The organism is Streptomyces lomondensis, assembly GCF_014651035.1.
GTDB lineage: Bacteria > Actinomycetota > Actinomycetes > Streptomycetales > Streptomycetaceae > Streptomyces > Streptomyces lomondensis.
Window position 1 is genome coordinate 1 of sequence record NZ_BMWC01000012.1, and the last position, 228816, is coordinate 228816.

Below are 228816 nucleotides of genomic sequence, written 5' to 3' on the forward strand. Positions count from 1 at the left end.
CTTCCCTTCGGTCTTGCGTTTCCGACTCTATCAGATCTTTTCTCGATCCGATTTCCTCGATGCTTTCCAGGTTTCCGCTTCCGCGTTTCCCTTTCCGGCGGTTCCGACTTTATCAGAGGTTTCGGACCGGACTGACCGGCCACTCATTTCCGATTCATCGGGAGGGGGCTTCAATGAAATCAACGTTTCGTGAAGCCGACAGATGCTCACCGTCGCCGGTCTGGGGCTAGAGCCCATCTCCAGGCAACTGTTCGAATCTACCTCCCCGCACTTGCCGTGTCAACGGCTCCTGTGGGGCGAAGAGGAGACTAGCAGCTGAACGGAGGTGGTCGCACATCCGGTGGTCGTCGGGACGATCAGGCTGCTGTGGGGACGGTCGCGCTGCGTTCCGCCGCCTCGACGTCACCGGTCTCGCCCGCGCGGGCCGCACGACCGCCCAGGACATAGACGTAGGCGAGGAAGGCCAGTTCGGCGACGACCCCGATGGTGATGCGTGCCCAGGTGGGGAGGCCGGACGGGGTGACGAAGCCTTCGATGGCGCCGGAGACGAAGAGGACCAGGGCGAGACCTATGGCCATGCCGATGGCGGCTCGGCCCTCTTCCGCGAGAGCCGTGCGTCGCGTGCGGGGGCCCGGGTCGATGAGAGTCCAGCCGAGGCGCAGGCCGGTGCCGGCGGCCACGAAGACCGCGGTCAGTTCCAGCAGACCGTGCGGGAGGACCAGGCCGAGGAACGTGTCGAGGCGGCCGGCCGAGGACATCAGGCCGAAGCCGATGCCGAGGTTGAGCATGTTCTGGAAGAGGATCCAGATGACCGGGAGTCCCAGGAAGACCCCGAGGATCAGGCACAGGGCGGCGGCCCAGGCGTTGTTCGTCCAGACCTGGGCGGCGAAGCTGGCCGCCGGGTGGCTGGAGTAGTACGTCTCGTACTGGCCGCCGGGGCGGGTGAGCTCGCGCAGTTCACTGGGGGCCGCGATGGAGGCCTGTACTTCCGGGTGGGTGCCGATCCACCAGCCCAGGAGGGCCGCGACGGCCGTGGACAGGAGTGCGGTGGGTACCCACCAGTGGCGGGACTTGTAGACGGCGGCGGGGAAACCGTGGGCGAGGAAGCGGGTGACGTCGCGCCAGGAGGCGCGTCGGGTTCCTGTCACGGCACTACGCGCGCGTGCCACGAGCTGGCTGAGCCGGCCGGTCAGCTGGGGGTCGGGAGCGCTGGACTGGATCAGGGAGAGGTGCGTGGCGGCACGCTGGTAGAGGGTGACGAGTTCGTCGGCTTCGGCGCCGCTGAGGCGGCGCTGGCGCCGGAGCAGGGCTTCGAGGCGGTCCCACTCCGCTCGGTGGGCGGAGACGAAGACGTCGAGGTCCATCGGTGTGCCTGCTCCTCGGCTGTTCGTCGGCGGCTCGTCGTGGATCAGCTTGTCGTACTACGGTGCGATGCGCCCTCAGCTTGGCAGACTGGGGCTGTCGGGGGCAGAGCAGGGGAAGGACGGCGGGCGTGAGTGAGCTGGTGACGGGCGAGGCTGTGGCGTTGGAGCTGCGCCCCGCGAGGTTGCCCAGCAGGGCGCTGGCCGTGCTGCTCGATCTTGTGGCGGCGATGGCGGTCTATGTCGCGGTGACCGTCGCGCTGGTGGTGTCGACGGCCTCGCTGGACGAGGCGGCGCAGACGGCGCTGTCGATCGCGACGTTCGTTCTCGTGCTGGTGGGTGCGCCGATCGCGGTGGAGACGCTGAGCCACGGGCGCTCGCTCGGGAAGATGGCGTGCGGGCTGCGTGTGGTGCGGGACGACGGTGGTCCGATCCGCTTCCGGCATGCGCTGGTGAGGGGCTTGATCGGGGTGATCGAGATCCTCATGACCTTCGGGGTCGTCGCCTGTATCGCCTCGTTCGTGTCGGCGCGTGGGCGGCGGCTGGGGGATGTGTTCGCGGGGACGCTCGTCGTGCGGGAGCGGATTCCGGTCGCGCGGACCGGTTTTGTGCCGCCTCCTCCGCCCTGGCTGGCGGGGCGGTTCTCGGGGCTCGATCTGTCCGCTGTGCCCGACGGGTTGTGGCTCGCCGTTCGTCAGTACCTGACGCGCATGCAGCAGCTGGACCCGCAGGTGGGCTGGTCCATGGCGCAGCGGCTGGCGTCGGATCTCGCGGAGCGTACGGGGGCTCCGGTGCCGCAGGGGGTTCCGGCGGCGGCGTATCTGGCGGCGGTCGTGCAGGAGCGGCAGGCGCGGGAGGCTCGGCGGGCTTTCGGGAGCGGTCCGGGCAAGGCGGCTCCGGCGTCGGCCACGGACGGGGTTCCGGCTGCGGGCGTCGTCACGACTGCTCCTGAGCCGCGGGTTGTGCCGCCTGGGCCGGTGTCCGAGCCGCCCGGCGGCGGGGGCCGGCCCTCGGAGTCACCGGAGGTACCGGCGGTGGACGAGCGGCCCCGTACCGGATTCGTGCCGCCGGCGTAGGGGAGAGCGGGGCTCCCTGCTCAGGTGAAGACCGACGGCGGTGATTCCAGGTCCTCGAGCTCGATGCCGGGGGCCGCGAGCACCACGTCGCCGGCGATGTGCACGGCGTGCTGCTCGCCCGTGTCCAAGGCTGTGACCTGGTATTCGTCCACGGCCAGAGGGCCACTGTCAGTGGCGTGTGCTTCTCTTTTCAGCAAGGCCCACGACTGGTCCACGGTGCGCGGGGCGAGGACCGGGTCCGTGAAGGCGACGAGGCGTACGCGGGTGGCGGCTGAGGAGGGGGTGAGGCGCAGGAGACGGGCGGTGGCGACGAGGAACGCCGGGGAGGTGCCGGTGAAGGCGTGGGCGCGCACATTGCCTTCGGTGGCGTCGGTTCCGGTGGGGTCGGTGCGGACCCAGGTGACGCCGTCGAGGGCGGCGCCGCGGACCTGCCAGGCGGCGGCGTGGAGTTCGAGGCGGATGGGGCGGCCGAGTTCGTCGAGGGTGAGGTCGACGGAGCCGTGGTGATCGCCCGAGGGGGTGGTCAGCTGGGAGACGTAGCGCCAGCCGGAGGGGCCGACGGCGCACTGGAAGTGTTCGTCTGCGAGGGGGGTGTGATCGTGCGGATCGTGGAGCGAATAGCGGCCGCGGGGCATGGGGGTCCTGGGTCCTGACGGGCTGGGCCGGTCGCCGGCCGGTCGAACGGGGCAGGCCCCCGGCACGGGGGTGCGGGGGCCTGCCTCGGAACTCTGACCGGCGCGAACTGACCGGCAGACGGTACTGCTCGGCTCAGTAGCGGTAGTGGTCCGGCTTGTACGGGCCCTCGACCTTCACGCCGATGTACTCGGCCTGCTCGGGGCGGAGCGTGGTCAGCTTCACGCCGAGCGCGTCGAGGTGGAGGCGGGCGACCTTCTCGTCGAGGTGCTTGGGCAGCACGTAGACGCCGGTCGGGTACTCGTCGGGCTTGGTGAACAGCTCGATCTGGGCCAGGGTCTGGTCCGCGAAGGAGTTGGACATCACGAACGACGGGTGGCCGGTGGCGTTGCCCAGGTTCAGCAGGCGGCCCTCGGACAGGACGATGATCACCTTGCCGTCGGGGAAGGTCCAGGTGTGGACCTGCGGCTTGACCTCGTCCTTGACGATGCCGGGGATCTTGGCGAGGCCGGCCATGTCGATCTCGTTGTCGAAGTGGCCGATGTTGCCGACGATGGCCTGGTGCTTCATCTTGGCCATGTCCGAGGCCATGATGATGTCCTTGTTGCCGGTCGTGGTGATGAAGATGTCGGCCTTGTCGACGACCTCGTCGAGGGTCGTGACCTGGTAGCCGTCCATCGCGGCCTGGAGCGCGCAGATGGGGTCGATCTCGGTGACGATCACGCGGGCGCCCTGTCCGCGCAGGGACTCCGCGCAGCCCTTGCCCACGTCGCCGTAGCCGCAGACGACCGCGGTCTTGCCGCCGATGAGGACGTCGGTGGCGCGGTTGATGCCGTCGATGAGCGAGTGGCGGCAGCCGTACTTGTTGTCGAACTTCGACTTGGTGACGGCGTCGTTGACGTTGATCGCCGGGAACAGGAGGGTGCCGTCGCGCTGCATCTCGTACAGGCGGTGGACGCCGGTCGTGGTCTCCTCGGTGACGCCGCGGATCTCCGAGGACAGCTGGGTCCACTTCTGGGGGTTCTCGCCCAGGGTGCGGGTCAGCAGTTCGAGGATGACGCGGTGCTCGTCGGACTCGGCGGTGTCGGGCGAGGGGACCTTGCCGTCCTTCTCGTACTCGACGCCCTTGTGGACGAGGAGGGTGGCGTCACCGCCGTCGTCGAGGATCATGTTGGGGCCGCCGGTGGGGCTGTCCGGCCAGGTCAGGGCCTGCTCCGTGCACCACCAGTACTCCTCCAGGGTCTCGCCCTTCCAGGCGAAGACCGGGACGCCCTGCGGGTTGTCGGGCGTGCCGTTGGGGCCGACGGCGATGGCCGCAGCGGCGTGGTCCTGGGTGGAGAAGATGTTGCAGGAGGCCCAGCGGACCTGCGCGCCGAGGGCGACGAGGGTCTCGATGAGGACGGCGGTCTGCACGGTCATGTGCAGGGAGCCGGTGACGCGGGCGCCGGCGAGGGGCTGTGCCTCGGCGTACTCCTTGCGGATCGCCATCAGGCCCGGCATCTCGTGCTCGGCGAGGGTGATCTCCTTGCGGCCGAACTCGGCCAGGGAGAGGTCGGCGACCTTGAAGTCCTGTCGGTTCTCGACAGTCGTCATGCGAGCTGCTCCTCGGGGTTGGGTCGAGGTGGGTACGGCTGGTCTGCGCGGCGGCGGACACAGGGGTGCCCGAAGGAGGACACAGGCATGCCCGCGTACGCGCAGCGCAGTCCGTCGGAGGCCCTCTCTCCCTCGGCCGGTCCGCAGTGGGACCGCCCGACCGCCATCAGCAGCGACGTCTGGCTCCGTCCCAAGCTACACCGGGGGCGGGCGCGAACCCCAGTCCGCCCGCGAACACATCCAGCCGATCATGTGACGGGTTCGGGTAAGGCGACGGGGCCCGCCGAGTGGTTCGGCGGGCCCCGTGGGTGCTGGAGGGGTCAGTGGTCCGTGGGGACCGGGCCTCCGGGGGAGGCCTCGGGGTCGGCGCCCTTGGCCGCCTCGGCCTCGCTGTAGATGTCCGGTTCGAGGTAGATGACGCGGGCGATGGGGACGGCCTCGCGGATGCGGCCCTCGGCTGCGTCGATGGCGGCGGCGATCTCGGTGGCCGTGTCCTCGTGGCGGACGGCGATCTTGGCGGCGACGAGGAGTTCCTCGGGGCCGAGGTGGAGCGTGCGCATGTGGATGATGCGGGTGACCGTGTCGCCGTCGACGACGGCAGCCTCGATCTTCTGGGTCTCCTCGGCGCCGGCGGACTCGCCGAGCAGCAGCGACTTGGTCTCGGCGGCGAGGACCAGGGCGATCAGGATGAGCAGGACGCCGATGCAGAGGGTGCCGATGCCGTCCCAGACGGCGTCGCCGGTGAGCAGGGCGAGGCTGACGCCGCCGAGGGCGAGGATCAGGCCGACGAGGGCGCCGAGGTCCTCCAGGAGGACGACCGGGAGCTCGGGGGCCTTGGCGTGGCGGACGAACTCCTTCCAGGAGCGGCGGCCGCGCAGGAGGTTGGACTCCTTGATGGCCGTGCGGAAGGAGAACGTCTCGGCGATGATCGCGAAGACCAGGACGCCGACCGGCCAGTACCAGTGCGTCAGCTCATGCGGGTGCTTGATCTTCTCGTAGCCCTCGTAGAGGGCGAACATGCCGCCGACCGAGAAGAGGACGATGGAGACGAGGAAGGCGTAGATGTAGCGCTCGCGGCCGTAGCCGAAGGGGTGCTGTGGGGTGGCCTCACGCTTCGCCTTCTTGCCGCCGAGGAGCAGCAGCGCCTGGTTGCCGGAGTCGGCGAGCGAGTGGACGGACTCGGCGAGCATCGACGACGAGTTGCTGAAGATGAACGCCACGAACTTCGCTACCGCGATCGCGAGGTTGGCGACCAGTGCCGCCACGATCGCCTTGGTGCCGCCTGACGCGCTCATATGTTCGCGTTGTCCCTTCGTACGCCGTTCCAGGGCCCGGACGCCGCCTTCGTGCGGCGCCCGTGGCTTTGCCCGTGCTTGACGGTGGGCCATTGTTGCAGCCCGCTGCGGCTGCGGTGTTTCAGGTCACCAGCACAGGGGTCGTCGAAACGGTCAGGCGACGACGGTGGCCCGGAAGAGCGTGCCGGTTCCGGACACTTCGGCCTTTTCGCCGGCGGGGACGAAGACGGACCGGCCGGGGGTCAGGTCGTGCTCGCCCGCGCGGACCGTGCCGGCCGTGCAGAGCAGGATCTGCGGGGTCGGGCGGGTGAGGTCGTGGGCGGTGCCCGCCTCGGGGAGGACGTAGCGGGAGAGGCGGAACTCGTCGATGGGGGTCTCGTAGACCTCCTCGCCGTCCGGGGAGGCCTCGGGGCGCAGGACGCCGGGGTCGCTGGGCTGGAAGCGGACGATGCGCAGGAGTTCGGGGACGTCGACGTGCTTGGGGGTCAGGCCGCAGCGCAGGACGTTGTCGGAGTTGGCCATGATCTCGACGCCGAGGCCGTTCAGGTAGGCGTGCGGGACGCCGGCGCCGAGGTAGAGGGCCTCGCCGGGCTGGAGCCGGACGTGGTTCAGCAGCATCGCGGCGATGACGCCGGGGTCGCCCGGGTAGTGGTGGGCGATGTCGGCGTAGGGGGCGTAGGCGCCGCCGAGGCGGGTGCAGGCGGTCGCGGCCTCCGCGACCGTGCGGGACATCTCCTCGGGGTCGGCGGTGAGGATCGCCGTGAGGACCTCGCGCAGAGCGGCGTCCTCGGGGTGGGCGTGCAGCAGGTCGACGTACGGCTTGAGGGAGGCGACGCCGAGGTCGTCCAGCAGGCCGGCGGCCTGGAGCGGGTCGCGGAAGCCGCACAGGCCGTCGAACTCGGTGAGCGCGCAGATCAGTTCGGGCTTGTGGTTGGCGTCCTTGTAGTTGCGGTGCGGGGCGTCCACGGGGATGCCGCGGCGCTCCTCGTCCGCGTAGCCCTCCTTGGCCTGCTCCAGGTCGGGGTGGACCTGGAGGGAGAGCGGGGCGCCGGCGGCGAGGATCTTGAGGAGGAAGGGCAGGCGGGGGCCGAACCTGGCGACGGCGGCCGGGCCCAGTTCCTTCTCGGGGTCGGCGTCGATGACCTCGACGAGCGTGCCCCGGTCGGTGCGCGAGGGTGCGCCCGGGTGGGCGCCCATCCACATCTCCGCCTGCGGTTCGCCGGTCGGCTCGACGCCGAGCAGGTGCGGGATGGCGGTCGGGGAACCCCAGGCGTAGGGGCGGATGGTGTTGTCGAGGCGGTCCATGGGGTTCTCTCTGCGTGTTCGGGCGGGCGGCGCGTCAGGGTGTCCCGGGCATGATCAGGCCCTCGAAGCAAGCGCCAGGTAAACCGCGGCGAAATCTGTGATGGCGATCAGTTCCGCGAGGGTTTCCAGTTCGCCGCCCGGCTCCGGTTCCAGTTCGCTGATCGGCGTGTCATGGCTGAGAGCGAGGTCGCGGGCGCCGGGGGCGGCGGTGAGGCCGCCGATGGGGCGGTCGCGGAGCAGCACCACGCGTGCGTGCAGGGCGGGGGGCTCCTCGACGCGGTCGCGGAAGAAGTCTTCGGGGTCGGCGCTGGCGGCCAGCGGGCCGGCGAGCAGGGCGCTGTGGGCGGCGAGGGCCTCGGGGAGTTCGGCGACGACCGCGGGGGTGCCGGACAGTTCGGCGAGGGCGGCGGCGAAACGGCGGCCCGCCGGGCCGGCCGAGGTGCCCTCGGTCCAGACGATCGGCAGCGCGTCGGCGAGTTCGGCGGCCAGGGTCTTGGCGGGGTTGCTGTACGTGGCGATGGCGGGGCCGCAGCGTTCGGCGATGCGGTCGAGGCGGTCGGCGACCCTGCCGAGGGCGTCCGGCGGGGCGGCGAGCACTCCCGTACGGTCCAGGAGCGCGAGGAGCGGGGTGAGCAGGGCCCACAGGACGCCGGGTGCGGACGCGGCGAGGGGCTCGTCCTGGTCGTAGGGGGCGGTCGCCATGGGGACGAACAGGCCGTGCGAGCCGCCTACGGCGTCGGCGAGCGGGGAGCGGCCGGGCGCCACGGCGACGACCGTGCAGCCTCGGCGGTAGGCCTGCTCGGCGAGGAGGGACAGGCCCGGTTCGGTGCCGTCCGGAGTGGCGATCAGGAGGAGGTCGACCGAGCCGACCCAGCCGGGCAGTTCCCAGCGCAGGGCGCCCGCGGCAGGGGCGACGCCGGTGGGGGCGAGGCGGGTGACCGGGCTGCCGGCGCCGGCGAGGGTGCCGAGGAGGTCGGCGGTGTGGGTGGCGGCGGCGCCCGGGCCGGCGATGAGGACGGCGCGGGGGCGGCCGTCGGGCTTGAGGTCGTCGACGCCCGCCTCGGCGGAGTGGCGGGCGGCGGTGCGAACGCGGGCGCCGGCTTCCGCGGCGCCGCGGAGCAGGCCGCGGTGGTCGGCCTCGGCGAGGCCCTCCGGGGAGTCGAGCAGCGTTTCGTCGAGCATGAGCGGCAGCCTCCGGTGGCCGGGGTCCGTTGTGCGGATGTCGTGCTACGTCGGTGCCCGTTGGGCCCGGGAGGTATGTGCGCCCGGGTGGCGCGGGTGCCGGCTACGCGGGGCGGCGGGCCTCGTCGACGAGGAGGACGGGGATGCCGTCGCGCACCGGGTAGGCCAGGCCGCACTGGCCGTCGGTGCAGATCAGCTCGGTGTCCTGCTCCTTGAGGGGGGCGTGGCAGGCCGGGCAGGCGAGGATCTCGAGGAGGCCGGATTCGAGGGGCATGAGGGTTCCTTCGAGGTGCGGGCGCTTGGGTTGTGCCTGGTCAGGTTACCGCCGGTGGGCGCGGGGCCTCAGCCCCTGATGATCCCCAGCACCTCGTCCCGCACGCGTGCCATCGTCTCCGCGTCCCTCGCTTCCGCGTTCAGGCGCAGCAGCGGCTCCGTGTTGGACGGGCGGACGTTGAACCACCAGTCGGTGGAGGTGACCGTGAGGCCGTCGAGGTCGTCGAGGGTGATGTCCTCGCGGCCCTCGTAGGCGGAGCGGATCGCGGCGAGGCTGGCCGCCTGGTCGGTGACCGTGGAGTTGATCTCTCCGGAGCCGGTGTAGCGGTCGTACTCGGAGACGAGGGAGGACAGGGGGGTGTGCTGGCCGCCCAGGGCGGCCAGGACGTGCAGGGCGGCCAGCATGCCCGTGTCGGCGTTCCAGAAGTCGCGGAAGTAGTAGTGGGCGGAGTGCTCGCCGCCGAAGATCGCGCCGGTGCGGGCCATCTCGGCCTTGATGAAGGAGTGGCCCACGCGGGTGCGGACCGGGGTGCCGCCGTGCTCCTCGACGACCTCGGGGACCGACCAGGACGTGATCAGGTTGTGGATGATCGTGCCCTTGCCGCCGTGCCGGGCCAGTTCGCGGGCGGCGACCAGGGCGGTGATCGCCGACGGGGAGACCGGCTCGCCGCGCTCGTCGACGACGAAGCAGCGGTCGGCGTCGCCGTCGAAGGCGAGGCCCAGGTCGGCGCCCTCCTCGCGGACCCGCTGCTGCAGGTCGACGAGGTTGGCCGGGTCGAGGGGGTTGGCCTCGTGGTTGGGGAAGGTGCCGTCGAGCTCGAAGTACATCGGGACCAGCGTCAGGGGCAGGCCGGCGAAGACCTCGGGGACCGTGTGGCCGCCCATGCCGTTGCCCGCGTCGACGACGACCTTCAGGGGGCGGATGGAGGTCAGGTCGACCAGCGAGCGCAGGTGGGCCGCGTAGTCCGACAACGTGTCGCGGGCGGTGATCGTTCCCTTGGTCGCCGACGGCTTCGGGGCGCCCGACTCGCTCCAGCGCTCGACCAGTTCGCGGATCTCCGCGAGTCCGGTGTCCTGGCCGACCGGGGCGGCGCCCATGCGGCACATCTTGATGCCGTTGTACTGCGCCGGGTTGTGGGAGGCGGTGAACATGGCGCCCGGCAGGTTCAGCGCGCCGGAGGCGTAGTACAGCTGGTCCGTCGAGCAGAGGCCGATCTCGGTGACGTCGGCGCCCTGCGCGGCGGCCCCGCGCGCGAAGGCCCGCGACAGGCCCGGCGAGGAGGGCCGCATGTCGTGCCCGGTGGCAATGGCGCTCGCGCCCGTGACCTGTACGAAGGCCGCCCCGAAGAGCTCGGCCAGGGACTCGTCCCACTGGTCGGGGACGACCCCGCGTACGTCGTACGCCTTCACGACCTGCGACAGATCAGCAGCCACGGCCAACCTTCCTGAAAAGTACTGTCGGTCAGCACAAACTACCCCCGCCCGCTGACAGCGCGCCGTGCGGACGTCGAGCGGGCCCCGGGACGGCACCTCAGGTCAGGGCAGCATCCAGCCCAGGACGGGGGTGCTCTGGCCGACGACGATCAGGCACATCACCAGCAGCAGGCCCAGGCTCCACGGCAGTACCTTGCGCAGCAAGTCACCCTCGCGGCCCGCCAGTCCGACGGCCGCGCAGGCGATGGTGAGGTTCTGCGGGGAGATCATCTTGCCGAGGACGCCGCCGGAGCTGTTGGCGGCGGCCAGCAGGTCGGGCGAGAGTCCCGACTCGCGGGCGGCGGTCACCTGGAGGGCGCCGAAGAGGGCGTTGGCCGAGGTGTCCGAGCCGGTCACGGCGACGCCGAACCAGCCGAGGACGGGTGACAGGAAGGCGAGCCCGGCTCCGGCCGCCGCCACGCAGTGGCCGATCGTCGCCGCCTGCCCGGAGAGGTTCATGACGTAGGCGAGGGCCAGGACGGACGTCACCGTCAGGATGGCGAAGCGCAGTTCGTGCACGGTCGCGAGCCATTCCTTCACCGCCACGCGCGCGTGCACGCCGATGACGGCGGCCGTGCCGATCCCGGCGAGCAGGACGAGCGTGCCGCCGGTCGACACGAGCGGCCAGGTGAACACGTTGCCGCCGACCGGTTCGCCGTCGGGACCGGCCACGTTCAGGAAGGGCCAGTCGTAGGTCTGGGTGGCCCGGGCGAGCCAGTCCTTGACGGCCGGGATCTGCGCGACGGAGAAGATCGCGACGATCAGCGCGTAGGGAGCATAGGCGCGCAGGACCTCGCGGGGCGGATCCTCCTGGTCCAGTTCTTCGCTGCGGGCACCGGTCAGCACGGAGGCGCGTACGGACTCGGCGGCGGGCACGCGCGCGTGCGGGACGGCGACCAGGGCGCCCGCGCCCGCCAGGGCGGCGCCGATGTCGGCGAGTTGGGCGGAGACGTAGTTGGACGCGGCGAACTGGGCGACGGCGAAGGCGACTCCGCACGCCAGGGCGGGCACCCAGGTCTCGCGCAGCCCGCGCCGGCCGTCCACGAGCCAGACGAGCACCAGGGGCACCACGAGGGCCAGCAGCGGCGTCTGACGGCCCACCACGGACGCCACGGAGTCCAGCGGCAGCCCGGTGACCTGGGCGAGGGTGACGACCGGTGTGCCCATGGCGCCGAAGGCCACGGGCGCGGTGTTGGCGACCAGGGCGACGACGGCGGCGCGCACCGGCTCGAAGCCGAGGGCGACCAGCATGACCGCGCTGATCGCGACCGGCGCCCCGAAGCCGGCGAGCGCCTCCAGCAGCGCCCCGAAGCAGAAGGCGATGACGAGTGCCTGGATGCGCGGGTCGTCGGAGAGCCGCCCGAAGGACCGGCGCAGGATGTCGAAGTGCCGGGTGCGGACGGTCATCCGGTACACCCACAGGGCGTTGACGACGATCCACAGGATGGGGAAGAGGCCGAAGGCGGCGCCCTGGGCGGCGCTGGAGAGCGTCTGGTCCAGGGGCATGCCGTACGCGAGCCAGGCGACCAGAACGGCGGCGAGGAGGCCGGTCAGGCCCGCCAGGTGCGCCTTCATGCGGACGCCGCCGAGCAGGACCAGGACGATCACCAGGGGCAGGGCGGCCACCAGGGCGGACAGGCCGAGCGAGCCGGCGACGGGTTCAAGTTCCTGGACGTACACGGGCGCCTCCCCGGTTTCCGCCATGCGAAAGCGATTTCTCGCAACCTCAGAACGGAATGGTCATGTCCGCGCCAAGCGCCCGTCAATGGGGGCGCGTGTGGAGATACCGAGGGGGCGCCGTCAGTTGTCGGGCGACCGCAGGACCCGCAGGTGCCCGCGCCGCGCGACCTCCATCGGGTCGGCCGCACGACCGCCGCCGCCGGCCCCGGCCGCCCGCTCCTGGGGGCGGGCCGCCTCGCGCACGGCGTTCGCAAGCGCTTCCAGGTCGTCGCCGCTGGGGCGCGCCGGGGCCGAGCCGTCGAGGAGCCGGACGACCTCCCAGCCGCGCGGGGCGGTGAGGCGCTCGGAATGCTCGGCGCACAGGTCGTAGCAGTGGGGTTCGGCGTAGGTGGCGAGCGGGCCGAGGACCGCGGTCGAGTCGGCGTAGACGTACGTCAGCGTCGCGACGGCGGGACGGCCGCAGGCGGTGCGCGAACAGCGACGTACAGGGCTCACGATGTTGGACGGTACCGCACTCTTGAGCGGGCCGCGACGACTCTCCACGAGGTCACTCCACCGTGTCGTGCTGTGAAACGCCCCACACACCCCTTCCGGCACACCCTGCTGACCTGCCCGGACGCCCTCGGCCGGGGTCTCGAACGATCGCGCAACCGGTCAACAGTCATCACAAAACCCTCAATTGCCGTGAGGTCGCCGGTCTCGGAGGGATACGGATTCGAGCCCAACCTTGGCTGGAATGGTCATGTAACGACATGCCGTACGGGTCGGCCGGAAGGTGTCCGTACCGCCGTGCGGTGCCGGGCGCAGGGACGCGGCGGGGACTACCCTTCACCAGTGATGGACAAGCCCGTAACGCCCCGTGCCGCCGCCCCCGGGCCCCGCCGCCGTGATCGCCACGGCCGGGGCATGCGCGGCCCGATCGCACCGCCGCAGGTGCCGCTCGCCGCGAGCCGCGCGGAGGCGTTCGCGGATCTGGTGCAGGACTCCGTGGAACGCCTGGAGCGGCGGTGGCCGCAGCTCGCCGACATCGACTTCCTGGTCCTGGAGGTGCCGCGGCTCGACGGGCCCGGCCAGGCCTGGCACGACGAGGCGGTCCCGCTCGGCGGCACGATCAGCGCGCGCGAGGGGCGCCCCGCGCGCGTGGTGGTCTACCGGCGGCCGGTCGAGATCCGCACCAAGGGGCGCGACGAGCGGGCCGCGCTGGTGCACGAGGTCGTCGTCGAGCAGGTCGCCGAGCTGCTGGGGCTGACGCCGGAGACGGTGGATCCGCGGTACGGCGAGGACCAGGGCTGAGCCTGCCCGCCTACCTCTGGAGCACCGACAGGTCCTCGTCCGCCTCCGGTACGGCCACCGTCCCCCGGTCGTCCGGGAGCGTCTGCACGGTGAAGGCGGGGACGCCGCCCTCCGACGCCGCCAGGGTGCGGGCGCCGTAGACCGGGCCGCCGGAGACCGGCTCGACCGTGAGCGCGTACGTGCCCTTCAGGCCGCCGGGGACCGGGGGCTCGATGTCCTGGGTGGTGCCTGCCTTGATCGTGTACGTCTTCGACACCGGTGTGCCGCCCTCGCTGCCCGCCGAGGCGGTGACCTTGACCGTGGCCGCGCGGCCGGGGGCGGTCAGGGAGAGCGTGCTGCCCTTGGCGCTGTTGTCCGCGGACGTCGCGCGCGTGCCGACGGGGCGGGTGGCCGGGATGAACGCCGTCTCCTGCTTGTCGCCCTTGCCCCGTACGACCTTCAGGGCCGCCACGACCGGCACCGACTGGTCCGTCGGCGTCAGCACCAGGGAGCCCGCCTCGCCGCGCGTGACGTCGCCCAGGTCGACGGCGGTCGTCATGCCGCCCTTGACGTGCACCGTCTCGTGCCCGGCCGGGGTGATCAGGCCGGAGGGGGAGGCGAGGCGCACCTTCAGGTCAGCGTCGGCGTCGCCGGGGGTGAAGGCGACCAGGCGCACGGAGGTGGCGTCCTTGGGGATGCCGGGCAGGACCAGGCTGCCCGACGGGTCCGTGGACGCGGCCAGCCAGTCGCCGCCGGTCTTGTCGTCCAAGGCCTGCACGGCGGCGCCGACGCGTCCGCTGCGCACGTTCACGTGCACGGTGAGGTCGGTCTGCCGCTCGTCGGTGAGGGTGGACAGCAGGATCGGCTCGCTGGCGTGCGGCTTGACCGTGATGCCCTCCCCCACCGTGGACTGGAGGGCGCCGTCCTTGCCGTAGAGCTCGACGTCGACCACGGCGGCCGAGTCGTCGGGGTTGGTCAGGTGGACGTAGTCGGTGCGGTCGGCGGCCGTGCTGGCGCCCGGGAACCAGAAGTTCGTGTCCGGAGCGGTGCAGTTGACGCCCTGGAGGCCGCGCCCCGTGCCGGCGGCCACCTCCGTGGTCTCCTGGACCGTCCAGCCGGGCGCGAACCTGCCGTCCGCGGTGCCGACGAGCGCGGGTGCCTCGGCGCCGGAGCTGTCGCCGGTGACCGGCTTGCCGGGCTCCTTGGGGGTCAGCACGGGCTTCTCGGTCCTGCCCTTGCTCTTGCCCGTGTCCGAGCCGTCCGCCGACTCCTGTGCCGCCGCCTGGAGTTCGGCCTTGCCGCCGCTCCCGGTGCCCTTGGTGACCGGCGTGAACGACGTGTAGGACGTCTCCGCGATGTCGGACAGGCTGGGCGCCGGGCACAGCAGGCTCGTGCGCTCCACGGGCAGTTGGGCGGCCGCCTTGGCGGTGGCGGCCGTGCCCGGGGCGTCCGGGGCGGACAGCGCGGCGAAGCCGGTGACGGCGGCGAGCGCGGTCGCCCCGGCGATCAGGGACAGGGTGGTGCGGTTCACTGCTGGCTCCCGTCGGGACGCTCACTGCCCGTGCCGTGGGGGTGGTGCTGCTGCGCCGGGTCGTACGGCGTGCCGTAGCCCTCGGTGTAGGTCTGGTCGTAGCCCTGCTGGTCGTACGAGGGGGCCGGGGCCTGGCCGCCGTACGCGTACGGGTCGTACTGGCCGCCCTGGTACGGGTCCGCCTGGTACTGCTGCCCGTACGCGTCGGCCGGGTACTGGGCGCCCTGGTACTGGTCGCCGTAGTTCGCGTACTCGCCGCCCTGGTAACCGCCGTTGTCCCACTGACCGTAGTTCTGCTGCTGCGGCACGGCCGCCGGCGGCTGCTCCGGCTGCGGGGGCGGGAACTCCTCGGGCCGGTCCGGCCCTTCGGCCTCGGCCTCGGCCTGGGCGCGCAGGCGGCGGGCGCGGCGGCCCTCGCCGGCGACCGGCTGGGCCGGGACGGCCGGCTCGTCGGGCAGGTCGTCGTCGACGTCGCGGCGACGGCCGGGCAGGGCGAGCACCACGAGGACGACGGCGAGCAGGCCCTGCGCCCACAGCCATGCCGTGTGGGTGATCGGGTCCTCGTAGGTGACGTCCAGCCGGCCGCCACCGGCGGGGAGTTCGAAGCCCTGGGCCCAGCCGTCGACCGTGGTGCGGGTGAGCGGCTTGCCGTCGAGGGTGGCGGTCCAGCCGTCGGCCGCGGAGTCGGCGAGGCGCAGCACGCGCCCGTCGGCGCCGGCCGGGAGCGTGGTGTGGATGTCGACGGGCCCGGCGGCGACGGTCTGCGGGGTGCCGGAGCCGGAGGCGGGGACGATGGTGGCGCGCGCGACCTCCCGGTCGATCTGCCACAGCGCGCTGCCGTCCTGCTGGCTGAGCCGGGTCAGGCCGGGCGTGGCGTCCAGGACCCGGGTGACGTCGCGGGGCGCGCCCTTGTGGACGAGGACGTAGCGCACGGCGAAGCCGCCGAGCTGGTCGGCCTGGTCGGCGCCGGAGCCGGCGACGAGGTTGGCGACGACCTTGTCGAGCCTGCTGTTCTCACCGTCCTCCGCGGCGATCTCGCCGTCGCCGAGGCGGGCACCGGAGCCGCGGACCAGCACATAGCCGACGTGGGCGGCGGAGTCGCTGTCGAGGACGAGGGTGCGGGCCTGGTCGCTGCTGCCGCCCTCCTCGGCGACGAACGCAGGCACCTGGGTCGGGTCGCGCCGCTCCAGGGGCCCGTCGGCGCCGCGGATCATCCAGCCGGCGGCGACGAGCAGCGGCCCCGCGGCCGAGGCGAAGGCGATCAGCACGGCGACCGGCTGGCGCCACCCGAAGCTCTGCTCGGCCACACGCGCGCGTGCCCCGTCGGCGCCGAGCGCGGCGGCCGCGAGGAGGGCGATGCCGTAGACGAGGGTCGCGGGTCCGGCCCAGGTGGAGCTGTTGGACAGGACCGCGAAGACGAAGCCCACCAGGGCGACCGCCCAGGCCGTCCAGATGCCCCCCTGGCGCTCCGAGCGCAGCAGGGCGGCGAGCGCGGCCAGCACGATGCCGATGAGCATGAGGCCGCTGACGGTGCCGGGGCCGCCGGGGCTGGCGCCGAGCAGGTCGAGGGCGGAGGCGGCCGAGGAGCCGTACTCCAGGCCGGCTTCCCGGAAGAACCCGAACGGGAGCAGCGTCAGCGACCAGGGGGCGAGGAGCAGCAGGGGCGTGCCGAGCTGGGCCAAGAACCGCAGCCCGTACGCCGGGATGTCGGACCGGCGCAGGACCAGCAGCCCGGCGCCGAGGAGCAGCGCGATGGGCCACACGATCGGGGTGAACGCGGTGGTGATGGTCAGCAGCAGCGCGTACGCCCAGGTGGCGCGCCAACTGCCGCGCGTGCCCGCGGGACCGGCCAGGCCGCCGGCCGCGATGCCCGCGCGGGCGATGAGCGGCAGCAGCACGGCCAGGACGGCGGTGCCGAGGCGGCCGCCGGCGAGGGCGCCGGTGGCGGCGGGCAGGAAGGCGTAGACGACGGCCGCCCACGCGCGCAGCAGCCGGGAGGTGACCAGCGGGCGGGAGGCGAAGTACGCCGTGACGCCGGCCAGCGGCACCGAGCAGACGAGCAGCACCGTGACGGCGAGGCCGGTCGAGCCGAAGAGCAGGGACGCCAGCATCGCCACGATCGCCACGTACGGCGGCGCGGCGGAGGTGCCGCCGGCGCCGACCGGGTGCCAGGCGTCCAGGTAGCGCGCCCACAGGTCGGCGGAGTCGGCCGGGGCGGGCAGCAGGGCGCCGCCCGCGAGCGCGCCGCCGCCGAGGAGCTGGCGGCAGGCGACCAGGGAGACCAGCAGCAGCACCAGGAAGAGCACCGGGCCGGGCTTGCGCGCGATGCGCTTGAGCCGGGCGAACTGCTCGATCTCCAGGAAGTCGGCGTCATCGCCGCCCGGGCCGGACTCGACGGCGCCGCCGTGCCGTCCCGCCCCGGCGGCGACCTCCGGGTCGGAGCGGCCGACCAGATTGCTCGCGACCTGCTCGACGGTGGCGCGGACTGTGGCACCGGGCGGCGGGAACAGCTGCCGCAGCTCGCCCTTGTCGATCTGGGGTGCGCCTCTGCGCCGCCGGCCGGCGAGGATCCGCTCGGGCCTGAGCAGCGTGCCCATGAGGCCGCGGATCTCGTCGACGGCCTGGCCGGGGACCTTGCCGACGAGGTAGGCGAGGGTCCGCAGCAGCGTGCCGAGCACGATCCGCAGCAGCACCCAGGGGAGCACGGCCGTACGCGTGTTGACGAGCAGGGCGTAGACGGCGCCGGCCTTGTCGACCTTGTGCGGGGAGGCCGCGGTACGGCCCACGCAGTCGACCGTGCGGCGCTCGCGGGAGGCCGCCTCGGCGTGCCGGACGACCGCCTCGGGGGCGACCAGGACGCGGTAGCCGGCCGCGTGCGCGCGCCAGCACAGGTCGACGTCGTCGCGCATGAGGGGCAGGTGCCGGTCGAAGCCGCCGAGCTGTTCGAAGACGTCACGGCGGATCAGCATGCCGGCGGTGGACACCGACAGCACGGACCGGACGTGGTCGTGCTGGCCCTGGTCCTGCTCGCGACGGTCCAGGCCGGTCCAGCGGCGGCCGGAGTTGGCGATACTGACGCCGACCTCCAGCAGCTGCCGCCGGTCGTACCAGCCGCGCAGCTTGGGGCCGACGACGGCCACGTCCTCGCGGCCCAGTTCGTACTCGTTGTCCACGACCCGCAGCAGCTGGGCCAGGGCGTCCGGCTCCGGGGCGCAGTCGTCGTGCAGCAGCCACAGCCACTGGACCGGCTCGCCGTGCGGGAGCTCGGGCAGGTCGTAGGCGTCGTCGCGCCACGTGCGCGTGACCGGGTCCCAGCCGCTGGGCCGCTTCAGGTACGGCAGTTCCTCCGGGGTGAGGACCGGGGCGGTGCGGTCGCACTCCTCGACGGCCTGGCCGAAGCCGGTGCGGCGGGCGAGGTGCAGTACGCGGTCGGCGCCGAGGGCGTCGGTGACCAGCTGGGCGGAGTCGTCCGCGCTGCCGGTGTCGGCGCCCATCGCGTACTGGACGGGCCGCTCCTGGCCGAGCAGCCCGGCGAGCGCGTCGGGCAGCCAGCGGGCGCCGTCGTGGGAGACGAGGACCGCGGTCACCACATGACGCGGGAACTCAGGTGTGGCAGCTGTGTCGTGATGCGCTGCCGTGTGGCTGTGCACGGACATCGAGGTACGGGCCCCGGTTCGGTGGACTGCGGTGGACGCCTGCGACCGGTGGGGGCAGCGGGGCGTCTCGGACGAGCGACCACACTATCGGCTGCGCAACAAGGGGGCCCGCCGCCTGTGGACAACCCACCTGCGACGGGCCGTTCGAACCGTGCGTATGTACGGATCCGCGATGTCGGTCAGACCGCGGCCTTCTTCAGCCGGCGGCGCTCCCGCTCGGACAGGCCGCCCCAGATGCCGAAACGCTCGTCATTGGCGAGGGCGTACTCGAGGCATTCGGAGCGGACCTCGCAGGCGAGGCAGACCTTCTTGGCCTCCCTGGTCGAGCCGCCCTTCTCGGGGAAGAAGGACTCGGGGTCGGTCTGGGCGCACAGTGCGCGCTCCTGCCAGCCGAGTTCCTCGTCCGCGTCGTCGACCAGCAGCTGCTGCACCGTCTCGGTCATGTGCGCCCCTCGTCTGTCTTTCGCGTCCCCGTGATCTAGCCGTTACCGATTCCGGCTGAACGACACGAGTGAAATTACAAGTGTGCTGCTCCGGGCGAGTCAAGCCGAGATCTGCTATTGAGCCCCTTATTCACTCTGCGGAACCAAGCCCATGCGGAAAGTGTTCAAATCACCATAAAACCTGACACCCAGACGGAGCCTGCGAGGGCCCACGTCTTCCGCCGGACCTCTTGCAGACCTCTACGGTGAAGGACGCCCAGAGGTTCGATCTCGTTCCGGCACACACCTCGAAGCGAACCGGATCACAGTCGGATCACGAGTACACAACGGGGTTTGTCCGCCCGGATGGACGCCATGTGTCCCGGCGGAGCCATGAACAAACCTTTCATCTGAGCGATGAACCGGATGAGGTGAACCCCGTCCCACATACCGGGTGCCGAGTTGACAGGGGAGGTGTGAACCGGTGTCCTTGTGGGCATGCTCGCGAACTTGGCACTCACCTCGACCCGCACCGCCGGGTCCCACGGTGCTGCCCGCGCTCGCTGTAGCTGTTGCTGTTCCAGCTGTTGAGCCCCACCCGCTCCAGCTGACGGCCGAGTCACCCGTCTCTCGGCCTCCGTTCCCTCTGACCTTCTTTCACTGAGGAACCACCACACCCATGAACAGCGACAGCGACCTTCAGATCGCCGGCGACATCCTCGAAGTCCCGCACCTGCTCCAGACCCCGCGCGAGCACCCGGCCACCGTCGCCGAGTTCGTCGGGCTCGCCCGCTCCCTCGCCGCCGACCGCTCCCAGTGGGAGCACCTCGTCCGGTACGACGCGACCAGCCGCTGGTACCACCGGCTGCGCACCGGCCCGGGCTACGAGGTGTGGCTGCTGTCCTGGGTGCCCGGGCAGGGCAGCGGGCCGCACGACCACGGCCGCTCCTCCGGTGTGCTTACCGTGCTGGACGGCACGCTGACCGAGCGCACGGAGCGGGGCACGCGCGCGTTGCGGGCGGGCGCGCAGCGCGTGTTCGCGCCTGGGTACGTGCACGAGGTGGTGAACGACGCACTGGAGCCTGCGGTGAGCCTGCACGTGTACTACCCGGGCCTGACGGAGATGCCGATGCACACGGCCCAGCACTGCGAGGCCCTTCCCGAGCCGGGCGCCCTGACCGCCTGACGGGTTGCCGAAGCCACTGGCCGGTTGCCGAAGCCACTGGCCGGTTGTCGTAGCCGCTGACCGGTTGTCGTAGGCGCCTGCAAGACTGGCTTCCATGCGCATTGTGGTTCTGGCAGGCGGCATCGGTGGTGCCCGGTTCCTGCGCGGTCTGAAGCGGGCCGCGCCGGACGCGGACATCACGGTCATCGGCAACACCGGGGACGACATCCACCTCTTCGGGCTCAAGGTCTGCCCGGACCTCGACACGGTGATGTACACGCTCGGCGGCGGCATCAACGAGGAGCAGGGCTGGGGCCGGGCCGACGAGACCTTCCACCTCAAGGAGGAGCTCGCGGCCTACGGGGTCGGGCCCGAGTGGTTCGGCCTCGGCGACCGGGACTTCGCCACGCACATCGTGCGGACGCAGATGATCGGCGCCGGGTACCCGCTGAGCGCGGTGACCCAGGCGCTGTGCGACCGGTGGCAGCCGGGCGTGCGGCTGATCCCGATGTCCGACGACCGCGTCGAGACGCACGTGGCCGTCGAGATCGACGGCGAGCGCAAGGCGATCCACTTCCAGGAGTACTGGGTGCGGCTGCGCGCCTCGGTGCCGGCGCAGGCGGTCGTGCCGGTGGGTGCCGACCAGGCGAAGCCCGCGCCGGGTGTCCTGGACGCCATCGCCGAGGCGGACGTGATCCTCTTCCCGCCGTCCAACCCGGTCGTCTCCATCGGCACGATCCTCGCGGTGCCCGGCATCCGGGAGGCGATCGCCGACGCCGGGGTGCCGGTGATCGGCCTGTCCCCCATCGTCGGCGACGCGCCCGTGCGGGGCATGGCCGACAAGGTGCTCGCCGCCGTTGGGGTCGAGTCGACCGCGACGGCCGTGGCCGAGCACTACGGCTCGGGCCTGCTGGACGGCTGGCTCGTGGACACGGTGGACGCGAGCGCGGTGGAGCAGGTCGAGGCCGCCGGGATCCGCTGCCGGGCCGTGCCGCTGATGATGACCGACGCCGACGCGACCGCGCGGATGGCCCAGCAGGCGCTGGCGCTGGCGGAGGAGGTGCGGGAGGCGTGACCGGCGAGGAGCAGAGGGCCGGCGGGTACCGAGTGTGGGCCCTGACCGGGCTGCCCGAGGTCGCGGCCGGGGACGACCTGGCCAAGCTGATAGCCGCCGCCGAGCCCGGCCTGGCCGACGGGGACGTACTGCTCGTCACGTCGAAGATCGTGTCCAAGGCGGAGGGCCGGATCGTCCAGGCGGCGGACCGCGAGGCCGCGATCGACGCGGAGACGGTCCGGGTGGTCGCCCGGCGCGGCAGCCTCCGGATCGTCGAGAACCGGCAGGGCCTCGTCATGGCCGCGGCCGGGGTCGACGCGTCCAACACCCCGTCCGGGACGGTGCTGTTGCTGCCCGAGGATCCGGACGCCTCCGCCCGCGCGATCCGCGACGGGCTGCGGGACGCCCTCGGCGTCGACGTCGGTGTCGTCGTCACCGACACGTTCGGGCGGCCCTGGCGCGCGGGGCTCACGGACGTGGCGATCGGCGCCGCCGGAGTGCGCGTACTCGACGATCTGCGCGGGGGCACGGACGCGTACGGCAATCCGCTCAGCGCCACCGTCGTCGCCACGGCCGACGAACTCGCCGCCGCCGGCGACCTGGTCAAGGGCAAGGCCGCCGGGCTGCCCGTCGCCGTGCTGCGCGGGCTGCCGCACGTGGTGGCGGAGGAGGACGGAGAGGGAGCACGGGCCATGGTGCGGGGCGCGCGCGACGACATGTTCCGCCTCGGCACCTCGGAGGCGATACGGCTGGCCGTGACCCAGCGGCGCACGGTCCGGGCCTTCACGGACGAGCCCGTCGACGCCGGTGCCGTGCGGCGGGCCGTGGCCGCGGCCGTGACGGCGCCGGCGCCGCACCACACGACGCCGTGGCGATTCGTGCTGCTGGAGTCGCGGGAGTCACGGACGCGGCTGCTCGACGCCATGCGGGAGGCGTGGATCGCCGACCTGCGGCGGGACGGCAGGACGGAGGAGTCCATCGCCAAGCGGGTGCGGCGCGGGGACGTCCTGCGGAACGCGCCGTATCTCGTCGTCCCCTGCCTGGTCATGGACGGCTCGCACACGTACGGGGACCCGCGGCGGGACGGCGCCGAGCGGGAGATGTTCGTGGTCGCCGCTGGCGCCGGCGTGCAGAACTTCCTGGTCGCGCTGGCCGGGGAGCGGCTGGGATCGGCGTGGGTGTCGTCGACGATGTTCTGCCGGGACGTGGTGCGCGAGGTGCTGGGGCTGCCCGCGGACTGGGACCCGATGGGGGCGGTGGCGGTCGGGCATCCGGCGGAGGAACCGCGGGCGCGGGCGGAGCGGGACGCGGGGGCGTTCATCGAGGTGCGGTGACGGGCACCGGCCGGGGCCTACCCTCGTAGGGCCCCTCTGTTCCGACCGCGGCAACCTCATCCAGGGACTTCACTCATGGCAGGACGCTTCGCTCCCCGGCCCACCCGTACGACCGTGCGCGGTGGGCAGGTCGCCGTGGGCGGGGGCGTGCCGCGGCAGGCGGCGGGGCCGGGGCGGGTGCGGGACTGGGTGCCGGAGGGGCCGCTGGATCTCGGGCTGGTGCTCGGGCCGTTGCGGCGCGGGCCGGGCGATCCGACGTTCCGGGCGATGCCGGACGGATCCGTGTGGCGGGCCAGTCGCACGCCTGCCGGGCCCGGGACGCTCCGGGTGTGCGCGTACGGCGGTGGGGTGCGCGGGGAGGCCTGGGGGCCCGGGGCCGAGTGGCTGCTGGAGCGGCTGCCGGAGCTGCTCGGGGCCGCGGATGATCCGTCGGCGTTCGTGCCGCGGCACCGGCTGCTGGCGATGACCCGGCATCGGCGGCCCGGGGTGCGGCTGACGCGGAGCGGGCTGGTGCTGGAGTCGCTGATTCCGTCGATTCTGGAGCAGAAGGTCACGACCGATGAGGCGTATCGGGCGTGGCGGTTGCTGGTACGGAAGTTCGGGGAGCCGGCGCCGGGGCCCGTGCCCGGGCGGATGTGTGTGATGCCGGCGCCTCGGACGTGGGCGTTGATTCCGTCGTGGGAGTGGCATCGGGCCGGGGTCGACAACAAGCGGGCATCGACGATCCTGCGTGCCGTGCGGGTCGCTGCGCGGCTGGAGGAGGCCGTGGGGATGGAGCCCGGGGCGGCTCGGGCGCGGCTGGAGGTGGTGCCAGGGGTCGGGCCGTGGACGTCGGCGGAGACGGTGCAGCGCAGTCATGGGGCGGCGGATGAGGTGACGGTGGGGGATCTGCATCTGCCCGGGATCGTGGGGTGGGCGCTCGCCGGGGATCGGGATGCGGATGACTCCGTGATGCTGGAGCTGTTGGAGCCGTATGCGGGGCAGCGGCATCGGGCGGCTCGGTTGATTCTGCTGAGCGGGAGGGTGCCGGCGCGGAGGGCTCCGCGGATGCCGCGGGGGGATATCGGGCAGTTGTGATGTGCTGCCCGCTTCTTGGTGCTCGGCGTCGGTGCTGGGGGCGGGACGTTGCGCAACCCGGCGGAGCGGGGTGCCGCTGCGCCCACCCGTGCCGCCCTTAGCGGCACGATTGCCCGCAGCTGAGCAGGAGCAGCGACCCGCAGCCCGGCACTGTGGCGTGCGGCAGCTCTGGGGCGGGCTCCGCCGCAGCGGCACGGCTGCCCGCAGCTAAGCGCGAGCAGCGGACCGCAGCCCGGCACTGCGGCGTGCGGCAGCCCTAGGGTGGGCTCCGTCCCGGCGGCACGATTGGCCGCAGCCAAGCGGATTCGCGCCCGCCCCAGCCCTCCCTGCAAGTGCTACTGGTCCGACGAGAAGCGGACCGCGCCCGCTGGTATGCGGGCGTCGCACCATATGCGGGCGCCGTCGCGGAGTTCGTTGTCGGGGCCGATGATCGCGCCGTCGCCGATGACCGTGCCGGTGAGGACCGAGCGTTCGCCGACGCGGGCCCGGGTGCCGATGAGGGAGTCGGTGATGACCGCGCCGGGTTCGATCACCGCGCCCGGCAGGATCGTGCTGCCGAAGACCCGGGCGCCCTCGGCGACGAACGCGCCCTCCCCCACCACCGTGCCGCCCGACAGCTTCGCGTCGGCCGCGACCGTCGCCGTCGGCAGGACCAGGCGGTCGCCGCAGCGGCCGGGGACAGCCGGAGAGGGGGCCCGGCCCAGCACCAGGTCCGCCGAGCCGCGGACGAAGGCCGCCGGTGTGCCGAGGTCCAGCCAGTACGTCGAGTCGACCATGCCCTGGAGGTGTGCCCCGGCCGAGAGGAGGTCGGGGAACGTCTCCCGTTCCACCGACACCGGCCTGCCCAGCGGGATCGTGTCGATCACCGAGCGGCGGAAGACGTACGCCCCCGCGTTGATCTGGTCGGTGACGATCTCCTCGGGCGCCTGCGGCTTCTCCAGGAACGCCAGGACCCTGCCGGTGTCGTCCGTGGGGACCAGGCCGTAGGCCCGCGGGTCCGTGACCTTCGTGAGGTGCAGGGAGACGTCCGCCCCGGTCGTCTCGTGGGTGTCGACCAGGGCCCGGATGTCGAGGCCCGTCAGGATGTCGCCGTTGAAGATCAGGACGGGGTCGTCGGGACCCGAGTGCAGCCGGGAGGCCACGTTGCGGATGGCGCCGCCGGTGCCGAGCGGCTCCTCCTCCGTCACGTACTCCAGGTGGAGGCCCAGCGCGGACCCGTCCCCGAAGTACGGCTCGAAGACCTCGGCCAGATAGGACGTGGCCAGGACGATGTGCTCGACACCCGCCGCTCTCGCTCTCGCCAGCTGGTGCGTGAGGAAGGGCACCCCGGCCGCCGGAACCATGGGCTTGGGCGTGTGCACCGTGAGCGGGCGCAGCCGGGTGCCCTTGCCGCCGACCAGGAGGATCGCTTCTGTCACGTGTCGTCTCTGCTTCCTGCCGGGACCGGCCGAACTGTCTTTCGGCCGGTCAGTGTATGCAGACCGTTCCGTGGCGCCTTCGCTGGCCGTGCGGCATTCCGCCCCCATACCCCCGCATGCCCCCCGACGGCAGTGAACGTGTACTCAACGGCCCTGGTAGCGGGCCGCCTTGGAGCGGGCCGAGCCGAGCTTGCCGTAGAGCTTGCGTCCGGGGCACTCCGTCTTGAAGCCGTCCCGGTGCCCGGAGATCACGTTCAGTCGTACCTTCTTACCTTTTCGGTAGAGATTGCCACCAGCAGACTTCAGGTAAGTTTTTCCCTTCGGATTCATCCGGTACAGCCCCAGCTTCCACGCGGTCAGCCGGGCGACGGCCCTGACCGCGGCCTTCGACGGCTTCGTGGCGCCGTACGACCCGAGGACGGCGATCCCCATGCTGTTGTTGTTGAAACCCAGGGTGTGCGCGCCGAGGACCGGCCTCGCCACGCCGCCTGCGCGGCCCTCGTAGATCTTTCCGCACTTGTCGATGAGGAAGTTGTAGCCGATGTCCCGCCAGCCCATGCTCTCGACGTGGTAGCGGTAGATACTGCGGATGAGTGACGGGACCTGCGAACAGCGGTAGTTGTTGCCGCTGGCCGTGTGGTGCACGAAAGCCGCCCGGACCTTCTTCGTGTACCGGAAGCCGCGCTCGCGCAGCCCCTCGTCCGCACCCCAGCCGCGACGCGTGGTGATGCGCGGACGCGGGCCGATGTACGGCCCCGCCTGCTGCTGCCCCGGCTGCTGCCCCGCCAGTTCGCCGCCGTTCAGGGCGAAGAACTCCCGCTCGGTCTCCGCGCGGTTCAGTGCCGCGATCTCGGTGGCGCCCAGCGGTGCGAGGTTCGCGTTGACGGCGGAGGCCTCGGCGGCGGCGGTGGTCTCGGTGGTCAGGCCGCCGGTGCGGGGGCCGTCCGCGGCGGTGCCGGGAGGCGCGTCGCCCTCGCCGGGGTCGACGAGTTCGAGGCGGAGGCCGGAGGGGAGCGGCGGCGCGGCGGACAGGTCGCGGGTGTCCGCGCGGTGCTGCCCGGGGTCGGCCTCCGCGCTGCGGGGCTCTGCGCGGACCCGGAGTTCCACGCCGTCGGAGTCGCCCACCCACAGCGGTGCCGTGGCGCCGCGGACGCGGCCCGAGGTGCTCTCGGGGGTGTCCGGGTCGGCCGCGTGGTCGGCGTGGTGCGTCTCGACGTCCTGCCAGCCCGACCAGGCGCCGCTGCCGGCGGCGCGGGTGCGGACCTGGACGCGGCCGTGCAGTTCGGCTCCGGGGTCGTCCCAGACGACGCCGACGAGGGAGAAGTGGCGTACGGCCCGGCGGGGCAGGCCCTGTTCGGCGGGGCCGGTGGGGGTGGCGCGGTCGCGGGTGAGGGGTTGGAGGGGGAGGGACTGGGTGCTGCCGGGTGCGTACGGCTCGGTCGCGCGCTGGTCGGTCACGGTCGTGGTCGGTGTCCCCGCATGGGGCGCGGGTCTCGCTGCCGTGGCGGCTTCCGTGGTCGGCACCGGTTTCGCCGGCGCCGCGAGGGCGGGCGGGGTGAGAGGGAGGGCCAGAGCGGCCGCGCAGGTGACACCGATCGAGGAAGCAAGGAATCCACGCATGCCCCTGATCTTGGACATAACCCTATAAGCCTGTCCATTTGGGAGTTGACGGACTGTCGGTCGGGGTTCGGCCGAACCGGTGGTGGAGGGGTGGTGGTGCGGTGGCCGGGCCGTTGGGCGGAGGCCGGTGTGCCGCGTACGCTTGCGCGGGTGAACGCCACCGATCGCACCCCTGCCGACCTGCTGGGTTCCGCGCTGGCCGCGGATCCGGGACGTCCCCTGGTGACCTTCTACGACGACGCCACGGGCGAACGGGTCGAACTGTCCGTGGCCACCTTCGCCAATTGGGTGGCCAAGACCGCGAACCTGCTCCAGGACGAGTTGTCCGTCGAGCCCGGCGACCGGGTGGCCCTGCTGCTGCCCGCGCACTGGCAGACGGCGGTGTGGCTGCTGGCGTGTGCGTCGGTGGGGGTCGTCGCGGACGTGGCGGGGGATGCGCGGGCCGCCGATGTCGTGGTGAGCGGGCCGGACGGGCTGGAGGCGGCTCGGGCGTGTTCCGGGGCGCGGGTCGCGTTGGCGCTGCGGCCGCTCGGGGGGCGGTTCCCGCAGCCGCCCGAGGGGTTCGTCGACTACGCGGTGGAGGTGCCCGGGCAGGGGGACCGGTTCGTGCCGTACGCGCCGGTGGATCCGGAGGCGCCCGCGCTGATCGTGGCGGGGCGGGAGTTCAGCGGGGCCGAGGTGGTCGAGCGGGCGCGGGCCGAGGCGACGGGGCTGGGGCTGACCGGGCCCGGGTCGCGGATCCTGTCGGGGTTGCCGTACGACACGTGGGAGGGGTTGAACGCGGGGTTGTACGGGCCGTTGGCCACCGGGGGTTCTGTGGTGCTGTGCCGGAACCTTGAGCGGGCCGCGGACGGGGTGCTGGACCAGCGGGTGGAGAGCGAGCGGGTTACTGCTATTGCCCGGTAGGGCGTTTGCCCGCAGCTCGGGCAGCTACCCCCCATTCAGCCCACCCCCACCCACCCCCCGCCCCCCATCCACGCCATGGTCGTAGGAGCAGTGCGTGCGGGGCTTTCCTACGTCAGGAGGGGTGGTTGCTGTCGTGGGTGGCAGGGTTGGGTCGGGGGCCTCGGCCAGTGGGCGGGGGCTGGTGCTGCGGCGTCGGCGGCGGTGGGTGCGGTGCTCGGCGTTCGGGGCCGCCGGCTTCCTCGTGGCGGCCGCGGGAGCCGGATGGGCCGTCTACGCCAAGCTCAGCGGGAACATCACGCCCGACGAGGCGGCCGCCGCCGAGCTCGCGCGCTACGAGAAGGAGCGGCCCACCTCGCTGGTCAAGGACGCGCGGAACATCCTGCTGATCGGCTCGGACTCGCGTGAGGGCGACGACAACGCCCGCTACGGCCGGGACTCCGGGACCGAGCGGTCGGACACCACGATCCTGCTGCACCTGTCCGCGGGCCGGGACAGCGCCACGGCCGTCTCCCTGCCCCGGGACCTGATGCTGGACCTGCCGGGCTGCCGGCGCCCGGACGGCTCCCGCAGCGCGCCGAGGTTCGCCCCGTTCAACCAGGCGTTCCAGGTGGGCGGGTCGGCCTGCACCATCCGGACCGTGGAGAAGCTCACCGACATCCGCGTCGACCACCACGTCGTCGTGGACTTCCACGGCTTCAAGGAGATGGTCGACGCGGTCGACGGCGTCGAGGTGTGCCTGCGGGAGCCGATCGACGACCGGGCCGCCAAGCTGAAACTGCCCGCCGGGCGGGTGAAGCTCGACGGCGAGCAGGCCCTCGGCTACGTCCGCGCCCGCAAGTCCCTGGGCGACGGCAGCGACACGGAGCGGATGGAACGGCAGCAACGATTCCTCGGAGCGCTCGTCAACAAGGTGCGCAGCAATGACGTCCTGCTGAATCCGGCGAAGCTGTATCCGGTGCTGGACGCCGCCACGTCCTCTCTCACAACCGACCCGGATCTGGCGAGCCTGCGCGGTTTGTACGAACTCGTGCGCGGGCTGCGTGACATCCCCATGGAACAAGTGCAATTCCTGACCGTCCCCCGGGAGTCGTACGCATACGACGCCAATCGCGACCAACTCGTGGAGCCCGAGGCGGAGCAGTTGTTCGAACGGCTGCGCACGGACACACCGGTGGTCGTGACAGGAAACGTACCGCGTGGTTCCGCTCCGTTGAGGCCTGCCGATTCGCGTGACGGGTCGTACGGGGATTCGCATCCGGGACTGTTCGAAGAGCCCGTCGTCACCGTTTCTCCTCCACCGACGTTCCGGGGGAACACGGCAGCCGAGGACACCTGTGAGTAAAGCGGACGCCAAGGTAACTCCAAGGCAACGAACTCTTCATCTGGGAAATGGGCGAATTGCCCAGGTGTAGGGACGTGGAATTTGTCACCGTCGTCGCTCGGCACTGAACTGGGCGGTTAGTGTGAGCGATCCGGTGCGCCCGGCCCTGAGGACGGTCCTGAGGTCGCGCACTGTGTGACAGAGACCCGAGCGCCTTGGAGGGGAAGGCGCCGCGTGCCCCGACGGAGGAAACAGGCAACCGTGGACGCGCAAGGCCGTGGGCGGGCGGACGACGTCGATCCCGCAGACCAGTGGGTGCTCAACCCGAACACCGGCGAATACGAACTGCGACTGCCCCCTTCCCCACCGCAGTCGGGCGTTCCCGGGCCGCGCAGGCCTCCCGCCGCGGACGGGGACCCGCCGGCCCGCGCCCGTACGCGGGCGCCCGGCCGCTCCCGGCCCGAGACGCCCGGCCGTGCGGTGCCGCCGCCGCGCAGGCGCCGCGGGGCGCCGGAGGAGCCGCAGGCGGGGCGGCGCGGGCGGCGACCGGCCAAGAAGGCCGCGAGGGCCTCGAAGGGGCGGAAGGCGCTGCTGTGGACCGGCGGCGCGATGGCGTTCGTGCTGGTCGCCGGTGCGGGCGCCGCGTACTTCTACATCGAGCACCTGAACAACAACATCGCGTCCGTCTCCGACGACGGCGCGAGCACCGGTGGCTTCCAGAAGGACAAGGCGATCAACATCCTGCTGATCGGCACCGACAAGCGCACCGGGGCGGGCAACGAGAGCTACGGCGACACGGGCAGTGTCGGACACGCCGACACCACGATCCTGCTGCACGTCTCCAAGGACCGTTCGAACGCGACCGCGCTGAGCATCCCGCGTGACCTGATCGTCGACGTGCCGGACTGCCCGACCACGCAGGAGGACGGGTCCCAGAAGATCATCCCCGGCACGCAGGACGTCCGCTTCAACACCAGCCTCGGCCAGGACGGCCGTACGCCCAGCTGCACGATGCGGACCGTGACCGAGCTGACCGGGGTCAAGCCGGACAACTTCATGGTCGCCGACTTCAACGCGGTCAAGACGCTGACCAGCGCGGTCGGCGGGGTCGAGGTCTGTCTGGGCAAGGACATCGACGACCCGGACTCCAAGCTGAAGCTGTCCAAGGGCACGCACACCATCGCGGGCGAGCAGGCGCTGGCGTTCGTGCGCACCCGGCACGCCGTGGGCTTCGGCGGGGACCTGAGCCGGATCGGGCTGCAGCAGCAGTTCCTGAGCGCGCTGATGCGCAAGCTGAAGTCCAACGACACGCTGACCAGCCCCTCCAAGATGCTGAAGCTGGCCGAGGCGGGCACCAAGGCGCTGACCGTCGACTCGCAGCTGGACAGCATCAGCAAGCTGAAGGACCTCGGTCTGGAGCTGGGCAAGCTCAACACCAAGAACCTGACCTTCACCACCGTGCCGGTGATCGACAACCCGGCGGAGAAGGTGAAGGCCACGGTCGTCCTCAACGAGTCGACGGCCCCGCAGGTCTTCGACATGATCAGGAACGACGTCTCGTTCACCGCGGTGAAGGAGCAGAAGAAGAAGGAGGCGGCCGCGGTCGCCGCCCGGCTGAAGGGCACCAAGGCCCCGGCCTCCGAGGTGCGGGTGCGGATCCTCAACGGCGGTGCCGTCGCCGGCAGCGCGCAGGAGACGCTCAGCTGGCTCCAGAACGAGGAGGGCGTGACCAAGTCGGAGAACGGCGGCAACGCCCCCGCCGAGCTGGCCAAGACGACCCTTGAGTACGCCCCCGACCAGGCCGACCAGGCCCGCCGCCTCGCCGACCTCATGGGGCTGTCCGGGTCCGCGATGAAGCCCGGCGAGAGCGTGACCAACGCCCAGGGGCTGCCCACGATGACCCTGACCCTCGGCAAGGACTTCAAGGGCGCGGGCGTCTCCCTCACCGCTCCGTCGAAGGCGCCGGAGGGTGTCCAGAAGTCCACGGCGGACAAGGTCGAGTGCGCCCAGTGACCTGACGGACCTGCCGTACGTCTCACAGGGCGTACGGCAGGCCATGTCCGACGACGTGCGGGACGCGCGCGGGGTGGGGAGCGGGAGAGATGGCGCGGAGCAGCGGTGTGTACGGCGAGGGCACCAAGCCGGGTGCCCGGCCGCGCGTGCCGGTCCAGGACCCGGGCCGCCACGACCGGGCGCCCGGCCCGGACGGCGATGGTCCGGGCGGGTCCGGCGGTACGGGCGGGTCCGGCGGCCCGGGCGGCTCCGGAGGCCGGCCCGGTCGCGGGCGCCGTGTCCTGCGCTGGTCGGCGACGGCCCTCTCCCTGCTGGTCCTCGTGACCGCGGGTGCCGGCTACCTCTACTACGAGCACCTGAACGGCAACATCAACAAGGGCCGGCGCAGCAGCGGCGACTCCCGGGCGACGAAGGCGGAGCCGAACGCGGCCGGGCAGACGCCTCTGAACATCCTGCTGATCGGCTCCGACAGCCGCGCCTCGGACGAGAACGTGAAGCTGGGCGGCGGCCGGGACAGCCGGGGCAATCCGCCGCTGGGCGACGTGCAGATGCTCATCCACCTGGCCGCGGACCGCAGGAGCGCCTCGGTGGTGACCGTGCCGCGCGACACCCGGGTCGACATACCCGAGTGCACCGACCCGGCGACCGGGAAGACGTACCCGCCGGTCAACGCGATCATCAACACCTCGCTGGCCCGTGGCGGGGCGGGCTGCACGCTGGCGACCTGGGAGAACCTCACCGGGGCATACATCGACCACTGGATGACGATCGACTTCGCGGGCGTGGTGCGGATGGCGGACGCCGTCGGCGGGGTCGAGGTCTGCGTACGGCAGAACGTGTGGGACCGGTCGCTGCCCGGGGTGCCCGGTGGCTCCGGCCTGAAGCTGACGGCCGGCCGGAAGAAGATCCAGGGCGAGCAGGCGCTCCAGTGGCTGCGCACCCGCCATGCCTGGGGCAGCGACCCGCTGCGGGCCAGGGCGCAGCACATGTACATGAACGCGATGATCCGCACGCTGAAGGCGCAGAACGTCTTCACGGACACCGGCCGGCTGACGGACCTGGCGGAGGCGGCCACGAAGTCGCTGCACGTGTCCGAGGAGATCGGCACGGTGAAGAAGCTGTACGACCTGGGGACGCAGCTGCGGACGGTCCCGACGGACCGCATCACCATGACGACGCTGCCCACGGCCCAGGACCCGCAGGACGCCAACCACCTGGTGCCGGCCGGTGCCGACGCCGACCGGGTGTGGTCCATGATCCGCGACGACGTGCCCTTCGACGGGCGGGGCAGGAAGCCGGGCCCGAAGCCGAAGCCGAAGGCCGGGAATGCCTCCCAGGACCCGGCCGCGGCAGACGGCGAGATCGGCGTCCTGGTGCGGAACGCCACACGCTCCGGCACCCTCGGACCGGTCGGCGGCCGGGCGGGGGCCGTCGCGCAGTCGCTCGTCGGGAAGGGCTTCACGAAGGCCGCCGCGGACACCTCGGGCGCGCTGTCCGAGGAGCGGACCGTCGTGCGCTACCCGAGCGCCGAGCTGGAGGGCGATGCCCGGCGGGTCGCCAAGTCGCTGGGGATTCCCGGGAGTTCGGTGCAGCGGTCGACGGACGTCTCCGGCGTCACGGTCGACGTGGGTGCCGACTGGCGTACGGGGACGGCGTATCCGAAGCAGCCCGCGCCCAACTCCGGTGCCCTGCCCGGCGATGCGGACGCGCTCAACGGTTCCGACGCCGGTCCGTGCATGGACGTGTACGGGCCGTACCGCTGGTAGCGGCCGGGACGCAATCGCACACGAGGCCGTCGAACTTTCGTCCGCTGGATTGGGATGGATTGCCCACATGTAGGGACGTTGAATTTGTCATTCAGCGCACACCGGCGTTCAACTGGGCGGATAGTGTGAGCGATCCAGTGCTTCTGTGATGACCAAGTACCCGTGCGCCCTCCGGGGGAAGAGGGCGCCGCGTGCCCCGACGGAGGAATCGGACAACCGTGGACGCGCAACGCCGTGGCCGGGGGGAACAGATCGACCCCGCAGACCAGTGGGTACTCAATCCGAACACCGGCGAATACGAACTGCGACTGGCCCCTTCCGCACCGCAGTCGCCGGGCCCCGGGGCACGCGGAACGGCGGGCGGCCGGACGGCTCCTCGCGCGGCGACTCCCCGCACGGCGACTCCGCGTACGGCGACTTCGCGTACGGCGGCTCCCCGTGGGGGCGCGACCCGCACCGACGTTCCGCCGCAGCGCAGGCGGCGCGGCGCTCCCGAGGAGCCGCCGCCGGGACGGCGCGGTGGGCGCCGTCCGGTGCAGCAGAAGCCGAAGAAGGCGAAGAAAGTCCTGGTGTGGACCGGCGGCACGATGGCGTTCGTGCTGGTCGGGGTCGGCGCGGCCGGCTACTTCTACCTCCAGCACCTGGAGGGCAACGTCACGACCACCGACGTCGGCAGCGCGGGTGCCGGCAACTTCAGCAAGGACGAGGCCTTCAGCATCCTCATCATCGGCACGGACAAGCGCACCGGTGAGGGCAACGAGGGCTACGGCGACAAGGGCAGCACCGGGCACGCCGACACCACGATCCTGCTGCACGTCGCCGAGGACCGCTCCAACGCGACCGCGCTCAGCATCCCCCGCGACCTGATCGTGAACATCCCCGACTGCCCGACGAAGCTGGAGGACGGCTCGGAGAAGGTCGTCCCGGGGCTGCGGGGCGTCCGCTTCAACCGGAGCCTGGGCGAGGGCGGCCGGGACCCGGGCTGCACGATGCGCACGGTGAAGGAGAACACCGGCATCGACGTCGACCACTTCATGATGGCCGACTTCAACGCGGTGAAGACCCTGACCACGGCGGTGGACGGGGTCGACGTCTGTGTGGAGAAGCCGGTCAACGACAAGGAGTCCAAACTCGTCCTGCCCGCGGGCGAGTCGACGGTCGAGGGCGAGCAGGCCCTCGCGTTCGTCCGCACCCGCAAGAGCTTCGGCAACAGCGGCGACCTCGACCGGATCAAGGTGCAACAGCAGTTCCTGGGCTCGCTGATGCGCAAAATGTCCTCCAGCGACACCCTCACCAGCCCCTCCAAGCTGCTGAAGCTGGCCGAGGCCGCCACGAAGGCCCTGACGGTGGACCAGGCCATCGGCAGCGTCGGCACGCTCAAGGACATCGCGCTGGAGCTGAAGAAGGTGCCGACGAAGAACATCACGTTCACGACGGTCCCGGTGAAGGACAACCCCGCGGAGACGGTGAAGGCGACGGTCGTCCTCAACGAGGCGAAGGCTCCCCAGGTGTTCGACATGATCAAGAACGACGTCTCGTTCACCGAGGTCAAGAAGCAGCAGCAGAAGGAGAAGGACGCCGAGGCCGCCCGGCTCAAGGGCACCAAGGCCCCGGCCTCCGAGGTGCGGGTGCGGATCCTCAACGGCGGTGCCGTCGCCGGCAGCGCGCAGAAGACCCTCCAGTACCTCCAGGTCGAGGAGGGCGTGACCAAGTCCGAGAACGGCGGCAACGCGCCCGCCGCGCTGGCGAGGACGACCCTCGAGTACGCCCCCGGCCAGGCCGACCAGGCCCGCCGCCTCGCCGACATCATGGGGCTGTCCGGGTCCGCGCTGAAGCCCGGCGAGAGCGTGACCAACGCCCAGGGGCTGCCCACGATGACCCTGACCCTCGGCAGGGACTTCAAGGGCGCCGGCGTGAAGCTCAACGCCCCGGTCGCCGCGCCGGACGTGGAGAAGTCCACGGCCGACAAGGTCAAGTGCGCGAGTTGACCCGCTGAGGGCAACTGACAGGCCCGTCGTGCGTCTAACAGGAGGCAGGGCGGGCCTGCTGCATGCGCCGGGGGGCGGGGAGGACCGGGGAAGTGACGCAGAGCGGTGTGCGGGAGGACGGAACGCGACAGGGCGTCCGCCACGAACCGGTCCCGGGCGAGGAGACGTCGACGGGCACGGGGGCGCCTGACGGCGAGGGCACGCCGACGGCGGGTGCGGAGCGGTCGGTCGGCGAGGGCACATCGGCGGCGGGTAACGCGCAGGCGTCAGACGGCGACGGCACACCGGCGGGGAACGAGAAGTCGTCGGGCGGCGACGGCACACCGGCGGAGAACGCGAAGTCACCCGGCGACGACACACCCGCAGGGAACGCGAAGCCGTCGGGCGGCGGCGGTGTGGCCGGTGGTGCGGGCGACGGAGGCGGTCGGCGGTGTGGGAGCCGGCCCCGGCGCAGGCGGCGGGCGTTGAAGTGGTCCGCCGTCGTGCTCGCCGTCCTGATACTCGGCACCGCCGGGACGGGCTACCTCTACTACCGGCACCTGAACGGCAACATCAAGAAGGACGCCCTGAACCTCGGCGACAACAAGGTCGCCGCCCCGACGCCGAACGCCGCCGGCCAGACACCGCTGAACATCCTGCTCATCGGCTCCGACGCCCGCGACACCGAGGAGAACCAGAAACTCGGCGGCGCCCGCGAGACCTTCGGCGGCCCACCCCTCGCGGACGTGCAGATGCTGCTGCACCTGTCCGCCGACCGCACCAACATGTCCGTCATCAGCATGCCCCGCGACACCCTGGTGAAGATCCCCAAGTGCACCGACCCGGACGACGGCAAGGTGTACCCGGCGACCCAGGGCCGGACGATGACCAACCAGAGCCTCGGACACGGCGGTCCCGGCTGCACCGTGGCCACCTGGCAGGAGCTCACCGGCATCCACATCGACCACTTCGTCATGGTCGACTTCGCCGGAGTCGTGTCCATGGCCGACGCCGTCGGCGGCGTCCCCGTGTGCGTCGACGCCAACATCCACTCCCGCACCTCCGACGGCAAGGGCTCGGGCCTGAAACTGGAGAAGGGCACCTCGTACATCCAGGGCGAACAGGCCCTCCAGTGGCTGCGCACGCGCTACGGCTTCGAGGACGGCAGCGACCTCGCCCGCGCCAAGGCCCAGCACATGTACATGAACGCGATGGTCCGCCAGCTGCGCGACAACGCCACCCTGAGCAGCCCGAACCAGCTGCGCAGACTCGCCGAGGAGGCCACCCGGGCATTGACCGTCGACCCGGGCCTGGACACCGTCAAGAAGCTCTACGACCTCAGCGACGAGCTGCGCAAGGTGGAGCCGGAGCGCATCACCATGACCACGATGCCCAACCGGTACGTGGGCGCCCGCGTGGAGCCCACGGAGGACGCCGAGCAGCTGTTCCGGCTGGTGCGGGAGGACATCGCGCTGGACGGCAAGGACCGGACGAAGAAGAAGACCGGGGAGAAGGCCTCCGCCGACCCGGCCGCGGCCGACGACGAGATCGCCGTCCAGGTCCGCAACGGCACCCGCACCGACACCCTGGCCCCGGCGGGCGGGCGCGCGAGCACGGTGGCCGGGCTGCTGAAGGAGGAGGGTTTCACGCAGGCCGTCGCCGACACCGACGGCTCGTGGAGCGAGGACCGGACCCTCGTCCGCTACCCGAGCGCCGACCTGGAGGGCGACGCCCAGCGCGTCGCCGAGGCCCTGAGAATCCCGCTGAGTTCGGTGCAGCGGTCGACCGACGTCTCCGGCGTCACCCTCGTCGTCGGCGCGGACTGGCGTACCGGCACGGACTACAAGGCGCCGCAGCGGAACGACGAGACCCCGAAGTCGGCCGAGGCGCTCAACGGCGCGGACGACAAGGCCTGCATGCACGTGAACCCGGGCTTCACCTGGTGACGCAAACGGGCCCCTCCCGCAGCGGGAGGGGCCCGTACGCGTGCGGCGTACGTCAGCCGGTGGCCGCGTCGGCGTCCGCGCGGACCGCCGGACGCCGGGACGCGATGACCTTCTTCGCCAGCGACCGCGGACTCGTCAGGAAGCCCCAGCCCCACGACATGTGCATCGTGGCCAGCGCCACGGGGATCTGGAGCCGCGCCTTCAGCGGCAGCCCCTTGCCCGCCGGGATCGAGCCGAGCAGGATCGCCGCGAGATAACCGCCGGGCACCACGAAACCCCACGGCGTCAACAGCGCGCCCACCAGGATCCCGGCCGCGATCGCGCACACGGCGGTCGGCGGGGCGAGGTAGCGCAGGTTGATGGAGCCCTCGTGGTAGCGGGCGACGACGTGCCGCCAGCGGCCGTAGTCCTTGTACTGCTTGGCCAGCGCCTGCACGCTCGGCCGCGGCCGGTACGACACCTTCAGCTCGGGCGAGAACCAGATGAGGCCCCCGGCCTCCCTGATCCGGAAGTTCAGCTCCCAGTCCTGGGCTCGGATGAACTCCACGTTGTAGCCGCCCTGCTGCTCCAGCGCCTCGCGCCGGAACACACCGAGGTAGACGGTCTCGGCCGGGCCCGCCTGCCCGCCCGTGTGGAAGGCGGCGTTGCCCACACCGATCTTCGAGGTCATCGCGGCGGCGACGGCGTGCTCCCAGTCGTTCTCGCCCTCGGCGTGCATGATGCCGCCGACGTTCTGCGCGCCGGTCTCCTCCAGGAGCCGTACGGCGGTGGCGATGTAGTTCGGCGAGAGCATGCCGTGGCCGTCGACGCGGACCACGATCGGGTGCCGGGAGGCGTTGATCGCGGCGTTCAGCGCCGCGGGCGTACGGCCGGTCGGGTTCGGGACGGTGTGCACACGCGGGTCTTCGGCCACGAGCTCGGCGGCGATCTCGTCCGTGCGGTCCGTGGACGGACCGAGGGCGATCACGACCTCCATCTCGCCGGCGTACTCCTGCGCGAGGATCGCTTGGACTGCTCCCCGCAGATGCCGTTCCTCATTGAGGACGGGCATGATCACGGAAACGGCGGGGAGCCGCACGTCGGGATTGGCGTTCATAGGGGGCTCACGTTACCGCGAACGGGGGACACCGGTGCGCGCCGCGGGGGCGGTACCGCGGGCCGCAGATCGTATCGGCCTACGGTTTCACGGATCCCACGTACGGCCGTCGTCCGGAGGTGTCCCCATGCCCACGCCGCCGCGGTCCCCTCGGTCCACCGCCGCCCCCCAGCGCCGCCCGCAGCCGCCCGCCCCCCGCCGCGCTCCGCGCCGGCCCGCACCCCAAGCACGGCGCCGCAGGCCGCGCTGGGGCATGCGGGCGGTCACCACGCTGTCCGTGGTGGTCCTCGCCTCCGCCGGGATCGGGCACGCGGTCGTGACCAGCCTGGACGCGGACATCGCCCGGGTCGACGCCTTCAAGGACATGAAGAACCGGCCCCAGGCGGGCCACGGCATGAACGTCCTGCTGGTCGGCACCGACGGCCGCGAGAAGATCAGCAAGGCGGAGCGGCGGAAGTACCGGCTGGGCGGGGCGCCCTGCCGCTGCACCGACACGATCATGATCGTGCACATCTCGGAGGACCGGGAGCGGGCGAGCGTGGTGAGCCTGCCGCGCGACTCGTACGCCGTGATTCCCCCGCACGTCGACCGCACGACGGGCAAGCGGCACGGCGGCCACCCGATCAAGCTGAACGCCGCGTACGCGGAGGGCGGGCCGCAGCTGACCGTGCGGACGGTCGAGAGCATGACCAAGGTGAAGATCGACCACTACCTGGAGGTCGACTTCACCAGCTTCATGAAGACCGTGGACGTCGTCGGCGGTGTTCAGATCTGCACGGCCGACCCCCTGAAGGACAACTACACCGGCCTAAACCTCCCGGCCGGCCGGCACACCCTCGCGGGCGGGCAGGCGCTCCAGTATGTGCGCGCCCGCCACATCGACGGGGCGTCCGACCTGGGCCGGATGAAGCGGCAGCAGCGCTTCCTGGCGGCGCTCGTGGAGCGCGTCACCTCCTCCGGGGTCCTGCTGAACCCGATGAAGTTCCGGGACGTGACCCGGGCGGTGCTCGGCTCGGTGCGGGCCGACAAGGGCTTCGGCACGGACGAGATGCTGGACCTGGGCCGGGCCATGCGGAACTTCTCCCCCTCCTCCTCCGAGTTCACCACCGTCCCGATCGGGCGGATGGGATACGCCGTGAAGGGCGTCGGCTCGACGCTGAAGTGGGACCCCGTGAAGGCGGAGCGCCTCTTCCACGCCCTGCGCGAGGACCAGCCGCTGTCCGTGCACCGGCCGCGCGACGCGGCCCGCATCGTGTCGGTGGCCCCGCAGCAGATCCGCGTCCAGGTGGAGAACGGCACGCGCACGCCCGGGCTCGGCCGCCGGGTGGACGCGGCGCTCGCGTCGACGGGCTTCCGTACGACACGGGCCCCGGTGAACGCCGCCACCCGCGACGTGCGGCGCACGATCGTCGCCTACGACCCCCGCTGGGACCGCTCGGCCAAGTCCCTCGCGACGGCCCTGCCGGGCAGCGAACTCCGCCAGGTCAAGGGCCTGGGCGCGACCCTGAAGGTGATCGCCGGCACGGACTTCGAGCGCGTACGCAAGGTACGGGCCGAGGATCCGGGGCAGGGCGAGTTCGGGGTGGTGCGGGGGGACGAGGTGGCGTGCAGGTGAGGGGGCGGACCCGGGGGGACGACAGACCGTGACGCACGCTTGGCGGATTGGTTGGTTCCGCCCCGTGGCGGGCGGCGCCGTACAGGCGTAGGACGGAAGGGCACGGGGACCGACCCCCGGCCCCCGCCGTCCCCGGGAGGAATCATGACCCAGCAGCCCGCCACCGCCACCCCGATGAGCAAGGAGATGCAGGACTGCGTCCAGGCCTGCATGTCCTGCCACACCGTGTGCGAGGAGACCATGAGCTCCTGCATGCAGATGGGCGGCCAGGCCCAGATGCAGGTCATGCGCGCGGTCATGGACTGTGCCGAGATGACCCGCCTGTGTGCCGACATGATGATGCGCCGCTCGCCGCTCTCGGCCGAGATGTGCGCGATGTGCGCCCGGGCCTGTGACATGTGCGCCGAGGCGTGTATGTCCATGCCGGACGACGCCCAGATGATGCGCTGCGCCGAGGCGTGTCGCACCTGCGCCGAGATGTGCCGCAAGATGTCGGCCGTCACGATGTGAGGACCGCCTCACAGAAAAGGGGGCACCCGCCCGGGTGCCCCCTTTCCGCCGTCGCGCTCAGTTGCCCGAGACGGTGACCTTCTCGTCGTTCTTCAACTCGTTCACCAGCGTCTTCACCTTCGCGGTGTCCCACTGGAGGTTGCCGTTCGCGGCGTTGCCCGCGATCGGCATGTTCATCGACTTGCCCTCGCCGCCGCTGACGCCCTTCATCGCCCAGAACATGGACGCCAGGTCGAACAGGCCCATGTCCTTGTCGACCACGAGGGAGTCCAGACCCGCGCCCATCGTCGGGTACAGCTTGAACGGGTTCATGATCGTGCTCGGGGTGGCGACCTGGTTGGCCAGGGCCGAGAGGAACTTCTGCTGGTTCTTCGTACGGTCCAGGTCGGATCCCAGCGCGTAGCGGGTGCGGACGAACGCGAGGGCCTGCTCGCCGTTGAGGGTCTGCTTGCCCTTCTTGAGGTCCGCGCCCGACTTGGTGTCCTTGATGTCCCGCGGGATGTCCATCTCGACCCCGCCCACCGCGTCCACGATGTTCGCGAAGCCGCCGAAGCCGATCTCCACGTAGTGGTCGATGTGCAGGCCCGTGTTGGCCTCGACGGTACGGACCAGCAACTCCGGGCCGTCCTCCGCGTACGCCGCGTTCAGCTTCACCTGGCGGCCCGTGGCCGGGTAGAGCTTGCCGGAGTCCGAGCCCTTGTACGACGGGATCGTGACGTTCGAGTCACGCGGCAGCGAGATCAGCGTCGGGCCGTTGCTGCCGGTGTGCAGGATCATCATCGAGTCCGTGCGCTTGCCCTCGGCGGACCCGGTGTGCAGCTTCTTCTTCTCCTCGGCCGACATGCCCGCGCGGCTGTCGGAGCCGACGATCAGGTAGTTCGTGCCCTCGCCCGCCTCCGGCCGCTCGATGACCTTCGACAGGTCGACGTCGCGGTTGAGCTTGGAGTCGGCCCAGAAGTACGTGGCGACGCTCGTCACGACCAGCACCGTCGCGAGCGTGATGGCCGTCACCTTGATACGGCGGCGCCAGTTCGGCGCGGGACGCGGCTCGTACGTGCCGCCGCCCGGTCCGCCGGGGCCTCTCCCGCCGGGGGAGCCGTAGACCTGACCGGTGTTGTAGCCGCTGTCGTAGGCGCCGGGCGGGGCGTCGTAGCCCTGGCCGTCCACGTAGGACGGCTGCTGCGGTACTCCGCCGCTGTACGGCGGGGCACCGCCGTATCCGGCCTGCCCGGGCGACGGCGCCGGGCCGCGGCGGACCTGCCGCATGACACGGGCGCTCTCGGGCTGCGCGCTCGCGCTTCCGCGTCCGTACCGGCTGCCGCGGTTGTCGTCGGACCATCCCTCGGGCCAATTGTTCATGCGCCCCAGTGTGCAGGTCCCCGTAGTACGCCATACAAGAGTCGTCGGAAAATCAGAGCACGGCTGTGGCGAAGCTGACACAAAACCCCCTCATGCCGCCTCGGCATAAGGTAGGGGCCATGACAGACCAGGCCCCAGCTGCGGATTCCGGCACTCCGGATATCCCGGGCAAGCCGACTTCGGCGTCCCGCACCACCCTCAGCCACATCATGACCCACAACGACACGAACCTTCTGGGGACCGTGCACGGCGGCGTGATCATGAAGCTGGTGGACGACGCGGCGGGTGCCGTGGCCGGGCGGCACTCCGGCGGGCCGGCCGTCACCGCGTCCATGGACGAGATGGCGTTCCTGGAGCCGGTCCGCGTCGGCGACCTCGTCCACGTCAAGGCACAGGTCAACTGGACCGGCCGGACGTCCATGGAGGTCGGCGTCCGGGTCCTGGCCGAACGCTGGAACGAGTCCGCGCCGCCCACGCAGGTCGGCTCCGCCTACCTCGTCTTCGCGGCCGTCGACGCCGACGGCAAGCCGCGCCGGGTCCCCCCGGTCCTCCCGGAGACCGAGCGTGACAAGCGCCGCTACCAGGAGGCCCAGATCCGCCGCACCCACCGCCTGGCCCGCCGCCGCGCGATCATGGAACTGCGGGAGAAGAGGGCGGCGGAGGGCTTCGAGGACTGACCTCTGCGGACGGAGCCGGGGAGGCTCACCTGCCCGTCTCGAACCAGAGCAGCTTCCCGGCACGACGGTCGAGCGGACCGTCGCCGAGCGCTACGCCACCCCAGCAGTCGGCGTACTCCTGCACGAGCCTCAGTCCACGCCCCCCGTCGGCGCCCACCGGAGCGAGCGGCACGCGGTCGTGGGGCGACCGTCCAAAGGGTGCGGGAACGCGGGGATGACTGTCCCAGACCCCGACACGCAGACGTCCGTCGGCGAGCGCGGTCAGGCGGAGCGAGGCGGGGCCGTCGGTGTGCAGGTAGGCGTTGGTGACCATCTCGGACGTCACAGCTCGACGGCGTCGAGGACTTCATGCCTGCCGTGGCTGTCCAGCACGGACCGTACGGTCATACGTGCGACGCGTGCCGCGCGGGGTCGCGGGGGAGGCGGAGGGCGTACGACCAGGTGTGGGGCGGGGGTTGCGAGCTGTTGCTGGTTGAGTGCGTATGAGCGCGTTCTGGCGTGCGTAAGTGAGTATCCGGTTGCGGCGTGCGCCGTTTTGCGGGGAGGGAACGGGAGTTCCCGGATCGAATGCGTGACCTTTTCACGGGTGGGGTCGTTGGGTGGGTGACAGGCGTGCCCGGGGTGTGGGTAAGGGGGGTCGGGGTGAGTGTGCCGCGTGGGCTTTCGGCGCCGTTCGTCGTCCTAGGCCCGTCCGGGGTGGCGATCCGTACCCGGCTCAAGGGCCTCACCGTGAGGGACGAGGAGGTACTGAGGCTGGTCGGCGCGCATCTGGGGTCGCTGGCCTCCCGCGACCTGAAGCAGCGCTGCGCCGAGGGGCTGGAGCACTCCACGGACACATGGGCGCAGCGCAAGCGCGCTCTGAGCGGGGAGTCCTCCTCGCGGTGGGCAGGCAGTATCACCAAGGCGACGCATGATCAGTGGGCGCTGTCGCGGCGTGCGCAACTCGCCCACATCCAGGGCCTGGAAGCCGGGGTGCGCATGATCGCGCACCGGTTGTCGTTGCCGGTGGGTGAGAAGGGCACCAAGCGGGCGCCGGGCGGCTACCGGAGCCGGCAGGAGTGGTTCGCCAAGACACGTCGCCTGCACCTTCTGGAAGACCGGCTCGCCGCCGAGCGTGCCGACCGCGAAGCCGGGCGGGTGCGCGTGGTACGAGGCGGGAAGCACCTGGCGCGCAACCGTCACCACCTCGACCAGGCGCAGCTCACCGAGGCCGCATGGCGCCAGCGGTGGGAAGCGTCGCGCTGGTTCCTCCAGGCCGACGGGGAGAGCGGGAAGCGGTTCGGGAACGAGACGATCCGCATCGCGCCGGACGGTGAGGTCAGCATCAAGCTCCCCACGCCGCTGGCACATCTGGCGAACGCCCGGCACGGCCGGTACGTCCTCACCGGCACCGTCGCCTTCCACCACCGGAGCGCGCAGTGGGCCGACCGTGTGGCGACGAACCGGGCCGTGGCCTACCGCATCCACCTCGACACCGACCGGAACCGCTGGTACATCACCGCCTCGTGGACCATCCCGCCGACTCTGACCGTTGCGCTGGCTCAGGCCCGTGCCGGCGGGGTGATCGGCGTCGATACCAACGCCGATCACCTCGCGGCATGGCGCCTGGACGAACACGGCAACCCCGTCGGCGACCCGCGCCGGTTCTTCTTCGACCTCGACGGACCCGCCACCTACCGCGACGCCCAGGTACGGCACGCACTGATCTGCCTGCTGCACTGGGCCAAGCGTCACGGCCTGAGTATCGCGATCGAGGATCTGGACTTCCAGGCGGAGACGACCCGGGAGAAGCACGGCAGACGGAAGCGGTTCCGCAAGCTGATCTCCGGCATGCCCGTGTCCAAGCTGAGGGCACGGCTGGTGTCGATGGCAGCCGAACTCGGCATCACCATCGTGGCCGTCGACCCGGCCTACACCTCAAAGTGGGGCGCCCAGCACTGGCAGAAACCCCTCACCAGCAACAAACGCGCCACCACCCGGCATGATGCCGCCGCGGTGGCGATCGGAAGGCGCGCCCTCGGGCACCCGATCCGGCGACGGACGGCACCGCCCCGCACCCACCAGAGCGATGGGTGCGGGCATCGGACCGCCCAGGCCGGACCGGGCGCCCCGGGGCGTGAGGAAACCCGCCCCCGCATTCCCGGACCACGGACACGATCCGTGCGCACCGGATGCGGAGCGAACGCGGGGGACCAGGATGCCCAACACCGTTCGGGGCGTCCGGCTGAGCACGGGTTCTGGCAACAGGACTCACTCCCGCTCGGTCTTTAGGAACGGTACGGTGCGCATGGAGACCTCCAGAGGTCGCTTCTGGCTTACAGGTGCGGGGAGTTGGGCTGTGTGGCGCTACGCTAGCGCAGCGTTGAGATACTTCTCAGTAAACGTCGAGAAGTGCACCAGCGATTACCTCGTGTGAGGTACCTGAGCGCCGCGCCGCTGCCGGAGAGGAGGCCCCTTGCCATCCGCCAGCACGCCCACCCTGCGACAACGGCGCCTAGGTGCTGAACTGCGCAAGCTTCGCGAGCGCGCGGGGCTGACGGCCACCGGCGCGGCCGCGAGGCTCGGCGTCAACCAAGGTCGGGTCAGCATGATCGAGACAGGGCGCAGCCCCCTCAGTGCCGACCGCGTCCGCTCACTCGCACGCGCCTACGACTGCGGAGACCCGCGCCTCGTGGACGCACTTGCCGCGATGGCGCAACGCCAGACGCGCGGCTGGTGGGACAGCTACCGCGACCATCTGCCGGTAGGGCTCATCGACCTCGCCGAACTGGAACACCACGCGGCAGCCCTGCGCGTTGCCCTGGTTATTCACATCCCCGCCCTGCTCCAGACCACCGACCACGCCCGCGCCCTCTTCAGGGAGGCGGTGCCCGCACTGCGGCAGTACGAGATCGAGCACCGCGTCAGCCACCGGATCAAGCGGCAGGGAATCCTCCACCGTGAGGACCCGCCCCCGTACACGGCCGTGATCCATGAGTGCGCTCTGCACATGGGGTACGGCGGCCCCGCAACCGTGCGCGCTCAGCTCCAGCACCTCCTGGACATGAGCGAGCTGGACCACGTCACCGTGAGGGTTATCCCGTTCGGCAAGGGCTCCTTTCCTGGCACAGGACAGTCCGTCGACTATCTGGTCGGGCCGGTTCCTCAGCTGGACACTGTTCAGCTGGACACCCATCACGGGTGCGAGTTCCTGGACGCCGAGGCCCAGTTGGACAAGTACCGTCTCGTACTCGACCGCATGGAGGCGAACGCCCTCAAACCCGCAGAGTCACGTGACCTGATCCACCGCATCGTCCAGACCGTCTGAGGGAATCATGTCCGAACTCCACTGGCAGAAGTCCACTTACAGCCCCGACGCCTCGAACTGCGTCGAGATAGCCACCACCCCCACCGCCGTTCACATCCGCGACTCCAAGCACCCGGCCAGCCCCCGCCTCACGCTCCGGCCCACTGCTTGGGCGGGCTTCCTCTCACTCACGGCGCCCGCGAAGCGGTAATCCCCTGAAGCGCAGGATGCACTTCGTCCCGGAGGTGAAGAACGTTGGCGGTGCCGAAACTTGAGGACCGGCTACGGCGCTGCACCCGTTCCGCCGTCCATCTGGAGATGCGCGACGAGTACATGCGCTCCGACGCTCGGTTCGTCGCCTGGCAGAACGGTGTCCGTCGCGATCCCGCCGACAGCGACCCGCTGCGTCGGCCATGGCTACGGCTCGTCGCCGACCTCGTGGCCCAAGGGGTTGACGTGCGCAGGGCCCGGATCGTGTCGGAGCCCGTGTCGGACTACATCCGGTTCGAGCACCACCTGACCGGCCCCAACGTGGAGGCAGGCGAGCAAGTGCGCTGGCTGCCCCGCCGTCGCGCATCAGGCCTGGCCCTGCCCGGCAACGACTTCTGGCTCTTCGACGACAGCTCGGTTGTCTTCCACCACTTCGCCGGCGATGGCGAACTTGCGCCTGACGACGAGGAGTTCACTGACGATCCGGTCGTCGTGAAGCTGTGCGCGGATGCTTTCGAGACCGTCTGGGACCTCGCGGTGCCGCACGAGACCTACAAGCTCACCTGACCCACAACCTCCAGCGTGACTGTCTCGCCGCTCGTGATCGCCAGCAGTCTGCTCAGGTGGGCCCGGCACTGGTGGCAGGCTCCCCGGCCGGCGGGAGAGGTGGCCCAGCCTCCGGGCAGGTTACGCGGTTTCCCGTTCCGTCAAGCGTGATCGCTTGACCCGCGCACCGCGGCCTCGGGAGCATCAGCTCCAGATGCGGGGAACTGACGGCACCACGGAAGAGGGGAACCCGGACTATGAAGGTCACCAAGCTGGTCAGCACGTGTGATGTCACGGAATGTCCGACGATCTACGCGACCGATCGCGGCACCCTGCTGATTCAGGGCGAGACTCCGACCGGCCGCGGGCTACAGATCCCTGCTCACGAAACCCTGGTAGAGATCCCGATGGAACTGATCCAGAAGGCCATCCGTGACGACCTCATCTAGGACACTCCAGGACCTCTTCGGTACGTTCGAGCGTGAGGCGTTCCGGCTGGAAACCCTCGACGACTACAGCAAGTCCGGGAACATCGGCGCCTATTACGCGTTCCTGGCGGGGGAACCACAGCCGGACGACTATAACGCGGGCTGGGTCGAGGAACTTCGCTCCCACACCGGTAAAGGGAAACGGATCTATCGGGTTCACATTCTGCGTCGCCCGCTCACGGACTATCTCAGGTTTGAACTCGGGTGGGGTTACCAGAAGAACATGTCGGGGGGAGAGGAGTTCTTCATTCTGGACATCACTGACAGGCCGAACCCCTTGGAGAACGTGCCTGACTTCTGGCTCTTCGACTCCGAGTCCGCAGCCGTGATGACCTACGACGGCGCGGGAAAGTACCTGGGTTCGCAAGTTCTACCGCCGGAACGAACGGCAGAATTCGTCGGGCACCGTGACGCGGCACTCGCCCACGCCGAGCCGTTCACCGAATGGTGGGCCAAGTACGGGGCGTGAACAGAGCGCAACTCGGGGCTGCGCTGCGGGCCCTGCGGGTGACCTCCGGCAAGGAGGCCAAAGCAGTGGCCCGCAGCGCCCTCATGTCTCCGTCCAAGCTGTCCAAGATCGAAAACGGGAAACTCGCGGCAAGCGCGGCAGATGTAGAGCGCATCCTGACCGCCATCGGCGTCTCGGACGAGGTCAAGGCCGAGTACAGCGAGGTCGCCCGCGCGTCGGCCACGGAAGCGACGGCATGGCGGCTTCTCAAGCGCATCGGGGTCCACAAAGGCCAGCAAGCGGCCAAGGCCCTTGAAGCGCAGATGTCCATGTTGCGGCTGTTCCAACCGGCGCTGGTGCCGGGGTTGCTTCAGACGCCGGAGTACATCCGAGCCGTCCTCCAGCGGCATAATCTCAGTGCAGACTCTCTCACCCGAACGATCAGCGGCAGGCTCGAACGCCAGGCGGTTCTCTACGACAACACCAAGTCGCTGCGGTTCATCATCACTGAACCGGTCCTACGGTGGCGCATTGTCCCGTCGCAGATGATGGCAGCACAGCTTGACCGCATCCTCTCCATTTCCCGCCTCTCTCATGTGGACATCCGGATAGTCCCGCTCGGGATTCAGCAGCACGATATTGCGAACCATGCCTTCGTCATCCGCGACGACCGAATGGTCACGGTCGAGACCATCCACGCTGAGGTAGTCGTGACGGACCCCAGGGACGTAGGTATCTACGTCGATAAATTCCACGGCTTCGAACGGGTGGCGCTGTCCGGTGACGACATGCGACGCCTGGTCGAGGGAATCCGCGACGAGTTCTTGCGGGAACAGGAAACAGACTAGAGCCGCATCCCCGAACCCGTCGAAGATGGCGCCATGGAGAGCGAAGAGAGAACTTCCGGTCCTGAGAGCCGGACCACGGTAGGGACGTGCTCGTCGGAGCCGCACGCTGAGCCGTCGCCCAAACCTGGTTGCTCTATCTGCCTGTCCTTCTCGGTAGCCCGGGACAACGCCCGTTCGAGAATTGACTACAGCGCTGTGTCCGACGCCAACGTGAGGATGCGCAGGCATCAGAGGGAAGCGCACTGAGTGAGCGAGTGCAGCGACACCTGCGGCCGATGACCGCCCCAGTCACTGAGTCTTACGGCTGCCTCTCCCCCTAAAACGGGGCCTCCTTCGTGAAGCCGTGCGGCGGCCCTTGCACGGAGGGGTGCGTGACCCTGGCCCGGATCGGCGAGGACGCGTGGGCCCTGGGTGACAGCAAGCGGCCGGACGCGCAGCCGCTGCGGTTCAACACGGCGGAGCTGACGGCGGCCGGCATCGACCTGGCGCGATTCGGCCTGAGCGCCTGGCCCTTCCCCTCCCCCACCGGTCCCGGTTCCTCGTGGAGCCGGGACCGGCCCCTCTTTCATCGACGTTCAGCGGGGATTACTGGTTGCGTCGGCCTCCGCATCCTGAGCCGCCGCCGGCTGGAAGCAAGCCTGAACAGATCCAGCGGTATCGCGAGGTGGCAGCCGAGTTCCCCACCTCTGATCTGCCGCCCATCGAAACGGCGTACTGGCTCATCAAGCCCCGTTCCCTGGTTCGTGGCACCTGGGAGGAGGCAAAGGAAGCCGCAGCCTGGCTCGGGGAGCGGCTGGCCGAGCACGCACATCGGTTCGCCTCGTCACACGACCGGGACACCACCCGACTGGTCGCTCTCGTCAACTCCGCCGCTCGATGCCCGAAGTCGGCTGTCCTGGCAGGTGACTGGGAGCAGGCGAGAAGCCCCGATCCGATCGGGTCGGTCGGGGCTTCTCATCGGGTCGTTACGGCAGGTTGCGGGCCATGACGATCCGCTGGACCTGGTTCGTGCCCTCGTAGATCTGCGTGATCTTGGCGTCGCGCATCATGCGCTCGACCGGGTAGTCACGGGTGTAGCCGTACCCGCCCAGGAGCTGGACCGCGTCCGTCGTGACCTCCATCGCCACGTCCGAGGCGAAGCACTTGGCCGCGGCACCCTGGTACGTGAGGTCGGCGTCGCCGCGCTGGGACGCGGCGGCGGCCTGGTAGGTCAGGGCGCGGGCGGCCGAGATCTTCATGGCCATGTCGGCGAGCATGAACTGGATGCCCTGGAAGTCGGCGATCGGCTTGCCGAACTGCTTGCGCTCCTTGACGTAGCCCTTGGCGTAGTCGAGGGCGCCCTGGGCGATGCCGAGGGCCTGGGCGGCGATCGTGATGCGGGTGTGGTCCAGGGTCTTCATGGCTGTCGCGAAACCCGTGCCCTCCTCGCCGATCATGCGGTCGGCGGGGATGCGGACGTTGTCGAGGTAGACCTCGCGGGTCGGGGAGCCCTTGATGCCGAGCTTCTTCTCGGGGGCGCCGAAGGAGACGCCCTCGTCGGACTTCTCGACGACGAAGGCGGAGATGCCCTTGGAGCGCTTCTCCGGGTCCGTGACGGCCATCACCGTGTAGTACTCGGACTCGCCCGCGTTGGTGATCCAGCGCTTCACGCCGTTGAGGACGTAGAAGTCGCCGTCGCGGACGGCCTTCGTCTTCATGCCGGCGGCGTCGGAGCCGGCGTCCGGCTCGGACAGGCAGTACGAGAACATGCCGTCGCCCTTGGCGAGCGGGGCCATGTACTTCTTCTTCAGCTCCTCGGAGCCGGAGAGGATCACCGGGAGCGAGCCCAGCTTGTTCACCGCGGGTATGAGGGAGGACGAGGCGCAGACGCGTGCGACCTCTTCGATCACTATGACGGTCGCCAGCGCGTCGGCGCCCGAGCCGCCGTACTCCTCGGGGACGTGCACGGCGTGCAGGTCGTTCGCCACCAGCGCTTCGAGCGCCTCGCGCGGGAAGCGGGCCTCCTCGTCCACCGCGGCGGCGTACGGCGCGATCTTCGCCTCGGCCAGCGAGCGGACGGCGTCACGGAGCATGTCGTGCTCCTCGGACGGGCGGTACAGGTCGAAGTCAGCCGATCCGGCCAAGGTCTCTCACGCTCCAAAACGCTGCGATGGTGACGCTAACTACCGTTAAGTAATCAAAAGTTTATGGGGTCGCCCACGGGAGTGATACGTGAGCTAGGCGACAGCGGGAAAGTTGCCCCGTGAAGCGCGCTCCCATGCCCCGGCTATGCTCGGGCGCGCACCTGCCGTAGACCCCTGGAGCACCCATGGCCCTGAAGATCACCGTGATCGGCACCGGTTATCTCGGCGCGACACACGCGGCGGCCATGGCCGAGCTGGGCTTCGAAGTGCTCGCCCTCGACGTCGTGCCCGAGAAGATCGAGAAGCTGGAGCGCGGCGAGGCCCCGATGTACGAGCCGGGGCTCGATGAGCTGCTGCGCAAGCACGTCGCCGGGTTCGAGGACTCCAGCGGGCGGCTGCGCTTCACCCAGGACTGGGCCGAGCTCGGCGCCTTCGGCGATGTGCACTTCGTCTGCGTGAACACCCCGCAGCGGCACGGCGAGTACGCCTCCGACATGAGTTACGTCGACTCCGCGTTCGCCTCGCTCGCCCCGCATCTGCACGGTCCCGCCCTGGTCGTCGGCAAGTCGACCGTGCCCGTCGGCACCGCCGACCGGCTGGCGGCGTACCTGGCCGCGCACGCGCCCGCCGGGGAGGACGCCGAGCTGGCGTGGAACCCGGAGTTCCTGCGCGAGGGCTTCGCCGTCAAGGACACGCTGCACCCCGACCGGATCGTGGTGGGCGTGCGCAGCGAGCGGGCCGAGAAGCTGCTGCGGGAGGTGTACGCCACGCCGATCGCGGAGGGATCGCCGTTCGTCATCACGGACTTCCCGACCGCCGAGCTGGTGAAGACCTCCGCGAACTCCTTCCTCGCCACGAAGATCTCCTTCATCAACGCCATGGCGGAGGTGTGCGAGGCCGCGGGCGGTGATGTCGCCAAGCTGGCGGAGGCCATCGGCTACGACGACCGGATCGGGAAAAAGTTCCTGCGGGCCGGGATCGGGTTCGGTGGCGGATGTCTGCCGAAGGACATCCGGGCGTTCATGGCGCGCGCCGGTGAGCTGGGCGCGGACCAGGCGCTGACGTTCCTGCGGGAGATCGACTCGATCAACATGCGCCAGCGCGGGCAGATGGTGGAGCTGGCCCGGCAGGCGCTGGGCGGCGGGCCGTTCCTGGGCAAGCGGGTGGGCGTGCTGGGCGCGACCTTCAAGCCCGACTCGGACGACGTGCGGGACTCCCCCGCACTGAACGTGGCCGGGCAGATCCATCTCCAGGGCGGCCAGGTCACGGTGTACGACCCGAAGGGCATGGACAACGCGCGCCGGGTCTTCCCGACGCTCGGCTACGCCGACTCGGCGCTGGACGCCGTGCGCGGCGCCGACATCGTGCTGCATCTGACGGAGTGGCGGGAGTTCCGCGAGCTGGACGAGGAGGCGCTCGGCGAGGTCGCGGCGGCCCGGGTCATCCTGGACGGCCGCAACGCCCTCGACCCGGAGCGCTGGCGCAAGGCGGGCTGGACGTACCGGGCGATGGGGCGTCCCAAGGCCTGAGCGCGCAGAGGCGCGAGAGCAGGCGACGCCGGTTCGGCCGAGGCTCAGTCGGCCGAACCGGCGTCTTGTTGCATTCTGCCCCACCGGGCGCGCGTGCGGGGCGCCCCAGGGATCCTGGCGCTACGAGCGTCCGATGAGGTCGCGTGGTCCGGAACCGTGCAACGCGGCGAGGTGCGGTGGCAAGGCGGTGACCGTCAGGCCGCGCGGCCCGGGCGCTCATCGTGCAAGGACCCCTCAGGCTCCCTTGGCCCGGTAGCGGCGCATCTTCGCCCTGGCCCCGCACACCCGCATGGAGCACCAGCGGCCGCGGCCGGCCGGGCTGCGGTCGTAGTAGGCCCAGTGGCAGTCGGTGGCCTCGCAGGCCTTGAGGCGGGTCCAGGTGCCGGCGACCAGGGCCTCGGCGACGGCGGCGGCCACGCGCGCGTACAGGGAGCGGTCGTCGGCGGGGGTCAGGGCGGCCGAGCCGTCCGCGGGGTCGACCGTGACGACGAGGGGTGCCGCGGCGAGGAGGTCGCCGAGCGGGGTGACCTCGCGGTGGGGCGGGTGGCCGGCGTGGGCGAGGAGGACCGCGCGCAGTGACTCGCGCAGGGCGCGGGCCTGTTCGGTCTCGTCGTCCCCGGTGATCCCGAAGCGCGCCCGGGCCGCCGGCGTGTCCAGCGCGTCGGCGCCCGACTCGATGTCCAGCGTGTTCACCAGGGCCTCGACCAGGGCCAGGCCGCCGGGTGCGGGCGATCTCTCCGTCATGCCTGGACCGTACCTTCCGCTATTCCCCTTGCGAGGTTACCGCCTATGGGGGAGCATGTAGTAACGGTTACCGGTTACCCGGTCTTTGTAGGTAACAGTGACTGTAGGTAACAGTGACTGTGGGTAACAGCGACTGTGGGTAACAGCGACTTCGAGGAGGAAGTCATGGCTCTCGCCAAGATGGGTGTCGTCGTCCTGGACTGTCCCGACCCGCGGGCACTGGCGGGCTTCTACGCCGAGGTGCTCGGCGGCACGCCGGCGGTGCAGACCGACGGGGAGGAGGAGTGGGTCGACCTGAAGGTGCCGGGCGGACCGGCGCTGGCCTTCCAGGCCGCCCCCGGGTACGTGCCGCCGCAGTGGCCGTCGCCCGAGCACTCGCAGCAGTTCCACCTCGACCTGACTGTGGAGGACCTGGACGCGGCCGAGAAGGGCGTGCTGGCGCTCGGCGCGAAGCCGCTGGACGCGGAGGACCGGGAGCGGACCTTCCGGGTTTACGCCGACCCGGCCGGGCACCCGTTCTGCCTCTGCGCCTGCTGAGTCCGGGAGGCTCCATGTCCGCTGTGGCACGTTTCCGTTCCGTGGTCGTCGACTGCCCCGACCCGCGCGAGCTGGCCCGCTTCTATGCGCAGGTCGGGGGCGGCACGCCGGAGGACGACGACCCCGACTGGGTGGTGCTGCGGATCCCCGACGGGCCGCGGCTCGCCTTCCAGCGCTCCCCCGAATACACCCCGCCGGAGTGGCCGCGCTCCGACCGCAACGCCCAGCAGTTCCATCTGGACTTCGACGCCGGGTCGACCTGGGACGAGATCGACGCGGCCGAGGAGCGGGTGCTGGCGCTGGGGGCGCGGGTGCTGGACCGGGAGGACTACGAGAAGAAGGACTTCCGGGTGTATGCCGACCCGGTGGGGCATCCGTTCTGCCTGTGCCGGATCGAGCACGGCTGACACCAACACCACGGCTGACACCGCCGGGTTCGCTACCCGTCCAGCTCCGCGATCGTCGCCGTCGACGGCTCGCGGCGCTGCTGGGCCGCGCGGGCCGTGAAGTCGGCGCCGCGCAGCACGCGCTGGACGTTGCCCCAGGTCAACAGGGCCACATCGCCCTCGTCCCAGCCGCGTCGGAGCAGCTCGGCGATCAGCCGCGGATAGCAGGAGGCGTCGCCGAGCTCCTGCGGGTGGGCGGCTCCGGAGTCGTAGGTGCCGGACAGCCCGACGCAGTGTGCTCCGGCGACCTCGCGGATGTGGTCGAGGTGGTCGGCGACGTCGCGGACGGTGGGGCCGGTCTGCTCGGCGGTCAGCGGCACCAGGCACAGCCCCTTGGCCTCGCCCAGCTCCGCCAGCAGGTCGTCGGGGAGGTTGACCGGGTGGGGGCGGATGGCCCGGGCGGCGGAGCGGCTGCACAGCACGGGTGCCCGGGAGAGGCTCAGGACGCGGCGGACGGTCTGCGGTGAGGCGCCGGAGAGGTCCGCGATCACGCCGAGCCGGTTCATCTCACGCACGACTTCCTCGCCGAACCGGGTCAGCCCCGCCTCGCTCGCCCAGGACACCCCGGTCAGGGTCAGCACGCGCAGGCCGAGCAGGTGCAGCTGGCGCAGGATGCCCAGCGAGTCGCCGACGGCGGACGCCCCGGCGGGGCCGAGGAGCACGGCGACCCGGCCGCAGTTGCGGGCGTCCGCGACCTGCCCGGCCGTACAGGCGGGCCGCAGGCCCTCGTCGCAGGTGCGGACGACGGCCTTCGCCAGGTCCAGCTGCTCCAGGGTGGCGCCGACGGCCCGGTCGCCGTCGAGGCCCTCGGGCAGGTGCAGCGACCAGAACAGGGCGCCCACCCGTCCGCTGCGCAGCCGGGGCACGTCCGTGTCGACGCTGATCTCGCCGAGCTCCAGGTCGTAGTAGGACAGGCGCTTGAGCGCCCAGGGCAGTCCGTTGTAGCCGTCGGCGACGGGGTGCGCGGCGAGGATGGCGTGGGCCCGGGTCAGGGGCTCGTCGTCCGGGTCGGAGACGGGCTCGTACGATTCCGCCGCGACGGCCTCCTCGGGGTACGGCTCGGCCAGGTCGTCGAGTTCACCGGCCGCGACGGTGGGGCGCAGGTCGTCCTGGAGGTCTGCCATGGCGGCTCCGTACGGTCGTCGTGCAGTACGGTCACCGTCACACGGAGGCGTGGGCTGTTCCTGGTGGGAGGCGCGTTCGGGGTACGGCCTCGCACGGCCGCGCGGTCAGGGCAGCCGGGCCGCCTCGATCACCTCGTCCAGGGTGTCCCGGGAGCGGACCAGGTCGGCGATCATGCGGTCGATGCGGGCGCGCTCGGCGGTGAGTTCGGCGACCAGGCTGGGCGTGGCGCGGGCCGAGGGCCCGCCGTCCGTGTCCCGCATGCACGGCAGCAGCTGGACGATCTTCTCGCTGCACAGTCCCGCCGCGAACAGCTCCTGGATCCGGATCACCCGGTCCACGGCCGCCTCCGGGTACTCCCGGTGCCCGCCGGGCGTCCGCTCGGCCGTGAGCATCCCCTGCTGCTCGTAGTAGCGCAGCGACCGCTCGCTCACGCCCGTGCGCCGGGCCAGTTCTCCGATCCGCACGTCCCGCTCCCGGACTTGAATCTGACATGCGTGTCAGGTTCTAGCGTACGGGCATGACGCAGCACACGACAGCACTCTTCGAACCGGCTCGTCTGCCCGGGCTGGATCTGCCCAACCGTCTGGTGATGGCCCCGCTGACCCGGAACCGGGCCGAGGCCGACGGCACGCCGACCCCGCTGATGGCCACGTACTACGCCCAGCGCGCCTCCGCCGGGCTGATCATCGCCGAGGCCGCGACGCCGAACGCGGTCGGGCAGACGTACCCGAACATCACCGCCGTCCACAGCCCGGCGCACGTGGCCGGCTGGCGGCGGGTCACGGACGCGGTCCGGGAGGCGGGCGGACGGATGTTCCTCCAGCTCCAGCACGGCGGCCGGGTCGGCCACCCCGCGACCAGCGGGCTGACGCCCCTCGCGCCCTCGCCCGTACCGCTCCCCGAGACGATCTTCACGCCGGAGGGTCACCGGCCTGCCGCCGTGCCGAGGGAGATGACCGCCGAGGACATCCGCACCACGATCGCGGACTTCGCGAAGGCCGCCCGCAACGCGCTGGACGCCGGGTTCGAGGGCGTGGAGGTGCACTCCGCCAACGGCCATCTGCTGCACCAGTTCCTCGCCCGCAACACCAACCTGCGCACCGACGGCTACGGCGGACCGGTCGCCGCCCGGATCCGGTTCACGGCCGAGGTGACCGAGGCCGTGGCCGCCGAGATCGGGGCCGGGCGGGTGGGGCTCAGGGTCTCCCCCGGCAACACCGTCAACGGCATCGAGGAGGGCGAGACGGAGGAGCTCTACCCGGCGCTCGTCGAGCGGCTCGGCGGGCTGGGGCTCGCCTATCTGCACCTGGGGTACGCCGACCCGGAGACGGCGGTGTACCGGAAGGTGCGCGCCGCCTGGCCGGGCGTGCTCATCGGCAACCCGGTGCTGAAGGAGATCTCCACGGACGCGGTGCACCGGGCGTCCGAGGCGCTGCTGGCCGCCGGGGCCGACCTGATCGCGCTCGGCCGGCCCTTCCTCGCCAACCCCGATCTTGTGACGCGGCTGCGGCTCGGCGCGCCGCTGAACGAGATGCGCGACCGGTACTTCATGTATGTGGGCGGGGCGACCGGCTACACCGACTACCCCGCCCTCGACGCTCAGCCGCCGGCCGCGTCGAGCGACTCGATCGTGGCGTTCGACGGCGGCCGCGTCTGCTGAAGCCCCCGGGCCACGGACTCCGCCGCGTCCAGCACCCGCACCGCGTTCTTCCAGGTCAGCTTGGCGAGGTCGGCCTTCGACCAGCCGCGGTCCAGCAGCTCCGCGATCAGGTTCGGGTAGCCGGAGACGTCGTCGAGGCCGTCGGGGGTGAACGCCGTGCCGTCGTAGTCGCCGCCGATGCCGAGGTGGTCGATGCCGGCCGCCTCGCGCATGTGGTCCAGGTGGTCGGCGACCGTCGCCACGGTCGCGACCGGGCGCGGGTGCCGCTCCTCGAAGGCGCGGTGGACCTTCATGGCCTCCGGGGTGGTGTCGAGGTGGTGGAAGCCGTGGGCGCGCATGTTCTCGTCGGCCGCGGCGGTCCAGTCGACGGCGGCCTGGAGCACGAACTTCGGTACGAACGTCACCATCGCGACACCGCCGTTGGCGGGCAGCCGCTCCAGGACGTCGTCCGGGATGTTGCGCGGGTGGTCGCACACGGCCCGGGCGGAGGAGTGGGAGAAGATCACCGGGGCGGAACTGGCGTCGAGCGCGTCCCGCATGGTCGTCGCGGCCACGTGGGAGAGGTCGACGAGCATGCCGAGCCGGTTCATCTCCCGTACGACCTCGCGGCCGAACGCGGTGAGACCCCCGGCCCTCGGCTCGTCGGTCGCGGAGTCCGCCCAGTCCACGTTGTCGTTGTGGGTGAGCGTCAGATAGCGCACGCCGAGCGCGTACAGGCCGCGCAGGGTGCCCAGGGAGTTGGCGATGGAGTGGCCGCCCTCCGCGCCCATGAGGGAGGCGATACGGCCCTCGCGGCGTACGGCCTCCATGTCGGCGGCCGTCAGCGCGGAGCGCAGGTCCTCCGGGTGGCGGTCGATCAACTGCCGTACGCAGTCGATCTGTTCGAGGGTGGCCGCGACCGGGTCGGGCGAGTCCGTGCGGACGTACACCGACCAGTACTGCGCACCGACCCCGCCCGCGCGCAGCCGCGGGATGTCCGTGTGCAGATGGCCGGCCTGGTCGGCGGCGATGTCGCGGGCGTCGAGGTCGTAGCGGACCTGCTCGCGCAGCGCCCAGGGCAGGTCGTTGTGCCCGTCGGCGACGGGGAACTCGGCGAGGAGCGCGCGGGCGTCGTCGAGGGACGTCATGGGATCACTTCCCGAAGCCGAAGCCGCCGCCCGCGCCCTCGACCTTGGCGCGCAGGCGCTTGCCCTTCTCGGTGGCCTGGTCGTTCAGCTCCTGCTGGAACTCGCGCATCCGGACGCGCAGGTCCTCGTCGTGCGCGGCGAGGATGCGGGCCGCCAGCAGGCCGGCGTTGCGGGCGCCGGCGACGGAGACCGTGGCGACCGGGACGCCGGCCGGCATCTGCACGATCGACAGGAGGCTGTCCATGCCGTCGAGGTACTTCAGCGGCACGGGTACGCCGATGACCGGCAGCGGGGTCACGGACGCGAGCATGCCGGGCAGGTGGGCGGCGCCGCCCGCGCCGGCGATGATCACCTTGAGCCCGCGCTCGTCGGCCTGCTCGCCGTACGCCACCATCTCGCGCGGCATGCGGTGGGCGGAGACGACGTCGACCTCGTAGGCGATCTCGAACTCGTCGAGGGCCTTCGCGGCGGCCTCCATGACGGGCCAGTCGGAGTCCGACCCCATGACGATGCCGACAACAGGGCTCATTCGGTGATCGTGCCTCTCAGGTAACCGGCTGCGTGACGGGCGCGCTCCAGCACGTCGTCCAGGTCGTCGCCGTAGGTGTTGACGTGACCGACCTTGCGGCCGGGCTTCACGTCCTTGCCGTACATGTGGATCTTGAGCTGGGGGTCGCGGGCCATGCAGTGCAGGTACGCGGAGTACATGTCCGGGAAGTCGCCGCCGAGGACGTTGACCATGACCGTCCACTTGGCGCGCGGGCGCGGGTCTCCGAGGGGCAGGTCCAGGACCGCGCGGACGTGGTTGGCGAACTGGCTGGTGACCGCGCCGTCCATCGACCAGTGGCCGGAGTTGTGCGGGCGCATCGCCAGCTCGTTGACGAGGATGCGGCCGTCGCGGGTCTGGAACAGCTCGACGGCGAGGTGGCCGACGACGCCGAGTTCCTTGGCGATGTTCAGCGCCATCTCCGAGGCCTCCAGCGCGAGGCCCTCGTCGAGGTCGGGCGCCGGGGCGATGACCGTGTCGCAGACGCCGTTCACCTGGCGGGACTCGACGACCGGGTAGGCGACGGCCTGGCCGTGCGGGGAGCGGACGACGTTGGCGGCGAGCTCGCGGACGAAGTCGACCTTCTCCTCGGCGAGCACGGGGACACCGGCCTTGAACGGGTCGGCGGCCTCCTCGACGGAGCCGACGACCCACACGCCCTTGCCGTCGTAGCCGCCGCGGACGGTCTTGAGGACGACGGGGAAGCCGTCCCCCTCGGCCGCGAACGCGGCCACGTCCTGCGGATCGGAAACGATCCTGTGTCTCGGGCAGGGCACGCCGATCGCGTCGAGCCTCGCACGCATCACGCCCTTGTCCTGGGCGTGCACGAGCGCGTCCGGGCCGGGGCGCACGGGGATGCCGTCCGCCTCCAGGGCCCTGAGGTGCTCGGTGGGTACGTGTTCGTGATCGAAGGTGATCACGTCGCACCCGCGTGCGAACTCGCGCAGCGTGTCCAGGTCGCGATAGTCGCCGACGACGACATCGCCCACGACCTGCGCGGCGGAGTCCTGCGGGGTGTCACTGAGGAGCTTGAACCTGATGCCGAGCGGGATGCCCGCCTCGTGTGTCATACGAGCGAGCTGGCCCCCGCCGACCATGCCGATTACCGGGAACGTCACTCCCCCAGAGTATCGGCCGCGCCGAGGTGGCCGGTTTCCTGTCCCTCCCGGGCCCTGTCCGGACCATCTCCGGCCGTCCACGGCCGTCCGCAGGAAGATCGCGCGGGAGGGTGGTTAGCATGGCTGGGTTGACGCCAACCGACGGACGGGGGCCTGCACGACCATGGGACATGGTGCCTCGCGGCTCCGACGGCTCTGTCGGGAAGCCGCCAAATTCGGCGCGGTGGGCGGGGCAGGTGTGCTCGTCAACCTCCTCGTGTTCAACCTGGTACGGCATGTGACCGACCTCCCGGTGGTCCGCGCGAGCGTCATCGCGACCGTCGTCGCGATCGTCTTCAACTACGTCGGCTTCCGCTACTTCACGTACCGCGACCGCGACAAGACCCGCCGTACGCGGGAGATGAGCCTGTTCCTGCTGTTCAGCGCGGTCGGGCTGGTCATCGAGAACGGCGTGCTCTACGCGGCCACGTACGGCTTCGGCTGGGACACCCCGCTCCAGAACAACATCTTCAAGTTCCTCGGCATCGGCATCGCGACCCTGTTCCGCTTCTGGTCGTACCGCACGTGGGTGTTCCGCGCGCTGCCGGGCCGGGAGGCCGTGGCGGACGCGGAGTCGATCCTGAAGCGGGAGCGGGCCAGGCAGTCCCGGACGAAGCAGCGGGTGCCGTAGCGGCCCCGGGCGGTCCTAGCGGACCGTCGGCTCGTCGTCGTTCTCCGGGTTCTTCCGTACCGGCGTGCGGGACAGGAACAGGCCGAAGACCGGGGGCTTGGTCTGGAGCATCTCCAGGCGGCCGCCGTCCGCCTCCGCCAGGTCGCGGGCCACGGCCAGGCCGATGCCCGTGGAGTTCCGGCCGCTGATCGCCCGCTCGAAGATGCGGGCGCCCAGGTCGGCGGGGACCCCGGGGCCCTCGTCCGTGACCTCGATGACCGCCTGGTTGCCGGTGACGCGGGTGCGCAGCGCCACCGTGCCGCCGCCGTGCATGAGGGAGTTCTCGATCAGCGCGGCCAGGACCTGCGCGACCGCGCCGGGCGTGCCCACCGCCTCCAGATGCCGCTTGCCGGAGCTGACGATCGCCCGGCCCGCGCTGCGGTAGGCGGGACGCCACTCGGCGAGCTGCTGCTGGATGACCTCGTCGAGGTCGAAGGTGACGGCGGAGCCGGTGCGCGGGTCGCGGGAGTTCGTCAGCAGCCGCTCGACGACGTCCGTGAGCCGCTCGACCTGCGTCAGCGCGATCGTCGCCTCCTCCTTCACCGTGTCCGGGTCGTCGGTGAGGGTGATCTCCTCCAGCCGCATGGACAGGGCCGTGAGCGGCGTCCGCAGCTGGTGGGAGGCGTCCGCGGCCAGGCGGCGTTCGGCGGTCAGCATGCGCGCGATGCGCTCGGCGGAGCCGTCCAGCACGTCCGCCACCCGGTCCAGCTCGGGCACCCCGTACCGCTTGTGCCGGGGGCGCGGATCGCCCGAGCCGAGCCGCTCGGCCGTCTCCGCGAGGTCGGTCAGCGGCGACGCCAGCCGGTTGGCCTGGCGGACCGCCAGCAGCACCGCGGCCACCACCGCCAGCAGCGCGACCAGCACGATGATCAGCAGGGTGCGGCCGACCTCCCGGGTCACCGTGGAGCGCGGCTCCTGGACGGTGACCGTCTCGCCCTCCTCGCCGGACGCGGTCTCGCTGATGACGTCGCCGGCCGGCTTGGTGCCGACCTCGATGGGCGCCTCGCCGGGGATCCGGATCACCGCGTAGTAGCGGTCCTGCGTGACCTGGTCGCGCAGCACCTCCGCGTCGACCTGCTGCTCGCCGAAGAGCCGGCTGTCGACGATGCTGGCCAGCCGGACCGCCTCGGACTCCACCCGCTCCTGGGCGCTGTTGCTGATGGTCCGGGTCTCGACGATGACGAGGGAGACGCCGAACACGGCGATCACGACGAGCACCACGGCGAGCGTGGACTGGATCAGTCGGCGGCGCATGTCCTGTTACCCGAGCCTGCCTCGCGGCTCAGCTCTTCTCGAAACGGAATCCCACACCGCGCACGGTGGCGATGTAGCGGGGGTTGGCGGCGTCGTCGCCGAGCTTCTTGCGCAGCCAGGAGATGTGCATGTCGAGGGTCTTGGTCGACGACCACCAGGTCGTGTCCCAGACCTCGCGCATCAGCTGGTCGCGGGTGACGACCCGGCCGGCGTCGCGCACCAGCACCCGCAGCAGGTCGAACTCCTTGGCGGTGAGCTGGAGCTCCTCCTCGCCCATCCAGGCGCGGTGCGACTCGACGTCGATGCGCACGCCGTGCGTGGCGGGCGGCTGCTGCGGCTCGGCGGCGCCGCGCCGCAGCAGGGCCCGGACGCGGGCGAGCAGCTCGGCGAGCCGGAACGGCTTGGTGACGTAGTCGTCGGCGCCCGCGTCGAGCCCGACGACGGTGTCCACCTCGTCGGCGCGCGCGGTGAGAATCAGAATCGGAATGCTGTGGCCTTCGCCACGCAGGCGGCGGGCCACCTCCAGACCGTCCATGCCGGGCAGACCCAGGTCGAGCACGACCAGGTCGACGCCGCCCTGCATTCCGGCGTCGAGAGCGGTGGGTCCGTCCTCACGCACCTCGACCTCATAGCCCTCCCGGCGCAGAGCACGGGCCAGCGGCTCCGAGATGGACGCGTCGTCCTCGGCGAGCAGTACTCGGGTCATGAGGTGATGGTAGACCTGCGAGGCCCTGAGCTGGGGTGTGACCGGAAGCCTTGATTCTTACCGTTGGCATACCCGCTTCTTACGTTCCACGGGAACGCGGCCGGACCTCTGCATTTGGGGTGCGATCCTGGTAAGGACCTTGGAAACCGGGTCTGCGGTTCCCCCGACACCTGTGATCCGTGTCTCAAGTCCTTCCATATGCGCCCGTGTCCTGCCGTATGGTGAATCAACGCCTGTAGCAGCATGGCGACCTTCGGAGGCTCTTTGCCCTGGAGGTCTCTTTTGTGTCCGGGCCGGTTTCCCGCCGGCCCCTACCTGTAACGACCTGTGGCCGGGCCTCCTCGTGCGGTGACGCGCGTAGAGGCGTGGATCCCGGTGGCGACCGCCCACCGCTCCGTGACCCGGAGCGGACCCCCGTAGGCGTCGGGCGGACGGCCGTACGCACCGGTGCCGGCAGCCCCCACCGGGCGCACCGCCGCTGTCGCGGGGGCGCGTCCCGAGCAGCAAGGAACGACCATGGCGTCCAGCCTGACGAAGGACTCGGCCCGCCCGGGCACCCCCGGCTCCGAGAAGACCTTCTTCGGCCACCCCCGCGGACTGGCCACCCTCTTCATGACCGAGATGTGGGAGCGGTTCAGCTTCTACGGCATGCGGGCCCTGCTCGTCGTCTACCTGCTCTCCGGCGGCCCCGACGCCAAGCAGGGCAGCATGGGCGGCGGTCTCGGCATGGACCTCGCCACCACGACGGCGATCTACTCGGTCTACCTGTCGATGGTGTACCTGCTCGCCCTGCCCGGCGGCTGGCTCGGCGACCGGGTCTGGGGACCGCGCAAGACGGTGACGATCGCGGCCGTCACGATCATGGCGGGCCACCTGGTGCTGGCCCTGCCCGGCGGCCAGGCGCCCTTCTTCGCCGGTCTGGCGCTGGTGGCGCTCGGCTCCGGCCTGCTCAAGGCCAACATCTCCACCATGGTCGGCCACCTCTACGACGGGCCGGACGACCCGCGCCGTGACGGCGGCTTCACGATCTTCTACATGGGCATCAACATGGGCGCCTTCTTCGCGCCGCTGATCATCGGCACCGTCGGCCAGCAGGTGAGCTGGCACCTCGGCTTCGGCCTGGCCGCGGTCGGCATGGGCATCGGTCTCGCCGCGTTCCTCATCGGCACCCGGAACCTGAGCCCGCAGAGCAACCTCGTGCCCAAGCCGCTGGCGGCCGAGGAGCGCACGTCCTGGCTGCGCAAGGGCCTGCTGTGGCTGATCGTCGCGGCCGTCTTCTACGGCGTCGTCGGCTTCACCGGCCACTTCACCCTCAACTGGGCGATGATCCCGCTCACCGTGATCGGGCTGATCATCCCGGCCGGCGTGCTGATCCGCATCAAGCGGGACAAGGAGCTCAGCGACGTCGAGCAGTCGAAGATGACCGGCTACATCTGGTTCTTCGTCGCGGCCGCCGTGTTCTGGATGATCTACGACCAGGGCGGTTCCACGGTCCAGGCGTTCGGTGAGACGAAGGCCTCCGGCTCGCTGCTCGGCTTCGACTTCCCGTCCTCCTGGTACCAGTCGCTGAACCCGGTGTTCATCATGGCGCTGGCCCCGGTCTTCGCCTGGTTCTGGCTGTGGCTGAACCGCAAGGGCAAGGAGCCGAGCACGGTCGCCAAGTTCGCCGCCGCGCTGTTCTTCATCGGCGTCTCGTTCTTCTTCTTCCTGCTGCCGCTGGGCATGGCCGACGGCGACACGCTGGTCAGCCCGATGTGGCTGGTGGGCATCTACCTGATCCAGACCGTCGGTGAGCTGTGCCTGTCGCCGGTCGGCCTGTCGGTGACGACGAAGATGGCCCCGGCCAAGTACGCCAGCCAGATGATGGGCGTCTGGTTCCTCGCGGTCACGGCGGGCGACTCGGTGACGGGTCTGCTCTCCAACCCGGCCGTCGGTGGCGTGGACCTGAGCGGCACCGGGGCGGTCGCCGTGGAAGCGGTGCTCGCCGCCCTCGCGGGTATCGCGGTGTACATGTACCGCCGGAAGGTCAAGTCCCTGATGGGCGACGTCCACTGACGCGCTCACCGGACCGGGAAGGGCCGTTGCACCTCGGGTGCGGCGGCCCTTCTTCCTTCATGCCTATCTCCTTTCATGTCTTTCCCGGTCCTGGCGGGTCGGCGTCCGGGGCGAACCAAGGCAGGTCCGAAGGCCGGCGGGCGGCGGGCAGCCGCAGCCGGCGGGCCGGGCGGGCCGCGTGGCCGGGGTGGCGTGGCCGTACGTGGTCGACCACGGCCAGGCCCGCGCGGAACAGCCCCGCCGGTACGACCAGCAGGACCAGGGCCCAGAACAGCGTCACCCCCCAGGGGCGGCCCACGCCCCAGGGGTGCTCGGCGAGGACCTTGCCGCCGTACTTGAGGGACACCGTGTAGTCGCCGTGCGCCCCGCCCGCGAGTTCCACGGGCAGCTCGATGCGCGCCTTCCCGCCGGGCGGGACGGTGCCGCGCCAGCGCTGGTCCTGCCACTGCGGGGCGAACACGCCGTGCGAGGTGCCGACCTGGAAGACGGGGTTCTTCACGGGGGACGTGCCGGCGTTGCCGACGGTGACCACCAGGGTCCGGGTGGGCGGGGAGCCGAACCAGGTCAGCAGCCCGCCGGAGCCGCGCAGCCGGGTGTCCGCGAGCAGGGTCAGCCGCCCTCCGGCCCGTTCCGCGGGCAGTGGCTCGACCGCGTGCCCGGCGACCTGGAGGGCCGCGTCTGCCTCTGCCTTCGCCCCGGTCACCGTCGCCACGTGCACCACGCAGGGGCAGGGCACCGGCGGCTCGACGACGGGCAGTTCCCGGCGGAAGCGCCCCTCGGCGTCGGTGGTGACGGCCCGGCCGTCGGCGTTGGCACAGGAGTTGGTGCCGCCGGTCACGCCCCGGTCCGGCTCGGCCTGCCCGCAGACCAGCAGCGTCAGCAGGGCGCGCGGCCGCCAGCCGCTGCCGGTGACGGTGACCGAGCCACCCGCCCCGGCCTCGGCCTCGGACAGCTCGACGACGGGCCGGTCCACCGCCCCGACGGGCCCGGCGCCCGCCAGGGCCAGCAGGAACGCCAGCAGGACCGCCAGCAGGACCGGCAGTGACAGGCGGGAAAGGCGGCCGGGGTACGGCATCGGGGGCTCCTGCGGGCGTGCGGGCGGGCAGGGGGTCGGCCGGGGAGTTCGGCTTCGGGGTGGGTGTGGCTTCGGGGTGGACGCGGGTTCGGCGTGGACGCGGGTTCGGCGTGGACGCGGGTTCGGCGGACGCCGGCTTTCTCGTGCGCCCGGCTTCGGCGTGCGTGCGGCTTCGGCGTGGACCCGGCCTCGGACCGGCCGACCGGGCGGGCGGGCGTACGACCGCGTGTTCACTGGTGCGGGCGTACGCTCAACGCCCCGCCCGCACCCCCTGGTGACGTCGCGTCAGCCAGAGCGCGCCCGCCGCGCCGGCGAGCAGCACCGTGCCACCGAGGGTGCCGAGGGCGACGGCCGAGTCCTCGGGCCCGGTCTGCGGCAGTTCGGCACCGGAGCCGGAACCGGAACCGGAGCCGCCGCCCTGGGCGGAGCCGGTGCCGCCGCCGCTCGCGGCCGTGACGTCGAGGGTCAGGGACGGGCCCGGGTCGTTCGTCGGGGTGCAGGTGGTCGTCGTGCCGAGTGCCTTGATGGTGAGCACGCCGGCCGTGAAGGTCACCTCGCCGCTCTTCTTCGGCGTGTACGTACCGCTCAGGTCGTTGATCTTGATGGGCGTGTTGGCCGGGATGGCGGCCCCATTGGCGGGGCCGGTCACCGTCAGGGTGCCGCTGTCGGCGCCGCCCAGGGCGATGGTCGCGCTCGGCGTCATCGCGCCCTTGCCGAGTTCGACCGGGCTGGAGGAGACGCCCTTCTGCCAGGACATGGTGATCCGGTAGCCGCTGCCGCTCCTGGCGCCCTCGATGTCGATGGGCGAGACGGCGCTCTTGTCGCCGATCGGCGTCTTGCACTGGTAGTTGACGTCGACGACCTCGGCCCGGGCCACGGGGGCGGCCATCCACACCGCCGAGCCGGCCAGGGCCGCGGCGGACGCGAGCGCGGCGGTTCGTTTCCGGTACGACACGGTGCCGCTCCCCTTCCTGTTCCTGACGGCGTATCAGATCGGGCCGTCAAGGTACGCCCGGGGAGTTGAGGAAGGAAGACACGGAGCACACCGGATCTGTGGCGATCCGGCGTGCGGTGAGTGACGTATGAGGGGATGCGCGGAGGAGGAGCCGTGGGGCTCCCGGGTCAGGCCGGTGCGCCCAGTTCGGCCCAGACCGTCTTCCCGGCGACCCCCGGGCTGCGCACGACGCCCCAGTCCAGGCACAGCCGCTGGACGATGAACATGCCGTGCCCGCCCGGGCGCCCCGCCCGGTGGGGCGTGCGCGGGGCGGGCTGGCCGGTGCCCCGGTCGGAGACCTCTATGCGGATCACCTTGTTGTCGCAGGTGATCCGGAGCTGGTCCGGCCCCTCGGCGTGCAGGCAGGCGTTGGTGACCAGCTCGGAGACGACGAGCAGCACATCCTCGGCGGCGGCCCGCTGGTCGGCGGAGGCCGCCGGCAGCCAGCCCCACGCGTACAGCGCCTGACGGGTGAAGTCGCGAGCGAGCGGGACCACGCCGCTCTCGCCGCCGAAGCTCAGCCGGCGCACCTGCCGGCCCCCCGGCGGCGCCGCAGCTCCGGACGGCGCCGCCATGCCCTCGCCGGACGCACCGGCCTCCGCCACGCCACCCTCGGACGCCCCGGAAGCGCCGCTGGGCTCCGGCCCGCGGTCGCCCGGCGAGTAAGGCCGGGTGGTGCTCATCAGCGCTTCACCTCACCGATTCACCAGTTCACGATTCAAAAAATTCAGTGCACAGTCAGTCACGCAGTGCGCGGCACGTCGGTTGCGCGGCGCTCCCACCACCCTGGTGGCCGACATGTTCAGGATGTCTCCTGCCCTGGCGGACCGGCAGAACACCCCCCTCTTCGGCACGAAAGGCGTGACAGGGATAGGACGCCGGTCACAGAGGGACGGCCGGGTCACGGCGCGCCGACGCACCGCCGGTCAGCCCGACTCGTCGGCCAGTGCCGCCTGGAGGGTGTCATGGACGCTGAAGACCGCGTCCGCCCCCGTGATTTCGAACACGCGTGCTACTACCGGCTGCATCCCGACCAGCGCCACACCGCCGCCGGCGGCCTCCGCCTTCAGTCGTGCGCCGAGGAGCACGTTCAGCCCCGTGGAGTCGCAGAACTCCAGGCGCGCGCAGTCGATGACCAGGCGCTTGAATCCCTTGGCGAGGCAGTCGTCGAGCGGCTCACGCAACAGATCGGCGGTGTGGTGATCCAACTCACCCGCCGGGGTCACGACGGCACTAGAGCCCTCTTCCCGCACCTCCACCAGAAGCCGGCCAGACTGTGCGCTGCCGACCGTCCCGCGGTCCATGCCGTCTCTCTCTCCCGACGTCGTGACTGTTGCTGACGCCCTCGAACACTACGCCTTCCCGCCACACTCCGACACCCGAACAAGCGCACACAAACGGACATATGCCCACAGAACGCACTTGCGGTGGGCTCGGGAAAGCGGGTAGGCCTAGTAAGGACACGTAACCGACACGGCCGGCTTTGGAGGCGCCGCACACCGCAGTGCACGTACTGGCTCCGGCAGCCATATGCCGAGAACGATGGAGGACATCATGTCACCCCGGCTCGACGCATCGCGTACCCAGAAAGCGACGTCGACACCCCCTCCGGAACATCTGGATCCCATCGAGCAGGATGAGACGCTCGTCACACAGGACGACCTCCTCTCCGGACTTCCGGACATCCCCCCGTACGAGGAAGTCGACGCGGTCGACGCACGGGCCCTGTCCAAGACCCTCTTCGAGCGCCTCGAGTCGCTGGAGGAAGGCACCCGTGAGTACTCGTACGTCCGCAACACACTCGTCGAACTGAACCTCGCGCTGGTCAAGTTCGCCGCCTCCCGGTTCCGCTCCCGCAGCGAGCCGATGGAGGACATCATCCAGGTCGGCACCATCGGCCTGATCAAGGCGATCGACCGCTTCGAGCTGTCTCGGGGTGTCGAGTTCCCCACGTTCGCCATGCCGACCATCGTCGGCGAGATCAAGCGCTTCTTCCGCGACACCTCGTGGTCCGTGCGCGTTCCGCGGCGGCTCCAGGAGCTCCGGCTCGACCTGGCCAAGGCCGGTGACGAGCTGGCCCAGAAGCTGGACCGCGCCCCGACGGTGGCCGAACTGGCCGAGCGGCTCGGCATCTCCAACGACGAGGTCGTCGAGGGCATGGCCGCGTCGAACGCCTACACCGCCTCCTCGCTGGACGCCCAGCCGGAGGAGGACGACTCCGAGGGCGCGCTCGCGGACCGCATCGGCTACGAGGACCACGGACTCGAAGGCATCGAGTACGTCGAGTCGTTGAAGCCGCTGATAGCGGAACTCCCGCCGCGCGACCGGAAGATCCTGTCCCTGCGGTTCGTCGCCGGCCTGACCCAGTCGGAGATCGGCGAGGAGCTGGGCATCTCCCAGATGCACGTCTCGCGTCTGCTGTCGCGGACGCTGGTACGGCTGCGCAAGGGGCTGACGGTCGAGGAGTGATCCTCACGGGGTGACGCTGTCCCAGGGGGCGGACCAAACGGTCCGCCCTCCCCTTGTGTTCCCTCCTCACGGTGAGTAGAGGATGAGCCCCGTGGTCGGCACGAAGGTGGCCAGCGCGCTGAGCGGCCAGTAGGTGCGCGGTGTGAGCGAACTGCGGCGCGCGAGGGAACGGTTCACGGCCGACCAGAGCATGACGTAGGGGCCGACGATGACGGCGGCGATCGGCAGCCAGAGCACCATGGGGTCGTCGTCCGTCGGTTCGGGGCCGCTCAGCCAGCTCGCCGCGAGGAAGTACAGCAGCCAGATCGGTACCACGCCCGGGATTCCGAGGAGCACGTTCGCCCCCAGGGCCACCTGCCACCGTCCGGTCACCCGCCCCGCCCTTCCCTTGGTCAGAGCACCCTCTCACCACGCCGCCAGACCCCGGTGACCAGGGGCACGCCGGGGCGGTAGGCGAGGTGGACGTGGCTCGGGGCGTCGAGGAGCGCCAGATCCGCGTACGCGCCCGGGGTGAGGCGGCCGACGTCGGTGCGCCGGAGGGCCGCCGCGCCGCCCGCCGTGGCCGACCAGACGGCCTCGTCCGGGGTCATGCCCATGTCCCGTACGGCGAGCGCGATGCAGAACGGGACGGAGGAGGTGAAGGACGAGCCCGGGTTGCAGTCGGTGGAGAGGGCGACGGTGGCGCCCGCGTCGAGCAGGCGGCGGGCGTCCGGCCACTCGGCCCGCGTGGAGAACTCGGCGCCCGGCAGGAGGGTGGCGACGGTGTCGCTGTTCGCGAGCGCGTCCACGTCCTCGTCGGTCAGGTGGGTGCAGTGGTCGGCGCTGGCCGCGTCGAGTTCGACCGCCAGCCGGACGCCCGGGCCGTACGACAGCTGGTTGGCGTGGATGCGCGGGTGCAGGCCCTTGGCCTTGCCCGCGGTCAGGATCGCCCGGGCCTGGTCGCCGTCGAAGGCGCCCCGCTCGCAGAAGACGTCGATCCAGCGGGCGTACGGGGCGCAGGCGTCGAGCATCTCGCCGGTGACGAGGGCGACGTACGACGCCGGGTCCTCGGCGTGGTCCGGCGACACGATGTGGGCGCCGAGGTAGGTGACCTCGTCGGTGTGGGCGGCGGCGATGCGCAGGGCCCGGGCCTCGTCCTCGACGGTCAGGCCATAGCCGGACTTGGTCTCCAGGGTGGTGGTGCCCTGGCGGAGGGCCTCGCGCAGGTAACGGGTGAGGTTGGCCTCCAGTTCCTCGTCGCTCGCGGCCCGGGTGGCGGCGACGGTCGTGCGGATGCCGCCGGCGCTGTACGGCCGCCCCGACATGCGGGCGTTGAACTCCTGCGTCCGGTCGCCCGCGAAGACCAGGTGGGAGTGGGAGTCGACGAAGCCGGGGACGACCGCCCGGCCGCCCGCGTCGACCCGATTGTCAGTGGCGGGTGCTTTGCTTTGATCACCGGTCCACGCGATGCGGTCGCCTTCGATGACGACGGCCGCGTCCTGGACCAGTCCGAGGGGGGAATTGTCACCGAGGGAGGGGTCGTTGGTGACCAGGCTGGCGATGTTGGTGATGAGCGTGCTTGCGGTGCTCGCGGAGTGGGCGGGGCTGACGGTCGTCGCGTTGCTCATGGCGTCCTTGGTGGCCTGGTCGGCGGTGGGGTCGGGTCCGGAGGCGGGCCGCGGTGGCGGGCGGCCCGGGGTCATCCGCGCAGGGCTGCGACGGCGTCCGCGAGGGCTTTCGGCACATCGGGTACGAGGCGGTGGACCCCGTCCCGTACGACGTGCCGGCCTCCCACGACCGTATGCGACACGTCTGCTGCCGACGCGGCGAATACGGCCGACTCGGCCCCGAGCCGCGGAAGCGGCCCTGCCGTCCTGACCGAGTCGAGGGCGATCGTCGTGAAGTCGGCGAGCGCGCCGGGCTCCAGGGTGCCCGCCTCGTCCCAGCCGAGGGCCGCGTGGCCGTCGGCCGAGGCGGCCCGCAGCAGGGCGGCCGCCGTCCAGTGACCCCGGGTGCGGGTGCGCAGCCGCTCGTTCAGCTCCATCGCCCGCGCCTCTTCGAGCAGGTCGATCACGGCGTGGCTGTCGGAGCCGAGGCAGAGCCGGGAGCCTTCGTTCTGGAGGGCGACCGCGGGTCCGATGCCGTCGGCCAGGTCCCGCTCGGTCGTCGGGCACATGCAGGTGCCGGTGCCGCTGGAGCCGATGAGGGAGATGTCCTCGGCGGTGAGGTGGGTGTTGTGGACGCCGGTGGTGCGCGGCCCGAGCACGCCGTGCAGGGCGAGGAGCTGGGCCGGGGTGCAGCCGTGGGCTTCCCGGCAGGCGTCGTTCTCGGCGGTCTGCTCGGACAGGTGCACATGGAGCGGGGCCCGCCGCTCCTCGGCCCACCGTGCCACGGTCTCCAACTGGTCGGCGGGCACGGCCCGTACGGAGTGGATCGCCGCTCCGATCCGCGCGTGATCCCGGTCCTTGAGAACTGAACAGCGTTCGGCCCAGGCGTCCGCCGTGCCGTCGGAGAAGCGGAGCTGGTGGGTGGTGGGCGGCTGTCCGAAGCCGGAGGAGAGGTAGGCGGTGTCGAGGAGGGTGATGCGGATCCCGGCTTCGGCGGCGGCCGCGACGAGGGCCTCGCCCATCGCGTTGGGGTCGGCGTAGGGGGTGCCGCCGGGGGCGTGGTGGACGTAGTGGAACTCGCCGACCGCCGTGATGCCGGCCAGGGCCATCTCGGCGTACACGGCGCGGGCCAGGGCGTGGTAGGTGTCCGGGGTGAGCCGGGCGGCCGTGGCGTACATGACCTCGCGCCAGGTCCAGAAGGTGCCGGAGCCGACCTGGGCGGTGCCGCGCAGGGCGCGGTGGAAGGCGTGGCTGTGGGCGTTGGCCAGGCCGGGCAGGGTGAGTCCGCGGAGGATCTCGGCGCCGGGGGGCGGGGTGGTGACCTCGGACCGGACGGCGGTGATGCGACCGTCCGCCGTGTCCACGGCCACGCCGGGCTCGACGTGGGTGTCGAGCCAGGCGTGCTCCAGCCAGTACGTCTGTGTCACGTGCACGCCAGTCCTTCCAGTACGTCGGCGAGTGCGAGCACCCCGGCCACGCAGTCGTCCTCGGTCGCCGACTCGGCCGGCGAGTGGGAGACGCCGGTGGGGTTGCGCACGAACAGCATGGCGGTCGGGATGCTCCCGGAGAGGATCCCGGCGTCGTGTCCGGCGCCGGTGCCGAGGACGGGGACCTTGAGGTCGGCGTCCGTGCCGAGGATGCGGGCGAGTTCGTCGCGCAGGGCGTGGTCGAACTCGACGACGGGGGTGAACGACTCGCGGACGACGGCGAGATCGACGCCGTGTTCCTGTGCGTACGCGCGGGCCGCCTTCTCGATGCCGCCGATCACGGTGTCGAGGGTGTGCTGCTCGGGCGCGCGCGAGTCGAGCCAGCCGCGCACCAGGGAGGGGATGGCGTTGACGCCGTTCGGCTCGACGGCGATCTTGCCGAAGGTGGCGACGGCACCGGCGAGTTCGGCCTCGCGGCGGGCGGCGAGGACGGTCTCGGCGTAGGACAGCATGGGGTCGCGCCGGTCGGCGAGGCGGGTGGTGCCGGCGTGGTTGGCCTCGCCCCGGAAGTCGAACCGCCAGCGGCCGTGCGGCCAGATGGCACTGGCGATGCCGACCCGGTCGCCGGACAGGTCCAGGGCCCGGCCCTGCTCGACGTGCAGTTCGACGAAGGCGCCGATGCGGGCGAGCCGCTCGGGGTCGGGCCCGATGGCGTCCGGGTCGTATCCGGCGGCCTCCATGGCGCGGGGCAGGGTGGTCCCGTCCCCGTCGGTCAGCCGGTGGGCGTCCTCGACGGTGAGCTGCCCCGCCGTGAGCCGGGAGCCGACGCAGGCGAGCCCGAACCGGGCGCCCTCCTCGTCGCCGAAGTTGACGATGCCGAGCGGCCTGGTGAGCTCCGCTCCCCTGCCCCGCAGCTCGTCGAGCGCCGCGAAGGACGACACGACGCCCAGGGGCCCGTCGAAGGCGCCCCCGTCGGGCACGGAGTCGAGATGCGACCCGGTGACGACGGCGTCGCCCCGGGCGGGGTCCCCGAGCCAGGCCCACTGGTTGCCATTGCGGTCGGCCTCGTACGTCAGCCCGCGCGCCTCGGCCTGCTGCCTGAACCAGGCCCGGCAGTCGAGGTCGGCGCCGGTCCAGGCGAAGCGGCGGTAGCCGCCGGAGGCGGAGCTGCGGCCGACCGGCAGCAGCTCCGCCCACATGCTGTGGAAGGTCACGCCTGGTCACCCTCACGCATCGGCACCCGCACGCCCCGCTCCCCCGCCACCGACTCCGCGATGTCGTACCCGGCGTCGACATGCCGGATCACGCCCATGCCCGGGTCGTTGGTGAGGACCCGGCGGATCTTCTCGCCGGCGAGCCGCGTGCCGTCGGCCACGGTGACCTGCCCGGCGTGGATCGACCTGCCCATGCCGACCCCGCCGCCGTGGTGGATGGAGACCCAGGACGCCCCGGACGCCACGTTCACCATCGCGTTGAGCAGCGGCCAGTCGGCGATCGCGTCGGAGCCGTCGAGCATGGCCTCGGTCTCCCGGTAGGGGGAGGCGACGGAGCCGCAGTCGAGATGGTCGCGGCCGATGACGACCGGGGCCGCCAGCTCCCCGCTCGCGACCATGTCGTTGAACCGCTCGCCGGCCTTGTCCCGCTCGCCGTAGCCGAGCCAGCAGATGCGGGCGGGCAGGCCCTGGAAGTGGACCCGTTCCCCGGCCATCTTGATCCAGCGGGCCAGGGACTCGTTCTCCGGGAAGAGGTCGAGGATCGCCTTGTCGGTCTTGGCGATGTCGGAGGCCTCGCCGGACAGGGCGGCCCAGCGGAAGGGGCCCTTGCCCTCGCAGAACAGCGGGCGGATGTAGGCGGGGACGAAGCCGGGGAAGGCGAAGGCCCGGTCGTAACCGGCGAGCCGGGCCTCGCCGCGGATGGAGTTGCCGTAGTCGAAGACCTCCGCGCCGGCGTCCAGGAAGCCGACCATGGCCTCGACATGGCGGGCCATGGACTCGCGGGCCCGGGTGGTGAAGCCGGCCGGGTCCTTGGCGGCGTAGGAGGCCATCTCGTCGAAGTCCACGCCCAGCGGCAGGTAGGACAGCGGGTCGTGCGCCGAGGTCTGGTCGGTCACGATGTCGATGGGGGCGCCCATGGCGAGGAGCTGCGGCACGAGTTCGGCGGCGTTGCCGAGGACGCCGATGGACAGGGGCCGGCGGGCGTCGCGGGCCTCGGTCGCCAGCTGGAGCGCGTGGTCGAGGCTGTCGGCCTTCACGTCCAGGTACCGGTGCTCGATGCGCCGCTCGATCGCGCGCGGGTCGCAGTCGACGCAGATCGCCACACCGTCGTTCATCGTGACGGCGAGCGGCTGGGCGCCGCCCATGCCGCCGAGACCGGCGGTCAGCGTGATCGTGCCCGCCAGGGAGCCGCCGAACTTCTTCGCGGCGACGGCGGCGAAGGTCTCGTAGGTGCCCTGGAGGATGCCCTGGGTGCCGATGTAGATCCAGGAGCCGGCGGTCATCTGGCCGTACATGGTCAGGCCCAGCTGTTCGAGGCGGCGGAACTCCTCCCAGGTGGCCCAGTCGCCGACGAGGTTGGAGTTGGCGATGAGGACGCGCGGGGCCCACTCGTGGGTCTGCATGACACCGACCGGGCGGCCGGACTGGACCAGCATGGTCTCGTCCTGCTTCAGGCCCTTCAGCGTCCGCACCATCGCGTCGAAGGAGCGCCAGTCGCGCGCCGCCTTGCCCGTGCCGCCGTAGACGACGAGCTTGTCGGGGTGCTCGGCGACCTCCGGGTCGAGGTTGTTCTGCAGCATCCGCAGCGCGGCTTCCTGCTGCCATCCCAGGGCGCTCGGTTCCGTGCCGCGCGGCGCTCGGACGGTGCGGGGTCCTGACATGGGCTGCCTCCTGGTGGGTGCGTGGTGCTCCCGGCGGGTTGTTGCTGCGGTTATTCACATCCTGACCGCCTGAATAGGGCTAGTCAATACGCCGGGGGGTCGGCGCGGCGGGGCCGTGGATGTTTGGCTGGATGCATGGGCGCACAGGGCGAGGCAGAAGAGGCGGCGGGGAGCGGCATGGGCGGCGACGGTCAGGAGGGCGGCTCCGGCGCCGGGCGGGCGGCCCGGCGGGACGAGGCGGTACGGGCGGCGGTGGAGCAGGGGCTGCTGGGTCCCGCCAGCCCCATCGTCGGGCTGCTGGACGTCACCGGCATCCGGGAGTCGGCGGCGGAGCTGCGGGCGGCGTTCGACGCGGTGGTGGCGCCGGGCACGCCCGTGCTGCACGCCTTCGCGGTGAAGGCGACCCCGCTGGTGCCGGTGCTGCGGCTGCTGCGCGAGGAGGGTGTCGGCGCGGAGGTGGCGAGCCCGGGTGAGCTGGCGCTGGCCCGGGCGGCGGGGCTGCCGCCGGCCATGACGGTGCTCGACTCGCCCGCGAAGACGCCGGCCGAGCTGCGCGAGGCGCTGTCCCTGGGCATCGCCGTCAACGCGGACAACCCGCAGGAGCTGGCGCGCATCGACGCGCTGATGCTGTCGGGGACCAGCCGCTCGCCCCTGGGGATCCGGGTGAACCCGCAGGTCGGCGGGGGTTCCATCGAGGCGTTGTCGACGGCGACGGCCACCTCGAAGTTCGGGGTGGCGCTGCGCGACGAGGGCGCCCGGGAGTGGGTCGTACGGGCGTATCTGGACCGGCCGTGGCTGACCCGGCTGCACGCGCACACGGGGTCCCAGGGGATCCCGCTGTCGCTGATGGTGAAGGGCGTGGCGGAGACGTACGGGCTCGCGGAGGAGATCAACCGGCGGGCCGGGCGGCACCAGGTCGACACGCTCGACATCGGCGGCGGGCTGCCGGTGAACTTCGCGTCGGACGCGACGACGCCGACGTACGCGCAGTACGCGCGGATGCTGGCGGAGGCGGTGCCGGGGCTGTTCGACGGGCGGTACGGGCTGGTCACCGAGTTCGGGCGGTCACTGCTGGCGAAGCACGGGACGGTGGTGGCGCGGGTCGAGTACGCGAAGGCCTCCGGCGGGCGGGCGGTCGCGGTGACGCACGCGGGTGTGCAGGTTGCGGCGCGGACCGTCTACGCGCCGGGGAGCTGGCCGTTGCGGATCGCCGCGTATGACGCGAAGGGGCGGGTGAAGGACGGGCCCGTCGTGGTCCAGGACGTCGCGGGGCCGGCCTGCTTTGCCGGGGATCTGCTGGCGGAAGGGCGGTCCATGCCGCTGCTGGAGCAGGGGGACTACGCGGCGGCGCTGGACACGGGGGCGTACTACTTCGCGCATCATTACGCGTACAACTCGCTGGTCCGGCCCGCCGTGTACGGGTTCTGGCCGGAGGGGCGCTTCGCGGTGGTGCGGCGGGCGCAGAGCGTGGAGGAGATCGTGGCCGAGTCCGGTGGGGCGCAGGTGGATGCGTTGACGTAGGCGCCGTGGGTGGCTGGTGCCGTCCCCGGGCTGCCGGTGCGTTGTGGCTTGTCGCGCAGTTCCCCGCGCCCCTGGAACCCCAGGTCAGACCAGCGCCGGGGTCTTCCTCCGCGCTCCGCCCGGGGCCGCGTCGCCCGCTGCGATGCCCGTGCTGCGGTAGGCCTTGACCCGCTTGCCCGCGGGGTGGGCCACGCCGCCGCGCAGCCAGTCCACCCGGACCCACAGCAGGGCCTCGCCGGCCCGCTCGCGGCGGCCCAGCCAGGCCGCCTTCAGCCACAGGCCCGCTCCGCAGCCGGCCAGCAGCATGCCCCCGGCCGCCGGCACCGCGAAGGCGCTGCCCAGGGCGGCGAGGAAGGCGAGCAGAAGCCACCAGCGGTGGTGGCGGCGCCAGTTGCGTGCCGTCACCGCGCGGTCCTGGAGTACGTCGTGCTTGCCGGCGCGGGCCGCGGCGGCGGCCAGCGTGACGTAGCGCTTGCGTCGCCCCAAGGCCACCACGGCCGCCGCCAGGACGAACAGCGCCGCCCCGGCCAGGACGCCGATGCGGCGTCCGGTCAGGCCCGGTGCCGCCAGGCCGATACCGGCCGCGAAAACGCCCAGCCACCACAGCGGGGCGGCCCCCGCCCGTACGACGACGGCCACCCGAGCCAGCCCCTGTCCTCCGCGCGTCACGTTCAGCCTCCGTCCGGATCCGAAGTGTCTGAAGGGTGTTTCTGAAGGGAGTTGTAGAAGACACACGTTAGCGACGCAACGTGAGATGAGTCTGAGAATCCGGAGCGCGCGCCGTCAGTCGACGAACAGGCCCCGTGCCGCCGCCCTCGCGTCGAACTCCTCCAGGCGGGACTGGGCCTCGGGCAGGTCGTCGCACATCGCCTCCAGCAGGACCCGGCCGAGCAGCATCGGGGCGCAGGCCGTGTCGAAGGCGAGGCCGGTGCCGACGGCGGCGGGCAGCAGCAGGTCGGACACCTTGGCGACGGGCGCGAAGGCGGAGTCGGCGACCGTGACGACGGTCAGCCCGGCCTCCTTGGCGTAGGCGAGGGTGTCGACGACCTCGCGGGGGTGCCGGGGCAGCGCGAAGCACAGCAGTGCGGTCGCGCCGGCCCGGACGGCGGCGTCGATGCGGTCGTGGAGCACCGTGCCGCCCTCGTTGAGGAGCCGCACGTCGGGGTGGACCTTGGCGGCGAAGTAGGCGAAGCCGTGCGCCTGGGCGGCCGCCGCCCGCAGCCCGAGGACCGGCAGCGGCCGGGAGGCCGCGAGGAGGCGCCCGGCCCGCTGCACCGGACCCGGGTCGGCCAGCGCCTCCGCCAGGTGCCGCAGGTTGTCGATCTCGGCCTCGACGGCCTGCTGGTACTCGTTGGCGGACCCCGCCTCCGCCGCGGGTTCGGCCGGGGCGACCTCGCGCAGGTGGCGGCGCAGGTCCGGGTAGCCGTCGAAGCCGAGGGCCACGGCGAAGCGGGTCACGGAGGGCTGGCTGACCCCGGCCAGCTCGGCGAGCTCCACGCTCGACAGGAACGGCACGTCGGCGGCGCGCCGCACCATGCTGTGCGCGATGCGCCGCTGGGTCGGCGTCAGCCGGTGCCCCTCGAAGAGCGCCTGGAGCCGCGCGGCAGGGCTGTCGGTCCCGCTCATGACGTGCTCCCCCTCGCCTATTCAGTAGCTGAGGATTCTGCATGAGCATATGCAGCCCGGCAAGCGGCGGCAGGGCGGTCCCCAGTCCGATGAGAGCGGCAGGTCAAAATGAGAGTGTCCCTCAAAATGAGAGTGCACTTTAGCGCTGGTCACAGCCCCACTCGCGGATGATGCCTTCGAATCGTGGGTGGACCGGATGGCGCGAGCGAACAGGTGCCCACCGGCCGAGATCCCCGACCTCATGGGACTGCGCCTTCGAGGGGTTCTTCGGACGTCCGGCCGCAGACCGTGTATGCGGCGACGGGTGTTCCCGGCGACCTGGTGGACGGGATGCATCTGTCCGTTTTCGAGGGCGGACCGTTGAGCGTGGCGGCGGTGCTCTCGGCAGGCAAGGCGCGTCGGCCATGGACAGGGCGGGAGTGGGCGACGGTCTACGGCAGCCGCGCCTGTCCGTAGAGTGGTTCGCGCGCGTGTGCGATCTTGGTGCGACTGGGGCTGCCGAGGGTCTTGAGGCGTCTGCCGGATGTGCCTGACTGGTGCAGCCCGGTTCTGCTGGAGGAACGCTTCGATCGTGGGATGCACCGGAGCCGGTTCGCGTGGGGGCCGGCGTCGGCCGAGGCCGCGGCGGCGTTCCTCACGGTGGTGATGCCTCTGCCGGCGGCGGCCGACGTGCGGGAGTTGTCGCGGCGGCTGGCACCACTGGTGCGGACGGCTGCATACAACTCCGACTACCGCAAGTGCAACTACGTCGCGGGCGACTGCACCAACCTCATCAGCCAGGCGCTGCGGGCAAACGGGCGGGCGGGCGGCTGGAAGAACGACTCCGACTGGTACAAGAGCTACAAGAACTGGTGGTACAACTCCTCGAGACGACGTCTTGGATCAACGTCAACCACTGGGCGTCCTTTGCGCTGCACAGCGATCGGGCCTACAACCTGGACAACGTGTACAAGCTGGGTCTCGGGGACATCCTCCAGATGGACTTCAGCGGCAACAGGTCCAAGACCACTCCATGATCACCACGTACAAGAGCGGCGGGGTGCCCTACCTGACCTACCACTCGACCAACACCTACCGGAAGTCGGTGAAGAGCCTTGTGGCGCAGTACCCGCGCGCGACGTATCACGCCTTCCGCACCTGGCGGGAGCGGACACCGCCCGTGGCAGCGTCGCGCCGGGCTGCTCATGGCCGTCCTCTGTGCGGTACTGCTCACGGCGTGCGGCGGCGGAGACGGGTCCGACAGAGCGAAGTCTCCTGACCTTGCCGACCAGGACCGCTTCCTGCGGGACTACGTACAATTCCTCAACGCCTCGGACCAGGAGGGGCTGGGCCGGTTGCTCGACGCCCACCCCCAGGGTTCGCGGGACGCCCGCGCCCGGATCAAGGCGTACGGCGGACAGGACTGGGACGTCCGGTGGATCCGCACCTCGGAGTTCGCGGGCGTGTGGACAGTGAACGTGACCGGCACCGCGCGTGCCGAGCGCAAACCTGTCCGGGTCACCGAGACGATCACCTGGGAGGACGCGCACTGGGTGATGGCCCCACTGCCGGGCGTCGTGCCGACGCCGTCGAACGCGGCGGGGACGGAACCTCCGGGGTGAGCGCGGCGCCACCAGGCGCGTGAGGACGAAGGACGAGAGGTCCGCGCCATGGCTTCCAGGGCGCGGACCTGCTTCCGCGAAGATCGCCACGTACGCGCCACGACGAGCCGCGTGCCATGCCCCAGCACGAGGCCGAGTTGCCCATCGCCTCTGTGGAGGGGTGGAGCAAGCCACTGCACCGGACCAGTGTGTGGATGACGCACCCGCTGGACCGCGCGGGTGCCCCGCCAGACGCGCCGCCCCTGCCAGTACGTCTCATGCCTCCTCGGCGGTGCCCCGGCGTTCGGCCACTAGCGCATCGGCATCGACTGCTGCCCGGCCAGGTTGGTGCCGCAACGTCGTGGGTCCGGGCCTGCCGGCCCGTTTGTCGGACAACGGACGCCCCGTCAAGACCGTGTCCGCTACGGGCGGCACCATCACACGCGTCTTCGACAAGCTGGGCCGGCAACTCTCGTACCGCGACGCGGACGGCGGCGTGACGCCTCTTCCACGGCGAGCGCGGCGGGCGAGAGCGCGGCGTTGAAGGCGTTCTGGTCCGGTGTTCCCCCGGGCAAGATCGGCTACTCCTGCATGGCCAAGTAATCCGGCGTGCGGGGCGGCCGACTCGCATGGGCGTCGGCCGCCCCGCACGTGAACTGACTCAGAAGTGTGGCTGGCGCACCATCCAGGCGCGCCACGTCCACAGCTCGACGCGTCGACAGCAGGGCCGATCCGAGGAACGAGGAAGCAAGAGGAACATGAGAGAGCCGATGGCCGATATCGCCGCAACAGCCCTCCGGCTGGGGCGCCCACCAACCGTCCGCGCGGAAGCAGGCCACTTGGCCGTGCCCGCCGGCTCCGTCGTCGTCGCCGACGTGTGGGTCAGCGGCGACCTCGGGTTCGTCCTGCTGTTGCACCGCAGGGACGACGGTCTCATCGCTGAAGAGTTGTACTACTCCGTGCGGCGCATGGACGGTACCTGGGAGCGCCCCGACCATCTCAGTGGGGGCGTCATCGGTACGCAGGTATGCGCCCCGGCCGCGGTCGAGGAAGCGCTCACCGGGGCATCCATGTCCGTCGTCGCCGAATCCGAGTCCCTTGTCCACACCGGGCGTGGCTCAGACGGTGACGAAGGAGAACTCGTGCATATCTGGGAACTTCTGGTGAGCGGTAACGCGGACCTCATCGAGATCGAGCGCTTCTCACCGGCCTCCCCCGGGGCACCGGAACTCTCCACACGAGATGTGACAGGCCCCTTGATACTCCTCGTCCTGCTACCCGGTGAACGGGCGTGTGTTTCCGCCATGCGCAGAGAGAACTCATCGCTCACCCGGCTCGGCGACGCGCTTGACCTGCACAACCCGGAGCAGTGACCGCGCCGACTCCGTCAACGTGATGTGGCTGTGGGATCCACCCGTGGGGCAGACTCCGGCACGCTGGTGCACCCAACGCGCGTCCGCTGCACCCTGCTGTCCTGGAGGCGGAACCTTGTCAACTCTCAATTTCGGCGGCGTCCCCCAGTCCGACAGGGGGGCTAACCCCAGTGCGGCCGGCGTCGGCGCTTTCTACGGTGGGTGACATGACCGGAATGGACGCGCGGGACACCGAGCTGAAGAAGGAACTCGACGCCACCCTGCACGCGCGCAGGGAGCTGGGCGAGGAGTACGAGTCCGCGCTGGTCGACTCGTTCCTGGAGAAGGTCGACCAGCGGATCGACGGCGCCGTGGACCGGCGGGTGCGCCGGCAGCTCGCCGAGCAGCAGATGCAGACGGCCCGGGACTCCCGGTCGCCGAGGGCCACGGACTCCTGGGGCGAGCGCTTCGGCTTCGGGATCGTCTCGCTCGTCCTCGCGGTGCCGCTGTCCGCGATCGGCGGGGCCGTGGCCGATCTGCCCGGCCTGCTCGTCGCGTGGGCGGGCATCGTCGGCGTCAACGTCGTCCAGGCCGCCCGCACCAACCCGGGACTGTTCGGCCGCCGCAGGTCCTCCCAGGACGGCGACTGGGAGGACTGAGCGCGCGGGCCGTTCAGACCTGCCGCGTCGGCAGCGCCACGATCTGGCGCAGATTGACCCGCCGGGGCCGGCTCGTCACAAAGGCCACCAGGTCGGCCAGTTCCTCGGCGGACAGCGCGCCCACCTCGTCCAGCATGCCCTCCACCTGCCGGGACAGCTCCGCGTCACCGATGTGGGTGCGCAGCTCGCTCTCGACGAACCCGGGCTCGATGTTGGTGACCCGGACGTCCCGCGGCCCGAACTCCCCGCGCAGGGACTGCGACAGCGAGGTGACGGCCGCCTTGGTCGCCCCGTACACCGCGTAGTTCGGGAAGCTGACGTGCGCGGCGATGGACGAGATGTTCACGAGGTCGGCGGTACGGCCGTCCGCGGCCGCGCCGACCAGGTCGGCGGTGAACGCGCCGGTGATCCGCAGCACTCCGGCGACGTTGGTGTCGAGCATCCGCTGCCACTCGTCGGCGCGCCGGGCGTCGACGGGGTGCGGCAGCATGACGCCGGCGGAGTTCACGACCAGGTCGACGGGTCCGTACTCCGCGTGGATCCGGTCGACGGCGTCCGCCACGGACGTCTCGTCGGTGACGTCCGCGACGACGGGCAGGGCCTGTCCGCCGTCGGCCCGGATCTTCCCGGCGAGCGCCGTCAGGCGTTCCTCGCGCCGGGCCAGCAGCGCCACCCGTGCGCCCCGGGCGGCCAGCAGCACGGCGACGGCCTCGCCGATCCCGCTCGCGGCCCCGGTGACGACGGCGGTGCGGCCGGCCAGGTTCTCGTACGGCATGGGGTACTCCCTCGGTGGCGGCCGGGGCGTCTTCCCCGGCTCGCCCACCACCCTCGGCGGTGCGCGCCGCCGTACCCAGGGCGGCGCTTTTCCTGGGACTGCCAGTACCAGGTTCGCGGGCGCCGGGCCGCCTAGGCTCGGCCCCATGGACGGAGAACTGGGAGACTTCCTGCGCTCGCGCCGCGCCCGTATCCGGCCGGAGGAGAGGGGGCTGCCCTCCTACGGCCGCCGCCGCGTCCCGGGACTGCGCCGTGAGGAGGTGGCGCAGCTGGCCGGGGTGAGCGTCGACTACTACGTTCGGCTGGAGCAGGGCAGGGGCCCGAGCGTCTCGGACGCTGTACTGGACGCCATCGCGCGGGTGCTGCGGCTGGACGGGGCGGAGCGTGAGTACCTGCGGGCGGTGGCCCGGCCGCGTCGGCGGGGCGAGGACGGCCCGGCCGCGGCCCGGGTGCGCCCGGGGGTGCAACTGCTCCTGGACGGCATGGACCGCAACCCGGCCTACGTCCTGGACCACCGCATGGACGTCCTCGCCTGGAACGCCCTCGCCGACGCCCTGCTCGGTCTCGACGGCAGCGGCCCCGGCGACCGGAGCCTCCCCCGCCGCCTCTTCCTCGATCCCGCCGCCCGGGACCTCTACCCGGACTGGGCGGCGGTCGCCGCGCAGACGGTCGCCCACCTGCGCCTGAAGGCGGGCCACCACCCCGGCGACCCGGCCATGGGGGAACTCGTCGCCGAACTCTCCCGGGCGAGCGCGGAGTTCCGCCGACTGTGGGCCGACCACCTGGTCAAGCCCTGCGACCACGGCGTGAAACACCTCCGGCACCCGGTCGCGGGCCTGCTGACCCTCCCGTACGAGACCCTCACGGTCCCGGGGGCTCCGGACCGGACGATCGTCGCCTACACACCCGACCCGGGCTCGGAGACGGCGGAGCGCCTGGCGCTGCTGGGGAGCTGGGCGACGAGCCACACGGGCTGACCGGCCCGAGAGGCCGAATGCCGGAGGAAAGATGCCGAGGAAAGATGCCAGGGAAAAAGAAATGCGCGGGGACCGCCGCACCCCCGTGAACGGGGGGCGGGACGACGGCGGTCCCCGCGAAGGACGCGGGCCTGGTCAGGCCGGGCCCCCGCGTCCGTGGCGTCGGTGGAGGTCCGGGAGCCGCTCCGGAGGTCCTTGACGCCTACGGCGCCGGCCGGGGCGGGGAGCCGCTCCCGCCCTGCCGACACCCACTAATGTGCAGGACTCGTGTTAAGCGGGTGCTGCGCGAACGTGACACGCTCGTACCACTTCCGCGAAGTCGACGAAGATCGCGGACGCCGCAAGTTCACCCGGTTCACGGGCGGTTCACCGGAGATTCGCCGTCACTTCGCCGTCCGGGCGAGGAAGGACAGCAGGTCCTGCCGGCTGACCACACCGGTCGGCTTGCCCTCGACGAGGACGATCGCCGCGTCCGCCTTGCCGAGGACGGCCATCAGATCGCCGACGGGTTCACCGGAGCCGACCTGGGGCAGCGGGGCGGACATGTGCTTCTCCAGCGGGTCGTCGAGCGAGGCGCTCTTGCTGAACAGCGCGTCCAGCAGCTCGCGTTCCACCACCGAGCCGACGACCTCGGCGGCCATCACGTCGGGGTGACCCGCGCCCGGCTTGACGACCGGCATCTGCGAGACGCCGTACTCGCGCAGCACGTCGATGGCCTGGCCGACCGTCTCGTCCGGGTGCATGTGGACGAGGGAGGGCATGCGGTCGCCCTCCTTGTCGTTCAGGACGTCGCCGACCCGGGCGCTCGGGCCCGCGTCCTCCAGGAAGCCGTAGTCGGCCATCCACTCGTCGTTGAAGATCTTGCTGAGGTAGCCGCGCCCGCTGTCCGGCAGCAGCACCACCACGACGTCGTCCTCGCCGAGCCGCGCGGCGACCTCCAGCGCGGCCACGACCGCCATGCCGCAGGAGCCGCCCACCAGCAGGCCCTCCTCCTTGGCCAGGCGGCGGGTCATCTGGAAGGAGTCCTTGTCGGACACGGCGACGATCTCGTCCGCGACGGTCCGGTCGTAGGCGGTGGGCCAGAAGTCCTCACCGACGCCCTCGACGAGGTACGGCCGCCCGGAGCCGCCGGAGTAGACGGAGCCCTCGGGGTCGGCGCCGATGACCTTCACCTTGCCGTCGCTGACCTCCTTCAGGTAGCGCCCGGTGCCGGAGATGGTCCCGCCGGTGCCCACGCCCGCCACGAAGTGGGTGATCTTCCCCTCCGTCTGCTCCCACAGCTCGGGGCCGGTCGAGTGGTAGTGGGAGAGCGGGTTGTTCGGGTTGGAGTACTGGTCCGGCTTCCAGGCCCCGGGCGTCTCGCGGACCAGCCGGTCGGAGACGTTGTAGTAGGAGTCCGGGTGCTCGGGGTCCACGGCGGTCGGGCACACGACGACCTCGGCGCCGTACGCCCGCAGCACGTTGATCTTGTCGGTGCTCACCTTGTCGGGGCACACGAAGATGCACTTGTACCCCTTCTGCTGCGCCACGATGGCGAGCCCCACACCGGTGTTACCGCTGGTCGGCTCGACGATCGTGCCGCCGGGCTTGAGCGCGCCGCTCTCCTCCGCCGCCTCGATCATGCGCAGGGCGATGCGGTCCTTCACGGAGCCGCCGGGGTTGAAGTACTCCACCTTGGCCAGGACGGTCGCCCTGATGCCCTTGGTCACGCTGTTGAGCCTCACCAGCGGGGTGTTGCCGACGAGGCTGATCATCGAGTCGTGGAACTGCACCGTTGTCTCCGGATGCCGCAGAAGTGGTTGGTCTTAGTGGTGCCGCCAGCCTATGGCCTCGCCGTGGTCCGTGACGGTCGTTCACTCCCCGTTGAGATTGGGCGACGGTCTGTACGGGGCAAGCACTGGGTGTACGGGTTCGAGGAGGTGGCGGCGACGCATGTCGAGCATGTCGAGGGCGAGGGTGGCCCGGCGGATCGCGGCCGGCGCTGCGTACGGCGGCGGCGGGATCGGTCTGGCCGGGGCGGCCACCGTGGGGCTGGTGCTGGCGGAGGTGCAGCTGGCGCGGCGCCGGGTGGGCAACGGCACGTCGCCGCATGTGCCGAACGCGGACGGGCTGTACGGCCGTACGTACGCCGGTTCCGGTCAGGCGCCGCTGCGGCTGACGATGCTGGGCGACTCCACGGCCGCCGGCCAGGGCGTGCACCGCGCCGGGCAGACCCCGGGCGCGCTGCTGGCCTCGGGCGTGGCGGCCCTGGCGGAACGCCCGGTGGTGCTGCGCACGGTGGCGACCCCCGGGGCCCGTTCGGACGACCTGGACCGCCAGGTGGCCCTGGTGCTGGCCGACCCCGATCCGGTGCCCGACATCTGCGTGATCATGGTCGGCGCGAACGACGTCACCCACCGTATGCCCCCGACCCGCTCGGTCCGCTGCCTGTCCTCGGCGGTACGGCGGCTGCGCACGGCCGGTGCCGAGGTCGTGGTCGGCACCTGCCCGGACCTGGGCACGATCGAGCCGGTCCAGCAGCCGTTGCGCTGGCTGGCCAGACGGGCCTCCCGCCAGCTGGCGGCCGCCCAGACGATCGGAGTCGTCGAGCAGGGCGGCCGCACCGTGTCCCTGGGCGACCTGCTGGGCCCCGAGTTCGCCGCCAACCCGCGCGAGCTGTTCGGCCCGGACAACTACCACCCGTCCGCCGAGGGCTACGCGACGGCGGCGATGGCGGTCCTGCCGACCGTCTGCGCCTCGCTCGGCCTCTGGCCGGCCGAGGAGGAGCGCCCGGACGCCTCCCGCCGCGAGGGCTTCCTGCCGGTGGCACGGGCGGCGGCGGAGGCCGCCTCGGAGGCGGGCACGGAGGTCGCGGCGGCCATGCCGACCGGCCCGCGGGGGCCGTGGGCCCTGCTGAAGCGCCGCCGGCGCCGGCGGCTGCCCGAGCAGGAACCGGCCCCGGCCACGCCGTCGAACTAGAGAGGACCCGGCACGGAAAAAGCAAGCGCTTAGAAAACTGCGGCCAGGGTCACACCGCGACACCCGTGACCCAGCCCATACGTACGGGTAACTTCCCAGACAGCCCAGCCAGACCACCCGGTACGTCAATGGAGCCGTGATGCCCGAAGCCGTGATCGTCTCAGCCGCCCGCTCCCCCATCGGCCGCGCCGTCAAGGGCTCCCTCAAGGACCTCCGTCCGGACGACCTCACCGCGACGATCGTCCAGGCCGCCCTGGCCAAGGTCCCCGAGCTGGACCCGAAGGACATCGACGACCTGATGCTCGGCTGCGGCCTGCCCGGCGGCGAGCAGGGCCACAACCTCGGCCGCATCGTCGCCGTACAGATGGGCATGGACCACCTGCCGGGCTGCACCATCACCCGGTACTGCTCCTCCTCCCTGCAGACCTCCCGCATGGCCCTGCACGCCATCAAGGCGGGCGAGGGCGACGTCTTCATCTCGGCCGGCGTCGAGATGGTCTCCCGGTACGCCAACGGCAGCTCGGACATGCCCGGCACGCACAACCCCCTCTTCGCCGACGCCGAGGCCCGCACCGCCGAGACCGCCCAGTCCGAGGGCTCCACCTGGCACGACCCGCGCGAGGACGGCCTGCTGCCCGACCCGTACATCGCGATGGGCCAGACCGCCGAGAACCTGGCCCGCGCCAAGGGCGTCACCCGCCAGGACATGGACGAGTTCGGCGTCCGCTCGCAGAACCTCGCCGAGGAGGCCATCAAGAACGGCTTCTGGGAGCGCGAGATCACCCCGGTGACCCTCCCCGACGGCACGGTCGTGTCCAAGGACGACGGCCCCCGGGCCGGCGTCACGATGGAGGGCGTGGCGGGCCTCAAGCCGGTCTTCCGCCCGGACGGCCTGGTCACCGCCGGCAATTGCTGCCCGCTGAACGACGGCGCCGCCGCGCTCGTGATCATGTCCGACACCAAGGCCCGCGAGCTGGGCCTCACCCCGCTCGCCCGGATCGTCTCGACCGGCGTCTCCGGCCTCTCGCCCGAGATCATGGGCCTCGGCCCGGTGGAGGCGAGCAAGCAGGCCCTGCGGCGGGCCGGGCTGACCATCGACGACATCGACCTGGTGGAGATCAACGAGGCGTTCGCCGCCCAGGTGATCCCCTCCTACCGCGACCTCGGCATCCCGCTGGAGAAGCTGAACGTCAACGGCGGTGCCATCGCCGTCGGCCACCCCTTCGGCATGACCGGCGCCCGCATCACCACCACGCTCATCAACTCCCTCCAGTTCCACGACAAGCAGTTCGGCCTGGAGACCATGTGCGTCGGTGGCGGCCAGGGCATGGCCATGGTCATCGAGCGCCTCAGCTGAGCGCCGCACGGTAGTCGCCATAGCACCCGCTGTGAGGCTTGGGCCCGGAACCCCGGAAACACCGAGGTTCCGGGCCTTTTTGTGATCCAATCTCCCCCAGGATGTGACCTATCTCCCTCGGTACGGGGAGAAGCGCAGGTCACAGTAGTCACACCCCCTCCCCCGAGACCGAAGCCCTGTCCGTTTCGTGACGTTACGCACTGACAGCTGGTTAGTCCGCCCTTCAAGCTGATGTAGGAAGTCGGGGGTCGACTTTGAACCGGGAGTACGTCAGTGAGCGCCATGCCGATCGCGTTGCTGGTCACCACGGCCGCCACGGGCGCCGTGGGCGTCGCCGTCCTGCGCACCCTCGTGCTGCTGCGTCGACAGGTCGCGGCCCTGCACACCGAGCTGGCCGAGAACCGTGCCGCCACCACCCGTGCGCTGGTGCCCGCCGCCCGTACCACCGCCGACACCGACGAGATACGTGCCGCCGTGGCCGCGGCGCTCGCCGAGGAGCGGGAGCGGGAGCTCGCCGAGGCACGGGCGTTCTGGGCCGCCCAGGAGGCCCGTGACGCCTCCGACGCGCCGCCCCTGCTGGGTCTGCCCGACAGCGATCTGTTCCTGCCCCGGCAGGCCGATTTCGCGGGCCTGGAGCCGCTGTCCGAACCCGGCGCGGACGCCGACGAGCCGAGGGACCTCGTGCGGGACACGCCCTCCGAGTCCGCCGAGCTGGCCGCGGCCCGCCGCCGGCACCCCTCCCACCCGGACTTCGTGCCGACGCCGTCGCCGGTGGTGAACGACCACGAGCGCACGGTCGCGACCCTGGAGGAGCTGGCCGCCTCCCGCGTGGAACTGACGGACGTCCGCCCGGGCCCGCTGGGCACCCTGGACGTCTACGTCTTCGCCGACGGCACGACCCTGTGCATGACCCCGGGCCACCGCGAGACGGCGGAGCGCCTGGCCGCGGCTCTGCGGGCGGGCGAGACCCCGACCCTGCTGGGCGGCTCGGGCGTCTCGGGCGCCTACACCCTCACGTTCGAGTGCGGCAAGGAGAACGTGTACATCCTGGCGGACCGGGTGATCGCGTCCCTCTAGGGGCGCGGGGAACTGCGCGAGCAACCACGACGCACCCGCAGCCGCCGGCGAAACAGGTCACACCCCCGCCCGCTTCTGCGCCTCCTCAACCAACCGCACCGCGTCATCGACATCGGCATCACCGGCAATCACCACCGCCAGATCATGCGCCGCAACGGTGATCTGATCTGCCGCCGCAAACATCCCCGCATCCGGCATCACCCGAGGCTCCACGCCCTCGAGAACCTGCGCCCTGCGGGCCAACTCCCGGGCCAGCCCGAGAGCCTCAGCGGCAGCGCCCCGCTGCAACCGGCTCTGGGGCGCAGCCCTCAAACGATCGGCGAAATGATCCACCGCACGGGTCAGAGGCGTCGTATCAACCACGCCGCGAGCGTACGCGTCGCACCGGGACTGTTGCCAACGGGCGAACACTCAGGCACGGTGACCTGAAGGACCGGCTTACATCCCATGCGTCCGGAGGCGCCGATGTCCCAAGTCTTCTCCGAAGAGACCCACCGCAACATGCTCGCCCGCATCCCCCACTGCACCGGTCGTGAGATCTCCGACTGGCTTCGCACCGTCGAAGAAGGCCCGGCACTCTTCCGCTTCGAGGAAAAGGTCAGCTGGCTCCGGCACGAACACAACCTGGCGTACGGCCACGCCAAGGCGATCATCCACGAGTACGACCTGAGGAGGGCCGCGCGCAAACTGCTCTAGGCGCGCACCGCTCCAGGCGCGTACGCCTGGACGACGAAGGGCCCCGGCCGGAGCCGGGGCCCTTCGCGCACGACCGAGTCAGAGCTAGTCGTTGCTGTTGAGGATCGAGATGAGCCTCAGGAACTCCAGGTAGATCCACACCAGCGTCAGCGTGAGGCCGAAGGCCGCGAACCACGCCTCCTCGCGCGGGGCGCCGTAGGCGATGCCGTCCTCGACCTGCTTGAAGTCCAGGGCGAGGAAGCAGGCGCCGAGGATGATGCCGATGATGCCGAAGACGACACCGAGGGCACCGCTGCGGAAGCCGAGGCCGTCACCGCCGCCGAACACCGCGAACAGCAGGTTCACGGTCATCAGCAGGATGAAGCCGAGCGCGGCCGCCATCACGAAGCCGTAGAAGCGGCGGTTGACGCGGATCCAGCCGGCCTTGTAGGCGATCAGCACACCGGCGAAGACCGCCATGGTGCCGAGCACGGCCTGCATGGCCGCGCCGTCGGCGATGCGGTTGTCGACGATGTTGGACACGACGCCGAGGAAGACACCCTCGAACGCGGCGTACGTCAGGATCAGCGCGGGCGAGGCCTTGCGCTTGAAGGACTGCACGAACGCCAGGACCATGCCGATCAGCGCGGCGCCGATACCGATGCCGTAGCTACGGCTGATGTTGGCGTCGTCGACGGGCAGCAGGGCCCAGGAGAGCGCGGCGGTGAGGATGAGCACACCGAGCGTGCTCGCCGTGCGCATGACGACGTCGTCGATGGTCATCCGGCCGGTGGTGGCCGGGGCCTGCGGCGGCGCGCCGTACTGCTGCACGTCCTGCTGGGCGTAAGGGTTCTGCGCGTACGGGTTCTGCGCGTACGGGTTGCCCGTCGGCTGCGCGTACGGGTTGCCCTGGGTGGCGACAGCGGGACCCCCGGCCTGCGGCGCGGTGTTGAAGCCCGCGTAGCCGTTGTCGCGGCTGAACCCCCGTCGCGAGAAGACCGGGTTTCTGCTCCTCATTTCACTCCTCCATGGCCAACACTGCGTGACCTTGGCTCAAGAGTAATAGGTAGGCAAAGGAATGACCCTACTGCTTGGGGAGGATCTTTCCCTCGTCGTGGTGCGCAACACGCTACGCCGCTTCGTGATTCCCCTCATCGGAGGGGCTCATTCATCACCGAGCCGGTACACGTCCGGGACCGGCCGGAGACCACTCGCTGACGCCGCCCTTACCTCACCCGAACGGAAAGCCCGTGTACCCCTCGGCCAGGTCGGTCTCGGCGGCCCGGGAGGAGGCGATCCGCTCCAGCCGGGCGAGCTGGAGCCGGTCGTCGAAGGGCGTCGCGTCGGGGGTGCGGTGCAGCAGGGTCGTCATGTCGTAGGAGAATCGCTCGGCCTGCCAGACCCGGCGCAGGCAGGTCCGCGAGTAGGCGTCCAGCAGCTCCGGTGAGCCGGTCTCCTTGCGGTGCGTCAGGGCCCGCGCGAAGGTCACGACGTCGCCGACGGCGAGATTCAGCCCCTTGGCCCCGGTCGGGGGCACGATGTGCGCGGCGTCACCGGCGAGGAAGAGGCGGCCGTGGCGCATGGGCTCGTGGACGTAGGAGCGCATGGGCGTGACCGACTTCTGGGTGATCGGGCCGCGCTCCAGGCGCCAGTCGTCGGCGGTCTCGAAGCGGCGCTCCAGCTCGTCCCAGATCTCCTCGTCGGACCACGCCTCGGCGTCGGTGCCGTCGGGCACCTGGAGGTAGAGGCGGGAGACGGCCGGGGAGCGCATGGAGAGCAGGGCGAAGCCGCGGTCGTGGCGGGCGTAGACGAGCTCGTCGTGCGAGGGCGGTACGTCGGCGAGGATGCCGAGCCAGCCGAAGGGGTACGTGCGTTCGAAGACCCGGGTCAGTCCGGCGGGGATCGCCTTGCGGGCCACGCCCCAGAAGCCGTCGCAGCCGACGATGTACTCGCACTCCAGGACGTCCTCGCGGCCCTCGTGCCGGAAGCGGACGCGCGGGGCGTCGGTGCCGGCGTCCTCCACGGCCAGGGCCTCCGCCTCGAACAGCAGCGGGCCCCCCTCGGCGAGCTGGAGGGCGATGAGGTCCTTGCAGACCTCCGTCTGGGCGTACACCATCACGGACCGGCCGCCGGTCAGCGCGGGGAAGTCGACGCGGTGGCGGCGGCGGTCGAAGCGCAGCTCTATGCCGTCGTGGCGCAGTCCCTCGCGGTCCATGCGCTCCCCGGCGCCGGCCGCGCGCAGCACGTCCACCGTGCCCTGCTCCAGGATCCCGGCCCGCTGCCGCCGCTCGACGTAGGCGCGGTCCCGGCTCTCCAGGACGACCGAGTCGATGCCGGCGTTGTGCAGCAGCCGGGCGAGGAGGAGGCCGGCGGGCCCGGCTCCGATGATGCCGACGGTGGTGCGCATCGGACGCCCTCTTCTCGTCTGTTCGTGTGGTGAAATTTTCTTCACTCTTACCCGAATGCGAGTCTCCGACGGCATGCGACCGCTGTCAACGGGTACGCCGCGAACTGCCCTCGAACGGCCACACAGGACACCCGCCTCCGGGAGGCGGGCCGGCGGTTGGTGCCCGGGGTGGGAGTCGAACCCACACTCGACCGCGTTTAAGGCGGTTGCGTCTGCCAGTTGCGCGACCCGGGCCAGAACTCACACGGAGACCTGTGGCACAGGCCCCGGGTAACACTGCGTTGTGGAGACGCCCACGGTCGAGACTACCGAGATCAGGTGACGGCCACTCACATAGGCCTCGACAAGGCCGGATTGGTCACCACGGTATGTCTCCCCCAAGACGTGCGTTCCTCGTTCCCCCGAGCCGCGAGGCCCGACGGTAATACCCTCTCGCACGAGAGCCGCTGACACAGGAGCGAAATTGGTCAACAGGTTGACGCAAATGAGGACGCCCCTCGTGGATGGGGCGGAGGTCAGCTGACGGTAGTGCGTCCCCCGTCGGGCGGCTTCCCGCGGCACAGCCACGACGAGTATGTGAGGTCCGGCGCGCCGCGGCTGGCCGAGCTCGCCGACGAGGCCGGGATGTCCCGGGGAGCATCTGATCCGGACGTTCACCCGCGCCACCGGTACCCCGCCCTACGCCTGGCACCTGTCGGCCCGGTTGGCCGAGGCGCGGCGACGGCTGCGCAAGGGTGAGCCCGTCGCTGATGTCGCGCACATGCTCGGCTTCGCCGACCAGGCGCATTTCCACCGCCACTTCGCCGCGGCCTACGCCATCACACCGGGCCGGTGGCTCGCTGGTGGGCGACGCCGTCTGGGCGGTGCTCGGCCTGGCGGGGGTGGGGGCGCTGTTCGCGGTGCCGGCCCTGCGCGTGCCGCTCACCGTGGCCGGGTGCTTGTTGCCGGCCTGGTCGGGGGTGTCGGGCCTGCGCGACGCGCTCGCGCCGCAGGGCGCTGCCGCCACTGGCCGTACGCGTACTCGAAGCCTGCTGCGGTCTCTCGCTCCTGGTCTTCGCGATTCTCCAGCTGGGCCGAGTCATATGACGAAGATCTCCGCATTGAGGACCTGAGCGCGGGCTTCCGCCGCCGTTGACAGGGTCTCGGGCATTCATTTTCGTCAGATCAGACCGTATGCGCATGAAGTGCCCGGAGCCGGACTCGAACCGGCACGCCCGCGAAGGGGCAGCGAGGTTTAAGCTCGCCGTGTCTGCATTCCACCATCCGGGCAGGCCATGGGCTCCGCGTCGAGGTCCCGAGACTATCGGGACGGGTCCCCCGAACAGCGGAAGGGCGGACCCATGTTGTCTTATTTTATTGACGCCTGAGGGTGCATCAGCCCACGGAACACGCCATCAGCACTTGCCAATAGCCTTGCGTGCGACCGTCGGCCGCGTATGCGGAATGACGGAATTTCACCTCCCGAACAAGGGCACTCCACCTGTTCTCGACACCGAGCACACGCGGTCTCCGGCACCGGGACGCCTCAGGGCCGTTCGTCATCCCCAGGTATGACACTGCCCCGCGCAGTCCGACCGCAGTCGGTCCCCGGAACCGGAACAGCGGGTGACTACATGACGGTGTGGGACCCGGAGGATGGAACACGTCCTTCCCCAACACCGTCCTCCCGACAGGAGTGCCATCCCGTGACCACCGCATCCCTCACCGACCGGGCCACCACCGTGGCCGCGCGCGCCACGGATCTGTCGAAGATCTACGGGCAGGGTGAGACCCAGGTGGTCGCCCTGGACCGGGTCTCCATCGACTTCCGGCAGGCCGAGTTCACCGCGATCATGGGCCCCTCCGGCTCCGGCAAGTCGACCCTGATGCACTGCGTGGCCGGTCTCGACACCTTCTCCTCCGGGTCGGTGCGCATCGGCGAGACCGAGCTGGGCTCCCTGAAGGACAAGCAGCTGACCAAGCTGCGCCGGGACAAGATCGGTTTCATCTTCCAGGCGTTCAACCTGCTGCCGACCCTGACGGCCCTGGAGAACATCACCCTCCCGATGGACATCGCGGGCCGCAAGCCGGACCGGCAGTGGCTGGACTCCGTCATCGGGATGGTCGGTCTGGCGGACCGGCTCGGCCACCGGCCCTCCCAGCTCTCCGGCGGCCAGCAGCAGCGCGTCGCCGTGGCCCGGGCGCTGGCCTCCCGGCCCGAGATCATCTTCGGTGACGAGCCCACCGGAAACCTCGACTCCCGCTCCGGCGCCGAGGTGCTGGGCTTCCTGCGCAACTCCGTGCGCGAACTGGGCCAGACGGTGGTGATGGTGACCCACGACCCGGTGGCCGCGGCCTACGCGGACCGGGTCGTCTTCCTGGCGGACGGCCGGATCGTCGACGAGATGCACGGGCCCACGGCCGACTCCGTCCTGGACCGCATGAAGGCGTTCGACGCCAAGGGCCGCACCAGCTGATCCCCCGTCAGGACCGACAGGACTGAGAAGAAGAACCCATGTTCCGTACCGCCTTGCGCAATGTGCTCGCGCACAAGGCCCGGCTCCTGATGACCGTCCTCGCCGTGATGCTCGGCGTGGCCTTCGTGTCGGGGACCCTGGTCTTCACCAACACCATCTCCGACGCCTACCAGAAGAGTTCCGCCAAGGGCTTCGACCAGGTCGACGTCGCCCTGACGGCGGAGTACCAGGACGCCAAGGGCGACCAGGTCGGCAAACTCCACGAACTGAACCAGGCCGTGCTCGACAAGAGTGAGCGGGTGCCCGGTGCCGCCTCCGCCATCGGGGTCGTGCAGGACTTCACGGCCATCGCCGGCAAGGACGGCAAGCTGATCGGTGAGGGCTTCCAGTCGCAGGGCGGCAACTACTGGGGCACCAAGGACCCCCGCTACCCGCTCGTCAGCGGCCACGCCCCCAAGGGCCGGGGCGAGATCCTCATCGACTCCGAGACGGCGAAGCGCGCCGGCTACAAGGTCGGCGACACCGTGCGGATGTCGGTCGACGGACCGGTCCTCACCCCGAGGATCACCGGCATCTTCACCACCGACGACGGCAACGTCGCGGCCGGCGGCAGCCTCACCCTGTTCGACACGGCGACCGCCCAGCAGCTGTTCGGCAAGGCGGGCCTGTACGACCAGATCGACGTCAAGGCCAAGCCGGGTGTCACGCAGGCCGCGCTGAAGGCGGAGCTGGACAAGGCGCTGCCGAAGGGCACCGTCTCGACCACCACCGGCAAGCAGCTCGCCGACGAGCAGGCCGAGGCGATCTCCCGGTCGATGAGCGGCATGCAGACGGCCCTGCTGGTCTTCGCCGGCATCGCCCTGTTCGTCGGCACGTTCATCATCGCCAACACCTTCACCATGCTGGTCGCCCAGCGCACCAAGGAGCTGGCGCTGATGCGGGCGGTCGGCGCCTCCCGCCGGCAGGTGACGCGGTCGGTGCTCATCGAGGCGTTCGTGGTCGGCGCGGTCGCCGCCGTGACCGGGCTGGTCGCGGGCATCGGCATCGGAGCCGGACTGCGCTCCCTGATGGGCTCGTTCGACGCGACCGTCCCGGACGGGCCGCTGATCGTCAAGCCCGCCACGATCGTCACCGCGCTCGCGGTCGGCATCCTGGTGACCATGCTGGCGGCGTGGCTGCCGGGCCGCCGGGCCGCGAAGATCCCGCCGGTGGCGGCCATGAACAGCGTGCACGCCAAGGCCACGACCAAGTCGTTGGTGCTGCGCAACACGCTGGGCGCCCTGGTCTCGGCCGCGGGCATCGCGGTGGTCCTGGCGGCCTCGACGATGGACGGCTCGGACGGCCAGGTGCCCATGGGCTTCGGCGCCGCACTGCTGATCATCGGCGTGTTCATCCTGACCCCGCTGCTGTCCCGCCCGCTGATCGCCGCCGCGGCACCGGTGCTGCGCGTCTTCGGGGTCTCCGGCAAGCTGGCCCGTCAGAACTCGGTGCGCAACCCGCGCCGTACGGCCGCCACCGCCTCCGCGCTGATGATCGGCCTGACCCTGATCACCGGTATGACGGTGATGGCGGGCAGCCTCCAGCAGGCCATCGAGAAGATGGCGTCGGCATCGGTCAAGGCCGACTACGTGGTGTCCATGGCGAACGGCAACCCGCTGTCGCCGGACGTCGAGAAGAAGCTGAAGCAGACCGACGGCGTCACCGCCACCAGCCCGATGGTCAACGGGGAGTCCCGGATCGACGGCGAGTCCCACTACCTGACCGGCGTCAACGGCGCCGCGATCGGCGACCTGGTCGGCCCCGAGGTCGACGAAGGCTCCTTCAAGGTCGGCGGCACCGACATCGTCGTCGACAGCGAGACCGCCAAGTCCTACGGCTGGAAGCCCGGTTCCGCCTTCACCGCCGCCTTCGAGGACGGCGAGAAGCAGCGGCTGACGGTCGCCGGGACCTACGAGAGCAACGACTTCCTGCGCGGCATCCTGGTCGACGAGAAGGTCCTCGCCCCGCACCTGGTGGACCCGTACAACATGAAGGTCATGGTCAAGACCGCCGACGGCACGTCCGGCGCGACGCAGGACAGGCTGGAGAAGGCCCTCGGCACCAACCCCGCGATCAAGGTTCAGGACAAGCAGGACATCTCCAACGAGATCGCGCAGATGTTCACGCTGATGCTGAACATGGTCTACGGCCTGCTCGCCATGGCGGTGATCGTGGCGGTCCTCGGTGTCATCAACACCCTGGCCATGTCGGTCTTCGAACGCTCCCAGGAGATCGGCATGCTCCGCGCGATCGGCCTGGACCGCAAGGGCATCAAGCGGATGGTCCGCCTGGAGTCCCTGGTGATCTCCCTGTTCGGCGCGGTGCTGGGCATCGGCCTTGGCGTGTTCTTCGGCTGGGCGGCGGGTGAGCTGCTGGCCACCAGGCTCCCGACGTACGAGCTGGTCCTGCCCTGGGCCCGGATCGGGATCTTCCTCCTTCTGGCCGCCACCGTGGGCGTCCTCGCGGCGCTGTGGCCGGCCCGGCGGGCGGCCCGGCTGAACATGCTGGAGGCGATCAAGGCCGAGTAGCGGGGATGCGCGAGGGCCCCTCTCCCAGCCGGGGAAAGGGGCCCTTCGCCGTTCTCAGTTCCAGGTGCGGGCCCGCAGCGGCAGGCCCGACTCCCCCGACTCGGGGGTGCGCACGGCGAGGATCTGGTTCACGCCGATGCGGTTGCGTTCGAAGGCCAGCGCGGAGGCGGCCATGTACAGGCGCCAGACCCGGGCGCGGCCCGGGCTGGTGAGCTGGACGGCACGCTTCCAGTCGGCCTCCAGGCGGGCGACCCACTGGCGCAGGGTGAGGCCGTAGTGCTCGCGGATCGACTCCACGTCGCGCACCTCGAAGCCGGCGCGTTCCAGCTGGGTGACGGTGATGCCGACGGGCTGGAGTTCGCCGTCGGGGAAGACGTAGGAGTCGATGAAGGCGTCGACGCTGTACTCGGTCTCCTTCCGCTGCGGGCGGCGGGCGATCTGGTGGTTCAGGAGCCGCCCGCCGGGCTTGAGCAGGTCGTACAGGTCGGCGGCGTACTCCAGGTAGCGCTCGGCGCCGACGTGCTCGGCCATGCCGATGGAGGAGACGGCGTCGTACGGCCCGTCGCGCACGTCGCGGTAGTCCTGGACGCGGATCTCCACCTTGTCGGTGAGGCCCTGGTCGGCGACGCGCTTGCGGGCGTAGGCGGCCTGCTCCTGGGAGAGCGTGACGCCGACGACGCTCACGCCGTGCTCGCGGGCGGCGTGGACGGCCATGGAGCCCCAGCCGCAGCCGACGTCGAGCAGCCGCTGACCGGGGTTCAGGCCGAGCTTGCGGCAGACGAGTTCGAGCTTGTCGTGCTGGGCCTGTTCGAGGGTGCTGTCCGGGGTGGGCCAGTAGGCGCAGGAGTACACCATGGACGGGCCGAGGACGATCTCGTAGAAGTCGTTGCCGACGTCGTAGTGGTGGCTGATGGCGCGTCTGTCCGTGCGCTTGGTGTGCAGGTGGCGGCGGGGCCTGCGGGCCTCCTCGCGGGGCGGGGCGGGCGGCAGCGGGGCCCCGGCCAGCTTGACGAGTCCGCGGACGGCGGCGCGGGCCTCGGGGTCGCGCAGGACCTCGGCGAGGGTGCGGGCGTCCTCGCCGCGCTCCCAGATGAGACCGGCGAGCAGGTCGAGGGTGGCGTACAGGTCGCCCTCGATGTCGAGGTCGCCCGCCACCCAGGCGCGGGCCAGCCCCAGTTCGCCCGGCTTCCACAGCAGGCGGCGCAGGGCGCGGCGGTTGCGTACGACCAGGATCGGCGCGCCCGGCGGGCCCGCCTGCGAACCGTCCCAGGCGCGGATACGCACGGGGAGCGGTGCGCCCAGCAACTGTGCGAACAGGCCCTGGAGCCGCAGCGCGGCGTCTGCCATGGTGTACACCTCCGTGACGGGGAATCCCGGAATGTCCGACACCACGTAAACACCTGCGGGGCTTCGGCGCAGTCCCCGGCACGCGTCATCTCCGTGCAAAACCGGCCGCCGTTCGCCCTTTGGCCCACCGGAACCCGGGCACGTATCCCGGCCGGACCGCCCGCCCCACACGCCGAAGGGCCTCCCGCACCACGGACGGCGGGAGGCCCTTCGGCAGGGCGGTGGGGACCGGAGGTCAGGAGGCCTTGGCCTTCTCCTCGGTCTTCTCCTTCGGCGCGGAGGCGACCGGGGCCGGCTTGGCGGCCTCGTAGAACTCCTCGCGCGGCGTCTCGATGGCGCCGAGCGAGACGACCTCGCGCTTGAGGAACATGCCCAGGGTCCAGTCGGCGAAGACGCGGATCTTGCGGTTCCAGGTCGGCATCGCCAGGCCGTGGTAGCCACGGTGCATGTACCAGGCGAGACGGCCCTTGAGCTTGATCTTCATCTTGCCCATGACGATCATCGCGACGCCCTTGTGGAGGCCGAGACCGGCCACCGCGCCCTTGTTGGCGTGCGAGTAGTCCTTCTGCGGGAAGCCCCGCATGCCGGACAGCACGTTGTCGCCGAGGACCCGCGCCTGGCGCAGCGCGTGCTGGGCGTTCGGCGGGCACCAGGCGTTCTCGTTGCCCGCCTTGCGGCCGACGAGGTCCGGGACCTGGGCGTTGTCGCCGGCGGCCCAGATGTAGTCGGTGCCCTTGACCTGGAGCGTCGGCTCGCAGTCCACGTGGCCGCGGGGGCCGAGGGGCAGGCCGTAGCGGGAGAGGACCGGGTTGGGCTTGACGCCGGCGGTCCAGACGATGGTGTTGGAGTCGACCTCGAGGCCGTTCTTCAGCACCACGTGGCCGTCGACGCAGGAGTCCATGGAGGTGGACAGGTAGACCTCGACACCGCGGCCCTCGAGGTGCTCCTTGCCGTACTTGCCGAGCTTGGGGCCGACCTCGGGGAGGATCTTGTCGGCGGCGTCGACGAGGATGAAGCGCATGTCCTCACGGGACACGTTCTTGTAGTACTTCGCCGCGTCGCGGGCCATGTCCTCGACCTCGCCGATGGTCTCCGCACCGGCGAACCCGCCGCCCACGAAGACGAAGGTGAGCGCCTTGCGGCGGATCTCCTCGTCGGTGGTGGAGTCGGCCTTGTCGAGCTGCTCGAGGACGTGGTTGCGCAGGCCGATGGCCTCCTCGATGCCCTTCATGCCGATGCCCTGCTCGGCGAGGCCGGGGATCGGGAAGGTGCGGGATACCGCGCCGAGCGCGACGACCAGGTAGTCGAAGGGCAGCTCGTAGGCCTCGCCGACCAGCGGGGAGACCGTGGCGACCTTGCGGTCCTGGTCGATGGTGGTGACCCGGCCGGTGAGGACCTCCGCCTTGGGCAGCACGCGTCGCAGCGGGACGACGACATGGCGAGGGGAGATGTTGCCGGCGGCGGCTTCGGGGAGGAAGGGCTGGTAGGTCATGTACGACCGGGGGTCGACGACCGTGACGGTCGCCTCTCCGTAACGCATCTTCTTCAGAATGCGTCGAGCTGCGTACAGGCCTACGTACCCACCGCCTACTACGAGGATCCTGGGACGCTCCGTGGTGCTCATGCCATCGAGTATCCACCCGCCTCAGGGGGGTGGCTCGTGCGCCCCTTCACAAGCTTCGGCAGGGGGTGTGTTATCCTCCGCGGCTCGCGTGATCCATGTCATGGTGACAACGGGGCTCCTTTGTGCACCCCGGACCGTTGTCAATGCCGCGTGAGCTGCCTCTCTGGGTCGGACGACCCCCTGTGAGGGCCTCCCGGAGTCCCGCTCCGGGCTCTTTCCCCAGCCCCTCCATACCATGCTTCTGAACATGTTCAAAGGCCTGTTGGGCCCCTGGATGGGTCAACCTGGCCCGTCTCGTCGCTCGGGAGGGCCGAATTCCTTGTGAAGAACTTCACGAACTTTTCCGACGGGCTGTCGCCGAGGGGCCCGCGCGAGCCCCCGGACCCGCTCATCCGTGATCCATGCCTGCTCAGAAGCGGGCTACGCCACCGACCACGCGATGCCGTCGAGGATGTCGTGCTCGCTGACGACGACCTCCTCCGCGCCGATGCGCTCCATGATCGACAGGAGGACGAGGGCCCCCGCCCCGATCACGTCGACCCGGCCGGGATGCATGGACGGCACGGCCGCCCGCTCGGCGTGTGTGGAGCGCAGCAGCCAGTCGGTGATCTCGCGGACCTTGTCGTGGGAGACCCGGGAGTGGTGGATGGCGGCCGAGTCGTACTCGGGCAGCTCCTGGGCGATCGCCGACACGGTCGTCACCGAGCCGGCCAGGCCGACCAGCGTGCGGGCCTCGCGCAGCGGGACCGTCTCCTCGGCGAGGTCGAGCGCGGCCTCGATGTCGGCCCGCATCGCGGCGATCTGCTCCTCGGACGGCGGGTCGCTCACCGCGCCCTCCCGGACCAGGTGCCGCTCGGTCATGCGGACGCAGCCGATGTCCACCGAGCGGGCCGCCCGGACCCGGTCGTCGCCGACGACGAACTCGGTCGAGCCGCCGCCGATGTCCACCACGAGGTAGGGCTTCGCCAGGTGGTCGCGCCCGGCGAGCTCCTTGGTGGCGCCGGTGAAGGAGAACTCGGCCTCCTGGTCCCCGGAGATCACCTCCGGCTCCACGCCGAGGATGTCCAGCACGCCGCGCACGAACTCGTCCCGGTTCTCGGCGTCCCGGGAGGCGGAGGTCGCCACGAAGCGGAGGCGTTCCGCGCCGTGCTCCTTGATGATCCGCGCGTACTCCCGGCACGCGGCGAAGGTCCGCTCCAGCGCCTCGGGGGCCAGCCGGCCGGTGCGGTCGACGCCCTGCCCGAGGCGGACGATCGTCATCCGGCGGTCCAGGTCGACCAGCTCGCCGGTCACCGGGTCGGCGTCGGCGACCAGCAGGCGGATGGAGTTCGTACCGCAGTCCACGGCGGCGACACGGGTCACTGGGCGTCCTCCTCGGCGGTCGTCACACAGGCGCCCTTGCGCCACCACTCCGGCAGCATGGCCAGCGCCTCGTCGCCCAGCGGGTTCACCCCGGGACCCGCGGCCAGCGAGTGCGCCACCAGCACGTGCAGGCACTTCACCCGGTCCGGCATTCCGCCCGCGCTCGGGAAGTTCTTCAGCTCCTCGATCTCGTCACGGCGCCGGATGTAGTCCTCGTGCGCCGCCCGGTAGGAGGCCGCCAGCTCCGGGTCCGAGGCCAGCCGCTCGGTCATCTCCTTCATCACGCCGTTCGCCTCCAGCGTGCCGATCGCCGAGTTCGCCTTCGGGCACGTCAGGTAGTACAGCGTCGGGAACGGCGTCCCGTCGGGCAGCCGCGGGGCCGTCTCGACGACGTCGGGCTGCCCGCAGGGGCAGCGGTGCGCGATGGCCCGCAGGCCGCGCGGGGGCCGACCGAGCTGCTGCTTGAAGGCCTCGACGTCCGCGTCGGTGGGCTCGGTGCGCGGGGTGGTCGGCGGGGGCGTTTCCATGACTGTCTTCAGGCTGTCTTTCTCTGGGGTCACTTTTACTGGTCGGAGGCGTCGGACTTGTCGACCCCGTCCCAGATGTTCGAGTACCAGGGGCGGTCGGCCGCCCCGAGGTCGGCGCGCGACTGCTTCGCCGCGTGCGGGTCGACGACGATGAACCCCGTCTCCCCCGGCATGACGTAGTGCAACCGCTGCCGGATCTGCTGTTCGGCGTAGGCGTCGTCCTGCCAGCGCGCCTTCATGTCGCGCAGCCGTTCGACGCGCTGGCGGGCCTGCTGCTGTTCGCGCTGGAGCTCGTCGATCTCGGCGCGCTGGGAGACGTACTCCCGCATCGGGTAGGCCAGGGCGACGATCAGCGAGCACATCACCAGCGCGAGCAGCGCGGCCCGGCCGGTCAGCCGGGAGCGGCGGGCCTGGCGCCGGGTCTGGGAGCGGTAGACCCGGGCCGCGGTCTGCTCGCCGAGCAACCGGATCCTGGTCGCGGTGGAGAACCGGTCCCGGTCCTTCACAGCCATGTCGTCCGCCTCCCGCTCCGCCGTCATACGCGCGTACGTCCCCGACACGGTACGGGACCGGGTACGGGGACGTACGTACGACGCTGCCTCTTACGGGTCGGGCCTTCCGGATCAGCCCTTGAAGCGCGGGAACGCGCTGCGCCCGGCGTACACCGCCGCGTCGTCGAGGATCTCCTCGATGCGCAGCAGCTGGTTGTACTTGGCGACGCGCTCGGAGCGGGCCGGGGCGCCGGTCTTGATCTGGCCGCAGTTGGTGGCGACGGCCAGGTCGGCGATGGTGACGTCCTCGGTCTCGCCGGAGCGGTGGGACATCATGCACTTGAAGCCGTTGCGCTGGGCCAGCTCGACGGCGTCCAGGGTCTCGGTCAGGGAGCCGATCTGGTTGACCTTGACCAGGAGCGCGTTGGCCGCGCCCTCCTCGATGCCGCGGGCGAGGCGCTCGGGGTTGGTGACGAACAGGTCGTCGCCGACGAGCTGGACCTTGTCACCGAGCTTGTCGGTGATGGTCTTCCAGCCCTCCCAGTCGTCCTCGAACAGCGGGTCCTCGATGGAGACCAGCGGGTACGCCTCGACGAGCTCGGCGTAGTACTCGGTCATCTCGGCCGCCGAGCGCTCCTTGCCCTCGAAGGTGTAGACGCCGTCCTTGTAGAACTCGGAGGCGGCGACGTCGAGCGCGAGGGCGATCTGCTCGCCGGGGGTGTAGCCGGCCTCGTTGATCGCCTCGAGGATGAGGTCGAGGGCCTCGCGGTTGGAGCCGAGGTTCGGGGCGAAGCCGCCCTCGTCGCCGAGGCCGGTGGCCAGGCCCTTGCTCTTCAGGACCTTCTTCAGCGTGTGGTAGACCTCGGCACCCCAGCGCAGGGCCTCGGAGAAGGACTCCGCGCCGATCGGGGCGATCATGAACTCCTGGATGTCCACGTTGGAGTCGGCGTGCGAGCCGCCGTTCAGGATGTTCATCATCGGCACCGGCAGCAGGTGCGCGTTCGGGCCGCCCAGGTAGCGGAAGAGCGGCAGGTCGCTGGCCTCGGAGGCGGCGTGGGCGACGGCGAGGGAGACGCCGAGGATGGCGTTGGCGCCGAGGGAGCCCTTGTTGTCGGTGGCGTCCAGGTCGAACATGGCCTGGTCGATCAGGCGCTGCTCGGTGGCGTCGTAGCCGACCAGCTCCGGGCCGATCTGCTCGATGACCGCGAGGACGGCCTTCTCCACACCCTTGCCGAGGTAGCGGTTCGAGTCGCCGTCGCGGAGCTCGATGGCCTCGAAGGCGCCCGTGGAGGCACCGGACGGGACGGCGGCACGACCGGTGCTGCCGTCGTCGAGGCCGACCTCGACCTCGACCGTGGGGTTGCCTCGGGAGTCCAGGATTTCCCGGGCTACGACGACGTCGATGGACGGCACGAGCATCTCCTTCTTCATGTGACGCGGGTACGCGGGTCGCGTGGACCCGGCGAGGTGCGGGCCGCGGTGGCTCGCGACATGAGCCTAACCGGCTCCGGCCGATCGGCCACCGGGTCGCCCATCCCATGGACAGAACCGAGAGTAAATTGTTTCCGAACGGAACAAAGACGGTGGCGGAAATGACCCCGCCCCGGTGCGTACGGGGGATCACGCACCGGGGCGGGGAGCCCGTGGGGACGGGGACGGGCCGCTGCTTACTTCAGGTGCAGCTGCTGGCCCGGGTAGATGAGGTTGGCGTCGTCGATGATGTCCTTGTTCAGCTGGTAGAGCTTCTCCCAGCCGCCCTCGACCTTCTTCTCCGCGGCGATGGAGCTGAGGGTGTCACCCTTGACGACCTTGTACTCGCCGTCGCCCTTCTTGACCTTCTTGCCGGTCGGGGTGGTGACGGTCTTCTTGGCGGCCGGACGCTCCTCGGAGCGGGAGGCCGGCTGCTGGGTCTGGCGGGTCTCGGCGCTCTGCTGCGAGGAACCGTTCGAGGAGGAGCCGCCGCCGCTGTAGGTGGCGTTCGACAGGCCCTTGCCGCAGACCGGCCAGGCACCCTTGCCCTGGCCCGCGAGGACCTTCTCGGCGATCTCGATCTGCTGGGCCTTGGTGGCCTGGTCGGCGGTGGAGGCGTACTTGGTGCCGCCGTAGCCGGCCCAGGTGGAGGCCGAGAACTGCAGACCGCCGTAGTAGCCGTTGCCGGTGTTGATGGACCAGTTGCCGCCGGACTCGCACTGGGCGACGGCGTCCCACTCGGAGGCGGTGGCGGCGGAGGCGTTGCCGGCCGCCATCAGCGGGGCGGCGACGGCGGCGCCGGCGACACCGGCGACGGCGATGGCGCGAGTGGCCTTGGACGGACGACGGTGCTTGCCCTTGCCGGAAAACAGCATGGATGGATCCCCTCACCGACGCCTGCGAGGTGAGCTGTCGGGTTCGGGCCGGTTGAGTTGCCCGGCCGCGCCCCTCCCGGGACGCGGCTTCACCCCAAGCCCTTCCGGCACAACTGTCCGGTCGGGCGCCTACCTTGGGTCCCCCGCTCCTGCCTACGGCGCTTGACGCGACGACTGTTCCCGGACGGCCGCTGGCAGGATTCGGCGTTGCGGCAGCCGGGGCTCGCGGTGACGAGCGGTCATGACCGTAGACACGCGATCCGCGGAATTTCAAAGACGATCAGGGCTTCTGAGATCTATCTCTCACCACGCTTATACGGGACATTCAGCCCGAAACATGACGCGAACTCGCGCGGTTTCGGGGCGACTTCCGCCGCCGTTTCCGCTCTGCCCCACCGGCTACTTCTCGTCCGCTTCGACCTCTACCGTGAGCCTCTGACCGGGGCGGATGAGGTTCGGGTCGGTGCCGACGGCCTGCTGGTTGCCGGCGTAGAGCGCGCGCCATCCGCCGCTGACATCAAGGGAGTCGGCGATGGACCAGAGGCTGTCGCCGGGGCGGACGACGTAGGAGCCGTCCGCCACACCCCGAGAGGCGTCGCCGCCGCGCGAGGCGTGCCGGCCCGAGGACTCGTCCGTACGGCCGTCCACGGCGGCGGTGTCCTCGTCGGCGCTGGGGCCGCGGTGGCGGCCGGAGCCGGTGTCGGTCAGCGCCGAAGAGGTGCCGTCCTGCTGCGAGTTGTCGGGCTTGTCACTCTCGGAGCCGGCCGAGTCGGAGCTGTCGGGCTCCTGACCCTGCGCCGTGGAGTCGGCGGAATCGGACGACTTGTCGGAGTTGGCCGGTTCGCCCTCCGGCGTCGACGGTGCGTCAGGAGACGGGGACGACGACGGGGTCGATGACGAGGGGGTCGACTCGGAGGAGTCGAGCAGTCCCGGCGAGTCGGTCGGCTCGGAGGAGTCGGACGAATCGGATGTGCCCGACTGCGAGTCCTGCTGGAGACCGGAGAGCAGGCCGCAGGTGCGCCACGCGCCGACCCCTTGGTCGGCGAGGATTCTCTCGGCCACGGCTATCTGCTGGGAGCGGCTGGCCAGGTCGGCGCTCGCGGCGTAGTCGAGGCCGCCGTACTTCTCCCAGTCCTCCTGGGACAGCGCGAGGCCGCCGAAGTAGCCGTTGCCGCTGTTCTGGCTCCACGCGCCGCCGGTCTCGCAGTCCGCCACCCGGTCCCAGGTCGTGCCGTCGGCCGCGCTGGCACCGGAGGCCCCGAGGAGCGGGATCGCGATGGCGGAGCCGGTCACTCCGGCCGCGACGAGGAGAGCCGGAGCCTGGCGGGGGCGACGGTGCCGACCGTTCCCGGAGAGCATACGGAGACCTTTCGCGAGACAGCAGTGACCGGCGCGACACAGGGGCCCGGCCGCGCTGATGGGTGAACGTATCGGCAGACGATCAGTTGTCACAAGTTCATGCCGCGTAGATCACGTGAAGATCACAGGCCTGATGGCGTGTCATGTTTAACGGGCCGTCGCGCTGGTGATGGCGGCTCTCACGCCGGCGTGAACTCCACCGGCAGCGTGCGCAGCCCGCGCATGATGAGGCCGCCGCGCCACCTCAGCTCGGCCGGATCCGCCGCGAGCCGGAGGTCGGGCAGGCGGTTGAGGAGGGTGGCGAGCGCGGTCTGGCCCTCCAGACGGGCGAGCGGGGCGCCGAGGCAGTAGTGGATGCCGTGGCCGTATCCGAGGTGCTGGTTGTCGCGGCGGGAGAGGTCGAGCACGTCCGGGTCGGCGAACCGCTCCGGGTCCCGGTCCGCGGCGGCCAGGACGACCAGGACGGGGTCACCGGCCGCGATGTGCTGCCCGCCGAGGGTGAGGGGCTGCGTGGCGAACCGCCAGGTGGCGAGTTCCACGGGGCCGTCGTAGCGCAGGAGTTCCTCGACGCCGGTCTCCAGGAGGCCGGTCTCCCCGGCGGCGAGGGAGGCCTGGAGCCGTGCGCGCTGCTCGGGGTGGGTGAGCAGGGCGTAGGTGCCGTTGCCGATGAGGTTGACGGTGGTCTCGAACCCGGCGAACAGCAGGATGAACGCCATGGCCGCCGCCTCGTTCTCGGTGAGGTGCTCACCGTGGTCGGAGGCGCGGATGAGGCCGGAGATGAGGTCCTCGCCGGGGGCGGGTTCGGCGGGCAGGGCCTCCCGCTTGCGGTGGATGAGGTCGGCGAGGTAGCCGCGCATCTTCTTCACGGACCGCGCCACGCCGCCCCTCGGCCCGCCCTGGTGGCGGATCATCATGCCCGCCCAGTCGCGGAAGTCGTCCTGGTCCTCGCCGGGCACGCCGAGCAGGTCGCAGATGGCGTAGATGGGGAGCGGGAAGGCGAACTCGTGGATCAGGTCGGCGGATCCCTTCGCCGCGAACCCGTCGATGAGGCCGTCGGTGAGTTCCTGCACCCGCGGTGCGAACTCGGCGACCCGGCGGGGCGTGAACGCCTTGGACACGAGCCGCCGCAGCCGGGTGTGATCCGGCGGGTCGATGTTGAGCAGATGCGTCATCAACTCGGCCTTGCGCTCCCCGGGGATCCCCGTCTTGCCCTTGGCGTGCGCGGGTTCGTCGTGATGCGCCGGGTTCTTGGAGAGCCGGTGGTCGGCGAGGGTCTGCTTGGCATCGGCGTACCGCGTGACCAGCCAGGCCTCCACCCCGCTGGGCAACCGCGTCCGGTGCACGGGGGCGTGCTCGCGGAGCCAGGCGTAGGCGGGGTAGGGGTCGCTCGCGAACTCCCAGGTGAACAGTTCGGGCGCCCCTGGCACGTCATGCTGCATGCCACGACCCTACGCAGCGCCCGGGGCAGCACCGGCCACCGCTGTCACAGGCCCCCGCTACGCTCACCGCGTCGAGACCGAGGAGGGCCGGGATGCTGGAAGGCGTGCTGATCGCGGAGAGCCTGCGGGTGGGGGCCGAGTTGGCAGGCGTTCCGCTGCGTCTCACCAGGGTCACGAGGGTGGAGGTGGAGGACGCGGCGGCCGGGCAGCCCCGGCAGTGGACCCTTCTGGACTTCGCCGCCGAGGAGGCCGACGCCGAGGCACTGGCCGAACGGCTTGCCGCCTGCCTGGCCCCGACCGGGGGCTGGTACGTCAACTACAACACCGCCGCGGAGGCGTTTGTGGTCTTCGCCGGCAGGGTCTTCCGCTATCCGCGCGGGCAGGATCCACGCGGGCGGGCGGAAGGGCGCCGGCAGGCGCAGGCCCACGCGCGCGCTCTCGGGATCCCGGAAGGGCAGCTGGACTGGCAGGACTGAGTCAGGACCGACCTGCCGGGCCCTCGCGTCACGGCCGTCGGTCCTGGCTCTCGGCCTCCCTGATCGCGTCCCGGTACGCGCGGGCCGCTGCTCTCAGGGCCGCCTCCGGGTCGACGCCCTGCGACTCCGCGCGGACCGCGAGGGCCAGGAGGTCGTAGCCGATGCCTTCGACGGGTGGGAGGGGTATGTCGAGGCCGGCGGTGCGGGCCCGGGACGCGAGCTTGGCGGCGAGGGCGAGGCCGGGCTGGCCGAGGGGGATGCCCTCGGTGATCGAGGAGCGCTGCTTCTCGACCGCCTTGGTGCGCAGCCAGTGTTCCTTGACCTCCTCGGGGGTGGTGGCCGTGGCGTCTGCGAAGACATGCGGGTGGCGGTGGATCAGCTTGGTGACGATGCCGCCGGCCACGTCGTCGATGGAGAAGGGAGCGTCCAGGTCCTCTTCGGCGATGCGGGCGTGGAAGACGACCTGGAGCAGGACGTCACCCAGCTCCTCGCGCAGTTCGTCGCGGTCGCCCTCCTCTATCGCCTCGACGAGTTCGTACGCCTCTTCGATGCCGTACTTGGCCAGGCCCTTGTGCGTCTGCTGGGACGACCACGGGCACTCGGCGCGGATGCGGTCCATGACCTGGACGAGGTCGAGGAGGCGGGCGCCCGGCAGGTCGTAGGAGGCGGGGAGCAGCTCCAGCTCGGGCATGGCGACGCGGCCGGTGCCGGCGAGGCGGGCCAGGCCGTCCGTCAGGGCCGGCTCGCCCTCGCCCGTCGCCACGACCACCACCGTGCGGCCGCCGGCGCAGGCGCCGACCAGCTCCTGGGCGGTCGGGGACGCCTGGTCGACCGTGATCCCGGCCTCGCGCAGATACGGCAGCTGCGGGTGCGCGCCGTCCGCGCACAGCACCTGGTCGGCCGCGTGCAGGGCCTGCCAGGCGGGCCAGGACAGCAGGCCGGGGGCGACGCGGTGGCTGGTGGTGAGCAGGACGATACGGCCGGGGGCGGCGGCCGCGGCGGAGGCGGCCTGCTCGGGGCCCGGGGTGGCTGCGGAGCTGTTGGCGTTCACGATTCGAAGCTATCCCACGCCGCCGACAGTCCCGGAAGTTATCCACAGGCAGGCCCCGCGGGGCGGGTGTCCTACATGGGCTGCTGCGTCTGCGCCGCCGTCACGTCCCGCAGCCACGGCGTCTTGGCGTCGGCGCGGCTGCTCTTCTGGACGTCCCAGGTGCCGTAGCGCGGGTTGAGGTCGACGTTCAGGTCCTTGGAGGCCTCGGACAGGGCCTTCCAGAACTCGGGGCGGTCGGTGGCGGTGCCGAGTTTCTCGGCGAGCTTCTGGGCCTCGATCTGGAGGCGGAGGTTCTCGTCGATGCGCTGGGGCGGGATGCCGTACTGCTGGAGCCAGGTCGTCTCCACCGCCTCGGGGCCGCCGGGCTGGTCCTCCAGTTCGGACCGCATCTTCTGGATCTCCCGGCGGGTGACGGTCACACCGGCGTCCTGGGCGGCGCGGTGCAGCACCCGGTCGAGGACCATGGTGTGCAGGGTGTCGCGGGTGAGGGTGCCGGTCCTGGCGATGACCTGCTGGTACTGGGCGTCGTTCTGCACGGCCGCCCGCTGGGCCGCGCGGACCTCGCCGACCCGCTCCTCCAGCTGGGAGAGGGTGATCCGCTGCCCGCCGACCACGGCCGCGGCGCCAGGGTGTGCGTCGTTTCCGCAGGCGGTGAGCAGGGGCGCCGCGGCGGCGATCGCGGCGGTGAGGACGAGCGCGGGGCGACGGCGGCGGTGCAAGGGGACCTCCCGAGGAGATTGTGCGACGGTGCACAAAGTCTTGCGGTGATCGATGGTAGGCAGTGGCCAGGCTCTGGCCAACCCATTCGACCAACGATTCACCAGGACTTCCGGCATCGCCGCGCGGCCGGGGCGGCCGTCAGCCGCGTACTTGCCCCAGCCACTGGAGCGTCCGGCGGATCTCCGCGCCGAGCGGGTGGCCGTGCCCGTGGGTGCGCTCCACGTCGTGCAGCAGCCGGGCGAGGGTGTCGTGGGCGGCGCCGCGGTCGCCGAGGGCGAGCAGGAGGTGGCCGATGCGGCGGCGGATGTCGTGCGCGAGCTCGGGGCCGCCGGCGGCGACGTACTGGTTCTCGTAGTACGGCAGCACGGCCCGGTACTCCGCGAGCGCCGCGGCCGGTTCGCCCAGCTGTTCGAGGCACTGGGCGGCCTCGTAGCGGAAGCGCAGGGACTGCGGGTCGGCCTGCCCGGCCTCGGCGGCGCGTTCGTCGGCGAGCCGGCGCAGCTCGGGCAGGGCGCGCCGGTACTGGCCGTCGTCCAGGAGCGTAGCGGCGTACTGCTTGCGCAGGGTGCGCACGACCGGGGAGTGCTCGCCGTGCTGTTCGGCGGCGGCGGGCAGGATCGCGCCGAGGATGTCGACGGCCTGGGTGATGCGGCCCTCGCCGAGGAGCCGCTTGACCTCGTCGACGGCGCGGGCGATGTCCGTCTTCCCCGTTGTGTCCGTGACGGGTGTGGCGGGCGGCGCGGGCTGGGGCGCGGGGGTGCGCGCACGGTCCGGCCAGGGGGCGTGCGGGCGCAGGAACGGGCGGGTGGGGTCGAGGGCCGCTCCGGTGGGTGTGCCGCGCGCGGGCAGGAGCAGTTCCAGGTGCTCGTACACCTCCTGCGCGGAGGCGGGGCGGTGCTGCGGGTCCTTGGCGAGCAGCCGCAGGACGAGGGCCTCCAGGGCCTCCGGGAGCTCGGGGCGGATACGGCGTACGGGCAGCGGGGGCTCGTAGAGGTGCCGGTGCAGTACGCCGAGGGCCGTGGAGCCGGAGAAGGGCACGTCGCCGCTGAGCAGTTCGTGCAGGAGGACGCCGAGGGCGTACAGGTCGGTGTACGGGCCGACCGCGCCGCCCATCGCCTGTTCCGGGGCCATGTAGGCGGGCGAGCCGATGGGGGTGCCGGTGTGGGTGAGGCGGGTGGTGTCGGCGTCCATGACGGAGGCGATGCCGAGGTCGAGGACGGTGACCGTGCCGTCCTGCTTCACCATCACGTTGCGCGGCTTGAGGTCGCGGTGGACGATCGGCACGGCGTGCACGGCGCTCAGTACGGCGCACAGTTGCGCGGCGACCGCGACCGCCCACTGCCAGGGGTACGGGTCGTGCTCGGCGAGATGGCCGGCGAGGTCGGCGCCGTCGATGTACTGCATGACGAGGAACAGCTCCTCGCCCTCGCTGCCCGCGTCGTGCACCGTGACCAGGCCCGGATGGTCGACCTGCGCGGTCACCCGGCACTCGCGCACGAAGCGGCGGCGCAGTTCCTCCGCGTCCTGGCCGGCCACCTTGTCGGGGCGCAGCAGCTTCACCGCCACCCGCCGGTCGAGCCGCTGGTCGTACGCCGTCCAGACCTGTCCCATGCCGCCCTGCCCGAGGAGCGTGGACAGTTCGTAGCGGCCGGCGACGACACGTCCCGCCGTCACGGTCACCTGCCGCTCTCGTGGGTGCCGTCCCGGTGGCCTTCGCCCTCGTGCCGGCGCAGGTAGTCGCTGAGTTCGTCGAGTTCGGCGCGTACCCGGTCGATGCGGGCGGGCGCGGGGCGCTGCGGGGACGGGGGCGGCTGCACCGGGCCGGGGCCCTGGGGCGTGGCGTCCCGGGGGACGGGTGTGTGCGGTGCGGGGGGCTGCGGGGTGGGCGTGGCCGTGGGGCCGTAGGGCGGCGCGGGGTGCGGATAGCCGTACGGGGAGTGGGCGGTCGGCGCGTGGGGCGGCGCGTAGCCGGCGAACTGCCGCTGTCCGCTGTGGTGGCTGATGTCCACGACGAGGAAGTGGATGGTGGCGCCCATGCCGACCAGGAGGACCAGGGCCAGCGCGATGTCGGTCCGGGCGTCTCCCTCCGGCAGGACGCCGATCACCGCGAAACACGCGAGGGACACGGGCAGGCTCACCCAGGCCAGCACCCAGTCGAGGACCCGACCGCGCAGGACGGCCACCCGGAACAGCGGTGCGCAGGCCAGCAGCCCGCACGTGAGGAAACCGGCTGCGGCGAACAGCACGCGCAGGGAGATGACCGTTGCCGCGCTGCGGGGAGGCGGCGCCGCGCCGTGGCCGTACATGACTGCTCCTGGACCGGTGTAGCCGATGGGACGAACGTGCGAGTGACAGAACCCGGTGGGAAGTCCGAGCGTATAGCCCGACACGGACAACCGGTCACGGGTTGTACCGAACCGTTGTCGCGCTGATCACTTCCTGCGCACGGTCCGTCCCGCGCGGTCGCGGCCGTACCGTCCGTCACGCCTCACACGGGATGCCGCATCCACACGTTGGGTTCGACGTACACGGCGTACCCGCGCGCCGGCTCACAGCGCACCGGCACCAGGCCGCCGGGCACCTCGATGTCGCCCTCGGTGTCGAAGGGCAGGCCTGTCCAGCGGCGCCAGTCCGCCAGCGGGGCGGCCACCGTCATGGACGCCGGGGCCACGGAGTCGATGGTGGCTCCGGCCCGGGCGTGCACCCGCAGCCACGGGTCGTGGGGCAGGCCGTCGGGCCGGACCCGGTGGGCGTACTCCTCGATGGGCGTGTGCGGTTCCAGGTGCTTGGCGTTGGGCCTGACCGGGGCGACGACCTCGCTGAAGCCGAGGGCCCGGGCGTTGTCGCGCATGGCCGAGAGCATCACGGCGGACAGGCCGCGGCCCTGGGCGTGCGGGGCGACCGAGACCGAGATCGCGCTGACGGTGTCGGGGCGGACCCCGCGGCGCAGGTCCGAGAAGGCCCACACGAGTACGGTGTCCCAGCCGTTGCCCGGCAGGTGGCCACGGCCCTTGGCGCCGAGCGCGAAGGGCACGCTGTAGGCGCTCGCGACGACCTCGCCCTGCCCGTCCTCGGCGAACAGGACGTACTCCGGGAATTCGCTGGCGATCCGCGGGTAGTGCGCGGCGCCCACGAGGTCCTGGATGACGAACTCCGGCCAGCTGTCCGCCATCCCGACGACCCGCTCCAGCATGTCCGGGCGGTCGGCGAGTCTCGATATCTTCGGCTGCATGCGGTCACCGTAGGTGCGGGAGCGGAAGACCCGGAACCGAATTAGCGGGCGGGGAAGCGGGTCTGCGGGGGGGCGGGGCCTGGCTCGGTGCGGGCGCGAGGTGGGTGTCGGGTCCGCCTTTGGCGGCGCGCCGAGTGCGAACGCCGCTCCTACCCCGCCCCCTCCCCCCTCCCCCCTACCGCGCCCTCACGAACCGTGCCCGCTCGCCCGGCGGGAGCCGCTCCGTCGCGTAGCGCACGGTGATGCGCGGCAGTTCGGCGAGATGCCGCTCCAGGAACGCCACCAGCAGCGGCCCGTCCCGGCGGCCGATCTCGCGCAGCATCCAGCCGAGCGCCTTGTGGATCAGCGGTTCCGGGTCCCGGCACAACCCGCGCGCCAGGCGGAACGTCGGCTCGAATCGTCCCTCGCGGATCAGCGCCAGCGTGGCGACCACGGCGATCCTGCGGTCCCACAGCGAGGGCGACGCGGCCAGTTCGTCCAGGATGTCCAGGGCGTCCTCGGGCCCGTCCACGAGCCAGGGCCCGAGCACGACATGGGCGGAGCCGTCCACCAGGTCCCAGTTGTCCACACAGCCGGTCCGCTCCAGGTAGAAGCCGACCAGATCCGCGCGCTCGGCACCGCGCGCCGTCCGCATCCGCTCGGCGAGGACGAGGAGCCCGGCCAACCGCTCCTCGTGGACGCGGCTGCGCAGCAGCACCTCCACGTCCGCAAGCGCCAGATCCCGGTACTCGCGAGCCAGCAGGCGTACCACGGGCACGCGCACGCCGAGCAGTTCGTCGTCCTCCGGGGGACGCAGCACCCGGGCCTGCTGGACCCTGATGTCCGGCTGCGCCCTGTCCCGCAGCTCGGTCCGCAGGGCCTCCAGCGAAGGGGTCGTCATGACGCCGGACGGTAGCGCAGGACGCCGCTGCCCGAGCGGCCCGACGCCGCGTCACCCCCCGCGCTGCCGCAGGGCCTCACCCACCGCACTGCCGCAGCATCATCCGCTTGTCGGCGGCCGTCACGGGCAGGTCGTACTTGAGCGACACCTGGGCGAAGCGCACCGAGTAGGCGCAGCGGATCCGCTTGTTCGGCGGCAGCCAGGACGCCGGACCGGAGTCTCCCTTCGCGCTGTTGGTCGGTCCGTCCACCGGGACGAGGTTGAGCGGGTCGTTGGCGATGGCCTCCCGCTTGTCCTTCGTCCAGCGGGACGCGCCCATCTGCCAGTCGTACGACAGCGGCATGACGTGGTCTATCTGGACCTTCGTCGCACGGGACTTGGTCCACTCGATGACCTTCCCGGTGTACGGGTCGTGCAGCGTCAGCGAGATGGCGACGCAGTCCGAGCCCGTCCGGAAACGGAGGTCCTCGCCGTCCCTCTTCAGCAGGTCGTTCCGCGTGTCACAGCCGTTGCGGGCGTAGGGGACGTCGCCGGGCGCCGAATCCATCCAGGCGTAGCCGAACTTGTCCCGCTCGTATCCCGTCCTGGGGCCGCGCCCCTTCGTCGCCACCTTCTCGATCAGGGCCCGCGCCCTCGCCTGGTCCGCGGCGGACGTGATCGCCGCCAGCCCCGGCTTGGTGCCGTCCGGGTTGTCCAGCGGGCTCACGGCCCGGCCGTTGCCGTCGGCCGGGGCGCCGGTCCCGGAGGGTCCGCCGCCGTCCGCCGGCGGGGCCAGCCCCTCGCAGCCGGCCAGCGTCGCACCGGCGAACACCATCGCGACAGCCACTGCCGCCCCGCCCCTCAGACGCGTCACCGTGCGCCCCTCCCCTGTTTGCCTGTTCCGCCCCGGCTCGGGCGGCCTGTGCCTGGTCCCACGGTAGCGAGGGAGAGGTACAGACCACAGTGGGCCCAAATGGGCATACCTCGCATGTCACGCGTATCGTCGGTTCTGAGTCACCCCCGGAAGGAGTCTTCGCATGGGCATCTTCGACAAGTTCAAGAGCCAGGCGCGGAACAGGGGCAAGCAAGGCTCCGACACCGCGGAACAGAAGATCAACGAGAAGACCGGCGGCAAGTACGAGGACCAGGTCGACACCGGGCAGCAGCGGGCCGAGGGCACGCTCGGCATGGACCGCGACCGCGACCGCGACCGGCCCGAACAGCCGTAAGGCCTCCACCAGCCGTAAGGCCTCCACCAGCAGTTAGGCCTCCACCAGCAGGGGCCGTCCGCGGGGACGCACCTTGGGCGTCGGCGTCAGTTCCAGTTCCTACGTTCAGATGCGACGCCAGTTCCGACGTCGATCCGACGTCAGCGCCTGCGGGCGGCTTCCCATGTCCGGGGCGGACTGAGCACCTCGCGACGCCCGGCTTCCCCTCAGACCTTGCCTATGCCCAACGTCGTCTCCGAGGGCAGCAGGCCCGTCGCCAGGACCGCGACCCAGTAGTGGCCGAGCAGTCCGGCGAGGCGGTCGACGCCGTCCGGGCCGAGGAACCGCCAGGGGGCGGAGGCCAGTTGGTCGGTCCGGCGCTCCACGCGGTGGCGCAGGGCGCGGCCCTCCTCGGTGGCCGTACCGTCCGCGTCGACCAGGCCCCTGGTGACGAGGCGGTCGCGCGCTGCCGCCCATTCCCCTGGGCTCCAGCCCCGGCTTTCGAAGCGCTCCACCGACGCGGCGCCTATCGCGGCGAAAGAGACGAGCGACTCCACCGGATCCAGGCCCGCCATGAGCAGGGCCGCGAGATGGCCGTCGCCGCGGTGCTCGCGCAGGATCGTCGCGGCGTGCCACAACTGGAGGTGCGGGGCCTGCGGCCAGGGCAGCGCGGCGTTGGCGGCGGCGAGCGGGCGGGCGGCTGTGTCCGCCGCCTCCGCCGCACGCCGGGCGAGCGCGGCGGCCTCCGCCAGCTCAGGGCTGTCCACCTGGTCGCCGAGGAGGGCGCGGTAGGCCCGGTCGACCGCCCGCGTCCTCGCCGCCAGCACGGCGTCCGGGTTCGCGACGCGCCAGGCCGGCTCGACATGCTCGGCGACCATGCGCGGACTGAAGCTGTAGAAGGCCGAGGCAACCCGCTCCGGGCCGGCCTCCCCCAACGGGGCGGCGCGGTACGGGAAGTAGCTCGGCCAGCGCGCCTGCGTGTCGTACCCGAGGGCGGCCGCCTCCTCGAAAGCCTCCGGCGCGTAGTACAGCACCGCGTGCAGCGGCTCCAGCAGGTGCCACATCTGCCGGACGCGGGCCGGCTCCACGCCGCCGCCCTGCCCCACCGCAGCCTCGTCGATTTCCTCGATCTCGTCGATCTCGTCGATCTCGCCCACATGCTCCGGCATGTCATGCCTCCACCCGCGTCCGTCCCTCAGCGCGCGATCCCGCCCACCACCCGATCCCGCGCAACTTGACACTGACAAGATTGCCCCACACTCCCCGAACTTGTCAATGACTAGATTCGGCGTACGCTCCTGACCATGAGCTCCAGCAAGGCATCAGCGAACGAAAAGGGCCCCACCGGCCGCCGGTACCACCACGGCGACCTGCGCCGGGCCATCCTCACCGCCGCCCTCGACGCGATCGCGGCGGACGGTCCGTCCGGGCTGAGCCTGCGTGACCTCGCCCGCCGCGCGGGCGTCTCGCACGCCGCGCCCGCCCACCACTTCAAGGACCGCGCCGGGCTGCTCACGGCGATCGCCGCCGAGGGCTTCGGGCTGCTCGCGACCGCGCTCAGGGAGGCGGCGGACCTGAAGGAGGCCGGTGTGCGCTACGTACGTTTCGCGCGTGAGCATCCGGCGCACTTCCAGGTGATGTTCGCGCCCGACCTGCTGCGCACCGGCGACCTGGAACTGACCACGGCCCGCGCCCTCGCCGGTGACGCCCTGCGCGAGGCCGTCACCGCCGTTCCCCCTGAGGGCCGGGGCGCCGACGCCCGCCTCGCCGGTGTCGCCGCCTGGTCCCTGGCCCACGGCTTCGCCACGCTGCTGCTCGGTCACAACCTGGACGGCCCGGTGGGCGACCAGGATCCCGAGGAGGTGTTCCGCGAGCTGGCGGCGATGCTGTTCCGCCACGCCGGGTAGCGGCTGCCGGGCCGACGCGCTTGACCTTGACACTGACGGCAGGGTCCGAGCATCCCGGCATGGCATTCCCGCAACCGCAACCGCAGAACCAGCGACAGACCTCCCCGGCAACCCCGCGCACCGTGCTCGTCACCGGTGCCGGTACCGGCATAGGCCGGGCCACCGCCCGCGCCTTCGCCGACGAGGGCGCACACGTCGTGGCCGTGGGCCGGCGCGAGGGGCCCCTCGCCGAGACCGCCGCCCACGACCCGTCCTGCATCAGCCCGCTCGTCGCCGACATCACGGCCGCCGACGGCCCCGAGACCGTCGTCCGTACGGCGCTCGACCGGCACGGCCGGATCGATGTCCTCGTCAACAACGCCGGGATCGTCACCACCGAGTCCCTGCGCACGTACACCCGCGCGGCCGTCGAGCCGCTGCTCGCGACGAACCTCCTCGCTCCCGTCCTGGTCACGCAGGCCGCGCTCCCGGCGCTGGAGGAGAGCCGCGGTGTGATCGTGAACGTGACGACGTCGGTGGGGCAGCGGGGCTGGCCCGGCAACTCCCTGTACGCGGCCGGAAAGGCGGCCCTGGAGGTGCTCACGCGCAGTTGGGCGGTGGAGCTCGCGCCGCTCGGGATCCGGGTCGCCGCCGTGGCGCCGGGGGCGATCGACACACCCATCGGCGAACACGCGGGGCACACCCCCGAGCAGCAGGCCGCGATCCGCGCGTGGCAGCTCGGCCACACGCCGCTCGGCCGGATCGGCCGTCCCGAGGAGGTGGCCTGGGCGATCGCCCGACTCGCCTCGCCGCGGGCCTCGTTCCTCACCGGCGTCGTGCTTCCGGTGGACGGCGGCGCGGTCGTCGCCTGAGGGTGGACGGCGGCGCGCTCGTCGCCTGAGAGTGGACGGCGGCACGGTCGTCACCTGGGCGTGGACGGCGGCACGGTCGTCCCCTGCAAGTGGACGGCAGCACGGTCGTAACCTGAGACTGGCGCGCATGGCAGCACCACCTCGTATGCGGATCGGCGAACTCGCCGAGGCGACCGGCACGACAGCGCGCGCCCTGCGCCACTACGAGCAGGCGGGGCTCATCGCCTCCGAGCGGGCCGCGAACGGCTACCGCCTGTACGACGCCGGTGCGGCCGTCCGCGTCCGCAACATCCGCAGTCTGCTGGACGTCGGTCTGACCCTCGACGACGTACGGGTGTTCCTGCCGTGTCTGGACGGCGACGTCACGGCCGGGCCCGCCTCGGACCGGGCCCTGCGGGTCGCCGCCGACCGGCTCGCGGTGCTGGACGCGCGGATCGCCGCGCAGCTCGCGGTCCGCGAACGGCTGGCCGCGGCTCTGCGTCAGGCCACCGGCGAACGCGTACGACCGGTGGCCTGACGGAGCTTCGGCGAATCGGGGGCCGTCAGGACCCCAGCACCGACGTCAGGAACTCCCCGACCCACGCCAGCAGATCCCGCCCGACCAGCGGCTTCCCGCCCACCTTCGCGGTCTTCGGGCGCGGCACCAGCACCTGGTGCACCGCCGGCTTGATGACGACCCCGGGGTACAGCCGCTTGAGCCGCAGCTCCTGCGACTCGCGCAACTCCACGGGCGCGAACCGGATGTTGGTGCCCTGGAGCACGATCTCGCCGACGCCGCACGCCCGCGCGAGCATGCGCAGGCCGGCGACGAGCAGCAGGTTCTCCACGGGTTCGGGCAGCTTGCCGTAGCGGTCGACGAGTTCCTCGCGGACGGCCTTGATGTCCTCCTCCGTGTTGGCGGAGGCGATGGCGCGGTACGCCTGGAGCCTGAGGCGCTCGCCCGGCGCGTAGTCGTGCGGGACGTGCGCGTCGACGGGCAGCTCGATCTTGACCTCGAGCGGCGGCTCCTCCTCGATCTCGCCGGTCTCCAGCTGGCGCCGGTAGTCCGCGACGGCCTCGCCGACCATCCGCACGTACAGGTCGAAGCCGACGCCCGCGATGTGGCCGGACTGCTCGCCGCCGAGCAGGTTGCCCGCGCCCCGGATCTCCAGGTCCTTCATCGCCACGTACATGCCGGCGCCCATCTCCGTGTGCTGCGCGATGGTCGCGAGCCGCTCGTGCGCGGTCTCCGTCAGCGGCTTCTCCGGCGGGTAGAGGAAGTAGGCGTATCCGCGCTCGCGGCCTCGGCCCACCCGGCCGCGCAGCTGGTGCAGCTGCGACAGGCCGAAGGTGTCGCCGCGCTCCACGATCAGGGTGTTGGCGTTGGAGATGTCGATGCCGGACTCCACGATGGTCGTGGACACCAGCACGTCGAACTTCTTCTCCCAGAAGTCGACGACGACCTGCTCCAGCGCCGACTCCGACATCTGCCCGTGCGCGGTGGCGATACGGGCCTCGGGGACGATCTCCCGCAGGCGGGCCGCCGCCCGGTCGATCGACTCCACCCGGTTGTGGATGTAGAAGACCTGGCCCTCGCGCAGCAGTTCACGGCGGATGGCCGCGCCGATCTGCTTCTCCTCGTACGGACCCACGAAGGTCAGGACCGGGTGCCGCTCCTCCGGCGGCGTGGTGATCGTCGACATCTCGCGGATGCCGGTCACCGCCATCTCCAGGGTCCTGGGGATGGGTGTGGCGGACATGGTCAGCACGTCGACGTTGGCCCGGAGCTTCTTCAGCTGCTCCTTGTGCTCGACGCCGAAGCGCTGCTCCTCGTCGACGATGACCAGTCCCAGGTCCTTGAACTTGGTCTCGGAGGAGAACAGCCGGTGCGTGCCGATGACGATGTCGACCGAGCCCTCGCGCAGGCCCTCCAGGACGGCCTTGGCCTCGGTGTCGGTCTGGAAGCGGGACAGTGCCTTCACGCTCACCGGGAACTGCGCGTACCGCTCGCTGAACGTCCCGAAGTGCTGCTGCACCAGCAGTGTCGTGGGCACCAGGACGGCCACCTGCTTGCCGTCCTGGACGGCCTTGAAGGCGGCCCGGACCGCGATCTCCGTCTTGCCGTAGCCGACGTCGCCGCAGATCAGGCGGTCCATGGGGACCGACTTCTCCATGTCGTCCTTGACCTCGGCGATGGTGGTGAGCTGGTCGGGCGTCTCCGCGTACGGGAAGGCGTCCTCCAGCTCGCGCTGCCAGGGGGTGTCGGTGCCGAAGGCGTGCCCGGGGGCCGCCATGCGCGCGCTGTACAGCTTGATGAGGTCGGCGGCGATCTCCTTGACGGCCTTCTTGGCGCGGGCCTTCGTCTTCGTCCAGTCGGCGCCGCCCAGGCGGTGCAGGGTGGGGGCCTCGCCGCCGACGTACTTGGTGATCTGCTCCAGCTGGTCGGTGGGGATGTAGAGGCGGTCGCCGGGCTGGCCGCGCTTGGCGGGCGCGTACTCGACAACCAGGTACTCGCGGGTCGCGCCCTGCACGGTGCGCTGCACCATCTCGATGTAGCGGCCCACGCCGTGCTGCTCGTGGACGATGTAGTCGCCCGCCTCCAGGGTGAGCGGGTCGATGGTCTTGCGGCGGCGGGCCGGCATCCGGGCGCCCTCGCGGCCGGACGCCTTCTGGCCGGACAGGTCCGTCTCGGTCAGGACGGCGAGTCTGAGCGCCGCGTCCACGAAGCCGTGCTCGATCGAGCCGCACGCCACGTGCACGACCGACGGGGAGATCTCGGCGAGGTCGGCGTCCAGGCGGGCCGCGATGCCCTCGCCGCCCAGGACCTCGACCGTACGGGCGGCCGGGCCGTGAGCCTCGGTGACGAACACCGCGCGCCAGCCGTCGGCGAGCCAGCCCTTGGTGTCGGCGAGGGCCTTGGCGGTGTCGCCCCGGTAGGTCTCCGGTGCGTGCATGCCGAGCTTGAGGGTGTCCTCGTCCAGCTCCTCGTCGGCGGCGAACGGCGACACCGACCACCACATCATGTCCAGCTCGCGGGCCCGGTCCCGGACGTCCGCGATGGACCACAGGGAGGCCGCGCCGACGTCGATGGGCGCCTCGCCGCCGCCCGCGGTGGCCGCCCAGGAGGCCTGGAGGAACTCCTGGGAGGTGGCCACGAGGTCCGACGCGCGCGTGCGGACCCGCTCCGGGTCGCACACCACGGCCATGGCGCCCTTGGGCAGCACGTCGAGCAGCAGCTCCATGTCGTCGACCAGGACCGGAGCGAGGGACTCCATGCCCTCGACGGCGATCCCCTCGGCGATCTTGCCGAGCAGTTCACCGAGCTCGGGGTGCTGCTCGGCCAGGGCACGCGCCCGCGTGCGGACGTCCTCGGTGAGCAGCAGCTCGCGGCACGGCGGCGCCCACAGGCCGTGCTCGGCGACTTCGAGGGAGCGCTGGTCGGCGACCTTGAAGTAGCGGATCTCCTCGACGTCGTCGCCCCAGAACTCGATGCGCAGGGGGTGTTCCTCGGTGGGCGGGAACACGTCGAGGATGCCGCCGCGCACGGCGAACTCGCCGCGCTTCTCGACGAGTTCCACGCGCGCGTAGGCGGCGGCCACGAGGGCCTCCACCACCTCGTTCAGATCGGCGCTCTGCCCGGTCCTCAGGGCGACCGGCTCCAGGTCGCCCAGGCCCTTGACCTGCGGCTGGAGCACGGACCGCACGGGCGCCACGACGACGGAGACCGGGCCGGTCTCGGGGTCGTCGGGGCGGGGGTGGGACAAGCGGCGCAGCACGGCCAGGCGGCGGCCGACGGTGTCGCTGCGGGGGCTGAGCCGCTCGTGCGGGAGCGTCTCCCACGACGGGTACTCCACGACCCCCTCGGGCGGGAGGAGGGAGCGCAGGGCTGCGGCCAGGTCCTCCGCCTCGCGGCCCGTCGCCGTCACCGCCAGCACCGGGCGGCCCGTGTCGCGGGCCAGGGCGGCGACGGCGAAGGGGCGGGCCGCAGGGGGGCCGACCAGGTCGACATGCATGCGGTTGCCGTCTGCGGCCGCCTTGATCGCTTCCGCGAGCGCGGCGTCCTTGACTACGGCGTCGAGCAGACCGTGCAGGCTCATTCGGGGCTTTTTCCGTCCAGGGGGTGGGCAACACGACGGGCCCGACGCGCGCCGCGGGCCGGGGGTCTCCAGCGTACGACGCTGCGCGCCCGAGCGGCGGGCCTGTGGACAACGCCCGTCCTCCCCCGGCCGTGGCCCGCCCCCGCCGGTCAAGGGGGAATGAGCCGCGCAATCTTCACAACATCACCCCCACCAGTTGTTTTCGCCACGGCATGATCTGTCCGATTCCGCGCACCCCTCCGTAAGGCACGGCATGCCTGCCTCCACCCTCCAGGTCTCACCGCCCCGCATACCGACGCCGGTCGCCCACGCCCCGGGCGACCGGCGCCCCCTGCCCGCGCGATGGGGCCCCTGGATCCTCGCCACCGCCCTCTTCGTCGCCTACGCGACCGTCTCCGTCGGCCGTTACCGGCACCTGACCACCCTCTCCTGGGACCTGGGCATCTTCGAGCAGGCCGTACGCGCCTACGCGCATCTGCGGGCGCCGGTCGCCGACCTCAAGGGGCCGGGGTTCGACATCCTGGGCGACCACTTCAGCCCGGTGACCGCCCTGCTCGCGCCCGTGTACCGGCTGTTCCCCTCGCCGGTCACGCTGCTGGTCGCGCAGGCGGCGCTCCTCGCGCTGTCCGCCGTGCCGGTCACCCGGGCCGCCGCCCGGCTCCTGGGGCGCCACCGGGGTCTCGCGCTCGGCCTCGCGTACGGGCTGTCCTGGGGCATCCAGCGCGCCGTCGACTTCGACTTCCACGAGATCTGCTTCGCCGTCCCGCTGATCGCCTTCTCCCTGGAGGCGCTCCTCGCGCAGCGCCGGCGCGCGGCCCTGTGCTGGGCGCTTCCCCTGGTGCTGGTCAAGGAGGACCTGGGGCTGACGCTGGCGGCGATCGCGCTGGTCGTGGCCTGGCGGGCGCGCGGCCGGTCGCCCCGGGCGGTGCGGTACGCGCTCGGGGTCGCGGTGTTCGGCGTGGCGGCGTCGGTCCTCGTCCTCACCGTGGTGATCCCGTCGTTCAACACCTCGGGCGCCTACGACTACTGGACCAAGGTCAGCGACGCGGGCAGCCCCTTCGACGGCCTCGACACCAAGCTGCGCACCCTCGCCTGGCTGCTGATCCCCACCACCGGGCTGCTCGCCCTGCGCTCCCCGCTGCTGCTGGTCGCGCTGCCGACCCTCGGCTGGCGCTTCCTGTCCGGCGACGAGCACTACTGGGGCACCGACTGGCACTACAGCGCGGTGCTGATGCCGGTCGTCTTCCTCGCTCTCGCCGACGCCCTCACGACCGCGCGCCTCAGCACGCGCGCGTGGCTGCGCTCGTACGCCGTCCATCTGCCGGCCGCCGTCGCCGCCGCGGCCCTGGCGCTGACGACCTCGCTGCCGCTGGCGCAGCTGGCGGAGGCCGGGATCTACGGCAAGCCCGCCGCGGTGTCCGGCGTCGAACGGCTGCTGGCGCGGATACCCGACGGTGCCACCGTCGAGGCCAACGTCGGCCCGATCAGCCGCCTCACCTCGCGCTGCCGGGTCTTCTGGCTCGGCAACACCCAGGGCGTCACCCCCGAGTACATCGCCCTGGAGAACGTCGGCGGCAAGTACCGCGACCCGGTGGGCTACGCCCGGCAGCTGCACCCTCGCGCCGAGTACGCCGTCGCAGGGGAGGCCAACGGGTACGTGGTCCTCCAGCGGTGGACGGCGACCACCGGCTGACGCACCGTGCGGCAGGCACGACGCCGGGCCCGCCCCGGAGGCGCCAGGCCTCCGGGGCGGGCCCATCCCCCGCAACCCCCGTGTGCGGTGGTCCTGGGTGACTACTCGGTCGCGATCGCGTTCAGGACGTTCATCCGGCCCGCCCGGAACGCCGGGATCAGTGCCGCGAACAGGCCCACGAACGCCGAGCTGATGAAGACCCCGATGATCGTCGGCCACGGGATGTCCAGGACCATCAGGCCCTCCAGAGCCAGCAGCTGCTGTGCCGTGGCGCCCCAGCCCATGCCCAGTCCGAGGCCCAGCAGGGCGCCGAAGAGGGCGATGACCACCGACTCCATACGGATCATGCGGCGCAGCTGGCGGCGCGAGAGGCCGATCGCCCGCATCAGGCCGATCTCCCGGGTGCGCTCCACCACCGACAGGGCCAGGGTGTTCACCACGCCCAGGATGGCGACGATGATCGCCAGGGCCAGCAGGCCGTAGATCATGTTGAGCAGCTGGCCGATCTGGTCCTTCAGGGCGTCCTTGTAGTCGGTCTGGTCGCGCACGGTGTACTGCGGGTAGTCGTGCAGCGCCGACTTCAGGGACTTGTAGGCGGCGTCCTGCTGCCCGTCCTTGGCCGAGGCGAAGACCAGCGAGTCCAGCGGCATCTTGTCGGCCGGGACGTACTTGGCCATCGTCGCGATGGACGTGTACATCGCGCCCGCGTCGATCACGACGTCACTGCTGGTGATCGCCCGGACCGTCAGGTCGGCCGCGGAGCCGTCCTTGAAGGCCACCTTGACCTTGGAGCCGAGGCTGATGCCGTGGTCCTTGGCGAACTTCTCGTGCACCGACATCGAGTCGGGCTTGTAGGCGTCCGGGAGCTTGCCCGCGACCGTCTCGGTGCGCAGGTCGGTCGCGTACGACGGGTCCGCCGCGGTGATCGACGTGTCCTTGAGGGTCTTGCCGTCGGGGGTGGTGAAGTCGGCCTTGGTCCACTTGTACTCGGTGATCCGCTCCAGTTCCGGCGTCGACTTCATGGCCTTGACCGCCTGCGGGGTGATCAGCTGGCCGCTGTCGGACTGGACGATGAAGTCCGTGCCGACGGTCTTGTCGAGCTGGTCGGTGGCGGAGGCCACCATGGAGGAGCCGACCACGGACAGGCACGCCACCAGCGCGAGGCCGATCATCAGCGCGGCGCCCGTGGCGCCGGTGCGGCGCGGGTTGCGCAGGGCGTTGCGCTCGGCCATGCGCCCCACGGGGCCGAACATCCGCAGCAGGACGGCGCCGAGGACGCGGACCACACCGCCGGCGAGCAGCGGGCCGATGACGACGAAGCCGATCAGCGACAGCACCACGCCGATGCCGAGCCACAGCGAGCCGTCCGTGGCCTTGTCGGCCGCCGCCGCCAGGTACAGGGCGAAGACACCGACGCCGGTGAGGACCGTGCCGATCACGCCGCGTATCCAGCCGGCCCTGGCGTCCGCGGGGGCGCCCGCGTCGCGCAGGGCGGCCATCGGGGAGATCTTGCCGGCGCGCCGGGCGGGCAGGTAGGCGGCCAGGACGGTGACGATCACGCCGAGGACGAGGCCGACCACGGGGGTCGTCCAGGCCACGGTGAGGTCACCGGTGGACAGCTCCATGCCCATCTGGCCCATGAGCTTCATCAGCCCGACCGCGAGGCCGACGCCCGCGGCGACGCCGAGCACCGATCCGACGAGGCCGAGCAGCAGGGCCTCGGCCAGCACCGAGCGGTTGACCTGCTTGCGGGAGGAGCCGATGGCCCGCATCAGGCCGATCTCCCGGGTGCGCTGGGCGACCAGCATGGAGAAGGTGTTGATGATCAGGAAGATGCCGACGAGGAAGGCGATCCCGGCGAAGCCGAGCATGGCGTACTTCATGACGTTCATGAAGCCCGCGACGTCCTTCTGGTTGGCGTCGGCGGTCTCCTTGGCGGTCTTGACCTGGTAGTCGGCGCCCAGCTCGGCCGTGACGTTCTTCTTCAGCTGCGCGTCGCTGACGCCGGAGGCCGCGGTGACGTTGACGTTGGTGTAGACCCCGGACTCGCCGACCAGGGTCTGCTGGGCGGTCTTCGTGTCGAGGTAGAAGATCGCGGCGCCGGGGTTGGTGACGGTGAAGTCGGCGATGCCGGAGATCTTCGCCTTGTGTGTGCCGACCGCGCTGATCACGCCGATCTCGTCGCCGAGCTTCAGGTCGTGCTTGTCGGCGGTGTCGGCGTCGACCATGATCTGGTCGCCGCTCCGGGGCGCCGCACCGGAGGTGATCTTCATGGTGCGGGCCTCGTTGGCGTTCCAGCTGCCGACGATCGTCGGGGCGCCGCTGGAGGGCGACAGGTTGTCCTTGTCGGCGTCGACGACGGTCACCGACGTGGAGAACACGGTGCCCTCGGCGGACTTCACGCCGTCTGCCTTGCGCACCTCGGCGAGCACGGAGGCCGGCATGACCGGCGGCCTGCCGTTGTCGGCGGTCGTCTCGCCGCTGTCGGAGGCGCCCTTGGCGCTCACCGTCACGTCCGAGGAGGTGGCCGCGAAGAGCTTGTCGAACGTCGTGGACATGGTGTCCGTGAAGACGAGCGTCCCGCAGACGAAGGCCACCGACAGCAGGACGGCGATCGCGGAGAGCGCCATGCGGCCCTTGTGCGCGAGGAAGTTGCGCATCGAGGTCTTCATGACGGTCATGACGTGCGCCCCCGGGCGTCGAAGTCCTTCATGCGGTCCAGGACGGCCTCCGCGGTGGGCTTGTACATCTCGTCGACGATGCGGCCGTCGGCGAGGTACAGCACACGGTCCGCGTACGAGGCGGCCACCGGGTCGTGCGTGACCATGACGATGGTCTGCCCGAGTTCGTCCACCGAGCGGCGCAGGAAGCCCAGCACCTCGGCGCCCGCGCGCGAGTCGAGGTTTCCGGTCGGCTCGTCCCCGAAGATGATCTCGGGCCGGGCCGCGAGCGCCCGCGCGACGGCGACGCGCTGCTGCTGGCCGCCGGAGAGCTGGGTGGGCCGGTGCTTGAGCCGGTCGGCGAGCCCGACGGTCTCCACGACCCGCGTCAGCCACTGCTGGTCCGGCTTGCGGCCCGCGATGTCCATGGGCAGCGTGATGTTCTCTATGGCGTTCAGCGTCGGCAGCAGGTTGAACGCCTGGAAGATGAACCCGATCCGGTCCCGGCGCAGCTGCGTGAGCTTCTTGTCCTTCAGGCCGGTGATCTCGGTCTCGTCGAGGTAGATCTGCCCGCTGGTGACGGTGTCGAGCCCGGCGAGGCAGTGCATGAGCGTGGACTTGCCGGACCCCGAGGGGCCCATGATCGCGGTGAACTGGCCGCGTGCGATGTCCACGTCGACGTGGTCGAGGGCGACGACCCGGGTCTCACCGGACCCGTACGCCTTCACGACCTGCCGCGCCCGCGCGGCAACGGCCGTACGCCCTCCAGTACCCCCGTGCCTGGGAATGGTCACAGCCGAAGTCACGGTATGTCTCCTATATCGGTCAGCAGATGGTGAAGGCGGTCGCCCTGGTCGACAGCCGCCGTGTGCGAAGCCGGACTACGCGATCCGTCCGACGTGTTTCAGTCTCGCGGCGGGGAGGGGTCCCGCGCCCTGGTGTTCAGCGCAGTCTTTTCCTGTGGAAAACCCCACCCCCGCCGGTGTGCAAAACCGCCCCCCGGCGGCATAAAGCCAGGTTAAGGAAGGCCCCCTGCGCGTCTCGTCCTCCGCCGGTACGAACCCTCCCCAGGTCGTAGTACGGAGGTACCCCTAGGGGCAGTCCACCGAAGGGTGGAGACCGTCTCAGGGTTCACTCCACCCGCCGGCCCAGTCAGGCTCCACCCTCCCGCCACGTCAGGGTCAAGTGGGAAGCTGTGGGACGGCAGGTAGGTGCAAGGGACAGGCACAGCCACGGCACACACTCCGCGAGCAGGGCGGGGGCGAGGGGGAGGCACCCGGGGTGGGCAGGACCAGTTCGGCAGCGCAGGAGACCGCGCGTCCCGCCACGACAGACCGGCGCGGAGCCGTCGTCGCCGCGCTGATGCTCTCGATGGCGCTGGCGGCGCTCGACGCCACCATCGTCTCGACGGCGGTCCCGCAGATCGTCGGGGACCTCGGCGGTTTCTCCGTCTTCTCCTGGCTGTTCTCCGGCTACCTGCTGGCCGTGACCGTCACCCTGCCCGTCTACGGCAAGCTCTCCGACACCTTCGGCCGCAAACCGGTCCTCATCGCGGGCTCGGTGGTCTTCCTCCTCGGCTCCCTGCTGTGCGCGCTGGCCTGGAACATGGGGGCGCTCATCGCCTTCCGGGTCGTGCAGGGCCTGGGCGGCGGCGCGCTTCAGGGCACGGTGCAGACGCTCGCCGCCGACCTGTACCCGCTGAAGGACCGGCCCAGGATCCAGGCGAAGCTGTCGACGGTGTGGGCGGTGTCCGCGGTCGCCGGCCCGGGGCTCGGCGGGGTGCTCGCCGCCTACGCGGACTGGCGCTGGATCTTCCTGGTCAACCTGCCGATCGGCGCGGTCGCGCTGTGGCTGATCGTCCGTCACCTGCACGAGCCGGGGCGGGAAACCGCCCCCCACGCGCGCGTGGACTGGGCGGGGGCGCTCGCGGTGTTCGCCTGCGGCGGTGTCCTGCTCACGGCCGTGGTGCAGGGCGGGGTGGCGTGGCCGTGGCTGTCGGCGCCCTCACTGGCCCTGTTCGGCACGGGACTCGCCCTGGTCGCGGTGGTGGTGCTGGTGGAGCGCCGGGCGGCGGAGCCGATCATCCCGGGCTGGGTGTGGCGGCGCCGTACGATCGCCGCGGTCAATCTGGCCCTGGGCGCGCTGGGCCTGCTGATGGTCGCGCCGGCGGTGTTCCTGCCCACCTACGCCCAGTCGGTGCTGGGTCTCGCGCCCGTGGCGGCCGGATTCGTGCTCTCCGTATGGACGTTGAGCTGGCCGGTGTCGGCGGCGCTGAGCCAGCACGTGTACCGCAGGATCGGCTTCCGCAACACCGCGATGCTGGGCATCGGGACGGCCGCGCTGATCCTGTTCGCCTTCCCCTTCCTGCCGTATCCCGGGCGGGCGTGGCAGCCGACGCTGCTGATGCTGCTGCTCGGCGCCGCGCTGGGCCTGTTCCAGTTGCCGCTCATCGTCGGGGTGCAGTCGACGGTGGGCTGGGCGGAGCGGGGTACGGCGACGGCGTCCGTGCTCTTCTGCCGCCAGACCGGCCAGACGATCGGCGCGGCGGTCTTCGGCGCGGTCGCCAACGGGGTGCTGGCCGCCAGGCTGGGCGGTGCGAGCGACCTCGACTCGGTGGCCCGGGGGCTCGACTCGGGCCCCGCGCCGGAGGCGACCCGGCGGGCGATCGCCGACGCGGTGCACGCGGTGTACCTGGGGGCGTCGTGCGCGGCGGCGCTGGCGTTCCTGGTGCTGCTGTTCCTGGCGCCGAGGAAATTTCCTGTGCTCAAGGACTGACCGTCCGTACGCTCCGGTCCATGCTGACCCTGGAACGGCTGCGCGCCGATCACGCGGACGCCCTGCTGGCCTTCGAGCGGGAGAACCGGGCGTACTTCGCGCGCACGGTCCCGGACCGCGGGGACGCCTACTTCACACCGGCCGGGTTCGCCGCACGCCACCGGGCCCTCCTGGACGAGCAGGACGCGCGCGTGTGCCACTTCCATGTCCTCCTGGAGGAGGACGTGCTGATCGGCCGGGTGAACCTGATGGACGTGGCGGACGGCAGCGCCGAACTCGGCTACCGCGTCGGCGAGCGCGCCGCCGGCCGGGGCGTGGCGACGGCCGCGGTCGCGCAGATGTGCCGGCTGGCCGCCGCCGACTACGGGCTGACCTCGCTCACCGCGCGGACGACCCTGGACAATCCCGCCTCCATGAAGGTGCTGACCCGCAACGGCTTCACCCCCGTCGGGGACACGACCCTGAGCGGCCGGCCCGGACTCCGTTACGTATGCCGGGAGTTGGCCCCCACCCTGCCCCAGGCGCCCGGAAACAAGGGTTAACGCGGGTAACACCCGAGGTCACGGAGGTAAGCGCATACCGACCGATCAGTTTGGCCAAACCCTCGCGCAGCCCCGGTACTCCGAAGTAACGTGCGTGGCCGCTCACCCCCCACCTCCCTGCGGTCCGCCGCACCGGATCCCACCCTCGCAAGGAGCACCGGGATGTCCTACGACCCGCCGCCGAACCACCCCTACCCACCGCCCGGTTCGTCGCCCTCCTACGACACCTACCCCTGGGTGCCCCGGCAGGAGCCCGCACCGGCTCAGCGGCGTCCCCGGCACCGTCCCGCGCTCGGGCACCACAGCGACCTGCGGGTCCTGCGCAGCGCCTACCGCTGGCAGCGGCGCGTGGCCACGCTCACGGCGCTCGGCTACTTCACCCTGTTCCTGGTCCTGTCGGCGTTCGCACCGTCGTTCATGACGAGCACCGTCACCGACGGCCTGCCCACCGGCCTGCTCCTCGCGTTCGTCCAGGTCCCCGTGACCTGGCTGGCGATCGCCCTGTACGAGACGACGGCCCGCCGCCACGTCGACCCGATCGCGGACCGGATACGCAGGCAGGCCGAGCTGGACGCCCGGCGGGAGGGGGCACGGTGACCACCGAGTTCAGCGGCAACGCCCAGGCGATGTCCCTGGTCGGCTTCTCCACGGTCGCCACGATCACGCTGCTGCTGTGTGTGATGACCGGCCCGGACCGGGACGACCTCGACGAGTTCTACACCGGCTACAGCTCCCTGTCCCCCATGCGCAACGGCCTGGCGATCGCCGGCGACTACATCTCCGCCGCGACCGTCCTCGGCACCGGCGGCGTGATCGCCCTGTTCGGCTACGACGGCACCGTCCTGGCCCTGAGCACGGCCCTGTCGCTGATGCTGCTGATGTTCCTGCTGGCCGAACCGCTGCGCAACGCGGGCCGGTTCACCATGGGCGACGCGCTGACCCGCCGGATGCCGGGACGCGCCGTCCGCATCGCGGCCTGTGCGGTGACCCTGGCGGCGCTGCTGCCGCTGATGCTGGTGCAGCTGGCCGGGACCGGGCAGCTGATGGCGTTCATCCTCGGCTTCTCCGGCGAGTCGTTGCAGACCGGCTGCATCATCGGCGTCGGCGCGCTGATGATCAGTTACGCGGCGATCGGCGGTATGAAGGGCACCGCCCTCATCCAGATCCTGAAGATCGTGCTGCTGCTCGGCTCCGGCCTGGTGGTCGCCGCGCTGATCCTGAGCCGGTTCGACTGGGACCCGGGGGCGCTGTTCGGCGCGGCCGCCGAGAACAGCGGTGTGGGCTCGGCGTTCCTCTCGTCGGGCCTCCAGTTCGCGGGCGGCGCCAGCCCCGACCTGGACATGATCACGGCGCATCTGACGATCGTCCTCGGCGGCGCCTGCCTGCCCCACGTCACCATGCGCATGTACACCGCCTCCAGCGCCCGGCAGGTGCGGCGTTCGATGTCCTGGGCGGTGTCGAGCGTGGCCCTGTTCGTGCTCGTCATCACGGTCGTCGGCTTCGGCGCGACCGCCCTGGTCGGGCGGGAGGTCATCGCCCAGGTCGACCCGCAGGGCAACACGGCCTATCTGCTGGGCTCGCAGGCGGCGTTCGGCGCGGACGTGTCGACGGCGGAGACGTTCCTGTTCACGACCGTCACCACGGCGGTCTTCCTGACGCTGCTCGCCTCCGTCGCCGGGATGATCCTGGCCTGCGCCAACTCCCTCGCGCACGACGTGTTCGCGGCCCGGGTGCGGGAGATGTCACCGCGCCGCGAGATGGCACTCGCCCGTGTCTCGGCGCTGGCGGTCGGCGTCCCGGCGATCCTCCTGGCCACGCTCGTCCAGCACCGCAGTCTCCAACCCCTGGTGACGCTGTCCTTCTGCCTGGGCGCCTCGGCCATCGCGCCCGCGCTGGTCTACAGCCTCTTCTGGCGCCGCTACACCCGAACGGGCCTGCTCAGCACGCTCATCGGCGGCTCACTGGCCGTCCTGCTGCTGATGCCGGGCACCAACCTGGTGTCCGGCTCGCCCGTCTCCGCCTTCCCCGAGGCCGACTTCAACTGGTTCCCGTTCACCACCACGGGCCTGCTCTCCATCCCCCTCGGCTTCGGCTGCGGCTGGCTGGGCACGATGGCCTCCGGTCGCCGCAAGTCGGAGGAACAGCGCCACCAGTATGAGGCCGTGGAGGCCTGGATCCTCGCGGGCGCGGTACGCAGGAGCCGCTGACAGGGCCGGCCGGCACGGCGGCGGTGCGGCTCGGCGGCGTACGGGGGCAGGGATGCATGCACGGGGTCAGGCAAGCCGCCACACGCCGCCGTTCGTCACTCCGCCGCCTGCCCCGCCCACGCCGCCAGGCTGGCGTGAACGCGGTCAATGTGCTCCCGTACGTCGTCCGCGCGCTCCGCGTGCTCGCGGAGCACCCGCTGCGTCTCCTTCCCGAGGGACTCCGCCCGCTCCCGGGCCCGGTCCACCAGCTCCGCGGCACGCGCGTGTGCCTCCTCCTCCAGGCGCCGGGCCGAGGCCTCCGCGTCGGCGAAGGCCTGCTTCGCCTCGGACAACGCCGCCTCGGCGCGCGTCACCGCCTCCGCGTGCCGCGCGTCCAGCGCCGCCGCCCCGGCGGCCTCCTCCCGCTCCAGCCCGTCCCACCGCTCGTCGCGTTCCTTGGCCTGCTCGGCCAGCATCCCGGAGGTGCGCTGCCGCATCTCCCGCAGCGTGGCCAGGGCCTCACCCCGCTGTTCCTGCGCCTCGCGCCGGGCGGAGTTCTGGATCTCGTCGGCCTCGGCCCGCGCGGCCAGCAGCAGCTGCCGGGCACGTTCGTCGGCGTCGGCGCGTACGGCGTCGGCCTGCGCCTGCGCGGACTCGCGCACGCCGGCTGCGGACTCCCGCGCCCTGTCCACGCGTTCCCGCGCCTCCCGCCGCGCCCCCTCCCGTACGGCCGCGGCCTCGGCCTCGCCGAGTTCGAACAGCCGCCGCGCCCGCTCCCCGAGCACCTCGTAGGTCTGCGGGGCAAGTCGCGCCACGGCCTCCCGCAGCCGCCCCAGTTCCTCGTCCATCCGCCGGGCGAGCACCGTCAGCCGGGCGGCCCTCTCCCAGGCCGCGTCACGTTCCTCGGAGAGGGCCTCGGCGTACGCGTCGACCTGCTCGGGACGGTAGCCGCGCCCCCGCGCGGCCACGAAGCCGTGCGGTGACACCGATGCGCTGCTCATCCTGGGACCCCTCTCCACGACACCGACGCGAAACCCCACAAGAAATGGGATGATTTCGCGCACATCTTGGTGGATCAGACGGAAGTGTTCATAACGCGACACTCCGCACAGAGGTCACCGGCCCATGACCGGGCCGTACGGCCGTCAGCCCCACTGGGTGCCCGCGGGCTCCTGGATGGTCGTGTTGATGCGGTTGAACAGGTTCGTCAGCGCGACGGTGAGGATCAGGCCGGAGAGCTCCTTCTCGTCGAAGTGGTCGGCCACCTCATCCCACAGCGCGTCCGGAACCGGCTCCTCCGACAGATCGGAGAGCCGCGTCATCGCCTCCGTCAGCTTCAGCGCGGCGCGCTCGGCGTCCGAGAAGAAGGGGGCGTGCCGCCAGGCGGCGACGGCCGCGATGCGCTCCTCGCTCACCCCGGCCTTGCGGAGGTTGACGGTGTGCCCGTGCACACAGGCGCCGCAGCCGTTGATCTGGCTGGCGCGCAGCCCGACGATCTCCGCCAGGTCCTGCCGGAGGCCCCCCTCCCCGATCGACTGGAAGAGGGTGCCGATGCCCTTCATGGCGCCGGGAAGGACGTACGCCGGGTTCTTCATCCGTGCCCGCATGATCTCTACCTCCTGTGTCGGCGGTGCGTCGCTGTCACTTGTCACTGCACTGACGGAGCGGCGGCGGGGGATGTGACAGCCCGGCGCGAGATTTTTCGTAGGGCACGCAAAGAGCCGGGCCCGGTCGTACGAGCGACCGAACCCGGCTCCTCACAGCACGTCAGCGGCGGTGCCGCCCGGGCGTCACAGCAGCCCGTCCCACATCTGCTCCAGCAGCACCGACCACCAGCTCTCCGGCGACCCCAGCGCCGCCGGGTCGAGCGCGGCCAACTGCGCCTGGAAATCGACGGTCCAGCGGCCCGCCTGCTCCTGGTTCAGCCCGAACCGGAGCCGCCACATCCGCCCGAGCAGCGCCAGGCAGCGCGCGAACTCCGGCAGCCCGGTGTTCACGAACTGCGGCGGTACGGGCGCCCCGCCCGGCCCCGCCTCCACCGGCACGGCGACGATGTTCGCGGTGCCGTACTGCACGCAGATCGCCTTGCCGAAGTCACTGCCCATCACCAGGTAGGAACCCGCGTCCGAGGCCGGCTGCACACCGCGCTCGGCCGCCAGCTCCGCCAGCGTCGGAACGGGCCGGCCCGGCTGCGCCTGCGCCCAGAAGAACGGGCCCATGTCCATCGGCAGACCGGCCGCCACCAGCGTGTGCGCCACGACCGGCGGCACACCCTGCCGGGACACGGCCGCCTGCTCGAACCGGAACACCCCCGGCCCGAACGCGGCCGCCAGCTCCTGCGCGATGGCCTCCGGCGGGATCGGCGGCACCGCCGGCACCGGCGGCAACGGCGCCCGCACCGGGGCCGGACGCGCCGGACCGTCCGCCACCTGGTGCAACTCACCCTGGTGCGCCAGCAGTTGCTGCATGCCCTGCTGCCGGCTCGCATGGTCCGTGCCGTACGGCGCGATGCTCGTGATCCGCGCCTGCGGCCACTGCTCCCGGATCATCCGCGCGCAGTACGCACCCGGCAGCTCGCACGACTCCAGCTCGGTGTGCAGCTCCAGCACCTGGTCCGGGGGCACGTTCATGGCCCGCAGCTCGTGGAAGATCTGCCACTCCGGGTGCGGCGTACCGGGCGCGGAGCGCCGGATCAACTGCTGCTCGGAACCGTCCTGCGCGCGGTAGCGCAGCACGGCCTGGTAGCCGGGACCGACCGTCGGCTGCCCGGTGGGCTGCTGCGGATAGCCGTACGCCGGCGGCTGCCCGGGGACGGGCTGACCGGGCGGCGGCATCGCCCCGGGCGGCATCCCGCCGGGCGGCGCACCCGGCACCGGGCCGGGGGACATCGCACCAGGCGGCATCGCGCCGGGAGGCATCGCGCCGGGAGGCATGGGCGGCGCACCGGGCACGCCAGGGGCGCCCGGAGCACCCAGGGCAGCGGGTGGTGCGCCCGGGGCCTGCGGCGGCGGGGGCACGCCGGGACCGCCCGGCGGGGGCGCGGCCAGCATGGTCTCCGCGTGGTGGACGGGACCCGGACCCCCGGGCGCACCCGGGACGCCCGGGGCACCGGGAGCCTGCGGCGCGCCAGGCGGACCAGGCGGGCCAGGGGGGCCAGGCGGGCCAGGCGGGTTCGGAGCACCCGGAGGCCCCGGGGGCTGCGGAGGCTGAGGCGCTCCCGGGCCCATCCGACCAGGGTCGGCAAGCATCGTGGCGGCGTGGTGCACACCACCGGGAGGCGTACCCCCCGGGGCACCGGGCGGATTCGGGGCGCCCGGAGGCTGCGGCGCACCAGGGGCACCAGGCGGACCGGGCGGCTGCTGAGGAGGCAGTGGCGCACCCTGCCCCTGCGCGGCCCCGGGCCCCGAGGGACCCCCGTGGCCACCAGGCCCACCCGGACCTCCAGGCCCGTCAGGCCCCAGCGCCGACACAAGCTGCGTAGGCACGTAACCGCCCGCCGGAGTACCCGGCACCCCGGGCCCGGACGGCGGAGGCGTATCCCCCGGCCGCGCACCCGGCGCACCCGGCGCACCCGGAGCGCCCGGCGGAGGCGGCGTCGTCGCGCCCGCGCCCCGCGCACGCCCCGGCGGCGCAGTCGCCTTGCTGGTCGCGGCGTCCGCGATGTCCCCGGCGTTCGGCGCGAGCGGCCGCCCGGGCGCACCCGGCCCGGCCGGCGGCTGCGGCACCCCGGCAGGACTGGCGGGACTGGCAGGAGCAGCGGGACCAGCGGAACCGGCAGCCCCATCAGCCCCCTGCGGATACCCGTACGACGCCCCACCCGGCGCCGGAGCAGGCGGCGGCGTGCTGTTCCCCTGCCCGCCCTGCGGATACCCGTACGGCTGCCCGCCCGGCGCGGGCGCAGGCGTCCCGCCCTGCGGCACACCCCCGGGCGGCGTCCCCGGCCCACCCGGAGCAGCGCCCGGCCCCGGCGGGTAGCCGTACCCCGGACCGGAAGGCCCGGCAGCCGGCGCACCGGGATGGTCCACCGCCGGCGACAGAGCCGTCGGCGGAAGCTGGCTGCCACCCGACATCAGGGCCGTCTTGGCATCAGATGTCGTCGACGGCGGCGGCGTGTCGTCGCCGGCCTCGCTCAACGGCGGCGCGAAGACCGTCGCGGGCAGCGGCACGGAACGGTCGTCACCGGCATCGGCGTTGGTGTCCGTACCGGCCCAGGGCGTCGCCCCGGCGGGCACGGAACGGTCGTCACCCGCATCGGCGTTGGTGTCCGTACCGGCCCAAGGCGTCGCCCCGCCAGGCGCGGCCGGCGCTCCCGGAGCCCCGGACGCACCCGGTTCGGACCCCGGGTCACTCCCCCCGGCAGCCGGCCACGACGCACCGCTCCCGGGCGCCGCGGGCGCCCCCTGCGCGGGAGCAGCCGCCTCACCGGCCGACGCACCGCCGGCCCCGGAAGCGGCAGCCGGCCGATCACCCGCACCCGCCCCCGCTCCAGCCCCCGCACCCCGCCGATCGGGAATCCCCAACTTGTCCGCCGCGTCCTGCAACCACTCCGGCGGAGTCAGCAGAAAGGACGTCTGGTTCAGATCCACCCGGGCGGCCGGCGCCGCCGGTGCCGGCTCGTCCGCCGCGTCCGGGCGGCCGTACTCCTCCTCGTACCGGCGGATCACCTCACCCACCGGCAGCCCGGGCCACAGCGTCGCCTCGCCGCTGTCCCGTGCGATCACCAGCCGCTGCGCGCCCCCGTCCGAACGCGGCCCGTCCGCCCGGTCCTCGGCCCACACCACGAACCCGAGGTCGAACTCCCGCACCCGCACCTCACGATGCTGGTACGACGGCACGTCCCCGTTGATCCACTCTTCCGCGCGCTCCTGCGCCTGCGCGAAGGTCACCATCGCTGAAGTCACTCCCCCACAACCGAGGACGACGCCGCATCCACCGGCACCACACGCGCGAACCCGCCGTCCACCATCAGGTTCGCCACCGTCTCCAACTCCGGCGGATCACCGGCCAGTCGCGACAGGAAGACGTCGAAGTCCTCCCCGCACGGCAGCAGCAACCGCTCCACCCGCTCCGCCGGCGGCACCGAGGGATCCACGTCCCGCGCGTCGTCGTAGGCGCAGAACCACACCGAACCGATCCGCTCGCCCTTCACCTTCACGGCCAGCAGCCCGCCCTGGACGAAGGAGATCCCCAGGTAGTCCTTGGTCAGATGGTCACGCAGACACTTGTTGACGTACACCAGGTCGTTGACCGCCGCCTCGTCGCGCACCGTGAAGAACGGCTGGTCGATCAGCAGCCCCAGCTCCGCGTCCAGCGCGGCACCCACCGGCGCGCAGCCGCCCGCCGCCTTCAGGAACGACCGGTACGCACCCGGCAGCCGGTAGCCGAGGTCCTCCTCGACGCCCTGCACCTGCGACTCGGTCACCGCCACACCCGACTTCGGCAGCCCGAAGTGCGCCGGACGCGTCTCCTGCAACGGCCGCGTGCCCCGCTTGGACTGATCGACGCCCGACGTCGCCACCCCGCCGTGATGCCGCAGCAGCGCCTTCACCTCGACCGGCACCAGCTCCAGCCTCCGCGTCCCCACCACGTGGTGCCACGTCCAGCCGTGCGGCGTCGCCACCGCCGGCACCGTGTCCCACAGCTCGTGCCCGGACGCCGACAGCGCCGTGTTCGCCGACACGTAGTCCGTCAGCCGCAACTCGTCGACACCGAAGCCCTCCGGCGGCTCCGCGATCTCCGCGGCCGCGCGCGCGTAGGGCGAGAAGTCGGGGTAACCACGCTCGTCGACCCGTACCCCTCTCGGGTGACGGGCCGCCCGGACCGGGTCCGGGAAATGCACGACCTGCCCGGCGTAGGCCGCGTTCGGCGGCGCGGCTTGCTGCCCGAGCCGACCTGTCGTCATGGCGGTTGCCCCCTGCGGCACTCTGTACGACCCGCAGTGACCCCTCTGGCCCACTACGCCCCGTATCGACTGTCACGTCCAGATCCACGCGTCAACCACGTGGATCGCGGTGCCGACAGCCTATGCGGTACGACGACACCGGTCACCGGCACCGCCCGGCGCCCCCTTCCGCCTCCGTGACCAGCCGTCACCCCACCGTGACGGCACGCCCCGGTACGGGCGTGTCGCCGCGCCCCAGCTTCCGCACCAGGCACGCCATTTGGCAGTCTGTGACGTCCCGGGGGATGCACGGAGGGGAATACGAGCATGAACGCGACACAGACGGGACCACACACCGGCCGGTCCGCCAACCCACGAAACGGCGACCCGCGCAACGGCGGCCCACGCAACGGCGACCCCCGAGCCGGCGACCCCCGCATCGGCTGGAGCGCCACCGAAGCGGCCCACACCCCCGTCCTCCACCACCGCCGCGACGGCATCCTCCCCACCATCGCCGCCGCCCTCTCCGTCCGCGGCGCCACCCTCACCGGCACCGCCGCCCGCGGCGACACACCCCCCGCCCTGCACCCCCTCGTCCAGGACTTCCTGGACACCCTCACCAGCGCCCAGCGCGACCGCTACACCGGCCGCTGCGCCGAGACCATCCTCATCTCCCGCCACATCGCCGCCGCCGACGCCGCCCGCAGCAAACGCGCCGCCCGCAAGCCCATGACCAACGGCGAGGCACGCAAAGCCCTCAAGCAGGCCAAACTCACCGCCCGACGCATCCGCGAGGACGGCGACCCCCTCCACGGCAGCTTCGCCACCCCCTGCCGCGCCTGCACCGCGCTCAGCGCCCACTTCGGGGTCCGCATAGTCGACCCGGCGTCCGAAAACCGCTGACGCCACCCCACGACCTCGACTGACCTCGACTGACCTCGACGAGACGAAGGGCAGATGCACACCGACCGCACCTCCACCACCCGCTTCGCCGTGCAAGTCGACGCCGCCCTGCGCGCCGCCGGCTGGCAACCCGGACGCTGGGACATCAAACAAGCCGAGATCTGGGCCGACGCCCTGCGCGACCACGTCTCCCCCGCCGGCCACCACCACACCGTCTTCCCCGCCGCCGTCGAAGCCTGGGCCGAATTCGGCGGACTCCACATCACCCCCACCGGCCCCGGCCGCCAGGTCGCCCCCGCCACCCTCCACCTCGACCCGCTGCACGGCCTCCACATGGCCCGCACCCTCGGCGACCTCGGCCGCGCCCTCGGCACCGAGGTCTGCCCCCTCGGCGCCGAAACCGACAGCCAGGCCCTCCTCGCCATCGACACCACCGGCCGCGTCTACACCCTCGACCACACCGGCGACTGGTACCTGGGCGCCGACATCGACCAGGCCCTGACCACCCTCATCGCCGGCACCGAACCCCTACGCCTCACCACCGGCTGACCCCACCGCCACCCGGCGACCCGGCGGCGGCACTACGACGCCGGAATCACCGCCGACACCCGGAAACCCCCCGCGTCCGTCGGCCCGGACACGAACACCCCGCCCAGCGCCGACACCCGCTCCTTCATCCCCACCAGCCCGTTCCCCCCGGACGGCAGCCGCGCCGACGACGCCGCCTCCTCGGGCGGCTCGTTCTCCACCTGCATCGCGATCTCCGACACCCGATGCGCCAGCCGCACATACGTCTTCGCCCCCGCCGCGTGCTTGTGGACGTTCGTCAACGCCTCCTGCACCACGCGATACGCCGTCTGCTCCACCTCCGGCGCATACGACCGGGCCTCCCCCTCCACCGACAGATCGACCACCATCCCCGCGGCAGCCGACTGCCCGACCAGCTCCTCGATCTCCGCCAGACACGGCCCCTCGTCCTCCTCGGCCCGCGAAGCCGCGGCCGCCGCGGCCACCCCCACCGCCGCCAGCGGCACCGACGCGGCACGCTCCCGCCGCTCGCCCCCACCACTGCGCAGCACGCCGAGCATCTCCCGCAGCTCCGTCAGCGCCTGCCGCCCCATGTCCCCCACCAGCACGGCGTTCCTGACGGCCTTCTCGGGATCCTTCCGCGCCACCGCCTGGAGCGCGGCGGCATGCACCACCATCAGACTCACCCGATGCGCGACGACGTCGTGCATCTCCCGCGCGATCCGCGTCCGCTCCTCGTTCCGGGCCCACTCGGCCCGCTCCTCCGCCCGCTCGGCGAGCAGCTGAAGCTCCCGCTCCAGACTGTCCGCCCGCTCCCGCAGGCTCTCCATCAGACGCCGCCGCGCGCCCACGTAGAGACCGAGCAGCACCGGGGGCGCCGTGAACCCCAGCGACATCGTGACGGCCGCGAACGGCACGAACCAGTTGCCCAGGTCCAGGTCCCCCCGGACCATGTCCTGCTGCGTCTTCACGAACGTCACGATGAGCGTCCCCACCAGCGACATCCCCGCCAGCGAGGCGATGATGCGGCGGGGCAGCTCGGCCGCGGCCAGCGTGTACAGGCCGACGAGGCCCAACAGGAACCCCATCTGGGCCGGCGTGATGGCGATCGAGACCAGCACGACGGCGATCGGCCACCGCCGCCGCACGAGCAGCACGGCCCCCGCCAGCAGCCCGAACACGATCCCCGCCGGCACCGGGATCCCGGCGTCCCCGGCGAACGGAATCCCTTCCAGCCCGCACTCCAGCGCGGACAACACGGCCAGGCTCACATCGAACACGGCGCTACGCCGCCTGGCCCACCACCACGGCCCTCCCCGGGCCGTCACATGGTCTTCCCCCGTCGCGGTCATGCCTCCAGCCTACGGGCGGCCCCCGCCGGTTTTCCGGTGAGTTTCCCGGACTGGACCACACCACACTCCGTGACCGTTCGGCTGCGAAACCACCCGAAATCCCTCGAACTGCCGAATCGCTCACCGTTCGACCCCGGAACCCTCCATTCCGCCCGGACGGTATGCGTATGACACATGCCACCGGCAAATACGCCGACTTCGAGGACCTGCGGGAACGGGCAGTGGCGTTGCGGCGCGCGGGCTACAGCCTTCGCCAGATCCGCGACGAGCTGAAGATCTTCAACAACGACATCCTCAACCAGCTGGTGAAGGGCGAGCCGCCACCGGCGTGGACGAAGCGCCCGCGAGCGAAGGACGACCTGAGGGAGAAGGCCAGGGAACTCCGGCTCCAGGGCTGGACATACGACCAGATCCAGGTGGAGCTGGGATGTTCGAAGAGTTCGATCTCGCTCTGGGTGCGGGATCTGCCGAAGCCGGAGCGCAAACGGACTCCCGAGGAGGCGTCAGCGATCGCGAGGCGCGGCTGGGAGGTCACCATGCGCCTGCGCGACGAGGAACGGCAGCGCACCAAGGAGGCCGCCAAGCAAGCGGTCGGCACCCTGTCACCGCGCGAGCTGTTCCTCCTGGGCGTCGGCCTGTACTGGGCCGAGGGCGGCAAGGACAAGCCCTACGACCGCCGCGAGAACGTCTGCTTCGTCAACAGCGACCCCGGGATGATCGAGGCGTTCATGGCCTGGCTCGACCTGCTGGGCGTGGAACGTGAGCGCCTCCGGTTCACCGTGATGATCCACGAGTCGGCCGACGTGGCGGGTGCGGAGAGGTACTGGGCCGACCTGGTCGGCGCCGAGCGCTCCGCGTTCAACAAGACGACACTGAAGAGGCACAACCCCAAGACGGTCCGCAAGAACACCGGCGACTCGTACCGGGGTTGTCTCGCGATCAAGGTACGAAAGAGCGCCGACCTGTACCGTCGCATCGAAGGCTCTTGGTACGGCATAGTGTTGGGAGCCACCCAGCCGATCGGCGAGATGTCCGATTAGCCGGGTTTATAGTCCCCTGTGGTGTAATTGGCAACACGGGTCACTTTGGATGATTTGTTCCAGGTTCGAGTCCTGGCAGGGGAGCACACGCTCGGTTCGGGTCCTGGCGGATGACAGGTCGGTCAGGCCCCACACCCACACCCCCCACAAAACCCCCCGGTATCCTGCGGATGTCACCCCACCCCATCCACAGCCGAAGGGCATCCCGTGAGCGCCAACCGCCCGGCAGCCGTCGTCGTTCTCGCAGCGGGTGAGGGCACCCGTATGAAGTCGGCCACACCCAAGGTCCTGCACGAGATCTGTGGCCGCAGCCTCGTGGGCCACGTGCTCGCCGCCGCAGGCGAGCTGGACCCCGAGAACCTGGTCGTCGTGGTCGGCCACGCGCGGGAGAAGGTCACCGCGCATCTCGGGGAGATCGCCCCTGACGTCCGCACCGCCGTGCAGGCGGAGCAGAACGGCACCGGGCACGCCGTCCGGATGGGCCTGGAGGAGCTGGGCGGGTCCGTCGACGGGACCGTCGTGGTCGTGTGCGGCGACACCCCCCTGCTCACCGGCGCCACGCTCCAGGCACTCGCCGCCACCCACTCCGCCGACGGCAACGCGGTCACCGTACTGACCGCCGAGGTGCCCGACGCGACGGGATACGGGCGGATCGTGCGGGACGACGCCACCGGTGCCGTCACCGCCATCGTCGAGCACAAGGACGCCACCGACGCCCAGCGGTCGATCCGGGAGATCAACTCGGGTGTGTTCGCGTTCGACGGGCAGTTGCTGGCCGACGCGCTGAAGAAGGTTCGGACGGACAACAGCCAGGGTGAGGAGTACCTGACCGACGTGCTCGGGATCCTGCGGGAGGCCGGGCACCGGGTCGGGGCGTCCGTGGCCGGCGACTACCGTGAGATCGCCGGGATCAACAACCGTGTGCAGCTCTCCGAGGCGCGCCGGATTCTGAACGACCGGCTGCTGACCGAGGCGATGCTCGCCGGGGTGACCGTGATCGATCCGGCGACCACCTGGGTGGATGTCACGGTCACGTTCGAGCGGGACGTCGTCGTCCATCCGGGCACGCAGCTGCACGGCACCACGCATCTCGCCGAGGGCGCGGAGGTCGGGCCGAACTCCCGGCTGACCGACACCCGTGTGGGTGCCGGTGCGCGGGTGGACAACACGGTGGCCGTGGGTGCCGAGGTGGGGCCGGAGGCGACGGTGGGGCCGTACGCGTATCTGCGGCCGGGGACGCGGCTGGGCGCCAAGGGCAAGATCGGGACGTACGTCGAGACGAAGAACGCTTCCATCGGTGAGGGGACGAAGGTTCCTCACCTGTCCTATGTCGGTGACGCGACGATCGGTGAGCACACGAACATCGGTGCCGCGAGCGTGTTCGTGAACTACGACGGGCAGGAGAAGCACCACACGACGATCGGTTCGCATTGCCGTACGGGCTCGGACAACATGTTTGTGGCGCCTGTCACGGTGGGGGACGGCGCGTACACGGCTGCCGGGTCGGTGATCACGAAGGATGTGCCGCCCGGTTCGCTGGCCGTGGCCCGTGGTCAGCAGCGGAATATCGAGGGTTGGGTGGCTCGGAAGCGTCCGGGGAGCGCGGCCGCGAAGGCGGCGGAGGCGGCTTCCCGGGAGGGGTCCGAGGAGGGGTGACCGGAAAGTGGTGCCTCAAACACGGCGTACGGTGATAAGTGCACACCCGCACCCCCACCAGCTGAGACGGCCTCCGGCAAGCCGGCTGCGAGGTCTCTCGACACCCAGCTGCGACACCTCTGAGGAGACAGTGCTGTGACCGGGATCAAGACGACCGGCGAGAAGAAGTTGATGTTCTTCTCCGGCCGCGCCCACCCCGAGCTTGCGGAGGAGGTCGCCCAACAGCTGGGTGTCGGGGTTGTCCCGACGAAGGCCTTCGACTTCGCGAACGGTGAGATCTATGTGCGTTATCAGGAGTCTGCGCGTGGTGCCGACTGCTTTCTGATCCAGAGCCACACGGCTCCGATCAACAAGTGGATCATGGAGCAGTTGATCATGATCGACGCGCTGAAGCGTGCGTCGGCCCGGTCCATCACGGTCATCGTGCCGTTCTACGGTTACGCGCGGCAGGACAAGAAGCACCGCGGACGTGAACCGATTTCGGCGCGTCTGATCGCGGACATGATGAAGACGGCGGGTGCGGACCGGATCCTGACCGTGGATCTGCACACGGACCAGATCCAGGGCTTCTTCGACGGTCCGGTGGACCATCTGTTCGCGCTGCCGCTGCTGGCGGACTACGTGGGCCGGAAGGTGGACCGGGAGAAGCTGACGGTGGTGTCGCCGGACGCGGGCCGGGTGCGGGTCGCGGACCGCTGGTGCGACCGGTTGGGCGCGCCGCTGGCGATCGTGCACAAGCGGCGGGACAAGGACGTCGCGAACCAGGTCACCGTCCACGAGGTCGTGGGTGAGGTGAAGGGTCGCGTGTGTGTCCTGGTGGACGACATGATCGACACGGGTGGGACGATCTGTGCCGCGGCGGACGCGCTGTTCGCGCACGGTGCGGAGGATGTGATCGTGACGGCGACGCACGGTGTGCTGTCGGGTCCGGCGGCGGACCGGCTGAAGAACTCGCGGGTGAGTGAGTTCGTGTTCACGAACACGTTGCCGACGCCGTCGGAGCTGAACCGGGATCTGGACAAGATCTCGGTGCTGTCGATCGCGCCGACGATCGCGAATGCGGTGCGTGAGGTGTTCGAGGACGGTTCGGTGACGAGCCTGTTCGACGACCAGTAGGTCGTTCTAGATCGTTTTGGGTGCGGCCTCCCCCTCCGAGTAGACTGCTGAAGTTGCTCGGCGAGGGAGGCCGTTTCCTGTCTGGGGATGCGGTGGTCCGTTATCGACGCGCTCTTCGTAGCAGGCCGTTCGTGGCCGGGTGACCACGTCCGTTTCTGACTTCGAGGAGTGAGTGATCATGTCCGAGGTGAAGATCTCCGCCGCGACGCGTACCGAGTTCGGCAAGGGTGCCGCGCGCCGTATCCGTCGTGAAGACAAGGTTCCGGGTGTCCTGTACGGGCACGGTTCGGACCCGCTGCACCTGACCCTGCCGGGTCACGACCTGCTGATGGCGCTGCGTACGCCGAACGTGCTGATCGCGCTGGACATCGACGGCAAGCAGAACGAGCTGGCGATTCCGAAGTCCGTGCAGCGTGACCCGCTGAAGGGCTTCCTGGAGCACGTGGACCTGTTGCTGGTGAAGCGCGGCGAGCAGGTCAACGTCGACATCTACGTCCACACCGAGGGTGAGCTGGCCCCGGGCGGCAACCTGCTGGAGCACGTGCTGAACGCGCTGCCGGTGCAGGCCGAGGCCACCCACATCCCGGAGTCCGTGACCGTCTCCGTCGAGGGTCTGACGGCCGGTGACTCGATCCTCGCCAAGGACATCCCGCTGCCGAAGGGCACGACGCTGGCTGTCGAGGAGGACACCGTCGTTCTCCAGGTTCTGGCCGCGCAGGCCGAGGAGCCCTCCGAGGGCGAGGAAGAGGGCGGAGAGGCCGCCGAGGCCTGATCCCTCGACGTCGTCGTTTCGTCGGCCGCTGTTCCCGTGCGGGGCAGCGGCCGACGCGTATGAAGGAGACATGGACGTGACGACCGATGCCGCTGCTCCCTGGCTGATCGTGGGGTTGGGCAATCCGGGGCCGGAGTATGCGGGGAACCGGCACAACGTGGGCTTCATGGTGGCCGATCTGCTGGCGGACCGGGTCGGGGGGCGGTTCAAGCGGGCGGGGAAGGCGCAGGCGCAGGTGGTCGAGGGGCGGATCGGGCCGCCGGGGCCGGGGAGCCGGCGGGTGATTCTGGCGAAGCCGATGTCGTACATGAATCTGTCGGGCGGGCCGGTGAACGCGCTGCGGGATTTCTACAAGGTGCCGGTGGCCCATGTGGTGGCGATTCATGACGAGTTGGACATCGATTACGGGACGCTGCGGCTGAAGCTGGGTGGCGGGGACAACGGGCACAACGGTCTGAAGTCGATGACGAAGGCGTTCGGGCCGGACTATCACCGGGTGCGGTTCGGGATCGGCCGGCCGCCGGGGCGGATGCCGGTGGCCGATTTCGTGCTGAAGGACTTCTCGTCGGTGGAGCGCAAGGAGCTGGACTACTTCGTGGACCGGGCGGCGGACGCGGTGGAGTGTCTGGTGATCGACGGGCTGGAGCGGGCGCAGAGTACGTACAACTCCTGACTTGTCACCCGTCGAGGTTGACGGGTCGTTCAGGCATGGCCAATGATCCCGGCCATGCCTGCCCCTGCTCTCTCCTCTCGTCAGGCCTCGGTCGCCGTGCTGCGGTTCGGGCGGTTCGCGGCGATGGGCGCGGTCGCGGTGCTGATCCTGATCGCGGGTGTGTGGGCGTCGTGGGGTACGGCGCAGCATGTGATGCTGACGAAGGGCCGGGAGCGCGGCACGGTCGAGGTGGCGCGGTGCGGTCAGGACACGTGCTCGGGCCCGTACGCGCCGCTGTCGGAGGGTTCGCAGCCGCGGGCGCGGGTGGTTCTGGAGAAGTCGGTGGCGGTGGAGCGGGGCCGGACGTACACGGTCGTGATGAAGCCGGGCAGTGACGAGGCGGTCCGTTCGGGGCCGGCCGGGGTCCTGTACGCGTGGGTTCCGCTGGGTGGTGCGCTGTTGCTGGCGTCGGTGGTGGTGGCGGGCGGTCTGCTGCGGACGCGGGCGGCGTGGGTGCTGGGGTTGTCGGGTGTGGCGTTGCTGACGGCGGCTTTCGTGACCGTCTGACCAACTGTCTGAGTGACTGTCTGAGGGGTTCCGGCGTTCTCCAGGTCTGTGGAGGGGCCGAGCGTTGTGCGTTCGTGATTGACGCGCTGTCGGGCGAGGCTGGAAGCTGAGCCGCCCCCTCCACATCTTCCCGGTCACTTCTCGAAGATGGACTACCTCTCGATGCGAAACCTCACGCGCGCCGGCGCTGTCGCCGCCGCCGCTTCCGCGGTCCTCGTTCTCGCTCCGGCCGCTCAGGCCTCCCCTCCCGGTGACAACGGCACGGTCAAGATCCACGATGCCTCGACGGGTGAGGAGCTGCGCCGCAACGAGCCGCATGTGTGCGTGTTCTACCTGGACGCCTTCGGTTTCGACGGCCTTCAGGAGGTCGACTGGCACATCGATGCCATCCCCCCGAGCGAGAACAAGGGGGAGACGGTGGAGTCCGGGTCGCTGACGCTGGACGGCGAGGGCCACGGCCGGAGCGAGGATCTGTCGCTGCCCGACGGGCACTACAAGCTGTACTGGAACTTCGAGGGCGAGAAGGGCGCCGCGAAGCACAAGGTGTTCTGGACGGACTGCGAGGACGGACAGGAGCCGGGGGGTGCGGCGCCGTCCGGATCGGCTTCCGCGTCGCCCTCGTCCGGGGCGGCGTCGGGTGAGCCGACTGCGTCGGTGTCCCCGGGTTCGTCGGCCGGTGCGGGGGTGGCGGCGTCCTCGTCGCCGTCCGCGCAGGGCGGTGCGGGCGGTGACCTGGCCGAGACGGGCAGCGGGGCGCCGGTGGGCGTGCTGTCCGGTGTGGCGGGGGTGCTGCTCGCGTTCGGCGGGTTCCTGGTGTTCCGTCGCCGGCAGGCGAACCGCGGCTGACGTGGAACGGGCCGTGCCCCCGAGTCCGTACGGGCTCGGGGGCACGGTCGTGTCGGGGTGGGGGGTCAGCCGGTGTTGCGCAGGCCCGCTGCGACGCCGTTGACGGTGAGGAGCAGGGCGCGGGCGAGCAGCGGGTCGGGCTGTTCGCCGGCGGCGGCCGCGTCGCGCTGCCGCTTGAGCAGGGCGACCTGGAGGTAGGAGATGGGGTCGAGGTAGGCGTCGCGGATGGTGAAGGTCTGCTTGAGGACGGGTTCGGCGTCGAGCAGTTCGTTCTCGCCGGTGACGCGGAGGACCTCGGCGACGGTCAGCTCGTGTTCGGCCTTGATGGTGTCGAAGACGTGCTTGAGCTCGTCGGGGACGAGGGTGTCGACGTAGTGCTGGGCGATCCGCAGGTCGGTCTTGGCCAGGGTCATCTCGACGTTGGAGATGAAGTTGCGGAAGAAGTGCCACTGCCCGTACATCTCGTCGAGCACGGTGTCCAGACCCGCCTCGCGCAGGGCCTTCAGGCCGGAGCCGACGCCGAACCAGCCGGGGACGATCTGCCGGGACTGGGTCCAGCCGAACACCCAGGGGATGGCGCGCAGGCCGTCGAGCGAGACGCCGGAGCCGGGGCGGCGGGAGGGCCGGGAGCCCAGGTGCAGGTCGGCGAGCTGGTCCACCGGCGTCGACGCGAGGAAGTACGTCGGCAGGTCGGGGTCCTCGACGAGGCGGCGGTAGGCGGCGTGGGCGGCGTCGGAGACGACGTCCATCGCGGCGTCCCAGCGGGCGAGGGCCTCGGTGGACTGGCGGGGCGCGGTGTGCAGGGCGGACGCCTGGAGGGTGGCCGCGACGGTGAGTTCGAGGTTCTCCCGGGCCAGGGACGGGATGAGGTACTTGTCGGAGATGACCTCGCCCTGCTCGGTGACCTTGATCTCGCCTTCGAGGGTGCCCCAGGGCTGGGCGAGGATGGCGTCGTGGGTGGGGCCGCCGCCGCGGCCGACGGTGCCGCCGCGGCCGTGGAAGAGGCGCAGGCGTACGCCGTAGCGGTGGGCGACGTCGCGCAGGCGGCGCTGGGCGCGGTGGATCTCCCACTGGCTGGTGGTGATGCCGCCGAACTTGGAGGAGTCGGAGTAGCCGAGCATGACCTCCTGGACGTCGCCCCGCAGCGCGACGAGGCGCCGGTAGGACGGGTCGGAGAGCATGTCCTCCAGGATGGTGTCGGCGGCCTTGAGCTCGTCGGTGGTCTCCAGCAGCGGGACGATGCCGATCTTGGCCCAGCCGGCATGGAGGTCGATCAGTCCGGCCTCGCGGGCGAGGACGGCGGCGGCGAAGACGTCGTCGGCGCCCTGGCACATGGAGATGATGTACGACTCGATGACCTCGGGTCCGAAGACCTCCAGGGCGCGCTTGACGGTCTGGAAGACGCCGAGGGTCTTCTCGCCGGGGGCGTCGACGGGGGCCGGGGTGGGGGCGAGCGGCCGGCGGGACCTGAGTTCCTTGGCGAGGAGCTTGGTGCGGTAGTCGCGGGGCATGTCCGCGTACCGCCAGGATTCCTCGCCGAGCCGGTCGAACAGCTGGCCGAGGGCGTGGTGGTGGGCGTCGGCGTGTTCGCGGACGTCCATGGTGGCGAGCTGGAGGCCGAAGGCGGCCAGGGTGCGGATGGTGCGGGCGAGGCGGCCGTCGGCGAAGAGTCCGCCGCGGTGCTCGCGCAGGGAGTTCTGGATGATCCGCAGGTCGCTGAGGAGTTCGCTGGTGCCGAGGTAGTCGCGGCCGGGCTCGTGCGAGGTGCCCTTGGCGAGGCGCTGCTTGGTGTTCTCCAGCTTCTGCCGGATGCAGGTGGCCTTGAGCCGGTAGGGCTCCTCGGCGTTGAGGCGCTTGTAGCGGGGGCTGATCTCGGGGAGGCGTTCGAGGTCGGCCTGGAGGGATTCCAGCAGTTCCTCGGTGGCGCCGGCGTAGCGGATGGAGTTGGACAGGAAGCCGCGCAGCTCGTCGATCGTGTCCAGGGCGTCGTTGATGCCGTGTTCGTGCTGGAGGATGAGGACGTCCCAGGTCACCTGGGGGGTGACGTTGGGGTTGCCGTCGCGGTCGCCGCCGATCCAGGTGCCGAAGGTGAGGGGGCGGGTGTCGTCGGGGAGCTTGACGCCGGCGCGTTCCAGTTCGGCGGTGAGGTCCTCCAGGACGTCGCCCACGGCGCCCGCGTGGAGTTCGTCGAGGTAGTAGATGGCGTTGCGGGCCTCGTCGGCGGGCTCGGGGCGGACCACGCGCAGTTCGTCGGTCTGCCAGACGAGGTCGATGTTCTCGGCCAGGCGGGTGTCGAGGCGGCGGCGGTCGGACTCGATGACCGGGGTCTCCAGGAGCGCGGCGATGCGCCGGAGCTTGTTCAGGACGGACCGGCGCGCGGCCTCGGTCGGGTGGGCCGTGAACACCGGGCGAACATTGAGGTTGCGGACCGTCTCGCGCAGGTGTTCGGGGTCGGCGTCCTTGAGCCGGTCGGCCGTACGGGCCAGGAGTCCGCCCTCGGCGGCGCGGCGGGCGCGCAGCTCGCGGCCGCGGTGGACCTGCTCGGTGACGTTGGCCAGGTGGAAGTAGGTGGAGAAGGCGCGGACCAGCTTGGCCGCGGTGTCGAGTTCGGTGCCGCGCAGCAGCTCGGCGGCGGCCTCGCCGTCCTCACGGGTGAGGCGGCGGACCTTCTCGACGAGTTCCAGGAGCTCGGGACCCTCCTGCCGGACGAGGGTCTCCCCGAGGAGGTCACCCAGTCGGCGGATGTCGGCACGCAGCTCACTGCTCGTCGTCGTGGTCTGGTCGTCGGCACTGCTCACAGGTGCGGCTCCTTGCAGTGTTGAAGCTCGTCTGGGAGGGGAACCCGGACGGCGTCTCGCGCGGCGGGCGCCGCATACGGGACGGACATCCGGGAAAAAATCAGAGCGGACCGCGCTGTCCGACCGACTCCAGGATAGGTGTCGGCCAGGACGCGCAGCTCGCGGGCTCTTGCCGCTGGGCGCCGCGCTGCCATACTTACGAAGCCGTAGGTTACGGAACCGTAGGAAGCACTGCGGGGTTCCCGTGATCCGGCACCCCTTCTCCATCCACATACCCCCCAGGGGACGCGTATGACCAGTAGTTCCGACGTGATCGAGAACGCCCCGAAGGCGCCCGATCAGACCACCGACGCCGCAGCGGACTCCGCGACGCTGGGCGGCGAGCAGAAGCGCTCCATCGAGCAGATCGCCCTCCTCCTCTTCATCACCGTCCCGTTCCTCGCGCTGCTGGCGGCCGTGCCGCTGGCCTGGGGCTGGGGCGTGAGCTGGCTGGACCTCGGCCTGCTGGTGTTCTTCTACTACCTGGGGTGCCACGGCATCACGATCGGCTTCCACCGCCACTTCACGCACGGTTCGTTCAAGGCGAAGCGGCCGCTGAAGATCGCGCTGGCCATCGCGGGGTCCATGGCCGTCGAGGGGCCGCTGGTGCGCTGGGTGGCCGATCACCGCAAGCACCACAAGTTCTCCGACGCGGAGGGCGACCCGCACTCGCCGTGGCGGTTCGGCGAGACGCTGCCGGCCCTGCTGAAGGGCCTGTGGTGGGCCCACATCGGATGGATGTTCGACGAGGAGCAGACGTCGCAAGAGAAGTACGCCCCGGACCTGATCAAGGACAAGACGCTCCGCAACATCTCCCGCCAGTTCGTCCTGTGGACGGTGGTGTCGCTGGCGCTGCCGCCGCTGATCGGCGGCCTGGTCACGATGTCCTGGTGGGGCGCGTTCACGGCGTTCTTCTGGGGTTCGCTCGTCCGGGTGGCCCTGCTGCACCACGTGACCTGGTCGATCAACTCGATCTGCCACGCGGTGGGCAAGCGCCCCTTCAAGTCGCGTGACCGCTCGGGCAACGTGTGGTGGCTGGCGGTCCTGTCCTGCGGCGAGTCGTGGCACAACCTGCACCACGCGGACCCGACGTCCGCGCGGCACGGTGTGATGCGCGGGCAGCTGGACTCCTCCGCGCGACTGATCCGCTGGTTCGAGATGGCGGGCTGGGCGTACGACGTGCGCTGGCCGTCACGCTCGCGTATCGATTCGCGCCGTAACACCGGGGAAGGCGGCTCCCGGCGCGGGAAGGAGCCCGTCGAGGCGGCATGATGGTCGCTGTGGCGACCGACTCGAGCAGCACCCCCAGCAACGACAAGCCGCGGCGAGTGCGTCGCACCCGGATGACCGGTGCCGAGCGGCGTCAGCAGCTGCTGGAGATCGGTCGCACGCTCTTCGCGGCGAAGGGCTTCGAGGGCACGTCGGTGGAGGAGATCGCGGCGAAGGCCGGGGTCTCCAAACCGGTGGTCTACGAGCACTTCGGCGGCAAGGAAGGGCTGTACGCGGTCGTCGTGGACCGCGAGATGCGGCGCCTGCTGGACATGGTGACGAGTTCGCTGACGGCCGGCCACCCGCGGGAACTCTGCGAGCAGGCGGCCTTCGCGCTGCTGGACTACATCGAGGAGTACACGGACGGTTTCCGCATCCTGGTCCGCGACTCCCCCATCCCCCAGTCGACGGGGTCCTTCGCCTCCCTCATCTCGGACATCGCCACGCAGGTGGAGGACATCCTGGGCCGCGAGTTCAAGAGCCGCGGCTTCGACCCCAAGCTGGCCCCGCTGTACGCCCAGGCCCTGGTCGGCATGGTCGCCCTGACCGGCCAGTGGTGGCTGGACGTGCGCAAGCCGAAGAAGGCCGAGGTGGCCGCGCACCTGGTGAACCTGGCGTGGCACGGCCTGGACGGCCTGGAGGCCAAGCCGCACCTGATAGGGCGCCGCAAGGCCTAGGGCCTGTCGTTTGGATCACGCCGCAGACGCGGGGTCTGGCACGCGCATCTGCCGCGTTGTCGTCGGTCCCCGACGCTCCGCGTCGACTCCCTCCTCCGCCTTGCAGCTGCACGCTCCCCCAAGCTCTCGGCTGCGCTCGAGCAGGGAGGTACCCCCATGACCCCGCTCACCGGCACTGAACAGCACCGTCACTTCCCTGCGACCTGATCCAAACGACAGGCCCTAGAGGGCTTCGAGGAACTCCAGGCGTTGGCCGACCGGGTCCCGCGAGGAGAACCGCCTGTGGCCCGGCAGGGCGGAGTCCCAGGGGTCGACAGCGGTGATCATCACCCCTCCTTCCGCGCCACCGCGAACACCCGGCGGAACGGGAACGGCGTGCCGTGCGGGCCCGCCGGGTAGGCCGCGCGCAGGGCCTCCCGGTACTCCGCGACGAAGCCCTCCCGCGCCTCGGGGTCCTCGGCGAGCGCGGTCAGCACGGGCCGCAGGCCGGTCCCCTTCACCCAGTCGAGCACCGGGTCCTCGCCCTGGAGCAGATGGACATACGTCGTCTCCCACACGTCGGCCGTGCAGCCGAGGCCCGTGAGGTGCTCCAGGTAGGCCTCGGGCGTGCGGACGGCGTCGGCGTGGCGCAGGGTGCCGGCGAGCCGGTCGCGCCAGCGCGGTGAGCCGGCCAGGTCGCGCATCAGCCGGTGGCTGGGGGCGTCGAAGTTCCCGGGCACCTGGAAGGCGAGGGTGCCGCCGGCTTTCAGCCCGGCCACCCAGTCGGCGAACCGCTCGGTGTGCCCCGGCACCCACTGGAGCGTGGCGTTGCTGACGATCAGGTCGTACGGCTCCTCCGGCGTCCACGTGCGCACATCGGCGTGGGAGAAGTCGAGGCGGCCGCCGCCCGGGGTGGGGCCCTCGTGCTCCACGTGGGCCTTGTCGAGCATCTCGGGCGAGTTGTCGTAGCCGGTGATCCGGGCGGCGGGCCAGCGGTCGGCGAGCAGCGCGGTGACGTTGCCGGGGCCGCAGCCGAGGTCGGCGATGCGGGGCGGGGTGCCGGGCAGGTCGGGGACGCGGGCCAGCAGGTCGGCGAAGGGGCGGGCGCGGTGGCCGGCGTGGCGCAGGTACTGGGCGGGGTCCCAGGTGGGGGCGGCTGCGGACATGGGTACTCCTGATGTGCTGGTGTGCTGCTGATGGCCGTACGGAACGCACACCCAGCGTCATCCCACAGATATCTCGATGTCAAGATAATGGACGTCAAGAGACTTCACGTCGACACAACCACTACACTGATCACCATGGAGGACGAGGTCGATCGGCTGGTCGCAGCATGGCGCCGGGAGCGCCCGGACCTCGACGTGGAACCGCTCGAGGTGCTCAGCCGTGTGAGCAGACTGGCCCGGCATCTGGACCGGGCACGCCGCCTGGCCTTCTCGGAGCACGGCCTGGAGCCGTGGGAGTTCGACGTCCTGACGGCCCTGCGCCGTGCGGGCACGCCGTACCAGCTCTCGCCGGGACAGCTCCTCACCCAGACCCTGGTGACCTCGGGCACGATGACGAACCGCATCGACCGCCTGGCCAAGAAGGGCCTGGTGGAACGCCTCCCCGACCCCAGCGACCGCCGAGGCGTCCTGGTCCGGCTGACGGACGAGGGCAGGGACCGCGCCGACCAGGCCCTGGCGGGTCTGCTGGACCAGGAGCGCGCGATCCTCGCGGAGCTCTCCCGCGCCCAGCGCAGCGAACTGGCGGCGCTGCTACGCCAGCTGACCGCCCCGTTCGACAACATCCCCGGCTAGGTCGACCGGTCCGACACCGGCCCGCCGGGCCAGGGCGACGGCGGCGAGCGTGGAATGCACTCCCAGCTTGCCCAGCACGTTCTGCATGTGCGTCCGCACGGTGTGCGGCGACAGATAGAGGCGCTCGGCCACCGCCTTGCGCCCCAGGCCCGCCACCATGCACCGCAGCACTTCCCGCTCACGCGGCGTGAGCGACTCCACGAGCCGCTCGCTCTCCGTGCGGTGCTTGCGGGCGGCCGTGAGCTCCCGCAGCACGCCGGTCAGCAGGGCGGGCGGCAGATGGGTCTCGTCCCGCAGCACGCCCCGGATGACGGTGAGCAGCCGGGACAGCGAGCAGTCCTTGGCGACCCACCCGGAGGCCCCGGCCTGGAGGGCGAGCGCGGCCCGCCGCGGGTCGTCCTTCTCGGCGAGCACGACGATCCGTACGTTCGGCTGCGCGGACCGCACCCCCGTGACGAGGGAGATCCCGTCGACGAGCCCGTCCTCGTTGCCCTCCTGCACGGGTACGGCCGGGCGGGCGCCCGGCACCTTGCCGCCCAGATCGGCGTCGACGAGCAGCACGTCGAAGCGCCGCCCCTCGGCGACCGCCCGCTCCAGGCTGCGCAGCGCGGCCGGGCCGCTGCCGGCCGCGGAGACCTCGACGTCCGGCTCGGCGGCCAGGGCCGCGGCGAGTGACTCGGCGAAGATGCGATGGTCGTCGACGACCAGGACTCGGATGCGAACCACGTAACCCCCTTCCCCAGGCTCCTGAGAGCAGGGGATACCCCATCGTCGGAAGACGGCACCGCGCGGGTACGACGCCGAAGTGCCCAGAGCTGCCGCGTCTGTCCGTCCGTCCTCGCCGCAGCCTGGCCGGGTCGCCGCAGCCGCACGGCCGCCGCCATGCAGAAACCGCTACCCCCACCCCGGGCGTCGTACCCGGCTGTCTCGCCCCCTGATCGGCACCGGCCCCCACCGGTGCTGTTCATCAGGGTACGGGCGGGGGCCCGGAGCGGAAGGTTATTTGCAGAACTGACTGTCCGACGCGTTTATGGTGTGCCGCATGTTCCGTCTTGAGACAGAAGTCGACAAGGCCCGACGTGATCTGCTCCGCACCCGCCTGCGGGAGGCGAACACAGCCGCCTCTCCGATCCTGCGCGCCCTGCGGGGAACGCCGGACGAAAGGGACGTGCCCTTGCATGTGTGGGCTGTGAACGACACGGACGACGGCCTCGCCGGCGGCCTGGTCGGTTACACCTGGGCGACCTGGCTGCACGTGACGTACCTGTGGGTGGACGAACGCCACCGGGGCCGCGGCCTGGGAGCCCGGCTGCTCTCGGAGGCCGAACACCTCGCGACCGCCCGGCGCGGCTGCCGCGCGGCCCGCCTGGAGACCTGGGACTTCCAGGCGCCTCGCTTCTACGAGAAGCAGGGGTACGAGGTGGTGTGCGCGGTGCCGGACTATCCGCCGGGGATCACGGAGTACACGCTGACGAAGAGGCTGGGCTGAGGCGCGCCCTCCCTCCCTTGGAGCGAGGGCGCCGTTTCCTCAGCGCACCCGGCGTGCCCCCGCCGACGGCACCGCCTCGAAGACCCGCGGAGCCGTGAAGTCCGCCGCCGAGAAAGCCTCCGTGATCGCCTTGGTGATGGCGTCCACGTCCGTCTCCTCGGCGAGGACGATCGCCGAGCCGCCGAAGCCGCCGCCGGTCATGCGGGCGCCCAGGGCGCCGGCGGCGAGGGCCGTGTCGACGGTCAGGTCCAGTTCGGGGCAGGAGATGCGGAAGTCGTCGCGCAGGGACGCGTGGCCCTCGACCAGGACCGGGCCGATCGCCCGGGTCTCGCCCGACTCCAGCAGCGACACCACCCGCTCCACGCGCTCGTTCTCCGTGACGATGTGGCGGACCAGGCGGCGGACCTCCTCCTCGTCGCCCAGGCGGGCCAGGGCCGCGTCCAGGTCCGCGTAGGGGACGTCCCGCAGGGCGTCGACGCCCAGCAGGGCCGCGCCCTTCTCGCAGCCCGCGCGGCGCTTGCCGTACTCGCCCTCGCTGTGGGAATGCTTGACCTGCGTGTCGACGACCAGCAGGCGCATGCCCTCCGCGGCCAGGTCGAAGGGGATCTGCTTCTGGGAGAGGTCGCGGGTGTCGAGGAACAGCGCGTGGCCGGCCTCGCAGCACGCCGACGCCGTCTGGTCCATGATGCCGACCGGGGCGCCGACGTAGACGTTCTCCGCGCGCTGGCACAGGCGGGCCAGTTGCCAGCCCCTGAGGCCCAGGGAGAAGAGGTCGTTCAGCGCGAGCGCGATCACGACCTCCAGGGCCGCCGACGACGACAGGCCCGCGCCCGACGGGACCGTGGACGCCAGGTGGATGTCCGCGCCCGTCACCGCGTGGCCGGCCTCGCGCAGCGCCCACACCACGCCCGCCGGGTACGCCGTCCAGTTCTTGTCCGACTCGGGCGACAGGTCGTCGAGGTGGAGTTCGGTGACTCCGCCCTCGACGTCCGCCGAGTGCAGACGCAGGACGCCGTCCTCGCGGCGGGACACCGCCGCGACCGCCGTGTGCGGGAGGGCGAACGGCATGACGAAGCCGTCGTTGTAGTCCGTGTGCTCGCCGATGAGGTTGACGCGGCCCGGCGCCGCCCACACGCCGTGCGGCTCGGCTCCGTACAGCTCCGTGAACCGCTCGGCGACCTTCTCGGCAACAGCCTCGCTCATGCCCTGACCCCTGACCCTTCCGTCCGTACTAGTTGCCGCGCCGCTGCGCGAAGTCCCACGCGTCGGCGACGATTCCCGCGAGATCCGCGCGGGACGGGTTCCAGCCCAGCTTCTCGCGGGCCGTGGCGGCCGACGCCACCAGGACCGCCGGGTCGCCGCCCCTGCGCGGGGCCACGACCTCGGGGATCGGGTGGCCCGTCACCCGGCGCACCGTCTCGATGACCTCGCGGACGGAGAAGCCGTTGCCGTTGCCGAGGTTGCAGATCAGGTGTTCGCCGGAGGCGGCGGCCTCCAGGGCCAGCAGGTGGGCTTCGGCCAGGTCCGCGACGTGGATGTAGTCGCGCACACAGGTGCCGTCCGGGGTCGGGTAGTCGTCGCCGAAGACGGAGATCGCGTCCCGGCGGCCCTGAGCGACCTGGAGGACCAGCGGGATCAGGTGGGACTCGGGGTCGTGGCGCTCGCCGTACGCGCCGTACGCGCCGGCCACGTTGAAGTAGCGCAGCGAGACCGCGCCGAGGCCGTGGGCCGCCGCCTCGCCGGTGATCATGTGGTCGACGGCGAGCTTCGAGGCGCCGTACGGGTTGGTCGGGGAGGTGGGCGCCGACTCGACGATCGGGACCTGCTCCGGTTCGCCGTACGTGGCGGCCGTCGAGGAGAAGACGAGCTTGCGGACGCCCGCCTCGCGCATCGCGGCCAGCAGGGCCATGGTGCCGCCGACGTTGTTGTCCCAGTACTTCTCCGGCTTCACGACCGACTCGCCGACCTGCGAGAACGCGGCGAAGTGGAGCACGCCGTCGAAGGAGGAGTCGAGCCACTTGGCCGCGTCCCGGATGTCGCCCTCGATGAAGGAGGCACCCGCCGGGACGCCCTCTCGGAAGCCCGTGGAGAGGTTGTCGAGGACGACGACCTCGTGACCGGCCTCCAGCAGGTGCTGGGCGACCACGCTGCCGACGTATCCCGCGCCACCCGTCACCAGGTACTTCCCGCTCATGAACTCGCTACCTCTCGCAGTCGCTCGGCCGCGCGCTCCGGCGGCACGTCGTTGATGAACACGTTCATACCGGACTCGGAACCCGCGAGGAACTTGAGCTTGCCGGAAGTGCGGCGGATGGTGAAGAGCTCGAGGTGAAGCGCGAAGTCCTCCCGCACGACCCCGTCGAACTCCTCCAGCGCGCCGAACGGGGCCTGGTGCCAGGCCGCGATGTACGGCGTCGGAGGCTCGTTCTCACCGAAGATCCGGTCGAAGCGCCTCAACAGTTCCAGATAAATCTTGGGGAACTCTGTGCGCGCCTCCTCGTCCAGACCGAGCAGGTCGGGCACGCGGCGCTTCGGGTACAGGTGGACCTCGTACGGCCAGTGCGCCGCGAACGGCACGAAGGCCACCCAGTGCTCACCCTCCAGGACGACCCGCTCGTCGGCGAGTTCACGCTCCAGGACGGCGTCGAAGAGGTTCTCCCCGCCCGTCATCTCCTTGTGGGTCGCGACGGAGCGGAGCATCAGCGCGGTGCGCGGGGTGGTGAAGGGGTAGGCGTAGATCTGCCCGTGCGGGTGCTGGAGCGTCACGCCGATCTCGGCGCCCCGGTTCTCGAAGCAGAACACCTGCTCGACGGAGGGGAGATGCGACAGCTCCGACGTACGGTCCGTCCATGCCTCCAGCACCAGCCCCGCCTGCTCCTCGGTGAGGCTCGCGAAGGACGCGTTGTGGTCGGAGGTGAAGCAGACGACCTCGCAGCGGCCCGAGTCGCCGGCCAGCGACGGGAAGCGGTTCTCGAACACGACGACGTCGTACGAGGAGTCCGGGATCTCGCTCAGCCGGTCGCCCCCGGAGGGGCACAGGGGGCACTCGTCGGCCGGCGGATGGTAGGTGCGGCCCTGGCGGTGTGAGGCGATGGCGACGGAGTCGCCGAGCAGGGGGTCGCGGCGGATCTCGGACGTGGTGACGGTGCGGTCCAGGGGGCGGCGGTCGGTCGCGCCGCGCACGCTGTCGTCACGCAGGTCGTAGTAGATGAGCTCGCGACCGTCGGCCAGCCGGGTCGAGGTCTTCTTCACGCCGGACTCCTCATCCTTCAAACATAACCGAACATATCAAAACACCACTCCCCTCAATCGTCAACATCACAATCAAACAAAGAGCATCAACAGACGTGTTCAATTACTGAACGCAGAGGCGTAGATTCCGCGGGGTATCGGTTCGCGCAACGAAGCGAGGGCTCATGCATCCCCCCACAAACCTGGCAGCCGAGCTGCGACTCCCCACCAACTGGCTCGACTACACGATCCTCGGCATCTACTTCGTCGTCGTCCTCGGCATCGGCTTCGCCGCCCGGCGCTCGGTGAAGACCAGCCTCGACTTCTTCCTCTCCGGCCGCTCCCTGCCCGCCTGGGTCACCGGTCTCGCGTTCATCGCGGCGAACCTGGGCGCGACCGAGATCCTCGGCATGGCCGCCAACAGCGCACAGTACGGCGTCTACACCACCCACTGGTACTGGATCGGCGCCATCCCGGCGATGGTCTTCCTCGGCCTGGTGATGATGCCCTTCTACTACGGCTCCAAGGTGCGCTCCGTCCCCGAGTTCCTCCTGCTCCGCTTCGACAAGGCGGCGCACCTGCTCAGCTCGGGCCTCTTCGCCTGCGCCGCCATCCTCATCGCCGGCGTCAACCTCTACGCCCTGGCCATCGTCGTCGAGGCGCTGCTGGGCTGGCCGCAGTGGGTGGCGATCGTGGTCGCCGGCTTCTTCGTCCTGGCCTACATCACCCTCGGCGGCCTGTCCTCGGCGATCTACAACGAGGTGCTCCAGTTCTTCGTCATCCTCGCCGCGCTCATCCCCATCACCGTGCTCGGCCTGAAGTCGGTCGGCGGCTGGGACGGCCTGTCCGACTCCCTCACCGAGAGCCGCGGAGCCGACTTCATGACGTCCTGGGGCGGCACGGGCATCGGCAGCGACAACCCGCTGGGCGCGAACTGGCTGACGATCGTCCTGGGCCTCGGCTTCGTGCTGTCCTTCGGCTACTGGACGACCAACTTCGCCGAGGTGCAGCGTGCCCTGTCGGCGAAGAACCTCTCGGCGGCCCAGCGCACGCCGCTGATCGCCGCGTTCCCGAAGATCTTCATCGTGTTCCTGGTGATGATCCCAGGCCTGGTCGCCGCCGTGCTCGTCCCGAAGATCGGCACCGCGGGCTCCGACCTCCAGTACAACGACGCGATCCCCTACCTGATGGAACAGCTGCTGCCCAACGGCGTGCTGGGCATCGCCGTGACGGGTCTGCTGGCGGCGTTCATGGCGGGCATGGCGGCCAACGTGTCGTCGTTCAACACGGTGTTCACGACGGACATCTGGGCGAAGTACGTCGTGCGGGGACGCGAGGACGAGTACTACGTGCGCTTCGGCCGCCTCATCACGGCGATCGGCGTCCTGGCCTCCATCGGCACGGCGTTCCTGGCATCGTCCTTCTCCAACATCATGAGCTACCTCCAGACGCTGTTCTCCTTCTTCAACGTGCCGATGTTCGTCGTCTTCATCATCGGCATGTTCTGGAAGCGGGCGTCCATGAAGTCGGGCTTCTGGGGCCTGATCGCGGGGACGACGGCGGCGATGGTGAACTACTTCTGGATCTACAAGCAGGGCATCATCGACATCCCCTCCGACCAGGGCGCCAACTTCGTCTCGGCGATCGCGGGGTTCGTCGCGGGCGCGGTCGTCATGGTGGCCGTGTCGCTCTTCACCGCGCCCAAGCCGGTGGAGGAGCTGCAGGGACTGGTCTACGGCACGACCTCGCCCGGTATGGCGGAGCCGCCGGCGCCGGGCGACGAGGCGTGGTACCGGAAGCCGGCGCTGCTGGGCTGGGGCGCGGTCGTGCTGGCCGCGGCCTGCTACATCCCGTTCTCGTTCTGACCCAGGGAGGCTGACAGAACATGTCCGAGTTCTACTCCGAGAAGGACGTACAGCGGGAAGTCACCGAGCTGCAGGGCAAGTCGGCGACGGCTGCCCGGCTGTTCGACATCCGGCGCATCATCGGCGGGCTGTTCGTGATCTACGGCGTCATCGTCACGATCGCGGGGTTGACGGCGTCCGATGCCGACATCGACAAGGCGGAGGGTGTGAACATCAACCTGTGGACCGGGTTGGGGATGCTCGCGCTCGGGTTGTTCTTCCTGGTCTGGCTGAAGCTGCGGCCGGTGGCTCCGCCGCCGCCGGGGGACGACGAGCGGGTGGAGTAGCCCGGCGTTGACCGGTGCTCGGCGTCGGTGCCGAGGCCGGGTGGGTGCGCAGCTCGGCGCGACGAGGTGCCGCTGCGCCCACCCGTGCCGCCCCAGCGGCACGACTGCCCGCAGCTAGGGCAGCCACGACGCGCCCGCACCCGCCGGACGGCGCAAGGGGACGTGTCGGGGGGTGTCCGCCCGCAGCGGTTGGCGCGTCAACGCCAGTCAGTCGGTATGGGACCCCATCGCGCCGTTCCGAGGACGGACACCCCCCGGCGCGGCCCCGACCCCCACCCGGCGTCAGGCGCTACGCGCACCCCCACCGAAGCAGCCACAGGCCGCCGCAGGCACCCGGCACCCGGCACCCGGCGATCAAGCATCCGGCTCTCGCGACACCGGCCCCGCCCGGTCCAGCAACCCCGTCCGGGCCGCCAGGGCCGCGGCCTCCAGGCGGGAGCCGACGCCCAGTTTCATCAGGACCCGTTGGACGTGCGTGCGGGCCGTGGACGGTGCGATGCCCATGCCCGCCGCGATGAGGCGCGTGTCCTCGCCGTCCGCGACGCGGACCAGGACCTCCACCTCCCGGGGCGTGAGCATGGACAGCAACCGCTGCCCCTCGTCGTCCGGTTGGGCCGCGGGGTTCAGCAACTCGCCGAACGCCCCCTGCAGCAGCTGCGGCGCCACCGCCGCCTCCCCCGCCCGGGCCTTCATGATGGCCCGCTCGACACCCTCTATGCGCTCGTCATGCCGGACGTACCCGGACGCCCCCGCCGCGAACGCCGCCGCGATGCCCCGCGGGCTCGGCACCGGCCCCAGCACCAGCACCGCCACCTGCGGCCGCTCCCGCTTGATCCGCACCACGGGATCGAAGATCCCCGGCTCCGCCGGCGTGGCCGTCCCCAGCAGGCACACCTCCGGCGCCCGCGTGATCACCAGCTCCGCCGCCCCCGCGGCCGGCGCCGCCGCGGCCAGCACCCGGTGACCCCGCAGCTTCAACGCCGAGGCCAGTGCCTCCGCCAGCAGTCGGTGGTCGTCGACCACCATGAGCCGCACTCCCATCGAGCAACCCCCCAGTCACCCCGGTTCCCCCCATGGAAGCCCCCCGGCTCCCCCGCCTTCATGCCCCCGGAAGCTACACGCTTGTTCGACGTTGCGCTCCCCCTACCGGCGAGAATCGCCCCGGATCGCCGAAATTCCTCTCATTCGAGGTTGACTGGGCCATACGCGAACGGCCCCGTCCCTGAACAGGGACGGGGCCGCATCAGCCACCAGTCGATCAAGAACCGGTCGGCAACCGATCAGCTCGTGCCGAAGCCGACCGCGAGGTACTCCTTGTCACTCCCGGCGGACCGCTTGCTCGCGTACACCTTGGACATGTACAACTGCCCGTCGCCGTACAGGAACTCGGAGTACTCCGGCGACATGCTGGTCTCCACGTCCCGCACCTGCTCCGACGCCGGGTTCTCCAGCAGCTTCGTCTCCTTGAAGCTGCCCCCGTCGATGCTCACGACCTGCCCGCCCTTGTCGTACGGCGGCCGCTTGTACGCGATCAGGTTGCCGCCGTCCATCCGCAGCGGCGAAATCGTGTAGCCGTCCCCGGCGTCGGCGCGCTGCCCGGTCTGCTTGCCGGTGGCGAGGTCGAAGGCGACGATCTCGTTGGTCCGGCTGTACTCGCCGGTGCCGTCGTGCTCCTCGGTCGGCAGGTACAGCCGGTCGTTGCCGACGGCCAGCAGGTTGCAGTACTCGATGCGGGTGATGCCCTCGCAGCGGGCCGCGAACTGCTCGCCCGGCGCGGAGATGCGCGTGCGCAGCTTGCCGGTCTTGTTGTCGATGGAGAAGAAGTCCGAGATGCCGCTGCCGTCGCCCGCGGAGTCGCCCACGTCGGCGGCCACGACCAGCGGGTTGGTCGACACGATGCTCGCGTACTCGATGCCCTCGGCCATCTTGTACTCCGAGATCACCTTCCCGGACTTCGGGTCGATGGTCTGGATGTGCAGCTGCCGCTGGTCGTACGTGCCGCACTTGCGCACCGCGACCAGCTTCTCGCCGCCGCCGTACCCGGCGTCGTAGCAGGAGTCGGTCGGCTTCGGGCTCCACAGGACCTTGCCGGAGACGTCGAAGGCGGCGCCGCCGCTGGTGCTGCCGACGGCGACGGTCTTCCCGCTGATCGTGACGTTATCGAAGTTGATCAGCTGGTCACCGGTCTTGACCGTCTTGGTCCAGAGTTCCTTGCCCGCGTCGAGGTCGATCACCGCGATCTGGCTGCACCCGTGCGACGGGTCGGCCTTGGTCGGCATCGCGGGCTGGTAGAGGATCGCCGTCTTGTTGTCGTCGGTGACGTGGCGGCTGGCCTGGCAGACCGGGCCGTCCAGCGGGATCTTCCACAGCTCGCCGCCCTTGTCGCGGTCGTAGCCGACGATCTCGGCGATGCCGCTCTTGACGTACGCCTTGTCGGTGAGCCACGAGCCGGAGACGACGACCGTGCTGTCGTTCTTCACCTCGGGCGCCGGGACCTGGAAGAGGACGCGCGCGCTGGGGTCGGCCGGTGCCTTCTCCTTGCCGGAGGTGGTGCCGCCCTTGTTGTCGCCCGAGCCGCCGGTGCCGCCGCCGGCGCCGGCCGTGTCGTCCTTCTTGCCGTCGTCCGTGCCGGAGTTGGCGTACCAGACACCGCCGCCGATGATCAGCGCGATCGCCACGACCGCGCCGACGATGATGGCCAGCTGCGCGTTGAACCTGCCCCCGCCGCCCGGCTGTCCGGCCTGCGGCTGGAGCGGCATGGTCTGCTGCGGATAGCCGTAACCGGGCTGCTGCCCGTACCCCGGCTGGCCGTAGCCCGGCTGCCCGTACGGCGCCTGCTGCGGCTGCCCGTACGGCCCCGGCTGCTGACCGGGATAGCCGTAACCGGGCGGAGCCTGCGGCGGCTGCGGAGGCTGGGGCTGCTGAGGTGCGCCCTGCGGATAGCCGTACCCGGGCTGCTGCGGGGGCTGTTCGGGGGGCGGCCCGAAGCCGCCTCCCTGCGGGGGCTGCTGGGGCGGCGGAGGCGGCGGCTGGGTCATGACGTGAGCACCTCGGGAAAGGGGACGGGCGACGAGGACGAAGGGGAAACCGAAGGGGGAAGAGTCACTTGCCGTAGGCGAGCATCAACTTCTCCTTCGTGTCGTCGTTTCCGCTCAGCCGGGTGGTCGAGATGTAGAAGCGCCCGTCGACCCAGTCGATGTCCTTGGAGAAGAAGCTGTCCTCGATGTCCGCGGCACCCTGCGGGTTCTGCAGCAGCTTGGCCGGCTCGTGGCTGCTGCCGCCGGTCGGGATGGACACGATCTGGCCGCCCGCGTCGTACGACGGCTGCACGTAGGCGATGAGCTTTCCGCCCTCGGCCTTCATCGGCAGCATCGACTCGTCGGACGGGGACTTCACGCGCCACTTCTCCTTGCCGTTCGCGAGGTTGACCGCGACGATCTCGTTGGCGCCGGTGGTCGCCTCGGTCGGCAGGTAGAGCGTGGTGTCGTCGACGGCGACGCCCTGGCAGCCCTGGAGGTCGCGCTCGAGGATGGCCCAGCCGCACTCGGGGGCGAAGTCCTCGTCGAAGCCGACCTGCGAGCGGAACTTGCCGTTGGAGGTGAAGGTGGAGATGTTCCAGGCCTTCTTGTCCTCGTTGGTGCTGTAGATGACCAGCGGGCTCACCGAGTAGGCGCGCGCGACCCGCCAGCCCTTGTCGAACGGCTGGGTCCACTTCACCTTGCCGGTGCGCGGGTCGAGTTCCTGCACCTCGTCGTGCTCCTTGTCGGTGCCGGCACCGCAGGAGGAGACGGCGATCAGCTTCTCGCCGCCGGCGAACGCGGCCGGGAAGCAGGCGTTGCCGTAGCGCTTCTTGTCGAAGAGCTTGTCGCCGCTGGTCACGTCGTACGCCGTGCCGGACTGGGAGCGGCCCACCATCAGCGTCTTGCCGGTGATGGACAGTTCGACGGAGAGCGTGGAGTCGAACAGCGCGCCGTCGGCGACCTCCTGCTTCCAGCCCTTCTCGCCCGTGTCGAGGTCGATCTCCTGGAGCTGGTTGCACTTGGCGCGGTTGCTGCTGCCGCTCATGTACGCGACGACGATCTTGTCGTCGGACGTCTGCTGCGGGGTGGTCGCGCAGATCTTCTGCGGGAAGGTGATCGGGTCCCAGGCCGGCTTGCCGTCACCGACGTTGTAGGCGAAGAGCTGCTTGTACGCCGCCTTCACCGCGGTCTTGCCGGTGATCCACATGCCGGGGGCGTCGGCACCCGAACCGGGCGCGTCGGGTGCCTCCTTGTACCAGAGGACCTTGGCCTCGCCGGCCTGGCGGCCCTCGTTGAGGTCCTCCGGGTCCTCGCCGCCGTCGCCGCTGCCGTCACCGGGGTTGACCGGTGCGGAGGCGTCCGGCTTGGCGTCGTCGCTCTGCTGGGCGACCGGCTTCTTCTGGCCCTCGCCGGAGTCGCCGCCGGTGACCGCCCACACGGTGGCGCCGACGACGAGCAGCGCGGCGACGGCCGCGCCGATGATGATGGCCGGCTTGCCCTTGAAGGGGTTGCGCGAGCCGCCCTGGGGCGGGGTGCCGGGCGCGCCGGGGTACTGGGGCTGCGGCGGGTAGCCGTAGCCGGGCGGGCCGTACGGGCCGGGCTGCTGCGGCTGGCCGTACGGACCCGGCTGCTGTGGGTGGCCGTAGGGGCCGGAGTTGTACGGTCCGGGCTGCCCGTACGGCCCGGGCTGCTGCTGGGGCTGCTGGGGGTAGCCGTATCCCGGCTGCGGCGGTCCCTGCGGGGGCGGCGGCGTCTGGGGCGGGCCCTGGGGCGGTGGCGGGGTCTGCGGCGCCCCGTGACCACCGCCCTGCGGCGGCTGGTTCTGCGGTGCTCCGAAACCACCGTGCGGTGGCTGACTGGGCGGCTGAGTCATCAGTCGCTTCCCCCGTTTCGATACTGCTTTTTAGCCACGCCCTGAGGTACGCGATGGGCTCAGAGTCGCTTCATAAAGTTCTAAGACGGCTCTTTCTATCACCCGGTGCCGACAGCGCACCGGGCCGTGTCATCCCCTGTTCCCAAGGGAGGACCGGCCCGTGATGCCGCCGTTATGCGCCTTCACGCACCCTTCACGCGTCCTCGGCGAGTTCCAGCCAGCGCATCTCCAGCTCTTCGCGCTGACCGGCCAACTCGCGCAGCTCGGCGTCCAGTTCGGCCACCTTCGAGAAGTCCGTGGCGTTCTCGGCGATCTGCGCGTGCAGCTTGGTCTCCCTCTCGGAGACCTTGTCGAGCTGCCGTTCGATCCTCTGGAGCTCCTTCTTGGCGGCGCGCTGGTCGGCGGCGCTCTTCTCCGGGGCGGCGGTCTGCGGCGCCGCGGCGGAGGCGGATGCGGCGGAGGCGGCCGCGGCCTCCTCCATGCGCTGCCGCCGCTCCAGGTACTCGTCGATGCCGCGCGGCAGCATCCGCAGGGTGCCGTCGCCGAGCAGCGCGAACACCCGGTCGGTGGTGCGCTCGATGAAGAACCGGTCGTGGGAGATGACGATCATCGAACCGGGCCAGCCGTCGAGGACGTCCTCCAGCTGCGTCAGGGTCTCGATGTCGAGGTCGTTGGTGGGCTCGTCGAGGAAGAGGACGTTGGGCTCGTCCATGAGCAGGCGCAGCAGCTGGAGCCTGCGGCGCTCACCGCCGGACAGGTCACCGACCGGCGTCCACTGCTTCTCCTTGGTGAAGCCGAACGTCTCGCAGAGCTGCCCGGCGGTCATCTCGCGTCCCTTGCCGAGGTCGACGCGCTCGCGCACCTGCTGCACGGCCTCCAGCACGCGCGTGGCCGGGTCGAGTTCGGCGACCTCCTGGGAGAGGTAGGCCAGCTTGACGGTCTTGCCGACGCGGACGCGCCCGCCGGCGGGCTGGGCCTCGCCGTCGGTCCGGGCCGCCTCGGCCATGGCCCGCAGCAGGGATGTCTTCCCGGCGCCGTTGACGCCGACCAGGCCGATCCGGTCGCCGGGGCCGAGCTGCCAGGTGACGTGCTTGAGGAGGACCTTGGGGCCCGCCTGGACGGTGATGTCCTCCAGGTCGAACACGGTCTTGCCGAGCCGCGTGGAGGCGAACCGCATCAGCTCGCTGCTGTCCCGGGGCGGCGGTACGTCCTTGATGAGTTCGTTGGCGGCCTCGACGCGGAAGCGCGGCTTGGACGTACGGGCGGGTGCGCCGCGCCGCAGCCAGGCCAGCTCCTTGCGGACGAGGTTCTGCCGCTTGGCCTCCTCGGTGGCGGCGATGCGCTCGCGCTCGGCGCGGGCGAAGACGTAGTCGGAGTAGCCGCCCTCGTACTCGTAGACGTCTCCGCGCTGGACGTCCCACATGCGCGTGCAGACCTGGTCCAGGAACCAGCGGTCGTGGGTGACGCATACGAGCGCGGACCGGCGGTTCTGCAGATGCCGGGCGAGCCAGGCGATGCCCTCGACGTCGAGGTGGTTGGTGGGCTCGTCGAGGACGAGCAGGTCCTGCTCCTCGATGAGCAGCTTGGCCAGCGCGATGCGGCGCCGCTCACCGCCGGAGAGCGGTCCGATGACGGTGTCGAGCCCCTTGGGGAACCCCGGCAGGTCGAGCCCGCCGAACAGGCCGGTCAGCACGTCCCTGACCTTGGCGACGCCCGCCCACTCGTGGTCGGCCATGTCGCCGATGACCTCGTGGCGGACGGTCGCCTCGGGGTCGAGGGAGTCGTGCTGCGTGAGCACGCCGATGCGCAGTCCGCCGGAGTGCGTGACGCGCCCGGTGTCGGCCTCCTCCAGCCTGGCGAGCATCCGGATCAGCGTGGTCTTGCCGTCGCCGTTGCGGCCGACGACGCCGATGCGCTCCCCCTCGGAGACGCCGAGGGAGACGCCGTCGAGCAGGGCGCGGGTGCCGTACACCTTGCTGACGTTCTCGACATTGACCAGGTTGACGGCCATTTCTCTCCTGACAGGGGGGACGATCGACCCTCCAGGGTAGTCGGGCGGCGGGGTGCTCCGGCCGGGGTGTTCAGGAGTGCTCGGCGGCGTCCTGGCGGCGCCACTCGTACCGCCACGTCGCGCCCAGCACCCATTCGTCGTACCACGGGCCGTCCGGGTCGACGGGTCCGATCCGCCGGTCGCCCTCCACGCAGCGCGGGTCGTCGCGTTCGGCCAGGCCCTGCACGGCATAGGCGCGGACCGCCTGGAACGTGTCGTGTGTGAGGGCCACCAGGGCGTCACCGATCTCCGGGGAACGCTCCGGGTAGGAGGCGAGCCACGAGCAAGCCTTCCAGCGCACGTGCTCGTCCGGGTCGCGGGCCAGCGTGAACACCGTCGCCAGGTTCCCGGGCCGGACGAGCAGCCGGTCCTCCCCGCGCTCCAGGGCATCCAGCACCAGGGAGCGGACCACGGGGTACGGATGCGTGCGGTACGTCAGGCCCATGGCCTCGATCTCAGGGCCGTCCTCCTCGGTGAGCCCGTTCAGTACCGCTGCCAGCACCTCCGGGTCCTTCTCCGCTGCGGCCCAGGGGAGGAATACCTCCTGCCCACGGCCGTCGAACGGCGCGTGGCCCACGACGTCGCCCAGGTGCAGGCCCAGCAGCAGCTCGGCGGCGAAGAGGCGCTGCACCCGGTCGGCCGCGCGGCTCAGGGCCACGGCCTGTGTCCAGGTGTCCTCGTCCATCCGGCGGGCGAGCGTGGACACGGCCTCGGACCAGACGGCGTGGTCCCGGTCGGGCCGCACGAGCGCCCGCGCGAGCAGTTCTCCGAAGGGCGTGCGAATCCCGAAGTGCGCCTCCAGGAGGGACAGGACTGCCGCGTGTCCGTCCCAGGCGGTCAGGCCGCCCGCTGTGACCTGGTCGTAGTGGCAGAACCCGTGCCGGTCCTCGACGCGGTTCCGCTCGGCCGGCCCCGTCGCGCCGGTTCGGCGCCGCAGCTCGGCCTCCACTCCGGTCCGGGTCCAGTGGCGGGCTCGGTCCAGCAGCTCCTCCCGGTCGGCGGGGCCGAGCCCGGCCGGCTCCGGCAGCAGCGCGACGGTCATGCTCACGCAGCCGCCGTCGACCGCCCGCAGCAGCGGGGTGCTGCCGTCCGGCAGACGGTGCTGCGGGTCGGCGCCGCCCTCGATCAGTGCCTCGGCGACCGGCCGGTCGTACGCCGCCACCGCCCGGCACAGGACCGGCAGGCCGTCGTCGAGGACTTCGGGACCGGCTCCGGACTCCAGCAGTGCCCGGACCTCCTCCGCGTCTCCGCGTCGTACGGCCGCGGCCAGTTCCTCCATGCCTGTGCCCCCACTCCCCGAAAAGGGGGAGCCTAAGGGGCCGGCAGCGGCCCGGGCACGCGATTAACGCCCGACGACCGTCGCCCCGGGCGCCGGACCCGACGCCGTACGCACGGTCCGGCACGTCCCGGACGCCACCAGGGCCTGCGCCACCGCGGCCGCGGACTCCGGGTCGCGGACGAGGAACGCCGTGGTCGGTCCTGAGCCGGAGACCAGGGCGGCGAGGGCGCCCGCGGCGCGGCCCGTGGCCAGGGTGCCGGCGAGTTCCGGGAAGAGGGAGAGGGCGGCGGGCTGGAGGTCGTTGGAGACGGCGGCGGCGAGCGCGTCCGGGTCGCCCTTGGCCAGGGCGGCGAGGAGTTCCTGGGAGGCGACGGGCTCGGGGATGTCCGTGCCCTCGCCGAGCCGGTCGAACTCCCGGAACACGGCCGGGGTCGACAGGCCCCGCCCGGCCATGGCGAACACCCAGTGGAAGGTGCCGCCGACCTCCAGGGGCGTCAGCTGCTCGCCCCGTCCGATGCCGAGGGCCGCCCCGCCGACCAGGCTGAACGGCACGTCGCTGCCCAACTCGGCGCAGATGTCGAGCAGTTCCTCCCGGGAGGCGCCGGTCCCCCACAGCGCGTCGCAGGCCACCAGGGCGCCGGCGCCGTCCGCGCTGCCGCCCGCCATGCCGCCGGCGACGGGGATGTCCTTGGCGATGTGGACGTGGACGTCGGGGATGCGGCCGTACCGCTCGGCAAGCGCGATCGCCGCGCGCGCCGCCAGGTTCGTGCGGTCCAGGGGGACCTGGTCGGCGTCCGGGCCCTCGCAGGTGACGCGGAGTTCGCCGGCCGGGGTGACGGTGATCTCGTCGTAGAGGCCGACCGCGAGGAAGACGTTGGCCAGGTCGTGGAAGCCGTCGGGGCGGGCGGCGCCGACCGCCAGCTGGACGTTGACCTTGGCGGGGACGCGGACCGTGACGCTCACGCGGGCTCCTTCTCCTCGTGCTGGTTCGCCTTGTGCTCGGCGATACGCGCGAACTCTTCCACGGTCAGCGACTCGCCCCGGGCCTGCGGCGAGACCCCGGCGGCGACGAGGGCCTCCTCGGCCGCCGCGGCGGATCCGGCCCAGCCGGCGAGCGCGGCCCGCAGCGTCTTGCGGCGCTGGGCGAACGCCGCGTCGACGACGGCGAACACCTCCTTCCTGGAGGCGGTCGTCTTCAGCGGCTCGGCCCGGCGGACGAGGGAGACCAGGCCGCTGTCGACGTTGGGCGCCGGCCAGAACACGCTCCGCCCGATGGCGCCGGCGCGCTTGACCTCGGCGTACCAGTTGGCCTTGACCGAGGGGACGCCGTACACCTTCGAGCCGGGCGGCGCGGCGAGCCGGTCGGCGACCTCCGCCTGGACCATGACGAGCGTGCGCTCGATGGTCGGGAAGGTGTCGAGCATGTGCAGCAGCACCGGCACGGCCACGTTGTACGGGAGGTTGGCGACCAGCGCGGTCGGGGCGGGGCCCGGCAGCTCGGTGACGTGCATGGCGTCGGAGTGGACGAGGGCGAACCGGTCGGCGCGCTCGGGCATGCGGGCCGCGACGGTCGCGGGCAGGGCGGCGGCGAGCACGTCGTCGATCTCCACGGCGGTCACCCGCTCGGCGACCTCCAGCAGCGCCAGGGTGAGAGACCCGAGCCCCGGGCCGACCTCGACGACCACGTCGTCGGGGCGGACCTGTGCGGTGCGGACGATACGGCGGACGGTGTTCGCGTCGATCACGAAGTTCTGTCCGCGCTGCTTGGTGGGGCGTACGCCGAGCGCGGCCGCGAGCTCGCGGATGTCGGCGGGGCCGAGGAGGGCGTCGGGGGCGGGGCTGGTCACGGGACAAGGGTACGGGGGGTCGGGAACTGCTGAGGTTTGACTGAGTACGAGTGTGTTCTGACGCGCATGAGTTCGGCGGTCGAATGCGTGACCTTTCCGGGTGGGTGCTCGTTGGGTGTGATGACCGGCTTGTCGCGGACTGCCGTATGGGGGGGGTGTGGTGTGGGTGGGCTGCGGAAGCTAGCGGAGCCGTTTGTCGCTCCGGGGCCCTCGGGGGTGACGGTCCGTACCCGGCTCAAGCAGCTCACGCCCGCTGATGAGGAGGTGCTGCGGCTGGTGGGTGCCCACCTCGGGTCGCTGGCCTCCCGTGATCTGAAGTCGCGCTGCCGGGATGGTCTGGGGCACGACGGTGAGGCGTGGGCGGGGCGCAAGCGGGACCTGACACCCCAGTCTTCCTCGCGGTGGGCGGGCGCGATCACCAAGGCCAGCCACGACCAGTGGGCTCTGGCCCGCCGCTGCCAGCTCGCCCACATCCAGAGTCTGGAAACGGGTATCAGCACGATCCGGCACCGTTTGTCGCTGCCGGTGGGGGAGAAGGGCAGCAAGCGGGCGCCGGGTGGCTACCGCAGCAAGCGGGAGTGGCATGCCAAGACCCGCCGCCTGCACGTTCTGGAGGACCGGCTAGCGAAGGAACTGGCTGACCGCGAGGCGGGAATCGTTCATGTCGTGCGGGGCGGCAAGCGCCTGGCCCGCACCCGGCACAATCTCCCCGCCGCGCAGCTCACCGAGGCCCAGTGGCGGCAGCGGTGGGAGGCCGAACGCTGGTTCCTGCAAGCCGACGGCGAGTCCGGCAAGCGGTTCGGCAACGAAACCATCCGTGTCACCCCCGACGGGGAGGTGAGCATCAAGCTCCCGGCCCCGCTGAAGGAACTGGCCAACGCTCCGCACGGCCGGTACGTCCTGGCCTGCCGGGTCGCTTTCCCGCACCGGGGCCAGGAGTGGGCGGACCGGGTGGAGGCCAACCGGGCGGTCGCCTACCGCATCCACCACGACGCCCAGCGCGCACGCTGGTATGTGACCGCCTCCTGGCAGCTCCCGGTGACCCGCACCATGCCGATGGCCGCGGCACTGGCCGACGGCGTGATCGGTGTCGACACCAACGCCGACCACCTCGCCGCCTGGCGCTCGATGTCCACGGCAACCCGACCGGCCATCCACGCCGCTTCTTCTTCGACCTGTCCGGACCGGCCTGCCACCGCGACGCCCAGGTCCGTCACGCCCTCACCCGCCTGCTGCACTGGGCCAAACGCTGCGGCATCAAGGCGATCGCCGTCGAAGACCTCGACTTCACGGCGGAGAAGACCCGGGAGAAACACGGCCGCAAACGCCGGTTCAGGCAGCTCATCTCCGGCATGCCCACGGGAAGGCTCCGAGCCCGGCTGACCTCGATGGCCGACCAGACCGGCATCGCCGTCATCGCCGTCGACCCCGCCTACACCTCGAAGTGGGGCGCCCAGCACTGGCAGGCCCCGCTGACCAGCAACACCCATAACACGACTCGCCACGACGCTGCCGCCGTGGCGATCGGACGGCGCGCCCAAGGGCACCCGATCCGGCGACGGACGACACCGCCCCCTGCACACCAGAGCGATGTGCAGGGGCATCGGACCGTCCAGGCCGACCGGCGTGCACTCGGGCGTGAGGGACCCCGCCCTCGCATCCCCGGACCACGCACCCGATGCGTGCCGCCGGACTGCGGAGCGAACGCGGGCAACCAGAACGCCCAACACCGTTCGGGGCGCTCGGCTGAGCATGAATCCTGGCGACAGGACTCACTCCCGCTCAGTCCATAGGAACGGTTCGGTTCACCCCTGCCCGTGCAGCCGTCCCCCGCAGTGCGGCCAGGGACTCGCCCCCCGCCGCACGTACAGCTTCTTCGCCCGGTACGTCTGCTCCGCCGCCGGTGCGTCCTGGGGTCGGCCGCGGCCGCCGAGGGCCTGCCAGGTGTGAGTGTCGAACTGGTAGAGGCCGCCGTAGGTGCCCGACGGGTCGACCGCGTCGGGCCGGCCGCCGGACTCGCAGGCCGCGAGGCCCTGCCAGTTCAGGTGGTCGGCGCCCTGCACGGACGCGGGGCGCGGCTTGGTGCCGACCTTCACGATCTGCGGGCGCGGCTCGCGCACCACCTCGGACCTGACCCGGCGCGGCTTCTGCTTGACGCCGTTGACCGTGCGCAGGGAGTAGGTGACCCGGCGCAGGCCCGGCTCGCCCGCGCGCTCCACGACCTCCGTGCCCCGGAACAGGGTCGGGTCCTCGGTGCGCCGCACCTGGAAGGGGATCGCCTCCTCGCGGACCTCCTTGCCGCCGGTGATCCGCAGCACCGTCACGGTCTGCCCGTCGCGCGGGAAGTTCCCCTGCGGGACCGACGTGGTGTCCTGGCCGCGCAGGGTGATCCCGGCCTCCTCCACGGCCTCCCGCACGGTCGCCGCGTTGGTGCGCACGGTCCGGGCCCGGCCGTCCGCCATGATCGTGACCGTGCGCTCGGTCCGTACGTCCAGCGCGAGCCCCTCGCGCCCGATGCGCCGGGAGCGCGAGGTGGACACGTACGCGCCCTCCTGCCGCACCCCGAGCTGGCGGAGCGCCCCCGCCACCGTGCGGGCGGTCGTCCACACCTCGCGCCGGTGGCCGTCCAGGGTGAGACGCACGGGACGGGCGTAGCGCACGGCCACCTCGTCGCCGCTGGCGATCTCCGTGCCGGGCCCGGGCGCCACCACGTCGTGGGCGCCGACCTCGACGCCCTCCTCCGCGAGCAGGTCGGTGACGTCGTCGGCGAAGGTGTGCAGCGTGCGTGCCCTGCCGTCGACGTTCAGCTCGATCGCCTTGTCCTTGGCGACGAACGCCGTGGTGCCGCCCGCCAGGAAGGCGACGACGAGGGCCTGCGGGAGCAGCCGCCGCGTGGAGCCGTCCGGGCGCTCGGTGTACCGCGTCTTGCGCCGGCGCGCGGACCTGCGGTGCGAGCCGGTGCGCGACGCGGCGCGCGATCCGGCAGGTGCCTCCGCACCCGGCTCGGCGGGCACGGGCGCCGGTCCGTCGTCCGGAGCGCCCTGCCGGGGCAGCGTGGGCAGGGACGGCACCTCGTAGGCGGGCCGGTACGTGTCCTCGTAGACATCCGGCGTCCCGGCCGGCCCGTACCCGAGCGTGTCGGCGCTGTGCGGATCGGCGGGCGGTGCGTCGAACCCGCCGTACACCGGGTGGTCGGCGTAGGCCGGGTCATACGTCTCGTAGGTCTCGTACTGCGAGTTGCTCACGCCGACACGCTCCAGGGGCCGGAGGGGGTCCAGAGGGGTCCGGATCGGGCCCCCAGAACCTAGCGGAGCGGCCGTCACTCTCCAAAGCGACGCGACTACGCACAGTCGTACGGCGAGGTCGGCGAGGGGTCAGTAACCGAACGCGCGTGCGGTGTTCGCGCCGAGCGCGGTGGCCAGCGCGTCCTCGTCGATGCCGCGCACGGCGGCCATGGCCCGGACGGTGAGGGGCACGAGGTACGGGGCGTTGGGCCGCCCGCGGTACGGCACCGGCGTGAGGAAGGGCGCGTCCGTCTCCACGAGGAGCAGTTCCAGCGGGGCCACCGCCACCGCGTCCCGCAGGTTCTGGGCGTTCTTGAAGGTGACGTTGCCGGCGAAGGACATGAAGTAGCCCGCGCTCGCGCAGATCTCCGCCATCTCGGCGTCGCCGGAGTAGCAGTGGAAGACGGTCCGCTCCGGGGCGCCCTCCTCCTTCAGCACGCGCAGGACGTCGGCGTGGGCGTCGCGGTCGTGGATGACGAGGGCCTTGCCGTGCCGCTTGGCGATCTCGATGTGGGCGCGGAAGGACCGCTCCTGCGCCTCCATGCCCTCGGGCCCGGTGCGGAAGTAGTCGAGGCCGGTCTCACCGACGCCCTTGACCTGCTCCAGCGCGGCCAGCCGGTCGATCTCGGCCAGCGCCTCGTCCAGGGCGGCCTGCCCGCCGGGCTCGCGGGCGCCCTGCCGCGACCAGCCGTCGGGGTCGCCGTGGACGATGCGGGGCGCCTCGTTCGGGTGCAGGGCGACCGTGGCGTGGACGGCGTCGTACGCCGCGGCCGTCTCGGCCGCCCACCGCGAGCCCTTGAGGTCGCAGCCGACCTGCACGACCGTCGTCACACCGACCGACGCCGCCTTCGCCAGCGCCTCCTCGACCGTGCCGGACTGCATGTCCAGGTGGGTGTGGGAGTCGGCGACCGGCACCCGGAGGGGTTCCGGCAGCGGGGGCGCGGCGTTCTTGTCCGGGTCGTTCGAAGGCATGCCCCGATCCTACGAAAGGGGTACGCCCTCCCCGATGGGGGAGGACCGGGGAGGGCGTCGACAAGGGGAGCCGGACGGGTCAGCTCGCCTTGCGCTGGAAGGGGTGCAGCAGGTCGGACAGGTGCCAGTGGTGGTGCTCGGGCTTCTCGTCCCCGGGCTTCTCCTGCTCGGCCTCGGCCTCCGCCGTGGGCGCCTCCACCGGCCCGGCGGGCGGCGGCACGCGGTGCGGCCGGTCCGCCGCCCTGCGCGCAGAGGCGACCCGGCCGGGCCGCATGATCCGCACGAGGTGACCGTCGCAGTTCTGGCACGTGGGCTTGCTCAACGGGGAGGGCACGACCGTGCCGTCCACGACGTAGAGGACGAACTCGTGGCCCGCGGCGTCCGTGTGGTGCTCTATCTCGTACGACTGCTCCCAGCCGTACCCGCAGCGCATGCACGCGAAGGAGTACGACTCGTTGACGACGGCAGTCGCGCCGGCGCGGAGCCCGGTCTGTCCTGCGATCTCACTCATGCCAGCTCCTGTTGGTCCGCTGAGGCGTCGGGACGATTCCGTCCCGCAACCCAGTGGACTCCTCAGCCGGAGTGAAGGCAGCAGACCTGTCGACTATTGGCGCGGACTTGGAGATTCCTTGCCTCAGCCGCCGGTCGCCTTTGCCGACCCATGGGACGCGCCCCATAGGGGCGCGGGGCTGTATTCGATATGCGGCTCCGCCGCGTGGGCGCGACAAGCCACACACAACCGTCAGCGTGCATTCTTCGCAGCAACCACCGCATCAAAAACAACCCGCTTCGGCACGCCGACCTCCTGCGCCACCGCGGCAATCGCCTCCTTGCGCCGCTCCCCCGCCTCCTCCCGCACCCGAACCCGCCGCACCAGTTCCTCCGGCCCGACCTCCTCGGGCCCCTTCTCCGGCGCCCCCTCCACCACGACGGTGATCTCCCCGCGCACCCCCTCGGCGGCCCACACCGCGAGCTCCCCCAGCCCGCCCCGCCGAACCTCCTCATACGTCTTGGTCAGCTCCCGGCACACCGCGGCCCGCCGCTCCGCCCCGAACACCTCGGCCATCGCCGCGAGCGTGTCGTCCAGCCGATGGGGAGCCTCGAAATACACCAGCGTGCGCCGCTCCCCGGCCACCTCCCGCAGCCGCCCCAGCCGCTCCCCCGCCTTGCGCGGCAGGAACCCCTCGAAGCAGAACCGGTCGACGGGCAGCCCGGACAGCGCCAGTGCGGTCAGCACGGCGGACGGCCCGGGCACGGCCGTGACCCGCACGTCCCGCTCCACGGCGGCCGCGACCAGCCGGTATCCGGGGTCGGACACGGACGGCATCCCCGCGTCCGTGACGAGCAGCACCCGCGCCCCGCCCACCAGCTCCTCGACCAGCTCCGGCGTCCGCGCGGATTCGTTGCCCTCGAAGTACGACACCACCCGCCCCTTGGGCGTGACGCCCAGCGCCTGGGTCAGCCGGCGCAGCCGCCGCGTGTCCTCGGCGGCGACGACATCGGCTCCGGCCAGTTCCTCGGCGAGCCGGGGCGGGGCGTCCGCGATGTCGCCGATGGGGGTGCCTGCGAGTACGAGGGTTCCGGTCACGCCCCCATCCTCCCAGGGGCCCAGGGCGCGGACTCCTCCCAGGGGCGGAGGACGGGGACGCATACCGGCCATGCACGGGACTCACACAGAACGGTTCCCTACGATGGCGCGGTGACCAGTACCGCGTCCTCGACGGACACCCGGCAGGGCCAGGCGCCGCACGAGCAGCGGCCGCCCTGGCAGCAGCGGCTGCGCCGCTTCGGCTACCAGGGGCAGCCCAGAAGCGACGCCCGTGACGTCCGTGACCGCCTGGTGCCGCCGTACACCGAGCCCTCCCCGCGCCTGTGGGCGGCGCTCGGCATCCCGCACACCCTGGCGGGCCGACTGGTGCGCTGGTCGGGCTGGATCGGCCCGCTGCTCGTCACACTGCTGGCGGGCGTGCTGCGGTTCTGGAACCTGGGCAGCCCCAAGGCGGTGATATTCGACGAGACGTACTACGCGAAGGACGCGTGGGGGCTCGTCCACCGCGGGTTCGAGGTCAGCTGGGACAAGAACGCGAACGACCTGGTGCTGTCGTCGGGCGGGCACGTGCCCATCCCGACGGAGGCGGCGTACGTCGTGCACCCGCCGGTCGGCAAGTACGTCATCGGACTCGGCGAGCTGATGTTCGGGTTCGACCCCTTCGGCTGGCGGTTCATGACGGCCCTGCTCGGGACGCTGTCGGTGCTGATGCTGTGCCGGATCGGCCGCCGGCTGTTCCGCTCCACCTTCCTGGGCTGTCTCGCGGGCACGCTGATGGCGCTGGACGGCCTGCACTTCGTGATGAGCCGCACGGCGCTGCTCGACGGCGTGCTGATGTTCTTCGTGCTGGCCGCGTTCGGCTGTCTGCTCGTCGACCGGGACAAGGCCCGCGAGAAACTCGCCGCCGCGCTCCCGGCGGACGCCGACGGTCGGGTCCGCCCCGACCGGCACACGGCCGAGACGGCCCGCCTCGGATGGCGCCCCTGGCGCTGGGCGGCGGGCCTGATGCTGGGCCTGGCCATCGGCACGAAGTGGAACGGCCTGTACATCCTGGCCGCGTTCTGCCTGATGGCGGTGTTGTGGGACGTCGGCTCGCGCCGGGTCGCCGGGGCCCGGCACCCGTACGCGGCGGTCCTCCGGCGCGACACGGGCCTGGCCTTCGTCGCCACTGTCCCGGTCGCGATCGTCACCTACTTCGCCTCCTGGGCCGGCTGGATCCTCTCCCCCACCGACGGCTCCGGCGGCTACTTCCGCAACTGGGCCGCGACCGACGGCAAGGGCGGCAGCTGGACCTTCCTGCCGGACTGGCTGCGCAGCCTGTGGCACTACGAGCACCAGGTGTACGAGTTCCACGTGGGCCTGTCGTCGCCGCACACCTACCAGTCCAACCCGTGGAGCTGGCTCGTCCTGGGCCGCCCGGTGTCGTACTTCTACGAGTCCCCGGCGCCCGGCAAGGACGGCTGCCCCGCCGACGCCGGCGAGAAGTGCGCCCGCGAGGTCCTCGCGCTCGGCACGCCGCTGCTGTGGTGGGTCGCCTGCTTCGCCGTCCTGTACGTCCTGTGGCGCTGGTTCTTCCGCCGCGACTGGCGCGCGGGCGCCATCGCCTGCGGCATCGCGGCCGGCTACCTGCCCTGGTTCATGTACCAGGAGCGCACGATCTTCTTCTTCTACGCCATCGTCTTCCTGCCGTTCCTGTGCCTGGCGGTGGCCATGCTGCTCGGCGCGATCATCGGCCCACCCCGCTCCTCCGACACCCGCCGCGTCGCGGGCGCCACGACCGCGGGCGTCCTGGTCCTGCTGATCGCCTGGAACTTCATCTACTTCTGGCCGCTGTACACGGGCACGGCCATCCCGATCGACGACTGGCGGTCGCGGATGTGGCTGGACACCTGGGTCTGACCTATGTTCGGTCAAAAATCGAAACAACCACACCTGGTGTCACCCCCTGCGCATAGAGTGCACCCGGATCGAGCTTTCTGAACGCGTTCAAAGGAGCGTGTGAGGCTCAACGGGGAGGGGACGGCCACATGGCCAAGGGGGTCAAGGCCGCTGTCATAGGCAGTGTGTTCGCCGTGATGGTGGGTGGGGCCGGGTACGGGACCTACAACATCGTGAGCGCGCTGAGCGGTGACGGGGGCGGCACGAGCGGGGTGGCCGCGGAGAGGAAGTCGGGCCCGCCCGGCGAGGACGAGGTCAAGGAGACCACGGCCGGGTTCTTCGCGGCCTGGGAGAAGGGCGAGGCCGCCGAGGCCGCGTCGTACACGAACAACGACGCGGCAGCCGAGCAGCTGCTGACCGCCTTCGGCGACGACGCGCACATCACCGACGTGAAGATCACGCCCGGCGCGGCGAAGGGCGCCACCGTGCCGTACACCGTGAAAGCCAAGGTGGCCTACGGCGGGAAGTCCAAGCCGCTGAGCTACCGCAGCGAGCTGAAGGTCGTGCGCGGTCTCACCACCGGCCGGGCGCTGGTCGACTGGCAGCCGGCCGTCGTGCACCCCGAGCTGAGGCGGGACGACACCCTCGTCACGGAGACGTCGGCCAGCCCGCCGATCGAGGCCGTGGGCCGGGACGGCTCGGAGCTGACGAAGGAGAAGTACCCCTCCCTCGGCCCGGTCCTGGACGCCCTGCGCGACAAGTACGGCAAGGAGGCCGGCGGCACCCCGGGCATCGAGCTGGTCATCCGGCACGCCGGCGAGAGCGCCCCCGACACCCCGCTGCTGACCCTCGCCGAGGGCAAGCCGGGCAAGCTCACCACCACGATCAGCCCGGGCGCGCAGGCCGCGGCCGAGCGGGCGGTCAAGCGGTTCGCCCAGTCGTCGGTGGTGGCCGTCAAGCCGAGCAGCGGCGAGGTGCTGGCCGTGGCCAACAACCGTACGGACGGCTTCAACGCGGCCTTCCAGGGCGGGGCGGCACCCGGCTCCACCATGAAGATCATCACCGCCGCGATGCTCATCGACAACGGCGTGACCTCCATGAACGGCCCGGCTCCCTGCCCGGCGAGCGCCGTGTGGCAGGGCCAGACGTTCAAGAACCTGACGGGCATGGATCCCGACGAGAACGCCACGCTCGCCAACAGCTTCATGCGGTCCTGCAACACCGCCTTCATCAAGCTCGTCGACGAGAAGCCGCTCACCGACGCCTCGCTGGCCCAGGAGGCCGAGCGGCACTTCGGGCTCGGGCAGGACAACTGGAAGACCGGCATCTCCTCCTTCGACGGCAGCGTCCCGGAGGTCGGCGGGCCGGACCGGGCCGCCGGTGCCATCGGGCAGGGCCAGGTCCAGATGAGCCCGCTGAACATGGCGTCGGTCACCGCGACCGCGATCACCGGCGCCTTCCGCCAGCCCTACCTCGTCTCGCCGGAGCTCGACGGCCGGCAGCTGGCCCAGGCCGAGGGACTCAAGGCGAGCACCGCCGCCCAGCTGAAGCAGATGATGCGGCTCACCGCGACCCAGGGCACCGCCCAGGAGGCCATGCGGGGACTCGGCGGCGACATCGGCGCCAAGACCGGTTCCGCCGAGGTCGACGGCAACGCCAAGTCCAACAGCTGGTTCACCGGTTTCCGGGGCGACATCGCGGCCGCGGCCATGACCGAGCAGGGCGGCCACGGCGGCGACGCGGCCGGGCCGATTGTCGCAGCCGTGCTACGAACAGGTGGCTGATCTCACCTCCGCGGGACGGGACTCTAGGGTGGTGGCCGTCGTTGGGACAGCCGAGGGCAACGGGGACCCTGGGGATTCGCGGAGGAACGAACAGCAGTGGGCAACAGAAGGCGCGTCGCCGAGCGGCGGAAGACGAAGCCCGTCGTGATCGGCGGGATGATCGCCGTGGTCGTCGTCGGGGCCGGGGCCGGCGCCTACGCGCTGTACGGCGGCGGTGCCGCGGCCGACGACGGGGCGCGCACCGCGTCGGACCAGAAGTCCGAGGTGAAGTCCGGCCCGCTGTCCAGGGCCGAGGTCACCGCCGCCGCGCGCGCCTTCCTCACCGCCTGGCAGTCGGGCCAGGTCACGCGGGCCGCCGCCGCCACCGACGACGCGGCCGCGGCCCGGTCCCTGCTCACCGGCTACACCAAGGACGCCCACATCAAGGACGTCACCCTCACCCCGGGCACCCGCGCGGGCGACAAGGTGCCGTTCACCGTCAAGGCCACGGTGTCGTACAAGGGCACCGAGAAGCCGCTGGCGTACGACAGCGCGCTGAGCGTCGTCCGCCGCGCCAGCGACGGGAAGCCGCTGGTCGACTGGCAATCCGCGGTCGTCCACCCGGATCTGAAGGACGGCGACAAGCTGGTCACCGGCGAGGCCGGCACGCCCCCGGTGAAGGCGCTCGACCGGGACGGCGGCGAGCTGACCGAGCAGAAGTACGCCTCGATCGGCCCGATCCTGGACGGCCTGCGCGAGAAGTACGGCAAGGAGGCCGGCGGCAAGGCCGGTATCGAGCTGCGGGTCGTGCGCGGGAAGGCCGCCAAGGCGAAGGACCTGTCCGACAAGACCCTGCTGGAGCTGAGCAAGGGCACGCCGGGCACGGTGAAGACCACGCTGGACCCGGCGCTCCAGGCGGCGGCCGAGAAGCAGGTCGCGAAGAAGGCCCGGTCGTCGGTGGCCGTGGTGCGGGTGTCGACCGGCGAGATCCTGGCCGCCGCCAATGCCTCGCCCGGCTTCAACACCGCCTTCCAGGGCTCCCTGGCGCCCGGCTCCACGATGAAGGTCATCACCGCGTCGATGCTGATCGAGAAGGGCCTGGCCTCGGCGGACAAGAAGCACCCGTGCCCTAAGTACTTCACGTACGGGCACTGGAAGTTCCAGAACGACGACAAGTTCGAGATCAAGGACGGCACGTTCAAGGCGAGCTTCGCCCGCTCCTGCAACACGGCCTTCATCAGCCAGGCGCCGAAGCTGAAGGACGACGACCTGACCAAGCAGGCCCAGCAGGTGTTCGGGCTGGGCCTGAACAACTGGGCGATCGGCGTGCCGTCCTTCGACGGGGCGGTGCCGGTGCAGTCGGCGGCCCAGATGGGCGCCTCGCTGATCGGGCAGGGCGGGGTCCGGATGAACCCGCTGAACATGGCGTCGGTGTCGGCGACGGTCAAGGCCGGCACCTTCCACCAGCCGTACCTGGTCTCCCCGGACGTGGACGGTCGCAAGCTCGCGACGGCCTCGCGCACGATGTCGGCGGGCACGCTGTCCCAGCTGCGCGAGCTGATGGCGTACACGGCCGAGGCGGGTACGGCCGCGGAGGCGATGGCCGGGGTCAGCGGCGACGTCGGCGCGAAGACCGGCTCCGCCGAGGTCGACGGCCAGAAGAAGCCGAACGGCTGGTTCACCGCCTACCGCGGCGACCTGGCCGCCGCGGGCGTGGTCCAGCAGGGCGGCCACGGCGGCTCGACGGCCGGCCCGATCGTGGCGGCCCTGCTGAAGGCGGGCGGCTGAGCCCGGAGGTCAGTGCGTGACGGGTTCCGCGGCGGCCATGTACGTCCGCCGCAGGAACCGCAGCAGGGCCTGCCGTTCGAACTGCACCACCGACACCCCCTGCGCGGAGTGGAACTCCACGACGGCCTGTACGCGGCCGCACGGCCACACCCGTACCTCGCCGCTGCCGGTGGGGGCCCGCAGGCCTTCCTCCAGCAGTCGGCGGTCGAAGGTCCACTCGCGGCCCCCGGCCCCGGGCAGTCCGATGCGCACGGCGCGGGGGTCCCGCTCGGGGTCGTACCGGAGGGTGACCGGAACCGCCTCCAGCTCGTCGGCCAGCGGTACGTCCGCGTCCGTGACGATGTGGGCTCGCGCGTACTGCTCGACTACGGACATCGGACGGCCCCTTCACCGTGCGTCATCTGTCGGAAGACTGTGCGTCCACCCCCTCTCCAATGTCGCATATTTTCCGGATTGCGCCCCCGGAGGCCGCACATATCACAGATGAGATAAAACGAGCGTCACGCTCTTGCAAACCGTTCGCATCAAGCCACATCATCGAACGGTGCATGTACCTGACGGATTCATCAACGCCCCCACGTCCGCCGCCACCGGTGTGATCGCCGCGGGCGCCATCGCCGTGAGCCTGCGCGGCGCGCGCCGTGAGCTCGACGAGCGCACGGCGCCGCTGGCCGGGCTCGTCGCGGCGTTCATCTTCGCGGTGCAGATGCTGAACTTCCCCGTCGCGGCGGGGACCAGCGGCCATCTGCTCGGCGGTGCGCTGGCCGCGATACTCGTCGGCCCCTACACAGGGATTTTGTGCGTCTCCGTCGTCCTGCTCATGCAGGGCATCCTCTTCGCGGACGGCGGCCTGACCGCGCTCGGCGTGAACATCACCAACATGGCGATCGTCACGACCGTCGTCGCCTACGCCCTCTTCCGGGGCCTGGTGAAGGTACTGCCCCGAACCCGCCGGTCGGTCACCGCGGCCTCCTTCGTCGCCGCGCTGGTCTCCGTCCCGGCCGCCGCGCTGGCCTTCACGCTGATGTACGCCATCGGCGGCACCACCGACGTCTCGATCGGCAAGGTCGCCACCGCCATGGTCGGCGTGCACCTCCTGATCGGCATCGGCGAGGCCGCGATCACCGCGCTCACCGTCGGCGCGGTCATCGCCGTACGCCCGGACCTGGTGTACGGGGCGCGCGGCCTGACGCAGAAGCTCAAGCTGCGGGTGAACGGCGAACTGGTCGACGCCCCCGCCGCCGAGCCCGAGCCGGTGCCGGCCGCCGCCCGGACCTCCCACCGCGGGGTGTGGGCCGCGGGCCTCGTCGCCTCCCTCGTCCTGGCCGGGTTCGTCAGCTTCTACGCCTCCGCCGACCCCGACGGCCTGGAGAAGGTCGCCGCCGACCACGGCATCGACAAGAAGGCCGAGGACCACGCGGTGGCCGACTCCCCCCTCGCCGACTACGGCGTCAAGGACGTCGAGGACGCCCGCCTGTCCGGCGGGCTGGCGGGCGTCATCGGCGTGGGCGTGACGGTCGTCGCGGGCAGCGCGGTGTTCTGGGCGGTGCGCCGGCGACGTACGGACGAAGCCTCCCCCTCGGAGACGGCGAGTACGACCGGCACCACGAGCACCACGAGCGTCTGACATGGGTGCGGGGCACGCGCACAAGCTCTACCGGCACGGGCACTCGCCCGTGCACGGCCTGCCGCCGCACACCAAGCTCGCCGCCGTCTTCGCCTTCGTCGTGGTCGTGGTGTCGACGCCGCGGGAGGCGATGTGGGCGTTCGGGCTGTACGCCGTGCTGCTGGGCGCGGTCGCGTACGTGGCGCGCGTGCCCGCCGGGTTCCTGCTGCGGCGGCTGCTGATCGAGGTGCCGTTCGTCGCGTTCGCGGTGCTCATGCCGTTCGTGGCGGAGGGCGAGCGCGTCGACGTCCTCGGGATGTCCCTGAGCGTGAACGGGCTGTGGGGCGCCTGGAACGTGCTCGCCAAGGGCACGCTCGGCGTCGCCGCCTCCGTACTCCTCGCCGCCACCACCGAACTGCGCGAACTGCTCCTCGGCCTGCAGCGGCTGAAGCTCCCCCCGCTGCTCGTGCAGATCGCGTCCTTCATGATCCGCTACGGCGATGTCATCACCGACGAGATGCGGCGCATGCGGATCGCCCGGGAGTCCCGGGGCTTCGAGGCGAAGGGCGTGAAGCACTGGGGCGTGCTGGCCAAGTCGGCGGGCGCGCTGTTCATCCGCTCCTACGAGCGCGGCGAGCGGGTGCACCTGGCCATGGTCAGCCGCGGTTACGCCGGTGCCATGCCGGTGATCGACGAGGTGACCGCGTCCCGGGCGCAGTGGTCGTACGCCCTCGCCCTGCCCTGCGCGGCCCTCGTCGTCTGTCTGCTGGGATGGATGCTGTGACAGCTTCTCTGGAGGTCTCCGGCCTCGCCTTCGCCTACCCCGACGGCCACCAGGCCCTGTTCGGCGTGGACTTCGTCGTCGAACGCGGCGAGCGGGTCGCGCTGCTCGGGCCGAACGGCGCCGGCAAGACGACCCTGGTGCTGCACCTCAACGGCATCCTGACCGGCGGCACCGGCACGGTGAAGGTCGCCGGGCTGCCCGTCGGCAAGCGGCACATGGCCGAGATCCGGCGCCGGGTCGGCATCGTCTTCCAGGACCCGGACGACCAGCTCTTCATGCCGACGGTCCGGGAGGACGTGGCGTTCGGGCCGGCGGCGGCCGGGCTGAAGGGCCCGGAGCTGGAGGAGCGCGTCGACCGGGCGCTGGAGCGGGTCGGCATGGCGGAGTTCAAGGACCGCCCGCCGCACCACCTCTCCTTCGGCCAGCGCCGCCGGGTGGCCGTCGCAACCGTTCTCGCCATGGAGCCGGAGATCCTCGTCCTGGACGAGCCCTCCTCCAACCTCGACCCCGCCTCCCGCCGCGAACTGGCCGACATCCTGCGCTCCCTGGACGTGACGGTGCTGATGGTCACGCACGACCTGCCGTACGCCCTGGAGCTGTGCCCGCGCTCCCTGGTCCTCAGCGAGGGCGTGATCGCGGCGGACGGCCCGACCGGTGAGCTGCTGTCCGACGAGGAGCTGATGCGCGCCCACCGCCTGGAGCTGCCCTTCGGCTTCGATCCGCGTTCCGTGCCGGCCGCTGGGGCCCGTCCGTGACAATGGGCGCGTGACGAACGAGGAGAGCGACGGATCGCTGCTGCTGGACGAGCAGCTGTGCTTCGCGCTGTACGCCGCCCAGCGCGCGGTGACGGCCGCCTACCGTCCGCTCCTCGACGACCTCGGCCTCACCTACCCCCAGTACCTCGTCCTGCTGGTCCTCTGGGAGCGCGGTCAGACCACGGTCAAGGAACTGGCCGCGGCCCTGCGCCTCGACTACGGCACGGTCTCGCCGCTGCTGAAGCGGCTGGAGGCGGCGGGACTGCTGCGGCGTGAGCGGTCGGCGCGGGACGAGCGGTCGGTGCTCGTGGCCGTGACCGGGCGCGGGGAGGAGCTCCGGGAGCGCGCCCGGCGGGTGCCGGGGGCCCTGCTCACGGCGACCGGGCTCGACGAGGCGGAGGCCGCACGGCTCCGGGAGGAGCTGTGGCGGCTGGCTCGCCGGGCGGAGTCGGCGGCGGACCGGGCCCGCTGACACCGGGGTTACCGCGGGTTGCTCCCCCCTGGTGACAGCAGTCGGATTACTGGTCAGTACCTTGTGCACGATGTACTTGCGCGCCTCTGTTCCCGGGGAAGGCCCACCATGACCGACGGCACCGCTGTCGCCACCGGCGACACCCGTCCCACGAAGATCATGTACGTCGCCGAGGCCACCGCCCACGGCGGCCGCGAGGGCTATGTCACCAGCCAGGACGGGCAGCTCGACCTCAAGGTCGCGATGCCCCCGCAGCTCGGCGGCGACGGCAACGGCACCAACCCGGAACAGCTCTTCGCGGCCGGCTACAGCTCCTGCTTCCACAACGCCCTGATCCTGGTCGGCAACCGCGAGGGCTACGACCTGACCGGCTCCGCGGTCTCCGCGAAGGTCGGCATCGGCCCCAACAAGCAGCACGGCTACGGCCTGGCGGTCGCCCTCAGCGTCTCCCTCCCGGTCGTCGACCCCGACCTCGCCACCAAGCTGGTGGACGCGGCCCACGAGGTCTGCCCGTACTCCAACGCCACCCGCGGGAACATCGACGTGACGATCCTGCTTGGGTGAAGGGGAGCGAGTCGGCGAGACCAGGAGGAGTACGGGCGTGGACGTGCACGGCACAGTGGCCGAGGGCTTCGAGCCGGTCAGGGACGCGTTCGTACGGAACTTCGCCACGCTCGGGGAGCGGGGCGCGGCGGTCGCCGTCTACCGGGACGGGCAGCGGGTCGTCGACCTGTGGGCCGGCACGAAGGACGTCGACGGCACGGCCCCCTGGGAGCGGGGCACCGCCCAGGTCGTGCGCTCGGCGACGAAGGGGGTCGCCGCCGCCGTCCTCCTGCTGCTGCACCAGCGCGGACAGCTGGACCTGGACGCGCCGGTGGGGCACTACTGGCCGGAGTTCAAGGTGCACGGCAAGGAGCGGGTGCTGGTCCGGCACGTGCTGAACCACCGGGCCGGGCTCCCGGTCCTCGACCAGCCGCTCACCCCGCAGGACGCCCTCGACCCGCTCCGGGGACCCCGGGCGGTCGCCGCGCAGGCCCCCGTCTGGGAGCCCGGCACCGACCACGGCTACCACGCGCTGACCTACGGCTGGCTGCTCGACGAACTGGTCCGGCGGGTGACCGGGCAGGGCACCGACGAGTGGCTCGCCGCACAGCTCACCGGCCCGCTGGGCCTGGACCTCTGGCTCGGGCTGCCCCCGGCGGAGGCCGGGCGGGTCGGACGCGTGGGCCGCCTCGAAAGCCCCGAGCCGAGCGGCGGCCTGCGCACCCGCCCCAAGCGCTCGGTCACCGAGGCCTACCAGGACCCGGCCTCCCTCACCCGCCGGGCCTTCGCGGCCATCACCCCGTTCCCGGAGCAGAACGACCCGGCGTACCGCGCGGCGGCCCTGCCCGCGACCAACGCCATCGCGACGGCAGACGGACTGGCCCGCTTCTACGCGACGCTGATCGGCGACACCGCCGGCGCCTCACGCCTGTTCACGCCCGAGACGGTCGAACTGGCCCGGGCCGAGGAGTCGGCGGGCCCCGACCGGGTCCTGGTGGTCGGCACCCGCTTCGGCCTCGGCTACATGCTGCACGGCAGCGCCTCGCCCTTCCTCACCCCGGGCTCCTTCGGCCACCCGGGCCGCGGCGGCGCCCTCGGCTTCGCCGACCCGGAGACCGGCATCGCCTTCGGCTACGTCACCAACGGCTTCCGCAAGACGGTGACGGCGGACCCGCGGGCCCAGGGGCTGGTCCGGGCGGTGCGGAGTGTGCTCGGCCTCTAGACGTGGATCGGGTGGGAGGTCCGCCCGGACGCCTGGTCGATCTCCTCGTGCGCCTTGGTCAGCAACTTCATGGCGAGTTCGTTGAGCGCCCGGGCCCCGGCGATCTCCTCCCCGACTCTGGGCTGATTCGCGTCGGAGCGGTGCCGGCTCGCGTGCCCGTGCGCCCGTACCTCGGTGCCGTCGGGCAGGCGGACCAGCGCGGCCGCCCGCGTGTGCTGGTCGTCCTCCTTGAACTCCAGCTCGACGTGCCATCCCACTGTGGTGTGCATCATGACGATCACCTCCGGAACACCTAGTTCCAGGGTGCTCCTCCCACTGGTCGTACGCACCCGCCTGACACCGCCTATCCGGTGTGCAGCATCAGCCCGATCCCGACGACGAGCAGCGCGGCCGCCGCGATCCTCGGCGCCCCGAACCGCTCCTTGAAGAACACGGCCCCGATCGCCGCGCCCACGATGATGGACGACTCGCGCAGGGCGGCGATGGGCGCCAGCTCCGCCTGGGTCTGGGCCCACAGGACGAGGGCGTAGGCGGCGACCGAGAGCGCGGCGCCGAGCAGCCCGATCCCGGCGAACGGCCGGAGCGTCGCCGCGGTCTTCGCACGCCACCGCCACACGGCATACGCCGGGATGACGATCCCCTGCACCGCCATCAGCCAGGCGATGTACCCGAGGGACGACCCGGAGGCGCGCACGCCCAGCCCGTCGACGACGGTGTACGCCGCTATCGTCAGCCCGGTCGCCAGGGCCGCCCTGATCGCCGCCCAGTCGGGCCGGTGCCCGCGCAGGCCGCACAGGGCGACGCCGGTCAGCCCCGCGCAGGACACGGCGACACCGGCGGCGGCCCAGCCGTCGGGCACCTCGTGCGCGAAGAGGGCGGCGAGCACGGTCACGACCAGGGGCGCGGTGCCGCGCGCGAGGGGATAGGCCTGCCCGAAGTCCCCCAGCCGGAAGGACGTCATCAGCAGGGCGTAGTAGGCGATGTGGATGGCGGCGGAGCCCAGCAGATACGGCCAGGCCGCGGCCGCCGGGAACGCCACGAAGGGCGCCAGGGCCAGCCCGATGACGACCCCTCCGCCCGAGATCAGCGTGAAGCCGGCCAGCTTGTCGGTGATCTTGTGGGCGAGGGCGTTCCAGCCGGCGTGGGTGACGGCGGCCAGGAGGACGGCTGCGGTGACCAGCGGCGTCACGAGGTGCGCTCGCGCACGTCCACCAGGGTGGCTCCGGCGTGGACGACGAGGGCGTCGGGCGCCATGGGGAACACGGTGTACGGCGTCCCGGCCGCGGCCCAGACGACGTCGTGCGCGAGCAGGGAACGGTCGGCCAGGACCCGCGTCCTGGTCCGGTGCCCGAAGGGCGGCACGCCGCCGATGGCGTACCCGGTGGTCTCCCTGACGACATCGGCCCTGGCCCTGGTGACCTTCTCCGCGCCCAGCTCCTTGCGCACGAGCTCGACGTCGACGCGGGACGCCCCGTCCATGAGCACCAGCACCGGCACCCGGTCCGCCGCGAAGATCAGCGACTTGCAGATCTGGCTCAGCTCACAGCCGATGGCGGCGGCGGCCTCGGCTGCGGTACGGGTGGCTTCCGGGAAGCGGCGGACCCGGCTCACCAGGTCCTCGAGCCCGAGGCCGCGCAGGGCCTCGACGAACTGGGGGTGTGCTCCGGAGTTCTCGGCGTCAGTGGCGGCTGTCGTCGTCATGGGGGCACGCTAGCGGTGCGTGTACTGGCCACGCGAGGAGGTTTCAGCCGGTGCCGTCCTCCGGGCGGACGTCCGCGAACTCCCACCACGCGAGCGGCAGCCAGTCCCCGTCGACGAAACCGTCGACGGATCCTCCGGTGCCCTGGATGGCCACACGCGTCCCCACCGGATAGACGGTGCCGGACAACCCGGAGACCGCTACGAGCAGTGTGCCGATACGTCGTGACAAAGCTCTAGATCCTTTCCTCTGTACGTGCAAATCGTCTCATCCTGCACGAGTCTGGTATATGACCCACGACACACAGACGGAGGTGCTTGACGATGAGGGCTGTCGTGTACAAGGGCCCGTTCGAAGTAGCGATAGAGCAAGTGGAGGACCCACGGATCCAGCACCCGAGCGATGTGATCGTCCGCGTCACGTCGACCGCCATCTGCGGCTCGGACCTGCACATGTACGAGGGCCGTACCGCCGCGGAACCGGGCATCGTGTTCGGCCACGAGAACCTCGGGGTCATCGAGGAGGCAGGAGAGGGGGTCACCTCTCTCAGCCGCGGCGACCGGGTGGTCATGCCGTTCAACGTGGCCTGCGGATTCTGCAAGAACTGTACGGCGGGTTACACGGGTTTCTGCCTCACCGTGAACCCGGGCTTCGCCGGCGGCGCCTACGGCTACGTCGCGATGGGGCCCTTCATCGGGGGCCAGGCGGAGTACGTACGCGTGCCGTACGCCGACTTCAACTGCCTGAAGCTTCCCGAGGGCACCGAGAAGGAGACCGACTTCGTCCTGCTCGCCGACATCTTCCCGACCGGCTACCACGGCAACGAGCTGGCCGATGTACGTCCCGGTGAGAGCGTCGCCGTGTACGGCGGCGGTCCGGTCGGGCTCATGGCCGCCTACTCCGCGATGCTGCGCGGCGCGAGCAAGGTGTTCGTGGTCGACCGGGTGGCGGAGCGGCTGCAGAAGGCGGAGGAGATCGGTGCCGTGCCGATCGACTTCACCCAGGCCAGTCCGGCGGAGCAGATCAAGGAGCAGACCGACGGTCAGGGCACCGACAAGGGCATCGACGCCGTCGGCTACCAGGCGCAGGCCCAGGACGAGGACCGCGAGGAACCGGCGACCGTGCTGAACGCGCTGGTCGAATCGGTCCGGCCGACGGGCGCACTCGGCGTGCCCGGCCTGTATGTGCCGCGCGACCCCGGCGGGCCGGACGAGCAGGCCAAGCAGGGCATGCTGCTGGTCGCCGTCGGACGCCTCTTCGAGAAGGGGCTCCGCATGGGCACCGGCCAGTGCAACGTCAAGCGGTACAACCGCCAGCTGCGTGACATGATCATCGAGGACCGCGCGAAGCCGAGCTTCGTCGTCTCGCACGAACTGCCCCTCGACGAGGCACCGACGGCGTACGAGAAGTTCGACAAGCGAGTCGAGGGCTACACCAAGGTCGTCCTCCACCCGCACGCGTAACGCGAAAGGCCGGTGAGCGTCCCCGTCTCCACGGGGGCTCACCGGCCGGTCTCTCAGGGTGCCGTCAGGTGCGCACCAGCTCCCTGTCCGGGTCGCCGCTCGCCGTGCGCAGCCCCTCGCCCTCGACGTCCACGTTCGGCAGCGCCCGGTCGAGCCACTTGGGCAGCCACCAGGCCGTGCGGCCGAGGAGGGCCAGGACGGCCGGGACGATCGCCATGCGGACGACGAACGCATCGAAGAAGACCGCGATCGCGAGGCCGAAGCCGATCATCTTGACCATCGACTCGGACGAGCCGATGAAGCCGGCGAAGACGGCCATCATGATGACCGCGGCGGCGGTGACGACCCGCGCGCCGTGCCGGAAGCCGGTGACCACGGCCTGGGCGGGCTTCTCGCCGTGGACGTGGGCCTCCCGCATCCGGGTCACGAGGAACACCTCGTAGTCCATGGCCAGGCCGAAGACCACGCCGACCATGAAGATCGGCATCATCGACATGACCGGCCCGGTCTGCTCCACGCCCATGAGGTCCGCCAGCCAGCCCCACTGGAAGACCGCGACCACCGCGCCGAGCGCAGCCATCACCGACAGCAGGAAGCCGAGGGCCGCCTTCAGCGGGACCAGGATCGAGCGGAAGACCACGATCAGCAGGAGGAAGGCCAGGCCGACCACCAGGACCAGGTACGGCACCAGCGCGTCGTTGAGCTTCTCGCTGACGTCGATGTTCATCGCCGTGCTGCCGGTGACCAGGACGTTCGCGTCCGTGTCGGCCTTGATGCCGGCGCCTGCGTCCCGGATGCCGTGCACCAGGTTCTCCGTCGTGACGGAGGACGGCTTGGAACCGGGGATGACGGTGATGGTGGCGGTGTCGCCGGCCTTGTTGGGCGCGGGCGGCGTCACCGTGACGACGTCCTTCAGGCCCTTGATCTCGTCGCCGGTCTCGGTGAAGGCCGCCTTGGGGTCGTCGCTGTCCTTCGCGTCGACCACGACCATCAGCGGGCCGTTGAAGCCGGGGCCGAAGCCCTCGGACAGCAGGTCGTAGGCGCGGCGCTGGGTGGTGGAGGTGGGCTGGGAGCCGTCGTCGGGCAGGCCCAGTTCCAGGGACGCCGCCGGGACGGCCGCGGCGCCGAGGCCGACGACGCCGAGCAGCAGGACCGCGATCGGGCGGCGGACGACGAAGCTCGCCCAGCGGGTGCCCAGGTTCGGCTTGGCCGGCTTTTCCTGCGCCTTGGCCCGGCCGAGCAGCTTGCCCTTCTCCCCCGCCGGCTTCACCCTGCGGCCCGCGTACCCGAGCAGCGCCGGGATCATGGTCAGTGCGATCAGCACCGCGATGGCCACCGTGCCCGCCGCCGCGATGCCCATCTTCGTCAGCATCGGGATGTTGACGACGGACAGGCCCACCAGGGCGATCACCACGGTCAGGCCGGCGAAGACCACCGCGGAGCCCGCCGTGCCGACGGCCCGGCCCACCGCCTCCTCGCGGTCGCGCCCCTCGGCCAGTTCGGCGCGGTAGCGGGAGACGATGAACAGCGCGTAGTCGATGCCGACCGCCAAGCCGATCATCATCGCCAGCGTCGAGGTGGTCGAGCCGAGGTCGAGGGTGCCGGCCAGGGCCGTGATCGCGGAGACGCCGATGCCCACGCCGACGAGGGCCGTCAGCAGCGGCAGCCCGGCCGCGACCAGCGAACCGAAGGTAATGACGAGGACGACCGCGGCGACCGCGATGCCGATGATCTCGCTGGAGCCGGTGTGCGGAACCGCCTGGAGCGCGTCACCGCCGATCTCGACGGTCAGCCCGGCCTGCCGCGCGTCCTGCGCGGTGTCCTCCAGGGCGTCCTTGGAGGCGTCGTCCAGCTCCATGCCGGAGACCTTGTACGACACCTGCGCGTACGCGATCGTGCCGTCCTTGCTGACGGCCTTCGCCTGGTAGGGGTCGGTGACGGAGGCGACCTCGGAGCCGTCGGCCAGCTCCTTCACGGTCTCCCGGACCGTCGCCCTGTTGCCGGGGTCGGTCATCTTCTCGCCGCTCGGCGCCTTGAAGACGACCCGTGCGGTGGCCCCGTCGGCGCTCATGCCCGGGAAGCGCTGTTCCAGCAGGTCGAAGGCCTTCTGGGCCTCGGTGCCGGGGATGGAGAACGAGCTGTTGCCCGCCGCGGGGGCGCTGGCCGCGCCGACACCGGCGAGGGTCAGCAGGGCCACCCATATCAGGGCGACCAGATGCCGTCGCCGGAAGGAGATCCGGCCGAGTTTGTAGAGGAAAGTGGCCACGAGGGCGTACTCCCGGTCAGTCGTGAGGTCTTCAGGGCAGGGGTGATCAGCCCGACGACGTGAGCGGAGACGTCAGGTGAGGGGCTAGCTGAGGGGACTAGTGGGTGGGGACGCCGAGGGCGGGGAGGACCACGGCGTCGATGTACGAGGTCAGGAAGGCCCCTGTCGGGGGCTTGTCGTCGAGGACCGCGCAGGTGACGAACGCGCCGAGCATCATGTGCACCACGAAGTCCAGCGCCGGGCAGTCCGGACGGACCTCGCCCCGGTCGATGGCGCGCTGGAGGACACGGCGCGAGTCCGCGATCTCCGGCTCGATGATCTGGCTCCTGAACTCCCTGTGGAGGTCCGGGTTGGCGTGCATCGCCGTGGCCAGTCCACGCATCAGCGCGCCGTTCCGTTCCATTTCGGCGTCGTCCGCACGCGCCATGAGGGCGTGGAAGTCGCCGCGCAGGGACCCGGTGTCGATCTCGTCGAAGTTCTTCACCGGCTTGGTGTGCCGGAGCGCCTTGACGACCAGCTGCGCCTTGCCGCCCCACTGGCGGTAGAGCGTGGCCTTGCTGGACCGGGTGCGGGCGGCCACGGCGTCCATGGTGAGGGCGTCGTAGCCGACCTCGCGGAGCAGGTCGAGCACGGCCTCGTACAGCTCGGCCTCACGCTCGGGGGTGATCCGACTGCGACGCGCGGCGGCGACCTCAGCCATCTTTTTCACCTTCCTGCTCCGAACGACACGGTTTCGTACGTCACGAATGTAGCGCACCCTCAAGGGAAACGAAACCGTTTCGTACGTGTGCTGGGTCACGAGCCCGCACAGCCGCCGGTTTGTCCTGACTTGCCACGTTGCGCCCCCAGGCAAAGCATGAGGAGGTGACCTATCTGCGTCTGCCGCATCTCCATGACGACCTGCTGTGCTTCGTGGCGGAGGACGACCTCTGGCTCGCCCCGCTCGACGGCCCCGGCCGCGCCTGGCGGCTCACCGTCGACCGCACCAAGGCGGGCCACCCCCGCTTCTCGCCGGACGGCCGGCACCTCGCGTACACGAGCTGGCGCAGCCTGGTGCCCGAAGTCCACCTGGCGCCCGTGGACGGCGGCCCGGGCCGTCAGCTGAGCCACTGGGGCAGCGCCGACACCCGGGTCTGCGGCTGGACCCCGGACGGCGAGATCCTGGCCGTGGCCTCGCACGGCGAGCCCTTCTCGTACTTCACCTGGGCCTACAAGGTCTCCCCCGACGGCGACCCGGGCCGCAAGCTGCCCTGGGGACCGGTCGCCGACATCCAGGTCGCCGACCTGGACGGGGAGCGCAGGACGCTCCTCCTCACCGGCACGCCCCCGCACGAACCCGCCGCCTGGAAGCGCTACCGGGGCGGGGCCATGGGCCGGCTGTGGCTGCACGGCGAACGGCTGCTGGAGGGCCTCGGCGGCCATCTGCACTCCCCCATGTTCGTCGGCGGGCGGATCGCCTTCCTCTCCGACCACGAGGGCGTCGGCAACCTCTACTCCTGCGCCCACGACGGCTCCGACCTGCGCCGCCACACCGACCACGACGCCTTCTACGCCCGGCACGCCTCCAGTGACGGCACCCGGGTGGTGTACCAGTGCGCGGGCGACCTGTGGCTGGTGAACGACCTGTCCCCGGGCGCCGAGCCGCGGCGGCTGGACGTACGGCTGAGCGGACCGCGCGCGGGGCGGCGCCCCTACCAGGTGGCGGCGGCCCAGCACCTCGACGGGATCTCGGTCGACGAGACCGGCCGGGCCAGCGCGGTCGTCGTACGCGGCAGCCTGTACTGGCTCACCCACCGGGACGGCCCCGCCCGCACCCTCACCGACACCCCGGGCGTCCGGGTGCGGATGCCGGAGATGCTCGGCGCGAGCGGGCAGGTGGCGTACGTGACGGACGCGGAGGGCGAGGACGCGATCGAGATCGCCTCCCTGCCCCGGGCGAGCGGCGACCGGCCGCCCCGGCGGCTGGCCTCCGCGGAGCTGGGGCGGGTACGGGAACTGGTCTCGGACCCGGAGGGCGAGCGCCTCGCGGTCGCCTCGCACGACGGGCGGCTGCTCCTGGTCGACGTGACCGAGGACTCCGGCGGCGAGGTCACCGAGCTGATCCGGTCGATCAACGGGCCCGTACGGGACCTCGCGTTCTCCCCGGACGGGGCGTGGCTGACCTGGTCGCACCCGGGCATCGGGCGGACGCTGCGGCAGATCAAACTGGCCCGGATCAAGGACCGGCTGATCGTGGACGTCACCAACGGCCGTTTCGAGGACGAGAACCCGGTCTTCACACGCGACGGCCGCTACCTCGCCTTCCTGTCCTGGCGCGGCTTCGACCCCGTCTACGACGTGCACACCGGCGACCTGTCCTTCCCGCTGGGCTGCCGCCCGTACCTCGTCCCGCTGTCGTCGGCGACGCCCTCCCCGTTCGCGGTGAACCCCGAGGGCCGCCCGGCCGCCGGGGGCCTGGATCCGGTGGAGGACGACGAGAACGGGGACGGCGGGGCCGTGATCGTCGAGGTCGAGGGCCTGGAGAGCCGGGTCACGCCCTTCCCGGTGGCCGCGTCCAAGTACTCGGCGCTCCAGCCGGTCGCGGGCGGCGGCCTGGTGTGGCTGCGCTGGCCGATCTCGGGCGCGCTGGGCGAGACGTTCGCCAACCCGGACGACACCAGCGGCCGGCCGACGCTGGAGCACTTCAACATCACCAAGGCCAAGAAGTCCGAACTCGCCCTGCACCTCGACTGGTTCGCGATCAGCGGCGACGGCAGCCGGCTGGTGATCGTCGACGAGGGCGAGCTGCGCGCGGTGCCGTCCCACGAGCCGGGCGACTCCGACTCGACGGTGTGGATCGACGCACGCCGCATCCTGCACACGGTCGACCCGGCGGCGGAGTGGCGGCAGGCGTACGAGGAGGCCGGGCGGCTGATCCGGGCCTACTTCTGGGAGCCGGGCATGTGCGGCATCGACTGGGACGGGGTGCTGGACCAGTACCGTCCGCTGGTCGAACGGGTGGCGTCCCCGGACGAGTTCGCGGACCTGCTGCGCGAGGTGCTGGGCGAGCTGGGCACCTCCCACGCGTACGTCTCCCCCGCCCGGCGCAACGAGGGCCCGCCGCACTACCAGCGCCGGCAGGGCCTGCTCGGCGCCAACTTCGTACGCCGGGACGGCGGCTGGATGGTCAAGCGGATCCTGCCCGGCGACTCCTCCGACTCCAAGGCCCGCTCCCCGCTGGCCGGCACGGGCATCCGGGAGGGCGCGCTGCTCACCCATGTCGACGGCCGCCCGGTGGATCCGCACGCGGGCCCGTACCCACTGCTGGCCGGTGCGGGCGGGACGACCGTGGAACTGACCTTCACCCCGGCCGAGGGCGAGGGACCGCCCCGGCGGGTCGCGGTCGTCCCGCTGATCGACGAGCGGCCGTTGCGCTACCAGGACTGGGTCGCCAAGCGGCGTGCGGTCGTACGGGAGTTGAGCGGTGGCCGCTGCGGCTATCTGCACATCCCGGACATGGGCGGCTCGGGCTGGGCGCAGTTCAACCGCGATCTGCGCATGGAGGTCTCCCGGCCCGCGCTGATCGTGGACGTGCGCGGCAACGCCGGCGGCCACATCAGCGAGCTGGTCATCGAGACGCTGAGCCGCACGATCCTGGGCTGGGACCTGACCCGCGACGCCCAGCCGGTGTCGTACACCTCGAACGCGCCGAGGGGCCCGGTGGTGGCGCTGGCGGACGAGGCGACCTCCTCCGACGGCGACATGATCACCGCCGCGTTCAAGCTGCTGAAGCTGGGCCCGGTCGTGGGGCAGCGCACCTGGGGCGGTGTGGTCGGCATGACCGGCCGCCACGAGCTGGGGGACGGCACGGTGATCACGGTGCCGATGAACGCGGCCTGGTTCGACGCCTACGGCTGGTCGGTGGAGAACAAGGGCGTCGCCCCCGACATCGACGTCCTGCGCACCCCGCTGGACTGGGCCGAGGGGCGGCACGCCCAGCTGACCGACGCGGTGGAGCTGGCGCTCGGGCTGCTGGAGACCAACCCGCCCGCGACACCGCCGACCTACAGCGACGTACCGGACCGCTCGCGGCCGAAGCTGCCGCCCAGGGCGTGACACCCAGGGCGCCCCGCACAGGGGAAAGGGGCGCCCCGCACGGGGGCGCCCCAGTCCGCTCAGCGCGCAACGTCAGGCGTCGTAGTCCTGGTCGAAGCGGTCCCGGTCCTCCTGCTCGCGCTCACGCTCGCGGTCACGGTCGCGGTCGCGCTGCGGCTGCGAGGGGTCCATCTCCTCGTCACGCCGGCGGCCGCGGCCCTGCATCTGCTCGCGAGCCTGGTCCGCCTTCTGGCGAGCCTGGTTCTGCCACTGCTCGGACTTCTCCTGGAACTGGTCCTTCATACCCATGTGGGTTCACTCCCGTTGGGGGTGAGGGGATCTGGCTCGTTCAGATTCACACGGGTCGTGACCCTGCGCATGTCGATCACTTACGGAGCGTAGTCCTCTGCTGCTCGTCGGCGGCTCCGCCCGCCCCGACCAGGCCCGTGCGCATGCCCGTCAGCCGGTCCGCGAACCGCCGCATCTCGCGCTGCCCCACCGTCCCGATGACGCCGGGCAGGTATCCGCGCACGCCCTGCATCCCGCGCAGCCACCACTGCCCGTACACATGACTCGACCGCCGCTCGATCCCGGCCACGAGCCGGTCCACCGCGGGACCCAGCGGGTACGTCTTGTTGGACGGCCAGGGCAGCCGCTGCCGCAACTCCCGCATGACGTCGTCCTGGTCGGCCCCGCGCACCATGTCGGTGTCGGTCCACGACAGGTACCCGACGCCGACCTGCACGCCCCGGTACCCGACCTCGGCGCGCAGGCTGTGCGCGTACGCCTCCACGCCCGACTTGGACGCGCAGTACGCGGTCATCATCGGCGCCGGGGTGATCGCCGCGAGGGACGCGATCTGGAGCAGGTAGCCCCGGCTCTCCAGCAGCAGCGGCAGGAAGGCGCGGGCGGTCACCGCCGAGCCGATGAGGTTGACCTCGATCACCCGCCGCCAGGACTCCGGGTCGGAGTCGGCGAACGGCCCGCCGGTGGCGACACCGGCGTTGGCGACGACGATGTCGACCCGGCCGAAGCGCTCCTCGACCTCGCTCGCGACCCGGGCCATCGCCTCGTGGTCGGTGACGTCGGCGTGCCAGTGGTCGCTGTCGCTGTGCAGCCGCCCGGAGACCTGCTTGAGCGCGTCCGGCTCCAGCCCGACCAGCGCGATCTTCACGCCGCGCGCGGAGAGCTTGCGGGCCAGCAACTCCCCGACGCCGCGCGCCGCCCCGGTCACCACGGCGACCTTGCCTTCGAGGCTCACCCTGCTCATGCGCTCTCCTCGGATACGACCTGGATGTGTGCGGTGACGAGCTCGCGTATCTTCCCGGTGACCAGCTCGGGCGCCTCGACGGGCGTCATGTGGCCGATGCCGGGCAGCTCTGTGAACCCGGTGCACTGCGGCAGGGCTTCGCACAGGGCCCGGGCCTGCGCCGGCGGGGTCAGCCGGTCCGCCGTACCGACGACGACGGTGGTGGGCACGTCCAACTCCCGTACGCCGTGGTCGAGGTCGAGCAGGTCCAGCACCTGCGACCAGGCGTGCCGGACCTTGCGGGGGCAGGCGTGCACGATCCGGGCGCAGGCCTCGACCATGTGCGGGGCCGAACCGGGGCCCATCGTCCCGTACTTGAGGATCCGGCGAGCCAGTGGTGTGACCGGGCCGAGCGGGGCGCGCGAGCCCAGGATCCGCCGGGTCAGCCAGGTCCGCGGCCGCCCGGGCCGGATGGGGACGACGGTGGACGCCGCGACCAGCTGCGAACTGCCCGTGCTGCACAGCAGGACGGCGGCCGTGTGCGCGCGGAAGGCCGCTCGGGCGGAGGCCGCCATGACGGTCATGCCGCCCATGGAGTGCCCGGCGATCACGGCCTGTTCGCCGGGCGCGAGGGTGACCGTGAGGACGGCTTCCAGGTCGTCGGCGAGGGCGTCGGTGCTGCACGCCGGGCCGGCGGGGCTGCGTCCGTGGCCGCGCTGGTCGTAGGCGATGACCCGGTGGTCGGCGGCCAGCTCGCGGATCTGGGCCGCCCAGAAGGCGGTGGAGCAGGTCCAGCCGTGGACGAGGACGACGGCGGGGGCGCCCTCGGCTCCGTGGATCTCGACGTGCAGCCGGGCGCCGTCCGCCGAGAAGGCGGTCAGTTCGCGCACGGGGACGGGCGGGGCGTAGGGACCGGAGTCGACGTGGAGGAGGCGGCTCACGCGTCCACCCCGGCCTTCTTGACAGCCTTCTTCTCGACCCTCTTCGGCGCCGGCGCCCGCAGGACGTCGTACTCCGCGAGGTCCACCCGTCGCGTCGCCCGCCGGAACTCGCCTGTCGTGCCGGGCCAGATGGTGGTGTTGCGGCCGCTCGCGTCGAGGTACCAGCTGGTGCAGCCGCCCGTGTTCCACACCGTGCGCTTCATGCGCTCCTGCACCCGGTGGTTCCAGGCGCGTACAGCGCTCGGGCGGGCGTCGAGGGCGACCCTGCCGCCGAGGACGTCGAGTTGGCGGACGAAGTCGGCGAGGTAGTTCAGCTGGGACTCGATCATGAGGATCATCGAGGAGTTCCCGAGGCCGGTGTTGGGCCCGATGATCGTCATCCAGTTGGGGAAGCCGGCGGCCGAGGCGCCGCGCAGGGCCTCCATGCCGCCCTTCCAGCTCTCGGCGAGGGTCCGCCCGTCGGCGCCCACGACCCGGTCGGCGATCGGCATGTCGGTGACGTGGAACCCGGTGCCGAAGACGATCGCGTCGACCTCGGCCTCGGTGCCGTCGGCGGCGACGAGGGTCGAGCCGCGGACCTCGGTGAGGCCGCTCGCGACGACGTCCACATTCGGCTGCGCGATCGCCGGGTAGTAGTCGCTGGACAGCAGGATCCGCTTGCAGCCGATGCGGTAGTCCGGGGTGAGTTTCGCGCGCAGGGCCGGGTCCTTGATGGCGCGGGCCATGTTGCGCCGGGCCAGCTGCGCCACGAAGCCGAGCTCGTTCGGGTGCTTGGTGAACGCCTGGACCTGCAACTCCCGGATGCCCCAGAGCAGTCCGCGCCTGAGCTGCGAGGTGAAGGGCAGCTGCCGGTGGAGCCACCGCTCGGCGTCGCTGATGGCCCGGTCGATGCGGGGCATGACCCAGGGCGGGGTGCGCTGGAAGAGCGTGAGCCGGGAGACGTCGGGCTGGATCGACGGCACGATCTGGATCGCCGAGGCGCCGGTGCCGACCATGGCGACGCGCTTGCCGCGCAGCTCGTAGTCGTGGTCCCAGCGGGCGGAGTGGAACACCTTGCCGGGGAAGGAGTCCAGGCCGGGGATGTCCGGCACCTTCGGGTCGGACAGCGGCCCGGTGGCCGACACCACCAGGTCGGCGGAGAGGCTCCCGCTGCTGGTCTCGATGTCCCAGCACAGCCGCTCGCCGTTCCAGCTCATCCGCTTCACCTCCGAGTCGAAGCGGATGTGGGGGCGCAGCCGGAAGGTGTCCGTCACATGCTCCAGGTAGGCGCGGATGTGCTCCTGCCCCGAGAAGGTGCGCGGCCAGTCCGGGTTGGGCGCGAAGGAGAACGAGTACAGGTGCGACGGCACGTCACACGCGCATCCCGGGTAGCTGTTGTCCCGCCAGGTGCCGCCGACGCTGCCGGCCCGCTCCAGGACGACGAAGTCGGTGATCCCCTCGCGGCGGAGCCGCACGGCGGCCCCCAGCCCGCCGAACCCGGACCCGACCACCGCGACCCGCACATGCTCGCGTTCGCGCTCGCCCATGCCGACACCTCCACACACCACGAGAACCGCGCCAGTGAACACTGGCGCAATGGGAGAGTAGGGCAGCACCGTACCGATGGGTAGGGGGCGTGCGAGGAAAGTTACCCGCGGTACGCCTTAGGGTGCCCAGGTGGCCGAGAAGCGTGAATACCGCATGGAAGAGCTGGCCCGCCTGGCCGGGATCACGGTGCGCACCCTGCGCTTCTACCGCGAACGCAAGCTGATCCCGCCGCCCCGCCGCGAGGGCCGTATCGCCTGGTACGACGACGATCACCTGGCCCGGCTGCGCACGATCACGGCCCTGCTGGAACGGGGCCACACCCTCAGCGGCATCGCGGAGCTGGCGGAGGCCTTCGACCACGGCCGGGATGTCGGCGACCTGCTCGGCGTCGGCGCCCCCACCGAGGAGGAACCGGTCCACCTCACCCCCGAGGAACTCGCCGACCACTTCGCCGGCGAGGCCACCCCCGAGAACCTCGCCGCCGCGATGGAACTGGGCTACCTCGGCGCCGACGGCGGCGAGATCGTCCACATCAGCCGCCGCCTCCTGGACGTCTCCTCGGCCCTGGTCCGCGAGGGCATCCCCCTCGCGGAGGTCCTGGAAGCGGCCAAGCAGGTCCGCACCCACGCCGACGCCCTCGCCGAACTCTTCACCGACCTGGTCCTGCGCCACGCCTCCGAGACCGACCTGCCCCGCCTGCGCCCACTCGCCCGGAGCGTGGTGGAGGCGGAACTGTCACTGGCCCTGGACCGCAAGATGCGCAAGCCCTGACGGTCGTGGACGACGGTCACCGGCGACCCTAGCGGTCGTAGACCACGGTCACCGGCGCGTGGTCGGACCACCGCTCCGCGTGCGTGGCGGCCCGCTCGACGAACCCCTTGACCGCCCGCCCGGCGAGCCCGGGGGTGGCCACGTGATAGTCGATCCGCCACCCCGTGTCGTTGTCGAAGGCCCGCCCGCGGTACGACCACCACGAGTACGGCCCCTCGGTGTCCGGGTGCAGGGCGCGGACGACGTCGACGTACCCGCCGTCGGCCGGGTCGAGGACCCGCCCGAGCCACTCGCGCTCCTCGGGCAGGAACCCGGAGTTCTTGGTGTTGCCGCGCCAGTTCTTCAGGTCGGCCTGCTGGTGGGCGATGTTCCAGTCGCCGCAGACCAGCACCTCGCGCCCCTCGGCGGCGGCGCGCTCCCGGAGCCCCTTCAGATAGGCGAGGAACTCGCCCATGAAGCGCTCCTTCTCGTCCTGCCGCTCGGTGCCGACCTCACCCGAGGGCAGATACAGCGAGGCGACGGTGACCCCCGGCAGGTCCGCCTCCACGTACCGCCCGCTGCCGTCGAACTCCGCGGACCCGAAACCGACCTGGACCCGGTCGGGCTCGCGCCGGCTGTACAGCGACACCCCGGCCCGCCCCTTGGCGGCGGCCGGCGCGTGCACCACATGCCACCCCTCGGGCGCCCGGACCTGCTCGGGCAGCTGCTCCGGCTCGGCCCGCACCTCCTGGAGGCACAGCACGTCGGCTTCGGTCTGCGCGAGCCACTCCACGAAGCCCTTCTTCGCGGCGGCACGGAGCCCGTTCACATTCACAGAGGTCACAGTGAGCACCCCGGCACGATACCGGCAATCTGGACGAGGTCCAGTTCCGGATCGAATACGGTAGCGGTCATGCACATACGCCGGGTCTCCTTCGACCACCCCGACGCCGTGAAGCTCAACGACCAGGTCCAGGCCGAGTACGCCGCCCGCTACGGCGACGACGGCGACGCCACCGCCATGGCCGCGTCGGACTTCGAACCGCCGAACGGCATCTACCTGATCGCGTACGACGAGCACGACAACCCGGTCGCCTCGGGCGGCTGGCGCGCCCGGGACGCGAACGACGAGGGAAACCTGGACGGCGACGCCGAGCTCAAGCGCATGTACGTGATCGAGCAGATGCGCGGCCGGGGCCTCGCCCGCCGCCTCCTGTCCGCCCTGGAGGAGGACGCCCGCGCGGCCGGCCGCGTCCGCATGGTCCTGGAGACGGGCACCAAGCAGCCGGAGGCCGTAGCCCTGTACACGTCCAGCGGCTACGCGCCGTGCGCCAAGTTCGGCTACTACCGCCACTACGACTCGAGCCGCTGCTTCGCGAAGAGCCTCTGACAGCCGGGGAACAGAGCAGAGCCCCTGTCGGCTTTCACCGACAGGGGCTCGAAGCTGCGTGGACCTGAGGGGATTTGAACCCCTGGCCCCCTCGATGCGAACGAGGTGCGCTACCGGACTGCGCCACAGGCCCTTGCAACGAGTGAAACTTTAGCACCCCGATCGGCCTGCTTGGAAATCCGTTCCCCGGGGGCGGCCACCTGCGGCTTCGCGGGGCTACTCGTTGGCGGCCCGGGGCCGGTCCCCGTCCTCGTACTGGTCGAACAGCGGTGTGCGGCCGCGCTCCCGGGCCCGCCGCGCGGAGGCCGCCCGGCGGGCGTCGGTGCGCCCGTCGCCGTCCGCCCTGTCCTCCGGGTGGGGGTCCGCCTCGGCCGGGTCCGCGACACCGGCCTCCTGCTCCGCGTCCGGGGCGACCGCGCTGGAGCGGGCCGAGCTCCAGGTGTCGGGGGCGCCGAGGTCCACGTCGCTGGTGGCCCGGGGTGCCACCGGCGCGGTCACGTAGGTCGGCAGGGGCACCGGCACCGGCTCCCAGCTGTCGCCCTGGCCGGGCCGCCGCTGCCGCTCGCGCTGCTGGTCGACCCACTCCGCGTGGTCGGTCTGCTCGACGAGGGCGCGCCGGTCCGCCGCGAGGGCCGACAGGCCGGGGTCGGTCGCCGGCTCGGGTCCCTCCTCCTGGCCGTCGGCCTGCTCGTCGGCCGAGACGCATCTGCGGGGCTGGCGCTGCCGCTCCCGCAGCCGCTGGGCCGCGGCCTCGGCCCGGCGGCGGTCCATCTGGTACGCGAAGCGACGGCGCTCCTGGGAGCGAAGGTAGGCGATGTACACGCTGAGCATGACGGCGGGCACGCCGGGTGCCCACAGGAACGCGAGTCCGCCGACCGCCGCGACGACCGCGCCGAGGGTGAAGGCGAGGAACAGCACGGTGGTGGTGCGCCGGCGGCGCGCGAGCACCTTCGAGCGCCGGGCCCGCGCCGCGGCCGCCTGGGCCTGCGGCGACATGCCGCGCCGGGCGGCGGGCACCCGGCCCCCCTCGCGTTCGGCACGCGCCGCGTTCGGTGCCGGGCGGGCCGGCTGGTCAGGGGCGGGCGACGGGAGGAGCGCCTGGGTCTGCGGACGGGTCTTGGACACGGCGAAGGCCCGGACGTCCACCGATTCGGTGACGGCGTCCAGGTCGTCGGCGTCCTGCTCCCCCTCCTCGGTGGAGCGCGCCCGCAGGTCCTTGGCGTACCGGCGCTCCATGGCCGCCTTTCCGGACAGGAGCCGGATGGCGGTGCTGAAGCGTTCCGTCGGACGGGCCTCGTTCAGCTCGTCCTGCCTACGGAGCCACATCGGCACCAAGTAGGCGGCCCAGGCCCCGACAATGACTGCGTAGATGAGGCCGCTGCTGCTCACGCCTCACACCGTAGAGGGGTTTGCGTGAGGCCATCTGCCAATTGAGCCGGTGTGTCGCACGATCTGGCTGATATTTCGAACTTTTTTTGTGACCGATGCGATCAGCAGACCGCCCGGGGCGGGAATTCATTGCCCCGAGACGGTCACCAGGCGATCAATTTCGAACACGTATTCAATTTCCGGGGTGGTGCCGCATTCCCGGATTACTCTCCGATCGTGCCCGGTGCCAGCGCCTCAGCAACCCGTCCGGCACCTCTTCCGCCGTGAGCGCGAAGACGAGGTGGTCGCGCCAGGCGCCGTCGATGTGGAGATAACGCGGCCGGAGCCCCTCCTCACGGAATCCGAGTTTCTCCACGACGCGGCGGCTGGGTCCGTTCTCCGGGCGAATGCAGATCTCGATGCGGTGCAGTCCGACCGTGCGGAAACAGTGGTCCGTGACGAGCGCCACCGCCGTCGGCATCACTCCGCGCCCGGCCACCGCCTCGTCCACCCAGTAGCCGATGTGCCCCGAGCACATCGAGCCCCACGTGATCCCGGCCACCGTCAACTGCCCCACCAGCCGCCCCTGGTACTCGATGACGAAGGGCAGCATCCGGCCCGCGTTCGCCTCCGCCCTGAGGTGGCGGACCATCTGGCGGAAGGTCGGGCGGTGGGTGAGCGGCCCGCCGGGCGTGGGCGGCGGAATGGTCGCCTCCCAGGGGCGCAGCCAGTCGCGGTTGCGCCGGTTGACCTCACGCCACGCCCGCTGGTCGCGCAGCTTTATCGGCCTGAGGACGATGTCGCCGTCCACCAGCTCGACGGGCCAGGATGGGCTGTTCAGCTCGCACCCCCACTGCCGGGTCTGGGGTGGTCGCCGCCGCGGAGCTGCTCGACGGCGTGGACCAGCAGCGGCTCCAGGACGGCGAGGCCGTCCTTCACGCCGCCGGTGGAACCGGGCAGGTTGACGATCAGCGTCCCCGCCGCCACTCCGGCCAGGCCCCGGGAGAGCGCCGCGGTCGGCACCTTCTCCCGGCCGAACGCCCGGATGGCCTCGGCGATGCCCGGAACCTCGTGGTCGATCACCCGGCGGGTCGCCTCCGGGGTGCGGTCGGTGGGCGAGATGCCCGTGCCGCCAGTGGTGACGATGACGTCGTAGCCGGTCTCGACACCGGCGCGCAGAGCCGCCTCCACGGGGTCGCCGTCGGGGACGATCTGCGGGCCGTCGACCTCGAAGCCGAAGCGCCCCAGGCCGTCGGCGGTCAGCGGGCCGCCCTTGTCCTCGTAGATCCCGGCGGCGGCCCGGTTGGAGGCCGTGACGACGAGAGCGCGGTATGTCATGACCGGCTCCAGTCGCCCGACTTGCCGCCCGTCTTCTCCTCCACTCGTACGTCCGTGATGACCGCTCCCTTGTCGACCGCCTTGACCATGTCGATCACGGTGAGCGCGGCGACGGAGACCGCGGTGAGGGCCTCCATCTCGACGCCCGTGCGGTCCGTCGTCTTCACGGTGGCCAGGATCTCCACGGCGTCGTCCGCGACCGACAGGTCCAGTTTCACACCGGACACCGACAACGGGTGGCAGAGCGGGATCAGATCGGGGGTGCGTTTGGCGCCCATGATCCCGGCGATCCGCGCGGTCGCGAGGGCGTCACCCTTGGGGACGCCCTCGCCGCGCAGCAGTTCGATCACGCGCGGCGAGACGAGGACACGTCCGCTGGCGCGTGCCGTGCGCGCGGTCACGTCCTTCTCCGACACGTCGACCATGCGGGCGGCGCCGGCGTCGTCGAGGTGCGTCAGCCGGTCCTGCGTAGGGCCGTCCTGCGTGCTGGGGTCCTGCGTGCTCATGCTGTGTGGCGCTCCCGGTCCGGGCCTGCTGTGCGCGACACGGTACCCCCAACCAGCGCCTATCGGCCGAGCAGGACCACCTCGACCTCGGCGCCGGGCTCGACGGACTCGGTGTCCTCGGGGACGACGATCAGCGCGTCCGCGTGGGCGAGGGCCGCGACCAGGTGCGATCCGGCACCGCCGACCGGGGTCACCCGGCCGTCCTCGTACGTGCCGCGCAGGAACTGGCGGCGGCCCTTCGGGGAGGTCAGCGCCTTGTCGGCGGCCAGGGTCGCCCGGGTCGTCGGCCGGTGGACGTCGTCGAGGCCCATGAGGGCGCGGATCGCCGGGCGGACGAACAGCTCGAAGGAGACATACGACGACACCGGGTTGCCGGGCAGGGCCAGCAGCGGGGTGTGGTCGGGGCCGATGGAGCCGAAGCCCTGGGGCTTGCCGGGCTGCATGGCGAGCTTGCGGAACTCGATGCCGCTGCCGGCCTCGTCCTCGTCGGCGACGTGGGACAGCGCCTCCTTGACGACGTCGTACGCCCCGACGCTCACACCGCCCGTGGTGACCATCAGGTCGGCGCGGACCAGCTGGTCCTCGATGGTGGAGCGCAGGGTCTCGGCGTCGTCGGCGACGGCGCCCACGCGGTAGGCGATGGCGCCGGCGTCGCGGGCGGCGGCGGTGAGGGCGAAGCTGTTGGAGTCGTAGATCTGACCCGTGCCCAGCTCCGTGTCGGGCTGGACGAGTTCGCTGCCGGTGGAGAGCACCACCACGCGCGGGCGCGGGCGGACCCGGACCGTGCCGCGGCCGATCGCGGCGAGCAGGGCGATCTGGGGCGGGCCGAGAATCGTGCCGGCCTCCAGGGCGCGGTCGCCGGCCTTCACGTCGCTGCCCTTGGCGCGCACGTGCGCCCGGGCCTCGGCCGGGCGGTACACGTGCACATGCCCGGTGGCGCCCTCGGGGCCGAGGCTGCGGGCGCGCATCCCGCGCACCGGGCCCTCGCCGAGCCCGCCGTCGGTCCACTCGACGGGCACGACCGTCTCGGCGCCGGGCGGCAGCGGGGCGCCGGTCATGATGCGGGCGGCCTGGCCGGGACCCACGTGGAGCAGCTCGGCCTGGCCCGCGGCGACGTCCCCGACGACCTCCAGGGCCGCCGGGAACTCCTCGCTCGCGCCCGCGACGTCCGCGACCCGTACCGCGTAGCCGTCCATGGAGCTGTTGTCGAACGGCGGCAGGGACACCGGCACCGTGATGTCCTCGACGAGGACACAGCCCTGGGCGTCGAGCAGGTGCAGCTCGATCGGTTCCAGGGGGCGGACGGTGGCGAGGATGTCCTCCAGGTGCTCGTCCACCGACCAGAGGTGGTCGGGGCCCGAGTGGTCCTGGCCGGTGACGGGGGGCGCGGCGCTGCTCAACGTGTTACATCTCCTCGGCTACGTAACTGCGAAGCCAGGTCCGGAAGTCCGGGCCCAGGTCTTCACGTTCGCACGCGAGTCGGACAATGGCACGCAGGTAGTCGCCGCGGTCGCCGGTGTCGTAGCGGCGGCCCTTGAAGACCACGCCGTGCACCGGGCCGCCGATCTTCTCGTCGGTCGCGAGCTGCTGGAGGGCGTCCGTGAGCTGGATCTCGCCGCCGCGGCCCGGCTCGGTCCGGCGCAGTATGTCGAAGATGTGCGGGTCGAGGACGTAGCGGCCGATGACCGCGTAGTTCGACGGGGCGTCGGACGGGTCGGGCTTCTCGACCAGGCCGCTGACCTTGACGACGTCGCTGTCCTCGGTGGTCTCCACGGCCGCGCAGCCGTAGAGGTGGATCTGCTCCGGGGCGACCTCCATGAGCGCGATGACGCTGCCGCCGCGCTGCTCCTGGACCTCGACCATGCGCTGGAGCAGGGGGTCGCGGGGGTCGATCAGGTCGTCGCCGAGGAGGACGGCGAAGGGCTCGTGGCCCACGTGCGGGGCGGCGCACAGGACGGCGTGGCCGAGGCCCTTGGGGTCGCCCTGGCGGACGTAGTGCATGGTCGCGAGGTCGCTGGACTCCTGCACCTTGGCGAGACGGCCGGCGTCGCCCTTCTTCTGGAGGGCCGACTCCAGCTCGTAGTTGCGGTCGAAGTGGTCCTCCAGCGGGCGCTTGTTGCGGCCCGTCACCATGAGGACGTCGTCGAGACCCGCGGCGACGGCCTCCTCGACCACGTACTGGATCGCGGGCTTGTCCACGACCGGCAGCATCTCCTTGGGAGTGGCTTTGGTGGCCGGCAGGAACCGGGTGCCGAGGCCTGCTGCGGGAATGACAGCCTTGCTGATCCGAGGGTGCGACTGAGTCATGTCCGCCACCCTATCCGGTGCCTTTGCATGGAATCTGCGGCTCCGGTTCATAGGCGCTCATATGAGCGTATTGCGACGGTACGGGAGCAACCATTGAGGCACATCGCACGTCCGGGCGAGCCTGACAAGCGGAGTTTGCGGCGCGAGATCCTCGCGGCGAGGAACAGGTTGACGGCGGATGACCTGCGGGAAACGTCGGCCGCGCTGGCCGGGCGGGCCCTGGAGCTGCCCGAGTTGGCGCGGGCCGGCACGGTCGCGGCGTACGTCTCGGTGGGGAGCGAACCCGGGACGCTCGCGCTCCTGGACGCACTGCGCGCCCGGGGCGTGCGCGTACTGCTTCCGGTCCTGCTGCCCGACAACGACCTGGACTGGGGCGTGTACGAGGGCGAGGGCTCGCTCGCGCGCGTCCGGCACGGCGGCCGGATGGCCCTCTTCGAGCCCGCGGGCGAGCGCCTGGGCCCGGACGCCGTGACCGCGGCCGACGCCGTGCTGCTGCCGGGGCTCGCGGTGGACGCGCGCGGGATGCGGCTGGGCCGGGGCGGCGGCTCGTACGACCGGGTCCTGGCGCGGCTGGAGCGGGCGGGGGCGCATCCCGCGCTGGTGGTGCTGCTGTACGACACCGAGGTCGTCGAGCATGTCCCGGAGGAGCCGCACGACCGGCCGGTGCACGCGGTGGTGACACCGTCGGGGGTGCGGCGGTTCCGGCAGGAGCCCTGACGCGGAACGGCCCTCCACGCGCGCGTGGAGGGCCGTTCCGTCACCGGCTCACGGTTTGAGCACCAGCTTGTCGGCCGTGCCGTCCTCGACCGCCTGGTCCGAGAAGGACCACGGCAGCAGTTCGCCGTCGGCCCACTTGTCGGTCTGGTCGACGTAGTGGGCGCTGTAGGCGTGCCCGGAGGCGCCGGTGAGGTTGATCCAGCGGGACTTGTCGAGGTCGCCGAGGTTCACGACCATCCGCATGGACGGCACCCACACCACCCCGTAGCCGCCGGCGGCGTTCCAGCCGGTCGCGTTGACCGTCGCCTCGCCGCCGCTGAGCTCCCAGGGGCCGCGGTTGAGGGCGTACTGGAGGAAACCGGGGCCCTCGGTGCCGAGGGTCTGGTTCTTCAGGAACAGGCGGTGCAGCCGGCCCCAGGTCCAGGTGTCGATGTCCTTGCCGAGCTTGGCGGTCAGCTCCCAGCGGGCGTCGATCATCGCGCGCTTGAAGAGCTGGTCGCGGTTGTCGGCGCCGGGGCGGGTGCCCGACTTGGGCGTCTTCCACCAGTCGCTGTCGGGCTGCTCCATCAGCTTGCGGACCACCTCGAACCAGCGGTCGCCGCCGTCCGGCTGCGCCTGGTCGGGGTCGCGCTGACCGCACTCGCGCACCTTCTCCGCCTCGTCGGCGGGCCCGGTGGTGTTGACCGGCTCGACCCACAGGCACTGGCCCTTGACCCGCAGCTCCTTGGGCAGCTTGTTGCCGAAGGCGAGCTTGAGGATGTTGCGCCAGACGGCGTTGAAGTACGCGGCGGCCGCCGAGTCGGTGTCCTGGGTGTAGTCCCAGCCCTCCAGGAGCTTCTGCGCCTCGCGCACGTCCTTGTCGCCGGTGTCGATCTTCAGCAGCGTGGGCACCAGCAGCCGGGCGATCTCACTGCTGTTGTCCAGCTGCATCTGGCGCATGTCGTCGGTGGAGATCTTGCCGCCGTCCTTGATCTTCGACTGGATCAGGTCGGTGATCCGCTGGCTGCGCGTGCCGTAACCCCAGTCCGTGGTGAGCGTGTAGGGGTACTTGTCCGGGTCGATCACGGCCTGGTTGGCGGTGACGATGTAGCCGCGCTCCGGGTTGTACTCGTAGGGCAGCGCGTCCTGCCGGATGTAGCCGGTCCAGCGGTACTTGGGGTCCCAGCCGGGCGCGGGGATCGAGCCGTCGTCGCCGTCCGCGCGCGTGGGGATCCTCCCCGGCAGCGTGTAGCCGATGTTGTCCTGGGCGTCGGCGTAGACGAGGTTCTGCGAGGGCACGTCGAACAGCGCGGCGGCCTTGCGGAAGTCGGTCCAGTTCTTCGCCCTGTCCATGGCGAAGACGGCGTCCATGGTCGTGCCCGGCTGAAGGGCGGTCCAGCGCAGCGCGACACCGTAGCCGTCGCCTCTGTCGGGCGCGGCGGTGTCGACGGTGGCCTTCTTGCCGACCTTCACGAGCTCCTCGTCGCGGTCGGACAGCAGGGGCCCGTTGTTGGTCTCGCGGACGACGATCTTCTTCGGCTCGCCGCCGGCGACCTTGATGGTCTCCTCGCGCGTCTCGAAGGGCTTGACCTTGCCGTCGTACAGGTAGCCGTCGCCGGTGATCTTCTCCAGGTAGAGGTCCGTGACGTCGACGCCGGAGTTGGTCATGCCCCAGGCGATGTCCTGGTTGTGACCGATTATCACGCCGGGCATGCCGGCGAAGGTGTAGCCGGTGACGTCGTACTGGCACGTGCTGGAGACGCTGCGGCAGTGCAGGCCCATCTGGTACCAGACGGACGGCAGCGAGGGCGACAGGTGCGGGTCGTTGGCCAGCAGCGGCTTGCCGGTGATGGTGTGCTTCCCGCCGACGACCCAGGAGTTGGAGCCGATGCCGTCGCCGTTCACGCCGACGGCCGGCGGGAGGTCCTCCAGGACCCTGGAGAGGCCGGTGAGCTGGCTGTCCAGACCCGAGGTACCGGAGGCCGTGCCCGAGGCGCCGGAGGCGCTGCCCGAGGTGCCGGAGGCCGTGCCCGAGGTCCCCGCGGTGCCCGTCGAGGCGCCGCCGGTCCCGCTCGTGCCGGAGGTGCCGCCGGTGCCAGAGGCCCCGCTCGTGCCGCCCTGTTCGAACGCCCCCGTCAGCTCGTCGTACTGGCCCTCCTGGACGATCGCCTTGTTCCGGCTGTACGGGTACTGCGGGTACAGGTCGGCGATCTGCTTCGGGCCGAGGCGGCTGGTCAGCAGGGCGCGGTCGATCTCGTCCTGCATGTTGGCACGCAGGTCCCAGGCCATCGCCTTCAGCCAGGAGACGGAGTCGACCGGGGTCCACCGCTGCGGCTTGTAGTCGTTGGTGAAGCCGAGCGCCGCGTACTCCAGGGAGATGTCCTCGCCGTCCTTGCCCTGGAGGTAGGCGTTGACTCCCTGGGAGTAGGCCTGGAGGTATTTCTGCGTGGCGTCCGACAGCTTGGTGTCGTACTCCTCCTTGGCCACCCGGTCCCAGCCGAGCGTGCGCAGGAACTCGTCGTTGTCGACCTGGCTCTTGCCGAACATCTCCGACAGGCGCCCGGCGGCCATGTGGCGGCGTACGTCCATCTCGTAGAACCGGTCCTGCGCCTGGACGTAGCCCTGCGCCATGAACAGGTCCGCGTCGGAGGAGGCATAGATCTGCGGGATGCCGTAGTTGTCGCGTTTGACCTCGACGGGTCCTGAGAGGCCCTTGAGCGTGAGGGTGCCCTTGGTCTGCGGGAAGGAGGCCCGGACGGTACTGATGGACCAGTAGGCCCCGAAGGCGACGCCTCCGATGAGGGCCAGCACCAGGACGAGGACGATCAGGCGGGCTTTGCGCCCTTTTCTCCTGCCGGACTTGCCGGGCTGCTGACCCGTGGAGGCGGTGGTGTTCGGGGGCATCGCTGTCCTTGCTGTCCTAACGCGAGCGGCAGGTTCGGCTGTGCTTTTAACTGAGCGCTGGAGCAACGATAGGCGCAGGGCCTTGCGCCCCTTGACGCGGAGTCGGGAACCGGCACGGACGGACGTTCGATCTCGCCCCCGGAAGCGTCAAGAAATCGTCAAGAGTTAGGTAAGGTAACGAAGTAGTTGGCGCGATGCGCCACAGCTTCATGTGCGATGTACGTGAGCCCACGCGCGCGTGCGTGCGGGCCAGGGAAGGATTCGGCCGCTGACTGTTCACCACCTCAACCAGCTCCTGCTCGTCTGCTCGCTCGTCCTGCTCGTCGCCGTCGCAGCGGTACGGATCTCCTCGCGCAGCGGGCTCCCCAGCCTGCTCGTCTATCTGGGCATAGGCGTCGCCATGGGCCAGGACGGCGTGGGCGACATCCACTTCGACAACGCCGAGCTGACCCAGGTCATCGGGTACGCGGCCCTGGTCGTGATCCTGGCCGAGGGCGGTCTCGGCACGAAGTGGAAGGAGATCAAGCCGGCCCTGCCGGCCGCCACCGTGCTGGCGCTGGCGGGTGTCGCGGTGAGCGTCGGGGTCACGGCCTCGGCCGCGCACTACCTGATCGGGCTGGAGTGGCGGCAGGCCCTCATCATCGGGGCGGTCGTCTCCTCGACCGACGCGGCGGCCGTGTTCTCCGTGCTGCGGAAGATCCCCCTGCCCGCGCGCGTGACGGGCACCCTGGAGGCGGAGTCCGGCTTCAACGACGCCCCGGTGGTCATCCTCGTGGTGTCCCTGTCCACGGCGGGCCCGGTCGAGCACTGGTACGTGCTGCTGGGCGTGATCCTGTTGGAGCTGGCCATCGGCGCGGCCATCGGGCTCGCGGTGGGCTGGCTGGGCTCCTGGGGGCTGCGGCACGTGGCGCTGCCCGCCTCCGGCCTCTACCCGATCGCCGTGATGGCGATCGCCGTGGTGGCGTACGCGGCGGGCGCGCTGGCGCACGGCAGCGGCTTCCTCGCGGTGTACCTGGCCGCGATGGTGATGGGCAACGCGCGGCTGCCGCACTGGCCGGCCACGCGCGGGTTCGCCGACGGGCTCGGCTGGATGGCCCAGATCGGCATGTTCGTCCTGCTCGGACTGCTGGTCACCCCGCACGAGCTGGGCGACGACATCGTGCCCGCGCTCGTCATCGGGCTGGTGCTGACCATGGTGGCGCGCCCGCTGAGCGTGGTGTTCTGCCTGACGCCGTTCCGGGTGCCGTGGCAGGAGCAGGCCCTGATGTCCTGGGCGGGGCTGCGCGGGGCGGTGCCCATCATCCTGGCGACCATTCCCATGGTCGAGGGCGTGGAGGCCAGCCGCCGGATCTTCAACATCGTCTTCGTCCTGGTCGTCGTCTACACCCTGGTCCAGGGGCCGACGCTGCCCTGGCTGGGCCGCAAGCTGCATCTGGGGGACGGCTCGGAGGCCGCCGACCTCGGCATCGAGTCGGCCCCGCTGGAGCGGCTGCGCGGGCATCTGCTGTCCGTGGCGATCCCCGAGGGGTCGAAGATGCACGGCGTGGAGGTGGCCGAGCTGCGGCTGCCGCACGGCGCCGCCGTGACGCTCATCGTGCGCGGGGGCGAATCCTTCGTTCCGCTGCCCACGACGATATTGCAGCGGGGAGACGAACTCCTCGTGGTCGCCACGGACCCCGTCCGGGACGCGACCGAGAGCCGGCTGCGGGCCGTCGGGCACGGCGGCAAGCTGGCCGGCTGGCTGGGCACGGACGGGGCGAGTCATTGAGAGACGCTTTGCGCCTTTTGGGATTTGTAAGGCGAACCGGTCCATGGTGCTCGTTTTCACAGGCAGGCATCCCCTTGGCCCCTGTACGATGAAGGCGCACCCAGATCGAACCAACTCTGCCTGACGCAGAGCTGGCGCGACCGTATGGCGGTCGGGAAGCCCCTCCTCACCGGGCCCCGGCATCTACCGCAGTTCCGCGCAAGAGGACAGCTCTCGGCGCCGCCCACTGACGGGGCCGCGCTACCAGGCGGCAGAAAGGCACGGGCCGTGGCATCCACGGTCACCTCGAAGAAGTCGAAGAACTCGACTGCTTCCGCCCGCCCGGGATACGGCCGGCTGCTGCGCACCCGCGGCGCCTGGACGTTCCTGCTCCCCGGTTTCGCCGCGCGCCAGCCGTTCGCGATGCTGACGATCTCCATCGTGCTGCTGGTGCAGCACACCACCGGCTCCTACGGGGCGGCGGGCGCCGCCGCTGCCGTCACCGGCGTCTCCATGGCCCTCTTCGCGCCCTACAGCGGCCGCCTCGCCGACCGCTACGGACAGCGGGCCGTGCTGATCCCGGGCGTGCTGCTGCACGGCCTGTCCGGGCTGACGCTGACGGCGCTGGCCCTCCTGGACGCCCCCTTGTGGGCTGTCTTCGCGGCAGCAGTCCCGACCGGTGCCTCGGTGCCGCAGATCGGGCCCATGGTGCGGGCCCGTTGGGCCGTCAAGCTCAAGGACTCGCCGCTCATGACCACCGCGGCGGCCTTCGAGTCCGTCACGGACGAACTGACCTTCGTGGTCGGACCGCTGCTGGCCACCGCCCTGTGCACGGCCGTCGACCCGGCCGCCGGCCTGGTGACGGAGGCCTCGCTGACCCTGATCGGCGGCCTGCTGTTCGCCGCGCAGAAGAGCACCCAGCCCTCGGTCGCGGGCGGCGGGCACGCGCGCGTGGAGCACGCTTCCGCGCTGCGCGTCCCCGGAGTGCGCGTGCTGATGGTGACCTTCCTGGGCATCGGCACGGTCTTCGGCGGCATGCAGGTCTCCCTGGCCGCGTTCACCGAGTCGATCGGCGAACCGGGCCTGAACGGCGTCCTGTACGGCGTCTTCGCCGCGGGCAACATGCTCTCCGGCCTCGTCTGCGGCGCGATCGCCTGGAAGACGGCCCCGCAGCGGCGCCTGGTCATCGGCTACACCGCGCTGGCGCTCACCGCGTCGGGACTGTGGGCCGCCCACTCGGTCCTGGTCCTCGCCGGTCTCGGCCTCCTGGTCGGCATGTGCATCGCGCCGGCCCTGATCACCGGCTACACCCTGGTCGAGAGCCTGGTCCCGGCCGGTGCCCGCACGGAGGCCTTCACCTGGCTGACCGGCGCGGTGGCGCTGGGCCAGGCCGCGGCCGTCACGGTCGCCGGTCAGCTGGAGGACCGCTTCTGGGGCGGAGCCGGTTTCCTGGTGCCGATGGGCGGCACGGTGCTCGCCCTGGCGACCCTGCTGGCCCTGCGGTCCCGGCTGTCACCGAGGGCCCACGGCCGGACCGTCGCACGTGGCGTGGGTCACCGCGTCCCGGTGGCAGTGGACTGAGCGGCCGGAATACGTCACTATGGTTCGTCGTTAGCACTCATCGAGTGAGAGTGCCAGGAGGAAGACAGTGCCCACCTACCAGTACCAGTGCACCGAGTGCGGCGAGGGCCTCGAGGCGGTGCAGAAGTTCACCGATGACGCCCTCACCGAGTGCCCCAGCTGCGAGGGCCGCCTGAAGAAGGTCTTCTCGGCGGTCGGCATTGTCTTCAAGGGCTCCGGCTTCTACCGGAACGACAGCCGCGGCTCCTCGTCGAGCAGCGCCCCGGCGTCGTCCTCGAAGTCGTCGAGCTCCTCGTCGTCCTCCGACTCCGGCTCGTCGAGTTCGTCGAGTTCGTCGTCGAGCGCGGGCAGCAGCTCCACGAGCACCAGCAGCACCGCCGCGTAAGCACCACCGCCGCGTAAGGCCTGATTCTTACGGGACCCTGTCGCCCTTCCGGCGACGGGGTCCTCGGCGTTTCCGCGTGCGGTTAGGGTGCGGACATGGCGAACAAGGCGAACGTGGTGCACACGGGTGGCGGGGCGAGCACCGGCGGCGGGGCGAGCACCGGCGGCGGGCCGGACGTGGGTCGCGCCGGGATCGGCGTCATCGGCGGCTCGGGGTTCTACTCCTTCCTCGACGACGTGACCGAGGTCCAGGTCGACACCCCGTACGGACCGCCCAGCGACTCCCTCTTCCTCGGCGAGGTCGCCGGCCGGCGGGTCGCCTTCCTACCGCGGCACGGACGGGGCCACCACCTGCCGCCACACCGGATCAACTACCGGGCCAACCTGTGGGCCCTGCGGTCGGTCGGCGTACGCCAGGTGCTCGCCCCGTGCGCCGTGGGCGGCCTGCGTCCCGAGTACGGGCCGGGCACGCTGCTGGTGCCGGACCAGCTGGTCGACCGCGCGAAGTCCCGGGCCGGCACCTACTTCGACGGGCATCCGCTGCCCGACGGCTCCGTGCCGAACGTGGTGCACGTGTCGCTGGCCGACCCCTACTGCCCCGCAGGGCGGGCCGTCGCGTTGAAGGCGGCGCGCGGCCGGGACTGGGAGCCGGTGGACGGCGGCACGCTGGTCGTGGTCGAGGGGCCGCGCTTCTCCACCCGTGCCGAATCGTTGTGGCACCAGGCGCAGGGCTGGTCGGTGGTGGGCATGACCGGCCACCCCGAGGCGGCGCTCGCCCGTGAGCTGGAGCTCTGCTACACCTCCCTGACCCTGGTCACCGACCTCGACGCGGGGGCCGAGACCGGGGAGGGCGTCTCGCACGACGAGGTGCTGCGGGTGTTCGCGGCGAACGTGGACCGCTTGCGGGGGGTGCTGTTCGACGCGGTGGCCGGGCTGCCGGAGGAGGACGAGCGGGGCTGTCTGTGCGTGAACGCGCTGGGTGGGATGGATCCGGGGTTCGCGCTGCCGTAGGCCGGGGTGGGGTGCGGCGGGGGAGGCTGCCCTTTGGGTGAGGGAGCGGAAGTCGTCGTTCGGGTGAGGGAGTTGTCCACAGGCCGGCGGTACGTCCACAGGCCTGAGCGGGCGGGGCGGCGAAGCCTCATCGTGGGGAGCGCAAGCCGGTCCCTCGTCGCAGGTGGTGGTCTCCGTGTCTCTCGCCCGGTCTTCGTCTCTCGCCCGGTCTTCGTCTGTCACCCGGTCTTCGTCTGTCACCCGGTCTTCGGTCGTGCCTTCCTCTCCCTCGTGGTCCGTTGCCGCGTGTCCGCCCGGGGCCGAGGTCCCCGCGACGCGCGAGGTGCCGCGGTTCGATCCGGTACGGGTTCGCGGCCGGGCGGGCCGGCTCGTGCGGCACCGGCGCAGGGCCCTGGCCGTCGGGCTCGCGGTCACCGCGACCGCCCTCGTGGCGGCGGGGCCGCGTGACGCCGAGGGCGCCCGTGGGCATCCCCGGTCCGGACCTCCCGCGCACACGGCCTCGGTGCCCGGGGAGCAGCCCGCGCCCCCACGCCGTGCCCTGGGAGCGGTGACGGCTCCCGTCCGGATCGCCGACGCGGCCACCGTACGGCTGCTGCGGCCCGGCGACCGGGTCGACGTCATCGCCGCCGAGGAGACGGTGACGGGCGGCGACGCCCGAGTCGTCGCGCGCGGAGCCAGAGTGACGAAGGTGCCGGAGCCCTTGGAGGGCGCTTCGGACGGTGGCGCGCTGGTCGTGCTCTCCGTGCCGCGCGCCACCGCCGCCCGGCTGGCCGGCGCGAGTGCCACGGCGCGGCTGGCGGTGACGTTGTGGTGAGGGGCACGGTGGCGCGGGCCGCGGCCCCCTCAAGGCTCTCGTTCGAGGGACCCAGGTCCTCCGTTCGGCCCCACGGTGACGTAGGTTGCGGAGCGTTTTGTTCCACAAGCTGCGCGTGCGAGGAGAGACCCCGAGGTGAGCGAGAAGAAGGAACCGAGCGTCTGGGACGGCTTCAAGGCCTTCCTGATGCGCGGGAACGTCGTCGATCTGGCGGTGGCGGTGGTGATCGGCGCCGCCTTCACCAACATCGTCAACGCCGTGGTGAAGGGGATCATCAACCCGGTCGTCGGGGCCATCGGCACCAAGAACCTCGACCACTACAGCTCGTGCCTCAGCTCGACCTGCGAGGGCGATCAGGGCATCCAGATCCTGTGGGGCTCCGTCCTCGGCGCCACGCTGAGCTTCGTGATCACCGCGGCGGTCGTCTACTTCCTGATGGTCCTGCCCATGGCGAAGTACCTGGCCCGCCAGGAGGCCCGTCGGAAGGCCAAGGAGGGCACGCAGGAGGTCATCGAGGTGACCGAGCTGGAGGTGCTCAAGGAGATCCGGGACGCGCTGGTCGCCCAGCGCGGTTCGGGGCACGACCGGTCGTAGCGCTGCGGGCGGCCGCCCGGCTGCTTCACAGGTGGTGGGGCGGCTTCTCGTCGAGGAAGCGCCGGAGGTCGGCCGCCCCGCCGCCGGAGTCGGTGCGCTCGCCCCAGCCCCGGTCGGTGTCGTCGGAGGACTGCTGGTCGAGCGGGTCGTCGAAGACCAGCGCGGGCTTCGGTTCGCGCGGCTCGGAATCGGGGGCGGTGCTCATGCGTCCAGGGTACGGTCGCGGAGAAAAACCCCGCGCCTTCTGTTGTGCTGGGAATCATGACCTCCAGCACCCCTCCCCCGCCCGCCCCCTCCGGCGCACCCGGCAGCCGGGGCCCCCTGCGCAGGCTCAGGGCCCGCGGCCGCGACGAGGCGCACCGGGCGGCCTCGCCGCTGGAGCTCTTCTTCGACCTCTGCTTCGTCGTGGCCGTCGCCCAGGCGGGCGTCCAGCTGGTGCACTCCGTGGCCGAGGGGCACGCGGGCGAGGGGATCCTCGACTACGCGATGGTGTTCTTCGCCCTGTGGTGGGCGTGGATGAACTTCACGTGGTTCGCCTCGGCGTACGACAACGACGACGTCCTCTACCGGGTCGTCACGCTGGTGCAGATCGCCGGTGTGCTGGTCCTCGCGGCGGGGGTCTCGCGGGCGTTCGAGGAGCACGAGTTCCTGCTGGTCTGGCTGGGCTACCTGATCATGCGGCTCGCCCTGGCGTCCCAGTGGCTGCGGGCGGCCCGGGCCGGCGAGGGCCCGGAGCGCAGGACGGCCCTGCGCTACGCCGGGGGTGTGCTGCTGTGCCAGATCGGCTGGCTGGGGCTGCTGTTCCTGCCCGAGGGGGCCCGGCCCTGGTGGTTCCTGGTGATGGCGCTGCTGGAGATGTGCGTGCCGCCGTTCGCCGAGAGGGGGTACACCACGGCCTGGCATCCGCGCCATATCGCGGAGCGGTACGGCCTGTTCACCATCATCGTGCTCGGCGAGACGATCGCGGCGGCCACGATCGCGGTGAAGTCGGGCGTCGACGAGAACGACGCGCTGGGCGAGCTCCTCCCGATCGCGGCGGGCGGTCTGCTGGTCATCTTCGCCGCGTGGTGGGTCTACTTCGTGGTGCCCATCCACGGCCATCTGCGGTCCAACCGGCAGGCGTTTTTGTGGGGCTACGGGCACTACCTGGTCTTCGCCTCGGCGGCCGCGATCGGGGCCGGACTGGAGGTGGCGGTGGAGCAGACGGTCGGCAAGGCGCACATCTCGACGCTGTCAGCGTCGGCCGCCGTGACCCTGCCGACGGCCCTCTACCTGCTGACGCTGTGGGCCCTGCACTCACGCCACTTCAAGGCGGGCTTCACCCAGCAGCTGGTGCTGCCGACGACGGCCCTGCTGGTGATCTGCTGCACGTTCCTGGAGGACTGGGCGGTGTTCGCGGCGGGTGTGGTCTGCGCGCTGTCGGTGGCGGCGGGCGAGACGCTGGCCGTGCGCAGGACCGCGCGGGAGAGCGGGCAGGCGACGCCGGCCTGAGGGGCACCGCGCCGACGGGGCCGACGGCGCCGAACGGCTCGGTACGCCCGCGGGCGCCGGTGACTGGACGAGACTGTGCGCCATGACAGTTGAGGCTCTGGTTGACGCTCTGACGGATGTCTCCGGGCTGCGCGTGGGGCACGCCACCCGCGCCGGCGACGGCTGGCTCACCGGCACCACGGTCGTGCTCGCCCCGGAGGGCGGCGCCGTGGCCGCCGTGGACGTGCGCGGCGGCGGTCCCGGCACGAAGGAGACGGACGCGCTCGATCCGCGCAACGTGGTGCGGAAGGTCGAGGCGGTGGTGCTGACCGGCGGCAGCGCGTACGGGCTGGACGCGGCGTCGGGGGTGATGGCCTGGCTGGAGGAACGCGGGCGCGGGATCCGCGTCGGGGCGGACCCGGCGCACGTGGTGCCGGTGGTGCCCGCCGCCTGTGTCTTCGACCTGGGGCGGGGCGGCGACTTCCGGGCCCGGCCGGACGCGGCCACCGGCCGTGCCGCCGTCGAGGCCGCCGCGGCGAGCGAGGCCGGCGCGCCGGTGCCCCAGGGGTGCGTGGGCGCGGGTACGGGCGCGGTGGTCGGGGTGGTGAAGGGCGGCGTCGGCAGCGCGAGCACCGTGCTCGGCTCGGGGGTCACGGTGGCGGCGCTGGTGGTGGCCAACGCGGCGGGGTCGGTGCTGGATCCGGAGACGGGGGTGCTGTACGGGGAGTTGTTCCAGGGGCGGGTGGAGTACCCGGAGGCGCGGGTCCACGAGGCGGCGCGGCGGCGCCTGGCCGAGACGGCCGCGCGGAGTGCTCCTCCCCCGCTCAACACCACGCTCGCGGTGGTCGCCACGGACGCGGACCTGTCGAAGGCGCAGGCGCAGAAGCTGGCCGGTACGGCGCACGACGGCATCGCCCGGGCGGTGCGGCCGGTGCACCTCCTCAACGACGGGGACACGGTGTTCGCGCTGGCGACGGGAGACCGCGCCCTGGACGCCGCGAACCCGCTCGCCCTCAACGAGGTCCTCGCGGCGGGCGCGGACGTCGTGACCCGGGCGATCGTGCGGGCGGTGCGCGCCGCCGGGTCGGTCGACGGCCCGGGCGGGGCGTGGCCGTCGTACGGGGAGTTGTACGCCGGCCGCTGAACTGCCCTGCGGCGCACAGCGGATCCACCGCGGATCCACAGCGGAACCGGACTTTGTCGCGGTTCTGTCACGTGACGGCGTTCACCGCGCACGGGCGGAACCCGACCGGCTGCCCCGCCCCTCTTCCCTCACGTACTGGAGCGGATCACGCACATCACACGAACTGGGAGCAGCCCGTGACAACGCCGGACATTGCAGCGCGGCGCACACTGGGGGCCTGTGCCGCCCTGATGGTCGGCGCCCTGACGCTCACCGCCTGCGGTGGCAGCGCCAACGCCAAGGACGACGAGAAGGGCGGCAAGGACGCCACCAAGACGTCCGTGGCGAAGATCGCCATCTCGGCGAAGGACGGTTCGACCGGCGCCTCCATCAACACGACCGGCGTGAAGGTCAGCGACGGAAAGCTGACCGACGTGAAGATGACGGTGGCGGGCAGCGGGCAGGCCGTGCCGGGCTCGGTCTCCGCGGACGGCAAGGCGTGGAAGCCGAAGGAGCAGCTGGAGCGCGGCACCAAGTACCAGATATCGGCGACCGCGAAGGACGCGGACGGCCGGACGGCGGCGGCCAACTCGATCTTCACCACGGTGTCCTCGGCGAACAGCTTCATCGGCACGTACACGCCGGACAACGGCACCACGGTCGGCGTGGGCATGCCGGTGTCGTTCACCTTCGACAAGGCCATCACCGACCGGAAGGCCGTGCAGTCGCACATCACGGTCAGCTCCAGCAGCGGGCAGAAGGTGGTCGGGCACTGGTTCAACGGGCAGCGGCTCGACTTCCGGCCCCAGGAGTACTGGAAGGCAGGCTCCAAGGTCACGATGAAGATCGACCTGGACGGGGTCGAGGGCGCGAACGGCGTCTACGGCGTGCAGAAGAAGACGGTCACCTTCACCGTCGGGCGTGCGCAGGTCTCCACGGTCGACGCCAGGACCCAGACCATGACGGTCGTGCGGGACGGCAGGACCGTCAAGACGATCCCGATCTCGGCGGGCAGCCCGCAGCACACCACGTACAACGGGCAGATGGTGATCTCGGAGAAGTTCGTCCAGACGCGGATGAACAGCCAGACGGTCGGACTGGGCGGCGAGTACGACATCCCGGACGTGCCGCACGCGATGCGCCTGACGACGTCCGGCACGTTCATCCACGGCAACTACTGGTACAACAAGGGCAATCCGCCCTTCGGCCGCCAGGGCACCAGCCACGGCTGCGTCGGCCTCGCGGACGTCCAGGGCGCGGGAGGCAACACGCCCGCCAAGTGGTTCTACGACAACTCCCTCATCGGGGACGTGGTGATCGTGAAGAACTCCCCCGACACGACGGTGGCGCCGGACAACGGGCTCAACGGCTGGAACATGCCGTGGAGCCAGTGGGTCGCGGGCAGCTCGTCCTGATCGACTTCAAGTACGACCCCAACTGGGGTTTCTGACGGATCGGCCGGGCCGCGCGGGAACATTTCGCGCGGCCCGCGCGTTTTCCCGGACGTACGTTTTCTCGGTTCCCGGACATGATGTCCGACCGAGGGGCTACGGTATGCACCCACAAGGTGACATGCAGCAACGCCGGGAGAAACCTTGAGCGTTCCGTACGAGACGGCAGCGTACGAACCCCACGACTCGCCCGAGTCTCCGGAGGAGCACCTCGCGCGACTCCTCGGCCGTGCCCTGAACTCCTTCGAGTTGCCGGACGAGACGATAAGGCTGCTGGACTGCGCGCTGGCGCACGACGGTTCGCTGCACTCCGCGCACCACAGCGCGGGCCTGCACCGGGAGACGTACCGGCACACCTGGCTGCTCGCGGACGGCTCGGCGCTCACCCTCTGGGAGCTCGTGCACAACACCGCGCCGGGCAGCGAGCCGCAGCACGAGGTGTACGTCGACGAGGAGGAGCTGCGCGCCGCCACGGCGCGGCTGCCGCTGCCGCCGGACGCCCCGGACTTCGAACTGCCGGTGACGGTGCAGTTGTCCCCGGCCCCCGCGCCCCGGCACTTCTACGCCAGGGACGACTCGGCGGACCACGCACGCCGTTTACTGCGCAGGGCGGAGAACGCGGACCGGCCGGGCGCGGACACGGCGGCCCTGCTGGCCACGGCGTCCGGTCACCAGATCACCCAGGCCTTCGGCCGCCCGTGCCGCGCGGGCCGGGCGGGGCTGGGCTTCTCGCTGTACGAGCACGCCTTCCTGCTGCGCGACGGCGAGGAGGTCTCCCTCTGGGAGGTCGAGCACACGGTGACGCCGGACGGGCGGCACATGTGCGAGGTGTACACCAGCGAGGACGCGGCACGCGAGGCGATGGAGCGGCGGGCCGCGCAGGTCTCCTAGGGGAACCGGCTAGGCCCGGTCGCCGAGTTGGCGTACCAGCTCGGTGAAGGCGTCTCTCTCCTCCGCGGACAGTTCCACGGACTCCGACCGGGGGCCTGTCTGCCGTTGCTGCGGGAGGGCGGGGAGGTGGTGGCCCTCGGGCCACCGGGAGACGTGCTCAGGCATGCGCCCAGTAGACACCACGGCCCGGGACTTCGGTCCCGGGCCGTGACTTTCGTGATCTATCTCGCAGGTGGCATGAACGGATCACAGTGCCCCAAAGGGGCCCATGCTCCTTACGCCGCCACCGGCTGCTTCTTCTCCGCCGGGGCCGCGGTGCCCGCGCCGGAGGCCGCCGTGGCACCCGGGGCCGGCTTGCGCAGACCCTTCAGGACGACCACCAGGGCCGTGGTGACACAGACACCCGCGGCGATGGCGACCAGGTAGAGCAGCGGGTTGCCAATCAGCGGGACCACGAAGATGCCGCCGTGCGGGGCGCGCAGAGTGGTGTCGAAGGCCATCGCCAAGGCGCCGGTGATCGCGCCGCCGACCATCGAGGACGGGATGACGCGCAGCGGGTCGGCCGCGGCGAACGGGATCGCGCCCTCGGAGATGAAGGAGGCGCCGAGCACCCAGGCGGCCTTGCCGTTCTCGCGCTCGGTCTGCGTGAAGAGCTTGCCGCGCACGGTCGTCGCCAGGGCCATCGCCAGCGGCGGGACCATACCGGCCGCCATCACCGCGGCCATGATCTTCATCGCCGAGTCGCTGGGGCTGGCGACCGCGATGCCGGCCGTGGCGAAGGTGTAGGCGACCTTGTTGACCGGACCGCCGAGGTCGAAGCACATCATCAGGCCGAGCAGGGCGCCGAGCAGGATGGCGTTGGAGCCGGACAGGCCGTTCAGCCAGTCGGTCATGCCCTTCTGCGCCTCGGCGATGGGCTTGCCGATGACGACGAACATCAGGAACCCGACGATCGCCGAGGAGATCAGCGGGATCACCACCACCGGCATGATGCCGCGCAGCGCCACCGGGATGTTCACCTTCTGGATCGCCATCACCACGCCGCCGGCGATCAGACCGGCCGCGAGACCGCCGAGGAAGCCGGCGTTGATGGTGAGGGCGATCGAGCCGCCGACGAAGCCGGGCACGAGGCCGGGCCGGTCGGCCATGCCGTAGGCGATATAGCCGGCCAGGACCGGGACGAGGAAGCCGAAGGCGACGGCGCCGATCTGGAAGAGCAGGGCCGCCCAGCTGTCGGCCTGCGTCCAGATGAAGTGGTCCATCACCGACGGGGCCTTGTTGATCTTGTATCCGCCGATCGCGAAACCGAGGGCGATGAGCAGACCGCCCGCCGCGACGAACGGCACCATGTAGCTGACGCCGGACATCAGCCACTTGCGCAGCTTGGTGCCGTAGCCCTCGCCGGAGTCGCCGGAGCGCTCCACGGGGCTGGACGGGGCGGAGCCGGAGGTGACCTCGCCGCGGGCCGCCTTCTCGCGGACCTCGGTGATGAGTTCCGCGGGGCGGTTGATGCCCGCCTTCACGCCGACGTCGACGGTCGGCTTGCCGGCGAACCGCTCCTTCTCCCGGACGGGCACGTCGTGGGCGAAGATCACGCCGTCCGCCGCGGCGATGACCTCCGGGTCGAGGCGGGTGAAGCCGGCCGAGCCCTGGGGCTCGACGGTGATCTCGACGCCCGCCTCACGGCCGGCGTTCTCCAGGGACTCGGCCGCCATGTAGGTGTGGGCGATGCCGGTGGGGCAGGAGGTGACGGCGACGATGCGGAACGGGCGCTCCGCACCAGGAGCGGTGTCGTCGTCGGTGACCGTGGCGGCGGCGGAAGAGGCCGCTCCCGCCGACGCCACGGGGTCTTCGGCACCTGCCGGAGCAGGCTCGTCCGGCTCGTCGCCGCGGATCAGGGCCGCCGCGGCCGCCGCGTCGCCCACCGCGCGCAGGGCGTCGGTGAACTCGCTGTCCATCAGCTGCCGGGCCAGCGACGACAGGATCGTCAGATGGGCGTCGTCGGCACCGGCCGGCGCGGCGATCAGGAAGATCAGGTCGGCGGGGCCGTCCGCGGCACCGAAGTCGATGCCCGCCGCGCTGCGGCCGAAGGCGAGCGTCGGCTCGGTGACGTGCTCGCTCCGGCAGTGCGGGATGCCGATGCCGCCGTCGAGGCCGGTCGGCATCTGGGCCTCGCGGGCGGCCACGTCGGCGAGGAAGCCCTCGAGGTCGGTCACCCGGCCCAGGGCCACCATGCGCTCGGCGAGGGATCGCGCCGCCGCTTCCTTGGTGTCGGCGGACAGGTCGAGATCGACCAGGTCCGCGGTGATCATGTCGCTCATCGCGGGCTCCTTAGCACGCGTATCGCCCGGTCAGTGGGGTGGGCGGGGGTGGGGACGGGGGTGTGGTGGGGGGTGACGGGGGCGGGTGCGGCGAGTAACGGGGCGGCTCGCCGCGCACGGGCCGGTTCGAGCAGCTCGTCGGGGTACGTCATGTCACCGGCTCCTTCAGCATGCGGTCCGCCGGGACGTCGGCCGTGACCGTCACCGCCGCCGGATCCAGGTCTCGGGGGGTCGGCATCACACTGCCGGGCAGCTGGACGGCCGCCGCGCCGTGCGCGACCGCGGAGGCCAGGGCCTCGGGGCCGCTGCCGCCGGCGATCAGGAAACCGGCGAGGGAGGAGTCGCCGGCGCCCACGTTGCTGCGGACGGCGTCCACCCGGGCGCTGCCGAACCAGGCGCCCTCGTCGGACACCAGCAGCTGCCCGTCGGCGCCGAGGCTCGCGAGGACGGCCCGGGCGCCCATCTCGCGCAGCTCCTCGGCGGCCTTCACGGCGTCGCCGACGGTGGCGAGGGAACGGCCGACGGCCTCCGCGAGCTCCTCGGCGTTGGGCTTGACCACGTCGGGCCGCTCGCGCAGGGCCGCGAGCAGCGCGGGCCCGGAGGTGTCCAGGGCGATCCGGGCCCCGGCCGCGTGCGTGCGGGCGACCAGCTCGGCGTACCAGGAGGGGGCGAGGCCGCGCGGGAGGCTGCCGCAGCAGGCGATCCAGGAGGCCTCGCGGGACTGCTGCCGTACGGTCTCCAGGAGCAGTTCCCTCTCGACCTCGGTCAGTTCCGGGCCCGGCGCGTTGATCTTCGTCAGGACGCCGTCGGCCTCGGCGAGGGCGATGTTGGAGCGGGTGGCCCCGGCGACGGGAACCGGCGCGACCTCGATGCCCTGCGCGTCGAGCAGGTCGGCGACGAGCGCGCCGGGGGCGCCGCCCAGGGGCAGGACCGCCACCGTGCGCTGCCCGGCCGCGGCGACCGCTCGCGAGACGTTCACGCCCTTGCCGCCCGGGTCCATCCGCTCGCCGGTGGCGCGGATGACCTCGCCGCGGTCGAGGGACGGCACCTCGTAGGTGCGGTCCAGGGACGGGTTCGGGGTCACGGTGAGGATCATGCGCGCACTACTTCCGTGCCGCCGCGCTCGATCGCGACGGCGTCTTCGGGGCTCAGCCCGCTGTCGGTGATCAGCAGGTCCACGTCGCTCAGGTCGCCGAAGCGGGCGAAGTGCTCCTGGCCGTGCTTGGAGGAGTCGGCGAGCAGCACCACGCGGCGGGCGGCGGCCACGGCCGCGCGCTTCACGGCGGCCTCGGCGAGGTCGGGGGTGGTCAGGCCGTGCTCGGCGGAGAAGCCGTTGGCGGCCACGAACAGCACGTCCGCGCGGATCTCGCCGTAGGCCCGCAGCGCCCAGGCGTCCACGGCGGCGCGCGTGCGATGCCGTACGCGGCCGCCGACGAGGTGGAGCTGGATGCCGGGGTGGTCGGCGAGGCGGGCCGCGATGGGCAGGCTGTGCGTGACGACGGTGAGCGAGGCCTCCAGCGGGAGGGCGGCGGCCATTCTGGCCACCGTCGTACCGGCGTCGAGGATCATCGTGCCCTGGCCCGGCAGTTCCGCGAGGGCCGCCTTGGCGATGCGGTCCTTCTCGTCGGGCGCCGTCGACTCGCGCTCGGCGATGTCCGGCTCGAAGTCGAGGCGCCCGACCGGGATGGCCCCGCCGTGCACCCGGCGGACCAGTCCGGCGCGGTCGAGGGCCTTCAGATCCCGGCGGATCGTCTCCGCCGTCACCTGGAACTCCTCGGCCAGCGACACGACATCCACTCGGCCGCCGTCACGGGCGAGCCGGAGGATCTCCTGCTGCCGTTCCGGTGCGTACATGTCTGTTCGCCTCCGCCTCGTGCCCGAACGTGTGGTTTCAGCGGGAGGCTACGCCGAGATTTCCGCAAAGTAAACAGGTTCGGACCCAATCGGGCATGATCAGAAATGCAGACGGGCCCGGCACCCGAGGTGCCGAGCCCGTTCCCGCTGTCAGACCGGCGCCGGTTGCCTTCTGTCAGACCAGCGCCGGTTCCTTCTGCTCCGCCGCCGGCTGCTCCCCCTCCAGGTGCTGCGCGGGCCGCTTCGGCAGCGCGAACATCAGCAGGAAGATGGCGCCCATCACCACGGCCACCCAGCCCAGCGCGTTGCGGAAGGCGTCCGCGAAGGCCGGACCCACCTGCTCCGGGCGCAGGTGCTCGGAGATCGTGCCGAAGAAGACCACCGACACCAGCCCCAGCCCGAGCGCGTTGCCCATCTGCTGCACGGTGTTGATGAGCCCCGAGGCCGAACCGGCGTGCTCGCGCGGCACCTCGGAGAGGATCGCGTCGGTCAGCGGCGCCACGATCAGGCCCATGCCGACGCCCATCACGACCAGCGGCAGGGCCATCTGCCAGGGCGTGACGGCGAGGCCGTAGTGCGCGGACTCCCAGACGTAGAGCAGCACCCCGGCCGCCATCACCAGCGCGCCCGCCTGGAGCACCTTGCGCCCGAAGCGCGGCACCAGCTGCTGCACCGACATCCCGGCGGCCACGGAGACGGCGATCGAGAACGGCACCCCGGTCAGCCCGGCCTTCAGCGGGCTCCAGCCCAGCCCGACCTGCATGTACAGGGTCCACACCAGGAAGAACACGCCGAGCCCGACACCGAAGACGGTTTGTACGGCGATCCCGGCCGCGAAGCTCTTGACCCGGAACAGCGACAGCTCGACCAGCGGGGAGCCGTCCCGGGCGCTCTTGCGCCTCTCGTACGCCACCAGCGCCGCGAGGACGACGAGCGCGCCGGCCATCGAGACGTACCCCCACAGCGGCCAGCCCAGCTCGCGGCCGCGGATGAGCGGGTAGAGCAGCATCAGCAGGCCCAGCGTCACGAGCGCGACGCCCACCAGGTCCAGCTTCAGGGCCCGCGGCGCCTTGGACTCGGTGATGAAGCGGCTGCCGAGGATCAGGCCGGCGACCCCCACGGGCAGGTTGATCAGGAAGATCGAGCGCCAGCCCCACCCGAACAGGTTCCACTCGGTCAGCAGCGCGCCGAGCAGCGGACCGGACACGGCGCCGAGGCCGACGACCGCGCCGAACAGCCCGAAGACCTTGCCCCGCTCGTGCGCCGGGAAGGTCGCGTGCACGATCGACAGCACCTGCGGCACCATCAGCGCCGCCATGCCGCCCTGGAGGAAGCGGGCGGCGACCAGCATCTCCGGGTTCACCGCGAGGCCGCAGAGCGCGGAGGCGACGGTGAAGCCGCCGATGCCGAGGAGGAAGATCCGCTTGCGGCCGTGGATGTCGCCGAGCCGTCCGCCGGTGATCAGCCCGGCGGCGAAGGCGAGGGCGTATCCGGCGGTGATCCACTGGATCTGGCTGAAGGACGCGCCCTCCTCCTGCTGGATCGACGGGATGGCGATGTTGACGATCGTGACGTCGACGAGGTCCATGAAGGCCGCGGTCATCACGATCGCGAGGGCGAACCAGCGACGGCGGTCCGTCCCGCCGCTCGCGGCGGTGCTGGGGGTGTGCTCGGTGGAGGTCATGCCGCGAAGCTAGTGGCCCATTAGGTCAGATCGTGTCCTACTGGTACGGCATCCTCGTCGGTATGACGACGGACACTCCGGCCCGGCTGCTGACGCTTCTCTCCCTCCTCCAGACGCCCCGCGAATGGCCCGGCGGCGAGCTCGCCGACCGGCTCGGGGTCTCCCGGCGCACGGTCCGGCGGGACATCGACCGGCTGCGTGAACTGGGCTATCCCGTGCAGGCCAGCAAGGGCGCCGACGGCGGCTACCGGCTGGTCGCCGGCAAGGCCATGCCGCCGCTGGTGCTCGACGACGAGGAGGCGGTGGCCATCGCGGTCGGGCTGCGCGCCGGGGCGGGGCACGCCGTGGAGGGCCTGGACGAGGCGTCGGTGCGAGCGCTGGCCAAGCTGGAGCAGGTGCTGCCGGGCCGGCTGCGCCACCGCGTGACCACGCTCCAGGCCGCGACCACACCGCTGACCAGCGGGGACGGGCCGAGCATCGCGCCCGAGACGCTGACCGTCATGGCCTCGACGGTGGCCGGGCACGAGCGGCTGCGGTTCGCCTACCGGGCGGCGGACGGCACGGAGTCGCGGCGCCTGACGGAGCCGTACCGGCTGGTGTCGACGGGCCGCCGCTGGTACCTGGTGGCGTACGACATCGACCGGGACGACTGGCGCACGTTCCGCGTCGACCGGGTGAGCGACCCGCTCGCCACCGGGGCGCGGTTCGTGTCGCGGGAACTGCCCACGGGGAGTGCGGCGGAGTACCTGCGGCAGTCGATGCAGCGGCACCAGGAGTCCTACGACTTCGAGGTCGTCTTCGCCGCACCGGCCGGCTTCGTCGCCGCCCGGCTGCCGACGTGGCTGGGCACGCCCGAGCCGCTGGACGACGACAGCTGCCGGCTGCGGGGTTCCGTCGGGGACGCGGTGCAGTGGGTGGCGTTCCGCCTGGCGATGCTGGAGTGCGACTTCGTGGTACGGCAGCCGGAGGAACTGGTCACGGCCGTACGGGAGTTGGGCGCGCGGTTGAGCAGGGCGGCGGAGGGCGCGACCGGCGGCGCGTGAACCCCTGGGGCGGAGTCGGGGTGGTGATGCTCACGCCCGGCAGGCACATGGAGACCGCCCACACAGCGAACCCGACGCCTCACGACCACCCACGGGAAGTCCCGCAGCCCATGGAGACCGCCACACGGCCAACCCGACGTCTTACGGCGCCCCACGGCAAGTCCCGCAGCCCCATGGGGATTCGCCGACACGGCCAGCCCGACCCTCACGCCCCCCACGGGAACTCCCGCAGCGCCGCCAGGTTCCGCAGGGCGAGTTCCGCCGGGCTCCCCGGCCCCTCCACGGGCCCGTCCCCCTCGGCCCAGCCCTCCAGGGCCGCCCGCACCGCGGCGCTCGCGACGGCGGCGGCGAAGCGCGGTTCCGGCGCGGGGACGAGGTCGGGTTCCGGTCGGGTGACGACCTCGGGCTCCGGCCCAGTGACGCCCTCAGTTTCCGGCCCGGTGACGACCACGGGCTCCGGCGGGGCGGCAACGTTGTCGCCGGCGTCCGCAGGCGCTGAGCCCTCGGGCGCCGCGACACGTGTCACCCGTTCCGCCAGTACCTCCGCCAGCATCCGTTCCGACGCCTGGCACACCTCCGCCCACACCCGGCGCAGGGACGGGTTCGCCTCGGCCAGGCGCAGGAGCGTGCGGACCCACTCCCAGGAGGACGCCGAG

At 71.5% G+C, this 228816-nt stretch carries 204 protein-coding genes, 4 tRNA genes, 5 pseudogenes and 1 riboswitch (1 of these 214 only partly in view); of the genes and pseudogenes, 99 read left to right on the forward strand and 114 right to left on the reverse strand.

The window, feature by feature from the left end:
* The coding region (locus IE255_RS39520) for a hypothetical protein (RefSeq protein ID WP_229906674.1) at positions 1–193 on the forward strand (193 nt) is incomplete at its 5' end.
* Positions 194–356: 163 nt separating this feature from the next.
* Here the strand turns inward: IE255_RS39520 and IE255_RS31490 are convergent.
* Positions 357–1364: a stage II sporulation protein M gene (locus tag IE255_RS31490; RefSeq protein WP_190053806.1), complete on the reverse strand. Its 1008-nt coding sequence runs from the start codon at positions 1362–1364 to the stop codon at positions 357–359.
* 128 nt (positions 1365–1492) lie between these two features.
* Between IE255_RS31490 and IE255_RS31495 the strand changes: the two genes are divergently transcribed.
* Positions 1493–2437 carry an RDD family protein gene (locus IE255_RS31495; RefSeq protein WP_190053807.1) on the forward strand — a complete coding sequence of 315 codons (945 nt, stop codon included), beginning with the start codon at positions 1493–1495 and terminating at the stop codon, positions 2435–2437.
* 20 nt (positions 2438–2457) lie between these two features.
* Here the strand turns inward: IE255_RS31495 and IE255_RS31500 are convergent, their stop codons facing one another.
* From IE255_RS31500 to IE255_RS31540, 9 genes are all read right to left on the reverse strand, one after another.
* Positions 2458–3072 carry a hypothetical protein gene (locus IE255_RS31500; protein ID WP_190053808.1) on the reverse strand — a complete coding sequence of 205 codons (615 nt, stop codon included), beginning with the start codon at positions 3070–3072 and terminating at the stop codon, positions 2458–2460.
* 133 nt (positions 3073–3205) lie between these two features.
* Positions 3206–4663 (reverse strand): adenosylhomocysteinase, encoded by a 1458-nt coding sequence (gene ahcY, locus IE255_RS31505; RefSeq protein WP_190053809.1) that lies wholly within the window; start codon positions 4661–4663, stop codon positions 3206–3208.
* Between the two features lie 320 nt (positions 4664–4983).
* Positions 4984–5958, reverse strand: a complete 975-nt coding sequence (locus IE255_RS31510) for a cation diffusion facilitator family transporter (RefSeq protein ID WP_190053810.1) — start codon at positions 5956–5958, stop codon at positions 4984–4986.
* Between the two features lie 153 nt (positions 5959–6111).
* The gene (manA, locus tag IE255_RS31515) at positions 6112–7263 is read right to left on the reverse strand and encodes a mannose-6-phosphate isomerase, class I (RefSeq protein WP_190053811.1); all 1152 of its coding nucleotides are present in this window, start codon (positions 7261–7263) and stop codon (positions 6112–6114) included.
* Positions 7264–7317: 54 nt separating this feature from the next.
* A complete protein-coding gene (locus tag IE255_RS31520; RefSeq protein ID WP_190053812.1) occupies positions 7318–8445 on the reverse strand; it encodes an SIS domain-containing protein in 1128 nt (375 codons plus the stop codon).
* Between the two features lie 103 nt (positions 8446–8548).
* A complete protein-coding gene (locus IE255_RS31525) occupies positions 8549–8719 on the reverse strand; it encodes a Trm112 family protein (RefSeq protein WP_190053813.1) in 171 nt (56 codons plus the stop codon).
* Between the two features lie 68 nt (positions 8720–8787).
* Complete coding sequence (locus IE255_RS31530) at positions 8788–10152, reverse strand: phosphomannomutase/phosphoglucomutase (protein WP_190053814.1); 1365 nt, start codon at positions 10150–10152, stop codon at positions 8788–8790.
* Between the two features lie 102 nt (positions 10153–10254).
* Positions 10255–11871 carry an L-lactate permease gene (locus IE255_RS31535; protein ID WP_190054002.1) on the reverse strand — a complete coding sequence of 539 codons (1617 nt, stop codon included), beginning with the start codon at positions 11869–11871 and terminating at the stop codon, positions 10255–10257.
* Between the two features lie 120 nt (positions 11872–11991).
* The gene (locus tag IE255_RS31540; RefSeq protein ID WP_189726709.1) at positions 11992–12414 is read right to left on the reverse strand and encodes a DUF3499 domain-containing protein; all 423 of its coding nucleotides are present in this window, start codon (positions 12412–12414) and stop codon (positions 11992–11994) included.
* Positions 12415–12708: 294 nt separating this feature from the next.
* Here IE255_RS31540 and IE255_RS31545 point away from each other — a divergent pair, with 294 nt between their 5' ends.
* Complete coding sequence (locus IE255_RS31545) at positions 12709–13164, forward strand: metallopeptidase family protein (RefSeq protein ID WP_190053815.1); 456 nt, start codon at positions 12709–12711, stop codon at positions 13162–13164.
* Between the two features lie 10 nt (positions 13165–13174).
* Here IE255_RS31545 and IE255_RS31550 read toward each other — a convergent pair whose 3' ends face one another.
* From IE255_RS31550 to IE255_RS31560, 3 genes are all read right to left on the reverse strand, one after another.
* On the reverse strand, positions 13175–14674 hold the full coding sequence (locus IE255_RS31550; RefSeq protein ID WP_190053816.1) for a DUF5719 family protein: 1500 nt from the start codon (positions 14672–14674) through the stop codon (positions 13175–13177).
* Complete coding sequence (locus IE255_RS31555) at positions 14671–18330, reverse strand: glycosyltransferase (protein ID WP_190053817.1); 3660 nt, start codon at positions 18328–18330, stop codon at positions 14671–14673. The genes IE255_RS31550 and IE255_RS31555 overlap by 4 nt, the downstream gene beginning before the upstream one ends.
* Before the next feature lie 179 nt (positions 18331–18509).
* Positions 18510–18773: a WhiB family transcriptional regulator gene (locus IE255_RS31560; protein WP_010034659.1), complete on the reverse strand. Its 264-nt coding sequence runs from the start codon at positions 18771–18773 to the stop codon at positions 18510–18512.
* Between the two features lie 658 nt (positions 18774–19431).
* Here IE255_RS31560 and IE255_RS31565 point away from each other — a divergent pair.
* From IE255_RS31565 to IE255_RS31580, 4 genes are all read left to right on the forward strand, one after another.
* Entirely contained in the window at positions 19432–19938 is a 507-nt protein-coding gene (locus IE255_RS31565) for a cysteine dioxygenase (RefSeq protein ID WP_190053818.1), read from the forward strand.
* A 94-nt stretch (positions 19939–20032) separates the two neighbouring features.
* Entirely contained in the window at positions 20033–20992 is a 960-nt protein-coding gene (gene cofD, locus IE255_RS31570; protein ID WP_190053819.1) for a 2-phospho-L-lactate transferase, read from the forward strand.
* Complete coding sequence (locus IE255_RS31575) at positions 20989–22305, forward strand: coenzyme F420-0:L-glutamate ligase (protein WP_190053820.1); 1317 nt, start codon at positions 20989–20991, stop codon at positions 22303–22305. The genes cofD and IE255_RS31575 overlap by 4 nt, the downstream gene beginning before the upstream one ends.
* A 75-nt stretch (positions 22306–22380) precedes the next feature.
* Positions 22381–23382 carry a DNA-3-methyladenine glycosylase family protein gene (locus tag IE255_RS31580; protein ID WP_190053821.1) on the forward strand — a complete coding sequence of 334 codons (1002 nt, stop codon included), beginning with the start codon at positions 22381–22383 and terminating at the stop codon, positions 23380–23382.
* Between the two features lie 335 nt (positions 23383–23717).
* Here IE255_RS31580 and manB read toward each other — a convergent pair whose 3' ends face one another.
* Together manB and IE255_RS31590 are read right to left on the reverse strand one after the other, a co-directional pair.
* A complete protein-coding gene (gene manB, locus IE255_RS31585; protein WP_190053822.1) occupies positions 23718–24800 on the reverse strand; it encodes a mannose-1-phosphate guanylyltransferase in 1083 nt (360 codons plus the stop codon).
* 144 nt (positions 24801–24944) lie between these two features.
* The gene (locus tag IE255_RS31590) at positions 24945–26420 is read right to left on the reverse strand and encodes a peptidoglycan recognition protein family protein (RefSeq protein WP_190053823.1); all 1476 of its coding nucleotides are present in this window, start codon (positions 26418–26420) and stop codon (positions 24945–24947) included.
* Between the two features lie 150 nt (positions 26421–26570).
* Between IE255_RS31590 and IE255_RS31595 the strand changes: the two genes are divergently transcribed.
* From IE255_RS31595 to IE255_RS31620, 6 genes are all read left to right on the forward strand, one after another.
* Positions 26571–27326, forward strand: a complete 756-nt coding sequence (locus IE255_RS31595) for a TIGR03089 family protein (protein WP_190053824.1) — start codon at positions 26571–26573, stop codon at positions 27324–27326.
* Positions 27327–27459: 133 nt separating this feature from the next.
* A complete protein-coding gene (locus tag IE255_RS31600; RefSeq protein WP_229906675.1) occupies positions 27460–28668 on the forward strand; it encodes an LCP family protein in 1209 nt (402 codons plus the stop codon).
* Between the two features lie 240 nt (positions 28669–28908).
* Positions 28909–30660: an LCP family protein gene (locus IE255_RS31605; protein ID WP_190053826.1), complete on the forward strand. Its 1752-nt coding sequence runs from the start codon at positions 28909–28911 to the stop codon at positions 30658–30660.
* A gap of 89 nt (positions 30661–30749) precedes the next feature.
* Positions 30750–32426 carry an LCP family protein gene (locus IE255_RS31610; protein ID WP_190053827.1) on the forward strand — a complete coding sequence of 559 codons (1677 nt, stop codon included), beginning with the start codon at positions 30750–30752 and terminating at the stop codon, positions 32424–32426.
* Positions 32427–32644: 218 nt separating this feature from the next.
* A complete protein-coding gene (locus IE255_RS31615; protein WP_190053828.1) occupies positions 32645–34414 on the forward strand; it encodes an LCP family protein in 1770 nt (589 codons plus the stop codon).
* 92 nt (positions 34415–34506) lie between these two features.
* Positions 34507–36339 carry an LCP family glycopolymer transferase gene (locus IE255_RS31620; protein ID WP_372487597.1) on the forward strand — a complete coding sequence of 611 codons (1833 nt, stop codon included), beginning with the start codon at positions 34507–34509 and terminating at the stop codon, positions 36337–36339.
* Between the two features lie 52 nt (positions 36340–36391).
* Here the strand turns inward: IE255_RS31620 and IE255_RS31625 are convergent, their stop codons facing one another.
* Complete coding sequence (locus IE255_RS31625) at positions 36392–37435, reverse strand: glycosyltransferase family 2 protein (RefSeq protein WP_190053829.1); 1044 nt, start codon at positions 37433–37435, stop codon at positions 36392–36394.
* A 127-nt stretch (positions 37436–37562) separates the two neighbouring features.
* Between IE255_RS31625 and IE255_RS31630 the strand changes: the two genes are divergently transcribed.
* Positions 37563–39050 (forward strand): LCP family protein, encoded by a 1488-nt coding sequence (locus IE255_RS31630; protein WP_190053830.1) that lies wholly within the window; start codon positions 37563–37565, stop codon positions 39048–39050.
* Positions 39051–39194: 144 nt separating this feature from the next.
* On the forward strand, positions 39195–39560 hold the full coding sequence (locus IE255_RS31635; RefSeq protein ID WP_190053831.1) for a four-helix bundle copper-binding protein: 366 nt from the start codon (positions 39195–39197) through the stop codon (positions 39558–39560).
* 57 nt (positions 39561–39617) lie between these two features.
* Here the strand turns inward: IE255_RS31635 and IE255_RS31640 are convergent, their stop codons facing one another.
* Positions 39618–40919, reverse strand: coding sequence for an LCP family protein (locus IE255_RS31640; RefSeq protein WP_190053832.1), 1302 nt, complete (start codon positions 40917–40919; stop codon positions 39618–39620).
* Positions 40920–41011: 92 nt separating this feature from the next.
* Here IE255_RS31640 and IE255_RS31645 point away from each other — a divergent pair, with 92 nt between their 5' ends.
* Positions 41012–41596, forward strand: a complete 585-nt coding sequence (locus IE255_RS31645) for an acyl-CoA thioesterase (RefSeq protein WP_078945458.1) — start codon at positions 41012–41014, stop codon at positions 41594–41596.
* A gap of 25 nt (positions 41597–41621) precedes the next feature.
* On the opposite strand, the gene IE255_RS31650 is transcribed toward IE255_RS31645, so the two are convergent.
* On the reverse strand, positions 41622–41921 hold the full coding sequence (locus tag IE255_RS31650; protein WP_229906676.1) for an ATP-binding protein: 300 nt from the start codon (positions 41919–41921) through the stop codon (positions 41622–41624).
* 317 nt (positions 41922–42238) lie between these two features.
* On the opposite strand from IE255_RS31650, the gene IE255_RS31655 reads away from it, so the two are divergent.
* The 9 genes and pseudogenes from IE255_RS31655 to IE255_RS39530 all read left to right on the forward strand — a co-directional run.
* Positions 42239–43867 (forward strand): transposase, encoded by a 1629-nt coding sequence (locus tag IE255_RS31655; protein ID WP_190053833.1) that lies wholly within the window; start codon positions 42239–42241, stop codon positions 43865–43867.
* Positions 43868–44051: 184 nt separating this feature from the next.
* Positions 44052–44903, forward strand: a complete 852-nt coding sequence (locus IE255_RS31660) for a helix-turn-helix domain-containing protein (protein WP_190053834.1) — start codon at positions 44052–44054, stop codon at positions 44901–44903.
* Between the two features lie 7 nt (positions 44904–44910).
* Complete coding sequence (locus IE255_RS31665; protein WP_190053835.1) at positions 44911–45093, forward strand: DUF397 domain-containing protein; 183 nt, start codon at positions 44911–44913, stop codon at positions 45091–45093.
* Between the two features lie 50 nt (positions 45094–45143).
* Complete coding sequence (locus IE255_RS31670) at positions 45144–45659, forward strand: DUF6879 family protein (protein WP_190054004.1); 516 nt, start codon at positions 45144–45146, stop codon at positions 45657–45659.
* A 236-nt stretch (positions 45660–45895) separates the two neighbouring features.
* Entirely contained in the window at positions 45896–46087 is a 192-nt protein-coding gene (locus IE255_RS31675; RefSeq protein ID WP_190053836.1) for a hypothetical protein, read from the forward strand.
* Positions 46071–46595, forward strand: coding sequence for a DUF6879 family protein (locus IE255_RS31680; RefSeq protein ID WP_190053837.1), 525 nt, complete (start codon positions 46071–46073; stop codon positions 46593–46595). Before IE255_RS31675 ends, IE255_RS31680 begins: the two co-directional genes overlap by 17 nt.
* A complete protein-coding gene (locus IE255_RS31685; protein WP_229906677.1) occupies positions 46592–47422 on the forward strand; it encodes a helix-turn-helix domain-containing protein in 831 nt (276 codons plus the stop codon). The genes IE255_RS31680 and IE255_RS31685 overlap by 4 nt, the downstream gene beginning before the upstream one ends.
* 335 nt (positions 47423–47757) lie before the next feature.
* Positions 47758–47925 (forward strand): annotated as a pseudogene (locus tag IE255_RS39525) (DUF397 domain-containing protein); the annotation flags it as partial.
* A 38-nt stretch (positions 47926–47963) separates the two neighbouring features.
* Positions 47964–48296, forward strand: a pseudogene (locus tag IE255_RS39530) (hypothetical protein); the annotation flags it as partial.
* A 91-nt stretch (positions 48297–48387) separates the two neighbouring features.
* Here IE255_RS39530 and IE255_RS31690 read toward each other — a convergent pair.
* Positions 48388–49545 carry an acyl-CoA dehydrogenase gene (locus IE255_RS31690; RefSeq protein ID WP_267975178.1) on the reverse strand — a complete coding sequence of 386 codons (1158 nt, stop codon included), beginning with the start codon at positions 49543–49545 and terminating at the stop codon, positions 48388–48390.
* A 185-nt stretch (positions 49546–49730) separates the two neighbouring features.
* Between IE255_RS31690 and IE255_RS31695 the strand changes: the two genes are divergently transcribed.
* Entirely contained in the window at positions 49731–51074 is a 1344-nt protein-coding gene (locus IE255_RS31695) for a UDP-glucose dehydrogenase family protein (protein ID WP_190053839.1), read from the forward strand.
* Between the two features lie 234 nt (positions 51075–51308).
* On the opposite strand, the gene IE255_RS31700 is transcribed toward IE255_RS31695, so the two are convergent.
* The gene (locus IE255_RS31700; RefSeq protein WP_190053840.1) at positions 51309–51818 is read right to left on the reverse strand and encodes a CGNR zinc finger domain-containing protein; all 510 of its coding nucleotides are present in this window, start codon (positions 51816–51818) and stop codon (positions 51309–51311) included.
* Between the two features lie 165 nt (positions 51819–51983).
* On the opposite strand from IE255_RS31700, the gene IE255_RS31705 reads away from it, so the two are divergent.
* Together IE255_RS31705 and IE255_RS31710 are read left to right on the forward strand one after the other, a co-directional pair.
* Positions 51984–52355, forward strand: coding sequence for a VOC family protein (locus IE255_RS31705; RefSeq protein WP_190053841.1), 372 nt, complete (start codon positions 51984–51986; stop codon positions 52353–52355).
* 14 nt (positions 52356–52369) lie between these two features.
* Positions 52370–52762: a VOC family protein gene (locus IE255_RS31710; RefSeq protein ID WP_190053842.1), complete on the forward strand. Its 393-nt coding sequence runs from the start codon at positions 52370–52372 to the stop codon at positions 52760–52762.
* A gap of 32 nt (positions 52763–52794) precedes the next feature.
* Here IE255_RS31710 and IE255_RS31715 read toward each other — a convergent pair whose 3' ends face one another.
* Complete coding sequence (locus IE255_RS31715; protein ID WP_190053843.1) at positions 52795–53925, reverse strand: dipeptidase; 1131 nt, start codon at positions 53923–53925, stop codon at positions 52795–52797.
* A gap of 105 nt (positions 53926–54030) precedes the next feature.
* Positions 54031–54390 (reverse strand): MerR family transcriptional regulator, encoded by a 360-nt coding sequence (locus IE255_RS31720; protein WP_190053844.1) that lies wholly within the window; start codon positions 54388–54390, stop codon positions 54031–54033.
* Positions 54391–54443: 53 nt separating this feature from the next.
* On the opposite strand from IE255_RS31720, the gene IE255_RS31725 reads away from it, so the two are divergent.
* Positions 54444–55586, forward strand: coding sequence for an alkene reductase (locus IE255_RS31725; RefSeq protein WP_190053845.1), 1143 nt, complete (start codon positions 54444–54446; stop codon positions 55584–55586).
* Here the strand turns inward: IE255_RS31725 and IE255_RS31730 are convergent.
* The 3 genes from IE255_RS31730 to IE255_RS31740 are packed head-to-tail and all read right to left on the reverse strand — an operon-like array spanning position 55526 to position 58378.
* Positions 55526–56713, reverse strand: coding sequence for a dipeptidase (locus tag IE255_RS31730; RefSeq protein WP_190053846.1), 1188 nt, complete (start codon positions 56711–56713; stop codon positions 55526–55528). The two genes, IE255_RS31725 and IE255_RS31730, sit on opposite strands and share 61 nt — an antisense overlap.
* 4 nt (positions 56714–56717) lie before the next feature.
* Positions 56718–57242, reverse strand: coding sequence for a 5-(carboxyamino)imidazole ribonucleotide mutase (purE, locus tag IE255_RS31735; protein ID WP_190053847.1), 525 nt, complete (start codon positions 57240–57242; stop codon positions 56718–56720).
* Positions 57239–58378: a 5-(carboxyamino)imidazole ribonucleotide synthase gene (locus IE255_RS31740; RefSeq protein WP_190053848.1), complete on the reverse strand. Its 1140-nt coding sequence runs from the start codon at positions 58376–58378 to the stop codon at positions 57239–57241. Before IE255_RS31740 ends, purE begins: the two co-directional genes overlap by 4 nt.
* A gap of 163 nt (positions 58379–58541) precedes the next feature.
* Here IE255_RS31740 and IE255_RS31745 point away from each other — a divergent pair, with 163 nt between their 5' ends.
* Positions 58542–59048 carry a GtrA family protein gene (locus tag IE255_RS31745; protein ID WP_190053849.1) on the forward strand — a complete coding sequence of 169 codons (507 nt, stop codon included), beginning with the start codon at positions 58542–58544 and terminating at the stop codon, positions 59046–59048.
* A 15-nt stretch (positions 59049–59063) separates the two neighbouring features.
* Here the strand turns inward: IE255_RS31745 and IE255_RS31750 are convergent, their stop codons facing one another.
* Together IE255_RS31750 and IE255_RS31755 are read right to left on the reverse strand one after the other, a co-directional pair.
* On the reverse strand, positions 59064–60341 hold the full coding sequence (locus IE255_RS31750; protein ID WP_190053850.1) for a sensor histidine kinase: 1278 nt from the start codon (positions 60339–60341) through the stop codon (positions 59064–59066).
* A 28-nt stretch (positions 60342–60369) separates the two neighbouring features.
* Positions 60370–61047, reverse strand: coding sequence for a response regulator transcription factor (locus IE255_RS31755; RefSeq protein WP_010034575.1), 678 nt, complete (start codon positions 61045–61047; stop codon positions 60370–60372).
* Positions 61048–61563: 516 nt separating this feature from the next.
* Between IE255_RS31755 and IE255_RS31760 the strand changes: the two genes are divergently transcribed.
* Complete coding sequence (locus IE255_RS31760; RefSeq protein ID WP_190053851.1) at positions 61564–63102, forward strand: peptide MFS transporter; 1539 nt, start codon at positions 61564–61566, stop codon at positions 63100–63102.
* 73 nt (positions 63103–63175) lie between these two features.
* Here the strand turns inward: IE255_RS31760 and IE255_RS31765 are convergent, their stop codons facing one another.
* The 4 genes from IE255_RS31765 to IE255_RS31780 form a co-directional block, all read right to left on the reverse strand.
* The gene (locus IE255_RS31765; RefSeq protein ID WP_190053852.1) at positions 63176–64177 is read right to left on the reverse strand and encodes a hypothetical protein; all 1002 of its coding nucleotides are present in this window, start codon (positions 64175–64177) and stop codon (positions 63176–63178) included.
* A 250-nt stretch (positions 64178–64427) separates the two neighbouring features.
* The gene (locus IE255_RS31770; protein WP_190053853.1) at positions 64428–65132 is read right to left on the reverse strand and encodes an LPXTG cell wall anchor domain-containing protein; all 705 of its coding nucleotides are present in this window, start codon (positions 65130–65132) and stop codon (positions 64428–64430) included.
* 167 nt (positions 65133–65299) lie between these two features.
* On the reverse strand, positions 65300–65854 hold the full coding sequence (locus IE255_RS31775) for an ATP-binding protein (protein ID WP_190053854.1): 555 nt from the start codon (positions 65852–65854) through the stop codon (positions 65300–65302).
* Positions 65855–66097: 243 nt separating this feature from the next.
* Positions 66098–66475: an STAS domain-containing protein gene (locus IE255_RS31780; RefSeq protein ID WP_114253355.1), complete on the reverse strand. Its 378-nt coding sequence runs from the start codon at positions 66473–66475 to the stop codon at positions 66098–66100.
* A 238-nt stretch (positions 66476–66713) separates the two neighbouring features.
* Between IE255_RS31780 and IE255_RS31785 the strand changes: the two genes are divergently transcribed.
* Positions 66714–67640 carry an RNA polymerase sigma factor SigF gene (locus IE255_RS31785; protein ID WP_190053855.1) on the forward strand — a complete coding sequence of 309 codons (927 nt, stop codon included), beginning with the start codon at positions 66714–66716 and terminating at the stop codon, positions 67638–67640.
* A gap of 66 nt (positions 67641–67706) precedes the next feature.
* Here IE255_RS31785 and IE255_RS31790 read toward each other — a convergent pair whose 3' ends face one another.
* Genes IE255_RS31790 through hutU form a run of 5 tightly spaced genes read right to left on the reverse strand, consistent with a single transcriptional unit; the run spans position 67707 to position 73528 of the window.
* Positions 67707–68012, reverse strand: a complete 306-nt coding sequence (locus IE255_RS31790; protein ID WP_190053856.1) for a hypothetical protein — start codon at positions 68010–68012, stop codon at positions 67707–67709.
* 20 nt (positions 68013–68032) lie between these two features.
* Positions 68033–69322, reverse strand: coding sequence for an imidazolonepropionase (hutI, locus tag IE255_RS31795; RefSeq protein ID WP_190053857.1), 1290 nt, complete (start codon positions 69320–69322; stop codon positions 68033–68035).
* A complete protein-coding gene (locus IE255_RS31800) occupies positions 69319–70653 on the reverse strand; it encodes a formimidoylglutamate deiminase (RefSeq protein WP_372487598.1) in 1335 nt (444 codons plus the stop codon). The genes hutI and IE255_RS31800 overlap by 4 nt, the downstream gene beginning before the upstream one ends.
* Positions 70650–71867: an allantoate amidohydrolase gene (locus IE255_RS31805; RefSeq protein ID WP_190053859.1), complete on the reverse strand. Its 1218-nt coding sequence runs from the start codon at positions 71865–71867 to the stop codon at positions 70650–70652. Before IE255_RS31805 ends, IE255_RS31800 begins: the two co-directional genes overlap by 4 nt.
* Positions 71864–73528: a urocanate hydratase gene (hutU, locus tag IE255_RS31810; protein WP_190053860.1), complete on the reverse strand. Its 1665-nt coding sequence runs from the start codon at positions 73526–73528 to the stop codon at positions 71864–71866. Before hutU ends, IE255_RS31805 begins: the two co-directional genes overlap by 4 nt.
* Positions 73529–73705: 177 nt before the next feature.
* Here hutU and IE255_RS31815 point away from each other — a divergent pair, with 177 nt between their 5' ends.
* Positions 73706–75049 (forward strand): type III PLP-dependent enzyme domain-containing protein, encoded by a 1344-nt coding sequence (locus IE255_RS31815; protein WP_190054006.1) that lies wholly within the window; start codon positions 73706–73708, stop codon positions 75047–75049.
* An 84-nt stretch (positions 75050–75133) separates the two neighbouring features.
* On the opposite strand, the gene IE255_RS31820 is transcribed toward IE255_RS31815, so the two are convergent.
* Entirely contained in the window at positions 75134–75718 is a 585-nt protein-coding gene (locus IE255_RS31820; protein WP_190053861.1) for a hypothetical protein, read from the reverse strand.
* 114 nt (positions 75719–75832) lie between these two features.
* Entirely contained in the window at positions 75833–76675 is an 843-nt protein-coding gene (locus IE255_RS31825) for a MurR/RpiR family transcriptional regulator (protein ID WP_190053862.1), read from the reverse strand.
* A gap of 645 nt (positions 76676–77320) precedes the next feature.
* On the opposite strand from IE255_RS31825, the pseudogene IE255_RS40445 reads away from it, so the two are divergent.
* The 5 genes and pseudogenes from IE255_RS40445 to IE255_RS31845 all read left to right on the forward strand — a co-directional run.
* Positions 77321–77470 (forward strand): annotated as a pseudogene (locus IE255_RS40445) (amidase domain-containing protein); the annotation flags it as partial.
* Between the two features lie 56 nt (positions 77471–77526).
* Positions 77527–77691, forward strand: coding sequence for a hypothetical protein (locus tag IE255_RS39535; protein ID WP_229906678.1), 165 nt, complete (start codon positions 77527–77529; stop codon positions 77689–77691).
* 168 nt (positions 77692–77859) lie between these two features.
* Complete coding sequence (locus IE255_RS39540) at positions 77860–78276, forward strand: hypothetical protein (RefSeq protein WP_229906679.1); 417 nt, start codon at positions 77860–77862, stop codon at positions 78274–78276.
* A 737-nt stretch (positions 78277–79013) separates the two neighbouring features.
* The gene (locus tag IE255_RS31840) at positions 79014–79628 is read left to right on the forward strand and encodes a hypothetical protein (protein WP_190053865.1); all 615 of its coding nucleotides are present in this window, start codon (positions 79014–79016) and stop codon (positions 79626–79628) included.
* Positions 79629–79843: 215 nt separating this feature from the next.
* Positions 79844–80266, forward strand: coding sequence for a hypothetical protein (locus IE255_RS31845; protein ID WP_190054007.1), 423 nt, complete (start codon positions 79844–79846; stop codon positions 80264–80266).
* Positions 80267–80279: 13 nt separating this feature from the next.
* Here IE255_RS31845 and IE255_RS31850 read toward each other — a convergent pair whose 3' ends face one another.
* Entirely contained in the window at positions 80280–81041 is a 762-nt protein-coding gene (locus IE255_RS31850) for an SDR family oxidoreductase (protein WP_190053866.1), read from the reverse strand.
* A gap of 145 nt (positions 81042–81186) precedes the next feature.
* Between IE255_RS31850 and IE255_RS31855 the strand changes: the two genes are divergently transcribed.
* Positions 81187–82017: a helix-turn-helix transcriptional regulator gene (locus IE255_RS31855; protein ID WP_190053867.1), complete on the forward strand. Its 831-nt coding sequence runs from the start codon at positions 81187–81189 to the stop codon at positions 82015–82017.
* A 383-nt stretch (positions 82018–82400) separates the two neighbouring features.
* Here the strand turns inward: IE255_RS31855 and IE255_RS31860 are convergent, their stop codons facing one another.
* Entirely contained in the window at positions 82401–83789 is a 1389-nt protein-coding gene (locus IE255_RS31860) for a cystathionine beta-synthase (RefSeq protein ID WP_190053868.1), read from the reverse strand.
* A 160-nt stretch (positions 83790–83949) separates the two neighbouring features.
* On the opposite strand from IE255_RS31860, the gene IE255_RS31865 reads away from it, so the two are divergent.
* From IE255_RS31865 to IE255_RS31875, 3 genes are all read left to right on the forward strand, one after another.
* Complete coding sequence (locus IE255_RS31865) at positions 83950–84975, forward strand: SGNH/GDSL hydrolase family protein (RefSeq protein ID WP_190053869.1); 1026 nt, start codon at positions 83950–83952, stop codon at positions 84973–84975.
* Positions 84976–85114: 139 nt separating this feature from the next.
* Positions 85115–86332, forward strand: coding sequence for an acetyl-CoA C-acetyltransferase (locus tag IE255_RS31870; protein ID WP_190053870.1), 1218 nt, complete (start codon positions 85115–85117; stop codon positions 86330–86332).
* Between the two features lie 273 nt (positions 86333–86605).
* Complete coding sequence (locus IE255_RS31875) at positions 86606–87409, forward strand: hypothetical protein (protein ID WP_190053871.1); 804 nt, start codon at positions 86606–86608, stop codon at positions 87407–87409.
* A gap of 57 nt (positions 87410–87466) precedes the next feature.
* On the opposite strand, the gene IE255_RS31880 is transcribed toward IE255_RS31875, so the two are convergent.
* On the reverse strand, positions 87467–87772 hold the full coding sequence (locus tag IE255_RS31880; RefSeq protein ID WP_190053872.1) for a hypothetical protein: 306 nt from the start codon (positions 87770–87772) through the stop codon (positions 87467–87469).
* Between the two features lie 102 nt (positions 87773–87874).
* Here IE255_RS31880 and IE255_RS31885 point away from each other — a divergent pair, with 102 nt between their 5' ends.
* The gene (locus tag IE255_RS31885; protein ID WP_059424410.1) at positions 87875–88105 is read left to right on the forward strand and encodes a DUF4287 domain-containing protein; all 231 of its coding nucleotides are present in this window, start codon (positions 87875–87877) and stop codon (positions 88103–88105) included.
* Between the two features lie 84 nt (positions 88106–88189).
* Here IE255_RS31885 and IE255_RS31890 read toward each other — a convergent pair whose 3' ends face one another.
* The 3 genes from IE255_RS31890 to IE255_RS31900 form a co-directional block, all read right to left on the reverse strand.
* Entirely contained in the window at positions 88190–89101 is a 912-nt protein-coding gene (locus IE255_RS31890) for a Bax inhibitor-1/YccA family protein (protein ID WP_190053873.1), read from the reverse strand.
* Positions 89102–89315: 214 nt separating this feature from the next.
* Positions 89316–90491: a 4-hydroxybenzoate 3-monooxygenase gene (locus IE255_RS31895; protein ID WP_190053874.1), complete on the reverse strand. Its 1176-nt coding sequence runs from the start codon at positions 90489–90491 to the stop codon at positions 89316–89318.
* A gap of 157 nt (positions 90492–90648) precedes the next feature.
* Positions 90649–90725 (reverse strand) — tRNA-Leu (locus IE255_RS31900).
* A 409-nt stretch (positions 90726–91134) separates the two neighbouring features.
* On the opposite strand from IE255_RS31900, the pseudogene IE255_RS40450 reads away from it, so the two are divergent.
* Both IE255_RS40450 and IE255_RS40455 read left to right on the forward strand, forming a co-directional pair.
* Positions 91135–91317 (forward strand): annotated as a pseudogene (locus tag IE255_RS40450) (helix-turn-helix domain-containing protein); the annotation flags it as partial.
* Complete coding sequence (locus tag IE255_RS40455; protein WP_372487600.1) at positions 91241–91603, forward strand: LysE family transporter; 363 nt, start codon at positions 91241–91243, stop codon at positions 91601–91603. The pseudogene IE255_RS40450 and the gene IE255_RS40455, both read left to right, overlap by 77 nt.
* 73 nt (positions 91604–91676) lie before the next feature.
* On the opposite strand, the gene IE255_RS31910 is transcribed toward IE255_RS40455, so the two are convergent.
* A tRNA-Leu gene (locus IE255_RS31910) sits at positions 91677–91760 on the reverse strand.
* Positions 91761–92176: 416 nt separating this feature from the next.
* Between IE255_RS31910 and IE255_RS31915 the strand changes: the two genes are divergently transcribed.
* Together IE255_RS31915 and IE255_RS31920 are read left to right on the forward strand one after the other, a co-directional pair.
* The gene (locus IE255_RS31915) at positions 92177–92947 is read left to right on the forward strand and encodes an ABC transporter ATP-binding protein (protein WP_190053875.1); all 771 of its coding nucleotides are present in this window, start codon (positions 92177–92179) and stop codon (positions 92945–92947) included.
* A gap of 38 nt (positions 92948–92985) precedes the next feature.
* Positions 92986–95514, forward strand: a complete 2529-nt coding sequence (locus tag IE255_RS31920; RefSeq protein ID WP_190053876.1) for an ABC transporter permease — start codon at positions 92986–92988, stop codon at positions 95512–95514.
* Positions 95515–95568: 54 nt separating this feature from the next.
* Here IE255_RS31920 and IE255_RS31925 read toward each other — a convergent pair whose 3' ends face one another.
* The 9 genes from IE255_RS31925 to IE255_RS31965 all read right to left on the reverse strand — a co-directional run bounded on the left by IE255_RS31925 (position 95569) and on the right by IE255_RS31965 (position 106008).
* Positions 95569–96861 carry a class I SAM-dependent methyltransferase gene (locus tag IE255_RS31925; protein ID WP_190053877.1) on the reverse strand — a complete coding sequence of 431 codons (1293 nt, stop codon included), beginning with the start codon at positions 96859–96861 and terminating at the stop codon, positions 95569–95571.
* A 235-nt stretch (positions 96862–97096) separates the two neighbouring features.
* Positions 97097–98485 carry an NAD(P)/FAD-dependent oxidoreductase gene (locus tag IE255_RS31930; RefSeq protein WP_190053878.1) on the reverse strand — a complete coding sequence of 463 codons (1389 nt, stop codon included), beginning with the start codon at positions 98483–98485 and terminating at the stop codon, positions 97097–97099.
* 420 nt (positions 98486–98905) lie between these two features.
* The gene (locus IE255_RS31935; RefSeq protein ID WP_190053879.1) at positions 98906–99847 is read right to left on the reverse strand and encodes a Ppx/GppA phosphatase family protein; all 942 of its coding nucleotides are present in this window, start codon (positions 99845–99847) and stop codon (positions 98906–98908) included.
* A complete protein-coding gene (locus tag IE255_RS31940; protein WP_190053880.1) occupies positions 99844–100374 on the reverse strand; it encodes a DUF501 domain-containing protein in 531 nt (176 codons plus the stop codon). The genes IE255_RS31935 and IE255_RS31940 overlap by 4 nt, the downstream gene beginning before the upstream one ends.
* Positions 100375–100409: 35 nt before the next feature.
* A complete protein-coding gene (locus IE255_RS31945) occupies positions 100410–100886 on the reverse strand; it encodes an FtsB family cell division protein (protein WP_190054009.1) in 477 nt (158 codons plus the stop codon).
* Between the two features lie 111 nt (positions 100887–100997).
* Entirely contained in the window at positions 100998–102278 is a 1281-nt protein-coding gene (eno, locus tag IE255_RS31950) for a phosphopyruvate hydratase (RefSeq protein ID WP_190054010.1), read from the reverse strand.
* 254 nt (positions 102279–102532) lie between these two features.
* Positions 102533–103210, reverse strand: coding sequence for a LysM peptidoglycan-binding domain-containing protein (locus IE255_RS31955; RefSeq protein WP_190053881.1), 678 nt, complete (start codon positions 103208–103210; stop codon positions 102533–102535).
* A gap of 4 nt (positions 103211–103214) precedes the next feature.
* Positions 103215–103381: riboswitch (cyclic di-AMP (ydaO/yuaA leader) on the reverse strand.
* Between the two features lie 228 nt (positions 103382–103609).
* Positions 103610–104569, reverse strand: a complete 960-nt coding sequence (locus tag IE255_RS31960; RefSeq protein WP_190053882.1) for a LysM peptidoglycan-binding domain-containing protein — start codon at positions 104567–104569, stop codon at positions 103610–103612.
* 179 nt (positions 104570–104748) lie between these two features.
* On the reverse strand, positions 104749–106008 hold the full coding sequence (locus tag IE255_RS31965) for a cytochrome P450 family protein (RefSeq protein ID WP_190053883.1): 1260 nt from the start codon (positions 106006–106008) through the stop codon (positions 104749–104751).
* A 92-nt stretch (positions 106009–106100) separates the two neighbouring features.
* On the opposite strand from IE255_RS31965, the gene IE255_RS31970 reads away from it, so the two are divergent.
* Positions 106101–106484 carry a hypothetical protein gene (locus tag IE255_RS31970; protein ID WP_190053884.1) on the forward strand — a complete coding sequence of 128 codons (384 nt, stop codon included), beginning with the start codon at positions 106101–106103 and terminating at the stop codon, positions 106482–106484.
* A gap of 28 nt (positions 106485–106512) precedes the next feature.
* Here IE255_RS31970 and IE255_RS31975 read toward each other — a convergent pair whose 3' ends face one another.
* From IE255_RS31975 to IE255_RS32005, 7 genes are all read right to left on the reverse strand, one after another.
* A complete protein-coding gene (locus IE255_RS31975) occupies positions 106513–107535 on the reverse strand; it encodes a nucleoside triphosphate pyrophosphohydrolase (protein ID WP_190053885.1) in 1023 nt (340 codons plus the stop codon).
* 71 nt (positions 107536–107606) lie between these two features.
* The gene (locus tag IE255_RS31980) at positions 107607–108254 is read right to left on the reverse strand and encodes a SurA N-terminal domain-containing protein (RefSeq protein WP_190053886.1); all 648 of its coding nucleotides are present in this window, start codon (positions 108252–108254) and stop codon (positions 107607–107609) included.
* 139 nt (positions 108255–108393) lie between these two features.
* The gene (locus IE255_RS31985) at positions 108394–109893 is read right to left on the reverse strand and encodes a serine/threonine-protein kinase (RefSeq protein WP_267975208.1); all 1500 of its coding nucleotides are present in this window, start codon (positions 109891–109893) and stop codon (positions 108394–108396) included.
* A 38-nt stretch (positions 109894–109931) separates the two neighbouring features.
* On the reverse strand, positions 109932–110561 hold the full coding sequence (locus tag IE255_RS31990) for a hypothetical protein (RefSeq protein WP_190053888.1): 630 nt from the start codon (positions 110559–110561) through the stop codon (positions 109932–109934).
* Between the two features lie 182 nt (positions 110562–110743).
* Positions 110744–111487, reverse strand: coding sequence for an N-acetyltransferase (locus tag IE255_RS31995; protein ID WP_190053889.1), 744 nt, complete (start codon positions 111485–111487; stop codon positions 110744–110746).
* Positions 111488–111662: 175 nt separating this feature from the next.
* Positions 111663–112367, reverse strand: coding sequence for a DNA alkylation repair protein (locus IE255_RS32000; protein ID WP_190053890.1), 705 nt, complete (start codon positions 112365–112367; stop codon positions 111663–111665).
* A gap of 76 nt (positions 112368–112443) precedes the next feature.
* Entirely contained in the window at positions 112444–113220 is a 777-nt protein-coding gene (locus tag IE255_RS32005) for an HNH endonuclease family protein (protein ID WP_229906680.1), read from the reverse strand.
* Positions 113221–113383: 163 nt separating this feature from the next.
* On the opposite strand from IE255_RS32005, the gene IE255_RS32010 reads away from it, so the two are divergent.
* The gene (locus IE255_RS32010; protein WP_190053891.1) at positions 113384–113575 is read left to right on the forward strand and encodes an antitoxin; all 192 of its coding nucleotides are present in this window, start codon (positions 113384–113386) and stop codon (positions 113573–113575) included.
* Between the two features lie 206 nt (positions 113576–113781).
* Here the strand turns inward: IE255_RS32010 and IE255_RS32015 are convergent, their stop codons facing one another.
* Complete coding sequence (locus IE255_RS32015; protein ID WP_190054012.1) at positions 113782–114618, reverse strand: SCO6745 family protein; 837 nt, start codon at positions 114616–114618, stop codon at positions 113782–113784.
* Positions 114619–114858: 240 nt separating this feature from the next.
* On the opposite strand from IE255_RS32015, the gene IE255_RS32020 reads away from it, so the two are divergent.
* The 3 genes from IE255_RS32020 to IE255_RS32030 all read left to right on the forward strand — a co-directional run bounded on the left by IE255_RS32020 (position 114859) and on the right by IE255_RS32030 (position 116829).
* Complete coding sequence (locus IE255_RS32020) at positions 114859–115461, forward strand: TetR/AcrR family transcriptional regulator (protein WP_190053892.1); 603 nt, start codon at positions 114859–114861, stop codon at positions 115459–115461.
* A gap of 59 nt (positions 115462–115520) precedes the next feature.
* Positions 115521–116312: an SDR family NAD(P)-dependent oxidoreductase gene (locus tag IE255_RS32025; protein ID WP_190053893.1), complete on the forward strand. Its 792-nt coding sequence runs from the start codon at positions 115521–115523 to the stop codon at positions 116310–116312.
* 145 nt (positions 116313–116457) lie between these two features.
* The gene (locus IE255_RS32030) at positions 116458–116829 is read left to right on the forward strand and encodes a MerR family transcriptional regulator (RefSeq protein WP_190054013.1); all 372 of its coding nucleotides are present in this window, start codon (positions 116458–116460) and stop codon (positions 116827–116829) included.
* A gap of 25 nt (positions 116830–116854) precedes the next feature.
* On the opposite strand, the gene mfd is transcribed toward IE255_RS32030, so the two are convergent.
* Positions 116855–120388 carry a transcription-repair coupling factor gene (gene mfd, locus IE255_RS32035; RefSeq protein ID WP_190053894.1) on the reverse strand — a complete coding sequence of 1178 codons (3534 nt, stop codon included), beginning with the start codon at positions 120386–120388 and terminating at the stop codon, positions 116855–116857.
* 253 nt (positions 120389–120641) lie between these two features.
* Between mfd and IE255_RS32040 the strand changes: the two genes are divergently transcribed.
* On the forward strand, positions 120642–122081 hold the full coding sequence (locus IE255_RS32040; protein ID WP_190053895.1) for a DUF2079 domain-containing protein: 1440 nt from the start codon (positions 120642–120644) through the stop codon (positions 122079–122081).
* A 101-nt stretch (positions 122082–122182) separates the two neighbouring features.
* Here the strand turns inward: IE255_RS32040 and IE255_RS32045 are convergent, their stop codons facing one another.
* Both IE255_RS32045 and IE255_RS32050 read right to left on the reverse strand, forming a co-directional pair.
* A complete protein-coding gene (locus IE255_RS32045; RefSeq protein ID WP_190053896.1) occupies positions 122183–124762 on the reverse strand; it encodes an ABC transporter permease in 2580 nt (859 codons plus the stop codon).
* Positions 124759–125547 (reverse strand): ABC transporter ATP-binding protein, encoded by a 789-nt coding sequence (locus tag IE255_RS32050; RefSeq protein ID WP_190053897.1) that lies wholly within the window; start codon positions 125545–125547, stop codon positions 124759–124761. The genes IE255_RS32045 and IE255_RS32050 overlap by 4 nt, the downstream gene beginning before the upstream one ends.
* 475 nt (positions 125548–126022) lie before the next feature.
* On the opposite strand from IE255_RS32050, the gene IE255_RS32055 reads away from it, so the two are divergent.
* The 4 genes from IE255_RS32055 to IE255_RS32070 all read left to right on the forward strand — a co-directional run bounded on the left by IE255_RS32055 (position 126023) and on the right by IE255_RS32070 (position 130265).
* Positions 126023–127516 carry an MFS transporter gene (locus tag IE255_RS32055; RefSeq protein ID WP_190053898.1) on the forward strand — a complete coding sequence of 498 codons (1494 nt, stop codon included), beginning with the start codon at positions 126023–126025 and terminating at the stop codon, positions 127514–127516.
* A 20-nt stretch (positions 127517–127536) separates the two neighbouring features.
* Positions 127537–128058 carry a GNAT family N-acetyltransferase gene (locus IE255_RS32060; protein ID WP_190053899.1) on the forward strand — a complete coding sequence of 174 codons (522 nt, stop codon included), beginning with the start codon at positions 127537–127539 and terminating at the stop codon, positions 128056–128058.
* 162 nt (positions 128059–128220) lie between these two features.
* A complete protein-coding gene (locus IE255_RS32065; RefSeq protein ID WP_190053900.1) occupies positions 128221–128655 on the forward strand; it encodes a DUF485 domain-containing protein in 435 nt (144 codons plus the stop codon).
* Positions 128652–130265, forward strand: a complete 1614-nt coding sequence (locus IE255_RS32070) for a sodium/solute symporter (RefSeq protein ID WP_190053901.1) — start codon at positions 128652–128654, stop codon at positions 130263–130265. Before IE255_RS32065 ends, IE255_RS32070 begins: the two co-directional genes overlap by 4 nt.
* 95 nt (positions 130266–130360) lie before the next feature.
* Here the strand turns inward: IE255_RS32070 and IE255_RS32075 are convergent, their stop codons facing one another.
* The 4 genes from IE255_RS32075 to IE255_RS32090 all read right to left on the reverse strand — a co-directional run bounded on the left by IE255_RS32075 (position 130361) and on the right by IE255_RS32090 (position 136146).
* Complete coding sequence (locus tag IE255_RS32075) at positions 130361–131245, reverse strand: coiled-coil domain-containing protein (RefSeq protein WP_190053902.1); 885 nt, start codon at positions 131243–131245, stop codon at positions 130361–130363.
* 144 nt (positions 131246–131389) lie between these two features.
* Complete coding sequence (locus IE255_RS32080) at positions 131390–131851, reverse strand: carboxymuconolactone decarboxylase family protein (protein WP_190053903.1); 462 nt, start codon at positions 131849–131851, stop codon at positions 131390–131392.
* 183 nt (positions 131852–132034) lie between these two features.
* A complete protein-coding gene (locus tag IE255_RS32085) occupies positions 132035–135133 on the reverse strand; it encodes an SUKH-4 family immunity protein (RefSeq protein WP_190053904.1) in 3099 nt (1032 codons plus the stop codon).
* Between the two features lie 8 nt (positions 135134–135141).
* Entirely contained in the window at positions 135142–136146 is a 1005-nt protein-coding gene (locus IE255_RS32090) for an SMI1/KNR4 family protein (RefSeq protein ID WP_190053905.1), read from the reverse strand.
* Positions 136147–136452: 306 nt separating this feature from the next.
* Between IE255_RS32090 and IE255_RS32095 the strand changes: the two genes are divergently transcribed.
* Together IE255_RS32095 and IE255_RS32100 are read left to right on the forward strand one after the other, a co-directional pair.
* Positions 136453–137028 carry a YwqJ-related putative deaminase gene (locus tag IE255_RS32095; protein WP_190053906.1) on the forward strand — a complete coding sequence of 192 codons (576 nt, stop codon included), beginning with the start codon at positions 136453–136455 and terminating at the stop codon, positions 137026–137028.
* Between the two features lie 54 nt (positions 137029–137082).
* On the forward strand, positions 137083–137577 hold the full coding sequence (locus IE255_RS32100; protein WP_190053907.1) for an SUKH-3 domain-containing protein: 495 nt from the start codon (positions 137083–137085) through the stop codon (positions 137575–137577).
* Positions 137578–137609: 32 nt separating this feature from the next.
* On the opposite strand, the gene IE255_RS32105 is transcribed toward IE255_RS32100, so the two are convergent.
* Complete coding sequence (locus IE255_RS32105) at positions 137610–138908, reverse strand: sensor histidine kinase (RefSeq protein ID WP_190053908.1); 1299 nt, start codon at positions 138906–138908, stop codon at positions 137610–137612.
* A 167-nt stretch (positions 138909–139075) separates the two neighbouring features.
* On the opposite strand from IE255_RS32105, the gene IE255_RS32110 reads away from it, so the two are divergent.
* The 8 genes from IE255_RS32110 to IE255_RS32145 all read left to right on the forward strand — a co-directional run bounded on the left by IE255_RS32110 (position 139076) and on the right by IE255_RS32145 (position 145557).
* Positions 139076–139948, forward strand: coding sequence for a hypothetical protein (locus tag IE255_RS32110; protein WP_190053909.1), 873 nt, complete (start codon positions 139076–139078; stop codon positions 139946–139948).
* A gap of 12 nt (positions 139949–139960) precedes the next feature.
* Positions 139961–140032 (forward strand) — tRNA-Gln (locus IE255_RS32115).
* Positions 140033–140155: 123 nt separating this feature from the next.
* Positions 140156–141604: a bifunctional UDP-N-acetylglucosamine diphosphorylase/glucosamine-1-phosphate N-acetyltransferase GlmU gene (glmU, locus tag IE255_RS32120; protein WP_190053910.1), complete on the forward strand. Its 1449-nt coding sequence runs from the start codon at positions 140156–140158 to the stop codon at positions 141602–141604.
* A 135-nt stretch (positions 141605–141739) separates the two neighbouring features.
* Positions 141740–142720, forward strand: a complete 981-nt coding sequence (locus IE255_RS32125) for a ribose-phosphate diphosphokinase (RefSeq protein WP_190053911.1) — start codon at positions 141740–141742, stop codon at positions 142718–142720.
* Positions 142721–142898: 178 nt separating this feature from the next.
* A complete protein-coding gene (locus tag IE255_RS32130) occupies positions 142899–143492 on the forward strand; it encodes a 50S ribosomal protein L25/general stress protein Ctc (protein WP_190053912.1) in 594 nt (197 codons plus the stop codon).
* Positions 143493–143562: 70 nt separating this feature from the next.
* On the forward strand, positions 143563–144165 hold the full coding sequence (gene pth / locus IE255_RS32135; protein WP_190053913.1) for an aminoacyl-tRNA hydrolase: 603 nt from the start codon (positions 143563–143565) through the stop codon (positions 144163–144165).
* Positions 144166–144219: 54 nt separating this feature from the next.
* Entirely contained in the window at positions 144220–144711 is a 492-nt protein-coding gene (locus IE255_RS32140; protein WP_372487599.1) for a hypothetical protein, read from the forward strand.
* Positions 144712–144873: 162 nt separating this feature from the next.
* Positions 144874–145557 (forward strand): LPXTG cell wall anchor domain-containing protein, encoded by a 684-nt coding sequence (locus IE255_RS32145; protein ID WP_190053915.1) that lies wholly within the window; start codon positions 144874–144876, stop codon positions 145555–145557.
* Positions 145558–145622: 65 nt separating this feature from the next.
* Here IE255_RS32145 and ppc read toward each other — a convergent pair whose 3' ends face one another.
* Positions 145623–148355 carry a phosphoenolpyruvate carboxylase gene (ppc, locus tag IE255_RS32150; RefSeq protein WP_190053916.1) on the reverse strand — a complete coding sequence of 911 codons (2733 nt, stop codon included), beginning with the start codon at positions 148353–148355 and terminating at the stop codon, positions 145623–145625.
* Positions 148356–148646: 291 nt separating this feature from the next.
* Between ppc and IE255_RS32155 the strand changes: the two genes are divergently transcribed.
* Both IE255_RS32155 and IE255_RS32160 read left to right on the forward strand, forming a co-directional pair.
* Positions 148647–149666 (forward strand): acyl-CoA desaturase, encoded by a 1020-nt coding sequence (locus IE255_RS32155; RefSeq protein ID WP_190053917.1) that lies wholly within the window; start codon positions 148647–148649, stop codon positions 149664–149666.
* Complete coding sequence (locus tag IE255_RS32160) at positions 149663–150340, forward strand: TetR/AcrR family transcriptional regulator (protein ID WP_037668217.1); 678 nt, start codon at positions 149663–149665, stop codon at positions 150338–150340. The genes IE255_RS32155 and IE255_RS32160 overlap by 4 nt, the downstream gene beginning before the upstream one ends.
* A gap of 326 nt (positions 150341–150666) precedes the next feature.
* Here the strand turns inward: IE255_RS32160 and IE255_RS32165 are convergent, their stop codons facing one another.
* The gene (locus IE255_RS32165; RefSeq protein WP_190053918.1) at positions 150667–151485 is read right to left on the reverse strand and encodes a trans-aconitate 2-methyltransferase; all 819 of its coding nucleotides are present in this window, start codon (positions 151483–151485) and stop codon (positions 150667–150669) included.
* A 135-nt stretch (positions 151486–151620) separates the two neighbouring features.
* Here IE255_RS32165 and tamR point away from each other — a divergent pair, with 135 nt between their 5' ends.
* On the forward strand, positions 151621–152118 hold the full coding sequence (tamR, locus tag IE255_RS32170; protein ID WP_114257445.1) for a MarR family transcriptional regulator TamR: 498 nt from the start codon (positions 151621–151623) through the stop codon (positions 152116–152118).
* On the opposite strand, the gene IE255_RS32175 is transcribed toward tamR, so the two are convergent.
* Entirely contained in the window at positions 152077–152844 is a 768-nt protein-coding gene (locus IE255_RS32175; RefSeq protein WP_190053919.1) for a LuxR C-terminal-related transcriptional regulator, read from the reverse strand. The genes tamR and IE255_RS32175 overlap by 42 nt on opposite strands.
* A gap of 304 nt (positions 152845–153148) precedes the next feature.
* Here IE255_RS32175 and IE255_RS32180 point away from each other — a divergent pair, with 304 nt between their 5' ends.
* Positions 153149–153607: a GNAT family N-acetyltransferase gene (locus tag IE255_RS32180; RefSeq protein WP_190053920.1), complete on the forward strand. Its 459-nt coding sequence runs from the start codon at positions 153149–153151 to the stop codon at positions 153605–153607.
* Positions 153608–153646: 39 nt separating this feature from the next.
* Here IE255_RS32180 and galK read toward each other — a convergent pair whose 3' ends face one another.
* The 3 genes from galK to galT are packed head-to-tail and all read right to left on the reverse strand — an operon-like array spanning position 153647 to position 156859.
* Positions 153647–154810, reverse strand: coding sequence for a galactokinase (galK, locus tag IE255_RS32185; protein ID WP_190053921.1), 1164 nt, complete (start codon positions 154808–154810; stop codon positions 153647–153649).
* A 28-nt stretch (positions 154811–154838) separates the two neighbouring features.
* Entirely contained in the window at positions 154839–155801 is a 963-nt protein-coding gene (gene galE / locus IE255_RS32190) for a UDP-glucose 4-epimerase GalE (protein WP_190053922.1), read from the reverse strand.
* Entirely contained in the window at positions 155798–156859 is a 1062-nt protein-coding gene (gene galT / locus IE255_RS32195) for a galactose-1-phosphate uridylyltransferase (protein WP_190053923.1), read from the reverse strand. Before galT ends, galE begins: the two co-directional genes overlap by 4 nt.
* A gap of 164 nt (positions 156860–157023) precedes the next feature.
* Between galT and IE255_RS32200 the strand changes: the two genes are divergently transcribed.
* Positions 157024–158703, forward strand: a complete 1680-nt coding sequence (locus tag IE255_RS32200; protein ID WP_190053924.1) for a sodium:solute symporter family protein — start codon at positions 157024–157026, stop codon at positions 158701–158703.
* Positions 158704–158723: 20 nt separating this feature from the next.
* Complete coding sequence (locus IE255_RS32205; protein WP_190053925.1) at positions 158724–159029, forward strand: hypothetical protein; 306 nt, start codon at positions 158724–158726, stop codon at positions 159027–159029.
* 354 nt (positions 159030–159383) lie between these two features.
* On the opposite strand, the gene IE255_RS32210 is transcribed toward IE255_RS32205, so the two are convergent.
* From IE255_RS32210 to rsmA, 7 genes are all read right to left on the reverse strand, one after another.
* A complete protein-coding gene (locus IE255_RS32210) occupies positions 159384–160070 on the reverse strand; it encodes a helix-turn-helix transcriptional regulator (protein ID WP_190053926.1) in 687 nt (228 codons plus the stop codon).
* Positions 160071–160309: 239 nt separating this feature from the next.
* Positions 160310–162067: an outer membrane protein assembly factor BamB family protein gene (locus IE255_RS32215; RefSeq protein ID WP_190053927.1), complete on the reverse strand. Its 1758-nt coding sequence runs from the start codon at positions 162065–162067 to the stop codon at positions 160310–160312.
* A gap of 64 nt (positions 162068–162131) precedes the next feature.
* Positions 162132–163922 (reverse strand): outer membrane protein assembly factor BamB family protein, encoded by a 1791-nt coding sequence (locus tag IE255_RS32220; RefSeq protein WP_190053928.1) that lies wholly within the window; start codon positions 163920–163922, stop codon positions 162132–162134.
* Positions 163923–164115: 193 nt separating this feature from the next.
* Positions 164116–165933, reverse strand: coding sequence for an ABC-F family ATP-binding cassette domain-containing protein (locus IE255_RS32225; RefSeq protein ID WP_190053929.1), 1818 nt, complete (start codon positions 165931–165933; stop codon positions 164116–164118).
* 70 nt (positions 165934–166003) lie between these two features.
* Positions 166004–167251: an ankyrin repeat domain-containing protein gene (locus IE255_RS40005; protein ID WP_190053930.1), complete on the reverse strand. Its 1248-nt coding sequence runs from the start codon at positions 167249–167251 to the stop codon at positions 166004–166006.
* Positions 167252–167314: 63 nt separating this feature from the next.
* On the reverse strand, positions 167315–168214 hold the full coding sequence (locus tag IE255_RS32235) for a 4-(cytidine 5'-diphospho)-2-C-methyl-D-erythritol kinase (RefSeq protein ID WP_190053931.1): 900 nt from the start codon (positions 168212–168214) through the stop codon (positions 167315–167317).
* The gene (gene rsmA / locus IE255_RS32240; RefSeq protein ID WP_190053932.1) at positions 168211–169098 is read right to left on the reverse strand and encodes a 16S rRNA (adenine(1518)-N(6)/adenine(1519)-N(6))-dimethyltransferase RsmA; all 888 of its coding nucleotides are present in this window, start codon (positions 169096–169098) and stop codon (positions 168211–168213) included. The genes IE255_RS32235 and rsmA overlap by 4 nt, the downstream gene beginning before the upstream one ends.
* A 120-nt stretch (positions 169099–169218) precedes the next feature.
* Between rsmA and IE255_RS32245 the strand changes: the two are divergent.
* A pseudogene (locus IE255_RS32245) lies at positions 169219–170891 on the forward strand (IS200/IS605 family accessory protein TnpB-related protein).
* Positions 170892–170903: 12 nt separating this feature from the next.
* On the opposite strand, the gene IE255_RS32250 reads toward IE255_RS32245, so the two are convergent.
* From IE255_RS32250 to rsmI, 4 genes are all read right to left on the reverse strand, one after another.
* Positions 170904–172343, reverse strand: a complete 1440-nt coding sequence (locus IE255_RS32250) for a resuscitation-promoting factor (RefSeq protein ID WP_190053933.1) — start codon at positions 172341–172343, stop codon at positions 170904–170906.
* A 129-nt stretch (positions 172344–172472) separates the two neighbouring features.
* Entirely contained in the window at positions 172473–173354 is an 882-nt protein-coding gene (locus IE255_RS32255; RefSeq protein WP_190053934.1) for a TatD family hydrolase, read from the reverse strand.
* A 79-nt stretch (positions 173355–173433) separates the two neighbouring features.
* Complete coding sequence (locus IE255_RS32260; protein ID WP_190053935.1) at positions 173434–173865, reverse strand: hypothetical protein; 432 nt, start codon at positions 173863–173865, stop codon at positions 173434–173436.
* Between the two features lie 231 nt (positions 173866–174096).
* Positions 174097–174942, reverse strand: a complete 846-nt coding sequence (gene rsmI, locus IE255_RS32265) for a 16S rRNA (cytidine(1402)-2'-O)-methyltransferase (RefSeq protein WP_190053936.1) — start codon at positions 174940–174942, stop codon at positions 174097–174099.
* 111 nt (positions 174943–175053) lie between these two features.
* On the opposite strand from rsmI, the gene IE255_RS32270 reads away from it, so the two are divergent.
* The 3 genes from IE255_RS32270 (at position 175054) to IE255_RS32280 (ending at position 180332) form a co-directional block, all read left to right on the forward strand.
* On the forward strand, positions 175054–176802 hold the full coding sequence (locus IE255_RS32270) for a dolichyl-phosphate-mannose--protein mannosyltransferase (protein ID WP_190053937.1): 1749 nt from the start codon (positions 175054–175056) through the stop codon (positions 176800–176802).
* A 128-nt stretch (positions 176803–176930) separates the two neighbouring features.
* A complete protein-coding gene (locus IE255_RS32275; protein ID WP_190053938.1) occupies positions 176931–178565 on the forward strand; it encodes a penicillin-binding transpeptidase domain-containing protein in 1635 nt (544 codons plus the stop codon).
* A gap of 96 nt (positions 178566–178661) precedes the next feature.
* Positions 178662–180332, forward strand: a complete 1671-nt coding sequence (locus IE255_RS32280) for a penicillin-binding transpeptidase domain-containing protein (RefSeq protein ID WP_190053939.1) — start codon at positions 178662–178664, stop codon at positions 180330–180332.
* 9 nt (positions 180333–180341) lie between these two features.
* Here IE255_RS32280 and IE255_RS32285 read toward each other — a convergent pair whose 3' ends face one another.
* Entirely contained in the window at positions 180342–180707 is a 366-nt protein-coding gene (locus IE255_RS32285; protein WP_190053940.1) for an SsgA family sporulation/cell division regulator, read from the reverse strand.
* 169 nt (positions 180708–180876) lie between these two features.
* Here IE255_RS32285 and IE255_RS32290 point away from each other — a divergent pair, with 169 nt between their 5' ends.
* From IE255_RS32290 to IE255_RS32315, 6 genes are all read left to right on the forward strand, one after another.
* Positions 180877–181959 carry an energy-coupling factor ABC transporter permease gene (locus IE255_RS32290; RefSeq protein ID WP_190053941.1) on the forward strand — a complete coding sequence of 361 codons (1083 nt, stop codon included), beginning with the start codon at positions 180877–180879 and terminating at the stop codon, positions 181957–181959.
* A gap of 1 nt (position 181960) precedes the next feature.
* Positions 181961–182722: a cobalt ECF transporter T component CbiQ gene (gene cbiQ, locus IE255_RS32295; RefSeq protein ID WP_190053942.1), complete on the forward strand. Its 762-nt coding sequence runs from the start codon at positions 181961–181963 to the stop codon at positions 182720–182722.
* Complete coding sequence (locus IE255_RS32300; protein WP_190053943.1) at positions 182710–183477, forward strand: energy-coupling factor ABC transporter ATP-binding protein; 768 nt, start codon at positions 182710–182712, stop codon at positions 183475–183477. The genes cbiQ and IE255_RS32300 overlap by 13 nt, the downstream gene beginning before the upstream one ends.
* 10 nt (positions 183478–183487) lie before the next feature.
* Positions 183488–183949 (forward strand): MarR family winged helix-turn-helix transcriptional regulator, encoded by a 462-nt coding sequence (locus IE255_RS32305; RefSeq protein ID WP_190053944.1) that lies wholly within the window; start codon positions 183488–183490, stop codon positions 183947–183949.
* A 108-nt stretch (positions 183950–184057) separates the two neighbouring features.
* Positions 184058–184513: an organic hydroperoxide resistance protein gene (locus tag IE255_RS32310; protein WP_190053945.1), complete on the forward strand. Its 456-nt coding sequence runs from the start codon at positions 184058–184060 to the stop codon at positions 184511–184513.
* A 37-nt stretch (positions 184514–184550) separates the two neighbouring features.
* Positions 184551–185714 (forward strand): serine hydrolase domain-containing protein, encoded by a 1164-nt coding sequence (locus tag IE255_RS32315; RefSeq protein ID WP_190053946.1) that lies wholly within the window; start codon positions 184551–184553, stop codon positions 185712–185714.
* On the opposite strand, the gene IE255_RS32320 is transcribed toward IE255_RS32315, so the two are convergent.
* The 4 genes from IE255_RS32320 to IE255_RS32335 form a co-directional block, all read right to left on the reverse strand.
* Complete coding sequence (locus IE255_RS32320; protein WP_190053947.1) at positions 185711–185986, reverse strand: DUF1876 domain-containing protein; 276 nt, start codon at positions 185984–185986, stop codon at positions 185711–185713. The genes IE255_RS32315 and IE255_RS32320 overlap by 4 nt on opposite strands.
* Positions 185987–186057: 71 nt before the next feature.
* Positions 186058–186903 (reverse strand): EamA family transporter, encoded by an 846-nt coding sequence (locus IE255_RS32325; RefSeq protein WP_190053948.1) that lies wholly within the window; start codon positions 186901–186903, stop codon positions 186058–186060.
* Entirely contained in the window at positions 186900–187415 is a 516-nt protein-coding gene (locus IE255_RS32330; RefSeq protein ID WP_190053949.1) for a YbaK/EbsC family protein, read from the reverse strand. The genes IE255_RS32325 and IE255_RS32330 overlap by 4 nt, the downstream gene beginning before the upstream one ends.
* Positions 187416–187458: 43 nt before the next feature.
* On the reverse strand, positions 187459–187644 hold the full coding sequence (locus IE255_RS32335) for a hypothetical protein (RefSeq protein ID WP_190053950.1): 186 nt from the start codon (positions 187642–187644) through the stop codon (positions 187459–187461).
* A gap of 92 nt (positions 187645–187736) precedes the next feature.
* Between IE255_RS32335 and IE255_RS32340 the strand changes: the two genes are divergently transcribed.
* Positions 187737–188876: a glutathione-independent formaldehyde dehydrogenase gene (locus IE255_RS32340; RefSeq protein ID WP_190053951.1), complete on the forward strand. Its 1140-nt coding sequence runs from the start codon at positions 187737–187739 to the stop codon at positions 188874–188876.
* A 64-nt stretch (positions 188877–188940) separates the two neighbouring features.
* On the opposite strand, the gene IE255_RS32345 is transcribed toward IE255_RS32340, so the two are convergent.
* Both IE255_RS32345 and IE255_RS32350 read right to left on the reverse strand, forming a co-directional pair.
* A complete protein-coding gene (locus tag IE255_RS32345; protein ID WP_190053952.1) occupies positions 188941–191142 on the reverse strand; it encodes an MMPL family transporter in 2202 nt (733 codons plus the stop codon).
* Between the two features lie 97 nt (positions 191143–191239).
* Positions 191240–191842, reverse strand: coding sequence for a TetR/AcrR family transcriptional regulator (locus tag IE255_RS32350; protein WP_190053953.1), 603 nt, complete (start codon positions 191840–191842; stop codon positions 191240–191242).
* Positions 191843–192006: 164 nt separating this feature from the next.
* On the opposite strand from IE255_RS32350, the gene IE255_RS32355 reads away from it, so the two are divergent.
* Complete coding sequence (locus IE255_RS32355) at positions 192007–195237, forward strand: S41 family peptidase (protein WP_190053954.1); 3231 nt, start codon at positions 192007–192009, stop codon at positions 195235–195237.
* 72 nt (positions 195238–195309) lie between these two features.
* Here IE255_RS32355 and IE255_RS32360 read toward each other — a convergent pair whose 3' ends face one another.
* The 4 genes from IE255_RS32360 to IE255_RS32375 all read right to left on the reverse strand — a co-directional run bounded on the left by IE255_RS32360 (position 195310) and on the right by IE255_RS32375 (position 198932).
* Complete coding sequence (locus IE255_RS32360) at positions 195310–195525, reverse strand: hypothetical protein (RefSeq protein ID WP_190053955.1); 216 nt, start codon at positions 195523–195525, stop codon at positions 195310–195312.
* 76 nt (positions 195526–195601) lie between these two features.
* Entirely contained in the window at positions 195602–196486 is an 885-nt protein-coding gene (locus IE255_RS32365; RefSeq protein WP_190053956.1) for an SDR family oxidoreductase, read from the reverse strand.
* A complete protein-coding gene (locus tag IE255_RS32370) occupies positions 196483–197406 on the reverse strand; it encodes an alpha/beta fold hydrolase (protein WP_190053957.1) in 924 nt (307 codons plus the stop codon). The genes IE255_RS32365 and IE255_RS32370 overlap by 4 nt, the downstream gene beginning before the upstream one ends.
* The gene (locus IE255_RS32375) at positions 197403–198932 is read right to left on the reverse strand and encodes a flavin-containing monooxygenase (RefSeq protein ID WP_190053958.1); all 1530 of its coding nucleotides are present in this window, start codon (positions 198930–198932) and stop codon (positions 197403–197405) included. Before IE255_RS32375 ends, IE255_RS32370 begins: the two co-directional genes overlap by 4 nt.
* A 130-nt stretch (positions 198933–199062) precedes the next feature.
* Between IE255_RS32375 and IE255_RS32380 the strand changes: the two genes are divergently transcribed.
* Entirely contained in the window at positions 199063–199704 is a 642-nt protein-coding gene (locus tag IE255_RS32380; protein WP_190053959.1) for a MerR family transcriptional regulator, read from the forward strand.
* Positions 199705–199732: 28 nt separating this feature from the next.
* Here the strand turns inward: IE255_RS32380 and IE255_RS32385 are convergent, their stop codons facing one another.
* Positions 199733–200536, reverse strand: a complete 804-nt coding sequence (locus IE255_RS32385) for an exodeoxyribonuclease III (RefSeq protein ID WP_190053960.1) — start codon at positions 200534–200536, stop codon at positions 199733–199735.
* A 60-nt stretch (positions 200537–200596) separates the two neighbouring features.
* On the opposite strand from IE255_RS32385, the gene IE255_RS32390 reads away from it, so the two are divergent.
* A complete protein-coding gene (locus IE255_RS32390; RefSeq protein ID WP_190053961.1) occupies positions 200597–201073 on the forward strand; it encodes a GNAT family N-acetyltransferase in 477 nt (158 codons plus the stop codon).
* A 59-nt stretch (positions 201074–201132) separates the two neighbouring features.
* On the opposite strand, the gene IE255_RS32395 is transcribed toward IE255_RS32390, so the two are convergent.
* The 7 genes from IE255_RS32395 to galU all read right to left on the reverse strand — a co-directional run bounded on the left by IE255_RS32395 (position 201133) and on the right by galU (position 206592).
* Positions 201133–201206: transfer RNA gene (locus IE255_RS32395), tRNA-Ala, on the reverse strand.
* An 83-nt stretch (positions 201207–201289) separates the two neighbouring features.
* A complete protein-coding gene (gene sepX, locus IE255_RS32400; protein WP_190053962.1) occupies positions 201290–202462 on the reverse strand; it encodes a divisome protein SepX/GlpR in 1173 nt (390 codons plus the stop codon).
* 172 nt (positions 202463–202634) lie between these two features.
* Positions 202635–203255 (reverse strand): GNAT family N-acetyltransferase, encoded by a 621-nt coding sequence (locus tag IE255_RS32405; RefSeq protein ID WP_229906685.1) that lies wholly within the window; start codon positions 203253–203255, stop codon positions 202635–202637.
* A gap of 23 nt (positions 203256–203278) precedes the next feature.
* The gene (locus tag IE255_RS32410) at positions 203279–203779 is read right to left on the reverse strand and encodes a MogA/MoaB family molybdenum cofactor biosynthesis protein (protein ID WP_190053963.1); all 501 of its coding nucleotides are present in this window, start codon (positions 203777–203779) and stop codon (positions 203279–203281) included.
* Positions 203776–204285 carry a cyclic pyranopterin monophosphate synthase MoaC gene (gene moaC, locus IE255_RS32415; protein ID WP_190053964.1) on the reverse strand — a complete coding sequence of 170 codons (510 nt, stop codon included), beginning with the start codon at positions 204283–204285 and terminating at the stop codon, positions 203776–203778. The genes IE255_RS32410 and moaC overlap by 4 nt, the downstream gene beginning before the upstream one ends.
* A gap of 59 nt (positions 204286–204344) precedes the next feature.
* Positions 204345–205685, reverse strand: coding sequence for a molybdotransferase-like divisome protein Glp (gene glp, locus IE255_RS32420; RefSeq protein WP_190053965.1), 1341 nt, complete (start codon positions 205683–205685; stop codon positions 204345–204347).
* A 4-nt stretch (positions 205686–205689) separates the two neighbouring features.
* Positions 205690–206592: a UTP--glucose-1-phosphate uridylyltransferase GalU gene (galU, locus tag IE255_RS32425; protein ID WP_190053966.1), complete on the reverse strand. Its 903-nt coding sequence runs from the start codon at positions 206590–206592 to the stop codon at positions 205690–205692.
* A 93-nt stretch (positions 206593–206685) separates the two neighbouring features.
* On the opposite strand from galU, the gene IE255_RS32430 reads away from it, so the two are divergent.
* The gene (locus tag IE255_RS32430) at positions 206686–207309 is read left to right on the forward strand and encodes a 5-formyltetrahydrofolate cyclo-ligase (RefSeq protein ID WP_190053967.1); all 624 of its coding nucleotides are present in this window, start codon (positions 206686–206688) and stop codon (positions 207307–207309) included.
* A gap of 48 nt (positions 207310–207357) precedes the next feature.
* Here the strand turns inward: IE255_RS32430 and IE255_RS32435 are convergent, their stop codons facing one another.
* Entirely contained in the window at positions 207358–210192 is a 2835-nt protein-coding gene (locus IE255_RS32435) for a penicillin acylase family protein (RefSeq protein WP_190053968.1), read from the reverse strand.
* A 238-nt stretch (positions 210193–210430) separates the two neighbouring features.
* Between IE255_RS32435 and IE255_RS32440 the strand changes: the two genes are divergently transcribed.
* The 6 genes from IE255_RS32440 (at position 210431) to mscL (ending at position 216323) form a co-directional block, all read left to right on the forward strand.
* Positions 210431–211960: a potassium/proton antiporter gene (locus IE255_RS32440; RefSeq protein ID WP_190053969.1), complete on the forward strand. Its 1530-nt coding sequence runs from the start codon at positions 210431–210433 to the stop codon at positions 211958–211960.
* A gap of 267 nt (positions 211961–212227) precedes the next feature.
* Positions 212228–213520 carry an MFS transporter gene (locus IE255_RS32445; protein ID WP_190053970.1) on the forward strand — a complete coding sequence of 431 codons (1293 nt, stop codon included), beginning with the start codon at positions 212228–212230 and terminating at the stop codon, positions 213518–213520.
* 67 nt (positions 213521–213587) lie between these two features.
* Positions 213588–213905, forward strand: a complete 318-nt coding sequence (locus IE255_RS32450) for an FmdB family zinc ribbon protein (protein ID WP_190053971.1) — start codon at positions 213588–213590, stop codon at positions 213903–213905.
* 176 nt (positions 213906–214081) lie between these two features.
* Positions 214082–214915, forward strand: a complete 834-nt coding sequence (locus IE255_RS32455) for an S-methyl-5'-thioadenosine phosphorylase (protein WP_190054015.1) — start codon at positions 214082–214084, stop codon at positions 214913–214915.
* Positions 214916–215237: 322 nt separating this feature from the next.
* Entirely contained in the window at positions 215238–215729 is a 492-nt protein-coding gene (locus IE255_RS32460) for a CpaB family protein (protein WP_190054016.1), read from the forward strand.
* Positions 215730–215864: 135 nt separating this feature from the next.
* Positions 215865–216323: a large conductance mechanosensitive channel protein MscL gene (gene mscL / locus IE255_RS32465; protein ID WP_190053972.1), complete on the forward strand. Its 459-nt coding sequence runs from the start codon at positions 215865–215867 to the stop codon at positions 216321–216323.
* A gap of 25 nt (positions 216324–216348) precedes the next feature.
* Here mscL and IE255_RS32470 read toward each other — a convergent pair whose 3' ends face one another.
* Positions 216349–216528 carry a hypothetical protein gene (locus tag IE255_RS32470; protein WP_114253583.1) on the reverse strand — a complete coding sequence of 60 codons (180 nt, stop codon included), beginning with the start codon at positions 216526–216528 and terminating at the stop codon, positions 216349–216351.
* Positions 216529–216584: 56 nt separating this feature from the next.
* Here IE255_RS32470 and IE255_RS32475 point away from each other — a divergent pair, with 56 nt between their 5' ends.
* The 4 genes from IE255_RS32475 to IE255_RS32490 all read left to right on the forward strand — a co-directional run bounded on the left by IE255_RS32475 (position 216585) and on the right by IE255_RS32490 (position 221258).
* Entirely contained in the window at positions 216585–217814 is a 1230-nt protein-coding gene (locus IE255_RS32475; RefSeq protein ID WP_190053973.1) for a low temperature requirement protein A, read from the forward strand.
* An 82-nt stretch (positions 217815–217896) separates the two neighbouring features.
* Positions 217897–218937, forward strand: coding sequence for a P1 family peptidase (locus IE255_RS32480; RefSeq protein ID WP_190053974.1), 1041 nt, complete (start codon positions 217897–217899; stop codon positions 218935–218937).
* Between the two features lie 176 nt (positions 218938–219113).
* Positions 219114–220331, forward strand: a complete 1218-nt coding sequence (locus IE255_RS32485; protein WP_190053975.1) for a L,D-transpeptidase — start codon at positions 219114–219116, stop codon at positions 220329–220331.
* Between the two features lie 180 nt (positions 220332–220511).
* Positions 220512–221258: a DUF6227 family protein gene (locus tag IE255_RS32490; protein WP_190053976.1), complete on the forward strand. Its 747-nt coding sequence runs from the start codon at positions 220512–220514 to the stop codon at positions 221256–221258.
* 9 nt (positions 221259–221267) lie between these two features.
* On the opposite strand, the gene IE255_RS32495 is transcribed toward IE255_RS32490, so the two are convergent.
* The 5 genes from IE255_RS32495 to IE255_RS32515 all read right to left on the reverse strand — a co-directional run bounded on the left by IE255_RS32495 (position 221268) and on the right by IE255_RS32515 (position 227117).
* Complete coding sequence (locus IE255_RS32495) at positions 221268–221423, reverse strand: hypothetical protein (RefSeq protein WP_190053977.1); 156 nt, start codon at positions 221421–221423, stop codon at positions 221268–221270.
* A 110-nt stretch (positions 221424–221533) separates the two neighbouring features.
* Positions 221534–223579, reverse strand: a complete 2046-nt coding sequence (locus tag IE255_RS32500) for a PTS fructose transporter subunit IIABC (protein WP_190053978.1) — start codon at positions 223577–223579, stop codon at positions 221534–221536.
* A 148-nt stretch (positions 223580–223727) separates the two neighbouring features.
* A complete protein-coding gene (gene pfkB / locus IE255_RS32505; RefSeq protein ID WP_190053979.1) occupies positions 223728–224675 on the reverse strand; it encodes a 1-phosphofructokinase in 948 nt (315 codons plus the stop codon).
* Positions 224672–225433 (reverse strand): DeoR/GlpR family DNA-binding transcription regulator, encoded by a 762-nt coding sequence (locus tag IE255_RS32510; protein WP_190053980.1) that lies wholly within the window; start codon positions 225431–225433, stop codon positions 224672–224674. Before IE255_RS32510 ends, pfkB begins: the two co-directional genes overlap by 4 nt.
* Before the next feature lie 175 nt (positions 225434–225608).
* Entirely contained in the window at positions 225609–227117 is a 1509-nt protein-coding gene (locus tag IE255_RS32515) for an MFS transporter (protein ID WP_190053981.1), read from the reverse strand.
* Between the two features lie 62 nt (positions 227118–227179).
* Between IE255_RS32515 and IE255_RS32520 the strand changes: the two genes are divergently transcribed.
* A complete protein-coding gene (locus tag IE255_RS32520; protein ID WP_190053982.1) occupies positions 227180–228160 on the forward strand; it encodes a helix-turn-helix transcriptional regulator in 981 nt (326 codons plus the stop codon).
* A gap of 205 nt (positions 228161–228365) precedes the next feature.
* Here the strand turns inward: IE255_RS32520 and IE255_RS32525 are convergent, their stop codons facing one another.
* Positions 228366–228816 carry the 3' portion of a TetR/AcrR family transcriptional regulator gene (locus IE255_RS32525; protein WP_229906681.1) on the reverse strand. The gene runs 353 nt beyond the window's last position, so only the last 451 of its 804 coding nucleotides appear in the window; the start codon falls outside the window, past its right edge — the gene reads right to left on this strand; its stop codon occupies positions 228366–228368.

Excerpts from the sequence above, each read along its gene's own strand:
- IE255_RS31490 (WP_190053806.1), bottom strand. The coding sequence starts at position 1,364 with ATGGACCTCGACGTCTTCGTCTCCGCCCACCGAGCGGAGTGGGACCGC.
- IE255_RS31500 (WP_190053808.1), bottom strand. The coding sequence starts at position 3,072 with ATGCCCCGCGGCCGCTATTCGCTCCACGATCCGCACGATCACACCCCC.
- ahcY (WP_190053809.1), bottom strand. The coding sequence starts at position 4,663 with ATGACGACTGTCGAGAACCGACAGGACTTCAAGGTCGCCGACCTCTCC.
- IE255_RS31510 (WP_190053810.1), bottom strand. The coding sequence starts at position 5,958 with ATGAGCGCGTCAGGCGGCACCAAGGCGATCGTGGCGGCACTGGTCGCC.
- manA (WP_190053811.1), bottom strand. The coding sequence starts at position 7,263 with ATGGACCGCCTCGACAACACCATCCGCCCCTACGCCTGGGGTTCCCCG.
- IE255_RS31520 (WP_190053812.1), bottom strand. The coding sequence starts at position 8,445 with ATGCTCGACGAAACGCTGCTCGACTCCCCGGAGGGCCTCGCCGAGGCC.
- IE255_RS31525 (WP_190053813.1), bottom strand. The coding sequence starts at position 8,719 with ATGCCCCTCGAATCCGGCCTCCTCGAGATCCTCGCCTGCCCGGCCTGC.
- IE255_RS31545 (WP_190053815.1), top strand. The coding sequence starts at position 12,709 with ATGGACAAGCCCGTAACGCCCCGTGCCGCCGCCCCCGGGCCCCGCCGC.
- IE255_RS31555 (WP_190053817.1), bottom strand. The coding sequence starts at position 18,330 with ATGTCCGTGCACAGCCACACGGCAGCGCATCACGACACAGCTGCCACA.
- IE255_RS31560 (WP_010034659.1), bottom strand. The coding sequence starts at position 18,773 with ATGACCGAGACGGTGCAGCAGCTGCTGGTCGACGACGCGGACGAGGAA.
- IE255_RS31565 (WP_190053818.1), top strand. The coding sequence starts at position 19,432 with ATGAACAGCGACAGCGACCTTCAGATCGCCGGCGACATCCTCGAAGTC.
- cofD (WP_190053819.1), top strand. The coding sequence starts at position 20,033 with ATGCGCATTGTGGTTCTGGCAGGCGGCATCGGTGGTGCCCGGTTCCTG.
- IE255_RS31580 (WP_190053821.1), top strand. The coding sequence starts at position 22,381 with ATGGCAGGACGCTTCGCTCCCCGGCCCACCCGTACGACCGTGCGCGGT.
- IE255_RS31590 (WP_190053823.1), bottom strand. The coding sequence starts at position 26,420 with ATGCGTGGATTCCTTGCTTCCTCGATCGGTGTCACCTGCGCGGCCGCT.
- IE255_RS31610 (WP_190053827.1), top strand. The coding sequence starts at position 30,750 with ATGGCGCGGAGCAGCGGTGTGTACGGCGAGGGCACCAAGCCGGGTGCC.
- IE255_RS31625 (WP_190053829.1), bottom strand. The coding sequence starts at position 37,435 with ATGAACGCCAATCCCGACGTGCGGCTCCCCGCCGTTTCCGTGATCATG.
- IE255_RS31630 (WP_190053830.1), top strand. The coding sequence starts at position 37,563 with ATGCCCACGCCGCCGCGGTCCCCTCGGTCCACCGCCGCCCCCCAGCGC.
- IE255_RS31635 (WP_190053831.1), top strand. The coding sequence starts at position 39,195 with ATGACCCAGCAGCCCGCCACCGCCACCCCGATGAGCAAGGAGATGCAG.
- IE255_RS31640 (WP_190053832.1), bottom strand. The coding sequence starts at position 40,919 with ATGAACAATTGGCCCGAGGGATGGTCCGACGACAACCGCGGCAGCCGG.
- IE255_RS31645 (WP_078945458.1), top strand. The coding sequence starts at position 41,012 with ATGCCGCCTCGGCATAAGGTAGGGGCCATGACAGACCAGGCCCCAGCT.
- IE255_RS31665 (WP_190053835.1), top strand. The coding sequence starts at position 44,911 with ATGTCCGAACTCCACTGGCAGAAGTCCACTTACAGCCCCGACGCCTCG.
- IE255_RS31675 (WP_190053836.1), top strand. The coding sequence starts at position 45,896 with ATGAAGGTCACCAAGCTGGTCAGCACGTGTGATGTCACGGAATGTCCG.
- IE255_RS31695 (WP_190053839.1), top strand. The coding sequence starts at position 49,731 with ATGGCCCTGAAGATCACCGTGATCGGCACCGGTTATCTCGGCGCGACA.
- IE255_RS31700 (WP_190053840.1), bottom strand. The coding sequence starts at position 51,818 with ATGACGGAGAGATCGCCCGCACCCGGCGGCCTGGCCCTGGTCGAGGCC.
- IE255_RS31705 (WP_190053841.1), top strand. The coding sequence starts at position 51,984 with ATGGCTCTCGCCAAGATGGGTGTCGTCGTCCTGGACTGTCCCGACCCG.
- IE255_RS31710 (WP_190053842.1), top strand. The coding sequence starts at position 52,370 with ATGTCCGCTGTGGCACGTTTCCGTTCCGTGGTCGTCGACTGCCCCGAC.
- IE255_RS31715 (WP_190053843.1), bottom strand. The coding sequence starts at position 53,925 with ATGGCAGACCTCCAGGACGACCTGCGCCCCACCGTCGCGGCCGGTGAA.
- IE255_RS31725 (WP_190053845.1), top strand. The coding sequence starts at position 54,444 with ATGACGCAGCACACGACAGCACTCTTCGAACCGGCTCGTCTGCCCGGG.
- IE255_RS31730 (WP_190053846.1), bottom strand. The coding sequence starts at position 56,713 with ATGACGTCCCTCGACGACGCCCGCGCGCTCCTCGCCGAGTTCCCCGTC.
- purE (WP_190053847.1), bottom strand. The coding sequence starts at position 57,242 with ATGAGCCCTGTTGTCGGCATCGTCATGGGGTCGGACTCCGACTGGCCC.
- IE255_RS31745 (WP_190053849.1), top strand. The coding sequence starts at position 58,542 with ATGGGACATGGTGCCTCGCGGCTCCGACGGCTCTGTCGGGAAGCCGCC.
- IE255_RS31750 (WP_190053850.1), bottom strand. The coding sequence starts at position 60,341 with ATGCGCCGCCGACTGATCCAGTCCACGCTCGCCGTGGTGCTCGTCGTG.
- IE255_RS31755 (WP_010034575.1), bottom strand. The coding sequence starts at position 61,047 with ATGACCCGAGTACTGCTCGCCGAGGACGACGCGTCCATCTCGGAGCCG.
- IE255_RS31760 (WP_190053851.1), top strand. The coding sequence starts at position 61,564 with ATGGCGTCCAGCCTGACGAAGGACTCGGCCCGCCCGGGCACCCCCGGC.
- IE255_RS31765 (WP_190053852.1), bottom strand. The coding sequence starts at position 64,177 with ATGCCGTACCCCGGCCGCCTTTCCCGCCTGTCACTGCCGGTCCTGCTG.
- IE255_RS31775 (WP_190053854.1), bottom strand. The coding sequence starts at position 65,854 with ATGAGCACCACCCGGCCTTACTCGCCGGGCGACCGCGGGCCGGAGCCC.
- IE255_RS31780 (WP_114253355.1), bottom strand. The coding sequence starts at position 66,475 with ATGGACCGCGGGACGGTCGGCAGCGCACAGTCTGGCCGGCTTCTGGTG.
- IE255_RS31785 (WP_190053855.1), top strand. The coding sequence starts at position 66,714 with ATGGAGGACATCATGTCACCCCGGCTCGACGCATCGCGTACCCAGAAA.
- hutI (WP_190053857.1), bottom strand. The coding sequence starts at position 69,322 with ATGACCCCGGGCCGCCCGCCACCGCGGCCCGCCTCCGGACCCGACCCC.
- hutU (WP_190053860.1), bottom strand. The coding sequence starts at position 73,528 with ATGTCAGGACCCCGCACCGTCCGAGCGCCGCGCGGCACGGAACCGAGC.
- IE255_RS31815 (WP_190054006.1), top strand. The coding sequence starts at position 73,706 with ATGGGCGGCGACGGTCAGGAGGGCGGCTCCGGCGCCGGGCGGGCGGCC.
- IE255_RS31825 (WP_190053862.1), bottom strand. The coding sequence starts at position 76,675 with ATGAGCGGGACCGACAGCCCTGCCGCGCGGCTCCAGGCGCTCTTCGAG.
- IE255_RS39540 (WP_229906679.1), top strand. The coding sequence starts at position 77,860 with ATGGCCGTCCTCTGTGCGGTACTGCTCACGGCGTGCGGCGGCGGAGAC.
- IE255_RS31840 (WP_190053865.1), top strand. The coding sequence starts at position 79,014 with ATGAGAGAGCCGATGGCCGATATCGCCGCAACAGCCCTCCGGCTGGGG.
- IE255_RS31845 (WP_190054007.1), top strand. The coding sequence starts at position 79,844 with ATGGACGCGCGGGACACCGAGCTGAAGAAGGAACTCGACGCCACCCTG.
- IE255_RS31850 (WP_190053866.1), bottom strand. The coding sequence starts at position 81,041 with ATGCCGTACGAGAACCTGGCCGGCCGCACCGCCGTCGTCACCGGGGCC.
- IE255_RS31855 (WP_190053867.1), top strand. The coding sequence starts at position 81,187 with ATGGACGGAGAACTGGGAGACTTCCTGCGCTCGCGCCGCGCCCGTATC.
- IE255_RS31865 (WP_190053869.1), top strand. The coding sequence starts at position 83,950 with ATGTCGAGCATGTCGAGGGCGAGGGTGGCCCGGCGGATCGCGGCCGGC.
- IE255_RS31870 (WP_190053870.1), top strand. The coding sequence starts at position 85,115 with ATGCCCGAAGCCGTGATCGTCTCAGCCGCCCGCTCCCCCATCGGCCGC.
- IE255_RS31885 (WP_059424410.1), top strand. The coding sequence starts at position 87,875 with ATGTCCCAAGTCTTCTCCGAAGAGACCCACCGCAACATGCTCGCCCGC.
- IE255_RS31890 (WP_190053873.1), bottom strand. The coding sequence starts at position 89,101 with ATGAGGAGCAGAAACCCGGTCTTCTCGCGACGGGGGTTCAGCCGCGAC.
- IE255_RS31895 (WP_190053874.1), bottom strand. The coding sequence starts at position 90,491 with ATGCGCACCACCGTCGGCATCATCGGAGCCGGGCCCGCCGGCCTCCTC.
- IE255_RS40455 (WP_372487600.1), top strand. The coding sequence starts at position 91,241 with ATGTCGCGCACATGCTCGGCTTCGCCGACCAGGCGCATTTCCACCGCC.
- IE255_RS31920 (WP_190053876.1), top strand. The coding sequence starts at position 92,986 with ATGTTCCGTACCGCCTTGCGCAATGTGCTCGCGCACAAGGCCCGGCTC.
- IE255_RS31925 (WP_190053877.1), bottom strand. The coding sequence starts at position 96,861 with ATGGCAGACGCCGCGCTGCGGCTCCAGGGCCTGTTCGCACAGTTGCTG.
- IE255_RS31930 (WP_190053878.1), bottom strand. The coding sequence starts at position 98,485 with ATGAGCACCACGGAGCGTCCCAGGATCCTCGTAGTAGGCGGTGGGTAC.
- IE255_RS31940 (WP_190053880.1), bottom strand. The coding sequence starts at position 100,374 with ATGGAAACGCCCCCGCCGACCACCCCGCGCACCGAGCCCACCGACGCG.
- IE255_RS31945 (WP_190054009.1), bottom strand. The coding sequence starts at position 100,886 with ATGGCTGTGAAGGACCGGGACCGGTTCTCCACCGCGACCAGGATCCGG.
- IE255_RS31955 (WP_190053881.1), bottom strand. The coding sequence starts at position 103,210 with ATGCTGTTTTCCGGCAAGGGCAAGCACCGTCGTCCGTCCAAGGCCACT.
- IE255_RS31960 (WP_190053882.1), bottom strand. The coding sequence starts at position 104,569 with ATGCTCTCCGGGAACGGTCGGCACCGTCGCCCCCGCCAGGCTCCGGCT.
- IE255_RS31965 (WP_190053883.1), bottom strand. The coding sequence starts at position 106,008 with ATGCAGCATGACGTGCCAGGGGCGCCCGAACTGTTCACCTGGGAGTTC.
- IE255_RS31970 (WP_190053884.1), top strand. The coding sequence starts at position 106,101 with ATGCTGGAAGGCGTGCTGATCGCGGAGAGCCTGCGGGTGGGGGCCGAG.
- IE255_RS31990 (WP_190053888.1), bottom strand. The coding sequence starts at position 110,561 with ATGTACGGCCACGGCGCGGCGCCGCCTCCCCGCAGCGCGGCAACGGTC.
- IE255_RS31995 (WP_190053889.1), bottom strand. The coding sequence starts at position 111,487 with ATGCAGCCGAAGATATCGAGACTCGCCGACCGCCCGGACATGCTGGAG.
- IE255_RS32000 (WP_190053890.1), bottom strand. The coding sequence starts at position 112,367 with ATGACGACCCCTTCGCTGGAGGCCCTGCGGACCGAGCTGCGGGACAGG.
- IE255_RS32010 (WP_190053891.1), top strand. The coding sequence starts at position 113,384 with ATGGGCATCTTCGACAAGTTCAAGAGCCAGGCGCGGAACAGGGGCAAG.
- IE255_RS32015 (WP_190054012.1), bottom strand. The coding sequence starts at position 114,618 with ATGTGGCACCTGCTGGAGCCGCTGCACGCGGTGCTGTACTACGCGCCG.
- IE255_RS32020 (WP_190053892.1), top strand. The coding sequence starts at position 114,859 with ATGAGCTCCAGCAAGGCATCAGCGAACGAAAAGGGCCCCACCGGCCGC.
- IE255_RS32025 (WP_190053893.1), top strand. The coding sequence starts at position 115,521 with ATGGCATTCCCGCAACCGCAACCGCAGAACCAGCGACAGACCTCCCCG.
- IE255_RS32030 (WP_190054013.1), top strand. The coding sequence starts at position 116,458 with ATGCGGATCGGCGAACTCGCCGAGGCGACCGGCACGACAGCGCGCGCC.
- mfd (WP_190053894.1), bottom strand. The coding sequence starts at position 120,388 with ATGAGCCTGCACGGTCTGCTCGACGCCGTAGTCAAGGACGCCGCGCTC.
- IE255_RS32040 (WP_190053895.1), top strand. The coding sequence starts at position 120,642 with ATGCCTGCCTCCACCCTCCAGGTCTCACCGCCCCGCATACCGACGCCG.
- IE255_RS32045 (WP_190053896.1), bottom strand. The coding sequence starts at position 124,762 with ATGACCGTCATGAAGACCTCGATGCGCAACTTCCTCGCGCACAAGGGC.
- IE255_RS32060 (WP_190053899.1), top strand. The coding sequence starts at position 127,537 with ATGCTGACCCTGGAACGGCTGCGCGCCGATCACGCGGACGCCCTGCTG.
- IE255_RS32065 (WP_190053900.1), top strand. The coding sequence starts at position 128,221 with ATGTCCTACGACCCGCCGCCGAACCACCCCTACCCACCGCCCGGTTCG.
- IE255_RS32075 (WP_190053902.1), bottom strand. The coding sequence starts at position 131,245 with ATGAGCAGCGCATCGGTGTCACCGCACGGCTTCGTGGCCGCGCGGGGG.
- IE255_RS32080 (WP_190053903.1), bottom strand. The coding sequence starts at position 131,851 with ATGCGGGCACGGATGAAGAACCCGGCGTACGTCCTTCCCGGCGCCATG.
- IE255_RS32085 (WP_190053904.1), bottom strand. The coding sequence starts at position 135,133 with ATGGTGACCTTCGCGCAGGCGCAGGAGCGCGCGGAAGAGTGGATCAAC.
- IE255_RS32090 (WP_190053905.1), bottom strand. The coding sequence starts at position 136,146 with ATGACGACAGGTCGGCTCGGGCAGCAAGCCGCGCCGCCGAACGCGGCC.
- IE255_RS32095 (WP_190053906.1), top strand. The coding sequence starts at position 136,453 with ATGAACGCGACACAGACGGGACCACACACCGGCCGGTCCGCCAACCCA.
- IE255_RS32100 (WP_190053907.1), top strand. The coding sequence starts at position 137,083 with ATGCACACCGACCGCACCTCCACCACCCGCTTCGCCGTGCAAGTCGAC.
- IE255_RS32105 (WP_190053908.1), bottom strand. The coding sequence starts at position 138,908 with ATGACCGCGACGGGGGAAGACCATGTGACGGCCCGGGGAGGGCCGTGG.
- IE255_RS32110 (WP_190053909.1), top strand. The coding sequence starts at position 139,076 with ATGACACATGCCACCGGCAAATACGCCGACTTCGAGGACCTGCGGGAA.
- IE255_RS32130 (WP_190053912.1), top strand. The coding sequence starts at position 142,899 with ATGTCCGAGGTGAAGATCTCCGCCGCGACGCGTACCGAGTTCGGCAAG.
- pth (WP_190053913.1), top strand. The coding sequence starts at position 143,563 with ATGGACGTGACGACCGATGCCGCTGCTCCCTGGCTGATCGTGGGGTTG.
- IE255_RS32140 (WP_372487599.1), top strand. The coding sequence starts at position 144,220 with ATGCCTGCCCCTGCTCTCTCCTCTCGTCAGGCCTCGGTCGCCGTGCTG.
- IE255_RS32145 (WP_190053915.1), top strand. The coding sequence starts at position 144,874 with ATGCGAAACCTCACGCGCGCCGGCGCTGTCGCCGCCGCCGCTTCCGCG.
- IE255_RS32155 (WP_190053917.1), top strand. The coding sequence starts at position 148,647 with ATGACCAGTAGTTCCGACGTGATCGAGAACGCCCCGAAGGCGCCCGAT.
- IE255_RS32160 (WP_037668217.1), top strand. The coding sequence starts at position 149,663 with ATGATGGTCGCTGTGGCGACCGACTCGAGCAGCACCCCCAGCAACGAC.
- IE255_RS32165 (WP_190053918.1), bottom strand. The coding sequence starts at position 151,485 with ATGTCCGCAGCCGCCCCCACCTGGGACCCCGCCCAGTACCTGCGCCAC.
- tamR (WP_114257445.1), top strand. The coding sequence starts at position 151,621 with ATGGAGGACGAGGTCGATCGGCTGGTCGCAGCATGGCGCCGGGAGCGC.
- IE255_RS32180 (WP_190053920.1), top strand. The coding sequence starts at position 153,149 with ATGGTGTGCCGCATGTTCCGTCTTGAGACAGAAGTCGACAAGGCCCGA.
- galK (WP_190053921.1), bottom strand. The coding sequence starts at position 154,810 with ATGAGCGAGGCTGTTGCCGAGAAGGTCGCCGAGCGGTTCACGGAGCTG.
- galE (WP_190053922.1), bottom strand. The coding sequence starts at position 155,801 with ATGAGCGGGAAGTACCTGGTGACGGGTGGCGCGGGATACGTCGGCAGC.
- IE255_RS32200 (WP_190053924.1), top strand. The coding sequence starts at position 157,024 with ATGCATCCCCCCACAAACCTGGCAGCCGAGCTGCGACTCCCCACCAAC.
- IE255_RS32205 (WP_190053925.1), top strand. The coding sequence starts at position 158,724 with ATGTCCGAGTTCTACTCCGAGAAGGACGTACAGCGGGAAGTCACCGAG.
- IE255_RS32210 (WP_190053926.1), bottom strand. The coding sequence starts at position 160,070 with ATGGGAGTGCGGCTCATGGTGGTCGACGACCACCGACTGCTGGCGGAG.
- IE255_RS32215 (WP_190053927.1), bottom strand. The coding sequence starts at position 162,067 with ATGACCCAGCCGCCGCCTCCGCCGCCCCAGCAGCCCCCGCAGGGAGGC.
- IE255_RS32220 (WP_190053928.1), bottom strand. The coding sequence starts at position 163,922 with ATGACTCAGCCGCCCAGTCAGCCACCGCACGGTGGTTTCGGAGCACCG.
- IE255_RS32225 (WP_190053929.1), bottom strand. The coding sequence starts at position 165,933 with ATGGCCGTCAACCTGGTCAATGTCGAGAACGTCAGCAAGGTGTACGGC.
- IE255_RS40005 (WP_190053930.1), bottom strand. The coding sequence starts at position 167,251 with ATGGAGGAACTGGCCGCGGCCGTACGACGCGGAGACGCGGAGGAGGTC.
- IE255_RS32255 (WP_190053934.1), bottom strand. The coding sequence starts at position 173,354 with ATGCCTTCGAACGACCCGGACAAGAACGCCGCGCCCCCGCTGCCGGAA.
- IE255_RS32260 (WP_190053935.1), bottom strand. The coding sequence starts at position 173,865 with ATGAGTGAGATCGCAGGACAGACCGGGCTCCGCGCCGGCGCGACTGCC.
- IE255_RS32275 (WP_190053938.1), top strand. The coding sequence starts at position 176,931 with ATGGCCAAGGGGGTCAAGGCCGCTGTCATAGGCAGTGTGTTCGCCGTG.
- IE255_RS32285 (WP_190053940.1), bottom strand. The coding sequence starts at position 180,707 with ATGTCCGTAGTCGAGCAGTACGCGCGAGCCCACATCGTCACGGACGCG.
- cbiQ (WP_190053942.1), top strand. The coding sequence starts at position 181,961 with ATGGGTGCGGGGCACGCGCACAAGCTCTACCGGCACGGGCACTCGCCC.
- IE255_RS32300 (WP_190053943.1), top strand. The coding sequence starts at position 182,710 with ATGGATGCTGTGACAGCTTCTCTGGAGGTCTCCGGCCTCGCCTTCGCC.
- IE255_RS32310 (WP_190053945.1), top strand. The coding sequence starts at position 184,058 with ATGACCGACGGCACCGCTGTCGCCACCGGCGACACCCGTCCCACGAAG.
- IE255_RS32320 (WP_190053947.1), bottom strand. The coding sequence starts at position 185,986 with ATGATGCACACCACAGTGGGATGGCACGTCGAGCTGGAGTTCAAGGAG.
- IE255_RS32330 (WP_190053949.1), bottom strand. The coding sequence starts at position 187,415 with ATGACGACGACAGCCGCCACTGACGCCGAGAACTCCGGAGCACACCCC.
- IE255_RS32340 (WP_190053951.1), top strand. The coding sequence starts at position 187,737 with ATGAGGGCTGTCGTGTACAAGGGCCCGTTCGAAGTAGCGATAGAGCAA.
- IE255_RS32350 (WP_190053953.1), bottom strand. The coding sequence starts at position 191,842 with ATGGCTGAGGTCGCCGCCGCGCGTCGCAGTCGGATCACCCCCGAGCGT.
- IE255_RS32360 (WP_190053955.1), bottom strand. The coding sequence starts at position 195,525 with ATGGGTATGAAGGACCAGTTCCAGGAGAAGTCCGAGCAGTGGCAGAAC.
- IE255_RS32365 (WP_190053956.1), bottom strand. The coding sequence starts at position 196,486 with ATGAGCAGGGTGAGCCTCGAAGGCAAGGTCGCCGTGGTGACCGGGGCG.
- IE255_RS32375 (WP_190053958.1), bottom strand. The coding sequence starts at position 198,932 with ATGGGCGAGCGCGAACGCGAGCATGTGCGGGTCGCGGTGGTCGGGTCC.
- IE255_RS32390 (WP_190053961.1), top strand. The coding sequence starts at position 200,597 with ATGCACATACGCCGGGTCTCCTTCGACCACCCCGACGCCGTGAAGCTC.
- IE255_RS32410 (WP_190053963.1), bottom strand. The coding sequence starts at position 203,779 with ATGACATACCGCGCTCTCGTCGTCACGGCCTCCAACCGGGCCGCCGCC.
- moaC (WP_190053964.1), bottom strand. The coding sequence starts at position 204,285 with ATGAGCACGCAGGACCCCAGCACGCAGGACGGCCCTACGCAGGACCGG.
- galU (WP_190053966.1), bottom strand. The coding sequence starts at position 206,592 with ATGACTCAGTCGCACCCTCGGATCAGCAAGGCTGTCATTCCCGCAGCA.
- IE255_RS32435 (WP_190053968.1), bottom strand. The coding sequence starts at position 210,192 with ATGCCCCCGAACACCACCGCCTCCACGGGTCAGCAGCCCGGCAAGTCC.
- IE255_RS32470 (WP_114253583.1), bottom strand. The coding sequence starts at position 216,528 with ATGAGCACCGCCCCCGATTCCGAGCCGCGCGAACCGAAGCCCGCGCTG.
- IE255_RS32475 (WP_190053973.1), top strand. The coding sequence starts at position 216,585 with ATGACCTCCAGCACCCCTCCCCCGCCCGCCCCCTCCGGCGCACCCGGC.
- IE255_RS32480 (WP_190053974.1), top strand. The coding sequence starts at position 217,897 with ATGACAGTTGAGGCTCTGGTTGACGCTCTGACGGATGTCTCCGGGCTG.
- IE255_RS32495 (WP_190053977.1), bottom strand. The coding sequence starts at position 221,423 with ATGCCTGAGCACGTCTCCCGGTGGCCCGAGGGCCACCACCTCCCCGCC.
- IE255_RS32500 (WP_190053978.1), bottom strand. The coding sequence starts at position 223,579 with ATGAGCGACATGATCACCGCGGACCTGGTCGATCTCGACCTGTCCGCC.
- pfkB (WP_190053979.1), bottom strand. The coding sequence starts at position 224,675 with ATGATCCTCACCGTGACCCCGAACCCGTCCCTGGACCGCACCTACGAG.
- IE255_RS32510 (WP_190053980.1), bottom strand. The coding sequence starts at position 225,433 with ATGTACGCACCGGAACGGCAGCAGGAGATCCTCCGGCTCGCCCGTGAC.
- IE255_RS32515 (WP_190053981.1), bottom strand. The coding sequence starts at position 227,117 with ATGACCTCCACCGAGCACACCCCCAGCACCGCCGCGAGCGGCGGGACG.
- IE255_RS32520 (WP_190053982.1), top strand. The coding sequence starts at position 227,180 with ATGACGACGGACACTCCGGCCCGGCTGCTGACGCTTCTCTCCCTCCTC.